Raw genomic sequence first — 222,349 nt, 5'->3', positions numbered from 1 at the left:
CTCAGGGGAGGAGGCGTCGGGCGCCGAGGCCTCACGGGAGGAGCCGCCGGGAGCCGGCATGGAGTCCGTGTTCGACGTGCCCGTGCCGCCGTCCTCGCTCGACTCGCCCGCGGACATGGAATTCACCGTGCCGGACGAGCCGCCGGCCGAAGCCGCGCACGCTCGCCGCACCATGATCGGCCGCAGCACGGAGGAGGTCGACCACGCTCCGCCACGTGGCCGGTACGCCCCCGTGCCCTCGCCCGAGGACGGCACCGCGGGCCTCGCGCTGCGCTGGGCCGCCCCGGCGGCCGCCCTGGCGATCGTCTCGGCCGTGGTGGTGAGCAGAGCTCTGCGGCGCAGGAGGCCGTAGGGAGCCGTCCCACGCCAGTAGTGTCGGGGGGTGAGCAGAGTGGTGAAGAACGCACGGCTGAGCGCCGGCGACGTCGAACTGACCGTTGATCCCGTGCACGGCTGCCGGATCAGCAGCCTACGGATCGGGGGTACCGAACTGCTGCGCCAGGGCGAGCGGTACGGCTGTTTCCCCATGGTGCCGTGGTGCGGCCGTACCGGGAACGGTCTGTTCCGCAATGGCGGCGAGCTGCACCGGATGCCGTTGAACTCGCCGCCGCACGCCATCCACGGCACCGGCCGTGACACGTCCTGGCAACCGGCCCGGCAGAGTGATTCGGAAGCGGCCTTCTTCTACGATCTGGCCGACCCGTGGCCGTACGAGGGCCGGGTGACGCAGGCTTTCGAGCTGACCGAGGAGTCGCTGACGCTGAGCCTCGGCATCGAGACGTACGGGGACTCGTTCCCGGCGCAGGCAGGGTGGCACCCCTGGTTCCTCCGGAACCTCGGCGGCCAGGACGTGGAGATCGCCTTCGACGCGGCCTGGCAGGAGGAGCGGGGCGACGACCACCTGCCGACCGGCCGCCGGACCGACCCCGTCCCCGGCCCCTGGGACGACTGCTTCGGGATGCCTGAGGGCGTCGACGTGAAGCTCACCTGGCCCGGGCAGCTGGAGCTGACGGTCAGGAGCCGGGACGAGTGGGTGGTGGTCTACGACGAGCAGGCCGAGGCGGTCTGTGTGGAGCCGCAGTCCGGACCGCCGAACGGGCTGAACACGGCCCCCCGGCTGGTCACCCCGATCGAGCCCCTGGAAATCACGTCGACCTGGAGCTGGGCGCGGCTCTGACCCTCCGCGGCAGCCCTTACCCTCGTTGGCATGACTGACGTACGTGCTGAGCTGCTCCAGCAGATCAAGGACAAGGCCGTGGTGCACGGCAAAGTGACCCTCTCCTCGGGTCTGGAAGCCGACTGGTACATCGACCTGCGCCGGATCACGCTGGACGGCGAGGCCGCGCCGCTGGTCGGCCAGATGATGCTCGACGCCACCGCCGAGCTGGACTACGACTGTGTCGGCGGTCTGACACTGGGTGCCGACCCGGTGGCCACCTCGATGCTGCACGCCTCGGCGGCGCGCGGGAAGAGCCTGGACGCGTTCGTCGTCCGCAAGGCGCAGAAGGCCCACGGGATGCAGCGCCGCATCGAGGGCACGGACGTCAAGGGCCGCCGCTGCCTCGTCGTCGAGGACACCTCGACGACCGGCGGCTCGCCGCTGACCGCGGTCGAAGCGGTGCGCGAGGCCGGCGGCGAGGTCGTGGCCGTCGCCGTGATCGTGGAGCGCGGCGCCGCCTCGGCGATCGCCGAGGCAGGCCTGCCGTACGTCCAGGTCTACTCCGTGGCGGACCTCGACCTGGCCTGACCTGCGGCTTCCTCGGGCTGTTCCCTGTTTCACGTGAAACAGGGAACAGGAGCCGACGGGCAGCGTGGAGCCGAAGCGAGAGTCTGGGAAGATAAGGGCGACGATGACGTCGCCCCCAGGTCAGGGACCAAGCACCGCACACCCGCACATCCCAAGGAGCGGACAGATGCCCATCGCAACCCCCGAGGTCTACGCCGAGATGCTCGACCGGGCGAAGGCAGGCAGGTTCGCCTACCCGGCCATCAACGTGACGTCGACCCAGACCCTGCACGCTGCACTGCGCGGCTTCGCGGAGGCGGAGAGCGACGGCATCGTCCAGATCTCCACCGGCGGCGCCGAATTCCTGGGCGGCCAGCACAACAAGGACATGGTGACGGGCGCCGTAGCCCTGGCCGAGTTCGCGCACATCGTCGCCGCCAAGTACGACATCACGGTCGCGCTGCACACCGACCACTGCCCCAAGGACAAGCTGGACGGTTACGTACGTCCGCTGCTCGACGTCTCCGCGGAGCGCGTCGCCAAGGGTCTGAACCCGCTGTTCCAGTCGCACATGTGGGACGGTTCGGCCGAGACCCTCGCCGACAACCTGGCCATCGGCCAGGAACTGCTGGCCAAGGCCGCCGCCGCCAAGATCATCCTTGAGGTCGAGATCACCCCGACCGGTGGCGAGGAGGACGGCGTCACGCACGAGATCAACGACGAGCTGTACACGACCGTCGACGACGCGCTGCGTACGGCCGAGGCTCTCGGTCTGGGTGAGAAGGGCCGCTACCTGCTGGCAGCGTCCTTCGGCAACGTCCACGGCGTCTACAAGCCGGGCAACGTCGTCCTGCGCCCCGAGCTCCTCAAGGACCTCCAGCAGGGTGTCGCCGCCAAGTACGGCAAGCCGGCCGGCAGCCAGCCGTTCGACTTCGTCTTCCACGGCGGTTCGGGCTCCACCGCCGAGGAGATCGCCACCGCGCTGGAGAACGGCGTCGTGAAGATGAACCTCGACACCGACACGCAGTACGCCTTCACCCGCCCGATCGTGGACCACGTGTTCCGCAACTACGACGGTGTGCTGAAGGTCGACGGCGAGGTCGGCAACAAGAAGGTCTACGACCCCCGCAGCTGGGGCAAGTCCGCCGAGGCGGGCATGGCCGAGCGGGTCGCGGAGGCGTGTGCCAACCTGCGTTCCTCCGGCACGAAGCTGAAGTAAGCGGCTACGTCACAGACGTACTGACGGGTCCGGTCTCCCTCGGGGACCGGGCCCGTTCCGCGTACGCTGCGCGGGCTCGGCTCCCGCCCGCCCCTTCCCGGAACCGGGGCTCTGCCCCGGACCCTGTTCGCCGAGTGGCGGAGGGGCTGGGAGGCCCGGCCGGGCCGGGGCCCGGCCCCTCCCTTGGAGCCGGGCCCCGGCCCAGGCACACTTGAGCCATGTCCATCCACGAGAACCTTCTCGGGGGCCCTGCCCCGACCCACCTGCCCGACGACCCGGAGCCGCGTGAGCTGCTCGCGAGCGGCACGGCGCCCGCCGATGTCGCGGCGAAGTACCCCACGTCCTCGCTGGCCTGGGCGCAGCTCGCCGACGAGGCGTACGAGGGCGGCCGGGTCGTCGAGTCGTACGCATACGCACGCACCGGTTACCACCGCGGCCTCGACGCCCTGCGCCGCGCGGGCTGGAAGGGACACGGCCCCGTCCCCTTCGAGCACGAACCGAACCGTGGTTTCCTGCGTGCCCTGCACGCCCTCGCGCGCGCCGCGCAGGCGATCGGCGAGCAGGAGGAGTACGAGCGCTGCTCGTCCTTCCTGCGTGACTCCTCGCAGACCGCCGCCGACATCCTGGGCTGAGCCGGTCCTCCCGGCCTCCGGGCCCCGCGGGCCGCCGCCCGCGGGGCCCGGCGCGTATCCCGGAAGGCCGTTAGGATGCCGAGCAGGGGACCGGAGCTCCACCACCTCAGAGGAAGGGGCGGACCGCTACCCGGAAGCTCGTGTCGAGGAGACAGAAATGTCGACGATCCACCCCGACCCCGAAGCCACCGGTGCGGAGAACCCGCACCTGGACTTCGCGGGAACGACTCCGTACGAGGACTACGTCCAGGCGGACGTCCTGACCCACCTCCAGCACCTGCGCTCGGACGATCCCGGCGAGATGGTCTTCCTGGTCACCACCCAGGTCATGGAGCTGTGGTTCACGGTCATCGTCCATGAGTGGGAGACGGCGGCGCACGCCCTGCGCGAGGACCGCGTACCGGCCGCCCGTGACGCCCTGAAGCGCTCGCTGCGGGAGCTGGAGGCGCTGAACGCCTCCTGGAAGCCGCTCGCCGGACTCACTCCCGCCCAGTTCAACTCCTACCGGGGATCCCTCGGCGAGGGCTCCGGCTTCCAGTCGGCGATGTACCGGCGGATGGAATTCCTGCTGGGCGACAAGTCCGCCTCCATGCTCGTGCCGCACCGGGGTGCCCCCCGGGTGCACGCCGAGCTGGAGAAGGCGCTCCACGAGCCCGGCCTGTACGACGAGACGCTCGCCCTGCTCGCCCGCCGCGGGTACGCCGTGCCTCAGGCGGTGCTCGAGAGGGACCTGTCGCAGAAGTACGAGCCGTCTCCCGCGGTCGAGGCGGTCTGGGCGGAGATCTACGCCAACCCCGACCAGAACGACGAGCTCGTACGGCTCGGCGAGGTGCTGACCGATGTCGGCGAGCTGGTGTGGCGCTGGCGCAACGACCATCTGACCGCCACCCGCCGTGCGATGGGGTCCAAGACGGGAACCGGTGGATCGGCCGGGGTCGCCTGGCTGGAGAAGCGGGCCACCAAGAGCGTGTTCCCCGAACTGTGGACGGCGCGTAGCCATGTCTGACTTCAAGGAGCGCGCCGAGGCGCTCGACACCGCCGACGAACTGGCCGCACTGCGCGAGCTGTTCGTCCTCGACGACACCGTCTACCTGGACGGGAACTCGCTGGGCGCGCTGCCCCGCCACGTCCCCGCGCGCATGCAGGACGTCATCACCCGTGAGTGGGGCGCGCTGCGCATCCGCTCCTGGGACGAGAGCGGCTGGTGGACCGCGCCCGAGCGGATCGGTGACCGGATCGCCCCGCTGGTCGGGGCGGCCGCCGGGCAGATCGTGGTGGGTGACTCCACCAGCGTGAACGTCTTCAAGGCCGTCGTCGCCGCGGCCCGCCTCGCGGGTGACGGGCGCGACGAGATCCTCGTCGACGCGTCGACCTTCCCCACGGACGGGTACATCGCCGGGTCGGCGTCCCGCATGACGGGCCACCGCGTCGTGCCGGTCGCCCCCTCCGGCGTACCGGCCGCGCTCGGCCCCCGTACGGCGGCGGTCCTCCTCAACCACGTCGACTACCGCACGGGCAGGCTCCACGACCTGCCGGGTCTCACCGCCGCCGCCCACGGGGCCGGTGCGCTCGCGGTCTGGGACCTGTGCCACAGCGCGGGCGCCCTGCCCGTGGGCCTCGACGCGCACGGTGTCGACCTGGCCGTCGGCTGCACGTACAAGTACCTCAACGGAGGGCCGGGTTCGCCGGCCTATCTGTACGTCGCCGAGCGGCACCAGACGGCTTTCGACTCGCCCCTGCCCGGATGGACCTCGCACGCCGACCCGTTCGCGATGACGCCCGGATACGAGCCCGCGGGCGGCTCCGTGCGGGGCCGGGTCGGTACTCCGGACATCCTGTCCATGCTGGCGCTGGAAGCGGCGCTGGACGTGTGGGACGGCGTATCGGTGGACGCCGTGCGGGCCAAGTCCCTGGCGCTGACGGACTTCTTCCTGGAGTGCGTGGCCGCATACGTCCCCGAGGGCCGGATCGCACCGGTCACCCCGGCCGCCCACGCGGAGCGCGGCAGCCAGGTCTCGCTGCGGTGCGACGACGCGGAAGAGGTGATGCGCGCGCTCATCGAGCGTGGCGTGGTCGGCGATCTGCGCCGCCCGGACGTCCTGCGCTTCGGTTTCACCCCGTTGTACACCGGTTTCGCCGACGCGGAGCGGGCGGCGCGGACCCTCGCGGACGTGCTGGCGGTCTGAGCGCCGGCCGCCGTGCGGGCCCGCCCTCCGGGCCTGTACGGCGGTGGCCGGGTGTACTGGTACCGTCCCCGCAGGTCAGTCCAGTTGGGCACAGGCCCAGGACGGTTGGAGCAGCATGTCGGAATCTGCCGCGCGTGACCGTGACGCCGCCGAGACCGAGTCGGCGTTCGCGCATCCGGTGGTTCCCCCCGACGGGTCCGCGGCCTACGGGAGCCACCCCGACCAGGTGATCGACTTCTTCGCGCCGCGGGACGGCCGGACCGGGGCGCCGCTCGTCGTGCTCCTGCACGGCGGTGCCTGGCGCGCGCCGTACGACCGGCAGCACGTGTCACCGTTCGCGGACTTCCTCGCGCGGCGCGGCTTCGCCGTGGCCAGCGTCGAGTACCGGCGCGGCGGTGGGGTCCCGCAGCAGGGCACGGCGGGTCCGGCCGCCGGTCGCTGGCCCGAGACCTTCGACGACGTGGCGACGGCCATGGACGCCCTGCCCACGCTGGCGGCCAGGGAACTCCCGGGGGCCGATCCGCGCAAGACCGTCGTGACCGGGCACTCGGCCGGCGGTCAGCTCGCCCTGTGGGCGGCCGCCCGGCACGTGCTCCCGGCGGGTTCGCCGTGGCGGCTGCCCGCCGCGCCGCCGCTGCGCGGGGTGGTCGCCCTGGCGCCGATAGGTGACTTCGCGAGCGCGGTGGAGCTGGACGTCTGCTCGGGAGCGCTGCACCAGCTCCTGGGCGGCGAGGAGAACTTCGGGGTGCGGAGCGCGCACGTCGATCCGGCCCTGCTGCTGCCGACCGGGATCGCGACGGCCGTCGTGCAGGGCGTGGACGACACCACCGTGCCGCAGGCCGTCACGGAGGCGTTCGTGGACGCGGCGGCGAAGGCCGGGGAGATGGTGGGGCTGACGCTGCTGGACGGGGTCGGGCACTTCCCGCTGATCGATCCGTCGGCGGACGCCTGCGCCGTGGTGGCCGAGGAGATCGCCCAGCTGGCCTGGTAGTACTTGCGACGGACGGCGAAGGATCCGCATCACTGCTGACGACCCGGGTACGGGGCGGCACCTACCGTGTAAGCGTGACCGAGACGAAGACCAGAAGCCCGGAATTCCGGCTGGCCGCAGGGGCCATGGACGGCCTGCGGCAAGACCTCTTCCACGATGTGTTCGACTACCGTCCGATGGCGCCGCTGGGTACGGGCGGGCCGGTGATCCGGCGACTGCCGAGGACCTTCCGGAGGGGGGCCGTCTGGTTCCCCCACGCGGTGGTGGGCCTGGTCGCGCTGATCTGCCTGATGGAAGGCGTCTTCTCGGCGAACACCTACTCCCCGTTCGGGATAGCGACCGTCATCACCGCGTTCCTGCCGTCGGTCACGCTGCTGATGACGCTGGTACGCCCCGTCCTCGCGTTCTGGGCGTCGATCGCGAGCATCCCCCTGGTGGCCGCCGCCGGCAACGGGGACTGGCCATGGGGGGCCAGTGCCTTCGCCTGCCACCTGGGCGTGCTGGTCGTCGTCGCGGCGAGGACCCGGCCGCGTACCGCCGCCTGGATGTGGCTGATCACGCTGTTCGCCGGGTCGGTCCTGGGGAGCTTCGCCGGGGCCTACTCCTCCAGCGCCCAGCCCATGGCCCTCGTCTCCGCGCTCGCCCTTCTCCTCGTCGCCGTGGTGCAGGTGCGCCGTGAGGCCGAGCGCGAGGTGACCGTGCAGCGCACCGTCACCGCCGTCGAACGCGACCGGCGCACGCTCCTGGAGGAGCGCACCACCATCGCCCGTGAGCTGCACGACGTCGTCGCCCACCACATGTCCGTCGTCGCGATCCAGGCCGAGGCCGCCCCGTACCGGGTGGAGAACCCGCCGCCCGAGCTGGAGCAGGCCTTCACCACCATCCGGGAGAACGCCGTCGCCGCGCTCACCGAGCTGCGCCGTGTCCTCGGTGTCGTACGGGCCGAGGACTACGAGGCGCCGGACGCCCCCCAGCCCACCCTCGCCGAGATCGACCGGCTGCTGGACAACGTCCGGGAGACCGGGCTGGAAACGGAGAAGACCGTCACCGGTGCGGTACGGGAGCTTCCCCAGGGCGTCGAACTGTCGGCGTACCGGATCGTCCAGGAGGCGCTGAGCAACACGCTCCGGCACGCGCCGGGCGCCACCGCCAAGGTGGAGATCGGCTACGTGCTCGGCGGGCTGGGACTGCGCGTCGTCAACGGTCCCGCCAGGGGCCTGGTCAAACCCTCGCCCGGCGCCGGGCACGGGATCACGGGGATGCGGGAGCGGGTCGCGATGCTGAACGGCGAGATGACGGCCGAGGCGACACAGGACGGTGGCTACGAGGTCGCCGTGTTCCTCCCCGTGCCGGCGGCCGAGGCCGCCGGCACGAAGGGCGGGACCGCATGAACGACACCATCCGGGTCCTGATCGTCGACGACCAGATGATGGTCCGCGAGGGTTTCTCCGTGCTGCTCAACGCGATGCCCGGCATCGAGGTCGTCGGCGAGGCCGTGGACGGGCGGCAGGCCGTCGCACAGGTCGCGGCCCTGCGGCCCGACGTGGTGCTGATGGACATCAGGATGCCGGAGCTCAACGGCATCGAGGCGACCCGCGAGATCGTCGCCGCCGACGCGGACGCCAAGGTACTCGTCCTGACCACGTTCGACCTCGACGAGTACGTGTACCAGGCCCTGCGGGCCGGGGCCTCCGGCTTCCTGCTGAAGGACGCCTCGGCCCGGCAGCTCGCCGAGGGCGTGCGGGTGGTGGCCTCCGGCGAGGCGCTGCTCGCCCCGACGGTGACCCGGCGGCTGATCACCGAGTTCTCGAAGATCGCCGAGGCCCCCCGGCAGCCCGCCATGGCCAGGATCGGTGATCTCACCGAGCGGGAGACGGAGGTGCTGGTGCTGATCGCGCAGGGGCTGTCGAACCTGGAGATCGCCTCGCACCTGGTGGTCGCCGAATCGACGATCAAGACGCACGTCAGCCGCATCCTGGTGAAGCTGGGGCTGCGGGACCGGACCCAGGCTGCCGTGTTCGCGTACGAGGCGCGGCTGGTCACCCCCGGATGAGGCCGCACCCCGGGTAGCGTCGGCTCATGCACGTGTCCTTCGACCCCTGGTCCCCGGCGTTCGTCGCCGACCCGTACCCCGCCTACGCCGCGCTGCGGGCCACCGGCCGGGCGCACTACTTCGAGCCGACGGGGCAGTGGCTGATCCCGCACCACTCCGAGGTGTCCGGGCTGCTGCGCGACCGGAGGCTGGGACGGACGTATCTGCACCGCTTCAGTCACGACGAGTTCGGCGTCACCGCCCCGCCGGCCGCCCACGAACCGTTCCACACGCTCAACGGGCACGGGATCCTCGACCTGGAAGCCCCCGACCACACACGGATCCGGCGGCTGGTCGCCAAGGCGTTCACGCCCCGCAGGGTCGAGGCACTGGCTCCGGCCGTGGAGCGGCTGGCCGCCGGGCTCGTCGACGACTTCGTCGAGGCCGGCGGCGGTGATCTGCTGAGCGCGGTCGCGGAGCCGCTGCCGGTGGCCGTGATCGCCGAGATGCTGGGTGTCCCGGAGGCCGACAGGGGACTGCTGCGGCCCTGGTCGGCGGCGATCTGCAGGATGTTCGAGCTGAACCCGCCGGAGGAGACCGCGCGGGCCGCCGTGCAGGCGTCGGTCGAGTTCTCCGGCTACCTGCGTGAACTGATCGGCGAACGGCGCGCGGACCCGGGGACGGACCTGGTCTCCGGGCTCATCGCCGCCCACGACGACGAGGACCGGCTGACCGAGCAGGAGATCATCTCCACCTGCGTGCTGCTGCTCAACGCCGGTCACGAGGCGACCGTCAACGCCACCGTGAACGGATGGTGGATGCTCTTCCGGCACCCGGAGCAACTGGCCTCCCTGCGCGGCGACCACAGCCTGCTGCCGACGGCGGTGGAGGAACTGCTGCGCTACGACACCCCGGTGCCCATGTTCGCGCGGTGGGTCCTGGATGACATCGAGGTCGACGGCACCGTCATTCCGCGTGGTTCGCAGGTCGCGCTGCTCTTCGCCTCGGCCAACCGTGACCCGGAGCGGTTCGCCGACGCGGAGACGCTCGACCTGTCCCGGACGGACAACCCGCACATCTCCTTCGGCGCGGGCATCCACTACTGCCTGGGCGCCCCGCTGGCTCGCCTGGAACTGGCCGCTTCCTTCGGGGAGCTGTTGCGTAAGGCGCCCGGCATGCGGGTGACGGCCGAGCCGGAGTGGAATCCGGGGTACGTGATCCGGGGGCTGCGGGAGCTACTGGTCGAGATCTGAGGCGGGTGTGCCGGAGAGCCGTACGCGGTCCGGGTCGTGCGGGTTCGCCCAGGTGTGGAGGCCCCACGCGGATGTGGTGAGGACACCCGCGGTACACGTGGCCGCTATGAGGACCCGGGCACGCGGTGCACCGCGCCCGCGCAGCAGACGCAGGGTCAGCAGCCAGGTGACCGGGGGGATCAGGGCTCCGGCGAGCAGGACGAGGGGCAGTTCCGTCCACAGGACGGAGAGGTCCCTGCCCTGCCCTTCGAAACCGCTGCCCATGTGCAGGCGGGTGCGCCGGGACGCGCCCCAGACGTACAGGGCGGTGACCGTTCCGAGCGCTGCCGTCGCACATCCGCCGTACCCTGCCGTGTCCCGGTGCCCCATGCGCGTCAGGACGTCCACGCCCCGTGGCCGGTTCCCTGCGTCGTCTGCGGGTCCCGGCGCCGGAAGCCCTCCAGGCCGAGGACGGGCGGGGCGGCGGCGACCAGGGTGAGGACGGCCAGAGGCGTCCAGCTCATGGGGCCGCGGGCAGCTGCGGGACACGGCCGGAGGGGGACAGGTCGCGTGTCAGGCCCGGGAGGCGGAGCAGTTGGCCCAGGTAGCCGGTCACGGACGCGTACACCGGGACGGCCCGGGCGGCCGGGGCAGCCGGCCGAACAGGACCGAGGCGACCCCGGCGGTGCCCCACAGCGCCGGTGCGTAGGCGAGCGCCGCGCCCGTCGGCGACAGCACCAGCCCGGAGGCGCCGGCCGAGCCGGATGATGCCGACCCGGTCGGCCGGCTTCTCGGCCTGGGCCAGGACGTGGCTGGAGAACGGCACGGTCCTGCCCGCGGACTTCGCCCGCCGGATCACGTCCTGGGGGACCACCTCCATGAGGGGATCGAGCCCGGCGGTCGGCTCGTCCAGGAGCAGCAGCTCCGGGTCGGAGGCCGGCGCGGCGGCGATGGCCGCCTTCTGGCGGTTGCCCTTGGAGCAGGCCCGGCACCTCTTCACCGGGTCGAGGCCGAAGCGCTCGATCAGCTCGTCGCGCCGCCGCCTGTCGGCCCCGCCTCGCGGACGCGAGAGCAGGTCGACGGCTTCGCCGCCGGTGAGACCCGGCCACAGCCCCACGGCGCCGGGCACGTGGGCCAGGCGCCGGTGCAGATCCACGGCGTCGTGCCACGGGTCCTGCCCGGGCAGCTGGGCCGCGCCCGAGTCGGCGCACAACAGCCCGAGCAGGATTCGGTGCCGGGCCCGGAGGCCAGCGGCCCTCTTGCAGGACCGCGAGAAACATAACGAGGGGAGCACCGGCCCTCGGGTGCCTGCCGAGGGGGGCACCGGTCCTCAGGGGCCTGCCGCGGGGAGCACCAGCTCCCAGGCGCCCGCCCGGACCGTCCAGGTGCGGGTCCTCACAGGGCCCGCGGTCTGTATGTCCGCGCGGTAGCGGAAGTCCGGGCCGGAGACCGTGACCGCCTTGGCCTCCACCACGTGGGTCTCGCCGGAGGCCGTGCGGATGACCACGTCCGCCAGGCCTCCGTCCTCCTGGGCGGTCACCGAGACGTCCTCGACCGGCCGGTCCAGGTCGTTCAGCAGGACTCCGTCCGCCTCGACCCGCAGCCGGTGGGCCCGGGGCGGGCCGGTGAGCGAGGGCGGGGCGGGGCGGACCAGGGAGGCCACGAGGCTGCGGCAGGTGTCCCAGACCGTATGGGGCGGGCCCGCTGCGGACCTGGCCGCCGGGATGCGCAGCTCACCGAGGACGACTCCGTCGCTGTCGTCGACGAGCAGGTCCAGCCGGCGGGCGGTGCCGTCGAGCGCGGTGCGGGCCGCCGCGACCGCGCCCCGGGGCACGCCGAGCGCGTGGGCGAGTTCCAGTGTGTGCGCCGCGCCGACCGGGATCAGGGAGAGGGTGCTGTCCGCGAGCTCCCGCTCCCGGTGGAGCTGGGACACGGCGCGCAACAGCGCGTGGTCGTCGCCGACGACGACCGGACGTCTGGCGCCCCGCCGGGACAGGGCCCTGGCGAACTCGTCGGGGCTGTCCGCGAGGCAGATCTTGGCGTGCGCGCCGGCACTCAGCACGTCCTTCGCGATGCGCACGGACTCGCCGTCGTAGCGGCGGGCAAGGGGGTCGATGAGTACCAGTAGCTGGTGGTCGCCGTCGCCGGGGGGCTCTGCAGCCGACACCTCGGTCCTTCCTCGGGTAGCATCTTGGTGCAAGAGCCCCTTGCGCTATTGCGCCAGGGGCTTCGTCTATTCCGGGGCACCCGGTTCGACGGCTCAGGCTTTGCCGTACATCGTCGTGCGGCAGGTACGACCTTTACGTACGCCCCCTGGCCTTGGACATGCCCCGCCCGGAAGGGGTGTACGCCTGTGCCCGCACTTGTGCTGCTCGGTGCTCAGTGGGGTGACGAGGGCAAGGGGAAGGCCACCGACCTCCTCGGTGGATCCGTTGACTATGTGGTGCGTTACCAGGGCGGCAACAATGCCGGCCACACGGTTGTCGTAGGCGACCAGAAGTACGCACTGCATCTCCTCCCCTCCGGAATCCTGTCGCCGGGGTGTACCCCGGTCATCGGTAACGGTGTCGTCGTCGACCCGGCGGTCCTGCTCTCCGAGCTGAGCGGTCTGAACGAGCGAGGCGTCGACACGTCCAAGCTCCTGATCAGCGGCAACGCTCATTTGATCACTCCGTACAACGTCACCGTCGACAAGGTGACGGAACGCTTCCTCGGGAAGCGCAAGATCGGTACGACCGGGCGCGGTATCGGCCCGACCTACGCCGACAAGATCAACCGGGTCGGCATCCGCGTCCAGGACCTCTACGACGAGTCGATCCTGGAGCAGAAGGTCGAAGCGGCGCTGGAGCAGAAGAACCAGCTCCTGGCCAAGGTCTTCAACCGGCGCGCGATCGAGTCCGGGAAGATCATCGAGGAGATGCTCCAGTACGCGGAGCAGATCAAGCCCTACGTCGCCGACACGACGCTGATCCTGAACGACGCCATCGACGAGGGCAAGGTCGTCCTCTTCGAGGGCGGTCAGGGCACCCTGCTGGACGTCGACCACGGCACGTACCCCTTCGTCACCTCGTCGAACCCGACCGCGGGCGGAGCCTGCACCGGGGCCGGCGTGGGCCCGACGAAGATCAGCCGGGTCATCGGCATCCTCAAGGCCTACACCACCCGCGTCGGTGCCGGCCCCTTCCCGACGGAACTTCTCGACGAGGACGGCGAGGCGCTGCGGCGGATCGGCGGCGAGCGCGGTGTCACCACCGGCCGTGACCGCCGCTGCGGCTGGTTCGACGCCCCGATCGCGCGGTACGCGACCCGGGTCAACGGCCTCACCGACTTCTTCCTGACCAAGCTGGACGTCCTGACCGGCTGGGAGCAGATCCCGGTGTGCGTGGCGTACGAGATCGACGGCAAGCGCGTCGAGGAACTCCCCTACAGCCAGACCGACTTCCACCACGCGAAGCCGATCTACGAGATGCTGCCGGGCTGGTCCGAGGACATCACGAAGGCCAAGACCTTCGGCGACCTGCCGAAGAACGCGCAGGCGTACGTGAAGGCGCTGGAGGAGATGTCCGGCGCCCCGATCTCCGCGATCGGCGTCGGCCCCGGCCGCACCGAGACGATCGAGATCAACTCGTTCCTGTAGGGCCTTCCCGCTCCCTGCGAGGGGCAGCGCAACGGCGGCCGGGCCTTCCTCCGTGGAAGGTCCGGCCGTCCTGTTTCCACCGCCGCACACCCTGGCTCCGCGGCCGGGTGTCCCGGTCCACCGGCGGGCGCCCTGCTTCATGGACGAGCCGGGGCGCCAGGGCGGCTGCCGGACGAAAGCGAACACGAAGAGCGCCCCGGCCGCGGAGCGGACGACCACCGCCGGCAGCACCCGGCCGGGCCTGGGCTCCCCGCGCAGGGCGGCCGGACCCACGAGGCGGGAGGGGGGAGACGGCGAAGTGGGTGAGCCAGGCCCAGCCTCACCGGGGGCGTCCCGGGAACCGGAGCGGTCGTCCTCGACGCGCCGCGGGACGAGGGCGGCGTCGGACACGTCCGGGGTCTCGTCGAAGAGCCCGAGCCGCACATCGGCCCGGCCCCGGCCGGCTTCGCCGCCTGGAGGTGTCCGTCTGCACGCGGTGGCCGAGGCGCTTGCGGCGCGGGACGCGGCGACCGTACCGGAGCACACCCGCCGGGGCCGCGACGCCCAGGAGGGCGGTGAGAACGCCGATGGCGTTCCCGGGGGTGAACGACGGGTCCATGGGGCTCGCGCTCCCTCGTGGGAGCGATGTGCTGGATGGCGTCACCGTACGGCCGGGGGTTCCGTGGCGGGGACGCCTCCGTTTCCTCTCCGGCGACGTTCGCCCCTCGTGCAACAGCCCTGTGACGCGGAGCGGTCGAGGAAGACGTGGAAGAGGGCCGAGTTCTGGTCTAGACCTTGACAGGTCCAGACCAGCGACGCTTGAGTGGCCGTAACCCCCCATGGCGGTGCTCGCTCGGAGCGGGCGTCGCGTCGAAGGAGTGATCACGTGGCCAAACGTGTCATGAGCCTGATCGTCGCACTGGGCGCGGTCATCGCGACGTTCGTCTTCCTCCCCGTCTCCACGGCGTCGGCCGCCGCCTGCGCCCCCGCCTGGAGTGCCTCCGCCGTCTACTGGGGCGGCGGCTCCGCCTCGTACAACGGGCACAACTGGTCCGCGAAGTGGTGGACCCAGAACGAGCGGCCCGGCACGGCCGACGTCTGGGCCGACCAGGGCAGTTGCGGCTCCGGCGGCGAAACGGACCCTGGGAATCCGGACCCCTCGGGCTTCGTCGTGAGCGAGTCGCAGTTCAACCAGATGTTCCCGAGCCGGAATTCGTTCTACACCTACAGCGGCCTCAAAGCGGCGCTGAGCGCCTACCCCGGCTTCGCCAACACCGGCAGTGACACGGTCAAGAAGCGGGAGGCCGCGGCGTTCCTCGCCAACGTCAGCCACGAGACCGGCGGTCTGGTGCACATCGTGGAGCAGAACACCGCGAACTACCCGCACTACTGCGACACCGGCCAGCCGTACGGCTGCCCGGCCGGCCAGGCCGCCTACTACGGCCGCGGACCGATCCAGCTCAGCTGGAACTTCAACTACAAGGCCGCCGGTGACGCACTCGGCATCGACCTGCTCGGCAACCCCTGGCAGGTGGAGCAGAACGCGGCCGTGGCCTGGAAGACCGGTCTCTGGTACTGGAACACCCAGTCAGGACCCGGCACCATGACGCCCCACAACGCCATCGTCAACGGCGCCGGCTTCGGCGAGACGATCCGCTCGATCAACGGCAGCATCGAGTGCAACGGCGGCAACCCCGCCCAGGTCCAGAGCCGCATCAACAAGTACCAGGCGTTCGTCCAGCTCCTCGGTACGACGCCCGGCTCGAACCTGAGCTGCTGAACCACGGCCCCGTCCCGGGGAGAGGGGGCGCGCCCGGCATCGGCCGGACGCGCCCCCCACCGGCGCCCACGGGCGGGCGACCGGCAGGATCACGCACCAGGGACACGGACGGCGCGGGTAACCCGCCCCCACGGCCACCGAGGCCCGCCTCGCCCTGATCGACAACGCCCTCGCCCTGCCCTCCCGGCGGGGGAGGAGAGCGAGGACCGCGGTGTGCGCAGCAGCGGCCCCGGGCACCGTCTGCCGACCCTGCGGGCGAGCCGGGACCCCTGGGACGACCGGTCCTGCGAACCCTTCGAACCCGCCGAGCAGGAGATCGAGGCCGAGTCCGGCATCCTGGTGACAGCGTCGAGCGAGTGGTGGGCCGAGCCGGTCACCGTCGAGCTCCGGCCGTACCCGGAGCGGGACGAGGAAGGGGCGGACACCGCCCCGGAGCCGACGGGACAGCTCTGCGGTCCGGCGGGCAGCACTCAGGTCCGGCGGGTGCCCGGGGGCAAGCGGTGGCTCGGGTCCACGGCGGGGCAGGCCGGTCCGGAGTTCCCCGTCCGGCTGCTCGCCGCAGTCGGGGAGACGCCCGGCCTCCCGGGGTGACCCGCCCGCCCGCAGGGCCGGTCCACCGGGGCGTTCAGAGCAGCGGCGGCTTCACGGACATCAGCAGGTGCCGGTGCGTCGCTGCCCCGGTGTCCTCCCCGTGGGTGATCATGGCGCGCTGTCCCGGACCCATCAGCTTCAACCGGACCGTCGTGTCCTCGAAGGAGGACAGGGCGTCCACCAGATACGCCGGGTTGAAGGCCACCGTCATCCCGGCGGCGCCGTCCAGGACCGCCGGCAGCCGTTGCGAGGCCACGTCGTCCTCGAACCCCGCCTGCAGCAGCACCGAACCGTCCGGCGCGGCGGAGAACGTCATCTGCAGCGGGCTGCCGCCGTCCGCGACCACGGAGACCCGCCTCACGGCCTCCACCAGGCCCGCCCGGTCCATCGTCACGACCGCGGGGTCCGTCATGGCGAACAGCTTGTCGTGGCGCGGCAGTCCGCCCTCCAGCAGGCGCACCGTCGTACGCGTCCCGGCATGCTCGAATCCGGCCGATCCGCCGCCCACGGCGACGTCGACCTGTCCGGCCCTGCCGAGCGACCGGGCGATCTCGGCCAGCCGGCGGGCCGGTACCAGGACATCGGCCGCCACGTCCGGTGCCGTCGCCCTGAACGGCAGGCCGCGCACCGCGAAGCGGTACCGGTCGGTCGCCGCCAGCGTCATCGTGGAACCGTCGAGGCGGAGCCGGAGCCCGGTGAGCGCCGGCAGGGTGTCGTCCCGCCCCGCCGCCACCACCACGTGTGCGACCGCCGAGGCGAACTCCCCCGCTTCCACGGTCCCGCGGACCTCCGGCAGCGGCGGCAGCGCGGGATAGTCGTCGAGGGGCAGGACCGAGAGGCCGAAGCGCGAGCCGTCCGCCGTGACCGTGAAACGAGAACCCTCCACCGCGCACTCCACGGGTCCTTCGGGCAGCACCTTGCAGACGTCGAACAGGCGCCGTCCCATGACCAGCACCTTTCCGGGCCGGACGGTGTGCGTCTTCGCCTCGACGCACACGGAGGCATCGAGGTCCGTCCCGGACACACGCAACCGGCCGTCGTCCACCTCGAGGAGAAGCCCTCCGAGGACGGGAACGGGCGAACGCACGGGCAGGACACGAGCCACCCGGGAGACGGCATCGGTCAGTTCGCCCCGCTCCATGCGGAATTCCACGGCAGAGACCTCTCGTCCGGCGTACGACACGGTCGAGAATCACGCTAGGCGGCACCACTGACATCGATACGCGTAGCGGGTTCCGGTGGTCGTGGCTCTGCCACCGGCTGACGCCCCGCAGCCGCGGCGGGCCGACGACAGCGACCACCCCCGTGAGCCGCTGCCGCCGTGCCGTCCGGACGTCCCCCGACGTCCCCCGGGCCCCCGGATCCAGGACGCCACGACGTCCCCCGACGTCCCCCGGCGCCCCGGAACACGCTGGGGACTCTAAAGGGACGGGATGGCGTGCCGGGAGCTTCAGTTCGCACCGTGTGGTCCACGACGGGTACCAAACCGCACAGCCGGGCCGGTACTCTGCACTCCGGTTCCAGGGAGGAGCGGGGAGACGTGCGTGCGCGGGAACGGGCCGACGACGTACTGCTGATGTACCGGCTCGCACGGACCGGTGGATCACCCGAGCTGCTGCGCAGACTGGCCCAGCGGGCCGAGGGCTGGGCCGGGATCCTGGACGGTGACGGCACGGTGCTCCAGGCCGTGGCCGGGAACGCCCGGTGGCCGGGCCACGAGGCGGCCGGGCTCGCCTCCCGTGCCGCGCGGGAACTGGCGGCCCGGGGGACCGGTTCGTACTCCCTCGACACCGAGGAGTGCTCCGCACTCCTGCTCCCCCTCGGCCGGCCGGCCGGGAGCCACGGGCCGGTCCTCGCCCTCGTCGCCCCCAAGCCGCTGCCCGGCGGGCTGACCACACTGATGGCCGACGCGGTGATGCCGCTCGCCCTGTCCTGGGCGTCGGAGAGCGTCGAACGCAAACGGCGGCGGGTGGACCTGGCGGAGTCCCGGGGCCGTGAGGCCGTGCTGCACCTGCTGATGACGGGTCAGCTCTCCATCGCCCACCAGGTGGCCGGCGCCCTGCGGCCGAAACTCCCCGACCCCGTACGCGTCTGTGTCGTCGAGTGCTCCGGCGGGCAGCGGGACGAGGTGGCCCGGATCTGCGCGGACGTCTCCGGCGGCCGTACCTGGATCGTGCGCTGCCCGGTGTACGCCAGTCATCTGATCCTCATCGTGCCGGCGGACGAAGAAGCGGAGGGACCTCCGGGCGGCCGCACCCTCGGTCTGGCGATCGCCGGACTCGTGGACGACTGCGTCGTGGGCGTCAGCGAGGAAGTGCGGCTGCCCGACACGGCGACCGCCTACCGGCAGGCCTTCCACGCCCTCGCCGTCGCCCGTGGCGTACCGGGGCGTCACGCCAGATTCGGCGCCGCCCAGGAGCCCGCGCTGGTCGTCGGCGCCGCCGGGGCGAAGTGGGCCGACGCCCTGCTCGCGCCCCTCCTCGCCCATCTGCCGCGCCGCCCGCAGGACCCGGGCAGCCAGGAGCTGTGCGCGACCGTCGCGTCCTGGCTGGCGTTCTCCTCCCACGCCACCCAGCACCTGAAGATCCACCGCAACACCCTGGCCGCCCGCCTGAAGCTCGTCGGCGAACTCCTCGGCCTGGACCTCAACCGGGTCGCGGACCAGGCGGCCGTCGACCTGGCCCTGCGGATCAGGGCCACCCCCGCCCTGCACCGCGCCCGCCCCATGGGCCCCCCGGTGTCCGGGGACCTCGACGCGGTTCTGCGCTCCCCCGGCGTCCGGGGCTGGGCCGCCCAGCAGTTGCGGCTCCTCGACCGGGCAGGCCCCATGGGCGAGGAGACCCTGCGGACGTGGCTGCGCTGCGAGGCCCAGCTGAGCGCGGCCGCCGCCGAACTGGGCATCTCCGTGCCCGGCGCGCGCAAACGACTCACCCGGCTCGAAGCCCTGCTGTCCCGGTCGCTGCTGCGGACGCCGAGCGCGCGTTACGACCTGTGGCTCGCGTTCCGGGCGGTGGACCTCGCGGCGTGAGCCGCTCAGCCCGTCTTCGTGTACGTCAGGCTCTTGCCGGTGGCCGTGCCCTCACGGCGCAGGGTGCCGTCGGGCAACAGCGTCAGGACGGTGGGCTCGCCCGGGGTGCACGACGACATCGGTTCGCCCTCGGTGACCCGGGAGGGCCCGATGCGGACGGGCCCTCCGGAGGCGGGCTCGCTGTCCAGGCCGGCCTGGAAGACGCAGCGGTAGGAGCCGCCGGCACCGAGCGGGCCCTCTGCGGTGAGGGACAGTACGGTGTCGCCCACCTCGCCTTGCCGGACGACGAGTTGACGGGTGGAAGGGCCTCCGCCGCCTTCGACGGCCCCGGACCAGGTGCCCAGGAATCCGGCAGGGACGGCGCCGTCCGCGCCCGTGCCGCCGGAACTCCTGCCGCCCGTGTCCGTGCCGTCCGTGGAGGTGCCGGCGGCGGAGGGCGAGACGGTTCCGGACGCCGTGGAGCCGCTCCCGCCCTGCATGAAGGCGTACACCCCGCAGCCCGCCCCCACCGCGACGAGCAGCGCGACGGCGGACAGCAGCAGGGTGGGTGCCGCCCTGCGGCGGTGCTCGGGTGCGGGTGGAGCGAAGTGGGCCGGGGCCGGCCCGTACGCAGGAGCGGGCCCGTGGCCGTAACCGCGGGTGAGCTGTCGCGGATACCCGTACGGAGGTGGCGGCGGGGCCTGGTGCGGCGCCGGAGCGGCCGGGCCGATCAGGGTGGGAAGTCCGTGCGCGGCGCCGCGCGGCCGCGCCGGTGCGGGAGGAGCGGCCTTCGGAGGCGCGGACGGCACGGGTGCGGTCGGCACCCCCCGCGGGCTCGGCGCCGGGCCGGTCTCCTCCGGCCCGCTCTCCTCCGGGTCCTCGGAATCCAGCAGCTCCACGGCGTGCCGGCCCAGCTGGGCGATCAGCGCACCCGGCAGCCACGGCTCCGTCGTGTCCGTGTCGCCCAGCCGCTCCAGGACGGTGTCCGTGGAGGGCCGCGCGGCCGGATCCTTCGCCAGGCAGTCCCGGACCAGCCCGGCCAGGGCGGCGGGTACGCCGGTGAGGTCCGGGTCCTCATGCGCGATCCGGAACATCAGCGCGTGGATCCCGCTGTCCGTAGTTCCGAACGGCAGCCGGCCGGTCGCCGCGTACGCCAGCACGGAACCGAGGCAGAAGACGTCGCACGCGGTCGTCACACGCTCGCCCCGCACCTGTTCGGGCGCCATGAAACCGGGTGAGCCGATCATCGCGCCGGTGCGGGTGAGGCCACCGTCGGCGACGGTCTCCAGGGCACGGGCGATACCGAAGTCGATGACCCGGGGGCCGTCGATCGTCATCAGGACGTTGGACGGTTTCAGATCGCGGTGGATCAGTCCGGCGCGGTGGATGTCCTGGAGAGCCTCCGCGAGCCCGGCGCCCAGGATGCGGACGGAGCGCTCGGGAAGCGGACCGTACGCCCCCGGCCCGGCCACGGGGACGCCCGGGCGGCCGGAGACGATGCGGTGGAGCGAGGGGCCGGCGACGTAACCGGTGGCCACCCACGGCACCGCCGCGTCGACGCCGGCGTCGAGCACCGGTGCGGTCCAGGAACCACCCACCCGCCGGGCGGCCTGCACCTCCGCCCGGAAACGGTCGCGGAAATGCTGCTGCTGGGCGAGCTCGGGGCGGACCAGTTTGATGGCGACGGTGCGGCCCCGGTCCGAACGGGCGAGGAACACCTGGCCCATCCCGCCGGCTCCGAGGCGCCCCAGCAGGCGGTAGGTGCCGATGCGTTGCGGATCGCCGGAGCCCAGCTTCTCCATGATGCGTTTCCTCCCCCGTACGGCCGTGGCGGGCCGTGGGTCGAGAATAACGGCGCCCGTGGCCCGTGGCCCGGAGACCGCCCTCAGTCCGCGGAGGGCTCCGGTGGCGCCCCGGAGGAGGAGGCCAGGGTGTCCATGGCGGCCGAGAGCCGCTCCAGCGTCTGCACGGTCCGGGCGAACTCCTCCTCACCCGGCTCCTGGGCCAGCCGCTGCGCGAACTCCCCGTGGGCGGGTCCACCCGGCTCACCGCGGCCCGGCCCCGTGCGGTGGGCCGGAGCAGCTCCGCCCGCCGGTGGGCGGGATTCGCGACGTATTCGGCGAGGCCCCGGTCCACCGGCAGATCGGCGATCCGCTGCACGCTCTGCCGGGTGATACCCATCGAACGCGCGATCCCCGACACGGGAAGCGGCTCGGTCAGGACCGCACCGAGGACCTGCCACCGCGCCGCCGTGAGGCCGGCCGGCCCGGCCAGTCGCTCCGCCACGGACAGGAACCTGCCGTTGAGCCGGAACACCCCGGTCGCGGTGCGGCTGAACCCCTCCTGGTTCTGCGTGTTCATCCTTCGAGTACCTCGTACGCACTCGTGTCCGAGTCGTGGAAGAGCCGGTACCAGGCGTCCAGCTTCTCCGGCTCGAACACCCCGAGCAGTCCGAGGATCTCGCGGGCGAAGGCGACCGGTTCGGCCGGCCCCGCCGTGACGAGGGCGCCACGCGGGGCCCCGCCGGCGTCCGGTTTCCCGCCGTCGTCGGTGACCGCGTCGGCCTCCACGTGGTGCGCACCGCCCGCGTACCGCGTGGCCGCGAGGTGCCACGGCGCCGCGCTGGTGTGGGAACGGCCGTCGAACAGGCCTTCGCGGGCCGGCCCCGCGGTCGCCCCGCAGAGGGCCGCCACGGGCACACCGGCGTCCAGGAAGGTCCGCGCCGCACGGGCGAAGGGGGCCAGGGCGTCACCTCTGTCCCAGAGGAAGGCGCTGGTGAGGATCAGCAGCTCACTGTCGCCGGGGGCGAGCCCGTCGAGCGGGAGACCGGGCTGGACGCGCATCCCGCCCCTGGTGGTGACGGGTGCGGCGGTGAGGCCGACGGTGCGCACGGTACGGCCGTACCGGGTGAGCTGGGCCGTGGCGAAGCCCGGCTCCCGGTCGGCGAAGGTGTCGTAGACGGCCGTGCCGGTCATGCCGACCTCCGGGACGGGACACGGAACTTCATGACAGCGAGCTGTCATGAAGCCAGCATGCTGTCAATGTCCTGTCGTGGGTCCGGCCGGGACCCGACACCCTGCCGAGCCGGGCGGCCCATGCCGTACACAGTGACCATGGAGGACGGCCGGGCCGCCGCATACGCTCACCGTATGAGCTCCGATGCCCCTCGCGCCCCGTACGCCGACCCCGCAGCGGGTGCGGCCGTGAAGGCCGCCGACCGCGCACACGTGTTCCACTCCTGGTCCGCCCAGGGCCTGATCGACCCGCTCGCCGTCGCCGGCGCCGAGGGGGCGTACTTCTGGGACTACGAAGGCAACCGCTACCTGGACTTCACCAGCGGTCTCGTCTTCACCAACATCGGCTACCAGCACCCCACGGTGGTGGCCGCGATCCAGGAACAGGCAGGCAGACTCGCCACTTTCGCCCCCGCGTTCGCCGTCGAGGCGCGGTCGGAGGCGGCACGCCTCATCGCCGAACGGACCCCCGGCGACCTGGACAAGATCTTCTTCACCAACGGCGGCGCCGAGGCCGTCGAGAACGCCGTCCGCATGGCCCGGCTGCACACCGGGCGCCAGAAGGTCCTCTCCGCCTACCGCTCCTACCACGGTGCCACCGCCACCGCGATCAACCTCACCGGTGACCCGCGCCGTTGGGCGTCCGACACCGGGTCGGCGGGCGTCGTCCGCTTCTGGGCGCCGTTCCTCTACCGCTCCCCGTTCCACGCGCGGACCGGGTCCGAGGAATGCGCCCGCGCGCTCCAGCACCTCGAGGACACCCTCGCCTTCGAGGGCCCGGCGACCGTGGCCGCCGTCGTCCTGGAGACGATCCCCGGCACGGCCGGCATCATGACGCCGCCGTCCGGCTACCTCGCGGGTGTCCGCGAGATCTGCGACCGGTACGGCATCGTGTTCGTGCTGGACGAGGTGATGGCCGGGTTCGGGCGCACCGGGAAGTGGTTCGCCGCCGACCACGAAGGCGTCGTACCGGACCTCATGACGTTCGCGAAGGGCGTCAACTCCGGTTACGTGCCGCTCGGCGGCGTCGCGATCAGCGCCGAGATCGCCGCCACGTTCGAGACCCGCCCCTATCCCGGCGGACTCACCTACTCAGGTCATCCGCTGGCCTGCGCCGCGGCCGTCGCCACGATCAAGGTGATGGAGGAGGAGAAGATCGTCGAGGGCGCCGCGCATCTCGGCGAGCACGTGCTCGGTCCCGGCCTGCGCGAACTCGCCGAGCGCCACCCGTCCGTCGGCGAGGTGCGGGGGCTCGGCGCCTTCTGGGCACTGGAACTGGTCCGCGACAGGGAGACCCGCGAACCGCTCGTCCCGTACAACGCGACCGGCGAGGCCAACGCCCCGATGGCGGCCTTCGGCGCGGCCTGCAGGCAGAACGGGATCTGGCCCTTCATCAACATGAACCGCACCCACGTCGTCCCCGCCTGCAACATCACCGCGGCCGAGGCGAAGGAGGGCCTCGCGGCCCTGGACGCGGCCCTCTCGGTCGCCGACGAGCACACCGTGTAGACGACACCGACATGACGCCCTCCCCCGTGCCCGGAACCGGGCACGGGCCCTGGCTTATGGTGACCCAAGCCGAGAACGGAAGGGGGCGTCGTGGGTGCGAGCGGAGGCGTGACCCGCAGTACGCTGCGGCAGCAGATCGCCGACGCGCTGCGTGACGAAGTGCTCGCGGGACGTCTGCGGCCGCGGGTGGAATTCACCGTCAAGCAGATCGCCGAGCAGTACGGGGTGTCCGCGACACCCGTCCGGGAAGCGCTCTTCGACCTCTCCGCACAGGGACTGCTCGAATCCGACCAGCACCGCGGTTTCCGGGTCCGTGAATTCACCGTCGCCGACTACCGGGCGATGGTGGAGGCGCGCGCCCTGGTCATAGACGGGGTGTTCCGGAGGATCTTCGACGGGACCGGATCGGCGCCCGCCGTGCTCGGCGCCCACCGGGCCGCCCTGGTGTCCGTGCGCCGCCGGGCCGAGGAGGCCACGCGGGCCGCGCGCAGCGGTGACCTGGACATCCTCGTCGGCTACGACCTGCGGTTCTGGCGGGAGCTCGGCGCGGTCATCGACAACACCTACATCAGCGAGTTCCTGCAACGGCTGCGGATGCAGGCCTGGGCCTTCGCCGTGCCGTATCTGCGCGGGGACGCCGACGTGTGCGACTGGCTGTGGAACGGCCACCAGGAACTGGTGGAGGCGATCACGGCCGCCGACGGACCCGCCGTACGGGCGGTGCTGGACGCCTACTACGCGCACGGGCTGAAGTGGGCGGACCGGCTGGCCGCCGGCGACCCCCCGCACCCGGGGCACGGCTGAGCGCGTACCGGTCCGGGCCGGCATGCGGCCGGCCGCCCTCCGGTCTGCGGACGCCCGCACCCTGTGCGCATGCTCCCGGCCGCATTACGCTGGCCCGACCATCGCACGAACCGTTGGAGAGCGAGACTTCGTGGCCTGTGACCTGTGGCTGGTCCCCCTCGTCGATGTGCTGTGCCACAGCCCCGACAACCCGTTCGCCGAAGAGATCGCCGTCTACGACAAGGCGTTGAACGAGGCGGGGCTGCCGCCCGTGCCCGTCTACGCCTACATGCCGGGTCTCACCGGGGACGTCGCCCCGGTCGCGGGCTTCGACTACGACGCCCTGCACTTCCTGCGCCGCGCCCACCTGCTCCGGCTGAGCGGTCTCGCCGTCACACCCGTCGACGAACTGGGCGGTGACTACGAGCAGTTGCTGGAGATGTTCGAGCAGAGCGCGAAGGAGTCGCACCTGGTCTGGCACTACGACCACGCCGGGGCATACGTCCCGGTGGACTTCCCCCATCCGCTCTCCGACGACCGGCTCATGGAGGGCGGCGGCCCGCTGGGCTCCTCCCACGGCCTGCTGCGCGACCTGGAGTTCGTCGCCCCGTCCCTCGGTATCGACCCGGCCAACCCGCCGGCCGCCCCTCTCCCGCCCGCCGGCCCGACGGCGCTGGAGGAACGGGCCGCCCCGGTTCCGTACGACGAGCACCCCTTCGCCCGGGAGCGGCACGTCTGGCTGGGTCTGCACGCGGCGGCCACCCGCAGCCTCGCGCAGGGCTCGATGATCATCTTCAGCTGATCCGGTGCCCCGCCGGCCCCCGGTGGCCGGCGCGCGCGGCCGGCGGGGCGGCTCCTGGTTCAGCGGGGCGGCTCCGGCGGCCGCTGGCGCGGCATGTTGGGGCGGACCGCCGCGGGCATGGTGAGCCGGCCGGGAGCGGCCCCCGGTTCGGCGCGGCCCCCGGGCCCGCCCGACACCAGCGACTGCATCCCCATGGGGGCGGGCCCCGCCCGGAACTCCACCATCCAGTCCGCCGTCTCCATGCGGACGAGTTCGGTGATGTCCTCCGAGAACCGGCGCAGGACCCCCAGGCACCGCTCCGCGGCCTCGCTGGCGGTGCCCTCCGTGGGCCCGAGCACCTCCCGGACGCATTCGGAGGACCAGTCGAACTGCAGCGCCTGCAGGCGCCGCTGCACGGCCTGCGCCGTCGCGAGATTCCTTATCCAGCCGGACGTCAGTCCGAAGTACCGGTCGCACGCCATGCAGGCGGCGCCCAGCAGCAACGACAGGTAGCCCCAGCCCGCCGAGCCGCGCAGTTCCCCGGTCAGGTCGAGCAGCGGGAGGGCCGCACCCGCGACCACCCCCGCCGCCGTGCCGAGCCGGAGCAGCCGGGCCGTGACCCGCTTGCGCACACGGTCACGCAGATACCAGTCCGCGGTCTCCATGGCGCCGGCCTCGACCCAGCGGTAGAGCTCGTCGAGCCGTTCGGCGGGCTCACCCCAGTCACCGAGAGGGAAGGCGCGGCCGGTCAGGTCCCGGGGGCCCGAACCGTATCGTGAACCGGACCGTTCGGTTCCGGTGCCTGCACCGGATCCCGCACCGGGCTCTTTGCGGGGCGGCCCTTCGGGCTGCATCTCCGGCTGACTCACCGGGGCACTCCTCTGCACTCTGCGTTCGGCGCGTATCGACGCGGGATCGGCGCGGTTCTCGGTCATGGAAGGGGCGGGTACCGGCATATGACCGGGCCCCACTCGTGTAACTCTGCGTTACCTTCACTATGCGTACGGGTGTGGATACGCATGCTCTTCCTACCGCCGAATGGTGGGCCGCGGGGTCGAAATCGCAGGATTCCCGGGTAGGCACGGCCTCTGGTCAGGTATAGGAGCGCGACAGGCACTTTCCAGAACTCACCCGAAAGAGTTGGTCCCCGGCGGGTGGGGCGCGGCGTCCGGTGAACACGTAGGCTCGGGATACCGAAACATTCCGTCGTCGAAATGCCAGGAGTGACCGTGATTCCCGGTGGTGGCCAGCCCGACATGCAGCAGCTGCTCCAGCAGGCCCAGAAGATGCAACAGGATCTCGCCGCGGCTCAGGAGGAGCTGGCCAGGACCGAGGTCGAGGGACAGGCGGGCGGTGGCCTCGTGAAGGCCACCGTGACCGGGGCCGGCGAGCTCCGCGCCCTGGTGATCGATCCCCGCGCCGTGGACCCGGAGGACACCGAGACGCTCGCCGACCTCGTGGTCGCCGCGGTGCAGGCGGCCAACGACAACGCACAGCAGCTCCAGCAGCAGAAGCTGGGCCCGCTGGCACAGGGCCTGGGCGGCGGCATGCCGGGTCTCCCGTTCTGACCCCTGTAGCTACCCAGGCGTACCGGATACGGTACGAGCAGGAAAAAGGAAAGGCGTTCCGTTGTACGAAGGCGTGGTTCAGGAGCTGATCGACGAGCTGGGCAGGCTGCCGGGCGTCGGTCCCAAGAGCGCGCAGCGGATCGCCTTCCACATCCTGCAGGCCGAGCCCACCGACGTACGCCGTCTGGCCCACGCCCTCCTCGAGGTCAAGGACAAGGTCCGCTTCTGCGAGATCTGTGGCAACGTCGCCCAGCAGGAGCAGTGCGGCATCTGCCGGGACGCGCGCCGTGACCGCTCGGTCATCTGCGTGGTCGAGGAGCCCAAGGATGTCGTGGCCATCGAGCGGACCCGTGAATTCCGGGGCCGCTACCACGTACTCGGCGGCGCGATCAGCCCGATCGAGGGCGTCGGCCCCGACGACCTGCGCATCAGGGAACTGCTGGCCCGGCTCGCGGACGGCTCCGTCACGGAGCTGATCCTGGCGACCGACCCCAACCTGGAGGGCGAGGCCACCGCGACGTATCTCGCCCGGATGGTCAAGCCGATGGGCCTGCGGGTCACGCGGCTGGCCAGCGGACTGCCCGTGGGCGGCGACCTGGAGTACGCGGACGAGGTCACCCTCGGCCGCGCCTTCGAGGGGAGGCGGCTGCTCGATGTGTGACCCGGCGTCCGCCTGCGGCTCCACGTGCGGTGGCGCTATGTTCTACCCACCGTTCGCGACCCTGCCCACGGGAGGTCTCCTCGATGTCTGACGCCACGTTGAACTCCGTCACACAGGATCCGGACGACTTCGCCGTCCAGATCGCGGACCAGATCAAGACCTTCATCGTCGCGGTCACCGAGGTGTCCAAGGCCGATGAACCCGAGGAGGCCGTCCCGGTCCTGCTCCTCCAGGTCTCCCAGCTCCTGCTGGCCGGCGGGAGGCTCGGCGCGTACGAGGACATCCTCCCGGACGAGCGCTACGAGCCGGACCTGGACGACGAACCGGACGCCGACGGGCTGCGTGAGCGCTTCGCGGAGCTGCTGGAGCCCATCGACGTCTACTCCGAGGTCTTCGACCCGTACGAGCCGCGCAAGGCCCCCGTGCCCCACCGCATCTCCGACGACCTGGCGGACCTGGTCACGGATCTGGGGCACGGCCTCGCGCACTACGAGGCGGACCGCACGGCGGAGGCCATGTGGTGGTGGCAGTTCTCGTACTTCTCCAACTGGGGCTCCACCGCCTCGGCGGCTCTGCGCGCACTCCAGTCGCTGATCGCCCACATCCGGCTGAACCAGCCCCTCCAGGAGCTCGACGGCCTGGACACGGACCAGGACCCGGGTGACGGGGACCTGGCGGAGGAGGCCGGGCGTGTGATGGCCGCGGAGATCGCCGGGCCGCTGGGTCTGCGGCCGGTCCTGTAACTCCCCGGCCGGGCGCGCTCGCGCCGCGCGTGACTCTGCTGTGTCCTGGGACACAAAAGGCGTGCGCTGGGGGCGAAGGGGCAGCAGCCCGGTACGAGCAGTCCGGAACGACGCTCCGTGCCACCTGGTGGGCGGGACATCTCACCATCCGGTACCAGCGGGTCGAATCCGGGCTGCTCGTTAAACTGAGCCGACCGCACCATTATTGAGCGAGGAGCGCACGTGGGCCTTGTCGTGCAGAAGTACGGAGGCTCCTCCGTAGCCGATGCCGAAGGCATCAAGCGTGTTGCCAAGCGAGTCGTCGACGCCAAGAAGAACGGCAACCAGGTGGTTGTCGTGGTGTCCGCGATGGGCGACACGACGGACGAGTTGATCGATCTCGCCGAGCAGGTATCCCCGATGCCTGCCGGGCGTGAGTTCGACATGCTGCTGACCGCCGGAGAGCGGATCTCCATGGCACTGCTGGCCATGGCGATCAAAAACCTGGGCCACGAGGCCCAGTCGTTCACGGGGAGCCAGGCCGGTGTCATCACCGACTCGGTCCACAACAAGGCGCGCATCATCGATGTCACGCCCGGCCGCATCCGGACCTCGATCGACGAGGGCAACATCGCCATCGTCGCCGGGTTCCAGGGCGTGAGCCAGGAGGGCAAGAACATCACGACCCTCGGCCGTGGTGGCTCCGACACGACCGCTGTCGCGCTGGCCGCCGCGTTGGACGCGGAGGTCTGTGAGATCTACACCGATGTGGACGGTGTCTTCACCGCCGACCCCCGGGTCGTGAAGAAGGCGCAGAAGATCGACTGGATCTCCTTCGAGGACATGCTGGAGCTGGCGGCGTCCGGCTCCAAGGTGCTGCTGCACCGCTGCGTCGAGTACGCACGCCGTTACAACATCCCGATCCACGTCCGCTCGTCCTTCTCCGGACTGCGCGGCACCTGGGTCAGCAACGAACCGCAAGGGGACCAGCAGGTGGAGCACGCCATCATCTCCGGAGTCGCCCACGACGTCTCCGAGGCCAAGGTCACGGTCGTCGGCGTTCCCGACAAGCCGGGCGAGGCCGCCGCGATCTTCCGCGCCATCGCGGATGCCGAGATCAACATGGACATGGTGGTGCAGAACGTCTCCGCCGCGTCGACCGGGCTGACGGACATCACGTTCACCCTGCCCAAGGCGGAGGGCCGCAAGGCCATCGACGCCCTGGAGCGCAACCGTGCCGGCATAGGCTTCGAGTCGCTGCGCTACGACGACCAGATCGCGAAGATCTCTCTCGTCGGCGCCGGAATGAAGACCAACCCCGGGGTCACCGCGGGCTTCTTCGAGGCTCTGTCCGACGTCGGGGTGAACATCGAGCTGATCTCCACGTCGGAGATCCGGATCTCGGTGGTCACCCGTGCCGACGACGTCAACGAGGCCGTGCGTGCCGTGCACACCGCCTTCGGTCTCGACAGCGACTCCGACGAGGCCGTCGTCTACGGGGGCACCGGCCGATGACGGGACGCCGTCCTTCGCTCGCGGTTGTCGGTGCGACCGGTGCGATCGGCGGCGTCATGCTCCAGATCCTTTCTCAGCACGAGGACGTCTGGGGCGAGGTCAGACTGATCGCCTCTCCGCGGGCGGCCGGCACCAAGCTGGTCGTACGCGGCGAGGAGACCGAGGTCCTCGCGCTCGCCGAGGACGTGTTCGACGGGGTGGACGTCGCCCTGTTCCTGGTGCCGGACGAGGTGTCCGCGCAGTGGGGGCCGGTCGCCGCCGCACGGGGCGCCGTGGTCGTGGACGACTCGGCGGCCTTCCGGCTGGACGACGACGTGCCTCTGGTCGTTCCTGAGATCAACCCCCATGCCGCGCGGCTGAGACCGCGCGGCATCGTCGCGTCCCCGAACTGCACGACGCTGTCGCTGATCGTCGCGGTCGGCGCGCTGCACGCCGAGTTCGGGCTTCGGGAGCTGATCGTCTCGTCCTACCAGGCGGTGAGCGGCGTGGGCCGGGACGGCGTCGCCGTGCTCCGTGAGCAGCTCGCCCTGGTGGCGGGCACGGAGCTGGGTACACGCCCGGGGGACGTACGCCGGGCGCTGGGTGACGGGGACAAGAGCCCGTTCGCCGCCCCGGTGGCGCTGAACGTGGTGCCGTGGGCCGGGACCGACGCCGGTGACGGCTGGTCGTCCGAGGAACTGGCGATCCGCCAGGAGTGCCGGAAGGTCCTGGGCCTGCCGGACCTGAAGGTGACGGCGACCTGTGTGTACGTGCCCGTCGTCGCGACGCACTCCATGTCGGTGCACGCCCGTTTCGAGAACGAGGTGTCCGTGGCCCGGGCGCACGAGGTCCTGGCGACCGCGCCCGGGGTGGTCCTGTTCGACAGTCCGGCGGCCGGTGACTTCCCCACGCCGTCCGATGTCGTTGGCACGGACCCGACCTGGGTGGGCCGGGTGCGGCAGTCGATGGACGATCCACAGGCCGTCGACATGTTCGTCTGCGGCGATAATCTCCGAAAAGGCGCGGCTCTCAACGTGGCTCAGATCGCCGAGTCGGTGGCCGGGGAATTCCCTCGTACTTGATCGAACCTGTTTTGTAGGATTCGTGTGCACCCTGTGAGTAACTTGCTGGCTTGAAGTCCTTGAGCTGGGGCGTTGTCGTATCCGACGATGATCTCCTGGCCCTCCGCAACCGCTGGGCGGATGCGACGCGTCTACGCCGTCACTTCTTGCGTGGCTGGACACGTTTTCGGGGCATTTGGGGAAGAGCAGGTACGAATGAGGGCATGTCGCACAGCATCGAACGCGGTGCCGTACGCGTACAACCCTGACGGGGGGAAGCGTGTCCAACTGGCGTGGCAGAGGTTCTCGACATCACAGTGGCGGGCCCGTTGCGAGGCGCTTCGGTGCGTCCGCTCCGGCGGCCCCGCGCAGCCGGCGGTATGCCGGTGATTGCGCCCGTGCCCGCTGCGCGACCCGCCCGGCTGCCGTCGCAGCGCGGCGAGGGCGCTGAGGTGACGGTGGCGGCGGGAACAACGGTCGACCATCTCACCGAGACCTACCGCGCCCACTACCGCTCGCTGCTGGGCCTCGCGGCCCTCCTGCTGGACGACACCGCTTCCTGCGAGGACGTGGTGCAGGAGGCGTTCATCCGGGTGCACTCGGCCCGGAACCGGGTGCGTGATCCGGAGAAGACGCTCGCGTACCTCCGCCAGACCGTGGTCAACCTGTCCCGTTCCGCACTGCGCCGGCGCATCCTCGGGCTGAAGCTCCTCTCCAAGCCGATGCCCGACATGGCGAGCGCGGAGGAGGGCGCGTACGACCAGTTGGAACGGGACGCGCTGATCAAAGCGATGAAGGGGCTGCAGCGCCGCCAGCGCGAGGTGCTGGTGCTGCGCTACTTCTCGGACATGACGGAGGTCCAGGTCGCGGAGACACTGGGCATATCACTCGGTTCGGTGAAGGCGTACGGCTCCCGGGGCATTGCGGCACTGCGCGTCGTGATGGAGGCGCAGGCATGAGCGGGCCCGAGCACAGGCACGACGATGACCGGACTGGAAACGGAATTGTGAACCACGGGCCGGAGGACATCCCGAACACCGATCCGGAGCGGGACGGTGAACAGAAGCAGGATCAGGACGCGGCCGACGGCGCGGAAGCCGCCTCAGGGCCCGCCGCCCCCGGTGCGGCCCCGGATGCCCATGAGCCGGGCGTCCACGAGCCGGACAGCTCTGCGCCGGGCAGGCATGCGCCAGGCGGTCGCGCGCCGCGCGGTGAGGGCGGCCGCGACCCGGGCGGTCCTGCCGCTGGGGGCGGTGACGGCGGCACGCTGACCGACCTCTTCGGGCGCGGCGGCAAGGCCGGCGGTGCTTCCGGTGGTCACGTCGGTGCCGGCGGTTTCGGTGGTGCCGACATGGATGAGGACGCGCTGCGCCGTATGCTGCGCGGTGCCGTCCAGGGCATCGAGCCCGCCGACGGCACTCTCGACCGTCTGCACCGCGCGGTACCCGCCCGGCGCGCCAGGCGACGGCAGGGTGTGGTGGGCGCCACGGCCGCGGCACTGCTGATCGGCACGGCGGTCCCCGCCTTCGTCCATGTGGCGAATTCGGACGGTTCGGCCGCCGTCGGCCCCGCCATCGCCGGTCACGGCCAGCAGGCCCAGGGCGGCAGCGGTGAGGATGCCGGAGCCGAAACCGGCGGCGGGGAGACGACGGGCCCCGAGAGCCGCCGGAGCGAGGGCGCCGAGGACGAGACCGGGAACCCCGCGGTCCCGTCCCTGGGATCGGCCCCGGGGGCCGAGAGCAGCGGGGCCGAGGGCCGGCCCGACTCCCCGGGCCCCGAGGTGGCCGCCACCAAGGCCTGCGACCCCGGTCAGCTCGGGGTCGCCTCCGCCGCCGCGGGCGCGGCAGACGCGGACGGCACGGTGTACGGGACCTTCAGGATCGCCAATGTGTCCGGCGACGCCTGCGCGGTGACCAGCAACGGAACGGTCGGTTTCCAGGCTGCGGGCGCCGCCGACCCGCTGAAGATCACGGTGGTGCAGCACACCGCGGGTGATCCCGCGGGCGGGCTGCCCGATCCGTCGCTGGAGCCGGGAACCGTTTTCCTGAAGCCGTCGATGACGTACGAGGTGCGCTTCGCGTGGGTGCCGTCGGACACCTGCCCGACCACCGGCGGCTCGCCCACCCCGACACCCACGGCAGGAGACGCGGGAGGTGGCGAGGGCGTGGGGACGGACGCGGGGACGACGACGGACACCGCAGCGCAGTTCGGCAGCGCGGACGAGGGTCCTGCGGACGGCAGCATCGCGGTCACGCACACCCCGGAGGCGGGTGCGCCGACCGCTGAGACCACGATCGCCAACGCGTGCGCCGGCACGATCTACCGCACAGGCGTACTCGACGCCTCGTAGCCGGATCCGATCCCTGCCCCGGGCGCGGCCCCTTGGGATGAGACAGAGCCAGGGGCGGGGACAGGGGCAGGGACTTGGACCGGGCTCCACCCGTATGCGCGCCCGTCCCCGGCGTGGGACTCCGTCAGTCGGCGTCGGCGGCGAGCCCGAGCTGCACGTCGCGTGCGGCTTCCGCCTCACGTCGCACCAGCCGGAACCACATGAAGAGCACGAAGCCGCCGAAGACGAACCACTCACCGGTGTAGCCGAGGTTCTGGAAGGCCTTCAGATCGAGCCCGCTGCCCTGCGCCACCGCCGCGGGTACGGGCTGCAGGCCCTGCCCCGCACCGCTTGCCTCCGGCCGGGTCAGGGTCACCCAGGCGTCGTACACGTCGTACGGGACGAGGTTCACGAGGGATGCCGCGCTGATCATGCCGAGCTGGCCCTCGGGGAGCCCGCCGCTGAGGTCGACGCCGGCGGTGCCGCTGTTCTCCGAAGCCTGCAGATCCCCGGTCACGGTGACCTCGCCGGCCGGAGCCCCGGGCACCTCGGTACTGCCCGGGGAACCCGCCAGCCAGCCCCGTACGACGGGCAGGGCCTTGCCGCTGTCGGTGCGCAGCAGATTCAGCACGTAGAAACCGTCACGGTCGTCCAGCTTGCGGCCGGGAACCAGGAACTGGTCGGTGTACGTCCCGGTCGCCACGGCCGGGCGGCCGGAGGTCTCCGTGCTCACAGGGAGCAGGTCATCGAGCGGCTCAGGGGAGCGGGAACCCGGATCAGGGCGCTCGTCGGCCTCCTTGTGCGTCTGCACGCGGTCCTCGAAACGGCCGAGCTGCCAGGTGCCCATGAACACGCAGAACGGGATGGCCAGCACGACGAAGAGGTTGATCCCCCACCATCGCGGGGTCAGCAGGAACCGGTACACCCCTCCACGGTACGGTTCGACGCTCCGGGCCTTCGGGGCGGGGTGCACCATTTATCCGGACCTTATGCCTTCGGCCTCTCCTCCTCGCGGCCTTCCTGCCGGTCCGCGGTCTGCGCCCGCCCGAGATGGCGCAGCGTGAAGTCCAGTTCGAGCCGCACCTGCTTGATCCGCTCCTCCACGACGAGCGAGCCGTGCCCCGCGTCGTAGCGGTACACCTCGTGGACCGCACCACGGGCCGCGAGGCGGTCCACGTAGTTCTCCACCTGACGGATCGGGCAACGCGGATCGTTGACGCCGGCCGAGATGTAGACCGGGGCGCGCACCGCGTCCACGTAGGTCAGCGGGGACGAGGCCTCGAAACGCTCGGGTACCTCCTCCGGGGTGCCGCCCAGCAGTGTGCGGTCCATCGCCTTGAGAGCTTCCATCTCGTCGTGGTAGGCGGTGACGTAGTCGGCGACCGGGACCGCCGCCAGCCCGAGGGCCCAGGCGTCCGGCTGCGTACCGAGTCCGAGCAGGGTCAGATAGCCGCCCCACGAACCACCGGCCAGCACGAGCCGCTCCGGGTCCGCGATCCCTGACTTCACCGCCCACTCACGGACGGCCGCGACGTCCTCCAGCTCGATCAGCCCGACCCGGTGCTTCAGCGCGTCCGTCCAGGCACGGCCGTAACCCGTGGACCCGCGGTAGTTGACCCGCACGACGGCGAAACCGTGGTCCACCCATGCGGCCGGGCCCGAGGCGAAGGCATCGCTGTCGTGCCAGGTGGGCCCACCGTGTATCTCGAAGACCGTGGGGAACGGGCCGTCACCGGTGGCCGGGGTCTGCACCAGGGCGTGGATACGGCCTCCCGGGCCGTCCACCCAGGCGTCCCGCACCGGCACCGAGGCCGGAGCCTTCGCACCCGGCGGGTCGAGAACGACGGAGCCCGTCGTGGAGCGCACGACGGGCGGTTGCGCTGCCGACGACCACAGATACTCCACCGTGCCGTCGGGGCGGGCCGTGGCACCCGAGACCGTCCCGGCGGGAGTCTCGACCCGGACCGGCTCCGCGGCGCCCGGCTCGTACCGCCACAGCTCACTGCGGGCCTCGAAGCTGTGCTCGATCAGCAAAGCGGATCCGTCCGGATACCACTCGGCGCCCGCGTCACCGGGCAGATCGACATGAAGGTCCGTCTGCGTTCCCGCCACCGGATCCCAGATCATCGGCTCCCACCGCCCGCGCCGCTGATGCCCGACCAGCAACCGGGTGTCACCGGTCACCGGGGCGAATCCCAGCACCGACAGCCCCAGCTCCTTCGTGCCGCCCTCGGTGTCGTCCAGCTCGGCGACCGTCGAACCGTCGGGGCGCACCACCCGCAGCGCGGAGTGCATCGCGTCGCCGTGCTCCGTGTGTTCCAGAGCGATCAGCGTCCCGTCGTGCGACAGGTCACCGACCCCGGCGGACTCCCTGTGCCTGTAGATCTCGACAGGATCCGTCCCGGGACGCACCAGGTGCACGGTCGTGCCCTCCTCGTCCGTGGAACGGCCGACCACCGCCGTGCCGTCACGGCCGATCGCGAGCCCGGCCGGGTAGGAGGGCTCCAGTCCGGGTGTGGCCGGCTCGTCCGCACCGCCGTCGAAGGGCTGGCGCATCCACACGCCGAACTCGTCGCCATCGGTGTCCGCGAACCACCAGACGGCCTGCCCGTCCGGTGTCAGCACCCCGTCCGTCGTCCCGTTGGGCCGGTCCGTGACCTGGCGCTGCTTCCCGGTCGCCCGGTCCCATGCGTACAGCTCGTACGTACCGGTGGCGTTCGAGACGAAGAGCGCGCGGTCGGGGGCGTCCTCGGCCCAGTCGGGCAGGGACACCCGAGCAGCGCGGAAACGCTGCTCCCACTGCGGCGGTTCCTGCTCCCGCTCCGGTACGGACGCGTCGTTCTGTGTGTCGCTCATGGCCCCATCCAACCCGATGTGGCCACACACCGGGCGGGCCTGTGGATAACTGTTCGCACGCACCTCCGGTCTGTGGGTAACTTTTCCGGCATGTATGCATCGACACCCGATGACTGGCACGAGGCCAACCGTGCGCGCTGGGACGAACGCGTGGCCATCCACGCGGCCAGTGACTACTACGATCTGGACGCCTTCCGGGCGGGCAAGGACGCTCTGCGCGACTTCGAGCTCGCGGAGGTCGGCGACGTGACGGGCCGGACCCTGTTGCACCTGCAGTGCCACATCGGCCTCGACACCCTCTCGTGGGCCCGCCACGGGGCCGCCCAGGTCGTCGGCCTCGACTTCTCCGAGCCCGCCGTCGAGACCGCGGGTGAGCTCGCCAGGTCGCTGGGGCTCCCGCCGGAACGGGCCGTCTTCGTTGCTTCCGATGTGTACGACGCCGCCCAGGCCGTGCCGGACTCCGCGTACGACATCGTCTACACCGGACTCGGCGCGCTGAACTGGCTGCCTGATGTCCGCCGTTGGGCGGAAGTCGCGACCTCACTGGTCGCGCCCGGTGGATTCCTCTACCTTCTGGAATTCCACCCCCTGACCGACTGTCTCGACGACACCGGCTCGACGATCACGTACGACTACTTCAGCCGTGACCCGTGGGTGGAGGAGACGCCGGGCACGTATGCCGACTTCGATGCCGCCACCGTCCACAACCGCAGCGTCGAGTGGCAGCACCCCGTGGGCGAAGTCGTCTCGGCTCTGGCGGCGGCCGGGCTGCGGATCGACTTCCTGCACGAGCACGACGCTTCGCTCTTCGCCCGCTACCCGGCGCTGGTGCGGCACGCGGACGGTTACTACCGCTTCCCGGCGGGCCGTCCGCGCATCCCGATGATGTACTCGCTCAAGGCGTCGCGGCCGGTCAGCGGCTGACGACGGTGGACCCCGGGCGATTGTCAGTGGTGGGAGCCACACTCGGAGGCATGACCGAGATGCTCGACAGCGCAGGCGAGACGTGGGGCGCGGCCGAGGTGCGCGCCGTTGTGGAGGCGTACTGGGCCGCGGCGAACACCCGTGACTGGAGCACGTTCGCCACCACCCTCGCCGACGACGTGGTGTACGACCTGCCGCAGAGCCGTGAGCGCATCCTCGGCAAGGAGCGTCACGTGCGTTTCAACCGGGATCACCCGGGGGGCCGGCACGCCCGGATCGAGCGGATCGTTGCCGATGGGGAGGGACGGCAGGCCGCTGTCCGGACCGTGGTCACCATCGGGCGGGACGAGATATCCGCCGTTCACTTCTTCACGTTCGACGCGGACGGCAGGATCGCCGGGGTGACGGACTTCTGGTCCGATCCCTACGAACCACCAGCAGGCCGGGAGCACCTGACCGAGCGTTACTGAGGCCGGGTGCCACCGGACGGGGCCCGCCCGCCGCGCGCAGAGCACTCCGGCAGGGGCCGGTGGTGCCGTCGCGCACGCCGGGCGGTCCGCTCCGCGCTTGTCAAGCAGCGGAGTTGAAGGCAGGCAGGTAACCGTTCGACTGCCCGACGGCCTTCGGGTGGTACGAGTTGGTGATCGGGATCGACACGCTGTGGATCCACGCGTCACCCGAGCAGAGCTCGTGCCCGGTGAATTCGTCCACCACGCTGGAATACGTGAACCCCGCGTCCGCCGCCCGCTTGGCCAGCACGCCGTTCAGCACGTCCGAGGCGTTGTTGATGGCTCCCCGCTCGGTCTCCGTGAGGCCGGCGATGCAGGTGCCCGACAGCTTGTAGAAGCGCGGATACCCCAGGACCACCACATGCGCCTGCGGAGCCCGTGAGCGGATGCCCGTGTAGAGGGAGTCGAGTCGGCCGGGCAGCGAATTCTGCATCTGGGAGACCGCTGTGTTCACCCGGGTCACACAACTGGCCTCGTTCTGCAGGACGCACGTCTGCATGACGTCCGCGAACCCGACGTCGTTGCCGCCGGCTGTGACGCTGACGAGCGTGGTCGACGAGCTCAGTGCGCCCAGCTGACCACTGGACACGGAGGCCGTCGTCGCGCCGGAGCAGGCGACGAATGCGAACGACGACGGCGCGTTCGCGTTCCTCCAGAGGTAGGGGTAGGCGTTGGTGCTGCGTTTGCAGTCGCCGCTCTCCGAGGTGTAGCTCCCGGCACCGACACCGGAGGAGTAGGAGTCCCCGAGAGCGACGTAGTTGTCGCCTGCGGCGGATGCTGGTTGTGCGATGCCGAGTGCGGCCACGGCGGCGATCGCGAGGGTGAAGGCGGACGCCCGGAAGGTTCGTACTGACATGGCTGCCAGCCCTTCGAAGTGTGGGGGACGAGGGGGGAGTTCGTGGGGCGAGCACGTTTGTAGCAGCTCCCGGTACTCGGCGGTAATGGCCTCGCGGAAAGTCGTCTGATATGCCCGAAGGATCGTTCGGTAGATGATGCTCCGCGCGTAGATAAACCTCCGACGGGCGTTCAGAACAGTGAAGTCAGGGGCCCTCCCGGCAACCCTTCTGACGCCTCGGCGTCACCTCGGGGCAGTGCCTGCTGTCCGAACGGCGGCCGCAGCCGGTCGTCTTCGTGTTCCGCATACGACTGCGGCCGCCAGGGATCCTGGCGGCCGCAGAGCGTGGGGCGGGCGGGAACTACAGCGTGCGCTCCAGGCGGTCCGCCATCAGCCTGCTGAAGCGCGAGGGGTCACTCAGCTCTCCACCGTCGGAGAGGAGCGCCAGCCCGTGTACGAGCTCGGCCGTCTCGGCCAGTTCGGTACCGGCTCCTTCCTCGCCGCTCTGTTCGGTGTAGGCCTTCTTCAGCCCGCTGATCAGTGCGTGCGAGGGGTTGAGTTCGAGGATGCGCTTGATGTGCGGAACCTCCTGGCCCATGGCGCGGTACATGTTCTCCAGGGCCGGGGTGACATCGTGCGTGTCCGAGACGATGCAGGCCGGTGAGACGGTGAGGCGCGAGGAGAGACGCACCTCCTTCACGGTGTCACCGAGCTGTTCCGTCATCCAGGTCAGCAGACCGGCGTAGTCCTGCTGCTGCCTTTCACGCTCGGCCTCGACTTCCTTCTTCTCCTCGTCGGTGTCCAGGTCGACCTCGCCCTTGGAGATGGACTGGAGCGGCTTGCCCTCGAATTCGGGAACGGACTGGACCCAGACCTCGTCGACGGGGTCGGTCAGGAGGAGGACCTCGAAGCCCTTGGCGCGGAAGGCCTCCATATGAGGAGAGCTCTCCATGGCCGCACGCGACTCGCCCGTCATGTAGTAGATCTGCTCCTGACCCTCCTTCATCCGCTCCACGTACGAGCGCAGGGTGGTCAGACCTTCTTCGTCCTGGGTCGAGGCGAACGAGGAGACCTCCAGGATCGCGTCGCGGTTCTCGAAGTCCTGGAAGAGCCCCTCCTTGAGGACCCGGCCGAACTCCTTCCAGAACGTGTCGTACTTCTCGGGGGCGCTGGACCTCATGTCCTTCACCGTCGAGAGCACCTTCTTGACCAGGCGGCGCCGCATCATCTCGATCTGGCGGTCCTGCTGAAGGATTTCGCGCGAGACATTGAGCGACAGATCCTGTGCGTCGACCACGCCCTTCACGAAGCGCAGATAGGTCGGCATGAGCGCTTCGCAGTCATCCATGATGAACACGCGCTTCACGTAGAGCTGGACTCCACGCTTGTGATCCTGCATGAACAGATCCTGCGGGGCATGGGACGGCAGGAAGAGCAGGGCCTGGTATTCGAAAGTGCCTTCCGCCTGCATGCGGATCGTTTCGAGCGGATCGGTCCAGTCGTGGCTGATGTGCTTGTACAGCTCGCTGTACTCCTCATCGGTCACGGAGTCCTTCGACCGGGCCCACAGGGCCTTCATCGAGTTGACCGTCTCCACCTCGGGCTCGGATCCCTCCTCGCCTCCCGCAGCCGCCATGCGGATGGGCCAGGTGATGAAGTCCGAGTAGCGCTTGACGATTTCCCTGATCTTCCAGGGAGAGGTGTAGTCGAAGAGCTTGTCCTCGGCGTCCTCGGGCTTGAGGCGCAGCGTGACCGAGGTTCCCTGCGGTGCGTCGTCGACGGACTCGACGGTGTAGGTCCCCTCGCCGCTGGACTGCCAGCGGGTGCCTGTGTCCTCGCCCGCGCGCCGGGTCAGCAGGGTGACCTCGTCGGCAACCATGAAGCTCGAATAGAATCCGACACCGAACTGTCCGATGAGTTCTTCGGAAGCGGTGGCGTCCTTGGCTTCCTTCAGCTCCTGGAGGAATTTCGCCGTACCGGAATTAGCAATCGTCCCGATCAGCTGCACGACCTCGTCGTGCGACATTCCGATACCGTTGTCGCGCACGGTCAGTGTGCGCTTCTCCTGGTCGGCCTCGATGGCGATATGGAGATCGGACGAGTCGGCCTGGAGCGTGTCGTCGCGGAGAGTTTCCAGTCGCAGCTTGTCCAGCGCGTCCGAGGAATTGGAAATGAGCTCACGCAGGAAGACGTCCTTGTTCGAGTAAATCGAATGGATCATCATCTGCAGGAGCTGGCGCGCTTCTACCTGAAACTCGAACGTCTCGGCCGGCATGGGTGCGGGTTCCCTTTCCTGGGGTAAGTCAACTGAGCCGCTGTATATCGTAACCAGGTGCCGTGCCGCTCATGTGCCGGTTCGGCCAAGGACGTTGCCCGCCCGGCCGGATCCCGCGAGTGCCGGTCACGCGCACCCGTCGGGAGGTGCACGGCCTCCTCGCCGGGCAGGGAGGGTGCCCGGGCGGTCCGGGCCTGGCTGCCAGCGGTGCGTACACCCTCGTCCAGGCATGGGCGCAGCCCGGAGGAGCTGTCCCTCAGCGCGCCACCCCGTACCGGGCGAGAAGGTCGTGCCAGCCCTCCTCCAGCCGGGTGGCGGGTATGCCGCGTTCGCATGTCAGGTGGTGCACCAGAGGGGCATCGACCGATCCGAGCAGGGTGTGTGCGAGCAGTTCCGGTTCACCCTGTGCATGCGCCTGACGCAGCAGCAGGGCGACATGGCTGAGCCTCAGACGCTGCGCGGGGACGGTGTAGGTCCGCAGCGGGTCGGTGCGCGAGGCCAGGATCAGCTCGTGGTGATCGCGTTCATGACGCATCAGGGCGGGGCCGAAGGCGTGCAGTCGCTCGGCTGCGGGGGCGTCCGGGCCCATGGGGGGCGGCCCGGAGAGGAAGGCGGCCTGCAGCAGGGTCTCGCGGTGGTCGAGAAGCGCGATGAGCAGGCCGGTGCGGTCCTTGAAGCGCCGGAAGACCGTCCCCTTGCCGACTCCGGCGGCGGCGGCCACCGATTCCATGGTGAGGTTCGCCGCCCCGCAGCGGGCCAGGAGGCGGGAGGCGGCGTCCAGCAGGAGCGCTCGGTTGCGCGCCGCGTCCGCCCGCAGCAGCTCCGGTCCGCCGACGGTGACGAGTGTGAGATTCGTCCGTTCCCCGCCGGGATCGGGCGGCCTGGGCGGCGGGGGGAGGGGAGCGGTCATGGCTCCAGGGTAGCCCTGGACGACTATAAGTGGACCGCGGTCCGTTTAGGTGGTACAACTTTAAACGGACCATGGTCCGCTTACTTCCACAGTCTCCGTCTCCCGGGAGCTTCCCCATGTCAGTTCGCATCCTCGCCCTCGTCGGCAGCCTCCGTGCCGGCTCCCACAACCGTCAGCTCGCCGAGGCCGCCGTCAAGCACGCCCCTGAGGGTGTTCAGGTCGAGTTGTACGAGGGCCTCGTCGACGTCCCCTTCTACAACGAGGACATCGACGTCGAGGGCGGTGTTCCGGATGCCGCGGCCAAGCTGCGCGAGGCGGCCGGCCGGTCCGACGGGTTCCTGCTGTTCTCGCCGGAGTACAACGGCACCATGCCGGCCGTCCTGAAGAACGCCATCGACTGGCTGTCCCGGCCGTACGGCGCCGGCGCCCTGACCGCCAAGCCGGTCGCCGTGGTCGGCACCGCCTTCGGTCAGTTCGGCGGTGTATGGGCCCAGGACGAGGCCCGCAAGGCGGCAGGTCTCGCGGGCGGGGCGGTCCTGGCCGACGTGAAGCTCTCCATCCCCGGCTCCGTGACCCGCTTCGCCGAGCTCCACCCGGCCGACGACGCCGAGGTCGTCACCTCCCTGACCGAGGTGCTCCGCCAGGTCGCCCAGGGCGCCGCGGCGGCAGCCTGATCCACCACCGGCGGCGGACCGAGGAGGTCGAGCCGCTTCCCCGCGCCGCCCGGTGCGGCTTCTTGGGCCCGGTCCGGCCCCACTTCGAAGTGGGGCCGGACCGGGCCCAAGCCTCGTAGCCGAGCTCTTTCGGCCGGCATCCTGCGGCCGACCCGACCCGACCCGACCCGGTCCGCCGTCCGCCGTCCGCCCGCGAAGCCAGTCCCCGCCGTCCCGGCAGGGACCAGCACGTGGACGCGACTTGGTGCGGGTGCCGGAACCTCACAGGAGCAAGGGCCTCGGCACGGTGAAGCGGCCGGACCGTCCCGCACCCGCGGACGGGTACGAGATCGCGCCGACGTGCCTTGCGCGCCAAGCCGTCCGCAGCACCGGGGAGGACGCAGGGCCCCGCGTACGGAACCGCTCGGCAGCCCCGGACCGACAGGGTCCCTGGCGGCCGGTGACCTCCGAAGGCCATGGGATCTCACGCCGACCGGTCCCGGTCCGTCCAGCCCGGAGCCGGCACCCGAAGGGAGCAGTCGGGTGCGGTGATCGGCCTGACCCGTCGCGAGGTCGATCACCTCACCGGGATGCGATGAGCGGGCCCCCGACCGCATCCGATGTACCGGTCATCGGGCAGGGAGATCGACTTCTCGACAACGGCCGAGCCGCGCTTCCCGCTTCGAAACCGCCCCGCAAACCACTCAGGGGCCTGATCCGCTAAGCGGATCAGGCCCCTGACCTGGTGTTTCAGCTGTCGGGGTGGCGGGATTTGAACCCACGACCTCTTCGTCCCGAACGAAGCGCGCTGCCAAGCTGCGCTACACCCCGATGTCCACCGAGTGTCCCGGCGACATCGATTACTTTAGCCCACCTGCGCCCGGAGGCGAAATCCGGTTTTGCTCCTGGCAGGAGACTCAGTCGCGAGGCGTCAGAGTCAGCAGGGTCGCCTCGGGCGGGCAGGCGAAGCGGACCGGGGTGTAGCGGTTCGTGCCGCAGCCCGCCGAGACGTGGAGGTAGGAGCGCCGCTCACCGACCGTGTGGCCGGAGAGGCCCTTCACCCGGTCCGTGTCCAGGTCGCAATTGGTGACGAGGGCGCCGTAGAAGGGGATGCAGAGCTGGCCGCCATGGGTGTGGCCGGCCAGGATCAGAGGGTAGCCATCCGCCGTGAAGGCGTCCAGGGAGCGCAGGTAAGGGGCGTGGACGACGCCGATCGAGAGGTCCGCGCCCGTTTCCGGGCCGCCGGCGACCTCCGCGTAGCGGTCCCGCTTGATGTGGGGGTCGTCCAGGCCGGTGAAGGCGATCTCGAGGCCGTCGGCCTTGATCCGGCCCCGGGTGTTGGAGAGGTTCAGCCAGCCGGCCTCGTCGAAGGCGTCCCGCATCGGTTCCCAGGGGTTGTGGACGACACCGACCGCCGGTGCGTTTCCGTTGAGCCCGTGCTTGCCCTGCGTCTTCTCCAGGAGATAACGGACCGGGTTGCGGAGCTTCGGGCCGTAATAGTCGTTGGAACCGAAGACGTAGACACCGGGGAACTCCATCAGCGGGCCGAGCGCGTCGAGCAGCTCGGGCACGGCCTCCGGGTCGGAGAGGTTGTCACCGGTGTTGACCACGAAGTCCGGGCGCAGGCCCGCGAGGGACTGCAGCCAGGCGCGCTTCTTGCGCTGGCCGCTCACCATGTGAATGTCCGAGACCTGGAGTACGCGCAACGGGCGTGCCCCGTCCGGGAGTACGGGAATCGTGATCCGGCGGAGGCGGAACGAGCGGGCTTCGAATCCGGCCGCGTACACGAGGCCGGCGGCACCGACCGCCGCGCCGACTGCCGTGACTTTCAGGGGTACTCCGTAGCGTGCGCGCATGGCCCCATCGTCGCAGAAACGGTGCGGCGGGACGAAAAGAGGCGGGCGGCAGGTATCCCGTACCTGTCACAATCGCCGCATGACCACGCTCAAGTCCAAGCTCAAGGAAGACCTCACCACGGCCATGAAGGCGCGTGACGAGCTCACCTCGTCCACCCTCCGGCTCACCCTGACCGCGATCACCAAGGAAGAGGTCAGCGGCAAGACGTCGCGCGAGCTCTCCGACGACGAGGTGCAGAAGGTGATCGCCAAGGAGGCGAAGAAGCGCCGCGAGGCGGCCGAGGCCTTCGCGCAGGGCGGCCGGACCGAGCAGGCCGAGCGGGAGAAGGCCGAGGGCGAGTTGCTCGACGCGTACCTGCCCAAGCAGCTCTCCGACGACGAGCTGAACGCGATCGTCGCTCAGGCCGTCGAGGCGGCGAAGGCCTCCGGCACCGAGGGGCCGCGCGCGATGGGTGCCGTCATGAAGATCGTCAGCCCGAAGGTGGCTGGGCTCGCCGAGGGCGGCCGGGTGGCCGCCACCGTGAAGAAACTGCTCGCGGGCTGAAGGGCCGGAGTGTGAAGGAGGGGCGCCCCGGCTTCGGGGCGCCCCTCCTTCACACCATGACGTGGGCTGTGTGGCCCGGGCGATCAGGGACCGTTGCCGCCGCGTCCGCCGCCGTCGTTCCCGCCGATGAAGCCGGGCGGCAGGACGATGCCGCCGATCGGGTCGGCTCCGGGCTTGTCGTCGCCGGTGCCGTTACCGCCGGTGGTGCCCTCGCCGCGGCCCCTGTCGCGGGCCTCGTCCGTCTTTTTCTCCTCGCCGCGGGGCACCGAGACCGGCTGGAAGGACGGGGTCTCCGCGGCGTCCAGCGCCCCGGTCATCGCGGTCTTCCAGATGGGGCCGGGCAGGCAGCCGCCGCAGACCTTTTCGTAATACTGGCCACCGATGGTGATGTTGTACATCTTGGTGGTCTTCTCGCCGATGTCGTCGCCGACCCAGACGGCGGTGGAGAGATTCGGGGTGTAGCCGACGAACCAGGCGTCGAGGCGGTCGTTCGTCGTACCCGTCTTACCCGCGTTGTCGCGGTCGGAGAGGCCTGCCAGGGTGCCGGTACCGTCCTCGACCACGCCCTTGAGCATGTGGCTGATGGTGTCAGCCGTCTTCTCGCTCATCGCGCGGGAGCACTTGGTCTTCGGGACGTCGAGCTTCTTGCCGTTGGCGTCGGTGATCGACTCGATGGCGACGGGTGAGCAGTACGTGCCCCGGTTGGCGAACGTGGCGTACACGGCGGCCATCGAGAGCGGGGTGCTGACCTCGCCGCCGAGGGTGATCGAGGCATGCTCCTCGATCTCCTTGCCGTCGCCCCGCTCGTAGCCCACTTTCTTCGCCATCTCGACCGTCTCGCAGAGACCGGTCTTCTGTTCCAGCTTGGCGAAGTAGGTGTTGATGGACTTGCCGAGCGCGCTCGTCATGTCCCAGGTGCCCTTCTCGGACTCCAGCTCGTTCACCAGGTCCCAGTTGCTGCTGCCCGTCGGGGCCCCCGCACAGGTGCGGAAGGAGTTCAGCGGAAGCGACATCTTCCAGTCGGTGGTGTAGCTCAGCGCCGGGCTGATGCCCTTCTCCAGGGCGGCGGCGGCGGTGATCGGCTTGAAGGTCGAGCCGACCTGGAAGCCGTAGGTGCTGCCGCCCATCTTGTTGCTGACACCGAGGTTGAGCATCGTCTGGTGCTTGTTCTGGTCCAGGCCGTACGGCCTGGACTGGCTCATCGAGAGGATCTTGCCGGTGCCGGGCTCGACCTGCACCACCGAGGCTGCGACCTTGTCGTCCTTGTCGACCTTCGAGGTCGCGGCCTCGTCGGCGGCCTTCTGCGCGCGCGGCGAAAGTGTGGTCCTGATGGTCAGCCCGCCGAGGTTCCAGAGTTTGGCACGCTCCTCGTGGGTCTTCCCGAAGGCCGGATCGGTCAGGACTGCCTTGCGTACGTAGTCGCAGAAGAAGCCGGCGCCGTTGTCAGCCGTGATGCAGCCGCTGTTCGGCCTGCTGACCTTCAGGTTGAGGGGGGAGGCGATGGCCTTCTCGGCCTCGTCCTGCGAGATGCTGCCGACAGCGGCCATGCGCTGCAGCACGATGTTGCGGCGCTTGGTCGCCTCTTCGGCGTCGTTGACCGGGTCGTACCGGGTCGGCGACTGGACGAGGCCGGCCAGCATCGCCGCCTCCTCCAGCTTCAGGTCCTTGGCGTGTTTGGAGAAGTAGCGCTGTGAGGCCGTCTCGATGCCGTAGGCCTGCTGCCCGAAGAAGGTGATGTTGAGGTAGTTCTCCAGGATCTTCTTCTTGCCGAGTTCTTCCTCGACCTGGATCGCGTACTTCAGCTCCCGCACCTTGCGGCCCAGCGTTTGCTGGGTGGCCTCGGCGACCTTGTCCGGATCGTCGCCCGCCTCCTCGACGAAGACGTTCTTCACGTACTGCTGGGTGAGCGTCGAGGCGCCCTGCGCCGCGCCGCCGGCCTGCACGTTACGGTTCATCGCGCGCAGGATGCCCTTGAGGTCGACGGCCCCGTGCTCGTAGAAGCGCGAGTCCTCGATCGCGATGATCGCGTCCTGCATGTACGGGGAGATGTCCTTGAGCGGAATGACGGTGCGGTCGCGTGAGTAGTCCGTCGCGATGAGCCCGCCCTCGTTGTCCAGGATCGTGATCCGCTGGCTCAACGGAGGGGTCTTGAGGTTGGAGGGGATCTCGTCGAATCCCTCGACCGTCCCCTTGGCTGCGAGCCCGAGTGCGCCGGCAGCCGGCAGCGCGATGCCTGCCAGCACAGCTCCGGAAAGTGCGGCGACACCGAGGAACTTGGCGGCCTGCTGGGTCGTCGTCAGACCCCCGCCTGAGCGCTTTTTTGGCATGAGGGCAGCCTACGTTCTCATTCGCCGGACACAGGTATAGGCCTTGGCCTAAGCTGCTCCCAACTGTCACAGCAGCCGGGTTTTGCATCAACCCCCTTGCGGGGTCCGCAACAGAATTCAGCCACATGCCGAGGCCTTCCCGGATTCACCTCGTATGTCGGCGAATGTCCGTTGCGACGCGGGTTTTCTGTCCTGATACGGCGGGGAAGGTCGCGTATGTCCCTGCGTCACTCCTCTGGGTGACCTGTTGCGTACGCATAGTCCGTTCGGGCCATCCAAGATTGGGCCCGAAGGGGGTGTTGTGCTGTCGCCACCTTCCGTAACGTCCTCAACTGGTAGCGGTGAATATGCCGCTGCCGCCGTGGGGGAGCCTCGATTCGGGAGAGGACGGCGCCGGAATGGGCTGGGTAACTGACTGGAGTGCGCAGGCAGCCTGCCGCACTACCGATCCGGATGAATTGTTCGTACAAGGGGCGGCGCAGAACAGGGCCAAGGCGGTGTGCACCGGATGTCCGGTGCGGACCGAGTGCCTGGCCGACGCGCTGGACAACCGCGTCGAGTTCGGCGTGTGGGGCGGGATGACGGAACGGGAGCGCCGCGCTTTGCTGCGGCGACGTCCCACCGTCACCTCCTGGCGCCGCCTGCTGGAGACCGCGCGCAGTGAGTACGAGCGGTCCACAGGCATGCTGCCCGCAGGGGTGGGCCTGGACGACGACGCGCTGCACGAGGCGTTCGCCGCCGTGGGGTGAGGCACAAGGCCGCCGAGGAGAGGGGACGGTGGCGGTCCTACACAGCTCCGGCCGGTGCGGAAGCGGATCCGGTCGCGAGCAGTTCCCCGATGGCCCTGAGCCCTGAGAGGTCGTGCACGTCACCGGGCAACGCGGCCACCTCGGCCACCGGAACTTCGGGGTGGAGCGTGGTGAAGCGGTCGCGCGTGTGCTGCTCGCGCGCGACGACCTGCATCCGCTCGGCGTGCAGCCGCAACAGGCCTGCGGTCAGCTGCTCGACGGATACGTCGACGGACACGGGGTCCGTGGCGGGTGTGTCCTGCCCACCCGTTCCCGTGTGTTCCGTTTCCGGATGCCTGGATGGCCCGGACGGGTCAGGCGACTTTCGGCCACGGTCGTGCGGCTCGCGGGTGCGTGATGTCCGGTCGTGCTGAGGCGGCTCCTGCTGTGGCGGCTCGTGCGGGGAGAGTTCGTTGCTGCGCTCGGGGGAGAGCGGCGACTCCGGGCCTTCGGGAGAGGTGGCGGTCACCGGGTCCGCCGGGTCACCAAGGCCAGCATTCCCGGCCGTCTGATCCACAATGCCGAAGCCTTCAAGATTTTCTGCTGCCGACAGCGACTGCTCCGCGGAGAGTCGTGAGGCCCCGCTTCCGTGCACACGGTTGAGGACCAGGCCGGCCAGTGGCATCTCCTCCGCGGCCAGCCGTTCCACGAAGTACGCGGCCTCGCGCAGCGCGTCCCGCTCCGGCGTCGCCACCACGAGAAACGCCGTGCCAGGCGCCTGCAGCAGTTTGTACGTCGCATCGGCCCGGGTGCGGAATCCTCCGAACATGGAGTCCATCGCCGCGACGAAGGTCTGTACGTCACGCAGGAACTGTCCGCCGAGCAATTTGCCGAGCGTCCCCGTCATCATCGACATCCCGACGTTGAGGAATTTCATCCCGGCCCGCCCGCCGATCTTCGCGGGAGCGATCAGCAGCCGGATGAACTTCCCGTCCAGGAACGAGCCGAGACGTTTCGGCGCGTCCAGGAAGTCCAGCGCGGAACGGGACGGCGGGGTGTCGACGACGATGAGGTCCCACTCGTCGCGCGCCCTCAGCTGCCCGAGCTTTTCCATCGCCATGTATTCCTGCGTGCCCGCGAACCCGGCCGACAGCGACTGGTAGAAGGGGTTCTCCAGGATCGCGCGGGCCCGTTCGGCGTCGGTGTGCGCCTCGACGGTCTCGTCGAAGGTGCGCTTCATGTCGAGCATCATGGCGTGCAGCTCCCCCTCGCCGTCGATGCCCTCGACCCGGCGCGGGATGTTGTCCAGCTGGTCGATGCCCATGGACTGGGCGAGCCGGCGGGCCGGGTCGATGGTGAGGACGACCACCTTGCGGCCGCGCTCTGCCGCCCGTACACCGAGGGCCGCCGCGGTCGTGGTCTTGCCCACCCCGCCGGAGCCGCAGCACACGACGATACGGATCTCCGGATCGTCCAGCAGCTCGTCGGTCTCCAACCCCGGTGCGATGCCCGCGCCCGGTGCCGGGGCGTCACCCGCGCCCGGCCCCCGTGCGATGTCCGTACCCGGTGTCATGCCCCCACCCCTCGTCCGGAGCCGTTTCGCTTCCCGTTCCCGGGTGTCCGCCCCGCCGCGTCCGCGGCCCCGTCGCCGACACCCTGCTTACGGAACTCCTCCGCCAGCTCGTACAACGCGGCCGGAGTCACTCCCTCGCCCATGAGCGGCAGCTCGGCCATGGGCAGCCCCAGTCCGGCCAGCACCGCGCGCTGCTCACGCTCCAGACCGACCCGCTGGGCATGCTCGGCGGCCTGCTCCACCAGCGGCCGCACCAGGGCGCCGGAACCGGTCACGCCGGCCCGGGTGAGCGTCTTCGCGATCTCCTTGCGGCGGCCTCCCGACGCCGTACGCAGCGCGTCCTCGTCCAGCAGGTGGGGCCGCACCATGTTCACCACGACCCGGCCGACGGGCAGTTCGGCGGCCCGCAGTTCGGCGATGCCGTCCGTGGTCTCCTGGACCGGCATCTCCTCCAGGAGCGTCACCAGATGGACCGCGGTCTCGGGGGACTTCAGGACCCGCATCACGGCCTGCGCCTGATTGTGTATCGGGCCGATCCTCGCCAGCCCCGCCACCTCGTCGTTCACATTGAGGAAGCGGGTGACGCGTCCGGTGGGGGGCGCGTCCATGATCACGTAGTCGTAGACGAACCTGCCCTGCTTGTCCTTGCGGCGTACGGCCTCGCACGCCTTGCCGGTCAGCAGGACGTCCCGGACACCCGGCGCGATGGTGGTGGCGAAGTCGATCGCGCCGAGCTTCTTGAGCGCCCGGCCCGCACCGCCCAGTTTGTAGAACATCTGGAGGTAGTCCAGGAGCGCGCGCTCGGCGTCGATCGCCAGTGCGTGCACCTCCCCGCCGCCGGGCGCCACGGCGATCCTGCGTTCCTCGTAGGGGAGTGCCTCGGACTCGAAGAGCTGGGCGATGCCCTGCCTGCCCTCGACCTCGACGAGGAGAGTGCGCCTGCCCTCGGTCGCGAGGGCGAGCGCGAGTGCGGCGGCGACCGTGGTCTTACCGGTCCCGCCCTTGCCGCTGACGACCTGGAACCTGCTCACGTCTTCGAGCCTAACCAGTCGGCAGGCAGGCTACGCACGAGGCCGCGTGTGCCAGGCATTACAGTCGCCTCATGACCAAGTGGGAATACGCGACCGTGCCCCTTCTCGTGCACGCGACCAAGCAGATTCTGGACACCTGGGGCGAGGACGGCTGGGAGCTGGTCCAGGTCGTTCCCGGCCCGAACAACCCCGAGCAGCTCGTGGCCTACCTGAAGCGGGAGAAGCCGTAGTGGCGGGCGCCGTCGAGGCGAAGCTCGCAGAGCTCGGCCTGACGCTCCCCGACGTCGTGCCGCCGCTGGCGTCCTACCAGCCGGCCGTGCGGTCCGGGGTGTACGTCCACACCTCCGGACAGCTCCCGATGGTGGACGGCAAACTCGCGGTGACCGGCAAGGTCGGCGCCGAGGTGACGCCGGACGAGGCCAAGGAACTGGCGAAGACCTGCGCGCTGAACGCCCTCGCGGCGGTGAAGTCGGTCGCCGGTGACCTGGACCGGATCGCACGGGTGGTGAAGGTCGTGGGCTTCGTAGCCTCGGCCTCCGACTTCACCGGGCAGCCGGGAGTGGTCAACGGTGCGAGCGAGCTGCTGGGCGCGGTCCTGGGTGACAAGGGCGTGCACGCGCGCAGCGCCGTGGGCGTCGCGGTGCTGCCGCTCGACGCACCGGTGGAGGTCGAGATCCAGGTCGAACTCGTCGACGCCTGATCCCGCACTTCCATGATCCCGTCCGGTCGACCCGACCGGACGGGATCATCCGTGTAGAGGGCAGGCATTGATGTCCGGGGCTCTCGAACATCGCCCCGGTTCCGGATAGCCTCCGGCCATGTCCAACGGTCAGTGGTACCCACCGGAATGGCCCGCCCGGATCCGGGCCCTCGCCAGCGGCGAGCTGACAGCCGTGACCCCCAGGCGTGCGGCCACGGTGATGCTGCTCCGGGACGCCACGGCGGAACCGGGTTCCGTCGGCCCCGCCGTCCACATGCTGCGCCGGCGCACCTCCATGGCCTTTGCCGGCGGGGCGTACGCCTATCCGGGTGGCGGGGTCGACCCACGCGACGACGATCACCTCGTGGGCTGGGCCGGGCCCTCCCTGGACACCTGGGCCGGCCGTCTGGGCGTCGGCACGGCCGCCGAGGCACAGGCCCTCGTGTGCGCCGCGGTCCGTGAGACGTTCGAGGAGGCGGGTGTCCTGCTGGCCGGGCCGACCGCCGACACCGTCGTGAGCGACACCACGGGCGCCGGCTGGGAGGCCGACCGGGAGGCCCTCGTCGCCCGCGAGCTGTCGTTCGCCGGTTTCCTGGGCCGCCGGGGTCTGGTGCTGCGTTCCGACCTGCTGGGCGCGTGGGCGCGCTGGATCACTCCGGCCTTCGAACCGCGGCGCTACGACACCTGGTTCTTCGTGGCGGCGCTCCCCGAGGGCCAGCGCACCCGGAACGCCTCCACGGAAGCCGACCGGACGGTGTGGATCCGGCCCGGCGACGCGATCGACGGCTACGACAGGGGCGATCTGCTGATGATGCCGCCCACTGTGGCCACCCTGCGGGCACTGAAGCCGTACAGGACGGCTGCGGAGGTGCTGAAGGCGGCGGATCACCAGGACCTCGGCCCCGTGCTGGCAAAAGCCCGCATGGAGGGCGAGGAACTGGTGTTGAGCTGGCCGGGACACGATGAGTTCACCACACACGTCCCCGCGTCCGAGCGGTCCGCAGCTGTTCCCGCGGGCGAGGGTGCGGACGGGGCGTCCTCATGAGCGACGCGGCCGCTCTGCCCGGGCAGCCCCGCGGCGGGGTCCTCTCCGGGCCCGCCACCACCCGTACGGTCAACGTCCTGGCCCCCAACGCCTCGGCGATGACCCTGGACGGCACGAACACCTGGATCGTCGCGGAACCGGACTCCGACCTCGCGGTCGTGATCGACCCCGGGCCGCTCGACGACGCGCATCTGCGGGCCGTCGTCGAGACCGCGGAGAGGGCGGGCAGACGCGTCGGCCTCACCCTGCTCACGCACGGGCACCCCGATCACGCGGAGGGAGCCACCCGGTTCGCCGAGCTCACGTGCACGAAGGTGCGCGCCCTGGACGCGGCGCTGCGCCTGGGCGACGAAGGACTCGCGGCAGGGGACGTGATCACCACAGGAGGTCTTGAACTCCGGGTCGTCCCCACCCCGGGACACACGGCGGACTCCCTGTCCTTCCATCTGCCCGCAGACGGGGCCGTGCTGACGGGTGACACCGTCCTGGGACGCGGCACCACCGTCGTCGCCCATCCGGACGGCCGGCTCGGTGACTATCTGGACACCTTGCGCCGTCTGCGTTCGCTGACGGTCGACGACGGAGTGCACACGGTTCTCCCGGGGCACGGGCCGGTGCTGGAGGACGCGCAGGGCGCCGTCGAGTTCTACCTGGCCCACCGCGCGCACCGCCTGGCCCAGGTCGAGACCGCCGTGGAGGCCGGACACCGGACGCCTGCCGAGGTCGTGGCGGCCGTGTACGCGGACGTGGACCGTTCCCTGTGGCCGGCGGCGGAGCTGTCGGTGCGGGCCCAGATGGAGTACCTGACCGAGCACGGCCTGATCTGAGGGGCGGCCGCGACGCCGCCCCGCGTACGCGGAAGGGCCCCACCGCCGGGTGGGGCCCTTCCGGTGAGCGTGCGAGGAACGGCGTCAGCGGGAACGCTTCGCCAGTCGCTCCACGTCCAGGAGGATCACGGCGCGTGCCTCCAGGCGCAGCCAGCCTCGGCCCGCGAAGTCCGCGAGTGCCTTGTTGACCGTCTCGCGGGAGGCGCCGACCAGCTGGGCCAGCTCTTCCTGCGTGAGGTCGTGCACGACGTGGATGCCCTCCTCCGACTGCACGCCGAAGCGGCGCGACAGGTCGAGGAGGGCACGGGCGACGCGTCCAGGCACATCGGAGAAGACGAGGTCCGACATCTGGTCGTTGGTCTTGCGCAGGCGGCGGGCGACGGCGCGCAGCAGCGCGGTGGCCACCTCGGGACGGGCGTTCAGCCAGGGCTGAAGGTCTCCGTGACCGAGACCGAGGAGCTTGACCTCGGTGAGCGCGGTCGCGGTCGCGGTGCGCGGGCCCGGGTCGAAGAGCGAAAGCTCGCCGATCAGCTCGCCGGGGCCGAGGACGGCCAGCATGTTCTCCCGCCCGTCGGGAGAGGTGCGGTGGAGCTTCACCTTGCCCTCGGTGACCACATAGAGGCGGTCGCCCGGGTCGCCCTCGTGGAACAGCGCGTCACCGCGTGCGAGGGTCACTTCACTCATCGAGGCGCGGAGCTCCGCGGCCTGCTCGTCATCGAGCGCCGCGAAAAGCGGGGCGCGCCGCAGAACGTCGTCCACGAGTTCTCTCCTTGTCGGCCTGTTCAGGGAAGCGTGGTTTCCATGATGCCGGACGGTAAAACAGTGCGATCGATCACAAACCAGTTTGACGCACGGGCGTGCCGGACCCTACGGCAGGGGGCCGATCGGGCGTGGAGGTGCGGTGACCGGGGCAGATGTCAGCCCCCGGCTCTAGGCTGGACGGGTGTCCGGAACGTCGGTGGGAGTGCAGGCCAAGGGGGCTGATGGGGTGTCGGGAGACAGGAATTCCGCTGTGGGCGAACAAGGTGGGCGAAGTAAGAAGAATGCCGCAAAAGACTCGACGGGTGCGGCGTCGGGCAAGCCCATGAAATCCGAGACGCGTCTCGCGATGGTCCGCCGTGCCCGCCGGATCAACCGTGAGCTCGCCGAGGTCTATCCGTACGCCCATCCCGAGCTGGATTTCCGTAATTCCTTCGAACTCCTGGTGGCCACGGTCCTCTCCGCCCAGACCACCGATCTGAGGGTCAACCAGACCACCCCTGCGCTCTTCGCGGCCTATCCGACGCCGGAGGACATGGCCGCCGCCGTCCCCGAGAAGCTTGAGGAGATCATCCGTCCCACCGGCTTCTTCCGGGCCAAGGCGCGGTCCCTCATGGGACTGTCGGCCGCCTTGAGGGACGACTTCGGCGGGGAGGTCCCCGGCCGTCTGGAAGATCTCGTCAAGCTGCCCGGAGTCGGGCGCAAGACGGCCAACGTCGTCCTCGGCAACGCGTTCGGAGTGCCGGGCATCACGGTGGACACCCACTTCGGCCGCCTGGTCCGCCGATGGAAATTGACCGGGCAGGAGGACCCGGAGAAAGTCGAGGCGGAGATCGCCGAGATCTTCCCGAAGAGTGAGTGGACGATGCTCTCGCACCGTGTGGTCTTCCACGGCCGCCGCATCTGCCACTCCCGCAAGCCCGCGTGCGGTGCCTGTCCGATCGCTTCCCTCTGTCCCGCCTACGGGGAGGGCGAGACGGATCCAGAGAAGGCGAAGAAGCTCCTGAAGTACGAGATGGGCGGCTATCCGGGCCAGCGCCTCAGCCCGCCCCCGGACTACCCGGGCAGCCCCGCACCGCCACTGGGAGGCGGGTGAGCAGCCGTCCCGCCGGGTGGGTCCGGACGGAACGAAATGGCCGACGACAGGCGTTGGAAAGACGGGGGTGCCCATGACACACGCACAAAGCACACGGGCCGCGGCCGACGCGGCCGCCACGGAGAGGGACGCGTCCCGTGGCAGCGCGCTCACCGTCTCCTCGGACGGCCTGCCCGGCTGGCTCGAACCCGTGGCCAGGGCGGCGCGGACGGTTCAGGCCCGACAGCTCAGCCGTTTCCTGCCACCGGAGAGCGGCGCCGGGCGCCAGTCCGCGGTCCTGATCCTCTTCGGCGAGGGCGAGCGCGGACCGGAGCTGCTTCTGATGGAGCGTTCCGGCTCGCTGCGCTCCCACGCCGGCCAGCCGTCCTTCCCCGGAGGCTCCCTCGATCCCGAGGACGGTGACCACGCGACCACAGGGCCACTCAGGGCCGCGCTGCGGGAGGCCGAGGAGGAGACCGGGCTCGATCCGAGCGGTGTCCAGCTCTTCGGTGTGCTGCCCCGGCTCTACATCCCGGTGAGCGGCTTCGTCGTCACTCCCGTCCTCGGCTGGTGGCGGACGCCCAGCCCGGTGGGGGTCGTCGATCCGGCCGAGACCGCGCGGGTCTTCACCGCTCCGGTGGCGGATCTCACGGATCCGGCCAACCGCGTGACAGTCGTCCACCCGAGCGGTCACCGAGGTCCCGCATTCCTGGTGGAATCCGCACTGGTCTGGGGCTTCACGGCCGGTGTGATCGACAGGATTGTGCACCACGCGGGGTGGGAACGCCCCTGGGACAGGACCAGGCAGGTGCCGCTCGACCGGCGCGCATGACAGGCTGACTCCCGTGCTGCGCTGTTCCGGGCCTGGCCCGGACCCCGTCGAACCGGACGGGCCAGGTGACGAATCTGCGAGGCTATAGACGGTGAACGTGCTGGACATCCTGCTGCTCGTCGGCGCCGTGTGGTTCGCGGTCATCGGCTACCGCCAGGGTTTCGTCGTCGGCATCCTGTCCGTGATCGGCTTTTTGGGCGGCGGTCTCGTAGCCGTCTACCTGCTGCCGGTCATCTGGGACCGGGTGACCGACGGATCGGAGGTCTCCTCCACCGCCGCCGTGGTCGCGGTCGTGATCGTGATCGTGTGCGCCTCCGTGGGCCAGGCGTTCACCACCCACCTCGGCAACGGACTCCGCCGCTACATCACGTGGTCGCCGGCGCGTGCCCTGGACGCCACGGGCGGCTCCCTCGTCAACGTGGTGGCCATGCTCCTGGTGGCCTGGCTGATCGGCTCCGCACTTGCCGGTACGTCACTGCCGACGCTGGGCAAGGAGGTCCGTAATTCCTCGGTCCTGCTCGGGGTGTCCCGGGTGATGCCCGATCAGGCCGCCAACTGGTTCACGGACTTCTCCTCCGTCCTCGCGCAGAACGGCTTCCCGCAGGTCTTCAGCCCCTTCGCCAACGAACCCATCACCGAGGTCGCCCCTCCGGACCCGGCGCTGGTCGGAAGCCCCGTCGCCGCCCGTGCCAAGAAATCCATCGTCAAGGTCGTCGGCATGGCACCGGGCTGCGGGAAGGTCCTCGAAGGGACCGGTTTCGTCTTCTCCGACCGCCGCGTGATGACCAACGCCCACGTCGTCGGCGGAGTCGACGAGCCGACCGTCCAGATCGGCGGCGAGGGCAGGCTGTACGACGCCAAGGTCGTGCTCTACGACTGGCAGCGGGACATCGCCGTACTGGACGTCCCGGACTTGGACGCCGAGCCGCTGCGATTCACCGGCACCGACGCGGGAAGCGGTGACAGCGCCATCGTCGCGGGCTTCCCGGAGAACGGCGCCTACGACGTACGATCCGCCCGTATCCGGGGCCGTATCGACGCCAACGGCCCGGACATCTACCACCGGGACACCGTGCGGCGCGACGTGTACTCGCTCTTCGCGACCGTCCGCCAGGGCAACTCCGGCGGGCCGCTGCTCACTCCGGACGGCAAGGTCTACGGGGTGGTGTTCGCCAAGTCGCTCGACGATCCGGACACGGGTTACGCGCTGACGGCAGACGAGATCCGCGAGGACATCGAGCTCGGCAGGTCCGCGGTCCAAGAGGTCGACAGCCAGGGATGCGCGCTCTGAGGCCCTGTCCCGAGACCCTGCGTCCGGCTCGGGCTCCGGGCCGGTGGCGTCGGCCCGGGCTCGGTGGCTCCGAGCGCTGAGGAACCGAGGCAACGGTACGGCTCGGGCGAGGAGACCTTGAGGAGTCCCGTACCAGCGGCTACAGCGGTACGGATGCCACGTACGGGTCCCTGGGCCTCAACTGACCCGAGGGCCTGTGCGTGGCCTGCCGTTTGAAGCCTCCCGCGTCATCCGCGGGGATGGCGCAGGCGCGCCGAGACCCAACGGGCCCGGCGGTGGAGAATGCGCGGAATACCCAGCCGGAGATCATGAAAATCACTCACCTCGTGCACCCGGCTCCGGGAGCCGCCCCCCTCATGAATGCTCGGACCAGCAGGAGCGGTCGAGCGGCGGTTGCGTGCTGCGTCATTGAAGTCGCGCGTCCAGCCCATACCTCGACGTGTGCCCGTGACCCGAGGCCGGTAATCGTGTGCGAGTCAGCCAATTGGCCTATGCGGCAGGCAATTGGCTGTTCGTCGGACACCTGTACCCGTCGGCTACCGGTCGGGCTCAGGGTCCTTGAGCCAGTTGATGAGTTCGGTCGAGAAGCCGACGGGATCCTCCTCGTGAGGGAAGTGGCCCAGACCGTCGAAAAGTCGCCACCGGTACGGTGCCTCGACGTACTGACCGGACCCCGCGGAACTACGGGTCCGGATCGCCGGGTCGAGTGAGCCGTGAAGATGCAGCGTCGGTACACGGACCGGGCGCTTCATCCGCCGGTTGAACTGGACGCCGTCGGGACGCGCCAGGGAACGCACCATCCAGCGGTACGGCTCGATCGAGCAGTGCGCCGTCGACGGGATGCACATCGCGCGCCGGTAGACGTCCACCGTCTCCTCGTCGGGGAAGTCAGGGGTGCCCGGACCCGACCAGTCACGGATCAGCCGTGCCACCAGGGCCGCGTCGTCCGCCACGAGCTGACGCTCCGGAACCCATGGCCGCTGGAAACCCCAGATGTGGGAGCCGGCCCGGGACTGCGCGAGGTCGGAGAGCATCGAGGAGCGCCAGCGGCGCGGATGCGGCATCGAGGAGACCACGAGCCGGCGGACCAGCTTCGGCCGCATCACGGCCGCCGTCCAGGCGAGGTAGCCGCCCATGTCATGCCCCACGAGGGCCGCGTCCGGCTCGCCGAGCGAGCGGATCACGCCGGTCACGTCGAGCGCCAGGTTCGCGGGGTCATAACCCCGGGGTGTGCGGTCACTGCCGCCGACCCCGCGCAGATCCATCGCGACCGCGCGATATCCGGCGTCGGCCAGGGCGGTCAGCTGATGACGCCAGGTCCACCAGAACTGCGGGAAACCGTGCAGCAACAGCACCAGCGGCCCGTCGCCGAGCTCGGCGATATGGAAGCGTGCGCCGTTGGCCGCCACGTCACGGTGGGTCCACGGCCCGTCGAGGCGGACAGGGCTGCCGGAACCGGCAGCCGGTCCCGGCGGCTCCGCCGGACGGGATGTGAAATCGGGGTCGGTCATGTGGACGAGCGTGTCACAGAGAGCGCCTTGTCCTGGACCGGCCGGTTCTCGATGGCCTTGTCCGCGAGCGTGCTGCCCTGTGCCTGCTCGATCGAGCGCGTGCCGACGGTGGGGCGAGGGTGCGGCTTGACTCCCTGCAGGACCGCGGCGGTCTGCTTGGCCGAGGCGATGGACTTCTCCGGCGGCTTGACCTTCTTGAACTTGGCGAGCCCGAAGAGAGCGATCAGGATTCCCAGCAGGATGAAGGCACCGCCGACGATCAGGAACGACCAGGCCAGACCGAGCCCCAGGTTGTGGATCCCGTAGGCCGCGGCGAAGCTCAGCACGGGAATCGCGAACAGGATCAGTACACCCGTGACGATGAACGCCACGCTGCCGATCACGCCACGCTTGACGTCCTGCCGTACCTCGGCCTTGGCCAGGGCGATCTCGTCGTGCACCAGCGCGGACATCTCAGCGGTCGCCGAAGCGACCAGCTGTCCGAGACTGCGGTCGGTGCTGCCCGCGTAATTGCCGGGGTCGCTCATCCCTGACTCCCTCTCCTCTTCCGTACATCCGATGTCAGATCATGCCGGACTGTCCGGCTTGCTGCTCGCTGCCCCCGCCCGTTCGGCAAGGCGTCGGTGCTCGGCAGCCTTCCTCTCGTGGAGCGCGACCATGCGCAGGTGGTACTCGGGGTCATCCTGCTCGTACACGTCGGGCACCCCTGATCGGTCCGCGTCGAGTTCCTCGGCCTCGTACAGCGTCCTGTATCTGCGTACCCGAAGTTTGAGCAGTACACCGGAGAGTACGGCGGCAATGAGAGAGCCGAGGAGGACCGCCGCCTTCACGTCATTGATCATGGCCTCGTCGCCCGTGAACGCGAGTTCCCCGATGAGCAGCGAAACGGTGAAGCCGATGCCGGCCAGCGTGGCCACGGCGAAGACATCTGCCCAGGCCAGGTCCTTGTTCAGTTCGGCCTTGGTGAAGCGGGTGACGAGCCAGGTGCCGCCGAAGATACCGACGGTCTTGCCGACGACCAGGCCGAGGACCACCCCGAGCGTTTCAGGCCTGGTGAAGACGCCGGCCAGGGCATCGCCCTTCAGGGTGACACCGGCCGAGAAGAGGGCGAACAGCGGAACCGCGACGCCGGCCGACAGGGGCCGCACCAAGTGCTCGATGTGTTCGCCCGGGGAACGTGTCTCTCCTTCGCGCCTGGTGCAACGCAGCATGAGACCCATGGCGACACCGGCGATCGTCGCGTGGACGCCGCTGTTGTACATCAGTCCCCAGATGACCAGGGCGAGCGGCAGATAGATGTACCACCCCCGCACTCCGGTGCGCAGCAGCACATAGAACACGGCCAGACCGGCGAAAGCACTGCCGAGCGCCAGGAAGTCGATGTTCTCGGTGAAGAAGACGGCGATGATGAGGATGGCGAAGAGGTCGTCGACGACCGCGAGCGTCAGCAGGAAGGCGCGTAGAGCCGCCGGCAGCGAGGTGCCGATGACTGCGAGGACGGCGAGCGCGAACGCGATGTCGGTGGCGGTGGGGACGGCCCAGCCGGTGAGGGACCCTCCACCCAGCACAGCGGTCAGCGTGTAGACGATTGCGGGCACGGCCATGCCGCAGAGCGCTGCGGCGACGGGCAGAGCTGCGGCCCGGGGGTCACGGAGCTCGCCCGCGACCAGCTCACGCTTGAGTTCGACTCCCGCGACGAAGAAGAAGACGGCGAGCAGTCCGTCTGCCGCCCAGTGGGACACCGAGAGATCCAGTCCCAGAACTTCGGGGCCGAAGTGGAAACCGCTGACGGACGCGTAGGAGGCGCCGAAGGTGTTCGCCCAGATCAGCGCGGCAACGGCCGCGACCAGCAGGATGACCCCGCCGACGGTCTCGGTACGCAGGGCCTCGGCGACGTAGTTGCGCTCAGGGAGGGAAAGCCGTCCGAACAGAGTGCGACGGCCGGAAGGGGGGGCAGGCGGGGTCATGAGGGAGACCTCCGGGTCGGGTTACGGCAGTGGTGGCATGGCGGATACACATGCCGACCAGACTTCCCGGCGCCCCTGTGGAGTTCTTCTGTGCGGTTGTTTGTCATCGGGTACTCGTGCTCACGCCCTTCGGCATGCACGCGATCGTCCCGACGTGCTTCCCCGACGAAATCACCACTCTACCTGGGGCAACGAAAAGGTGTCCGGACGCGGGGTGCGCCACCCGGCGGTGTGAGGTGGGTACCGTCCGTCATCCGCGCTGTCCGTCGGTTGCCTGAGGGGCACCCGGATTGTTACCGGGTGCCCCCGAAGCGGACGGCGTCAGGAATGGCCTCTGCCGGGCCACCCGCAGCCCGTCTCAGCCCTCCACGGTTCTCCTCTCAGCCCTCGGAGGGAGCGGAGGGCAGCTGGGTCTGGATGAGAGCCATCACGGAGGAGTCCGTGAGTGTGGTGACATCGCCCAGCTCGCGGTTCTCGGCGACGTCGCGCAGCAGGCGGCGCATGATCTTGCCGGAGCGGGTCTTGGGGAGTTCGGCGACCGGCAGGACCCGCTTGGGCTTGGCGATCGGTCCGAGCGTGGTGCCGACGTGACTACGCAGCTCGGTGACCAGTTCCTCGGAGGCGGTGGCCGTGCCCCGCAGGATCACGAAGGCGACGATGGCCTGACCGGTCGTCTCGTCGTTGGCGCCGACCACGGCTGCTTCGGCGACCGAGGGGTGCGAGACGAGAGCCGACTCGACCTCGGTGGTCGAGATGTTGTGCCCGGACACGAGCATGACGTCGTCGACCCGGCCGAGCAGCCAGACGTCGCCGTCCTCGTCCTTCTTGGCACCGTCACCGGCGAAGTACTTGTTCTCGAAGCGTGACCAGTAGGTGTCGAGGAAGCGCTGGTCGTCGCCCCAGATGGTGCGGAGCATCGACGGCCACGGCTCGGTCAGGACGAGGTAGCCGCCCCCGCCGTTCGGCACTTCCCGGGCCTCGTCGTCGACGACCGTGGCGGAGATGCCAGGCAGGGCCCGCTGGGCCGAACCGGGCTTGGTCGCGGTGACTCCGGGAAGCGGCGAGATCATCATGGCGCCGGTCTCGGTCTGCCACCAGGTGTCCACGATCGGACACGTGTCGGCGCCGATGTGCTTGCGGTACCAGATCCATGCCTCGGGGTTGATCGGCTCACCGACCGAACCGAGCACGCGCAGCGACGACAGATCGAACTTGGCGGGGATGTCGTCCCCCCACTTCATGAACGTACGGATCGCTGTCGGCGCGGTGTAGAGGATCGTGACGCCGTACTTCTGGACGATCTCCCAGAAGCGTCCCTGGTGGGGGGTGTCGGGCGTGCCCTCGTACATGACCTGGGTCGCGCCGTTGGCCAACGGGCCGTAGACGATGTACGAGTGCCCGGTCACCCAGCCGATGTCGGCGGTGCACCAGTACACGTCCGACTCGGGCTTGAGGTCGAAGACCGCGTGATGGGTGTACGCCGTCTGGGTCAGGTAACCCCCGGAGGTGTGCAGGATGCCCTTCGGCTTGCCCGTGGTCCCCGAGGTGTAGAGGATGAAGAGCGGCTGCTCGGCGTCGAAGGCCTCGGGCGTGTGCTCGGCGGACTGCCTGCTGGTGATCTCGTGCCACCAGACGTCCCGGCCCTCGGTCCACGCGGTGTCCTGCCCGGTGCGCCGGACCACCAGGACGTGCTCGACGTTGTCGATGCGGGAGACGGCGTCATCCACCGCGGGCTTGAGCGCCGAGGGCTTGCCCCGGCGGTAGCCGCCGTCGGCGGTGATCACGACCTTGGCGTCGGCGTCCTGGATACGGGCGGCGATGGCATCCGCGGAGAACCCGCCGAAGACCACCGAATGCGCTGCGCCGATGCGGGCGCAGGCCAGCATCGCGACGGCGGCCTCCGGGATCATCGGCAGGTAGACGGCGACCCGGTCCCCCTTGCCGACACCGAGTTCGGTGAGGGCGTTGGCCGCGCGGGAGACCTCGTCCTTCAGCTCCGCGTAGGTGATCGCGCGGCTGTCGCCGGGTTCACCCTCGAAATGGATCGCGACCCGGTCACCGTTGCCCGCCTCGACGTGGCGGTCCACGCAGTTGTACGCGACGTTGAGCTTGCCGTCCGCGAACCACTTCGCGAAGGGCGGGTTGCTCCAGTCGAGTGTCTCGGCCGGCTCCGTGGCCCAGGTCAGGCGGCGGGCCTGCTCGGCCCAGAAGCCCAGCCTGTCCGCCTCGGCCTGCGCGTACGCCTCCGCCGTCACGTTGGCGTTCGCAGCCAGATCGGCAGGCGGTGCGAACCGCCGCTCCTCCTTGAGCAGATTGGAGAGGGAGGAAGGTTCGCTCATGCTGCGGTCTCCTCCTCGGGCAGATTGGCCAGACTTTCGTTGCTCACGACATCTCCCATTCCCAGGGTGTCCGTTGTGTCCCGGAGACAGCTCATCAGGCCGCAGGCCAGGTGACAAGTGTTTGCCGGGAATTGGTTTAGACCTGTGCCCCGTGTAGGGAGTCACATGTCCCGCTTCCGCAAGCAGCGTTGTGCGATGCGAAAGCGGGGCCACAAGATGTCACGGACCGAGTGCGCGAGCGGTTCAGGCGTCGACCGTGGCGCCGGGAGTCATGTGCAGTGCTTCGGTGCCGGGCTCCGCGCCCCATACCGCACCGGGGGCAACCCGCACGAAGACCTCGTCGGGTCCGGTTCCGGAACTGGCGTCCTCGGTCAGCAGGTAGGCCTGAGCCTCACCGACATGGAAGTACATGCCGTGCAGTTGCAGGGTGCCTGCTGCCAGTCGGCGGGCCACCGAATCGTGAGCCCGTAGATGCTCCAACTGCTGCACCACATTGGTAAGGCAGAGCTGCTCCACCGCATCGGTGGGCAGCCGGCCGGCGATACGCGCCCAGGAGTGGTGGCGGGAACGCATACGCTCCAAGCTCGGCAGCCCGTGCCGCAACCAGCGCCACAGGGGCGTCCGGGGTGTCTCGGGCGTGGCGCCCAGCAGGGCCTGCATCGCTCCACATCCGGAGTGGCCGCAGATGGTGATGGATTCGACTTCCAGCACGTCCACCGCGTACTCGATGGCGGCAGCCACAGAATCGTCGTTGCTCGTCGTACCTCCGGCCCCCGGCGGCGGCACCAGATTGCCGACGTTCCGCACGGTGAAGAGGTCGCCCGGGCCGCTTGCGGTGATCATGCTGGTGACCAGGCGGGAGTCGGCACAGGTGAGGAACAGCTGCGAAGGCCGCTGGCCCTCGGCAGCCAGCCGTGCCAACTCCTCACGGACCAGTGGGGCAGTGGTGCGTTGGAACGAACTGAGGCCGTTGAGCAGTCGGTGGCCGCCGTGCCGGTGACCCGAGGTGCTTCCTGGGGCAGCGGCAGCCTTCGAGGCGAGGTGCGAGGCGGGGAGGGGGGTGGGTTGTGAGGTGTCGTCCGGGCGATCGTGGCAGTGATGGTTGCGCCACGGCGTCCAAGGGCGGCAACAGGAATGGGCGGCCGATGCGGGCTCGGCGATCCGGCCCCCGGAACGCCCGGTGAACTCGATCCGTCCCCCCAGCGCAGTCTGCGCCGTGTACCAGTCCTGGATGGTCTCGTACGCCGCGTGATCCATGAATGAACCGTCCAGCTCCACGACGGCGTCCACCCCTTGCGGGAGCTTTTCGAGCAAACGGCTGAGACGGGGCACGGCCAGGAAGGTCAGCTGGCCGCGTGCAGTCACCGCATAACGGCCGTCCTGCTCCGTCACGGTGATCCGCGTGTGTGCCAGCCGGTGAAGTGCGACGGCCACCGCCACGACGATGCCGATCCCCACCCCCTCGAGTACCCCCGCGAGGAGCACGCCGCTGATCGTCGCGCCGTACACCAGGAACTCCCGGTGTCTGTGGACCTTGCGGATGTGGGCGAAATTGACCATCTGGATGCCGACCACCATCACCAGGGCGGCGAGCGCCGCCAGGGGGATCTGCTCGAGAGCTGTGACCAGCAGCAGGGCTGCCAGCAGGACCCAGACCCCGTGCAGCACGGTGGACGCGCGGCTCTCCGCGCCGGCCCGTACATTCGCGGAGCTGCGCACGGCCCCGCCCGACACGGGAAGTCCTCCGGCCAGCCCTGCCACCGCATTGGCTGCGCCCTGGGCGCGCAACTCCCGGTCCAGATCCGATCGTTTGACAGGCGCGGGCGGTGCCGACCCGTCCTTGGGCGTGGCTGTTGACCGGTCCGCGGCCAGTTTGTCCACGGAAACCGCGGCAAGCAGGGATTCGAGGCTGGCCACGAGCATGACTGTGAACACCGCCGTCGCCAGTGCGGCTACCGGGCCCTGCGGCAGCTCAGGTAGTGCATGCGAGTGCCATGACGGAAGGTCCACCCGCGCGATCCCTGGAGTTGCCACGGTGGCCACGGCCGTCGCGATCACCACTGCGGAGAGTGCGGCGGGAATTCTGCCCAGCGTCACACCGATCCGTCCGGGCATGCGTGGCCACACGACGAGAAGCATGATCGTCAGGGCCCCGACGAAAGGTGCGGCCGGATCGGCCTGCGCCATGTGGGAGGGAAGTGACAGGGCGTTGTCGAGGGCTGTGCTCTGCGGTGCCCCACCGAGCACGATGTGCAGCTGGGCGAGAGCGATGGCCACACCGATACCCGCGAGTGTGCCGTGCACGATGGCCGGGCTGACGGCAAGGGCGCTGCGGGCTGCTCTCAGGGAACCCAGCAAAATCTGCAGGAGCCCCGCACCGACGGTGATCGCACACGTGGTACGCCAGCCGTAGATCTGGATCAATTCGGCGGTGACTACGGTCAGTCCGGCGGATGGGCCGCTGACCTGGAGGGGTGTGCCCCCCAGTAGCCCGGCGACGATGCCTCCGATCGCCGCCGAGACCAGGCCGGCGGCCAGGGGGGCGTCCATGGCGACGGCGAGACCGAGCGACATGGGAACGGCGATCAGGAAGACAGTGATCGATGCGGACAGGTCCTTGCCCGAGACGCGGAAGCGTCCGCCGTGGGGCGGGGGTGGCGGGCTGTGTGGGCGCTTGAATTCCAAGGCGCGGGAAGGGCTCGGACTGCGGGATGAATGGTCGTTGCGGGCAGGGACGCAGGCAGACATGTTCCCGTCTCCTCCGGGGCAGCGCGGTCGCGGTGTTCGACTGACGGCGGCCGTGGGTCACGGCGTGCAGCGGTGGGGTGTAACGGCGGGATTTCTCAACTCTCCGTAAACGAATCGTAATGGAGAGTAAAGAACGGTGTCCATGTTTTCGAGTGAATGGACCAGACAGTCACTCTTTCAAGTGAATAAGCAGCTTTTCAACCGGCTTGTCGTACTGGTTCTTGCAGAGCTGCGTGTGAGGTTGACCGCGCCGTGTCAGCACTTCAACGCACGAAATCCTGCAAGGAAGAGGGTGGACGGATGATGACCGCCACGAAGCGGATCGCCCTGGGTGTCGTGGTCACGGCGCTGATCGCCGGTCTGGCCGGGTGCTCGGACCCTGGTGAGGAGGCCGCTGGTCCCGCGCCCGGAGCAGGGAAGAAGGCGGCCCCTGAGGCGGAGGAGAACTCTCCGGCGGCGGCGCCCAGAGGTGCGGTCAACCTCATCGGTGACGGTTCCACTGCCTTCACGGGAGTCCAGCCGAAGCTTCCTCCGGCCAAACGCCTCAGACCCGGCCAGAAGCCCCCGCAGTTCGTGGTGTTCTCCTGGGACGGTGCTGGTGAGGACAGCCAGAAACTGTTCTCGCATTTCCGCGCGGTCGCCAAGAAGCACGACGCGAGGATGACGTATTTCCTCAGCGGCGTGTACCTCTTGCCGGAGGAGAGGAAGAAGCGCTACGCACCTCCTCGGCATTCGGCGGGCCGCTCCGACATCGGGTTCAACGACACCGAAGGAATTCGCCGCACGCTGGCGGAGCTGCGTGCCGCGTGGCTGGACGGCAACGAGATCGGTACCCACTTCAACGGACACTTCTGCGGGCCGGACGGAGGCGTCGGCACCTGGTCGGTCGAGGAGTGGAAGAGCGAGATCAACCAGGCGAAGTCGTTCGTGAAGAGCTGGAAGACCAATGCCCCGGACCTCAGGGAGGAGGCGCCGCTCCCCTTCGATTACGACAAGGAACTGATCGGCGCTCGCACTCCGTGCCTGGAGGGGCGGAAGAACATGGTCGCAGCCGCGCGGACCATGGGGTTCCGCTATGACTCCAGCGGTATCGGTAATCAGGTCTGGCCTGCGAAGAAGGACGGGCTCTGGGACCTCCCCCTGCAACTCGTCCCGGTACCGGGACGCACGTTCGAGACACTAGCGATGGACTACAACTTCATGTTCAACCAGTCCGGTACCACGCAGGGCGACCCGGACAAGCATCAGTACTGGGGCAATCAGATGCGGGACGGACTTCTGCAGGCTTTCGACCGCGCCTACAACGGGAACCGCGCCCCGCTGATCATCGGCAACCACTTCGAGTCGTGGAACGGTGGCGCCTACATGCGTGCGGTCGAGGAGACGATCGAGGCGGTGTGCACCCGGCAGGAGGTGCGATGCGTTTCCTTCCGCCAGCTCGCCGATTGGCTGGATGTGCAGGATCAGGCCACGCTCGCCCGACTCAGGACGCTGAAGGTGGGCCAGGCACCCGAGCCGGGCTGGACCGCCTTCCTCGCAGGCAGGACTCCAGGTAAGGCCGCGATCAGCCCTGTGCCTGCCAGGCCGGCGGATCAGCCGGCAGGCAAGGGATCCGGCGGGAGCGTGGACTAGGAATCATCTCCTGGCGCCGTTCCATCCGGTTCAGGCCGGCTGGCGGGCACCGGTCTCCGCGCAGTGCTCATGCAGGACGAAGGCGGGGTCGACCTGGGCGGCCAGGTCGGCGCCCGTCTTCTCGTTGCCCCAGCTCTCCGCGTTCTTCAGATGGAAGTGCACCATCTGACGCGTGTAGCGTTCCCAGTCACGCAGTTCGTAGGAGTCCTCTGCGGCGTTCTGCAGGGCCTGCAGGGCCATTCGGTTGTCTGCCTCCAGCAGCTCGAACCGGGCCGGCCGACCCTTCTCCATCGTCCGGACCCAGTCGGACTGACCGACACCGACGAGCAGGTCGTCGCCGACCTCGGCGCGGAGGAAGGCGAGGTCGTCCTCGCCCTGCACCTTGTTGCCCACCACTTTCAGTGCGACACCGAAGTCCCGGGCGTACTCCTTGTACTGCCGGTAGACCGACACGCCCTTCCGCGTTGGTTCAGCGACCAGGAACGTCATGTCGAAACGGGTGAACAAGCCTGATGCGAAGGAGTCCGACCCTGCGGTCATGTCGACCACCACGTACTCGTCCGGGCCGTCGACCAGGTGGTTGAGGCAGAGCTCGACCGCTCCGACCTTGGAGTGGTAGCAGGCGACACCGAGATCGGACTCGGTGAACGGGCCTGTGGCCATCAGGCGGATCTCCCCGTCGTCGAGACGGATCGTGCGGGCGCAGGCGTCGTAGACCGGATTCTCCTCGCGGACACGCAGGAGCCGGGACCCTTCTCCGGGCGGCGTGGTCTTGATCATTGTTGCTGCGGAGGAGATGCGGGGGTTGGTGCCGCGGAGGTAGTCCTTGATGAGAGGCAGCTGGGCGCCCATGGCGGGCAGAGCGGCGGCTTCGTTGTCGTCCAGGCCGAGGGCGGCCCCGAGATGCTGGTTGATGTCGGCGTCCACCGCGACGACATGGGCTTCATTGGCAGCGAGGTGGCGGATGAAGAGCGAGGACAGCGTGGTCTTGCCGCTGCCGCCCTTCCCCACGAAAGCGATCTTCATGTTCACCTAGGGTAGCGGTGCAATCGCACAGTGCTGTCGCGCTTCGTGAAGAAAGCCACTTCCGGGCGGGATCCGTGCCATGGGCGCGTAGCCTCCCTACTTATGAGTACGACTTCCTCGGACCCGCTAGCCGCCCTGGGTGACCTGCCGGGGGTCGCCGATGCGGTGGACTCCGTACGCAAGGCCGTGGACCGGGTCTACGGGCACCGGGTCATGCGCCGCCGCAGTAACGAGGTCACCGCGGAGGCGGCGCTGCGGGGGGCCCGTGGTTCGGCGGCGCTCTCAGGTGCCGACTGGAATCTCGAGGAGGTGCGCCGGCGTACGGACTTCAGTGGTGACGGCGAGTCGCGCGTCATCGGCGCCGCCTTGAGGCTCACGGCTGAGGCGGGGCAACTGCTCTCCATCTGGCGGCAGTCACCGCTTCGTGTCCTGGCCCGGCTGCATCTGGTGGCGGCAGGCGGTGCGCTTCCCGACGACACGGTCGGCAGGCCGCGGCTGCCCGGTGAGCCGGTCGATGAGCCATTGATCGAGACGCCTGTCCCGGGCGCGGGCGAGGTGTCCGGGCGTCTTGAGGGGTTGTCGCAGCTGATCATCGCCGGTGGTTCGGCGCCTGCGCTGGTGACGTCCTCGGTGGTGCACGGTGAACTGCTGGCGTTGCGCCCCTTCGGTTCGCACAACGGCCTGGTCGCCCGGACCGCGGAGCGGATCGTGCTGATCGCCAGTGGACTCGATCCCAAGTCGATCTGTCCTGCTGAAGTGGGGCACGCGGAGCAGGGGCGTGCGGCGTACGTGGCCGCGTTCGAGGGTTATCTGTCGGGAACGCCGGAGGGCATGGCCGCATGGATCACCCACTGTGGGCGCTCGGTGGGGCTGGGAGTCAGGGAGTCCACGGCGGTGTGCGAGGCGCTGCAGCGCGGCGCCGCCTAGGCCGGCTCCGCGGCCCTCGTGCAGTCGGCTGAGTGCCGCGGAGGTGCGCTGCGAAGTGTGCACGGCTTCCGTAACGGGTTGCGGCGGTACCGGATCCGGTACCGCCGCTGGCACGTCCGCCCAGTTACCAAGCGTCCTCGATGCATGCCCATCAGGCCGGGTTCATTGCCCGTCGCCTGGTGCGGCTGGCCCGTAATCGACGGGTCGACGTCGCGTGGGTGCTCGGCTTCGGTGCTCGGTCCGTGGGGCCTTCTGTACGTGAAAGGTGATCCTCTCGGATGCCTTTGGTCTCGCGGGCCGTCAACTCCTTTGTACTCCGGGATCCAGGGAAGTGGAAGACCTGAGTCGACTTCTTTACTTTTATGTGTAAATGCAGCGAATTCAGGCAATGGCGGTCAGGTGTGGTCAAGCACGTTCGGCAGTAACTCTGCCGCTGTTGAGCGCAGAGGAGTGGCGACTCTCGGGCCTTCCTCTGTCAGGTGGTGAGCGCGGCGGCGCGGCGGCGGTTGGTGTACCAGACCAGTCCGGCCGTCACCGCAGCCGCCCCCAGCGCGGCTGCGGCCACGAGTGCCGGCCGTGGCGGCATCGAGAACCCGGACAGGCGCTGTTTGAGCCGGACCGGACGGTCGAAGACGAGAATCGGCCATCCTCGGAGAGCCGCTTCTCGTCGCAGTGCTCGGTCCGGGTTGACGGCATGCGGATGTCCGACCGCTTCCAGCATCGGCACGTCGGTGAGGGAGTCGCTGTACGCGTAGGAGCGTGCGAGGTCGTAGCCTTCCGATTCGGCGAGAGCTCTGACCGCTTCGGCTTTGGTCGGCCCGTAGGCGTAGTACTCGATCTCGCCGGTGAAGCAGCCGTCGTCGCCTACGACCATCCGGGTCGCCACGACCCGGTCGGCCCCGAGGAGTTCTCCGATCGGTTCCACGACCTCGGCGCCGGAGGTCGAAACGATGACCACGTCGCGCCCGGCGGTGTGGTGCTGCTCGATGAGGGTCGCCGCTTCGTCGTAGATGATCGGATCGATCAGGTCGTGCAGGGTTTCGGCGACGAGGTCCTTGACCTGCTGGACGTTCCACCCCTTGCAGAGCGCTGAGAGGTATTCGCGCATCCGCTCCATCTGGTCGTGATCGGCGTCCCCGGCAAGAAACACGAACTGGGTGTACGCGGTGCGCAGTACGGCGCGGCGGTTGATCAGCCCGCCTTGGTAGAAGGACTTGCTGAAGGCCAGTGTCGATGACTTCGCAATGACCGTCTTGTCCAGGTCAAAGAAGGCTGCTGTGCGAGGCGAGAAGCAGTTTTCCACAAAGCTGAGCATAGGGGCCCGCCATTCGGCGTAAAGTCCGACGGGTGGGTTTGCTTGAGAAGAGGCTCGGGTACACCATGGAAGTCACGGATCGTTCGCGACCGTGCTAACCCGGTCCGACTCCTCCCCCCCCCGAGTCGGCCGTGGGGACGACCCCCGCTCTCCCCCCCGGCGGGGGTCGTCGCATGTCCGGATGCGTTTCTCAGTAGAGGGATGCATGGGCCGGCCCCGTTTGCTCCTCGTGTCGGCCCCTTCCCTGCGGGCCCTCTCGATCATGCCTCGTCACCGAGCGTAGCTGAATAGCTGCGCAACGAAAGTCCCCTGTACGAGCTACGGAGATATCCACAACGACGACGTCGTCCACAGTTTCCGAGCAAGATCCACACGTTTTTCCGTGCCGTTGCATGTTGATTCCACCCGTGAAGTCCGCGGGTTCCGGAATCGCGCGTCTCGGCAGCGTTCGAGATCGCCGCGAAACCGCACTGAGGAACAGTGGGAGAGGGCGGAGATCATGGCTGGATCCTTCGTGGGTGAAGACCCGTCGAGTGCCGGAGGGCGGCGGGACGGACCACTGATCGTGACCGAGGACGCGATCTTGCTGGACGATCTGCTCAGACTCTGCGCGGCAGCCGGAGCGGTGCCCGAGGTTCATCACGGGCCTCCAGGAGAGAGGGGCTGCTGGGAGCGGGCTCCGATGATTCTGGTGGGCGACGATGCGGCGCGTGGGTGCCGGGGAGCGGCCCGCAGGCCCGGTGTCATGCTCGTGGGGCGGAATCAGGACGATCCCGATGTATGGCGCCGCGCAGTCGAGATCGGGGCCGAATACGTGCTGCGGCTGCCCGATTCCGAAGGCTGGCTCGTCGACCAGATCGCCAACACGGTGGAGGGCGTGGGCCGGTCCGCACTCACCGTCGGAGTGATGGGTGGACGCGGCGGCTCCGGCGCATCCACCCTGGCCTGTGCGCTTGCTGTGACGGCGGCGCGGTCGGGCCGACGGGCCATGCTGATCGACGGTGATCCCTTGGGTGGCGGAATCGACGTATTGCTCGGCGGTGAGGAATCCGAGGGTCTGCGGTGGCCGGATTTCGCCCGCTCGAAGGGAAGGCTGGGCGGAGGGGCCCTGGAGGAGTCCCTGCCCGCGTTGCACGGGCTGCGTGTGCTCAGCTGGGGTCGGGACGACGAGGTGATCATTCCGCCACAGGCCATGCGGTCGGTGCTGGCCGCAGCGCGTCGGCTCGGTGGAGTGGTGGTCGTGGACCTGCCGCGGCGGGTCGACGAAAGCGTGGCAGAGGCACTGGCACAGTTGGACGTCGGGCTTTTGCTCGTGCCCGGGGAGTTGAGGGCGGTCGTGGCAGCGCAGCGCGTGGCGGCTGCGGCCCGCATGGTTCTGGGGGACCTACGAGTCGTCGCCCGGGGCCCTTACACGGCAGGCCTGGACGAACAGTGGGTGGCGCAGGCGCTCGGCCTGCCGCTTGTCGGTGACCTGCCCACGGAGGCCGGATTGCCCTCGGCCCAGGACAGCGGTGTGCCCCCGGGCGGAAATTCCCGCGGTGCACTGGCCCGCTTCTGCACGGCTTTCTGGGAGCTGGCAGATGGCCCGGGCCGCTCGGACGAAGTCCCTGCCCGACTTCGCGAGGGAGGAGCGCCATGACCGAGGCACTGCTCGACGCGGTACGCCAACGACTGGCCCGCAGTGGTGCGGCGCCCACTCCGGCCGGTGTGGCTGCCGCGTTGAGGGAGCAGGGCCGTTTGCTCGGTGACGCGGAAATCCTCGGGGCGGCCGAGGAGCTGCGGGGTGAACTGATCGGCACAGGTGTGCTGGAACGGCTGTTGGCCGACCCGGCGGTGACCGATGTGCTGGTGTCCGCTCCGGACCGGGTGTGGGTGGACCGCGGCGGTGGACTCGAGCTGACCCGGGTCACCTTTCAGGATGCGGCAGCCGTCCGGAAGCTGGCTCAGAGGCTCGCTGCAGTAGCAGGGCGCCGTCTGGACGATGCCCGCCCCTGGGTGGACGCCCGGCTGCCGGACGGGACGCGCATGCACGCGGTCCTGCCACCGGTGTCCGTCGGCTCGACGTGTCTCTCACTGCGGGTGGTGAGGCCGAGAGCCTTCACGCTGGCGGAGCTCGTGACGGCGGGGACGGTCCCGCCCGGCGGAGACCGGCTGCTGAGGGCTCTGGTCGAGGCCCGTGTCTCGTATCTGATCAGCGGGGGTACCGGCGCGGGGAACCCGAAACATGCGCTAAGGCACCTCTGTCGTATCCGCTGTCGTAATCCCCCCGGGTGCCCGCCTGGTACCCCACCTGACCTGCACGTTTATGGTGCCGCAAGGCGGCGAAGGTGGCGCCAGGTCAGGGCCTTTGAATCCAAGGTTGAGGCACGAAGCGGTCATGGCGGAGCCCCGGCCAGGTGCGCGGCCGGGGCTTCCAGGTGTGCGCCAAACTCAGCCGGAGGCGCGGACGAGGAGGGTACCGACCTTCCTCGGCCCGGGCGGGGCGGGCAGAACCTGGGCGGTTGCCGCGGTGAAGCCGTGCTCGGTGAGGAGCTCCACCCACCGGTCGGGTTCGTAGTCCCATCGCTTCACGACGAGCGGGTCCTCGTCCTCGGACCGGTTGATGTACGAAGCCTGGCAGCCGTAGCAGCCCTCGATCGGTGGGCGCTGCGAGAAAGCCAGGACGCCACCGGGGCGTAGCCGACGGCGGATCGCGGGCAGCAGGACCGCGGGGTCGGTGAACCAGACGGCACCGAACACGGAGAACACGGAGTCGAAGCTGGCCCCGGTCTCATCGAGGAAGCGTGTCGCCTCGGTGCGGTGCAGTGTCATCTGCATGTCGGACCAGCGCGCGCCGGCCGCTTTGATCTGGGCTAGCGAGACGTCGACCCCTACGGCGTTAGCCCCAAGGGTTGTGAGGTGGGCGAGGTTACCGCCCTTGCCGCAGCCCAACTCGATGACGGCCGAGCCGGGGCGGACGCCGAGGACTTCGGCACCGGGGCCGTGGTCGGGATACTGGGTCCAGTTGAACCAGGTCGTCTCACCTGCCGCGTTCACCGGGCGCCGCTCCGGCTTCTGCTTCGAGTACGTGTCCCACGCCTTGGTCTCGGTCACTGCTGCTCCGTTCATGGGGCCAGCCGCCCAGTCGTGCACCGGGCGGCTGGCTACAGGGGTGGTACTACGCAGACTTCTTGCCGCCGTTCGGGCTGTCGGTGCAACCCGCGTGGCACTGGGAGCACTCGCCCATCTTGGCGGCATTGGGCCACAGATCGTGGTCGATTCGAAAACCTGCGGCTGTCAGCGCGTCGAGGGTGCGCTGCCGGGCCGCTGCCGGGCCGCCCTCGACCGTCTCGCCTTCCGGGGTGGGGACGTGGTGGATGAACCGGCCGGCGACACGCTCGCAGAACGCGGCGTAGTCGACGGTGTGGAGAATCCACGTGTGCCAGCCGACATCGACCGCCTTGCTCGGTGAGAGCTCGACGCCCGGCAGGGTCGCGCTGGCGGCGAGGAACGCTGCGGCCTGGCCGACGATGCGCCGCGCCGTGGGCAGGTCGGTGTCTGGGTGGTCCTTGGTGATGCGGGCGGCGAGCCGCTTCATCACCTCGGGGTCGACGAGGGTGGCCGGGTCGGTGGTGCCCACGGGACGCTCTAACGCGATGGTCATCTGCTTCCTCCTGTAGTGGACGTGCCCCTGGTCGGGGCCCCGCCTGGCCTGTCGGATCTTGACCAGGCGGGAATTTGTGGTGGGGTGGCTCGGCGGCGGCCCTTACCGTGGGGTCTCGCCCGCGTCACATGGCGGGCAGGCCCAGACCTCGGTGTCGAGGTTGTGCGCCCCGAGCTGGTCGCGGATCGTTCCGGCGGACACGGCGCCGGTAGTGAGCGGCCGCCTGCACCACACGCAGGCCCGGCCAGCGGACTGGTCCCACGTGAGGGTTTCCAGCGCGGGGAGCGGACGGGTGTCAGCGGTCATGATGGCCTCTTGCTCTGGTCGCACTGGTCGCACTGACAGGCCGGGTAGGCGTGTCTCGCCTCAGGCGTCTTGAGCGGGAGAACCTCGGCCTCCGGCCGGATCACGCGGATGCCGCCGTCGCGGTTCACCTCGTACACCTTCATCGTCATCGCCACGATGACGCCCCTTCCACTACCCTGAGTCGCCAGGCCATCACTGCACCTATGACGGTAGGGAGTAGGGGCCGCTGCTTGAACTGACTGCGGGTACGGGTGCCTGGCCGTGGCCGACAGGCAAGGGGGACACCATGGACACCGGCTCACGAACCGCCCCGACCGGGGGTCAGGGAACGGCGCCGCGCGGTCGCAGCGGGATAGTTTCCGGCTACGTCTTTCGCCTGATCCGTGAACAACTGGGCCACACCCAGGACACCCTCGCTGAACAGTTCCGGGTCTCGGCCGACACCGTCGCCGGGTGGGAATCAGGGCGCCGCCCTCTGACCGCTGTGCCAGTCGGACAGATGCTTATGTACCGCCACCAGCTGCTGCAGCTGGGCAGTGCACCAGCCTTGCTCTTAGCTCTGGAACGGGCCATGGAAGCGGACGTACTCCTGGCCGGCGTCCTCGACGAGGACGTCCCCGTCGACGACAGCCCGCTTGGCGCCTGGGTCATGCAACGCGACCTGGTCGAGGTCCTCTCCTGGCCACTCAACGGCGTGACCCCGACACCACTGCGGGCACTGCCCGACCCACCGCGGCCGCGGCGGGGCCCCGTGCCGCGCGGCCCGGAGCTCCCCGCGGACGACCGACGGCGCTTCTTCTCCCGCATGCGCCAGACCGCCGAACAGGCGCGCGGCGAGGAACGCTTCCTCCTGCGCCGCCAAGCCCTCTACCTCGCCGGATACGACGATGCGCCTGACACATCCGGCTGGTTGGCCCAACAGCAGCGAACCGAGCGGCCGGATGGTTGGCTGACGAGCTGGCTCAATTCCCGCTCGGTCGCGGCCGTGGCCGCCCGGCAGGGCGACAGGGACCGGATGGGGCACTTCATCCAGACGACGCTCGCCAACGACGACGCGGGCGAGGCGGCGAACCTCAACTACTGGGCGTACTGGATCGGCGAGGCTCCGCACCTCCAGCTGTCCGACGACTTCATCGCTGCCCCGAATCCGGGCCCGTGGCCCGGCGACAAGCTGATGCGCCACCTCGTGCGCGGCATGACCCCGAACCACGGCTTCTTCGACCTGAATGTCCACACCCTGTGGGCCCTGCTCGCCGCGCGTCCGAACCTGCTCCGGCCCGGAACCGTGATCGGCAACGAGCTACGCGCAGCGCTCCCCGTGATGTTGGATGACCGGGAACTGTCGGCGCAGGCGCGCCGGGAGCTGGAGGGCATTCGGTACGCGATCCGCCTTGCTGAGGCGTGAGAGGAGACGGGCGTGGCTGACGACCTAGCCGCAGTGGGGCGCTTCCTGTACGAGGCGGGCACGCTCAAGAACGCGCGCCGTACCGGCTGGTGGATGGCAGGAGTCCGCGATCCGGAGAGCGTGGCCGAGCACTCGTGGCGCACCTCGCTGATCGCGTCGATCATCGCCAAGCTGGAAGGAGCCGACCCGGCGCAGGCCGCGTTCCTCGCCGTGTGGCACGACACCCAGGAGACCCGCACAGGGGACGTCAACCACTTGGGGAAGAAGTACGCGCCCGCTGGCGACCCGCAGGAAGTCACCGCCGACCAGACGACGGGCATGCCCGAGGCCCTGGCTTCAGCCGTCCGCGACCTGGTCGCTGAGTACGAGGCGAAGGAATCGCCCGAGGCGATCTGTGCTCGCGACGCCGACAAGCTGGAGTGCATGTTGCAGGGCATCGAGTACAAGGCGCAGGGCTACGAGAACGCGCAGCGCTGGATCGACAACAGCAGGGGGCGTCTGGTCACGGAGACCGGTAAGCGGCTGGCTGACGAACTCCTGGGGCAAGGGCCCCTCGACTGGTTGCGCGCCGCACTCGGCGAGAAGCCCTAACCCCTCGGACGCACGAAACCGCCCCTGCCCGGCCGCGAAGGCCAGGACAGGGGCGTTGTGGTTCAGGGGTACTGCCGGCGGGTCGGGTCCAGGGCGAGCGGGCCAGGCTCCGGAGACGGCTCAGGGGCGCCCGCCCCATCGCGCCGACACACCAGCGCATCCGGATCATCAGCCGGGGGCTGCAGGCTGTACCCGTCCGGGCAGACCGGACCGGCGGGACCGGCTGGGCCGCGCTCCCCAGGTTGCCCGTCCGTGCCATCCTTCCCCGCTGGACCGGCGGGACCAACCGGGCCGGTCGGCCCGGCCGGGCCAGCAGGTCCGACCGCCCCGTCTACTCCGTTGGCCCCGTCCTGGCCAGGCTCGCCGGTAGCGGCAGGGCCAGGCTCACCCGGCTCCCCTTCCGCTCCGTCAGAGCCCGCCTCCCCCTTCGCGCCGGCTGGACCAGGCGGCCCCGGGATCGGCACCGGCACCTCGACCCGGTCGGGCAGGTCATCGACCGCAGCAGCTGGGTCTGGTGCCGCCGGGGTGCCGCCCTCGGCCTGGATCTGCGCGCGCAGAGTTCGTACATCCCCAACCAGGGTGCCCACCGCGTCTCCACGCCGGTCAGCCTCCGCCGCGACCTGCCGGGTGCGCTGGGCTTCGGCGTCGATCCGCAACCACACCAGGACCACGGCCCCGGACAGCACAGCGAGCACGGCGGCGACGGCGAGTGATCGCCAGCGGCGGGCGAGTATCCCTTCTGAACGGTGGCGGCGGGTCACGGGGTGGTCCTCCGTAGGTCGGCAAGTTGACGGTCACGGTCAGCGATCTCGGATTCCAAGCGGGCGATCTGCGCGTGAAGGCCGGCCTTGTCGGCGCGCTCGCTGGCGAGCTCGGCGTGCGCGGCGGCCAGCTTCTGCCGAAGGTCCGCCCTCTCCTCCTGGAGCTCGTTGACCAGGCCGCCGTATCCGGTCATCACGGCACCCTGGTGGGTGGCCCGCGCGCCGGAGCGCTGTCCGATCAGAGCAGCCGCAGCCGCTGCGAGCCCGACGACGATGGTGCCGACGGCGGCGAGCGTCGCAGCGTCCACGTGCATGCCTCCTGGTGCAGGGGTAAGTCAGACACCGGCCGGCCCGCGCGGGGTGTGCCGGGCCCGGTACCCGGCCAGCCACGTGAGCGCGGTCGGAACCAGGGCGAGGACCGGGGCCTGGAGCCACACCGGGAGCGGGCCCAGGAGGCTGTTGTCGGCGACGACCGCGTTGAGCACAGCGATCACGAGACCAGCGAGGAACGCGGCCGTGGACGCGGCCTTGACCTTGGCTTCGATGGGAGCAGTGGTCATGGTGAATCCGTTCTGCGAGTAGGGATCGAGCGGGTACGGGTCAGCGCCAGACGAGGCCGCGGAGGACCCGGTAGGTGATGGACACCGGGCGGTCAGCGAGGAGTTCGAGCTTGAGCTGGACACCGGCGGCGAGCCGCCCGGGCCGGGACAGGGCGACGTCCAGGCGCCCGTCAGGGCCGATGACCCCGGCGTCCATCGGCAGGTCCAGAGAAGCCCGCTTGGTGGCCACGGTCAGGTCCTGGAAACGCCCGGTGACCCGGGTCCCGGGGGAGCCGATAACCGTGGCGTAGGCGGTCACCGTGTACGCGCACGGGCCCTGCAGCAGGGCCGAGTCCGCGGCCATCGCGACGAGGGTCCATTCGTCGGCCGGGACCGTGACGTCGGTGTCGCTGGACTCGGTCAGATCGTCGGGCATGAGGTCGCTCTCCTCCGGGGCAGCCGGGGCGGCAGGAGTGGTGGCGGGTGTCTTCGCGGGTGGCGTGGTCTGGCCGGTGGCGCGGGCGACGATGCCCGGGAACACCACGGTCTTGAACTGGGCGATGCGGGCCTTGCCGGGGCACGCCGTGCCCGACGTCGACCACTGCGGGAACATGCTGTGCCAGCCCATCCCCGGGTCGTCGTGGGTGCGACAGATTCGCAGCGGGATGCCGTGCTTCTGGTGCAGCCACACCCCGAGCTTGATGAGCTCCTCGATCTGCTCATCAGTCCACGGATCGGTGCCCTTGGTGTTCGACGCGGTCTCGATCGACACGGCGCCGGTGCCGTCGCTGCGCCGGTTCGCGCCGGCGTTGGCGTCGGCGCGGGTCTCCGTGCCGATGAACTGGCCCAGATCGCCGCTGTAGCCGAGCCCGAAATGGGACTCCAGATTCGTCGAGTCCCGCCAGTACTCATAGGTCCGCTTCGCGGTCCACGGGGCGATGATGCTGTGCACGATGAATTGCGTCGGGCGGATGGCCGCCTGGGCGTCGCTCTCCGGCTGCAGCTCGTATTTCTTGGCACCGGGGTACCAGGCCATGGGCCCTCCAGGGCATGAAAAAGGCCCCGGCCGGGCGGCGCGGGGCTGGACGGTGTGGGGGCGGGTCAGGTGCCGGGGAGTTCGTGGTACTGCCGCTTGTATGCCTCGGCAGACAGCGATCCGTAGTGCATCGAGTTGTTCCGGAGGACGTACCACCCGACCTCGGTGCGTATGTCGTAGGTCAGTCCGTAGGCGGTGACGGACATGGTCAGGGCTCCGTCGTCCCCGACTTCTACCAGTTCGGCGTTGCCGACCCAGGCGATGATCTCAGCGCCGTTCGTTCCGTCATAGAGCATGGATTCCACGAGCTGTACGACGATCATCAGACCACCTCATAGATTGTGACGAGGATGCTCGAGTTGACGCCCTGCGTGACCTGATTGAGCTGTGGAGACGCGATCAGCTTGAGCGTGTGTGAGCCTGCGGTGAGCGTTCCGCTGTAGGTCTGCGTGGACGCGGCTCGCCCCGGCGCCGTGGGTTCGTTCATCGTCGACACAGGGTTCTGGCCGACCCCGTCCAGAGCCATGCGCCCCAGCCACGTGCCCGAACCGTTCAAGGTGACGTTCGTGTCGAAGGTGCACACCGCGGTGTACGTGGCGCCGGCGGTCTCGGCCGTGAGGGTGACCGTGGCGCTGGGGATGTCCGCGTTGGTCGCGGGGCCCACGATGGAGCCGCTGCCCTGCGCCCAGTACACCTTGGGCTGGAGCCGGTTGAGCTGCCCGGCCGTTACGGTCTGTCCGGCAAGAATGGGCATTGGTCCTCCTTACAGCGCCGCGCGCATGGGATGGGTGAGCTTGATGGGGGTGCCCGCGGCGTGCGTTTTGGCGATGCCGTTGATGCTGCGGGTGACGGTGAGGGTCTGTGTGAGGCCGGTGCCGGTGCAGGCGGTCACCCGCATGACCTCGCCGCCCACGGTCACGTCGAACGGGAACATCGCGGGGTAGCTGGCCGAGTCGATCCACCGTGGCCCCGGTGATGAGGTCACCGCCACCGCGGTGAAACTGGCTGAGATGTCGGCGGTCAGCACACAGCCGTCGGTGTCCGCCCGGCCGAGCACGGGATCCTCCACCACGCCGACCGTCCATGGGCCGGCCGGTGCACAGTTCATGGCCAGCGACCATTCGTACAGGCCCAGGATCTCGGTGTAGCCGTGCATGTGCTGGTCGATCAGCCCAGGGGGGAGCCACGGCGGCGGGTTGCTGATCTGGATCCGGTCGCCGATGTCCATGCTGAGGACCTGGTCGATGAGGTGTGGTGCGGCGTGCAGCCACACGGTGATCGTCGGGTAGCGGGCCTCGTCCCAGGTGCCCAGGTGCACCCGCCATTCGGCGATCGGCTGCGTCTGGGCGTCGGTGTGGAGGCTGAGCGTGACCGCTTCGTCGTAGGGGCCGACCCCGGCAGGCGGCGGCTGTACGGACAACGGGCCCTCCTCGAGGACCGCCCGCCCCGAGCTGCCGCCTCTCCTGATGACGGTGGCGTCGTTGCGTAGCCGTTGGTCGTCCTCGGTCGGCTCCAGCGGCGGCGGCACCTCACCGGGTGCGCTGTAGGCCAGGGCCAGGGCCACGGGCTGGTTGTAGCGGGTGGCCCGGTCCCGGTAGGTGAGTGCCAGGCTGTCCCGGTCCTCGTACAGGATTCCGCCGTCGGTGGCCGCGGCTTCCTCGAGGAGGGCCAGGAGCGTGTCGGGGCGTTGGGGGCCCATGGCCTGGGACAGCTGGCTGGTGTCTCCGTCGATTGTGGTCAGCGTGGTCTGGGCGCTCTCCTCGGTTGTGAGCCGGACCATGCGGGTGATGGCGCTTTCGCCTGCGAAGCCGTCGTCGGCGCCCTCGAAAATGGCCGTGGTCGGGGGTGAGCCGAGTACCCCGGTGCCGGGGGTGGAGAAGACGGCCAGGTGTCCGATCGCCATGTCGGTGGTGCCGGCGCCCCAGGTGCCTGAGATCGAGGTGATGCGCCCCTGGCCGGTGGTTCCGGACGCTGAGGCGTAGTACCGGACGTTGCTGGAGACGTCACGCCATGTCGCCTGCAGGCGTGTGGTGCCGCCCCCCGCGTCCCCGCTGTAGATGGCGAGGCGGTTCCAGGCGCCGGTGAACGCGGCCAGGGCGGTTGCGGCGGCGTAGGTCGCGCCCGCGACCAGGTCGCCTTCGGCGTTGTGTGCCTCGATCCGGATTCCTGCCGTGGACGCGTAGACGACGACACTGGCCATGGCCGCCCCGGTCACGGCGATACGGATGAGCTCCGTCTGCGTCGCGGGCAGGGTTGGCAGGTGGTAGACGAACTCGACCTGCCACCCGGCAGTTGCCGCCCGTGGCACGCGGGCGAGCATGGTGCTGGGGTTCTTCAGCTTGGGCAGGGCCGCGGACCCTCCCAGGGTGTCCTCGGCTGCCCAGTCGGCCCCGGTCAGGGACAGCGGCAGCACCCCTGCCACTGGGCTGTAGGCCTGGGTGGCTGCGTCACCGTCCTCCATCGGCCAGTACGCCAGCAGACCGGCCGCCGAGGGGATACGCCGGCGCAGCGTGGAGTCCAACGCTTTTTTGCCCTGGCCCATGCGGCGGGTGACTCCGGCTGCCTCGATCGGCACCCACACGTCGGCGCCGGACACGTCCCACCGGGCCGGCCAGGAGGACACCTCTCCGGTGAACCGGTACTCCCGGTCGCTGATTGTCGCGCCTGCGCCGAGGGTCCACGTCCGGCCGGCAAAGTCCGCCCAGCTGGTGGTGTTCTCGGTCAGGGCCCGGACATCAGGTGCTGCCACGAGGGTGCCGCCGAGCCCGGAGCGCACCTCGGCCCGGTGCACCCGCCCCGAGAGGGGGGTGATGCCGGTCGCTGCGATGGGGGAGATTTCCAGCGGGGCGGTGCTCGCGTAGATGCTGGTCGTGCCCACGCCGACGATCGGCCCGGTGAAATCGGTCCAGGGGCCGGTCAGGGACTCGGCCCAGTACATGCGGATCGTGTGCCCGCCCGCCCCGTTGTTGACGTCCAGCGTGGCGCGCAGGGCCGCCCGCCGGGGCAGCGCGGGCAGCGCCCCGAACGCGATCTGACTGGTGGTCCCCCCGGGGCTCCAGTTCAGGATCAGGCTGCCGTTTTCCAGGCGCAGCAGGTAGCTGCGCTGGTTCGTCGCGGAGATCCATTTTCCTAGCAGGGCCTGGCTGGCGGCCGTCCAGTTCGCGGTGGCCTCGACCCGCAGGTCGAGGTCCCCGGTGATGTCCAGGGCGGCCGCGTCCGGGGTGCGGGCGTAGGAGGTGGGGGTGCCATCCAGTTGCAGGTAGGACTCCGGGCCCTGCACCGACACCCTGATCGGGGTGTTGCGTCCGATCAGCCCGTAGTACGGGGAGAGCGGGTTGCGCGGGGAGTAGCGGCCGTCGCGGTTGTTCAGGACGAGGGAGCAGCGCGATGGGTCGACGCGGGTCCCCTCGTCCTTCATGCCGCGCTCGATCGTGATCGGCTCGCGGTGGTAGACGTGCCCGGTGACGTCCGTCCACGTACCGGAGATGCGCAGTTCGGTGCGCACGTCCAGGGGCGTCTGAGGGAAGGCCATGGGTCAGTTCCCTTCGCCGAAAGCCAGCTGTACGTTGCCGCGCCCGTCGACGCGGACCACCTTCTTGATGAACGTCTTGAAGGGGCCCTCGGCCCCGGTGGTGTCGATGTGGATCCGGACGACACCGCCCGCACCGCTGGTGAGAAGCGGCGCCGCGGCCGGGCTCATCTGCCGTCCGGTGCTCATGGCCTGCGTGGTCGAGGGCGGTTCGACGAGGGTGGCCATCGTCTGTTTCAGCGGTCCCTGGCCGGACTCGATGCCGTCGACGATGCCCGCAGGGATCCACCGGCCTACGACGTCGGCCATCACCTTGGAGGGGCTGGCGATGCCCAACGCCTTCGCGATGGGGCCGGGGATGATCGACCGGGCGAATCCGGTCAGCTTCCCGGCGAGCCAGCCGCCCATGCCCGCGATGCCGTTCCAGATGCCGCGCACGACGTCGCGGCCCTTGTCGACCAGGAGAGAGGCAAGGTTGCCTACAGCGCGGGACAGGCGGCCTGGGAGGCCGGAGACGTAGGAGGCCAGGGCGACCGTTTTGGTGGCGACGCCGCGTTTGAGGTTGTCCCACTTCTGCAGGGCGCCCGCGATGAACCCGCCGACCGTCGCCACGATGCTGACGCCAATGCCCTTGATCTTGCCCCAGATCCAGTCCCAGACAGCGGCCGTCGTGGACTTGATCAGATCCCACTTGGCGATGATCAGGACGACCAGGCCGACGATGAGGGCGATCACCCAGCCGATGGGGCCCATGGCAATCAGCCACTGCGCGGCCATCACAACCGCCCACGCCACCGCCCGGGCCGCCATCATCAGGAACTGGGCGGCGGCCGTGACCCCGGCCCGGACCACCGCCGCGATCCACGTGCCGATCCCCACGAGAGCGCTACCGACCCACGCGGCGGCAGTCGTCGCCGCGGAGACGGTCGCGGTCGCAGCAATCCGGAGCATCGCCGCGACCCCGACCGCGTTCATCCGGATCCACCCCAGGATCACAGGGGTCTGCGACATGGCCATGACCGTGTTCTTCGCGGCGACGATCGCGGCCCCCGCCGAGTACAGCATCATGCCGAGTTTCACGGTCACGAACGCAGCCGCGAGCGCGGTGAGCACAGGGGTCGGGGTGTTGTTGACGACGCGGGCCAGGCCGCTCGCGAGCATCGCCGTGGTGCCGATCAGCGGGGCCACGGCGGACAGCACGTCAACGGCGGCGCCGCCGAGCAGGCCCAGAGTGTCACCGCCGGTCGCCGCCATTTCCAGGAAGCTGGCGAATCCCTCGCTGTCTCCCAGGCCGGTGCCCCAGGCGGCGAACCCTGCGGTCATTTCGGCCAGGCCACCGGTCATCCCGTCGGACACCGGCAAGAACGCGGACAGCAGGCCGGCGAAACCCACGCCGAGGTTCTTCACCGTGGCGAGGAAGTCCGCCAGGGCCGGTCCGGACGCGGCCGCCATCCCGTCGGCCCACTCCTTGAACCCCGCGGCCTGCACTCCGACGGACACCTCGTCGAGGAATCCGCCGATCGCCCCGGCCGCGGCCTGTACGAACGGCGTCAGCTGCGGAAGAAGATCCCGCATGATCTCGATGCCCTGGGTGAACACCGGCATCGTCGACGCGGACATCTCGTCAGACCAGGCCGCGTAATCAGTCTTCAGGCCGATGAACGCCTTGGCTGACTCGCGTGTGGCCGGTGTCATATCCGCCATCGCCGCCACATACGCCTTCTGCGCGGCCACGGCCTCTTCCCCGCCGGCCACCGCCGCGTCCTGTGCCGCGTCGTACAGCTCCCACGCCTCGGTCACCGTGGCCATCTGCGGGCCGGCGGCCACGGTGAACGCCTTGACCGCGAGACCGGCAGCAGCGGCACCGGCAGCGAGTCCGGCAGCAGCGGTGACGGTGGCGGCGAGCCCGGGGAGCGCGACGCCGGCGCCCGCCAGTTTCGACACCGCGGTCCCTACCTGCCCGAACTTTTCCCGCAGCGCCTCCAGCTCACGGCTGGCACGGTCCCGGGCCACCAGATTGAACACCAGCGACGTGTCAGCCACGACGGACCACCCCACTCTTCACTTGTTGGCGGCCTCTTCGGCGGCCTTCTCGTAGGCGTCCAGCCAGTCCAGGACCGCATCGGTCTCCTCGACCGTCAGCAGCTGCCACTCCCACGGCCGGATCTTCAACAGATGCGCCGCGTTGCCGAGCTGCCTCAGCCGGCGATCGGCAGCACTGCTTTTCCCTCGGCTTCCTTGTCGTCGAACGCGCCCTCGATCTCGCCGTCCAGAGCGGCCAGCGCGGCGGCCAGCTGGTCACCGTGCAGGGTGGTGAGGAGGCTGTCGCGCATGCTCTGGAGCTCCTGCCGGGAGAACTCCAGGGTGAGTTCGTCCCACGCGAAGTCGACGTCTTCGAACCGGGTCTTGGGGTGGTCGCGGCGCAGGTAGGTGAACAGCAGCGCACGCCTGCACAGGGAGTTGCCCTGCAGCACGTCTTGCGTGAACTGGGCGAAGTTGCGTTCGGTGCGGCGCTCGATGTCCTCTCGCTCCACGGACATCAGCTTCCGCGGGTCGTAGCGCCACCGGGTCGCCTCGGTCTGGCCCTCGGGCTGGTAGACGAGGAACATGTCTTCTCCTAACGGCCGCGCGCCGCGAGGCGGCGGGCCATGTCTTCCATTGCTTCATGGACGGCGGCCCGGTAGGCGGCCGCGTCGTTGACGAACGAGTCGTCGAACCAGCCGGGCTTCCCGGTCTGGGTGCGCCACGGTTCGTGGCCGTAGGTGAGGGTCCGCCACCCGCCCTGCCGGTTGATGCGCTTGGGCGCGTTCGTGAACCCGCGGATGTTCGGCGTCTTGAACGCCTTCACCCGGGCCCCCGACCACCGCCCGCCGAGCTTGATCTCGGGGCGGATCTTCTTGGCGACCGCGCTACGCAGGGACGGCCCGTGGCTCAGGCCGGCCGAAGCCATCGCCATGACGGACGACTTTGCCGCGGCCGCGCCGGGGCGCAGCGCGGTGCGCATGTTCTTGGCGAGGTCCTTGCGGAGCTGCTTGCCGTCTTCTTCCTGCCGCAGTGCCCGCACCAGGGCCTCCAGGCCCTCATGGGTGGCCTGCAGGTCGAACGGCGGGCCGCCGGAGGCCATCAGGCCGTTGTCCGGGTCACGGCTCCCGACGTCGGGTAGCCGACGGACACCGACGCCTCATCGCCGACGGATCCTTCGATGGGGTTCCATCCGTTGATCAGGACGTTGCCGCCCCACTCGGGGTTGGACGCGGACTTGGGGGCGCTGTCCAGGCGGACCACGAACGGCACCACTGTGCCCAGCAGCGGCCACATGATGCTGTCGATCTTCGTGGCGGCGACGTCCTGCAGGAACTCCAGCGACAGCTCACCGGACTTGAGCCCACCGAGGACTTCCTTCCATCCGAGGCTGGCGTAGGTGGTGACGTCCTTGTCCTCGACCTCCACCGTCACCTCGGCCTTACGGGCGTATGCGGAGAGGTCGTTTCCGCCGAGGCTGACGTGGGCCGCCAGAAGCACCATCTTGGGCATGGGGGATCACCTGATTCCGAGAGAGACAGCGAACATGAACGAGGGCCCACTACCGGTCACCGTCCAGGCGATCCGGTAGTGCGTGTCCGTGATGGCCAGGCCGTCCGTGCGCACGGTCTGCCCGCCCGGGGCGCCGGCCGCGGTGAACGAGGCGCGAACGGCCGGGGTGGCGAAGTCAGCCGCACTGTCGGACTCCACGGTCACCGTGAGCGTGGGGGCGTCGGTGCCCGCCACCGACAGGACATGCAGCGCGGCATACAGGCGTTTCCCGGCGGGGACCGCGCCGAGCTCAAGGGCGGTCCCGGACCCGGCCGCACTGCGGGCGATGCCCGGCGGGTGGGCGATCAGGCCGCGCACCAGCGGCCAGGACGACTTGACGGTCCCGGTCCAGGGGGCGATCTCCCCGACCGCGTCCCCGACCTTGTATTCGGCGCGCATGCCCTGCACCAGGTAGGCCAGGGCGCCCACGACGGAGTCCGTAGGGCACACGGTGTAGGGGCCGACACCGCCGAGGTCCGCCCACGAGGCATCATCGACCTTGGACGGGTCGCCCGCCTCCCACTGCCCCTCGGCGGAGATCTCCGCCGAGCCGAGCCCGCCCAAGACCTCTTTCCACCCGGCGGAGCGGTAGTTGGTGGCGTCCTTGTCCTCGATCTCGCTGGTCAACTCGACCTTGTTGGAGGCGCCGGACAGGTCGGCGCCCGGAGCGAACAGCCTGCAGTCGAGCAGCACGAACTTGCCCACGGCTACCCCTCTCCGATGATGTTGATAGTGAGCTGGCCGCCCAGGTAGGTGGTGCCCTGGTGCTCGTACCAGCGGTAGCCCTGCAGCCGGGTGACGTGCAGGTCGTCTGCCAGCCCACCGAGCGCGTATTCACCCGGTGCGCCGCGCGCCGCCTCGATCGCCTGCTTGAGGGACGCGGGCCCGGATCCGGACAGCAGCGCGTCCAGAGTCCGCTGGGCGGCCCTGTCGTCGGCGATCCCGACCAGGACCTGGCAGGTGAGTTCCACCTTGTCCATGCCGCGGTTCATGACCCGGTCGTAGTCGACGGTGTAGTCCGCGGGGAAGAAGCAGGGCACTGCGACGGCGTCGGGCACGTATCCGGTGGCGGTGAGCTTGGCGAGCCCCTCGGGCAGGACCACGGCGCGAGCCGCATCAGCGACCGCCTCGCGTACAGCGGACATGTCCACGGTCTCTCCTATCCGAACCCGGGAAGAACGAAGTGTTCGATCAGCGCCCACACGTCCGGGTCCCGGCGCGACAGCCGGACCACGCCCCATTCGGCCGACCCGGTCACACCCTCTGGGGAGTCCTTGCGCCGGTAGAGGCGGGCGGCCTGGATGAGGGTGGCCTGGGTGATCTCGTCCGGTACGGCAGGCCACCCCCACCGGGCGGTGACCTGCACCCGCTGCACACCCCATCCGCCGGCCGCGAGGAGGAGCCCGGTGATGGGGCGGCCGCGGGCCAGCGCGTTGTCGGGGGTCGTCTCGATGTCGGTGACCGTGGACCAGGCACCGACGGTGCCCGTTGCGGTGACCAGCCCTACAGCGCTGCCGATGTCGTCGACGTTCATCACCTCGCCGACGTCGTCCCACAAGACCCGCCCGGCGGTGCGGTAGACGCGGGTGCTGGGCATGTCGTCGAGCCAGAAGCGGCGCCCCGTGGCCGTGTCGATGCCCCGGGACGCCGCGGCCAGTGCACGATCGAGCAGCGCGTCCCGGGTGGTGTCATCGGCCTCGATGCCCAGAGCGGCCTTGAGCTCGACCCGGGTCGCGTACTCGATCACCGGCTACTCCTTGACGGGCTTGTGCACCGGCGCCTTACGGACGGCGGCCCGCTTCTCGGCGGTGTCCGGGGCGGTCGCGGTCTCGACCTCGGGCACCTGCCCCCTGCTGCCCTCGTCGCCGGTGACTTCCTCGGCGATACCGGAGGCCACCAGGTGCTGGGCCTCCCCGGTGGGAATGTCCGCGATCTCACCGACCGCGGGCCAGTCCTCACCGTTGCGGGTCCCGGACAGGCCCACCTTCATACGGATACGCATCGTGCGGTCCTCTCTACGCAGGAGCCCGGCCCGCGGGAATACGGGCCGGGCATCAGGAGCCTCAGCTGGCGCCGCCGGCGAAGTACTTCACCGCGCCGGTCTGGTCGGCCAGGACACCGTCCGCACGCAGCAGCGCCCGGAAGGTGACCAGGTCGTGGTCGAAGTCGAAGTCGTCGGACCGCTCGAAGCGCACCCCGCCGGCCATGCGGACGTAGTACGCGGAGATGTCACCGAAGATGACGGACTTCGCATCGAGCCCGGTGCCCGCGATGTTCGGGTCGGTGTAGACCGGCTTGCCCAGCAGCGTTTCCGGAGTACCCGCGACCAGGGACGGCTGCCACAGGTACTGGCCGTTCTGGTCCTTGAGCTTGCGGATCGACGCCATGGTGGAGTCCTTCACCAGCCACGCCGCGTTGGAGCTGTTCCGGTAGGGGGCGATCACCGAATAGAACAGGTCGATCAGGTCGTCCGCCGTCGGGACGCCGACCACACCGGTGCCACCCGTGACCCCGGCCGTGGCCGAGGTGACCAGGCCCGCGGGCTGGTTCGACCCCGTGCCGGTGATGCCCGCAGCACCGAACTTGTTGCCCAGCGCCCGCCCGGCCTGCCGGGCCAGGAAACCCTCAAGGTCGACGGCGGTGTCCGTGAGGAGCTCGGTGGACACCTTCATCATCGCGCCGTACTTGTACGCGCCCAGGGTCCGCTTACCGAACGCGGGCTCCGAGGTGGGGATCTGGCCGCCCTCGGGCACCAGCGCCGCTTCGGACAGGCTCGTGACAATCGGGATCTCGATCGGCTCACCCGAAGCCGTGTTCAGGACGGTCGGGCCGGCCGACATCAGCCCGGACGACTCGATGAGGTACTCCATCAGCCGGTTGTAGAACGTGGTCTGAACCGTGTTCCCGCCCGCCGTAGCGGTGCCCTTGGTCAGGGTCCGGAAGTCGACGACGCCCTGGGGGCGGATCTCGTAGGAGCGGGTCTCCCCGGCCAGGAACGAGCGCAGCGCCGTGTTGCCGTCCTGGCTGGAGGGCTGCCGCTCGACCGGGCGGTCCAGGAGTGAGCGGAACGCCTCGTCGGCGTCCTTGGTGCGCTGCTCAGCTTCCTGCAGCTCCTTGGCGCGGGCGTCGATCGTGTCCAGCTCCGTGCTGAGCCGCTGGTAGGTCTGCTCCTCCTCGGCGGTCAGGGCGGCCTGGTCACCGCCGCGCGCCTCAGCCGCGTCCAGGAGCGCCTTGGACTGCTCCCACACGTTCTGACGGCGCTCCATGAGTGCCTTGATGTAGCTCACGTGCCCTCCCTGGGCATGACGACGACACCCGTGCGGCCGACGGCCGGGGTGTCTGGGTGATGGATGTGCGAGGTGGGTGTCGCCCTGCCTCAGAAGGTGCGGCGCCGGTTGAGCTCGGCGCGCCGCTGCCGCAGCACCAGCGACGGGTGGGTGTCGCCCTGCCCGCCGGGTGCCAAGTCGATGGTGGTGGTCTTCGGCCGGGCCAGGAACCGGGCCAGGTCGCCCGCGTCGGCGGCGGCCCGCACCTCGGCCAGCTCGGCGCCGGCCCGCTCGGCCAGCGACCGCAGCCCGGTCGAGGTGTCCATGTACGCCGGGGTGTTGACCGGGGCGACGTCGACCAGGGCCCCGGACAGCAGGGTGCGCAGCGGGAACCCGTCCTCGGTCTGCCCCCAGTCGTCGGAGAACGTGCGAAACGCGAAGCTGGAGCGGTGGACGTCGCCGCGCGCCACCAGCTCCATCACGTCCTCACGGGAGGCGGGCACGTCGACGACGTAGTCGAGGCCGGTGCCGTCCACGACCAGGCGCAGCGTCCCGGCCTCCGTGGTGCCCAGCAGCCGGTTGTCGTCATGGTTGTAGCGGGCCATCACGTCCGGCCACCCGTCGCCCTCGGACTTGGCGAAGAACCCGGGGTCGATCCGTTCGACGAACCCGCCCAGGTTCTGGGAGAGCCGGTTGAACTTCGCGGCGTACCCGCCGACCCGGCGGCCTCCGTCGCTGTTGCCGTCGTTCGCGCGGACCTCGACCAGGCCGCGGGTGAACCGGCGCTCTGCGTCGCTCATGAGTCGCCCTCCTGGGCTGGTGGTGTGCTGGCCGGGATCGCGGCCGCGGGTCCGTAGACGTCGCCACCGGCGCCCGGCGGCAGCGGTGAGAGGTTCTCCAGGGCTCTGACCTCGTCCTTGTTGCGCCAGCCCTGTGCCAGCGACATGCCGTGCGCGTTGTAGCGGTCCAGCACGCTCGTGCGCAGCATGGCGTCCACGTTGAAGCGGACGAACTCCCGGCCCGGCATCAGCCTGGTGAACGCGCCCTCCAGACGGACCAGCCAGGGGCGCAGCGTGGTGTTGATCAGGTCGAGGCTGTTCATCTCCACCGTGGAGTAGGTGAGGCTGCCGCCCATCTCGCCGCCGACCTTCTCCGGGGGGACACCGTAGATCGCCGCGATCTGGCTCGCGTTGAGCCGCATCGACTCGATGAACTGCGACTCCTCCGGGGACACCTTCAGCGCCTCGAAATCCCAGTCCGAACCGATCACCAGCGGTTTGCGCGACCGCATCCGGGACGCCAGCCGGTTGGAGATCTCCTCCGACTCGTCCGGCCCCACCGTCTTCTGGCTGTTCTTCAGCACGGCCGGCGGGGTGCCCCCGTTCGTGAACCAGGACCGCCCGTACTCGGTGACCATCAGTCCGGCGCCGATCGTCTGCGCGAACAGCGCCACCGGGGACAGGCCCACAACCTTGCCCGGAAGGACCACCCACGGAATGTGGACGATCCGGTGCGCTTCGACGAACCGGCCCTTCCAGTAGTACTTCGGCTTGACCGGGTCCAGCTCGTCCACCCAGACGTCATCCGGGTTGAGCCACTCCACCATCGTCGGGAACCCGAGCGGGTCCCACTGGGTGACCAGCCCGTAGGCGTTGCCGCGCAGCGCCATGGACAGTACGCACTTGTGCAGCCAGGTGAACAGGTCCCCCTGCACATCCGGTTTCCAGAACAGGTCCGGCACGTAGCTGACCGGCTGCCGGTCAGCACCGTCGCGGCGAAACAGCTGCAGCGGCAGGGCGGCCACGTTGTCCGCGATCAGCCGCACCGAAGCGAACACCGGGATCAGCGTCAACGCGCGACTGGCGGACACCTCGGCCGGATTGCCGGGCCCACCGTGGCCCCACGGCACCGAGGTGATCGCCCGCAGCGTGGCCTGTCCCATACGGCGGAACGGCGAGGTGATCGCCCGTGCCCATCGCGGCATCGGCATACCGTCCTCCTCACATCGGGACACTGCCCAGCAGGTCGTAGTCGTCCAGGACCGCCGGCCCCTTGGCCAGCAGCGCCCACCGGGCCAGCGTCACCGCGACGAACGGGGCAACGTCGGTCAGGGACTTGGTGCGGTCCAGCGTCCACGCGTCGCCGACCTTGCGGGTACGGGCCCCGTTCACCGCGGCGGTGAGCGGCGCCTGGTCGAGGTGGCGGAGTCGGCCCTGGTTCATCGCGTCGGCGATCTGCCCGCACGCCTCGGTCACATCGTTGGTTCGCATGACGGCCAGGTGCCCGCGGTGCGGCTTGTCCTTGTCCTGCGGGGCCGTGATCCCGGCCTTCACCAGGTCATCGATGAGAGACCCGGCAGGGGCCCCGGACGAGGCGACCGCGATGACGAGCGGGTTGCGCTTCGCCTTCAGCCGCACGAGCGCGTCCACCACCCAGTCCGTGCCCGCACGGCGGTCCACCAGCTCAAGGTGAACCCGCCCATCCGCGCGCACGGACGCCACCCCGATCGAGGTGTGCTTGCGGTCCTGCGACACGTCGACGGCGAACGCCACATCGGCGCCCGCCCTCGATTTCTCGTCGGCCAGGCCCGGCCACTTCAGCTTCGGCACGTTCGGGTCCGTCGGCGGCGTCGCCTTCCGAGTCCGGTTCAGATACGCCCGGTCGAACTCGGCTGGATCCATCTTCTCCAGCTCCGCACGGATGATGTCCTCGGTGACCGTGTGCCCCAGCGCGGGAAGCGTCGCCCGCCACGTCGCCGGATCGTCCCGGGGCATGTCCGGAGGCGCGTACCACTCGAAGTAGGCCACTGCCGGCCGTTCACCGGTCGCCCACAAGCGCTCGATGTGCTCCCGCCCGGCCTGCCGCTTCTTGTTCAGCCAGACGCTCTTCTCCGTACCACCGGCCGACGCCCACCACAGCTGCGCCATGGCCCGGGTCAGCATCGCCGGGCTGAACGCCTGCTCCAGCCGGTCATCGTCATGGGCGAACGCCTCGTCAATGAAGCCCATGTCCAGCGGTGGGCCGTGTCCGGCCTTCTCCGTGTTCGAAGTGATGCCCATCCGGGAACGAGTCGCCGACCAGATGATGGCCTCGTTGCCGTTGCTCTTACGGATACGCGCACGTTTCGCCAGCACGGAACTGGCGATCTTCTCCCAGAACTCATCCTCCCAGCGCGTCCGCGCCATGCCCCTGGTCTGAGCCGCGTAGATGATGTTCTGCCGCGGCCATGCCATCCCGCGATGGCACTGGGCGCCGAGGCAGAGTTCCGTCTTTCCCTGCTGCCGGGACACCGAGAGCCCCACTTCGCGGTGAGCGAAGAGACCCGTTGCCGGGTTGATCTCCAGGGCCACGTCAGAGACGTACTTCTGCCACGGCATCGGCGGAGCGCCGAGCGCGGTCATGACCTTCCACATCTTCGGGCCAAGACTGGGGAACTCAGGCCGCCGCGGGGTGCCCCAACGGGGCGGGCAGGTCAGCCCGTACAGGTCCAGGCACTGGGCGGCGAATTCCGGCGGCGGCGCCCACGTCTCAGACGGCTCCGAGGTCGCCGAGGTCGTCGTCATCGTCATCGTCCCCGGCCCGTCCCTCCACCAGCGCGGCCACCGTGGCCCGCAGCTCCCGCGCCAAGTTGGGGAGGATCCGCGGATCGTTCGGTACCTGCACCGTGGCGCCGCACTCCTCGCACGCCGCCGGTCGCATGCCATCCATCTGCCGGGCCAGCCGAAACGCGACGGCTGCGTGGGTCGGCTCCATGTCCTGCAGGTCGCCCAGCGCCTCGATGTCGTCGGCCAGCGCGGCCTCCACCGGGCCCGGGTCCTCTGAACGGGCAGGGACCACGGCGGCGGCCGGCGGCGGGGCGGGCGCGGTGGCCGGCGGCAGCAGCACGGCCACCGACACCTGCAGCGCCTCGGCCACGGCCACCAGGTCGTCCACGTCGATGCGCCTCGTCCCGGCCTCCATACGGCTCACGATCGGCTGCGACACCTGGCGGCCGGCCAGCGTCAGCCGATCGGCGAGCTCCTGCTGGTCCCACCCGCGGGCCTCTCGCAGGCGGGCGATCGCCTGGCCTGCGTGAACGCCTGCTTCGCCGATCTCCAGCGGCCTGGCTGCCATGGCATACCTCCCGCCGGGTCGGTCTCAGTGATCGCATATGTGCTGGTCAGGGCCGGGGGGAGAAAAATAAAAGCTGGGCGCGGGGCTGGGAAGACGATCACTCAAAGAAACGGAACGGCTCCGGGCCTCTGACCTGCGACGACGCGACCCATTCAGGTGCCTCCGTGCTGCCTGGTGAGGTCGGCCAGGCTCGGGAGATCGGTGACCGGCACCCAGCCGGTGGCGTAGCCGCAGTTGCAGGCGACGAGGGTGAGCCCGGTGTGGCGGTGCTCGGCCCAGCGGTCGCCGGTGGCCTCATCGAGTGGTCCGGGACGCGTCTCGGTCTGGGTGCGGATCGTCAGCCGGTGCTCGGTGGCCCAGGGGCCGGCGGCGGTGCTGGGCATGGGGCTCCTCGTGTCAGGCGTACCAGTCGCGTGAGGTGGTGAGGCGGGGCGCGGTGGTGCTGTTGCCCTTCTCGCCGTTGCAGTTGCGTCCGCAGGTGGGGCAGCGGGTGATGCCGTGGGCGGGCGCCCAGTTGTCGGGGTCGCTGGTCGAGCCGCCCTTGCTCACGGGGGTGAGGTGGTCGATGACGTTGGCGGCGGGGTGGCCGCAGATGTGGCAGATGTCGGAGTCGGCGAGGAAGCGGGCGCGGGCTTTGCGGTAGGCGTAGGCGGTGAGGTCGCGGCGGCCGGCCACGGTTCATCTCCCAACTCGAGGTCCCGGTGGGGGCCGTCTCGGTACGATCCGGGCACCAATGAGGAGGGGTGCGTCATGGGGACGTTCAACGTAAGGCCGGACATCGACGCGGCGGCGGAGCAGTTGCGGGGGACTCTCGGCTCGAAGCGGGAGATCAACCATCTGCCCGAGGTGTTGTGGGAGGGCGAGACGGTCGAGATGCTCGCCACGGGGGTCTACGGCAAGGGCAACGGGTTGCTGGCTATGACCAGCATGCGGTTGATCTTCCTGAAGCACGGGATGATGAGCCAACAGGTCGAGGACTTCCCCTATAGCAAGATCAGTTCGGTCCAGTGGTCGGGCGGACTAATCATGGGCACTCTGTCGGTCTATGCGTCAGGCAACAAGGCTGAGATCAAGTCGGTGCCGAAGGACCAGGGGAAGGCGCTGGCGGACAAGCTCCGTATGCACATTGCGTCCGGGACGGCTCCGGGCGCCCCTTCTGCCCAAGCGACGTCCGCCGGGATTCCGCAACAGGACGTAGGTACGCGTCTGGCGACGCTGGATCAGCTTCGAGCCGCTGGCGCGATCACGGATGTGGAGTATCAGGACAGGCGGACGAAGATCCTCGACAGCCTCTGAGCACTGAGACGACGAAGGCCCCGTCCGTGGGGCGGGGCCTGGGTGTTGCTGGGCATGCGTGTGGTGCCCAAATCGTGGCGCACGGATCGCCGCACGTCAAGCGGCGTTGACACCGCGCTGCCCGTTACGGGTCGGCTTGGCCGCGGATCGGGCTGCTTCGACGTCGGCGAGACGGTAGACGGGACGCTTGGGAGTGCCGCCGCATGGGGCGAGGATGCCGCGCCTGACCCAGTCTCGGATGGTGGCGGGCTGGACGCCGCAGTTGAGGGCGGCGAGCTTGGTCGTGAGCAGGCCGCGGGGCGGCAGCAGGTACTCCATGTACCCATTGTGGCGCGGTACTGCTGGCTTAGGACAGGCCCCTCTACCCGCATTACCTTGCAGGTCGGGAGCCATGACCACCCCCATGACCCCGGTTTGGGGACCCCATGACTTCGGGCCCCTGCCGGATGGTGCTGGCAGGAGCCCGAAAGGGGGTCGTGATCGGGGCCCGGTAGAGGGGGACCCTCTACCCGCGGCCTCCGTCGAGGAGGATCTCGGCGGGGACCGCGCCTTCGATGTCGCGGCGCTGGTACCCGGCGAGGGACTTCCCCTCGATCTTCACCTGCTTGCTGGCGCGCTTCACCCCGGCGGCTTCGAGGTCGGCGGCCAGGCGTTCGCCGTTGTAGTCGCCGTAGGTGTCCTCGTCGATGTTGACGAGCCCGGCGAGGAGGTCGGTCGTGAACATGCGCGGCGAGTGCCGCATCACTTCCAGGACGTCGGAGAGGATCGGGGCGAGCTTGACCCCGGCGGCGTCGGCGGCCGCGGTGACGTCGCCGGTCGCGTCTCCGGTGAGCTGGCCGGCGGCCTGCCGAAGCGTGCGGCCTTTCGCGCACAGGATGGCGAAGCCGGGGCCGTCGAGGTAGTCGGCTCGCACGGTGACGTAGGACGCGGGCCCGGTGACCAGCACGCCGGTACCTACGTGGTCTTCGGACAGGACGGACGCGTCGGCGCCCTGTGCGGCCTTGCCCTTGCCGAGCACCATGTCGGACGAGGTGCGGTCGACGACCTGCGTGGAGTACCGCAGGGTGATGATCTCCCGCAGCTTGGTGGGCACGGACTCGGCATCCGGGCGCTGGGAAGCGAAGTTGGACACGAACCCGGCGGCAGGGCCGCGGCGGGCAATGCGACACAGGTCGTTGATGACCTGCTCCCGATCGTCCTTCTCCATCGCGGTGAAGTATTCCTGCAGCTCATCAATGGTCACGAAGATGACCGGCAGGTTCTTCAGGCGGACGATCTCCGGCGTCAGCTTCCCCTCGGGGCAGATGCTGGTGGGGAGCTCCCGCAGAATCGCGAACCGGCGCTCCATCTCGACGAGGAGCTCCTGCAGCATCGCCTTGAGCGCCTCGACGGCGTCGTCTTCGGCGCCCATGACCAGGCGGTGCGCTACGGCCCGCATGGGCATCCAGTCCGCTCCGCCCTTGCCGTCGGCGACGTAGTGCCGCACGTAGGCGTCCAGCAGCCCGGCCGCGGTCATGAGGCGCTGTGTGAACGTCTTGCCGCGCCGGGGCAGGCCTCCGAAGAACATCGACTGCCACATGACGGGCACCTCGATGCGGTTGCCGCGGGCGTCCTGGCCGAACGGGATCGGGTCCCAGATGGAGAACGTCTCGGCCTTGGCCAGCGGGGACGGGTTCGGCGTGCCGAGGTAGGGGTCGTCGTCGGCCACCCACATCGAGACGCGGCCGGCGTTGCCGCCCTTGGCGGCGCGGACGCGGGACATGATGACCTGGATTTCATCGACTCCCAGCTCCTGGGCGATGACTTCCCGCTTGGCCAGCACGTCGGACGCGGTCTTGCCCCCGCCCCGGGGGAGGTCGAAGATCACGGCCCAGCCGCGGCCGTCACGAACCGGGCCCATCGTGCACGTAACCCGGGGGCCTTCCTCGTCGCCCCGGCCGCTTTTCAGGAGGCCGGCGGCGCGCAGGGCGTCGTTGAGCTGCTGCGCGGACATGTCGACGCGCAGGGGCGGGGCGCCCTGGTCGAGGAGGTGGGTTTCCTTGCCGCGGCCGAGGTAGGCGAGCGGCGTGACGATGGCGCCCGCCATGCCCGTCTGCAGCAGCGGGTCGGCGAGCATGATGCCGATGGTGGCTGCGGCCACCCCTACGGCCGCAGCGCCGAAGCGCCACCGCCTGGTCTGGGTGCGCTTGGCGTGCGCCATCTGCAGCCGCAGCGCCAGCTCGACATCCTCGGGCTTGGCCTTGCTCTGTACGCGAAGCGCCTTCACGGCCGCACTGTGGTCCTGTGCGGACAGCGTCGGCCACAGTCCCACGGTGGCCCGGTAGAAGCCGCGGGCGGCCAGCAGGAGCGTCTTGACGAGGTACTTGGGGGTGCGGACGCCGTGGTAGCGGGCCTGCCACCAGGTGAGGCGCACGAACGCGCCTACGTTCGCCTTGATGGACGCGGCGGAGCGAGCCCAGGCGGGCAGGACCGGGGCGTCGGGCACGGTCAGCCAGTCGGCGAGCGGGTTGTCAGGGCGGTCGACCGCCTCGACGACTTCCGGCGCCTCGACGACCGGGGCCGTCTCCGGCCCGACCGGTCCGGCCGGCGTCTTGTCGATGGATTCCGGGGGAATGGGGTGCAGCTTCTCGATGGTGTGCCCGTTCAAGGGGCGGACCAGGGCGTCGGTCATGATGGTTGCTCCTGCTGCTCGATGGGCGGTACGGGGCACGGGGCGGCCGATGGTCTTGGCGGATGACGGCCGCCCCGTGGCGTAGCTACTGCTGTTCGGCGCGGTGCAGGACCCGCTCGGACCGGCGGAGCTGCTTCTCAGCGGCCCGCAGCGCGTCCCTGGCGGCCGACTTGTCGGCGCCCCACTTGCTGGTACGGACGGCGGCCTTCGCGTCGGCAACGGCCTGGCGGTCGGCGTCCGTCTTGTTCTGCAGGGCGGCCAGTTCCCGGGCGCCACGCTCGGCGGCCTTCGCGTCGATCTCGTGCATGCGGCGGGTCACCGCGGGGTCGAGGTTGTCGCCGATGGCCTGGTGGAAGCCGCGGCGGAACAGCTTGCGGCGCTCACGGGACTCGGCTGCGGTGTAGCTGTACATGGGGTGTCCTCTCGTCGTGTCGGGTGGTGCTACTTGCTCGGCGTGCACCCGCAGGGGGCGGGCAGGCCGCGGGCGAAGTAGCGCTCGTGGTCCAGTTCCTGCGGGCAGTGGTCCGCACACGGGTCTCCGGGACGCACCTTGGTGTCGGGGCACCGGCACATATGGATCTCCTCGATGTCGGGTCCGGTCGATCCGGGCCTCTCTGCCGCCACCAGCCGCGGGGCTGGGGACGACAGGGCGGGCCGGGTCAGGCGGACGGCTTCGGCATGGCCCGGCAGGTCTCGGCGTGGGACTGGGCCCAGGCGTGGGCCGCTTCGTCCGACCAGACTTTGCCGTTGTCCCACCGGTCGGCGCGCAGCCGCCATTCGCGGTTGGTGTAGGCGAGGCATCCGCCGCAAGCGGCGACGGACACGTTCGGCTCGGTGTCCTCGGCGGTGAGGGTGTCGTGGGTGATGTCGACGGTGGCGCCGCCGACGGTGAGGTAGCGGGCGATGACGCCCTCGGGCCAGGTGGCGGTCTGCGTGGTCATGGCGGGTCCTTGTCGTCGTCGGGGTGATGGGCCGGGGCTGTCCGGCTCCCCTTGGCGCCCGGTCACACTCCGGGCGCCGCGGGCGGCTGTCAGCCCTTGCGCAGGTCCTGCCACACGCTGCGCAGGATCAGTACGCAGATGGTCAGGGCGACGGCGCTGATGGCGACGGCGACTGCGGACACGGCGACGGCCAGGAGGAGAGCGGAACCACCGAGCCCGATGCCGATCCACTTGGCCGCGCCGCCGGACTGCTGGACCACGGGCGCCGGCGGTACCGGGGCCTGCTGCGCCTGGGTGATCTGCTGGGCTTGCAGGACGGCGAGGACGAGGGCGACCTGCTCGCTGTTCGCCGCTGCGTCGATGGCGTCCTGCGACGCCTTGTTCAGGTCGCTCATGCGCCCTGCTCCTTCACGAGGCGGATGGCGGGGGCGTCCTTCTCGGCGGCGAGGCGGTCGCGCTCCTCGTCGAGGCGGGCGAACACCTTCTTCACGTAGGACACGCTCCGGGTGGCCTGGCGGGCCGTTTCGGTGGCAGAGGTGCCCAGCACCCACCCCGCCCGGATCACGTTTGCGGCGGCTTCGGTCGGCAACCTGTCGTCGGTGTCGACGGGCACCTCGTCGTCAGGATCCGGGTCGGGTGCCGCGAGGGGCCACACCGTTCGGTCACCGCAGATGACCAGCGGCTTTGCTACCGGGGCGGGCGGGGCCTGCTCGATCGCTGCGGGCTGGGTGTCGGTCACCTCGTCCGGGGTGTCCATGGGCACCTCGACACGTTCGACGACGACCGGCGGGGCAGGCTGCGGGGTGTCCACCGAGAGCATGTCCAGCAGTGCCGCGTCCGCCCCGTCGACCAGCCGGGTGCGCTGCACGTCGACCAGCTTCCCGCCGAGCTCGGTGTCGCCGACGCCCACCCGCTTCGCCAGCCGCCACGAGGCGCGGGCCGAGTAGACCTTGGCCCACTTGCCGGGATGGTTGGCCGCGCGGGCCCGGTGGTAGGCGAGGCGCTGGATCGTGTCGGCGTTGCGGCGCTGGACCTCCATGTCGATGCCGGTGCGGTAGACGACGATCCGGCGGGCCAGCAGGCCGAGTCCTTCCGCCGAGGCGGACATCGCCATCGGCGTCATGGCGTAGACGACCCCCTCGGTGATGTTGTCGGCGACGACGATGCCGGTGACTGCGGCCGCGAGGGGTGCGAGCCAGAGGCCGACGCGAACCGGGGCGGGCGCGGCCTGGCCGAGCATCGTCAGCCCGACCATGACGAGGGCGAGCACGAGGGTCACGCCTTCACCGGCGGCGACGACGCCCATCGCGGTGGCCGCCCGGTGGAACTCGGTGACGATGTTGGTGTAGGTGCCCCAGCCGCCGGCCACACCGGCGGCGACCATCGGAATGGTGGCGAGGACAAGGACTGCGACCTGCCCCTTGGTCAGCTTCGCGTTCATCGGTGGCCGTCCTTGGTCCTCAGGGTGGAGAGCTGGCGGGCGTACACCCGGAGCGTGGCGGCGTGCTCGACGAGGGCCGCGGCGACGCGATCCAGGCCGGCGGAGTCGAACTCGTGCCAGGCGTCCAGCTCGATGGCGACCGTGATGCGGTCGTCGGTCGGGCTGAACGGGCGCCACACGAAGCCCACGGGGAGCGCGCGGACCTGGCCGTGGCACTCGGTGGGGATGACCAGGTGGGTGACGGCGCCGGAGTGCTCGATGTCCTCGCGGTAGCCCTCGAAGGTGTGGTCGGCTGTGCACCAGTCGGGTTCGATGACTTCGACGTCGCCCTGGTCGGCGGTCGGGACGGTGATCGTGCGGGGCGCGCTCATCGGCCGGCCTCCGTGCCCACGGTGGTGCGGTAGCCGGTGGCCGGGTACTCGATCAGCTTTCTGCGGAGGTAGTCGGCGTTCCAGCCGATCCCGTCCGGGTGCTCGGCAAGCGCGGCGCGGGCGACGGTGACGGCCAGGCTGGCTCGGGCCTCGAGGAGGGCGCGGTGAGCGTCCTGGTCACCGATGGTGGCCGGGTGCGGGATGTCGATCGCCTCGAGGACGGCCTCGAGGAGGTGGCGGAGGTCGCTCATCGGGCACCGCCGGTCTGGCGGGCGCGGCGCAGGGGCTCGTCCATGTCGGGGTCGGAGTCACTGGCGCCGGTGAGGGCGGCGGTGCGGAAGCCGGTGACGGCCGGGATGTACGTGCCGGCGGGGCCGGAGCCCATCTCGCGGTTGGCGTACTGCCAGCTGCCGGTGTCGGCGGGGATCTCGGCGGTGTTCTTCTTCGCCCGGTAGTGGGCGATGACCGTGCGCCGGGCGAGGGTGGCGAGCCAGCTGTATGTCTGGGCGTCGGTGGTGGCCTGGCACTTGTGGAGGTCGAGCCACGCCCGGTAGAAGGCGTCGGCGGCGAGGTCTTCGGCGAGGTGTGTGTTCCCGCCGCGGACCTCGCGCTGGACGAGGCTGACGATACGGGGCTGGAACTGGGCGTAGATGGTGGCGAAGCGCTCGTTGAGCTGCTGCGCGGGGGCCATCGCGGACTGTGCCGCGGGCATGGCAGAGTTAGCCATAGCCGTCTCCTTGGGTTGATCAGGGAGTTCGGTCAGGCCCTTGGCCGGTGTTGGTAGCACCGGCCTTGGGCCGTCTTCAGTTGTGGGGTGTCGCTACATCTGTTTCTGCTTGAGGGCGTTGATCGCCCTGCTGATCCCGGCCCGGGTGACCCCGAGTTCTCGCGCTACAGCTGACTGGCTGCCGAGTTCGGTTTCGCCATCGATCAGGGCCTGTGCCCGTTCGTCGGTTGCTTCCCGGTAGGCCTGCTGTGCGGCTTCCTGCTTACGGACGGCTGCGTCATGGCGCTCTCTCCACGTAGTCACGTCCCTCCTAGTACCGGAAGCGGTGCCTGCTCCACAACTGTAACCAGGGGTGGCGACAGACGTCAAGGGGGGTGGCGACAACGCGTCATGCGGCATTACTGGCCGTCCTCTCGTCCTCGTCGACGAGCACCTTCAGCCCGGCCCAGGTGGCCGGCGGATACGAGGTCAGGCACCAGGCGCACTTCACCACCCGCTCGCCGGGAGGGAGCCGGAGCGCTGCACCGCAGATCACCCCGTCCTCGAACTGGGCCGGGCAATTCCCGATGCGGGTGCCGCGGTCGGTGTCGGGCGGCCGGATCATCGTGGAGACCGAGCGGGCCAGCTCCCGGATCTCCTTGGCGAAGTCACCAGCCTCCGACCACGACACAGCGATCCAGGGCAGGTAACCCAGCAGGGCACCGGCCGCCCGGTCCACCCGGCCTTCAGGGCTCCCGGTGTGGGGCTGCTCAGGCCTGCCGCGTTCCTGGCGGACGGCGTCGACCCACGACTCCAGCAGGGAAGCCATGCCGCCGGGACCGCGGATGTCGAGCACGTCGAGCGTGACGGGAATGGGCGCCGGCCCGCCCTTCCCGGACCTGCCCTGCCCGCCGCTGACCGACGGGGTGAGCAGCGGGGCGAGACCCCGGTAGAGGACGGGCAGGGCTTCGAGCCGGACGCGGGTCGCCTTGGTACAGGCAGGGCAAAGCATGCCGCCCGTCTCGTCGTGCTCGTCGCACAGCAGGCAGGTGGTCACCGTGCCTCCGTCCGGGGCGCGTGCCGGTAGGTGCGCAGGCTCGACAGGAAGAGGTCCCCTCGGGCCAGCTTCAGCGCCTGGTCAGCGGCGGCCTTGGCAGCGGTCGCGGTGCGCTGCGCGAACACGGCGTCCGCGACCAGGCGGACCATGGCCGCCAGCATCATGCCGAGGAGGATCCCGTGCAGCAGCCACGCCATCTCGTTGCTCATCGTCGGTCTCCGATCTAGAAGGGGGGCTCGTCCGAGTAGCCGCGCGCTGCGGGCGCGGCCGCGGGCGCAGGCTGACCGCCGCCCCAGCCGCCGGCCTGCTGCGGGGGCTGTTGCTGGGCCGGGGCCTGGCCGTTGCTCTGCTGGCCGCCACCGGCCGGGTTCTTCGTGACCTTGGCCGAGGCGCGGGCCAGGCTGACGCCGACCTCGTACACGTCCAGCTCGTACACGGTGCGCTTCACCTGGTCGCGGTCCTCGTAGGACCGCTGCTTGAGCTGGCCCTGGACGATGACGCGCATGCCGCGGGTCAGGGTCTCGGCCGCGTTCTCGGCGGCCTGCCGCCACACGGAGCAGGTGAGGAACAGGCCTTCGCCGTCCTTCCACTCGTTGGTCTGCCGGTCGAAGACGCGGGGAGTGGAGGCGACCCGGAACTTGGCGACGGCGGCGCCGGCCGGGGTGTAGCGCAACTCGGGGTCGTCGACCAAATTGCCGACGACGGTGATGACGGTCTCTCCGGACATGTGGATCTCCTTGTGCGAGTGGGATGGGCTGACAGGGCGTCGGCTTGTCAGCTGGCGAGGGCCTGGCTGAAGACGGCGGCGATGTCGGGGAAGCCGCGGGCAAGGGCGCCGTCGCGGAAGGCGGTCATGGCCTTGCGGTCGAGCCGGATATCGGGCCGGCCGAACGCATCGGTGGTGACCTGAAGGTCGACACCGAGGTTGGCGGCCATGCTCTTCCACTGGGCGGCAGAGAAGTTGTCGAGCTGCTCGCTCACGGGATCTCCTTCGGGGGGAGGTGATGCATTCGCATCACCTGGGATGCTGGGTGGGTGGCCGCCCCCGAGTCCCGCGGGGGCGGCCTGTGTGCGTGCGGGGTCAGGCGTGGTCCTCGTAGATCGCGCCGCTGAGGATGTCCTCGGCCATGGACGCGATGATGTCCCGGCGGGTGGCAGCCCCCGCCGTAGTGGGCGAGGGGTAGTCGACGGGCAGTTCCCGCTCTACGGCGTCGACGATGTCGACGACCTTGAAGGTGATGCCGGTGTGTGCCGAGAGGCCGGCGACCCGTTCCACCGCCTTCTCAGTGCGGATGATCAGGTCCGTGACGAGTTCTTGAAGGTTCATGGCTGGTCTCTCCTTGCGGTCAGACGGTGACGCCGGCGCTGGCGAGGAACTCGGCGCGCTTGGCGGGGTCCTGCAGCTCGCGAGCGTCGGCCACCCACGCCTCGTGCATGCGGGGCGCGGCGTCCTGGTGCTCAGCACAGAGGGTGATCACGACGGCACTGGACTCGGCGGGCCGCTGCTGAGAGATGGCGTTGCGGACGGCGAGGACGCCGCGCTTACGGCAGGCGCCGCGCTCGGCGGTGCACGCACCGACGTCAATAGCGGTGGTCTGCACGGTGTACGTGGTGTCGCGGTCGTCGCCCAGAGCGATGACAGTCTCTGTGGTCACTGGTTCTCCTCGGGGGATTTCGTCACGGATTTCGTTTCACTGGCGGCCGGGCTTGCGAGGCGCCGGAGCTTGGTGGCGTGCCGCGCGGCAAGGCCGCGCATGCGGGCGGCGGACAGTTCCTCGCGCCGGCGCTTCGCCGCCTGGATGCGGACGCGGGCGGCCTCTATGCGGGCGGCCACCACGTCGTCGACGTTCACAAGGTGGGCGGCACGACGAGGGGGTCCGGGCCGACGGGGTACTGCGGGCTCGTCCAGATGCGCCCGTGGGCGGCGAAGGCCGGGTAGATCTCGGTCTGCACGGCCCCGTCGCTGTCGAAGCCCGTGACGACGGACGCCCAGGCGACGACAGGGCAGAGGCTGGGGTCGCCGTCCGAGAGGTCGGTAACGGTGACGCTCCAGCCCGGCGCGGCGGGCACAAGGGCGGTGGTGGCGTGCATGGCGTAGGTCATGGTCTGTCCTCCGATGGACGTTCAGATGAGATGTGGACATGTGGACGTGGACATGTGGACGGATGTCCACACCCCCCCGTCGCGCGTGACGTGAGTGAAAGTAGATGTCCTATTTGTTGTTATATAGAGGGCTGGCGGCGGCCTTTGTTCCGACGAGACGGGGGGGTGTGGACACGCGTCCACATGTCCACAACCGGCCCCGTGTCCACGCCTTTGGCACGTTCCTAGTCCGTCTTGACGCACAACCGGTCGCCTTCTTCGAAGACCCACCCGCGGGCCTCTGCAAGGTCGATCGACTTTCGGGCGACCTTCCTGTCACGGCTCGCCAGCTTGCGGTTGAGCTCCCCGAAGGTGACGCCCCCGACCTGCGAGGCGTGCTTCTGTACGAGCCTGGCGACGCGCTCAAGTGCCAGGTCCGCGTCGGCCTTCGCTTCGTGCTCGCGCATGACCTGGTGGACCTTCGCGTCCTCCTCGCGCTGCCGTTCGGCCGCCGCCTCCCGCTGCGCGCGGACGACGAGCGCGTCCCGGACGGCGCAGGACGACTCCCAGACGACCTCGGCCAGCTGCCAGTCCTCATCCGTCACTCCGGTGCGCCCACCGTCCATGAGCGCCAGGAGCGCGGCCACCTTCACCTTGATGAGGCCGGCGTGCCCGTCGAGCTCCGGAACTTCCAGTTCGCCGCGGGCGCGGGCGACGCGCTCCTGCCACAGGGCGGTCCTGACTCGCAGGGGGAAGGTGACGTCCACCGGACCGTCAGGCTGCAGGAACCCCGGGTGCCGGTCGAACTCCCCTGGCCACGCAGGCGGCATGTCCGGGATGGATGGATCGTCGGCCCAAGACCACAGGAAGCGCTGGGGGGTGCCCGTGCTCGCGTCGGCCAGTACGGGGACAGCGGTGCTGGGCTGAAATCCGACGAGCAAGCCAAGGTTGTACGAGCCTGCCGGTACATAGCGGGTGCGCTCCTCGGATGCATTCGTCTGCCCGAGCGTCTCGCCCACTGCGGCCCGGCGCAGGGTTTCTCCGAGGACGGACCCGTTGCGCTCGCCCAGCTTGGCGATGGTCTGGCCCTCGTCGACGTAGAAGAACGCGTTGTGGCGTACCTGCTTCCGTACCTTCCGCATGACCGGATCGCCGATGTTCTTGCCGCGGCTGATGACTTCGCCAGTGGGCTCCTCGACGGTGCCCATGAACGCCTCGGCAATCCCCTCCCCAGAGCCGACGGGCAGGCCGTCCCGGAAGTCCTCCGCCGGCGCGGGCATGAGTCCGCGTGTCAGGGACGAGCCGGTGGACTTGCCTGCGCCGGAGTTGCCGACGATGGCGGCGAAGATGTTGAGCGAGGCGCGGCCGCCGATGCCGGTCTCTGCTCGGATGTGGTGCGAGATCATGCCGGACAGCCGGGCGAGCGAGCTGTGAAAGAGCACGTCGCCTGAGCACGCCTTCGAGTGCGCGGCCTGCCGGATCTTCTGCAGTTCGGGCCGGGCATCCCAGAATTCGTCCGGCAGGAGCCCGGGGACGGCTTCCCGAACGTTGGGGGCCCAGTTGGGGGCAGTGCTCACGCGGTCACCGCCGGGTCGCCCGGGTACGGGGCCGGGGCCCATACCTGGTTGAAGTCACTGTCCTTGTGGCCGGCCTCGAAGTGGTCGGCTGCGTCCTTCCCCGTCTTGGCCTGGACGACGTAGATCGAGTGGGCGATTCCGGTGAGGGTCTTCACTACAAGCTCGGCATGCTCGCGTCCCTTGGTGTCGCGGTCGGCGACGACGGTGATGTCGGCGCCCTCGAGGAACTGGGCATGCTCGGCAGTCCACTTCCCGGATCCGGCTGCGTTGCACGTCGCGACCAGGCCGTGGTCGACGAGGGCGTGTACGTCCTTCTCGCCCTCGGCGATCCAGATGACCCGGTCGGCGGTCTTGGCTGTGAGGAGTTCGGGAAGCCGGTAGGGAACGGTGCGGACGAGTCGATTGCCCTGCTTATCGTTCAGGGACCAGCGGCGGCCGGATTTGGTGCTGTCGTCGGGGCGCCACTGGGCGAAGTCCTTGCGGTCGCACCGGGTGACGCCGTGAATGACGGCGCCGTTCTCGTCCCGGTACAGGTACTGGGCGACCCGCTTGTGTCCGCGGTCCTGGCAGGGGATCCAAGCGTCGTCCGCGGGCCGGTCGTACTGCCGCTCGGGCAGGGGCTCGTCGAACAGGTCGGCTTCGGTCCAGCCGATTGCGGTGAGGTAGTCGGCGTTGCCCTGGCACTTGTGGCAGAACACGACGACGCCGCCGTTGTTGCCCCGTCGAATGGCGACGGTGCCGTCGGCGTCTCCTCCGTGACAGAGGCCGCGGGTGCGGATTGCGCCGCCTTGGTACCGGGTGGGTTCGCCCATGCTGCTGAGGAGGTCAGCGAGCCTGTTGAAGGCGATGGTGTCGTTCACGAACGGGCTCTCTTCTGCGAGCTGGGGTGGGGTGTCCGTGTGGGCCGGGCCGCCGTGGTGTGGCCCGGCCGGCGGGTCACCCGGTGTTCTTCAGCTGCTGGCCGAGCTCGTCGGCGAGCTGGGTGATGGCCTGTTGCCAGCGGCGTGCGGCGGCCCGGAGGCATACCTCACTCGGCTGGGCTTCGAGGTCGGCTCGGATGGAGCCGAGCGTGACGTGGAAGCGGGCCTGCTCGGCGACGAGCTGGAGGTGGCGGGCGCCCTGGTCGTCGCCTTCGACGGTGTCAAGGTCGACGGGCTCATCGACGGGCCACTGGCCAGGACGCTCGCTCATGCCGCCTTCTCCTTCTGCTTGGCCGGCTGGTGGAACGCGGCCCTGATGACGGCCTTCTGGTGCTCGCTGAAGGGGGGAGCTTCAGAGACGATGCGTCGGATGCGCTCCCAGTACGCGGCGTCGCCGTAATCGACGCCGGCCGGGCGGCCAGGGACGGCGGCCTCTTCGGTGTGCTGGCTCACGGGCGGGCCGCCTTCGCGTTGGCCTGGTCGGTGAAGTCCGACATGACGAGCGTTTCGAGGCTTCCGGGCAGCGGGGCGAGATCGAGGCCTATTGCGTCGGCGAGGAGCTTGCGGGCGACGGTGTCGCGCTCGAAGTCGTCGCGGCCTGCGGGCAGCAGGACGAGGATCGGGTGGCCCGGGCGGGCGACGACGGCCCCGAAGAAGTTCGGGTCGGTGATGCTTGAAACGGTGATCTCGGCGTTGAGCTGCGTGAACAGCTGGTCGAGGGGCGTGCTGAACAGTTCCTCAACGGTAATCGGAGGGCGGACAGCAGCCTGGGTCGACGGCGACATTGACGTCGTGGGAGCATGCATATGGGACGTTCCTTCCTGGGCGCCGTGGGGGTGTGCAAGACCCCCCGGCGCCTTTTGCTGGTTTGCGCTGGTAGAACGGGCGTTTCGTCAGACGGCGTCGGACGTGCAAGGTCCGGCGCCGTCGCCGTCTCCGGGGGAGACTTTGGCCGCTGTACGGAGAGAGTCGATGAGCTCTCCGTAGGCGAGAGCTTGATCCCCTCGCGGCTTCCTGGTGCCCTGTTCCCATCGCCAGACGGTGGACTGGTCTACCCCGCAAGCTCGGGCGACTTCTCCGATGGACAGGTGTGCGGCCTCGCGTAGTTGCCGGGCTTCACCGCTATGAACGGCAGCTCGAACCCTGGCGAGGCGCAAGATCTGCGCTGCTTGGGCCATGGCGTAACCGTAGCCGACCCCTTGCCGTTGTACAAGGTATCCGGCTAGTTGGTAGGTGTGTCGATATGGCTAGGACTTACTAGCCAGGGGTTGCGTGCCCGAGATCCGTAAGGCGCCTCCGCCGGGTGGGGCGCCGTTGCGTGTTGGCGGAGTCCTCGGCTGGGGCGTCGAGCCTGGGTGCGTGCGTATGAATCGCGATGAGCAGCAGGAATGGCTAGGCCGAGGCGTGACGGGAGGGTGGAGAGATTTCCCGGGGATTGGCTAGCGTCTGGCTAGGACCCGTGTGCATGCCATGCAACCTTCAGCAACGTCTCGCTACGTCGAGCAACGCACAGCTACCTTTTTTGCCCTTGGGATTGGCGAACTTAGGGACAACCAAGGGCACACAAGGGAACACAAGGGCAGCCGGTCGGATTGGTCGATCCGTGCATCTTCCTAGCCAGATCGGCAGTGCGGTCTTGCCATAGCCTTGCCAATCGGGCATGTTATGACCCATGACTGACACACCCCCCGCAGGATGGCGAGTCCTGGCTGCCCCATCGAACTGGGACCTGACCAGCGACGAGCTGAACATCCGGCCCGTCATGATGGACAACTACGTGACGGTGCCCGATGACTTCTTCATGACCATCCAGACGCCAGAAATGATTCAGGAGGGTGATCCGGTGGCGGTCGTCGTTAGCTTCCGAGCTTCGGCTTCGGACGGCGTCACACTCACCCGGATCACCGGTCTCGGTAACCACTGGGAGCGACACCTAGGGCAGATCGTTCAGGCCTTTCCGCCGTCCGGCTGGGCGCAGTACGCGGTAGGCGTGATGGTTGAGTTCCTCCGGCTCTCTCACAGAAGGGCCGAGGCCAGCGAATCTCTTGGCAAGCTGCCGCGGCTGGAGCTAGAAGTCGGCGACCGGGCCTACCTGGACAGCGGGATTCAGCGGCGCCGGCGAATCACGCCAGAGCATCTTCAGGAAGTGGCCAAGATCTATGAGGCGGCGCAGCGCAATGGCACGCCGCCAACCAGGGCAGTGCAGGCGCACTTTGCTGTCTCGCACTCCACGGCGGCGAAGTGGGTCGGTGCTGCCCGCAAGGCTGGGTTCCTGCCACCGCTCGAAACAGGCAGCTGAGGCCGGTACGCCTGTCACCGCTTCCACCGCGTCTCGACTGCTTCGTAGTCGAAGTACCCGCCGTCGGGCATGCGGCCGGGGCGGGGCTTGTGCAGGATCACCCGGAGCAGGGACCGCAGGACCGCGCGCCGGCGGTCGAGGTCGAGCCCGTCCCACGCCTTGCGTACATCGGGCACGCCGACCAGGCCGACGAGCGGATCCTTCACCGCGGCCCGGGCCAGCTGACTGGTGATGCCTTCCAGCTGGGCGCGCGCGACGTCCGAGCCCTCGGTGAACTGGGCCATGTCTACCTGCCCGGCACCGAACATGCCCGCCAGGTCGGTGAGCCGCCGGCGGATCTGCTCGCTCTCCAGCTGCAGTGCCGCGACGTCGACGCCGTCGGCGGCCGGCGCGAGGAGCTCGCCCGCGTCGTCGCGTGACAGCCGCTCGATGAGCAGGTTCTCGATGTACCGGTCGAGGGTCTCGGCCTTCCGCCCGCCGCCGTGCTGGTCATCGCAACGGTACGAGGGATGGTTCCCGCCACCCGTCCGGGTGCACGTGACGTTCGCTGTGCACCCCGGGCGCCCGCATTCGTAGATCAGGGATCCGAACCACTTCGGATTCGGCCCCGGTGACGTAATCCGTGACGGGTTCGTCAGGATCGCCACAACGGCCCTGAAGCGCGGCTCATCCACCGCAGGCTCCCAGGCGCCGCGCCCGATCTCCTCGCCCCTGTAGACGGCGATTCCTGCGTTCCTCGGACGCAGCAGCAGATCACGCGCCGACTGGTGGTCGATCGCCTTGCCCGTCGAGGACTTCAGCCCCTTGTCGGCGAGCCACCGCACCCAGCCCCGGACCGAACCGCCGGCCAGGATCTGATCCGTACCGGCGTCGAGCGCCGCGGCCTCCTCGGGCACCAGCTTGCTCATGTCGAGGACGGGCACGTCGATCTCCTCGTCGGTGCCCTTCACGGTCTTTTTCCGCGTCTCGCCGGTGGGGACGCCCCACCCGAACGGGCGAAGGCCGCCGCCGAACTTTCCGGCCTTTGCCTTCTGCAGGCGAGCCCGCGCCACGCGCTCGGCCTTGTGCTCGGACTCGTGCCGGGCGACGGCCCCGTGAATGCGCGCGGTCATTCGGCCGGACGACGTGGACAGGTCGAGTTCGCCGGCCTGACAGGTGTGGGTGTCGACGCCGCGCCGCTGGCTGAGGTCGATGTACTCCTCGAGCTCAGTGGGGGAGCGGTGCAGCCGGTCGGTGTGCCAGGCGATGACGACGGTGGCGGTGCCCAGCTCGAGGTCGGCGAGCATCCGCCGGTAGTCCTTGCGTGCCTTGCCCGAGTACGCGGACAGGTCGTTGTCGACGTAGACCTCGACGACTTCCCAGCCGTGGGATTCTGCGAGCGCTTCGCAGTCTTCGCGCTGCCGGTCGACGCCGAGGTGGGCGCCGGTGCGGTCCTGGCTGATGCGGACGTAGATGACGGCGCGTGAGGGCCCGGTGTGACGGGCGCGGTTGTGCTTCATTTTCCGAGTGTCCGCCAAGAGGGGTGGCTTTGTCACAGGTTCGGGAAGACGACTCTGCTGTCGAGTCTGCTGGGGGCGGTCGGTGAGCGGGAGCGCATCGTGCTGGCTGAGGATTCGGCGGAACTGCGCCCGGATCATCCGCATGTGGTGCGTCTGGAGTCGCGTCCCGCCAATCAGGAAGGCGCTGGGCGGGTGACGCTACGGGACCTGGTGCGCCAGGCCTTACGTATGCGTCCGGACCGACTGGTGGTGGGAGAAGTCCGGGGCGCAGAGGTGACGGAGCTCCTGGCAGCTCTCAACACCGGACACGAGGGCGGTTGCGGCACGGTGCACGCCAACGCTGCCGAGCATGTTCCGGCACGTCTGGAGGCCCTCGGGACGGCTGCGGGCCTCGATCGGGCTGCTGTGCACAGCCAATTGGCAGCGGCGCTGTCCATGGTCATCCACCTCGTACGGGACACGGGCGGACAGCGGCGTCTGGCCGAAGTGCACGTGCTCGAGCGGAATTCCGCAGGCCTGGTCATCACCGTGCCCGCGCTGCGCTGGGGCGTCGAGGGGTTCGAGCCGGAGCGGGGCTGGGAGCGGCTCAGGGCGCTGATCGGGGAGAAGCCGTGATGGCGACGGGCTCCGACGCGCTGACGCAGTTGCCGACGTGGACGATGGCGGGATGCGCGGGCCTGGCCGGCGGTCTGGCCGTGACGGGGGACCCGGGGGCGCGACGGGCTCGGGTGCTGATGGCAAGACAGGAGGAGCGGTGGGGGCCGACAGCACGGGCCACGGTCCGCGCGTTCCTCGAGGGGCGGAGGGAATGGCTGTGTGCGCCTGTGGCAGTTCTTCTCGCTGCGGCCGGCGAATCGGTGCTACCACTGCTCGCGTGCGCTGTGGCGGTTCCGCTCGTGAAGCGCCGGCTGCGGCGACGGGTGCGGCGGCAGGAGTGTGAGAAGGCTGCTGACGCGGTGACGGCGCTCTGCGGGGCGGTGGTCGGCGAGCTGAGGGCAGGCCGGGAGCCCGGACAGGCTTTGCTCGCCGCGGCGCGGAACACCGGCGCACTTGGTGTTGCCGAACCTGCCGTGCTGGCTGCCGCGCGGTTCGGCGGTGATGTGCCGGAGGCGCTACGGCAGGCGTCGGCAGGGCCCGGCCTCGACGGACTCGCAGGAGTGGCGGCCTGTTGGCGGGTCGCGGTGGACGGCGGGGCCGGGCTGGCGACGGGCCTGGCGCGCCTGGAGAGCTCACTGCGAGGAGAGAGGCGTAGGCGCGACGAGCTCCGGGCGCAGTTGGCGGGCGCGTGGGCGACGGTTGTGGTCCTGGCTCTGCTGCCGGTGGTGGGACTCGGACTTGGGGCGGCTCTCGGAGCGGATCCGCTGGGGGTGCTGCTGCACAGCCCGGGCGGACTCGTCTGCCTGGTGGCCGGGGGGCTGCTGGAGGCTGCGGGGTTGTTCTGGGCATCGAGGATCGTGCGGACCGGGGAGGCGGAGTGAGCGCGATGCCTGGTGCGGGAGTACCGCTGGGGGCGTTGGGGGTGGTGGGAGGCGTGCTGGGTGCAGCCGTGTATCTGACTCTCGCCCTGACCGCCCGGCGACATGCGCGGGCGATACGCAGACGGGGGGCGCTGCTGACCAGATCATGCGCGAGCAGACAGAGGCGGGGGCGGGCGGGCCTGCGGGCGCCGGGCTGGGGCCGGGCGCGGCGGTGGGCGGAGGCCCTGGCCGTCTGGGCAGCAGGCTGGATCCTCGTCGGCGGGTCTGCCGGATGTGGGATCGGTCTTGTGGCGGCTTACGGGGTGCGGCGATGGCAGCGCTCCGTGAGCGGGCGTAGTTCTGCTGGGCGGAAGACCGAGGCTGCTCTGATCGCCCGACAGCTGCCGATCACCGCAGACCTCTTGGCATCCTGCATTTCGGCGGGTGCGGGACCGCGGGACGCGGCGGAGGCGGTTGGGGAATCCATTGCCGGTCCGGTGGGCGAACGGCTGGCTCGTACGGCGGCAGAGATCCTGCTCGGCAGCGACCCGTCCGAGGCATGGGGCCGGTTCGGGGAACTGCCGGGTGCCGCGCCCCTGGCCCGCTGTCTGGAGCGAGCCGCATCGACGGGCGCACCTGCGGCGGCGCCGGTTTCCAGGCTGGCCGACGAGATACGCGCCGAGCGGGCGAGTGCGGCCGTGGCACGTGCCCAGCGGGCGGGCGTGCTGATCACCGCACCGGTGGGGCTCTGCTTCCTGCCCGCCTTTCTGGCGGTAGGAGTGGCGCCGGTGGTGATCGGGCTGGCGTCCGGCTTGCTGCACCGCAGTTGAGCGCGGACAGCCCTGCTCCCGGAGGCCGAATCCGAAAACAGTTCGAGCTCATGACCAGACGGGCCTCAGCTGAGTCCCGAACCGTGAGCCCGGCCGGATGGTCCTCCGGAGCCGGAGCCCTGGCAGCTCCCCGAGCGGGGGCCGGGCCGGGCTCCGGATCGCGCGAAGCGCGAATCGAAGTGCCGGACGAAACGACGTGGATCTGATGATGGGGGCCGAGATGAGCAGGGAAATGATGGGGCGGGTTTCGAGTGCGCTGCGCCGTGCGTGGCGGGCGAGGTTCGGCAGGAGCGCCCGGCGCCGTGGCCTCGACCGGGGGATGACGACGTCCGAGTACGCGGTGGGGACGATCGCAGCCTGCGCGTTTGCGGCGGTGCTCTACAAGGTGGTCACCAGCGGGGCGGTGCTGTCGGCGCTGCAGTCGTTGATCAAGGACGCCCTCGATGCGAAGTTCTGAAGTATCTCGGAGGGACCGGGGGGCCGACGGGGGAGCGGTGACGGCGGAGGCAGCCATGGGCCTTCCCGTACTGGTGGCGTTCGTCATTGCCCTCGTCTGGGCGCTGGTGGCGGCATCGGATCAGATCCGCTGTGTGGATGCCGCGCGGGCCGGAGCACGGGCCGCGGCCCGATCGGAGCCGGAGGCCGCGGTGCGGTCCGCGGCACAGGCGGTGGCGCCCGGAAAGGCCCGGATCGCGGTGGAGCGGGCCGGTGGGTTGTGGCGAGTTCGGGTGGAAGCGCCGACACCGGGGCCCGGACCGCTCAGCCTGACGCTGAGCGCTGAGGCAGTCGCATCGGCCGAAGACACCGTAGGGGTGGATCTGTGAGAAGGACGAGAGGTGGCCCCGGGACCGGGGACCGAGGGCTGGCAACGGTCTGGGTGGCCGTCACGACGGCGACACTTTGTGCTGTCTTCGCGATGGTGCTGGCTCTCGGCCAGGCAGTGTCCGCCCGCCACAGAGCCGGAGGCGCGGCGGATCTGGCCGCGCTCGCCGCCGCCGACCGGGCGCTGCGGGGTGTGGAAGTGGCGTGCGGAGCGGCCAGTGAGGTCGCCGAGGCCCAGAAGGCGGAGATCGTGCGCTGCGGGATCCAGGGCGAGGTCGCCGATGTGACTGTCCGCGTGCGTTTCGGCCCGTACACACCTGAGATCAGGTCGAGGGCGGGACCTCCTGCGGCCCCACCGCCCCCACAGCCCCCGGCCCCTTCGGCGGCGCTGTCATCCGCCGTGGGGCCGGTTCACACGCGTGGCCTCATCCCTCGGCGTTTTTCGCCCGCGGGTCCTCCGAGCCCTCCGCCGGGTGGCCCTCTCCAGGTTCGGGGGGCGCGGTCCTGAGCAGTTCGGTCAGGAGGCGTACGGCGCCCCGTTTGTGCAGGGGATCGTTGCCGTTGCCGCACTTGGGGGACTGGATGCAGGAGGGGCAGCCCGCCTCGCACTCACAGGACGCGATGGCCTGACGTGTCGCCGTGAGCCATGAGCGGGCCGTGTGGAAGGCGCGTTCTGCGAAGCCGGCGCCACCTGGGTGGCCGTCGTAGACGAACACCGTGGGAAGGAGCGTGTCGGGGTGCAGCGGAACGGAGACTCCGCCGATGTCCCAGCGGTCGCAGGTGGCGAAGAGCGGCAGCATCCCGATGGAGGCGTGCTCGGCTGCGTGCAGGGCGCCTCCGAGGATCTCCGGAGTGATCCGGGCGGCATCGAGCTGGTCCTCGGTGACTGTCCACCACACAGCTCGGGTGCGGAGGGTACGGGGCGGCAGGTCGAGTTTGGTCTCTCCCAGGACCTCGCCGGTGATCAGCCTGCGGCGAAGGAAGGAGACGACCTGGTTGGTGACCTCGACGGAACCGAAGCAGAGGCGCCCGTCGCCCCACGGGATCTCGGTGCCGGTCTCCAGAACGCTGATCGCGGTCGTGTCGCGGGCGTTGGTCGAGTAAGGGGGGACGGCTTCCTCCACCAGGGCCACCGAATCCTCCAGATCCAGCGTCCGGACCAGGTATGTCCGGCCCTGGTGGAGATGGACGGCACCCTCGTGGACTGCGGTGTGGGCGGAGGATTCGTCAACGGTTCCCAGCAGACGGCCGGTGCCCTCCTCGACGATCTGCACGGGGCGGCCGCCTCCGCCGCGGATGTCGGTGAGGTCGGCGGCGCGTTCACGGCGGGTCCAGTGCCAGCCTGTTGTCCGCTTGCGCAGCAACTTCGCGGCCGCCAGTTGTGGCAGGAGCTCGGGCACCGCGGGGCCGAAGAGCTCGATGTCGGTTTCGGTGAGAGGGAGCTCCGCAGCCGCGGCGCACAGGTGTGGTGCAAGGACGTAAGGGTTGTCCGGGTCCAGGACGGTGGACTCCACAGGCTGCTGGAACAGCGCCTCCGGGTGGTGGACGAGGAAGGTGTCCAGGGGGTCGTCCCGCGCTACGAGGATGGCGAGAGCACCCTCCCCCGAGCGTCCGGCACGGCCGGCCTGCTGCCAGAGAGAGGCACGGGTGCCCGGATAGCCGGCGATGACCACGGCATCCAGGCCCGAGACGTCGATGCCGAGTTCCAGGGCGGTCGTGGCGGCAAGACCGAGCAGTTCACCGGAGTGCAGTGCTCGCTCCAGAGCCCGGCGTTCCTCGGGCAGGTAACCGCCGCGGTAGGCGGCGACGCGCCCGGGCAGGGAGTGGTCCACCTCGCCCAGCCGTTCTTTGGCGATGAGGGAGATGAGTTCGGCTCCGCGCCGGGAGCGGACGAAGGCGACCGAGCGCACACCCTGGAGGGTCAGGTCGGTCAGGAGGTCGGCGGTCTCAGCCGTGGCGGTACGGCGCACCGGAGCCCCTTTCTCACCGTGCAGCTCGGTCAGCGGCGGCTCCCAGAGAGCGAAGACCATCTCTCCCCGGGGTGAGGCGTCGTCGGCGACCTCTTTGACGGGAAGGCCCGTGAGACGGCCTGCGGCGACCGAGGGCCGTGCCGCGGTGGCTGAGGCGAGGAGGAAGACGGGATCGGATCCGTAGCGGGCGCAGAGGCGGCGAAGACGGCGTAGCACCTGGGCGACGTGGGAGCCGAAGACACCTCGGTAGGTGTGGCACTCGTCGATGACCACGAAGCGAAGAGAGCGGAGGAAGGACGCCCAGCGGGAGTGGGACGGGAGGATGCCCCGGTGCAGCATGTCGGGATTCGTGAGGACGTAATTGGCGTACTGACGCACCCATTCGCGTTCTTCGACCGGCGTGTCCCCGTCGTAGACCGCCGGCCGGATCGCGGAGCCGAGGGGTGCTGCGAGCGTCTTCACCGCGCGGCGCTGGTCGGCGGCCAGGGCCTTCGTGGGGGCGAGGTACAGGGCGGTGGTGCCGCGTCCGTTCGGGGCCTGGGAGCCGTCGAGGAGGGTGCTCAGCACCGGAGCGAGGTAGGCGAGTGACTTGCCGGACGCCGTTCCGGTGGCGATCACGACGGACTCACCGTCCAGGGCATGCTCGGCGGCGGTGGCCTGGTGCGTCCACGGATGGTCGATCCCGGCCTCACCGATTGCCGAGATCACTTCTGGCCGGATGCGGTCCGGCCAGATGGCATGGGTTCCCGCACGCGGGGGCAGGTGCTCCGTATGAGTGATGCGCGCTGCCCGGCCCGCCGCTGCGGCGAGCCGGTCGAGAACCACCGTGGGAGAGGGGCGCGAGCCCGCGTTCTCGGGTGGTCGACTGGGGCGGTGATTCTTGGCCATCGGCACCGAGTGTGTCACTGGTGTGACGGACAATGGTCCCAAGGCGTCGTGCATGGCTGCTGGTAAGTGATTGAATGCCATCGCGGCTGGCGATCCGTCCCCTGGCCTCCGTCGGGGAGACCGAGGGGCGACCGCTCGATAGCAAGGTGCTGGAGGATCCGTGGACCTGTCCCTGTCGACTCGCAATGTGTCCGGGCCTGGTGGCGACCGTACGGTCGTCGAGGTCGGTGGCGAGATTGATGTGTATACCGCGCCCAAGCTGCGCGAGCAGTTGGTCGAGTTGGTGAATGACGGCAGCTACCACCTGGTTGTCGACATGGAAGGCGTCGACTTCCTCGACTCCACCGGCCTCGGCGTGCTCGTGGGCGGCTTGAAGCGTGTCCGGGCCCATGAGGGCTCACTGCGCCTGGTGTGCAACCAGGAGCGCATTCTCAAGATTTTCCGGATCACAGGTCTGACCAAGGTGTTTCCCATCCACACCACGGTCGACGAGGCTGTCGCGGCCACCGACTGACCGTCGGTGCAGGCCGGCAGCTCCCAAGCCGGCAGGCGCGCTGTGACAGACCGGCAGGCGGCAGTGGACGGGTCGCCACGAGCGGGCGGTCGGCCATGTGGCCGGCTGCCGGCTTCGTCGGTTTCCGGAGGAAAGTGAGAGCAGGGGTACCGGGCGCCACGCCCGGGCCCCTGAGATGCATACCCATACGTTCGAGGGGGATGGCATGCCAACCGTTGAACTCCGCTTCAGCGCTCAGCCCGAGCACGTCAGGACGGCCCGCCTCGTGGCAGCCGCCATGGCGCGCCGGGCCGGCGTCGACGAGGCGGTGCTCGACGAGGTCAGACTCGCGGTTGGCGAGGCGTGCAGCCGTGCCGTGGGGCTGCATCGGAGCCATGACATCACTGCTCCCGTCACGGTCGTTCTGACCGAGGAGGAGAAAGCGTTCTCCATCGAGGTCGGTGACGGGCTTCCCGCTCCGGGAAGCGGCGCCTCGGCGTCTGGAGCGCCCGGTGGCGGTGGTCTTGACGGCCCGGAGACCGAGGCCGACAGCGAGGACGAGATGGGCCTTGCGGTCATCAGCGGCCTGGTCGACGACGTGGAGGTGCGCACAGGCGCGGATGGTGGAGTGATCCGCATGACCTGGCCGACGGCTCTGGCCGCTGTGCTTCCCTGACCCACCTCGCCCGGCGCGACAGGAAACCGCCCGGCGAGAAAGAACTCGCCCGGCGCGACCTGCCGGCCCGACGCGGCCCGTCTCGCCCGGGTCATCCTGCCTCGTATGGGCCGTGTCCGGGCCGCGCCCCTATCGTGCGCATACGGCCTCCCATGGTCCCGCGCCCTCTCATGCGGGCCCGCGCCCCCTCGTGCGACCGGCCTCCCTTGTGCGAGCCGCGTCCTGCCGCCTGGCGCAGCCTCCGGACCGCCCCGTGCGCCATGGACGCCGGCATCCGGGAGCAGGCGTGATCGCGTTTTCGGGTCCTGCTGAGCAGGGCCTTTCCTGCGGTGTTTGATCAATGATCTCCGAAATTCCGTGTGCGCCACACATCTGCCCATTACTGCATTCGGGTCCATATGCCGGCGAGATCATTTGTCATTGGGTGGACGGAAGTCGATTTCATTGACCACCCACTGTTTTGATCAGGCTCTGCTCCCTACAATCCGTCCACGTCTTGAGCGCTCAGCGTCAAGGAGGACGTATGGCGGAGTTCCTCAACACCCCGATGGCAGAACTGGCGCACGTTTCCGTATCTTCCGGCCGGCCCGCCTCGTCGGCAGCCGCAGTACTCACCGACGGCAACCGGCTGATCGTCGCCGTCATCGCAGTCGTCGCCCTTGCCGCGCTGGTCGTGGCCCAGTTGCTCGTGCGCCAGGTCCTGGCGGCCGATGAAGGCACCGAACGCATGAAAGAGATCGCGGCGGCGGTCCAGGAAGGCGCGAATGCCTATCTGGCCCGGCAGTTGCGTACCGTCGGCGTCTTCGCCGTCGTCGTGTTCTTCCTGCTTCTGCTGCTCCCGGCCGACAACTGGTCGCAGCGTGCGGGGCGCTCGTTGTTCTTCCTGGTGGGTGCGCTTTTCTCGGCAGCTACCGGATACATCGGTATGCGACTCGCTGTCCGCAGCAATGTGCGGGTGGCCGCCGCCGCGCGTGAGGCGACTCCCGCCGAGGGGGAACCGGAGAAAGACCTCGCCGCCGTCTCACACAAAGCGATGAAGATCGCTTTTCGCACCGGTGGTGTGGTCGGCATGACCACGGTGGGCCTCGGCCTGCTCGGCGCTTCCTGTGTGGTGCTCGTGTACGCCGCGGACGCGCCCAAGGTTCTGGAGGGTTTCGGTCTCGGTGCCGCGTTGATCGCCATGTTCATGAGGGTCGGGGGTGGCATCTTCACCAAGGCCGCCGATGTGGGCGCCGACCTCGTGGGCAAGGTGGAGCAGGGCATTCCCGAGGACGATCCGCGCAACGCCGCCACCATCGCCGACAACGTGGGCGACAACGTCGGTGACTGTGCGGGTATGGCTGCCGACCTCTTCGAGTCGTATGCCGTGACGCTCGTGGCCGCACTCATTCTGGGCAAGGTCGCCTTCGGGGACGCAGGGCTCTCCTTTCCACTGATCGTCCCGGCGATCGGGGTGGTCACCGCCATGATCGGGATCTTCGCGGTCGCTCCCAGGCGTGCCGACCGCAGTGGGATGAGCGCCATCAACCGCGGCTTCTTCGTCTCCGCCGTGATCTCGCTCCTGCTCGTGGCGGTGGCGGTCTTCGCCTATCTGCCGTCCTCGTACGCCGAGCTGGACGGGGTCACCGACACCGTCATCACCTCACACGGCGGTGATCCGCGTGTCTTCGCACTGGTCGCCGTGGCCATCGGGATCGTGCTCGCCGCCCTGATCCAGCAGCTCACCGGCTATTTCACCGAGACCAGCCGGCGCCCTGTCCGGGACATCGGGAAGTCCTCGCTGACCGGTCCGGCGACCGTCGTCCTCGCGGGGATCTCCATCGGCCTGGAGTCGGCCGTCTACACCGCGCTCCTGATCGGTCTCGGCGTCTACGGAGCGTTCCTGCTCGGCGGTACGTCGATCATGCTGGCGCTCTTCGCGGTGGCGCTGGCGGGGACCGGTCTGCTCACCACCGTCGGTGTCATCGTCGCGATGGACACCTTCGGACCGGTTTCCGACAACGCCCAGGGCATCGCCGAGATGTCCGGGGACGTCACAGGTGCGGGAGCCCAGGTCCTCACGGACCTGGACGCCGTCGGCAACACCACCAAGGCCATCACCAAGGGCATCGCGATCGCCACGGCGGTCCTGGCGGCGGCCGCGCTCTTCGGCTCGTACCGGGATGCCATCGCCACGGCGGTCGACGACGTGGGGGCCCGGGCGGGGGAGCTCGGGCTGAGCCTGGACATCTCGCAGCCGAACAACCTGGTCGGTCTGATCCTCGGAGCCGCGGTCGTCTTCCTCTTCTCCGGGCTGGCCATCAACGCGGTCTCCCGTTCTGCGGGGGCCGTGGTCCACGAGGTGCGGCGGCAGTTCAGGGAGCACCCCGGAATCATGGACCACACGGAGAAGCCGGAATACGGCCGCGTCGTCGACATCTGCACCAAGGACGCGCTGCGCGAGCTCGCCACGCCCGGGCTGCTCGCGGTCCTGGCGCCGATCGCGGTGGGATTCACCCTGGGGGTCGGAGCCCTCGGCTCCTACCTGGCGGGGGCGATCGCCACCGGCACCCTCATGGCCGTCTTCCTCGCCAACTCCGGTGGTGCGTGGGACAACGCCAAGAAGCTCGTCGAAGACGGCCACCACGGTGGCAAAGGCAGCGAGGCCCATGCCGCGACGGTCATCGGTGACACGGTCGGTGACCCTTTCAAGGACACGGCAGGTCCCGCCATCAACCCGCTCCTCAAGGTGATGAATCTGGTGGCACTGCTCATCGCCCCCGCCGTGGTGCAGTTCAGTTACGGCGACGACGCGAGTGCGGGGGTACGGGCCCTGGTGGCCGTCATCGCCCTCGTCGTCATCATCGGCGCGGTCTATGTGTCCAAGCGGCGGGGGATCGCCGTGGGCGACAGCGACAGCGACAGCGACAGCGACAGCACGGGTGGCGGCAGTGGTGGCGGCGGGGGCCGCCCTGCCGACTCCACGGGGCCGGCGGCCTCCCGCGAGACCCGCGGTCAGGGGCGTTCGCCTGAGGCATGACATCTGATCAGTGGGACGGCGGACGGCGCGATGTGAGGTGCCGTCCGCTGTTCCGGTGAAGGGACGGTCCCCTTCCGGAAGGACTTATTCCGCATGTGTGTCCGAGGGAGCGGGTGAGTTGTATCTCCCTCGTTTCCCTTGGTGCGAATGGCTGCAAAAGCATATATATCGGATGCAGGGCGCCTGATTGCCGCGCACGCGGCGTGTAAGTTCCGGGGCCGAGAGCCTTGGAAGGGACCCAATCCGGTGAACAAGAAGCTTGCAGCCGCACTGTCCGGCGGTGCGGTACTCGTACTGACGCTGTCGGGCTGCAGCGACGACAGCGACAACAAGGTGAACGACTGGGCGAAGAAGGTCTGCGACCAGGTCCAGCCGCAGTTGCAGAAGATCGCGGACGCCAATGCCGCGATCCAGCAGCAGACGGACGATGAGAGCAAGCCCGCAGACGTCCAGAAGACCGACTCGGCTGCATTCCAGCAGATTTCGCAGGCGTACAAGGCGCTGGGCGCGGCTGTGCAGTCGGCGGGAGCTCCCCCTGTGGACGGCGGGGAGACCACGCACAAGGAGGCCGTGAAGGAGCTCAACGCTTCGTCGACGGCCTATGTGAGCCTGAAGACGAAGGTCGACGCGCTCGATCCGAAGGACCAGGCGAAGTTCGCCGATGGCCTCAAGAGCATCGCCGATGAGCTGACGAAGATCAGCACCAACGGTGACCAGGCGCTGAAGAAACTGCAATCCGGCGAGGTCGGTTCCGCGATGGCGAAGCAGAAGGGCTGCCAGAAGCCGACGGCCTCGGCTCCCCCCGCCTCCGCCCCGTCCGCCGCGGCGCCGAAGTCCGCATCGCCTTCGGCCTCGGCGAGCGAGAAGGCGTAGCGGCCGACGTCTCCGTAGCGGCCGACAGCCGTTGTGGTCGGCGTGCCGTAGCGGTCGTGACCTCCTCGCGGCAGCTGCCCGGCCGTCCCTCGTGGGGCCGGGCAGCTGCCGTTGTCGGTGGGAGCGGACACAATGGGCGGGTGAGTACGACCAGCCTCCCCGCATCCGACCGTGCCCCCCGGCTCCGTGAAGCCCTGATCGCCGCCGCGTTCACTGCTGACGGCCTCCTCGAGCGGCTCGGCGCGCCCGCGTACGCAGCGCTCGCGCGTAGCGAAACCGTCCCGGCGCTCCGGGCCACCCGCGGGGACTCTCCGCTCGACACGCTGGTGCGGCTGTTCCTTCTGCAGCGCCCCGTTCCGGCTGCCGCGGCTGCCGCGGCCCTCCCTCTGGCGGAATGCGTGGCGGACGGCTGGGCCGTCCACGAGGGCGACCTGGTGAGAGCGACGGTCGACGTGCGGCCCTACGGCGGGCCCGACGGCCAGGACTGGTTCATCGTCTCCGACCTGGGATGCGCGGTCGGCGGGGCGGGCGGTATCGGCTCGCACGAGGAAGGCGTGGTCCTCGGCGTCGGCGGGGCCTCCACCACGCTCGCCGGGATCACCGTACGGAAGTCCGTGGCCTCTGCCCTCGACCTCGGTACGGGATCCGGTATCCAGGCCCTGCACGTCGCCCAGCACTCCACCCGGGTCACGGCCACGGACGTCAACCCGCGTGCGCTGGAATTCACCCGTCTGACTCTTGCCCTGTCCGGAGCCGCCCCCGCCGATCTGCGGGAGGGCTCCCTCTTCGAACCGGTCGGCGACGAGACGTACGACCTGATCGTCTCCAACCCGCCCTTCGTCATCTCCCCCGGCGCCCGGCTGACCTACCGCGACGGCGGCATGGGCGGCGACGACCTGTGCCGGACCCTCGTGCAACAGGCGGGGGGCCGGCTCAACGAGGGCGGGTACGCCCAGGTCCTCGCCAACTGGCAGCACGTGGAGGGCGAGGAATGGCAGGACCGGGTGCGCTCCTGGGTGCCCGCCGGCTGCGACGCCTGGATCGTGCAGCGTGAGGTGCAGGACATCACGCAGTACGCCGAACTGTGGCTGCGCGACAGCGGCGACCACCGCACCGACCCGGTCGTCTACGCCCAGCGGTACGAGGCCTGGCTGGACGAGTTCGAGGCCCGCAGCACCAAGGCGGTCGGCTTCGGCTGGATCACCCTCCGGAAGTCCGCCGCGGCCGCCGCCGGTACCCCTTCGCTCGTGGCCGAGGAATGGCCGCACGCGGTGGAGCAACCCCTCGGGCCCGCCGTCGAGGCCCATTTCGCACGGCAGGACTATCTGCGGGAGCACGACGACGCGGCTTTGCTCGCGGCGCGCTTCACCCTTGCCGAGGAGGTCGTCCAGGAGCAGGTCGGGCTGCCGGGCGCCGAGGACCCCGAGCACGTGGTGCTGCGTCAGCACCGCGGGATGCGGCGTGCGACCAAGGTCGACGCGGTCGGGGCCGGATTCGCAGGCGTGTGCGACGGTTCGCTGCCCGCGGGCCGCATTCTGGATGCCATCGCCCAGTTGACGGCCGAGGACCCGGTGCTGCTGCGTGACCGTACCCCGCAGGCGATCCGACTCCTGGTGGAGGAAGGCTTCCTGGAGCCCGTGCGGTGACATGACGTCGCGTCACCGCACGGGGCCGGCCGCCCCGTCCGCCGTCGCGTTCCGTTCCTGCGCCCGGCACCGGGCTCCGGGCGCTGGGCGTGCGTCTGACCAGCGTCTTCACGTCCGCGGATGTGCCGCTCCGGTGCGCCTGCGGATTCCGCTCACGGCCGTTCCCCGGGTAGCTGCGCGGTGTTCATCCGGGGTTCGTACCCGCGATGTCCCGGCGTGGCAGCCTCCCTTCTGCCGGGTCACCCGACAGCCCTGCCGAGCCACCGGGCGGGACGCGGGAACCACGGGAAACGCGACAGCTACGAGCGCCACGGTGTCAGCCGAGGGGAAGAGCGGAAGGGGTGCGGACATGGAGAGCGTCACCGCGGTCTTCGCCGGTGCGGCATTCGCACTGTTCGGTGCCGCCCTCCTCGTCTGGACGGGGGCGCGCACCATTCGGCGCGCGCCGGTTGCGCTCGGTGTGAGCCCCGTCGCCTCCGCCGTTCTCGCCACGCTCTTCGGCATACTCTTCCTCGTCCTCGGCGTGTGGTGCTTCACCCGCATCTGATCCACTTCCCCGGCAGGGGACGGCGGCCTCGGGCCGGCCACTCCGCGGGCTCCTCCGCCGGATCTCGAAACCCGCAGGCGAAAGCCGTGTGAAGAGCGGACCGGGCAGTCCGGGCGGCAGGAATGGCGGAAGTCGGGTTACCGTTCGAGTGGCCGTTGCGGGCTTTTGCCGTTTGACACGGGGGCGGGTTGTACCGTCACACTCCGCAGCGACAGCACCGCGGGCAGCGTCAGAGCGCTGCCCGGATGCCCACGAGTGCCGACCGGAGAGAAGAGCGAAGTTGTCCCCGACCAGCGAGACCGCAGGCCGCCGACTCGTCATTGTCGAGTCGCCTGCCAAGGCGAAGACGATCAAGGGCTATCTCGGCCCCGGATACGTCGTCGAGGCGAGCGTCGGGCACATCCGCGACCTGCCGAACGGCGCCGCCGAGGTGCCGGATGAATTCACCGGTGAGGTGCGCCGCCTCGGTGTGGACGTCGAAAACGACTTCCAGCCGATCTACGTCGTCAACGCAGACAAGAAAGCCCAGGTCAGGAAGCTCAAGCAGCTCCTCGCCGAATCCGACGAACTCTTCCTCGCCACCGATGAGGACCGCGAGGGCGAGGCCATCGCGTGGCACCTGCAGGAAGTCCTCAAGCCCAAGGTCCCGGTCCACCGGATGGTCTTCCACGAGATCACCAAGGACGCGATCCGGGCCGCCGTCGCCAATCCGCGCGAGCTCAACCAGCGCATGGTCGACGCCCAGGAGACCCGCCGTATCCTCGACCGTCTCTACGGCTACGAGGTCTCGCCGGTCCTGTGGAAGAAGGTCATGCCGCGGCTCTCCGCGGGCCGTGTCCAGTCCGTGGCCACCCGCCTCGTCGTCGAGCGCGAGCGTGAGCGCATCGCCTTCCGGTCCGCCGAGTACTGGGACCTGACCGGCACCTTCGCCACCGGCCGCGCCGGATGGGGCTCCCCCCGGACGGAGCCCGGGGGAGCCTCCGACCCCTCGACGCTCACCGCCCGCCTCAGCGCGGTCGACGGGCGCCGCATCGCCCAGGGCCGCGACTTCGGCCCGGACGGCCGGCTCAAGCCCTCCTCGGGCCGGACTCTGCACCTGGACGAGGTGAATGCCCGCGCCCTGGCCGCGGCACTCACCGACTCCACGTTCGCGGTCCGCTCGGTCGAGTCCAAGCCGTACCGCCGCTCGCCGTACGCGCCCTTCCGCACGACGACCCTCCAGCAGGAGGCGAGCCGGAAGCTGGGCTTCGGGGCCAAGGCCACCATGCAGGTGGCGCAGAAGCTGTACGAGAACGGCTTCATCACCTATATGCGTACGGACTCCACGACGCTCTCGGACACCGCGGTCTCCGCGGCCCGGGCACAGGTCACGCAGCTGTACGGGGCGGACTACCTGCCTGACAAGCCACGCACGTACGCCGGGAAGGTCAAGAACGCGCAGGAGGCGCACGAGGCGATCCGCCCCTCCGGCGACCGCTTCCGCACCCCGGCCGAGACGGGCCTCACCGGTGACCAGTTCCGGTTGTACGAGCTGATCTGGAAGCGGACCGTCGCCTCCCAGATGAAGGACGCCACGGGTAACTCCGTCACGGTGAAGATCGGTGGCCGGGCGAGCGACGGCCGCGACGCCGAGTTCTCCGCGTCCGGCAAGACGATCACTTTCCACGGCTTCATGAAGGCGTACGTCGAAGGCGCGGACGACCCGAACGCCGAGCTGGACGACCGCGAGCGCCGTCTGCCGCAGGTCGCCGAGGGTGACGCGCTGACCGCCGACGAGGTGACCGTCGACGGCCACTCCACCAAGCCGCCGGCCCGTTACACCGAGGCCTCGCTGGTCAAGGAGCTCGAAGAGCGCGAGATCGGCCGCCCGTCGACGTACGCCTCGATCATCGGGACCATCCTGGACCGTGGCTACGTGTTCAAGAAGGGCACGGCCCTGGTGCCGTCGTTCCTCTCGTTCGCCGTGGTCAACCTGCTGGAGAAGCACTTCGGCCGGCTCGTCGACTACGACTTCACCGCACGCATGGAGGACGACCTCGACCGCATCGCACGGGGTGAGGCCCAGTCCGTGCCGTGGCTGCGGCACTTCTACTTCGGCACCGGTGACGACACCGCCGGTGCGGGTGCCGCCTCCGCCGCGGGCAACGGCGACGGGGACCACCTCGGGGGCCTGAAGGAGCTCGTGACGGACCTGGGCGCGATCGACGCCCGCGAGATCTCCTCGTTCCCCGTCGGCAACGACATCAAGCTCCGCGTCGGCCGCTACGGCCCGTACATCGAGCGTGGCGAGAAGGACTCCGAGGGCCACCAGCGCGCGGACGTGCCGGAGGACCTGGCGCCGGACGAACTGTCCGTGGATCTCGCGGAGGAGCTGCTGGCCAAGCCGAGCGGCGATTTCGAACTCGGCACCGACCCGGTCAGCGGCAACCAGATCATCGCGAAGGACGGGCGTTACGGCCCGTACGTCACCGAGGTGCTGCCCGAGGGCACCCCGAAGACGGGCAAGAACGCGGTGAAGCCGCGGACCGCGTCGCTCTTCAAGTCCATGTCGCTCGACACGGTGACACTGGCCGACGCCCTCAAGCTGATGTCCCTGCCGAGGGTCGTCGGCGAGGACGCCGAGGGCGTCGAGATCACCGCGCAGAACGGCCGTTACGGGCCGTACCTCAAGAAGGGCACGGACTCGCGTTCCCTGACGTCCGAGGACCAGCTCTTCGACATCACCCTCGACGAGGCCCTCGCGATCTACGCCCAGCCGAAGCAGCGCGGGCGGGCCGCCGCCAAGCCGCCGCTGAAGGAACTGGGCACGGACCCCGTGAGCGGGGCTCCGGTGGTCGTGAAGGACGGACGCTTCGGCGCGTACGTCACCGACGGCGAGACGAACGCGACACTGCGGACCGACGACAGCGTCGAGGACATCACACCCGAGCGCGGCTACGAGCTGCTCGCCGAGAAGCGGGCCAAGGGCCCGGCGAAGAAGAAGACGGCGAAGAAGGCCCCGGCCAAGAAGGCGGCCGCGAAGAAGGCCACGACGGCCAAGAAGGCGACGGCGAAGAAGACGGCCACCGCCAAGACGACGGCCGCGAAGAAGACGGCCACCGCGAAGAAGGCGCCTGCGAAGAAGACGGCCGCCGCGGCGAAGGAGACGGCTTCGGCCTCGTCCGAGGAGAGCTGACCGCCCGGCGGCCGACGGCGGGAAACCGGCCGCCGGACCCCGGCCGCAGAGCCCGCGGTGAAGGCCGGGTGTCGGCTGTGCGGTGGTGGAGAGAGCCGGCCACCGGCTGTGCCCGGACGCCGGAAGGGCCGGGGCGACCCGGCCCTTCCGGCGTCCGCGTGAGGCGCTGCCCGCACGTTCCTTGGTCATATGTTCGGACGCGGCCCCCGGGCACCGCACCGCTCCCGATAGGCTGGGCGGATGACGCGAGCCGAGCAGCCACCGGTCGTGAGCCCCACCTCCGACACACTTGCCGCAGACTCACGCGAGCGCGCCGTACGAGCCCTGTTGCGTGTTCCCCCGCTCAGGCGGTTGTGGAGCGCCCAGCTCGTCGGCGGTATCGGCGATTCACTCGCCCTTCTCGTGTTTGTGCTGTTGTCGCTGCAGTCGGCGGTCCTCGAGGGCTCCTTCGGGTCCGGATACCGCGGGGCGGCCTTCGCCGTCGCCGCCGTGTTCGGTGCCCGGATCCTTTCCACCCTGCTCTTCGGAGCCGTGCTCCTGGGGCCTCTCACAGCGCTCACGGCGCCCGGCGGTCCGGTCGACCGTCGCTGGCTGATGATCGGGACGGACGGGCTGCGGCTCGCGCTGCTGGTCGTCGCGCCCCTGTGGATCGACTGGATGCCGGACAAGGCACTCATGATGATCCTGATCACCGTCTTCGTGGCGGGTGCGGGGGAGCGGCTGTGGGCGGTGGCCAAGGAGAGCGCGGCTCCCGCACTGCTTCCCGCCCCGCCCCCGGAGGGCGCCGCCGTGCGCCCGCTGCCGGACCACCTCGACGCCCTGCGCAGGCTCTCCCTCCGGACGAATTTCCTGGCGGTCCCGGCGGCCGCGGCCGTACTGGTCGTCGCCTCGCTGATCGGTGAACTGCTCGGCACCGGCTTCGACTGGTTCTCCTTCCACCAGGCCGCCCTCGGTTCCTACGTCGCGGCGGGACTCTTCTCCGCCTCGGTCTCGATCCTGTACTTCCTCGAACTCCCCGCCACCCAGACGCCGCGCCCGCGCTCGCCCCTGGAGGGCCTGCGCCGGCCGGCCACCGGCACGGGATCCGACAAGGGCCGCACCGGCAGCATCCCGCTGGTCGTCGCCGCGTGCTCCGCGGTCGCCGGGGCGATCGCCGCCGCTGCGGCCGTCTCCGTGCTGCACGCCGCCGACCTCGGCGGCGGGCCTGCCACCTTCGCCCTGCTGATCCTGGCTCTGACCGGCGGCACCGCCCTCGGTATCCGTACCGCGCAGAAGGTGCTGCCCGCCCTGTCGCGGCGCCGGCTGCTCGCACTGGCCGTCGCCGTCACGGGTGTGTCGCTGCTCGCGCTCGGCCTGGTGCCCGATACGGCCACCGGGCTGCTGATCGCGCTGCTCGCCGGTTACGCGGCAGGGGTCGCCGCCCACATCGGGCATGCGGTCATCGACCAGGAAACGGAGGCTTTCCGGCAGGCCAGGACCACCGAGCACCTCCAGGCAGTCGTCCGGGTGCTGGTCGCGCTCGGCGCGGTGGGCGGCCCGCTGCTCGCCGCGGCCATCGGGCGCCACCGGCTGGGATCCGGCGACTTCGTCTTCGCACACGGTGGAGCGGCCTTCGCGCTGATGCTCATCGGTGCTCTGCTGCTGCCGGTCGCGGTGATCGTCCTCGCCAGGACCGACGACCGTGCCGGTGTGCCGCTCCGCCGTGACCTGCGTGAGGCGCTGCGCGGCGGCGACCCCGCCGTCACGACCGCAGCGAACGGTTTCTTCCTCGCCCTGGAGGGCGGCGACGGAGCCGGCAAGTCCACCCAGGTCGAGGCGCTCGCCGAATGGATCCGGGCCAAGGGCCACGAAGTCGTCGTGACGCGTGAGCCGGGGGCCACCCCGGTCGGCAAGCGGCTGCGTTCGATCCTCCTGGACGTCTCGTCGGCCGGCCTGTCGAACCGAGCCGAGGCCCTCCTGTACGCCGCCGACCGTGCCGAACACGTGGACTCGGTCGTCCGTCCGGCGCTGGAGCGCGGCGCGATCGTCATCTCGGACCGCTACATCGACTCGTCCGTCGCCTACCAGGGCGCCGGCCGGGACCTGGCCCCGACCGAGATCGCCCGGATCTCGCGCTGGGCGACGAGCGGACTCGTACCGCACCTGACGGTGCTCCTGGACGTCGACCCGGAGACGGCACGGGAACGCTTCACCGAGGCGCCCGACCGGCTGGAGTCCGAGCCTGCCGAATTCCACACCCGGGTGCGGTCCGGCTTCCTCACCCTCGCGGCGGCCGACCCGGCCCGTTACCTCGTGGTGGACGCCGGGCAGGAACCCGAAGCGATCACCACCGTCGTACGCCACCGGCTCGACCGGCTCCTGCCGCTCTCCGAGGCGGAGATCAAGGCCCGGGAAGAGGCGCGCAGGGCGGCCGAGGAGGAAGCCCGGCGCAAGGCCGAGGAAGGGGCGGCCCGCAAGGCCGAGGAGGAGCGGCTGGAGCGCGAGCGGCAGGCCCAGCTCGCCAAGCTCCGGGCCGAGGAGGAGGAGCGCAGGCGCCGCGAGGAGGAGGAGGCGCGGCAGCGCGAGGCCGAACGGCAGGCGGAGGAGGCCAGGCAGCGCGCCGAGGAGGCCCGTCGCCGTGCCGAGGAGGAGCGGGCGCGTCTCGAGGCCGAGGAGCGCGCACGCGAGGCCGAGCAGGAGCGGCTGCGGGCACAGGCGCAGGAAGAGGCGCGGCTGCGCAAGGAGGCGGAGGCACTGCGCCTGGAGAAGCAGCGCAAGGCGGAGGAGGCGCTGGTGAGGGCCGAGGAGGCCCGCCGGCGCGCCGAGGCCGAGGCGGCTGCCCGGGCCGGGGAAGCCGCTGCCGCCCAGCGTCCCCAGGGGTCCGGCCGGTCCGGCTCCGGCGGACCGGCCGTGCCGGACAACGAGCTCACCGTCCCGACTCCGGTCGTGAATCCGAACGAGATCACCCAGCCCGTGCCCGTCGCCCGGCCGGACAGCCCGGCGGACGAGACGGCTGTGCTGCCGCCGGTGCGGGACGAGAGCCCGTCCGACCGCGTACCGCCGGGTGTCTTCCGCGACGAGCACCGTGCTTCTGCCGCCGAGAGCGAGAACGAGCGCACGCGTGAACTGCCGCAGGTCGAAGACCCGGAGGCGGGCCGGGAGGCTCGGGACGCTCCTGGTCGCCGGAAGCGGCCGCGTCCCGACTGGGCCGAGGAGACGCCGCTCGACGACCTGCCGTCCCTGGCCGACGAACTCCTCGGCGGCAACGACGAGGAGCAGGGCGGCTCAGGGCGGAGCGGGCGCCGGCCGCGCCGCTGACGGGCGGACGGAGAGCCCGGGACGGAACGCCGGGGTTGTCGGACCCTTCCCGCACAATGGTGAGGCGCTGGGATTCCGGCGTTCCCGCAGCACACCACCGGAAGGGCGGTGACCATGACCGTATGGGACGACCTGGTCGGACAGGAGCGGGTGCAGGAGCAGCTCGGAGCCGCCGCCCGGGACGCCGACGCGCTGGTCACCGCCGCTTCCGGGGGCGAGCCGACTCCCCCGGGCTCGAAGATGACCCATGCCTGGCTGTTCACGGGCCCGCCCGGCTCCGGCCGGTCCACCGCCGCCCGTGCCTTCGCCGCGGCGCTCCAGTGCACCAGCCCCGACCGTGCCCTGGGCGGGGCCCCCGGCTGCGGTTTCTGCGACGGCTGCCACACGGCTCTGATCGGGACCCACGCCGACGTCGAGGTGATCCGCACGGATCTGCTCTCCATCGGCGTGAAGGACACCCGTGAGCTGGTCCGCCGTGCCCAGCTCTCCCCTGCCGTGGGCCGCTGGCAGGTCATCGTCATGGAGGACGCCGACCGCCTCACCGAGGGGGCGGGGAACGTCCTGCTGAAGGCGGTGGAGGAGCCCGCGCCGCGCACGGTGTGGCTGCTCTGCGCACCCTCCCTCGAAGACGTGCTGCCCACGATCCGCTCCCGCTGCCGCCATCTCACGCTGCGCACGCCCCCCGTGGACGCGGTGGCCGACGTGCTGATCAGACGCGACGGCGTCGACCCCGAGCGGGCCGCCGCCGCCGCCCGCGCCACGCAGGGACACATCGACAGGGCACGCCGTCTGGCCACGGACGAGCGGGCGCGTTCCCGTCGTGCCGCCGTGCTCAGGCTGCCGCTGCGCGTCCACGACGTCGGAGGGTGCCTCAAGGCGGCCCAGGAACTCATCGACACGGCCACGGACGACGCCAAACAGGTCGCCGAGGAGGTCGACGTCAAGGAGACCGACGACCTGAAGGCGGCGCTCGGCGGCGTGGCCGGGGGCCGGATGCCGCGCGGGACAGCGGGCGCGATGAAGGAGCTGGAGGACAGGCAGAAGCGCCGGAGGACGCGTACGCAGCGCGACAGCCTCGATCTCGCACTGAGTGAGCTCACCGGTTTCTACCGCGATGTGCTGGCGCTCCAGCTCGGCTCCCGGATCGCCCTCGCCAACACCGATGTACGGGACGCCCTCGACCGGATCGCCGAGTCCTCCACCCCCGAGCGCACCCTCCGCCGGATCGAGGCCGTGATCGCCTGCCGTCGCGCCCTCGACCGTAACGTCGCGCCCCTGCTCGCCGTGGAGGCGATGACGGTGGCGCTCCGGGCCGGCTGACGTCCGGCGGCGTCCGGTGATCCCGCACGGTGCGGCAGTCCCACACGGTCCACAGATTGAGCGAATTCACCCGTAAGGGCAGTAAATCGGTTGAACCATCGCGCGGCGGTTACGCTCCAGGGATGGACACCAGGCGCCTGCTCCGTATCCTCGCCACCGCGCTCGGCACTGCCGGTCTTCTCGTCTCCGGCTGCAGCAGCGGAAGTCCGTCGTCGCGCGCGTCAGTGACGGGTCCGGCCGCAGCCGAGGAGCTGAAGCCGTACTACGGGCAGAAGCTGCGCTGGCGGGACTGCGGCACGGAGGGCTTCCAGTGCGCCACGATGAAGGCCCCGCTGGACTACGCGAAGCCTGACGGCGGAGACATCGAGCTGGCCGTCTCCCGTAAGAAGGCCACCGGGCCGGGCGAGCGGATCGGCTCGCTTCTGGTGAATCCCGGCGGCCCCGGCGGTTCGGCCATCGATTACCTCCAGGGATACGCGGGCATCGGCTACCCCGCCCCCGTCCGCGCCCGGTACGACATGGTGTCCGTCGACCCGCGCGGGGTGGCCCGCAGCGAACCGGTCGAGTGCCTCACGGGCAAGGAGATGGACGCCTACACACAGGTCGACCAGACACCGGACGACAAGGACGAGATCACCGCGCTGAGGAAGTCCTTCGAGAAGTTCGCCGACGGCTGCGAGAAGCGGTCCGGCAAGATCCTCCCGCATGTCTCCACGATCGAGACAGCACGCGACATGGACATGCTGCGCTCCCTGCTCGGCGACGAGAAGCTGCATTACGTCGGCGCCTCGTACGGCACGTTCCTCGGGGCGACCTACGCCGAGCTGTTCCCCGACCGGGTGGGCCGTCTCGTCCTGGACGGGGCGATGGATCCCTCTCTCCCCGCGCTCGACGTCAACCGTGACCAGACCGCCGGCTTCGAGAGGGCGTTCCAGTCCTTCGCCGCGGACTGTGTGAAGCAGTCGGACTGCCCGCTGGGCACCTCGTCGGCCGCCGGTGCGGCGGCCGCCCTGAAGAAGCTCTTCTCCGACCTGGACGCCGAGCCCGTGCCGGCCGGTGAGGCCCGGCAGCTGACCGAATCCCTGGCGACCACGGGTGTGATCGCCGCGATGTACGACGAGTCCGCCTGGCCCCAGCTCCGCGAAGCCGTCGCCGACGCGCAGCGCGGTGACGGTACCGCTCTCCTCGCCATGGCCGACAGCTACTACGAGCGCGAGCCGAGCGGCGAGTACGCCAACCTGATGTCCGCCAACGCCGCTGTGAACTGCCTCGACCTGGCCCCCGCCTTCACCGGCCCCGCAGCGGCGGAGAAAGCCCTCCCGGAATTCGAGAAGGCCTCCCCGGTCTTCGGCAGAGGCTTCGCCTGGGCCGCGCTGAACTGCGGTTCCTGGCCCGTGGACGCCACCGGCGCCCCGCACCGCACCGAGGCGGAGGGCGCCGCCCCGATCGTCGTGGTCGGCACGACGCGTGACCCGGCCACCCCCTACAAGTGGGCGGTTTCCCTCGCGGACCAGCTCTCCTCCGGCACGCTGCTCACCTATGACGGTGACGGGCACACGGCGTACGGCCGGGGCAGCGACTGCGTCGACACGGCGCTCAACACCTATCTGCTGGAGGGCACGCCGCCCGAGGACGACAAGAAATGCACCTGACCTGCGGGTATGGGTGTGAGGGCGGGTGGTGCGGAGCACCCCCGGAAACTGTGTAGACTTGGCGTCGCTGCTGACCGCACCATGGTGTGACAGAGCGTGCCGCCTTAGCTCAGTTGGCCAGAGCAACGCACTCGTAATGCGTAGGTCTCGGGTTCGAATCCCGAAGGCGGCTCTGTGGAAGCCTCAGGACTCACTCGCCGTGACCTGGGGCTTTTGCTTGTGCCGGGCCCGGTGGGAGGTGTCGGCAGGTCGTGCGCCACCCGGTCCTCGTAGGGGTGGGCCGGGCGTAGCAGGGCCTTCTCCGCGTCGGTGCTGGCCGGCCGGGAGCGGGGAACCGAGGGTGTCGAGGTTCCCCTCCACGCCCGGGAGCGGCATGAGCCCGGACCTCTGCTCGGCGACGGCCTCATGGGTCAGGTCCACGTAGGTCACCTCCTCGCCCAGCGCCTCGGCGATGACCTCGGCCTGGTGGCGTGGGGTGACGGTCTCGGGGCCGGTGATCACGTAGGCCTGTCCGGCGTGACCGTCCCGGGCTGTCGCGCCGGTGGGGTCCGCCGGGTCGGCCACCGGCAGGGCCACGTCGCCGAAGGGGTTGAGGACCGCCGCCGGGCGGGGCCCGTGGCGGATTCGGACGTCTCCGGCGGTGAGCGCGCCCAGGTCCGCATCGAGGCCGGTGACGACGGAGAACACCGGGAGCAGCAGGCGGCTGACGTGTTCCAGAGGCGTACGCACGTGCTGGGTGAGGGCCAGGGCGGTTCACGGGGCATGGCGAAACCGAGGGGGGTGCCCAGCCGGGTGCGGCGGGGGTGCCGTCCGGACGCCTCCACATGCTGCCGGGGTACCCAGGGGAGATCGTGTAGCCATGGCCGGCACGGCACCCGGCGTCCTCGATGTGCTCGACGCCCGTGAGCGCGGTGCCGGCCCGGAGGCCCGGGAGCACCGGAGCGGGCCCGGGCCGCCAGGAGACCGCCGGCCGTGGCGGGAGGCCGGTCCGTGGCCGGGTGAGCCGGATCTCTCCTGGGTCTGCTTCAACCGCACCTCACAGGGCACTGGAGTGAGCGCAGGTGACCGGGCGGAGAACGCATCCGGCCGGACAGACGGAGGCACGCGAATGACAGAGAAGACCGTGCGACGCCCCGTGGTGCCCCCGCCCCGGCCCGGTGGAGCCGGGGACCTCCACGCCGGCGCCCCGCGCACGGTGGCCGGCACGCGCTTCGCCGCGGTGGCCACCGCGAGCGACGCGGGTGAGACGAGCTTCCCGCTGCCGGGCAGCGCCGCGACCGGCGAGTTCCCGCCCCGTCGGTGGAGCTGTGCCGGGCGGGGCTGGGGCGTGATGAGGAGCGCCCCACGGCCGCAGGGACGGGGTCCCGCGCTCACCGACGTGATCCGCCGTCCCGCATGTGAGCACGGGGCGGCCTGGCACGGCGCCGGCCGGCCCGGTCCCCACCCGCATGCCCACGGGGCCGGCCCGGGTGTACGGGAGGTCCCCTGTCTGCGCTGCGGGGGCCGCCCCGGGGCGGAGACCGGTGAGGACCACGCGCCGGTCGCCTCACCGGAGGCGGGCGGCCACCGCGTCCTGCGGACCGGACACCTCCCGTTCCTCACCTCCGCGCGCCCGGCGGCTCGTGCCCGGGGCGGCCGCGACGCCCACGCCGGCACGCTCGCCGCACCCGTACGGCAGCCCGGCCGGCGTGCGGCGGGAACGGCAGGTGCCATGACAGCGGACGGAGCGGGAGGAGGCGGGTACTCATGACCGGTGGGACGACGAGCGAGCGGACGGGTACGGGGCGGTTCACCGCCGTGGCCCAGTGGTGGCGCCGGGCCTTCTCCTACGACGGGGACGAGCGCGGCACCCTGCTGGTGATCGGGAAGAGCGCCCTCGCAGCCGGCCTGGCCTGGCTGCTCGCCCATGACGTCCTCGACGCGCGCTCGCCCGCCTTCGCCCCGTTCTCGGCGGTGCTGATCATGCAGGTGACCGTCTACCGCTCGGTCGTGCAGTCACTGCGCTACGTCGGTGCCGTCGTGGCGGGGGTCCTGGTGCAGGCCGCCCTCGGGTTCCTCGCCGGTCCCGACCTGCTGACCTTCGTGCTCGTCGCCGTCATCGCCCTCGCGATCGGGCGCTGGCGCGTCCTGGGTGCCCAGGGTCCGCAGGTCGCCACCGCCGCGTTCTTCGCCTTCTCGACCTACATCACGTCGTCCGGGGACTCCCAGCGCGTCTTCCGGCTGGGGGAGATCGTGGTGCTCGTCCTCCTCGGCTGTGCGGTCGGGACCGCCGTCAACGTCCTCGTGGTTCCGCCGCTGCGCTACCGCAGCGCCGAGTACGGCATCCGGAGTCTGGCGCGCACCCTTCACGACCTGCTCTGCGACATGTACCCCGTGCTGGCCGGGGGAGTACCCGACCAGGACACCACCGAAGGGTGGCGGGCCCGCGCGGCACGGACCGGGGAGATGATCGGGCAGGCGAGGTCGGGGCTGGAGGAATCCAAGGAGAGCCTCCAGTTCAACCCCTGGCGTCTGAGCCGCCGTTACCGGAACCATCCCGGCTTCCAGGGGTACGAGGCCGTGCTCGGTGCCCTGGAACGCACGCTCTACCAGGTGGCCGCGCTCACCCGTGGCCTCGACCGGGCCATGGAGGAGGACGAGGCACGCCGGCCGTTCCTGCAGCGTTACGCGGCTTTCCTGAAGGCGGCCTGCGCGGTGGCGGAGGTGCTGACCACGCTGGACGAGACCACCCTGCTCGCGCAGGCGAAGCGGCTGGAGCGGCTCACCGGCGAGGCCGCAGCACGGCGGGACGAGGTGGCCGAGGAGACCCGTCGGCTGTCCTTGTCCCTCGCCGACCCCTCGGCCCCGTACGGCATTCTCGTCACCGAGGCGACGCGCCTCCTGGAGGAGTTCCAGTACACCTGCGAGGTCCTCCTCGAAGTCGCGCCGGCCGGGCACCGGGGGCCGGGCGAGCCGGAGCGGTAGGCCGGCAGGGAGAGCCGCCCCGTACCTGCGCCGGGCGGGGCACGACGCCCGGGGGCCTCGCCGGGGCCCGGACGCCGCACGAGCACTTCGACACGGAGGACGACGCTCATGACCACCGAGCACAGGGAAGCGGCCGCCGGTGCCGGGACGGAGAACCCGCCCGGGCCCCTCGTCGACGTGTACTGGCTCGCGAAGCGGGTCACGAGGCCGGGGGCCGTGGTCCTCGACGCCTCGGTGGGTGCGCACCGCGAGGCCGGGCGGCGCATCCCGGGCGCCCGGTGCTTCGACATCGACGGGGCCATGTCCGACCACGCCGTACCGCTGCCGCACACGATGCCCCGGGCGGAGGGGTTCACCGGGGAGATGCGGGCGCTGGGGGTGGACGGCACGGACACCGTCGTCGTCTACGACACCGCCGGGATCTACTCCAGCGCCCGTGCCTGGTGGATGCTCCGCGCGATGGGCTTCGACCGCGCCGCGGTGCTCGACGGAGGACTGCCCGCCTGGGAGGCGGCCGGGTTCCCGGTGGAGGACCTCGCGCCGGGAGGCGCCGGGCGGACCGGGGACTTCACCGCCCGCCCGCGTCCCGGAGCGCTGGCCGGAAGCGACGCGGTCGTGGAAGCCCTGGCCGACCCCCGCACGGCCGTCCTGGACGCGAGGTCCCGTGAACGGTTCACCGGTACGGCACCGGAGCCCCGGCCCGGGTTGCGGGGCGGCCATATGCCGGGGGCGGTGAACCTGCCCTTCGGCGAGGTGCAGCGCGACGGCCGGATGCTGCCGGCGGAGGAGCTCCGCACCGTGTTCGAGGCGTCGGCGGGGAGCCGGAAGCGGCTGGTCGTCAGCTGCGGGTCCGGGGTCACGGCGTGTGTCCTGGCGCTCGGGGCGGAACTCGCCGGGTACAGCGAGGTCTCGGTGTACGACGGTTCCTGGAGCGAGTGGGGCCTGCCGTCGGAACTGCCGGTCGTGACGGGTGCGTGAGAGACGTTCACTCGCGGGCGCCCGCGAGCTCGGCCGGTCTCGTGCGCAGTGCGGCGAGCGCGGGCAGTACGGCGGAGACGGTGGCCGCTGCGGCGCATGCGGCCGCCACCGCGCCGGCGGCCGCCCACGGGACCACCACCGGGGAGCTCACCGAGAGGAGTTCCAGGGCGCCTTTCACCCCCAGCAGATTCAGCCCGGCCACCGCCGCGCCCAGGACCGTGCCCACCGCCGTCACCATCAGCGCCTCGACCGCCACCAGCCGGAGCACCTGCGTCTTCGTGGCACCGGTGAGGCGGAGCACCGCCAGATCACGCACCCGGTCCGAGGTGGCCATGACCAGGGTGTTCGCCAGGGCGATGCCCGTGTACACCAGGGCGATACCCAGGACGGTCAGCAGGCCCGCCCGGGTGTTGCCGCCGGTTCGCGGGTAGTGGGCGGCCACCCACGCGTCCCGCGTCATGACCGGGGTGCCGGTGTCCCGCCCGGCCTTCTCCAGGAGGGCGTGGACGGTCGCGGGGTCCGCTCCTTCGCGGAGCTTGACGTCGATACGGTCGACCGCGGCGCCGGCCGCGTTGGCGGGGGTCACGTACACCCCGTTGCTTCCGGTGCCGGTCCGCATGACGGCCGCGATGCGCAGCGACACCTTGCGGCCGTCGCCCAGCCAGACGCTCACGCGCCGGCCCACCACCGGTGTCTCCCACTCCTCATTGACGACGAGGGAGCCGTCGTCCAGGTCCGAGAGCCGGCCGGCGACGAGGGGCAGGCGGGCGGTCGCGGCCAGGGCGTCCGGATCGGCCGCCCTGGCCTCCGACGGGACGAGCGCGGTGCCCTCTTCGAGGACGGTGACCCCGGTGGAGCGGGAGGCACTGGTGACGGCGCCGGGAAGGCTCCGTACGCGCTGTACGAAGCGCGGGTCCAGCGCGCCGTCCCCGCCGGCCACGAAGTCGGCGCCGAGGACCGCGGCCGCCTCCGTGGCCTTGGCCTTGGCGATCGTGGCCACGGTGCCCAGCAGGGAGCCCGCCAGGGCGACGGTGATCAGGACGGGTGCGGCGACCGCGGCCGTACGGCGGATACCGGTGGACGCGTTCTGCCGGGCCAGCATGCCGGTGGCACCCGGGAGCCGGGCGGGGAGCCAGGTGAGCAGCCGTGTGAGCGGCCGTACGAGGAGTGGCGCGAGCAGGGCGCAGCCGGCGACGGTCCACATGGGCTGCAGGATGTACGTCTTCCGCTTGAGTACGTCCCCGGGGTCGGTGACCAGCGACCAGCCCAGCAGCCCGAAACCGGTCAGCAGGACGGCCGTACCCAGCAGCAGACGGCTCAGCGGGATCCCCCGGGTGTCCACGGCCGCGTCACGCAGGGCCTCCACGGGGCGGATACGGCCCGCACGGCAGGAGGAGACGGCGGCCCCGGCGAGTGCCACGCCCAGGCCCGTCCAGAAGGCGGTGTGCAGCGGCCAGCTCGCGTCACCGATGGTGAACCAGGCCGGGGCGAGGCCCTCGTCGGCCAGCCGGGCAGCCAGCAGGGGCGCGGCGGCCTCTCCCAGCAGGCAGCCGGCGGCGGAGGCGAGGACGCCGGTCACGAGCGCCTCCACGAGGACCGTGCGCCGCACCTGACCGGGCGTGGCGCCCGTCGTGCGGAGCAGCCCGAACTCCCTCCTGCGCTGGGCCACCGCGAAGGAGAACGTCGAGGCGACGACGAAGACGGAGACGAAAGCGGTGATGCCGGCCGCTGTGCCGAGCAGCGCGTTGACGGCGGTCAGCGCCTCGCTGTCCCGGTCGGGATCGGGGTCGGCCCTGCGACGGTCGTCGCCGGTCAGGACGCTCATGCCGGGGAACGAACGGGTCAACTGCCGCACCGCGTCCGCGTCGGCGTGCACGGCCACCGCGTCGACGGCCGGGTGGATACGGGCGGCCTCGGCGTCGTCGAAGAACACCGCCGTCTCGAAGCCCGCGTCCGCCACCGTGCCGACGACCCTCCGCATGCCCGTCCCGGTGGCGGCTTCGGGTGTGGTGATCCGGATCCGGTCGCCGGCCCGGGGGCCCGCGCCCGCCGTCACGACGACTTCGCCGGCTCCGGCCGGAGCCCGGCCGGAGGTGACGCGGTACGGGGTGGCGGCGGCGACGGACCACGGGTGGCCCACGGCGGTCCTCCCTGCCAGGTGTACGGGGAACGTGCGGTCCTCGGCCGTACGCCCGAGGCCGAGGAGCCCGGCGGCCAGCCGGTCCGGCACCGGGCGAGGGCCGGCGAGCCGGGTCGTACGCTCCCCGACGGGTGTGGCGACGCGGAGGGTGTCCGAGGGCGCCACCACGACCGGCACACCGGCGAAGCGTTCCGGGCCGCGCTCAGGCGCGTCGAAGGTGGCCGCCAGCGCCAGGCCCGTCATGGCGATCAGCCCGGTGCCCAGGGCGAGTGCGACGAAGGAGCCGATGAAGGTGACCCAGCGGGTCCGCATCGAGCGCAGGGTGGAGCTCAGCACGGGACCACCGCCAGGGCGGTCATGCGCGCGGCGACCTGTTCGGCGGCCGGGTCGCACAGCTCGTCCCGTATCGATCCGTCGGCGAGGAACACCACACGGTCCGCGTAGGACGCGGCCACCGGATCGTGCGTCACCATGATCACGGTCTGGCCGTCGCCGGTCATCGACCGCAGCAGTTCCAGGACCTCCCGGCCCGTACGGGAATCGAGTGCACCGGTCGGCTCGTCGCCGAAGAGCACCTCCGGCCGGGTGACCAACGCCCGGGCCAGCGCGACACGTTGCTGCTGACCGCCGGAGAGCTCCGTGGGCCGGTGGCGGGCACGGGAGCCGAGGCCGACCCGTTCCAGCACCTCGCGCACCTCGGAACGGCGGGGGCCCCGGCCCGCGAGGCGCAGTGGAAGAGCCACGTTCTGCTCGGCGGTGAGGGCCGGCAGCAGGTTGAAGGCCTGGAAGACGAATCCGATCCGCTTGCGGCGCAGCAGCGTGAGCCTGCGCTCACTCAGCCCGGTCATCTCCGTGTCCCCGAGGAACACCCGGCCGGACGTGGGCCGGTCGAGGCCGGCCGTGCACTGCAGGAGCGTCGACTTCCCGGAACCCGACGGCCCCATGATCGCGGTGAAGGAGCCCCTGGGGACGGTGAGGCTGACTCCGTCGAGCGCGGTGACCGCGTCGGCGGCCCTTCCGAAGGACCTGGTGACGGTGTCGAGCCGGACGGCTGCGGGTCGGACGGCTGCGGGTCGCTGATTCATGGTTCCACCCAACCGGTGGCGCGCGGCGTCCACATCGCAGCGAGGGGGGGTCCCGGGGGTGGAACCGGCTCCACCCCCGGGACCCTGCCCGCCGGGTGGTGGCGAGGGGGCCGCGCTGTCTACCGTGCGGGCCATGAGTTCACTCACCCTCCGGCAGGCCCTCGTGCGGCATCGCTACCTCCTCGGCAGCCGGCCGTGGCGCGTGGCGCTGTACCTGCTGAGCAGCGTCCCGGCCGGAATGGTGCTGCTCCTGTCCGTCCTGCTGCTGGCCGTGGTGGGCGGCGCCCTCACCTTCGTGCTCGTCGGCCTGCCGCTCCTGCTGATGCTCGCCCTCATCGGTATCCCGGTGGCTGCCGTCGAACGGCGCAGGCTGCGGCTCATCGACCCGGCGCCCCTCGGCGATCCGCACCGGGACCCGGAGCGTGCCGGTCTGGCCGCGTGGCTGCGCACCCGGCTCCGGGAGCGGGCGACCTGGCGGGAGTTCGGGTACGCGCTGCTGTTCGCCGGAGTGCTCTGGCCCCTGGAGGGCCTGCTCGTCGGGGGCGTCCTGACCGTCTGCGGCGGGCTGCTGGCCACGCCCGTCGTCATGGCGGCTGTCACCGGGGGAGAGGAGGTACGGGTGCTGAAGCTCTATCTGGCCGGTTCGTATCCGCAGGCCTTCGCCCTGGCCCTGCTCGGCCTGGTGCTGTTGCCGCTGCTGTCCTATCCGCTCGGGTGGGCGGCGGTGGCACGGGCGGCCCTGACCCGTGCGCTGCTGTCCGCGGGGAGCGGCGGACTCGGCGCCCGCATCGAGGAGTTGGGCCGCTCCCGGATGCGGCTGGTGGACGCCTTCGAGGCGGAGCGCCGCCGGATCGAGCGCGACCTGCACGACGGGGCGCAGCAACGGCTCGTGGCCCTCTCGATGACACTGGGCCTGGCCAGGCTGGAGAGTCCGGCCGAGCCGCTGGGCGGGTTGCTGGCCAAGGCGCACGAGGAGGCGGGGGAGGCCCTGGTGGAGATCAGGGAACTCATCCGGGGCATTCATCCCCAGGTCCTGGCCGACCGCGGTCTGGCAGCGGCGGTCGAGGACGTGGCCGACCGCTCCGCCGTACCCGTCGACGTGGACCTCGACATACCCGGGCGGCTGCCGCAGCCGGTGGAGACCGCCGTGTACTTCGCCCTCTGCGAGGCGCTGGCCAATGTGGCGAAGCACAGCGGGGCGAGCCGGGCACGGGTGACGGGGCGGGACGACGGGGAACGGCTGACCGTCGAGGTGCGGGACGACGGCACGGGGGGTGCGGTGACCACCGGGGGTACTGGGCTCCAGGGGGTCGCCGACCGGCTCTCCGTGCTGGACGGGCGGCTGGTACTGTCCAGCCCGGCCGGAGGGCCGACCGTGTTCCGGGTGGACGTCCCCCGGGCCCCCGCTCACCTGGTCGAATGAGGGTTGGATGCTGCGCATCGTGCTGGCCGAGGACAGTGTGCTTCTGAGGGAGGGCCTCGTCGGCCTGCTGGAGAGGTTCGGCCACCAGGTGGTGGCCGGCGTCGGCACCGCGGGTGAACTCACCGCCGCCGTCGCCGAGCACGGCCCGGACATCGTGGTGACGGATGTGCGGATGCCGCCCGGTTTCTCCGACGAGGGACTCCGGGCCGCCGTCGCTCTGCGGGAGACCCGGCCCCGGCTGCCCGTCCTGGTCCTCAGCCAGTACGTCCAGCGTGCCTATGCCGAGGAGTTGCTCGACTCCTGCGACGGTACGGGCGTGGGATACCTCCTCAAGGAACGCGTGGGAAAGGTCGAGGAGTTCGTCGACGTGCTCCAGCGGGTCGCCGAAGGAGGCACGGTCGTCGACCCGGAAGTGGTGCGTCAGCTCCTGCGGCACCGCCGTGACCCGCTGGCGCGGCTGACCGCCCGGGAGCGGGAGGTGCTGGCCCTGATGGCGGAGGGCCGGTCGAACGCCTCGGTCGCCGAGGCGCTGACGGTCAGTGAGGGCACGGTCAGCAAGCACTTCGGCTCGATCCTCACCAAGCTGGACCTGTCGCTGACCGAGGCGACGAACCGCCGTGTCCTGGCCGTGCTGGCCTATCTGCGGAAGTGAACGGAGCCTCAGCCCGCCAGCGAGGCCACCAGTTCCGCCGCATCGTCCAGCACGGCCGCCGCGTCCGCGGGGAGCGGAGGGCCGGCCGCGCGCAGGGCGGTGGCGTGGGCGAGCGCGTCGGCGGGCACGCCGCCGTCGTCCGTGAAACCGGGGAGCAGTGCGGTCAGCAGGCCCCGGGCCTGAGCACCGAAGGGGGACGACGGGCCGACGGCCGCCTGCGCCAGAACCAGTGAGGTCATGGCCCGGTCCAGCGCGGGCGGTCCCTCTGCGGCCCTCGTCCAGTCGGTGACCACGGCGCCCTCCGGGGCCAGGACCACGTTCTCCGGATGCAGGTCCAGGTGCAGGATCCGGTCCTCGGGATCCTGGGAGAGCCGTGGAGGGATCGCGTGCAGCTCCCGTAGGAGCCCTGCCAGCAGATCCGCGCCCTCGCCCCCGGTGACCGTGCCCGCCAGCAGAGCCTCGGCCAGCGTCGGACCGGTCAGGCGCTGCACCACCAGGTCCGTGGGAAGCGCGCCCTCGGCCGGCGGACCGATACGCGGAACCGGGAAGCCCGAGGCCGAGAGGTACGACATCACGGCCAGTTCACCGGTGACGTCGATGCCGTGGCGGTAGCGGCGCAGGACCCAGGGGCCGTCGAGTGCGTACACGTCGGCGGTGCGTCCCGAGCCCAGGAGTGGGCCTATATGCATGGGGGGAAACCTACCCGCGTCGTCCCGGCCCGGGGGAGTCGCCGGCGCGTGTGAACGTCCTCGGTCCGTCCCGGCAGATGCTCCACGGCGGTCCCGCCGTCGTCGTCACGGATCCGGCCGTCGTAGCGCCCGCCACGCCGGCCGGTGCGGCCGGTGAGCGGCCCGGTGGCTGTGCGCGCCCGGAGGCCTCTTCCGGTGCCCCCGGAGCCTGGAGCGGCACGCCATCAGGCCCGGGAACGGCTCCGGGCGGGCCGGTCCGGACGGCGCGGAGCCGTCTTCCCGGTCGTCGTGGGACCGCCGCCGTCGGTGGTGGAGGCGATCCGCGTGGGCCGGGAGGAGGGCTGTCCGGCGCCCGAGTGGCGCGCGGCCTGTTCGGCGTCCGAGTAGCGCCCGACGACCGCCGTGCTGAAGGGGAACCGCACCGGCGTCTCCCCGAACGCGACCCGGCCCGCCAGGCCCCCGGCCTCGCGGATCGCCTCCACCACCGCGGGCGCCTCCCCGGCCGGGCAGTGCACGATCACCTCGTCGTGCTGGAAGAACACCAGTTCCGCCCGCATCCCTCCGGCGGCGAGCGTCCGCCGCAGTGCCGCCAGGAGCAGCAGCGCCCAGTCCGCGGCGCTGCCCTGGACCACGAAGTTGCGGGTGAAGCGGCCCCGCGCCCGGGCGTTCGACGAGGCGTAGCCCGGAGTGAATCCGTAGGTGCTCGCGCCCTCCCCGGCCGGCGGCTCCTCGCTCTCCTGCGGGATACCGGCCTCCCCGTCGTCACCCGCTCCGGCGGCGGGCGGACTCGTGCGGCCCAGCCAGGTGCGGACGAGGCGGCCCTCCTCGCCGGCCTTCGCCGCGTCGTCGACGTAGGCGACGGCACGGGGGAACCGCCGCCGCAGCGCCGCCAGGTTCTTCAGGCCGTCCCCCGACGTCTGCCCGTAGATCGCGCCCAGCAGCGCGATCTTGGCGTGGTCGCGGTCACCGTGGAACGCCCGGTCGGACAGGGCCTTGTAGAGGTCCCCCTCGTGCGCGGCCACCTCCATCAGCCCCCGGTCGCGGGAGATCGCGGCCAGCACGCGCGGCTCCATCTGGTCCGCGTCCGCCACGACCAGCCGCCAGCCCTCGTCGGCGACGACCGCCTGGCGTATCACCTTGGGGATCTGCAGGGCCCCGCCGCCGTTGGTCGTCCAGCGCCCGCTGACCGTGCCCCCGGGCTGGTACCCGGGACGGAAGCGGCCCTCGCGCACCCAGTCCTGGAGCCAGCTCCAGCCGTGTGCCGTCCAGACGCGGTACAGCTTCTTGTAGCGGATCAGCGGCTCCACCGCTGGATGGCCGAGCCCTTCCAGCTCCCAGCGCCGGGTCGACTTCACCTTGATCCCGGCCTGCGCGAACGCCTTGATGACATCGGCCGGCAGATCGGGCCGCACCCGTCTGCCGAAGGCAGCCGACACCTCGTCCGCCGCCTCCGCCAGTCTGCGGGGCTCGCCACCACCGGCGTACCGCTCGCCGAGCAGGCCGTCCAGCACTTCGCGGTGTACGTCGGCGCGCCAGGGGAGCCCTGATCTGTTCATCTCCGCGGCGACCAGCATGCCGGCCGACTCGGCGGCGGTGAGCAGCCGCATCCTGCCGGGGTGCTCCGTCGCCCCGTGGCGGCGCAGCTGCTCCGCGTAGACCTGGAGAAGGGCCTCGAACGGCAGGTCGGTGCCGGCGCACGGCTCGAAGAGGGAGGACTGGGAGCCGGGCTCGGCCGATCGGGGCGGCGGGTCGGACGGCACCGGCGCGTGGCGCAGCCGGGCCCAGGCCGCCGCGGCGGAGCGGGGCTCCCCGAGCCGCCCCTCGTGGCCGAGCAGCAGGAGCTCGGCGCACTCGATGTCGTAACACCGCTCGACCCGCACGCCCGCCGCGAGCAGCCGGGGGTAGACCGCGGCGGTCGAACGCCAGACCCAGCGGGCCACCTCGGGCCGGCAGCGGACGGCCTCGACGAGATCGGGCTCGGCCAGCACGGGGCCGGCGGGCAGGCCGTCGTGTGTCAGCGGCGCGAGGAGCGCGCCGCCCCCTTCTACGGCGGCCAGAGCCCAGCGTTCGCTCATGTGCCGAGTCTTGCACCCGGCACCGACAGCGGCTCCGGCTCGCTCACCGGGCGGGTGCGCGCGGGAGCCGGGAGGATCGGAGTGCGGTGTGCGCGGCGCGCACCGGGGACCCGGCGGGCGGTGGAGGAGACGGTGATGGAAGCGATCGTGTACGAGGAGTTCGGCGGCCCCGAGGTCCTGTGCCGGACCCGGGTCGAGGACGTCCACGCCGGCCCCGGGCAGATCCGGGTGGAGGTCAGGGCCGCCGGGGTCAATCCGGTCGACCACAAGATCCGCAGCGGCTGGATGGAGGCGGCGTTCCCCACTCCGCTGCCCGCCACACCCGGAAGCGAGTTCGCCGGAGTCGTCGACGAGACCGGCGAGGGGGTCACGGAGTTCGCGGTCGGCGACGAGGTCCTCGGCCGGAGCACGACCGGCGCGTACGCGGAATACGTGCTGGCCGACGTGGGAGCCGTCGCGCCCAAGCCGGAGGGTCTGGGCTGGGCGGAGGCCGCCGCGCTGCCGGTCGCGACCCTGACCGCCGTCCGCGTGCTCGACGAGCTCGCGGTGGCCGAGGGCGAGACCCTGCTGGTGCACGGGGCGTCCGGCGCGGTCGGTTCCGCCGCCGTCCAGCTGGCCGCGGTCCGCGGCGCCACCGTCATCGGTACCGCCTCGCCCGCCAACCACGACTACCTGCGGGTGCTCGGAGCCGTCCCGGTCGTGTACGGGGAGGGGCTGGTGAGCCGGGTGCGGGAGGCCGCACCGCAGGGCGTGGACGCGGTGTTCGACGTGGCGGGCAGGGGCGCCCTGGCGGACTCGGTGGAGCTGCGCGGCGGGACGGCCGACCGGATCGTCACCATCGCCGACCCGGACGCGGTCCACTACGGGGTGGCTTTCTCCGCGGGCGGCGGGAGCCGTCCGGACGAGGGCGGGCGGCTCGCGGAGTACGCGCGGGCCGCGGCCGTCGGCGGTCTGAGGATCCCCGTCGAGCGGACGTTCGCGCTCGGTGACGCGGCGCGCGCCCAGGAGCTCAGCGAGGGCGGGCACGTGCGCGGCAAGCTGGTCCTGCTCCCCGGGGGACGCTGAGGGACCTGCCGCCGCCTACCCTGGCCCGATGGAATCGGTGACCGACCGGGCGTGTGCCGCGGCCCTGTACTCGGACGGCGACGCGGGCCTGGACACCGGCGCCTCCCTCCTCGCCGCGGACCCGTCCGCCGACGAGGAGCTGCACCGCCGGGGCGAGGAGTTCGTCCGGCGGGCCTGGGCGCGCGGCTGGCAGCCCGCCGACGTCGTACGGACCGTCCGCCGCGAGCTGGACGGGACCGGGGCGGCGCTCGCCGCCGCACTGATCGCGGCGGAGACGTCGGGGTACGGGCGGCTGCCCCCGCGCTGGGCGGACCAGCTCGCCGCGATGCCCGCACCGGCGCCCCGCAACCGGCCCGACCGCTTCACGTACGCCTCCGCGCTCCTGCAGCTGTACCGCCTGCTGCTGCGGCTCCCGGTGATCGAGCCGGTCGGACCGCCGCCCGGCACGGCGGCCGGTCCTCCGCACCGGCCGCCGGCCCACGGTGAGCCCCGCATGCTCACCAGGATCCGGGCGCTGCTCGCCAAGGCGGAGGCGACCGGTTTCCCGGAGGAGGCCGAGGCGCTCACCACGAAGGCGCAGGAGCTGATGGCCCGGCACAGCATCGACGAGGCGCTCCTCGCCGCCCGTACCCACAGCGCCGATACGCCGGGAGCCCTCCGGATCGGGGTCGACGCACCGTACGAGAGCGCGAAAGCCGTCCTGCTCGACTCCGTCGCCTCGGCGAACCGCTGCCGTGCCGTGTGGAACAGCGATCTCGGTTTCACCACGGTCGTGGGTTTCGAGCCGGACCTGGAGGCCGTGGAACTGCTGTTCACCTCCCTGCTGGTGCAGGGCACGGCGGCGATGACGAAGGCGGAGGCCGGGCAGCGGGCCGGCGGGCGCAAGCGGACCAAGACCTTCCGGCAGTCCTTCCTGATGGCGTACGCCCAGCGCCTGGGCAGCCGTCTCGCGGCGGACACCGCACGGGTCACCGCCGCGGCCGGCTCGGAGGCCGGTGCCGAAGACCGTGGCGGTGGCGCCGGGGCCCTGCTGCCGGTCCTGGCGGCCCGGGACGTCGCCGTCACCGGCGCGGCGGAGCGGATGTTCCCGAGGACCACCACGGCCCGGCTGCGAGGGGCGACGGACGCCGAGGGCTGGACCCACGGCACGGCCGCCGCCGACCGGGCCAGGATGGGCGGAGGAGAGCCGGAAATCCGCCGTCGGTCCGGCGGAGCGGCATAAGCCGGGGTTGCCGGGGAATCCCGCTACGCTCGGTGCATGGGCTGGTTCCGGGCGCTGAGGGAGACCGCCCGCTCGGGGCTGGCGATCGAGCGGCAGCGTCTCGAACCGCTCATCGCGGTGCGCGGCGCGGCGGGCCTCGCCCTCGTCGTCGGGGTGAGCCTGGCGCTCTTCGGCCCGGTGATCGCCGCGAGCTCGGCGTTCGGCGCGTTCCAGGCGGCCATCGCCACCTTCCAGCGCAGCTGGCGGCCCCGGCCCGTGCTCGCCCTGGTCTCCGGAGCCAGTCTGGCCGTGTCGACCTTCGTCGGCTACCTCACCGTGACCCACACCCTGCTGTTCCTGGCGCTGCTGGTCCTCTGGACGTTCGCCGCCGGGATGACCTGGGCGGGTGGTCCGACGGGCGGCATCATCGCGGGCTCCAACGTCGCGATCATGCTGGTCACGATCACTCTGCCCACCTCCGTCGCCGACGCCGCGGCCCATGCCGCGATGATGGCGCTCGGCGGGCTCGTCCAGGCGGCGCTGATCGTGCTGTTCCCGGTCCGCAGATGGGGTGCCCAGCGCGACGCGCTCGCCGACGCACTGGCCGGCGAGGCCGACTACGCACGCAGGCTCCGGCATGACCCGGTCGCGCCCTTCGACCCCGTACCGCTGATGACCGCGCGCAACGCCGCCGCCGTCACCCCCCGCCAGGCCCGGCGCCGCCCCGCCGACCTGCACGGCGCACGCGGGGTCGCCGAACGGCTGAGGCCGGTCCTCGCGTCTCTGGCGGACCCCGCCCTCGGGGTTCCGGCCGAGGGCCCCGAACGCTACTGGGCGCGGGAGATCCTCGGGGCCGCCGGTTCCCTGCTCGACTCCGCGGCCCGGGCGGTACGCCACGGCGACCCGGTGCGGCTGGACGAGACGGCGCTCTCCGTGCTGAAGTCCCCCGACACCGAGGTCATCCTCACCGGTCCCCCCCGCCGGGCCGCCGACCGGCTCGTCTCCCTGCTCGCGGACGTCGTCGAGATCGCCGAGGGGACCGGGACGGACGACAGGACGCCCGGCGGGCCCCTCGTCCCGCACCGCCGCCGTCCCACCCTGTTCCGGCTGGTCCCCGTCATCCACCGCTCCATGCGCCGCGAACTGCGCCGCGGGTCGACGATCCTGCGCCACGCGGTCCGCGTGTCGGCGGTGGCCGCGGCGGGTTACCTCATCGGGGCGGTGCTGCCGCTCGGCCACGGTTACTGGGCGCCGATGACGGCCGTGATGGTGATGCGCCCGGAGTTCACCCAGACGTACTCGCGGTCCGTGGCCCGCTTCCTGGGCACCGTGCTCGGCGTCGCCGTCGCCACGGGCATCGTGCAGGCGGCACACCCGAACGCGGAGCTCTCCGCCCTGCTCGCCGTCGTCAGCGCCGCGCTGATGTACCTGCTGATGCGCACCGGTTACGCGGTCAGCCAGGTGTGCGTCTCCGCCTACGTCGTCTTCCTGCTCGGCATGGCGGGTGACGACTGGTCGCAGACCGTGTTCGAGCGGGTCGTGCTGACCCTGGCCGGGGGACTTCTCGCGATGGCGGCGTACGCCCTCTACCCGGCCTGGGAGACCCCGCGGCTGCGTGACCGGCTCGCCGACTGGGTGATCACGGACGGGCGCTACGCGGCCACGGTCCTCGACCGGTACGCCGATCCCGCGTCCAGGAGCCTGGAGGACGTGCGCACCGCCCTCCTCACCACCCGCGAGGCCCGTGTCACCTGGCAGGAGGCGCTGGAGACGGCCCGGTACGAGCCCGTACGCCACCGGGGCATCGCCCGGACCTCCGCCGCGGACGCCCAGGACGCGCTCGCCCAGTTCGGCCGGGTCGCGATGCTCATGGAGGCCCACCTGCCCGCCGCGTCCGCCACGCCCGTGCCCGAGGCGGCCGGGCTGGCCGACGCGCTGCGCCGGGCCACCGAGGAGGGGGCGAAGGCGGTGCGGGAGCGCCGTGTGCCCGACTGGGGGCCGGTGAGACAGGCGCTGGCGCGTGAGGGCTCCGCCCCGGGGTCCTCGCCCGACCCCTTCGTACGGAACGGGGCCACCCTGCTGCTCCGCGCCCTGGAGGACTTCTCACGGGCGCTGGAGATCAGCAGCGGGCGGGCTTAGGGACGCCCGGACATTTCTGCCCCTGACATGAAAGACCGCACCGGGGCGCGGACATCGGATGAAACAACTCCTGGAAACGGGAGCCAAATTGACGTGCCGTTCGTCTGTTCCTCAGGGAGAGTGGGGGAAGGGCGGGCGGATCACGGACAAAGCTGTAATCGGGTGCGCACCGCCCGTGCACGTGCATCTGCTCATGCATTGGCATATGAACACAGCTATGATCCGAGCTACTTGACATTTGCACCTTGCAACTCGGGGAGCGTCCTGTGCACCACGTGTACAACGGCATGGCGGCCACAGAGCTTCGCGGGGTCGTCTGGCAGAAGAGCAGACACAGCAACTCCCAGGGATCATGCGTGGAGTTCGCGAAACTTCCCGGCGGAAATGTGGCGATGCGGAACTCGCGCCACCCCGACGGGCCCGCCCTGGTCTACACCCCGGCCGAGATCGAGGCACTGCTGCTCGGCGTCAAGGACGGGGAGTTCGACCACCTGGCCGCGGGCGCCTGACCGCCCGAAGGACCCACGGCTGCCCGCGGACCGGGCCGCACGCCAGGCACCGCCCGGGCGCGTGGCGCGCCGGGCGGTACCCCGCAGCGCCTACAGGCCGTCAGGGAAGGCGTCGAGCGGGACGGGGCGTTCCGGCGCCGCGTGGTCCGTCAGCCGGAACAGGGCCCAGACCACCTTGCCGAAGCCCCCGTCGGGTGATGTGTCCCCGGAGGGCGCGGGGGAGGGATGCCATCCCCAGCCGTCGCTGAACGACTCGACGAGGAACAGACCCCGGCCCGACTCGGCCGAATCCGGCGCCTCGCCGGCGACCGGCCCCTTCTCGCTGGGGTCGCGCACCGCGCACACCAGCCGCGAGGTCCAGCGCATCAGGTGCAGCCGTACGGAACAGTCCTGCCGCTCCCGCGCCACGTCGGCGGGAAGGGCGTGCCTCAGCGCGTTGGTGACCAGTTCGGACACGACCAGGGCGACGTCGTCGAAGCGGTCGCCCAGGTCCCAGGAGGTCAGTGTCGTACGGGTGAACCGCCTTGCCCCGCCCACCGCTTCGTACCGGGCCGGCAGCGTGCAGGACGCCGAGCCCGCGACCGCCGACGGGTCGATGGGGGGAAGCCCCTGCCGTAACGGCTCGAGCATCGTCGATCCATTCGTCCCCATACGAGGCACTCCCGGGATTCGCGGCTGTAGCGGCACTGCTTCTGGCGGGCACTGCGGGTACAGCGGCACAACACGAACGAGCACGCAGGTGCGCGAGGACCATGGTTCCGAATGCGCAGGGCAGATGCAAGGGCAAATGCACGTGCACGCGCGGGTTCTGCCCGACAGCGTGTCGGTTCGTGATCATTTCTTCCGCTTCCCAGTTTCAGAGCTTCCGGAAAGTCTTGCCATCTCTGTAATCGAATGAGTACGGGCCGGAGCGTTTTGGTGGCAGAATCCGCCTCCGGGGTTCGGGGGAGCCCCGGAGCAAGGGAAGCGATGGGGAGGGTTGGTCAGCCGGTGTCGGCAGGCGAGTCGAGTGGTTCTGTGGTGCGGCGCATCCTTCTGGGCTCACAGCTCAGGCGCCTGCGCGAGTCGCGCGGCATCACCCGTGAGGCGGCCGGCTACTCCATCCGCGCCTCCGAATCGAAGATCAGCCGCATGGAGTTGGGACGGGTGAGCTTCAAGGCCAGGGACGTCGAGGACCTGCTCACGCTGTACGGAGTCACGGACGAGGCGGAGCGGGATTCGCTCCTGGGCCTGGCCCGTGAGGCCAACGTGGCGGGCTGGTGGCACAGTTACGGCGATGTGCTGCCCGGCTGGTTCCAGACGTATATCGGTCTGGAGGGAGCGGCCTCGCTCATCCGGATCTACGAAGTCCAGTTCGTCCACGGCCTGTTGCAGACCGAGGCGTACGCCCATGCCGTCGTCGCGCGGGGCATGCCCGGTGCCCCGGCCGCCGAGATCGACCGCAGGGTCGCGCTGCGGCTGGCACGTCAGAAAGCGCTCGTCTCCGAGCGGGCCCCCCGCTTCCACGCCGTGCTCGACGAGGCGGCGTTGCGCCGTCCGTACGGCGGGCGTGAGGTGATGCGTGCGCAATTGAGACATCTGATCGACATGTCGGAGCAGCCGAACGTCACTCTCCAGGTGATGCCCTTCAGTTTCGGTGGTCACGCCGGTGAGAGCGGGGCATTCACCATGCTGCGTTTCCCGGAATCCGATCTGTCGGACATCGTCTATCTGGAGCAGCTGACAAGTGCGCTCTATCTGGACAAGGCCGAAGAAGTCGCCCAGTACGAAAAGGCGATGACCCGGCTCCATGAGGACAGCCCGGGGCCGGAGGAGAGCCGGGACCTTCTCCGGGGACTCCTTCAACTGGCTTGATTCGCCAGTACGATGACAGGCCGACAGGAGTCTGCGCCTGCAGTAAGGGATTGCATGTCCTTCCCCAGTGAACTGGCCCGCCAGTACATCGACGGCGAGTGGCTGACCGGCAGCGGTGCGTGGGACATCATTGATTTCAATCCCCGCAACGGCGAAAAACTCTGCTCCGTCACCGTGGCCACCGCGGCGGAAGTCGACCTTGCCTACCGGGCCGCCGAACGTGCGCAGCGGGAATGGGCGGGCGTCAGCCCTTATGAGCGCCGGGCGGTCCTCGACGACGCGGTGCGGCTCGTCGGGGAACGCAGCGGCGAAATCGCCGAGCTGATCACCGAAGAGCTCGGGGGTGCCCGGGAGGGGGCCGCATACGAGGTGGGAGTCGCGCAGGAGTTCCTGCGCGAGGCCGCCGGACAGGCGGTGTCCCCGGTGGCCGGGCTGCTGCCTTCGGCCACCGGCGGCAAGGAGAACCGGGTCTACCGGCTGCCCGTCGGGGTCGTCGGGGTGATCAGTGCCTTCGCCCTCCCCTTCCTGGTGACGATGAGGACCGTCGGCCCCGCGCTCGCACTCGGCAACGCGGTCGTGGTGAAGCCCCATCAGCACGCACCGGTCGCCGGTGGTGGACTGGTGGCCCGGATATTCGAGGACGCCGGGCTGCCCGCGGGGCTTCTCAACGTCCTCATCACCGACAGCGCCGAGATCGGCGACTCCTTCATCCAGCACCCCGTGCCCAGGGTGATCTCGTTCACCGGTTCGGACCGGGTCGGCCGCCGTGTCGCCGCCGTGGCCGCCGGGCTGTTCAAGCGGACCGTCCTCGAACTGAGTGGCGGCAGCGCCCTGGTCGTGCTGGAGGACGCAGACCTCGACCACGCGGTCCGGGCTGCCGTCCACAGCCTCTTCCTGTTCCAGGGCCGGGCCGGCACGGCCGCCCACCGCATCCTGGTGGACCGGTCCGTGGAGGAGGAGTTCACCGGGCGGTTCACCGCCGCGGTGTCAGCCCTCGTCCCGGGGGGCCCACCCGATCCCGGCACCCGTAGCGGGCCGGTCGTCGACGAGCTCCAGGCCGAGGCGCTCACCGCGCTGGTCGACGGGGCGGTCGAGGCCGGAGCCACCGCGCTCGTACGGGGCCGCACACGCGGCAACCTCGTCGGGCCGACCGTACTGACCGGCCTGCCGGAGGGATCACCGCTGTTCGAGCAGGAGTTCTCCGGGCCCGTGGCGCTGCTGGTGCCGTTCGACGGCGAGGACGACGCCGCCCGCACCGTCAACGACAGCCCCTACGGGCTGAGCGGCGCCGTCCACACGGCGGACGCGGAGCGCGGGGTGCGGTTCGCCCGGCGTCTCAGGGGCGGGATGTTCCATGTGAACGGCGCGGCCGTGCAGGACGATCCGGCGGTCGTGTCCGGGGGCGGGCAGTGGTCCGGTACGGGGCGGCTGAACGGGGAGGCCGCCGTGGAGGCGTTCACCACCCGGAAGTGGATCTCGGTGCAGCACGGGCGAACGGTTTTCCCTTTCTGACCCCCCTCTCCGGCGCGCGGATCGAGGACAGGACCCGGCCTGACGGGTCCGCAAGGGCGGGCTACCCTGGTCGAAGTCGACCACAAAGGGTGGTGGCATGTCGGCGATCCGTCTCCTCGTCCTGGGTGCCGTGCGTCAGCACGGCCGCGCGCACGGCTATCAGGTGCGCAACGACCTGGAGTACTGGGGCGCCCACGAGTGGTCCAGCGCCAAGCCCGGGTCGATCTACCACGCTCTGAAGCAGATGGCGAAACAGGGACTGCTCCTGGCCCATGAGACCGCGCCGTCCACGGCCGGCGGACCGCCCCGCACCGAGTACGAGATCACCGAGCGCGGCACCGGGGAGTTCTTCACCCTGCTCCGGGCCTCGCTGACCTCGTACGACCAGAGCGTGGACGTGCTCTCGGCCGGTATCGGCTTCATCGTCGACCTGGAGAGGGCCGAGGCGGTGGCGCTCCTGAGGGAGCGCGTCGCCGCCATCGAGGGCTGGCGGGCCTCGGTCACGGAGTACTGGACGCCGTCGGACGGCCCGGAGTCGATCGGGCACATCGGCGAGATCATGAACATGTGGGTGCACTCGGCTGATGCGGGCGCCGAGTGGACCCGTGGCCTGATCGCACGGATCGAAGCGGGGGCCTACACCTTCGCGGGAGAGGGCGAACCCTTCGTCGGGGTGCTCGCCGAGGGGCAGGGGAACCCGTTCGCCACCGGTGCTCCCGATCCGGGCGGCTCCGACTAGCCGGAACCGCTGCCGTACTGCTCGCGGTGCTCCGGCCGGTGGCGCGGACCGCGGTCCTCTTCCCCCGGCCGTACGGAGGCCGGGGCCGTCAGTGGTGGAAAGCCGTCCGCGCCCCCCGGCCCCGGTGCAACGGATGTGCCTGGGCGCGCAGTTCGGGCAGGAGCCGGCGCAGGTCGTCCATCAGCAGTTCCGCGAGGTCCGAGGAGAAGCCGTTGCGGCAGACGACGCGCAGCACCGAGAGGTCCTGGCGGTTGGCGGGGAAGGTGTACGCGGGCACCAGCCAGCCGCGCTCCCGGAGCCGTCTCGACACGTCGAAGACGTCGTACGCCTCCACCTCGGGATTCGTCGTCACCGCGAACACCGGAAGTTCGTCGCCCCGGGTGAGGAGCCTGAAGTCGTCCAGGGTCTCGAACTCCACGGCGAGCCGTCGCGCGATGTCCCGGGACGCCTGCTGAACGGCCCGGTAACCCTCCCGGCCCAGCCGCAGGAACGTGTAGTACTGCGCGACCACCTGTGCGCCGGGCCGGGAGAAGTTCAGCGCGAAGGTCGGCATGTCGCCGCCCAGGTAGTTGACCCGGAAGACCAGCTCCTCCGGCAGTTCGGCCGGTGAACGCCACAGTGCCCAGCCCACGCCCGGGTAGACCAGGCCGTACTTGTGCCCGGAGGTGTTGATCGAGGAGACCCTCGGGAGCCGGAAGTCCCACACCAGGTCCTCGTCGAGGAACGGGGCGACCATCGCCCCGGACGCCCCGTCCACGTGGACCGGGATGTCGAGGCCGGTGCGCTCCTGGAGGTCGTCCAGCGCGGCGCAGAGGTCGGTGATCGGCTCGTAGGAACCGTCGAAGGTGGAGCCGAGGATCCCGACCACACCGATCGTGTTCTCGTCGCACAGCTCGGCGGCCGCCTGCGGATCCAGACGGAAGCGCTCGCCCTCCATCGGGACCTGGCGTGGCTCCACCTCCCAGAAGGTGCAGAACTTCTCCCAGCAGACCTGCACATTGACGCCCATCACCAGATTGGGACGGGCGGCCGCGGGATACCGGTCGGCGTTCCTGGTGGACCAGCGGCGCTTCAGCGCCATCCCCGCCAGCATGCAGGCCTCGCTGGAGCCCGTGGTCGAACAGCCCACCGCGGTCGCCGGATCAGGGGCGTTCCACAGATCGGCGAGCATCGCCACACAGCGCCGCTCCAGTTCGGCGGTGCGCGGGTACTCGTCCTTGTCGATCATGTTCTTGTCCCGGCACTCACCCATCAGCACACCGGCCTGGGGTTCCATCCAGGTGGTGACGAAGGTCGCGAGATTGAGCCGGGAGTTCCCGTCGAGCATCAGCTCGTCGTGGACGAGCCGGTAGGCGGTCGACGGGGGCAGCGGGCCGTCGGGGAGGCGGTGCACCGGCGGCGCCGCGGCCATCGGAGCGGTCGGATCGGCTTCCCCGAAGAACGGGTTGAGGGCGAGTCTGCGGTGCTCGTCGGACGGCAGGGCCCTGCCGTGGGGCCCCTGGTGGAGCGGCATGGGCGATCTCCTCAGTTCCCGGCCGCGAGTCCGGCCTTCAGGGCCCGGGTGAATTTCACGACGCGTTCGGCCTGGACCCGCGCGGCGGTCAGGGTCTGCTCGGCGACCGGGACGTCGCCCTGGCCCGAGACGTGGGAGGTGCCGTACGGATTGCCGTCGACGAACTTCGAGGGGTGTGTGTATCCGGGAGGGACCAGGATGCCGCCGAAGTGGTAGATCGTGTTGTACAGCGCCAGCAGGGTGGACTCCTGACCGCCGTGGGTGGTGCTGCTGGCGGTGAAGCCGCTGTAGACCTTGTCGGCGAGCTGCCCCGCCTGCCAGAGGCCTCCCAGCGTGTCGAGGAACTGCTTCAGCTGGGCGGTGACATTGCCGTACCGGGTGGGCGTGCCGAAGAGCACCGCGTCCGCCCAGACCATGTCGTCCGGCGAGACCTCGGGGACACCGGCGGTCGCCTTCGCGTGCTCGGCCCAGGCCGGATTGGAGTCGATGGCCGCCTGTGGGGCGAGTTCGGCAACCTTGCGCAGGCGTACCTGCGCGCCGGCGTTCCCGGCGTCCTCCGCCATGGCCCTGGCGATCGTGGAGATGGTGCCGGTGGAGGAGTAGTAGATGACGGCGACGTTGACGGGCACGGACATGCGGGAGCCTCCGGGGGTGGGGTTCGTGGAGTGGGAGCCGGGGAGCCGGGGAGCCGGGGAGCTGGGAGTGCTGTTCAGGCCCTGTTGATCACGGCCGCCGTGCCGTAGGCACAGACCTCGGTGCCCACGTCCGCCGCCTCGCTCACGTCGAAGCGCATCATCAGCACCGCGTTCGCACCGCGTGCCCTGGCCTGGTCGACGAGCCGTTCCATCGCCTGGTTGCGGGTCTCGACGAGCGTTTTGGTCAGACCTTTCAGCTCGCCGCCGATCATCGACTTCAGGCCGGCGCCGATCTGGCTGCCGAGGTGCCGGGAACGAACCGTGAGCCCGAAGACCTCGCCGATGATCTGCGTCACCTGGTGGCCGGGTACGTCATTCGTGGTGACGACCAGGACGTCCGCCTGGGGTGTCTGTCCGCCGCCGTAGTCCTCAATGCCCATGGTGTGGCACCTCCTGCGGAAAGCTTTGTCCCGCTTCGTCCCGCGCGCATCCTTGCTTACGCCAGTGGAACCCAGGCGTCCGTCCCGGCGTTGATAACTTGGGGCGGCCACGCAGCCGCGCACACCGACCAACCCTGGAGCCCGGACCCTTGAATACGCTTGCGCTCGGCCCGAGCTGGCTGGACCCGGATTATCTGCTCAACACCTTCGGGCTTCCCGGCCTTCTGCTCATCGTGTTCGCCGAGTCCGGACTGGCGATCGGTTTCTTCCTGCCGGGCGACTCCCTGCTGTTCACCACCGGCCTTCTGGTGACCACGGGCGACCTGAAGTACCCGCTGTGGCTGGTCTGCGTCCTGGTGGCCCTGGCGGCGATCATCGGCGACCAGGTCGGCTACCTCTTCGGCCGCAAGGTGGGCCCTGCCCTCTTCAAGCGCCCGGACTCCCGTCTCTTCAAGCAGGAGAACGTGGAGAAGGCCCACGACTTCTTCGAGAAGTACGGCCCGAAGTCGCTGGTCCTGGCACGCTTCGTGCCCATCGTCCGGACCTTCACCCCGATCATCGCCGGTGTGAGCCGGATGAACTACCGCTCGTTCATCACGTTCAACATCATCGGCGGCATTCTCTGGGGCGTCGGGGTGACGGTGCTCGGCGCGGCCCTCGGCAAGATCGACTTCGTGCACGAGAACATCGAGATGATCCTCATCCTGATCGTGCTGATCTCGGTGCTGCCGATCGTGTTCGAGTTCCTGCGGGCCCGCAGCAAGTCGAAGAAGGAAGGCGTCGCGCAGCAGGGCGGCGACCAGGGCCGGCCGGACGGCCCCCACAGTGGAGCGGGGACCGACAGCCGGACGCCGGCCGCCTACGCGTACACCGGGGAGCAGGCTGCCCCGTATGCGAGCGGCCAGGCGGCCCCGTACGACAACGGCCAGGGCGGCCGGTACGGCGAGCAGGGCGGCCGGTACGGCGGCGGTCAGGGCGGCCAGTACGGCGGTGGTCAGGGCAATCAGTACGGTGCACCCCAGGACGGCCGGTACGGCAACGGCCAGGGCGGCCGGTACGACGGTCAGGGCGGCCATCAGTACGACGGAGGCCAGGCGGACCGGTACGGCTCCCCTCAGGGGCAGTACGGCGGTCAGGGCGGCCAGTACGGCGGGGGCCAGTACGCACCCTCCCAGGACGGCCCGTACGGCGCTCCCCAGGACGGCCGGTACGCGGCGCCGCCCCCGGGCGGCCAGTACGGCGCCCCTCAGGGCGGTCAGTACGGCGGCGCGAACCAGGGCGGCCAGTACAGCGGTCAGTACGGCGGCGCGAACCAGGGCGGCCAGTACGGCGGTCAGTACGGCGCGGGAGGCCAGTACGGCGGCGCGGACCAGGGCGGCCGGTACGGCGGTCAGTACGGCGCCGAGGATCAGAACAGCCGGTACGGCGACGCGGGCCGCAGCGGCCAGTACGGCGGCGGCCAGGCGGCCCCGCACCCCGGCCAGGAGGACGACCCGGGGCAGTACGGGTGGCAGGACAGGCGCTGACTCCTTCCCGCGCACCCGACGAGCGGCGCCCCGGTCCCTGTCAGGGACCGGGGCGCCGCTCGTCGCGGGAGCTGTCAGAAGCCGCGGGTCCGCTTCGCCGCCCGGCGGGACGCGCCCCCGACCGCGCCCGGCACCCGCATGAACAGGCGGGAGATCTCGCTTCCCAGGTTGACCCCGATGGCGATCGCCAGCGCCGTGGCGACAGCCGTGAAGAGCGAGGTGAGCCCCGTGTCCACCTCGTTCTGCGCGACGCCCAGCAGGCCGAAGTAGGTCGCCGAACCGGGCAGCAGAGGCCCGATCGCAGCAGTGATGTAGGGCAGCGACGAGGTGTAGCGGTACCGCGAGAACAGCTGGCCGAACAGCCCCACCAGCCCGGCCGCCACCGCCGTCGCCGCCACCGGCGAGAAGCCGCCCTCACGGGCCATCGCCCCGTAGATGACCCAGGCCACGCCCCCGTTGAGGGTCACGGCGAGCACCGTCGAACGCTCCTGCTGGAGCAGGATCGCGAAGGCCAGCGTGAGGGCCATCGAGGCCAGGATCTGGAGCACCGGCCTGTCGTTGGGCACGAACCGCGCTTCCGGGTTGAGCTCGGCCCCGAGCTGGACCCCCAGGTAGAGCATCAGCAGCACGCCCGCCACGATGCCGATGAAGAAGTACATCACCTCCAGGAGCCGGGCCCCCGCGGTGATGTAGTAACCGGTCAGACCGTCCTGCACACCGGCGACGAGGGCCCGCCCGGGCAGCAGCGCGAACAGCCCACCGGTGATGACCGCGGAGGGCCGCACATCCGTCGAATGGGTGAGGGTCAGCGCGATGCCCATGGCCGCCGGGGGCATGGCCGCGGCCATGAACTGGTAGAACTCGGGCAGTCCGCGCCCGGCGCAGAGCCAGGCCAGCCGGTCGCCGAGCATCGCGCCCGCCGCCGCCACGAGGAACACCAGCACACCACCGCCGACCAGCACCGATGCCGAACCGGCGAGCAGACCGGCGGCGGCCGTCAGGACCCATCCCGGGTACGGGTGACGGTTACGGCGGATCTCGGCCAGGCGCCGGTAGGCCTCCTCCAGCGAGACCTCGACGTGTTCCGTCGTGGTGATGTCGTCGATCAGCCGGAACACTGCTGCCAGCCGTGTGTAGTCGGTGCCGCGGCGGCGTACGGTGCGGCTGGCCGTCACGGGGTCGTCGACCAGCGACGGCTGGTACGAGATGGACAGCAGGGTGAAGGTCACCGTCGGCTCGGAGCGGTCGAGTCCGTACGAGCGTGTCACCGCGAACATGGCCGCCTCGACGTCCTCGGCGCCCTCACCGCCCGCGAGCAGCAGCTCCCCGATACGCAGGGTCAGGTCGAGCACGCGCGGTACCGCGGGGCCCGAGTCGTCGGTCCTCTGTACGCTCTCGGGCGCCGGGCGCTCGGTCACCGGCATCCGCAGCATGGTGCGCATCCGGTCCTGCCAGGGGGCTTCCTTGGTCAGCCGGACCATCGGGATGCCGTGGGCGGGAGTGAACGCGGGCGGCTGGTGCTGGACGCTGTATCCGCTCGGCGGGACGAAGGCGGACGTGAGGGTGTCGGACCCCGGGCCGCCGCTTCCCGGCCCGGAGGCGGAAACCGGGCCGGACCCGGACGACGCCGACGGATCGGTGTGCAGACCGGCCGGAAGGGCGAATTCCGATGTCGGATGGTCGTCCTCGGACGGAATCGTCGGCTGCTCCACCCCGGGCGGTGGGACGAAGGCGCTGCGCGCCTCGTCGGACTGGGGCTTCTGGTCCTCGGGACCGCCCTGTTCCGCCACCGCTCGACCTCGTTCCTGCTCGACCGCTCGTTCCGGGAGCGCTTCTGCCCAGTATGGGCACGGGCATGGGCCGCCACACGCAACGGGCGGCGCACCGGTGAAGGTGCGCCGCCCGTTGTCCGTACGGTCAGCTGGGCCGGTGGGCCCCATGTGCCGCGATCCGAGCCGTCCCGCCGTCAGGCGGAAGCCGGAGGAGCGACGTCAGTGTGCGCCGCCCTGCGCCTCGAGACGCTTGTAGGAAGCCTCGATCTCGGCCTCGGCCTCGGCGCGGCCGACCCAGTCGGCGCCCTCGACGGACTTGCCCGGCTCCAGGTCCTTGTAGACCTCGAAGAAGTGCTGGATCTCCAGGCGGTCGAACTCCGACACGTGGTGGATGTCGCGCAGGTGCTCCACCCGGGGGTCGGACGCCGGGACGCACAGCAGCTTGTCGTCGCCGCCGGCCTCGTCGGTCATCCGGAACATGCCGATGGCGCGGCACTTGATGAGACAGCCGGGGAAGGTCGGCTCGTCCAGGATGACCAGCGCGTCCAGCGGGTCGCCGTCCTCGCCGAGGGTGTTCTCCACGAAGCCGTAGTCGGCCGGGTAGCTGGTCGAGGTGAAGAGTCGACGGTCAAGGCGGATCCGACCGGTCTCGTGGTCCACCTCGTACTTGTTCCGCGAACCCTTCGGGATCTCGATGGTGACGTCGAACTCCACGGGTGGCTCCTCCATGATCAACACATACGACTGGTGGTTAAGTGTCCCTCACGCAGATGAGTGCTCGCGAAAGGGGCTGGTCAACTGTGGCCGAGCCGGTGGACAGACCGACGGACGAACCGCTGACCGGGTGGGGCAGACGGAACACCCCGAGGTACCTGAAGCGCGGGAGCGGACCGCACGACCTCCGGCTCGCCGCAGGCTCCGCGCTGCTCGGTCTGGTGGTCGCCGCCGGTGCCGTCCTGGCCGCAGGTCCCTGGGACTCCGGTCAGCGTAAGGCCGAGCGGGACCGAGCAGTCGCCCAGCAGCACGCAGGTGGCGCACATCACGAAGGGACCGGGCCCGAACCCGCCCCCAGCGCGCCCGCCGTCCTGAGCGCCGTCGGCGCCACGGCCGGCCTCACGGCCCCGGCGGGCGCGAGCGGCCTGGAGGCCGCGCTCACGCCCCTGCTGGACGTGCCCGCCCTCGGCTCCGTACGCGCCGCCGTGGTCGTCGACACGGCCACCGGCGAGCAGTTGTACGCGCGTGGCGCGGCGACCCCCATGACCCCCGCGTCCACGGTGAAGATCGCCACGACCGCGGCCGCCCTCTCCGCTCTGGGCCCCGCCCACCGCATCGCGACGACGGTCACGCTCTCCCCGGACTCCCGGACGCTCACCCTCGTCGGCGGCGGCGACCCCACCCTGGACAAGGCTGCCCTGCGGGCCCTGGCCGCCGACACCGCGCGCTCCCTGCGCGACGGAGGCACCGGGCCCGTGCGGCTGACGTACGACACCTCGCGCTACTCCGGTCCGGCCCTCCACCCCATCGGCCCCAACGAGAACATCGCGCCCGTCAGCGCGCTCATGGTCGGCGAGGGCCGCCTCGACAAGAGCGTCCGGGGCCCGGCGCCCCGTACCGACGACCCCGCCGGTGACGCCGCGCGCACCTTCGCGGACCTCCTCGGCGACGCCGGTGTCACCACCTCTTCCGCTCCCAGGTCCGGGCGGGCCGCGGCCGGGTCCCGGACGGTGGCGACGCACCTGTCGAAGCCGCTCTCCGCCCTGGTCGAACGTGCCCTGACCAACAGCGACAACGACATCGCCGAGGCCCTGGTCCGGCAGACCGCGCTGAAAGCCGGGGAGCCGGCCTCCTTCGCCGGGAGCCGGCGTGCCGTCACCGCCCGGCTGAAGGCACTCGGACTGCCGGTGGCCGGGGCCCGGCTCGCGGACGGCAGCGGACTCGACCGCGCGGACAAGGTGACGGCAGGGCTCCTGGCCCGGCTGCTCGCGCTCGCCGCCGGACCGGACCACCCGGAGCTCCGCCCGGTCCTCACCGGCCTCCCGGTCGCCGGATTCAGCGGCACGCTCGACGACCGCTACACCGCGACCTCCCCGGCGACCGGGCTGGTCAGGGCCAAGACGGGCACCCTCACCGGGGTGAACAGCCTCGCCGGTACCGCGGTCGACCCCCACGGCCGGCTGCTCGCCTTCGCCTTCCTGGCCTCGGGCACCACGTCACCGGGGGAGGCGGAGGCCGCGCTGGACACCCTGGCGACCGCGCTCACCGGGGGCGCCCGGTGAGCCGCGCCCGCCGAGGGCACCCGGTGAGCGGCTGACACCCCACCACGGAGCGACCGCCTCACGTACGGTTGACGCATGACGAGCATCGGTGGTGCCGAGATGGTCGACTGGAATCTCGCGGTCGCGACCGCGACCCGGTTCGTGCGGCCGGGTCCCGAGATCAGCCGTGAGGAGGCCCGCGCAGTCGTCGCGGAACTCCGCCGGCATGCCAAGGCCTCGGAGGAGCACGTCCGCTCGTTCACCCGGATGATCCCGGACGGGCACGAACCCGAGGACACCCCGGTCCTGGTGGTCGACCGGGCCGGCTGGATCAGGGCCAACGTCGCCGGTTTCCGTGAGCTGCTGCGTCCGCTGCTCGGAAAGATGCGGGACCGCCGCGGCGGCGGACCGGGCAACGCCGTGCTCGGCGCGGTCGGCGGCAAGGTCACCGGCGTCGAGCTGGGCATGCTGCTGTCGTTCCTGTCCTCCCGGGTCCTCGGGCAGTACGAGACCTTCGCGCCCGCCACCCGGGAGTTCCCCGCGTCCTCGAAGGGGGGCGGCAGGCTGCTGCTGGTCGCCCCCAACATCGTCCATGTGGAGCGCGAACTCGAGGTCGACCCGCACGACTTCAGGCTCTGGGTCGCCCTCCACGAGGAGACGCACCGCACCCAGTTCACCGGAGTCCCCTGGCTTCGCGACCATCTGCAGGGCGAAATCCAGTCGTTCCTCGACGAGACCGACGTCGACCCGATGACCGTGCTCGAACGCCTCCGTGAGGCCGCACAGGCCTTCTCGGGAGGCAGCCGCCCCGAGGGTGAACGGGGAGAGGAGGGCGACGACCGCGGGCGGAGCCTCGTCGAGATCGTCCAGACGCCCTCCCAGCGCGAGATCCTGGGCCGTCTCACCGCCGTGATGTCCCTGCTCGAAGGGCACGCAGACTTCGTGATGGACGGGGTGGGCCCCGATGTGGTGCCCTCCGTCGCCGAGATCCGGGAGAAGTTCCAGCAGCGCAGGGCACGTGGCGCGAGCCGGCTGGACCTGGCGCTGCGCAAGCTCCTGGGACTCGACGCCAAGCTGCAGCAGTACCGCGACGGCGAGAAGTTCGTCCGGGCCGTGGTGGACGAGGTCGGCATGGACGGCTTCAACCGGGTGTGGACCTCCCCCAACACCCTTCCGACCAAGGCCGAGATCGCCGCTCCGGCGGACTGGGTGGCGCGGGTGCACCGTAAGGCGGATTCGTGATGCCGGCCGGTCCGGCGGCAGGAGATTGCCTCTCCAATCACCCATCCGAGGGACCATGAGGGCATGGGAAGGCGTGCAATGCTCGATGGACAGCTTGTCTCTGTCACCATCGACGCACTCTGAGTGACGGGACTTCGTCCCGCGCGCTCCGAGGCACCCCCCAAAACTTCACCCGAAGGGCACCGGACATGGGTCCCCATCCTGCGGTCGCGGCGATACGCCTGGCGGTCCGCCGCGTACTCCACGACGTCGTCACCGAACACAACCGTCACACCGAACAGGCCGGACACGCCGAGTTCGCCGAAGCCGGGGCGGGCGGGCGGCGCTCCGCGCTCCCCGAGCGGCCGGACACCCCGCTGGTGCTCGTCGCGTGCTCCGGGGGCGCCGACTCCATGGCTCTCGCCTCCGCCCTCGCCTTCGAGTCGCGCAAGCTCCCCGTCCGCGCCGGCGGCATCACCGTCGACCACAATCTCCAGCCCGGCTCCGGACCCCGCGCCGACGAGGTCGTGGCCCGTCTCGCCGAGATGAGCCTCGACCCGGTCGAGGCCGTCACCGTGCACGTGGGCCGCGACGGCGGGCCCGAAGCCGCCGCCCGCGACGCCCGCTACGCCGCCCTGGACGCCGCTGCGGAGCGCCACGGCGCCGCCGCCGTCCTCCTCGGCCACACCCGCGACGACCAGGCCGAGACCGTCCTGCTGGGCCTCGCCCGGGGCTCGGGCATCCGCTCGCTGTCCGGGATGGCCGCCGCATCCGGTCCGGCCGGACGCTACCGCCGCCCCTTCCTCCAGCTCGACCGGCAGACCGCCCGCAAGGCCTGCCTGGTCCAGTCGATCCCCGTCTGGGACGACCCCCACAACATCGACCCCGCCTACACCCGCTCCCGGCTGCGCCACGAAGGTCTGCCCGCCCTGGAGAAGGCGCTGGGCAAGGGAGTCGTGGAAGCCCTCGCCCGGACGGCGCAGCTCTCCCGTGACGACGCCGACGCCCTCGACACCTGGGCCGCCGAGGCCGCCCGCTCGGTCCGCGACGACGCCGGGCGGCTGGAGTGCGGCAAGCTTTCCGTCCTCCCTCCCGCCGTACGCCGACGGGTGCTGCGCCGGGCCGTGATCGACGCCGGTTCCCCCGCGGGTTCGCTCTTCGCCCGCCACATCGAGGAAATCGACCGGCTCATCACCGGCTGGCGGGGCCAGGGCGCCATCAACCTGCCCGGCCGCGTCGAGGTGCGGCGGCAGGGTGGCAGACTGGTGATTCGGCAGAGCTGAAGCGCAAGCGGCTGAAGTGCAGGCGAAACGCCGGCCCGGCCCGGGGAACAGTCCGGGTCCGGCAGGGCAGGGAAAGAGACGCGGGTGAACGAGAAGGACATGGGCACCGACCTCCAGTCGGTGCTCCTCACCAAGGAAGAGATCGACGCGAAGCTCGTCGAGCTGGCAGCGAAGATCGACGCGGAGTACGCGGGCAAGGACCTGCTCATCGTCGGCGTGCTCAAGGGCGCGGTGATGGTCATGGCGGACCTGGCCCGCGCGCTGTCCACCCCCGTCACCATGGACTGGATGGCCGTGTCGTCGTACGGCGCCGGCACCCAGTCCTCGGGCGTCGTCCGGATCCTCAAGGACCTCGACACCGACATCAAGGGCAAGCACGTCCTGATCGTCGAGGACATCATCGACTCCGGTCTCACGCTCTCCTGGCTGCTGACCAACCTCGGCTCGCGCGAACCCGCGAGCCTGGAGGTCTGCACGCTGCTCCGCAAGCCCGATGCCGCGAAGGTCGCGATCGACGTGAAGTGGGTCGGCTTCGACATCCCCAACGAGTTCGTCGTCGGCTACGGACTGGACTACGCGGAGAAGTACCGCAACCTCCCCTTCGTCGGCACGCTCGCCCCGCACGTCTACGGCGGCTGAGGCCGCCGCCCGGACGATCCGGCCGAACCCGGCCGGGCTTCCCGGGAACCCTCGTGGCTTTCGGGCCGTTGGAGCCTTCGGAGACGGGTTTGCCAGACCTCCCCTGCGGTCACGGGTGACAATGCTGGGGTACCGTCCGAAGAACAGTCTTTTCTCACAGCAGCATTTACCTACGGGCAGGAGGGACGGGGCGACTTCGCTCCGTATGGATGGACGTGAAGCGATACTTCCGTGGGCCGGTCATGTGGATCGTGCTGGCCGTCCTCGCCGTGGTCGTGTTGATGCAGGTCGTCGGCTCGTCCGGCGGCTACAAGACGGTGGACACCGGCAAGGTGGTCCAGGCGATCAGCAAGAACCAGGTGGAGCAGGCCAAGCTGACCACCGGTGACGAACAAATCCTGAAGATCGAACTGAAGGACAAGGAAAAGCTCCAGGGCGAGTCCGGGAGCAAGTTCCAGGCGAGCTACATCGGCAACCAGGGTGTCGAGCTCGCCGACACGCTGCAGAAGAAGTTCGAGAGCGGTGACATCGAGAAGGGTTACACCGTCTCGCCGTCGAAGCAGTCCCCGTTCGTCTCGATCCTTCTTTCTCTGCTGCCCTTCGTCCTGATCGTGGTCGTCTTCCTGTTTCTGATGAATCAGATGCAGGGCGGCGGTTCCAAGGTCATGCAGTTCGGCAAGTCCAAGGCGAAGCTGATCACCAAGGACACGCCGAAGACGACGTTCGCCGATGTGGCGGGGTCGGACGAGGCCGTCGAGGAACTGCACGAGATCAAGGAATTCCTCCAGGAGCCGGCGAAGTTCCAGGCCGTCGGCGCCAAGATCCCCAAGGGCGTCCTGCTGTACGGACCGCCCGGTACGGGTAAGACGCTGCTCGCTCGCGCCGTCGCCGGCGAGGCGGGCGTCCCGTTCTACTCGATCTCCGGTTCCGACTTCGTCGAGATGTTCGTCGGTGTCGGTGCCTCCCGTGTCCGTGATCTCTTCGAGCAGGCCAAGGCGAACGCTCCGGCGATCGTCTTCGTCGACGAGATCGACGCCGTCGGACGGCACCGCGGCGCCGGCATGGGCGGCGGTCACGACGAGCGCGAGCAGACGCTCAACCAGCTGCTCGTCGAGATGGACGGCTTCGACGTGAAGGGCGGCGTCATCCTGATCGCCGCCACGAACCGGCCGGACATCCTGGACCCGGCGCTGCTGCGCCCGGGACGCTTCGACCGGCAGATCGCCGTCGACCGGCCGGACATGCAGGGCCGCCTCGAGATCCTCAAGGTGCACCAGAAGGGCAAGCCGGTCGCGGAGGACGTCGACCTCAACGCGGTCGCCCGTCGTACGCCCGGTTTCACCGGTGCCGACCTGTCGAACGTGCTGAACGAGGCTGCGCTCCTGACGGCGCGCAGCAACAAGAAGCTGATCGACAACCACATGCTCGACGAGGCCATCGACCGCGTCGTGGCGGGTCCGCAGAAGCGGACCCGGATCATGTCCGAGAAGGAGAAGAAGATCACCGCGTACCACGAGGGCGGACACGCCCTGGTCGCGGCGGCCTCCCCCCAGTCGGACCCGGTCCACAAGATCACGATCCTCTCCCGTGGACGTGCCCTCGGTTACACGATGGTGCTCCCGGAGGAGGACAAGTACTCCACGACGCGTAACGAGATGCTCGACCAGCTGGCGTACATGCTGGGCGGGCGCGCGGCCGAGGAGCTGGTCTTCCACGACCCGACGACCGGTGCTGCGAACGACATCGAGAAGGCCACCGCCACGGCACGCGCGATGGTCACGCAGTACGGCATGACCGAGCGTCTCGGTGCGATCAAGTTCGGCGGGGACAACACCGAGCCGTTCGTGGGCCGGGAGATGGGCCACCAGCGCGACTACTCGGAAGAGGTCGCGGCGCTCGTCGACGAAGAGGTCAAGAAGCTCATCGAGACCGCGCACAACGACGCGTGGGAAATCCTCGTCGAGAACCGTGACATCCTCGACGCCCTGGTCCTCGAGCTGCTCGAGAAGGAGACGCTCGGCAAGGAGCAGATCGCCGAGATCTTCGCCCCGATCGTGAAGCGCCCGGCCCGCCCGGCGTGGACCGGTTCCGCCCGGCGTACCCCGTCGACGCGTCCGCCCGTGCTCTCTCCCAAGGAGCTGGCCCTCACCAACGGCTCTGCCAATGGTTCGGGCACTCCGGAGATCGCTCCGACGGACATCACGTCGAAGAACACCGGTTCCTCCACGGAGGCGCTCCCCGAGGACCGCCCCGAGAGCTGACCCCTGCCCGACCAGGTGTGTCCCCCGTCACGAGGGCTCCACCAGGCCCGGAATGGATGCCGCGCCCCCCAGGTTCTAGCCTGTGGGGGCGCGGCTTTTTCGTATGCCTGCGCTGTGCCTGCCGTAATTCCGTGAGGTCCGGGCGGGTCCGCGCATGTGACTGCACAGAGGAACGAGGCACAGATGACCGACCCGGTGACGCTCGACGGGCAGGGCTCGATCGGCGTATTCGATGAGAAGCGGGCCGAGTCCGCCGTACGGGAACTCCTCATCGCTGTCGGGGAGGACCCTGACCGTGAGGGGCTGCGCGAGACCCCGGGCCGGGTGGCACGTGCCTACAAGGAGATATTCGCGGGACTCCACCAGGAGCCCGAGGACGTCCTCACGACGACGTTCGACCTCGGCCACGACGAGATGGTGCTGGTCAAGGACATCGAGGTCTTCAGCACCTGTGAGCATCACCTGGTGCCGTTCCGCGGGGTCGCGCACGTCGGCTACATCCCGGCGACGAGCGGCAAGATCACGGGTCTGTCGAAACTGGCACGGCTGGTCGACGTCTACGCCCGGCGGCCGCAGGTCCAGGAGCGGCTCACCACCCAGATCGCCGACTCGCTGATGGCGATCCTGGAGCCGCGCGGGGTCATCGTCGTCATCGAGTGCGAGCACATGTGCATGTCGATGCGGGGCATCCGCAAGCCCGGAGCCAAGACGATCACGTCCGCGGTCCGCGGTCAGCTGCGCGATCCGGCGACACGGGCCGAGGCGATGAGCCTCATCATGGCGCGTTAAAAGGGCCGTGGACGGTGCCTGAAGTCCGGGAGGGGCGGGGCCGGCGCGGCAGCGATACGTTCTCGTGCAGCGGGGGAGCCGACCGCGGGGAAGCGGCCCTGGGGCCGCTTCCCCCAGGAGAGGAGCCTTCCGGTGTCGTTCACCCATGTGCTCGCGGTGGCGCCCGTGACGGCCATCGAGCCGGCGGTGGAGTGGTACGAGCGGCCCCTCGGCCGCCCGGCGGACGCGAGACCCATGGACGGGCTGGCCGACTGGCACATCTCCCCGTACGCCTGGCTCCAGGTCTACGAGTCGCCCGAGCAGACGGGCGGGACGCTGGTGAATCTGGTGGTCGACGATCTGGACCGGGCGCTCCTCGACCTCGCGGACCGTGGGATCACGGCCGGGGAGCCTCGGCCCGGTTCGCAGGGGGTGCGGTTCGCCTCCGTGCACGACCCCGACGGCAACCGGATCACCCTGATCGAGAATCCGGTGGCAGCCGGCCGGGGAGCGGACCCCGGCGCTCGTTGATCCGGCCCGGTCCGGACGAAGGGTCTCAGGCGGCCTGAGCCGCGTTCCTCTCGTCGTCCCCGTCTTCCGGGAGCTTGCAGACCCGCTCGAGGAAGACGGCCGCGGCGACGACCGCGATGCCGGCCAGGACGGCGAAGCCCGCGTAGATTGCCTGGTCCCGGCGGGGCGGGACATCCAGGGAGCCGAGCAGGAAGACCCCGGTGCCGCCGTACATCCCCGCGACCAGCGAGGCGACGAGCGCGCTCGCCTGGCCGAAGACGACGGCGCGCGCCGCCATCATCGGATCCACCCCCTTCGCCCCGGGGCGCCGCTCCCGCTGTGCGCGCAGCCGCGCGCGGATCGACAGGGCCGTGGCCAGCAGGACGACGGCGATCACAGCCAGCACGACGGGCGCCGCGAGCGGCACACTCGGCAGTGTCCCCAGGGAGTCCCAGAGGCGTGCCCCACCCCAGGACAGGACGCCGGCTCCGGCGAAGAGTCCGGCCAGGAGGCCGAGCCGTAGTTGCTTCACCGAGAGTGCCGCCCTTCGTCACCGTTGCCCGTCGTCCGCCCGCGGGCGCTCGTCCTTGAGCCTAACGACTACTCGGGGAGACGGAGTTCCAGGTCGAGCCGGGGAAGCACTCCCTCGCGGCCGACACCTTCCAGCAGACCGGCGACAGGGCCGACGCCGGGCAGCTGGGCCTCCCCGTCCACGTCGTGCCAGGGGGCGAGGACGAAAGCGCGCTCACGGGCGCGCGGGTGCGGGAGGGTCAGCAGGGGATCGTCGGAGACCACATCGGCGTACGACACGATGTCGACGTCGATGGTGCGCGGACCCCAGCGCTCCTCACGGACCCGGTCGAAGGCGTCCTCGATGGCCTGGCCGCGCTCCAGCAGGGACGAGGGGGGCAGGGTCGTCTTCACGACGATCACCGCGTTGAAGTACGACGGCTGGGAGCCGGGGTCGACGCCCCAGGGCTCCGTCTCGTAGACCGGGGAGACCGCTTTGACCCGGAGGCCGGGGGTGTCCTCCAACGCGTCGACGGCGCCCTGGAGTGTCTCCAGCCGGTTGCCGAGGTTGGAGCCGAGGGAGATCACGGCCAGTTCGGGGTTGGAGAGGGTGACGTCCGCCGCGTCGACCTGCTCGACCACGGCGGCGGGCACCGGCTGTACGGTCGGGTCGCTCTGCCCGTCGGTGGAAAACGCAGTCATGCTCGGCTCCGGGTGATGGTGATGGTCACGTCGTCGAAGGGGACGGTGATCGGGGCGTCCGGTTTGTGGACGACCACCTCGACCTCCTCGACCCCTTCGTGCTTGAGGCATTGCTGCGCGATGCGCTCCGCGAGGGTCTCGATCAGATCGACCGGCTCACCTTTGACGACGTCGACGACCTCCTCGGCGACCACACCGTAGTGAACGGTCTTGGTGAGGTCGTCGGCGGCTGCCGCGGGGCGGGTGTCGAGGCCGAGCACCAGGTCCACGATGAAGGTCTGGCCCTCTTCGCGTTCCTTGGGGAAGACGCCATGGTGCCCACGGGCCTTGAGGCCGCGCAGCGCGACACGGTCCACGCGAATCACTCCTGCTGTTCGTCGTCTCTGGAGACACCTGGCCGCGTGCGGGCGGTGAGGTGCCGTTTTTCGAATCTACCCGCGAACACCGACAGAGCCCGTCCGCAGGGGCGCCGGTCCGGCACAGGGCTGGTAGCCGCGTATACCCCGTGGCCAGGTGGTTCAACCCCCGCCGCCCGCTCAGGCGGCCGGTTCGTCGTCCTCTTCCTCACCGGTTTCGGTCAGTACGGGAGAGCCGTGGTGGGACCAGAGCTTCCAGCCCTCCGGTGTGCGCCGGAACACGTTCGTGGCGACGACGAGCTGGCCGACGAGCGGCCCGAGGGCGTTGCCCTCCTCCGCGGGGCCGCCGCTGAGGATGTTCTCGGTGCAGGTCACCAGTGCGGTGTCGCCGGTCATGGAGACCCCGACATCGGTCAGGAAGAACTGGATGTACTCGGTGTTCGCCATGATCAGCGCGTAGCTCCGCAGCACCTCACCACGACCCGTGAGAACCGGCCAGCCGGGGTGGACGCAGGAGACGGTGAGGTCCTCGCCGGGCAGCCACAGGCCGGAGAGCCCGTCGAGATCGCCGCGTTCCATCGCCTCGTAGAAGGCGGTGTTGGCCTGCTCGACCGCCGCGATGTCGGCGGCGGCTTCCTCGTGCTCGTCACGCGCGGCGCTCACGCGGCTCCCTCGACGGCGCGGGCCACCCGGACCGCGTCCGCCGTGGGCCGCACCGTGTGCACCCGGACCGCCCAGGCGCCCGCGGCTGCGGAGAGGGCGGAGACCGCGGCGGTCGCGGCGTCCCGTTCACGGGCGGGCGGCGGAACCGCGTCCCCGTCCGCCAGGACGTGACCGAGGAACCGCTTGCGGGAGGCGGCGACCAGCAGGGGCCTGCCCAGATCGTGCAGCCGGTCGAGGCGCGCGACGAGTGCGAGGTCCTGGGCGGCGTTCTTGGCGAATCCGAGCCCCGGGTCGATCACCAGCTTCCCGGGGTCCACCCCGCCCTCGATCACGGCCTCCATGCGCTCCCGGAGCTCCGCGACGACTTCGCCGACGACATCCCCGTACACCGCTCGGCTGTTCATCGAATCGCTGTGACCACGCCAGTGCATGACCACGAACGGCACGTCGGCCGCGGCGACGACCGGGATCATGTCCGGGTCGGCGAGGCCGCCGCTCACGTCGTTGACCAGGACGGCTCCGGCGGCGACGGACTGCTCGGCGACGCCGGCCCGCATGGTGTCCACGGAGACGGTGACGCCCTCGGAGGCCAGCCCTCGCACGACGGGAACGACCCGCCGCAGTTCCTCGTCCTCGTCCACCCTGCTCGCACCCGGGCGGGTCGACTCACCGCCGACGTCGATCAGATCCGCGCCTTCGGCCACCAGGTCGAGACCGTGCTTGATCGCTGCCGTGGTGTCGAACCAGCGGCCTCCGTCGGAGAAGGAGTCGGGTGTCACGTTGACGACCCCCATGACCGCGCAGCGGTCCCACTCCGGCAGGCCGCGCACCGTGCCCCGTCCTCGCAACGTACTCATGCGACCAGCCTAGGGCCTCCCGGCGGGATCGGGCCGGGCCGCGTGTCCTGCCCCCCGGCACCGTGCCTCGCGGTGTTGCTGTCACTCGCCATGGCTCCTTCCTCACACGGTGCGATGCGACGCACGGCACCGGGCCCCGCTCCCCGGCCCGGACGGAAGGCCTCAGGCCCGGGCGGGTACCGGGCGAACCGTGCACGTGCGGTGATCACCGCGGAATCCGTCGCAGGCGGCACGGCACGGCCCCGGGAGGTCCTTGGCATGAGCCCGCCTCCCCGTGCCGCTGCCGGGGATCCGCTCGCGCCGTGTTCGCCCGGACGGACGGCGGGCGGCTCCCCGCGCGCCCCGGCCGACGGGCGGGGGGACCCCACCGGCCGTGCGCACCCCTCCGCCGGCGGGGAGGAGCCCTCAGGAGGAGCCGGCGACGCCTGCCACGCTCTCCACGGCTACCTCGGCGCGCGGCACATCCTGTGCGTCCGCGTCGATCGAGCGCCGCAGGGCCTCGTGGAGGCGGGCCGGGGTGAGCACGCCCAGGAAGCGGCCGGTGCCCTCCTCGTCGATGACGGCGATCCAGCCCGCGTCGTGCTGCAGCATCGTGGCGAAGGCCTGCTTGAGCGGAGCGCCGAGCGGAAGCCACGCGTCCATGCGCCGGGCATGCTCACGGACCGTGCCCCCGGCCGTCGCTCCGTCGGCGGCCGGGATCCAGCCGTGCAGATTGTCCTGACCGTCCAGGACGACCGCCCAGCGTGCGCCTCCGGCCCGCAGCCGCTCGGTCGCCTGCGCCAGCGGATCGTCGAGATGGACGATCGGCGGCTGCTCCAGGTCGCTCTTCTCGACGGGCGTGACCGAAAGCCGTTTCAGGCCGCGGTCGGCCCCGACGAAACCGGCGACGTACGGCGTGGCCGGGGCCCCGAGCACCGTGGCAGGGGTGTCGAACTGCTCGATGCGGCCGTGCCCGTACACCGCGATCCGGTCGCCGAGGCGGACGGCTTCCTCGATGTCATGGGTGACGAACAACACGGTCTTGCGGACCTGGGCCTGCAGTTTCAGGAATTCGTTCTGCAGCCTTTCCCGTACCACCGGATCGACCGCCCCGAAAGGCTCGTCCATCAGCAGGACCGGCGGGTCGGCGGCAAGGGCCCGGGCCACACCGACCCGTTGGCGCTGACCGCCGGAAAGCTGCTCGGGATAGCGGCCGCCATAAACGGAAGGATCGAGTCCGACGAGATCGAGCAGTTCAGCGGCGCGATTCCTGCCCTTTTCCCGTCCCCAGCCGAGGAGATGGGGAACGGTCGCCGTGTTCTCCAGGACCGTTTTGTGCGGGAAGAGGCCGACCTGCTGGATCACATAGCCGATACGACGGCGGAGCTGGACGGGATCGATGGTGGATATGTCGTCCCCGTCGAGGAGTATCCGGCCCTCGGTCGGTTCGATCAGACGGTTCACCATTTTCATGGTGGTCGTCTTGCCGCAGCCGGAAGGCCCGACGAGCGTGACCAGCTCACCCTCGGCGACCTCGAAGGAAAGGCCGTCGACGGCGGTGGTGCCGTCCGCGTACCGCTTGGTGACGTGCTCGAAACGGATCATGACTCCCCATTGTGACGCGGGTGCTGTGAAGGCCATGTTGCCGGAATGCGACACCCTCGGCACTTGTCGGTGGTCGAGGATAGGGTCGACCGGGACCGGGGCGGCACCGAGAGGCGAACAGGAGGCGGGGGGCGGATGGCCGAGCAGAACTGCCTGGTGGCGAACGACTGGATCTGCGGAGAGTATCTGCGTTCCCGCGGCCATGAGTTGGCCGAAGCGACCGTGCAGCACGTCTGGATCACGGCGGCTTCCGTGCTGATAGGGCTCGCGGTGGCATTTCCGCTCGCGCTGCTCGCGCGCCGGGGCCGGCATTTCGCGGGCCCGGTGCTGGGCCTGACCACGGTCCTCTACACCGTGCCGTCACTGGCGATGTTCTCGCTGCTGCTGCCGCTCTTCGGGCTGTCCGCGGCGCTCGTCGTCACCGGCCTGGTGCTCTATTCGCTGACCATTCTCGTGCGCAACATCCTGGCCGGTCTCGAAGCCGTCCCGCAGGAGGCCAGGGAAGCGGCGAAGGGCATGGGGTACGGGCCCGTCCGGCTTCTCTGGGAGGTCGAACTCCCCCTTTCCCTCCCGGCCCTGATGGCCGGACTGCGGATCGCCACGGTGTCGACGGTGGCGCTGACCACGGTCGGCTCCCTCGTGGGCAAGGGCGGCCTCGGCAATCTCATCGAGGACGCGCTGCCCAGCTTCTTCAAGGCCCAGGTGCTCACCGCGTCCGTGCTCTGCGTGCTGCTCGCGGTGGCCGCGGATCTCCTGCTGCTCGGCGTGCAACGCCTGCTCACGCCCTGGACCCGGATACGGACGCCCGCCGAAGCGTCCGCCGGAGCGGGCATCGCGAAGACGGAGGCGGTCTGACCCATGGGAGTCATCGGGGAGGCGTGGGCCTGGCTCACCACCGGCGCCAACTGGTCGGGAGACGGCGGAGCGGCGCACCGTCTGACCGAGCACCTGTACGTCAGCGGGATCGCCCTCGCGGCGGCCTGCCTCATCGCCCTGCCGGTGGCCCTGTATCTCGGTCACGTGGGCAAGGGGGGCGCTCTCGCCGTCAACCTCTCCAACGTGGGCCGGGCGGTCCCGGTGTTCGCGGTCCTGGCGCTCTTCATGATGACGCCCCTGCGTAACTCCGGTTATCTGCCCACGGTCATCGCGCTGGTGCTGTTCGCCGTGCCTCCGCTGCTGACCAACGCCTACATCGGGATGAAGGAGGTGGACCGGTCGGTGCTGGAGGCCGCGCGGGGCATGGGCATGTCCGGCGTGCAGCTCTTCCTGCGGGTCGAGTTCCCCCTCGCCTATCCGATGATCATGACCGGTCTCCGGTCCGCCGCCGTCCAGGTGATCGCCACCGCCTCGATCGCGGCGATGGTCGGCCTCGGCGGCCTGGGCCGGATCATCACCGCCGGATTCAACACCTACGACACCGCGCAGGTCTTCGCGGGCGCCGTGCTGGTCGCCCTCCTGGCCCTGGTGGTGGAGGGCGCCCTCGTGGTGCTGGACCGGCTGCTGTCGCCCCTGCGCCACCGCCGGACGGCATGAACACGCGGACCTCCCGGACCGTGCACACCCTTTTTCTCGGACGGAGAACGAACATGAGCAGGACTTCGCGCATGGCCGGAGCGTTGATCGGAGCGGTCGCGCTGGCAGGCTCGCTCGCCGCGTGCGGCGGTGACAGCCTGGAGCAGGGGAAGGGCGGCCCGGACAAGGGGTCCGGTGCCGGTTCCGGGAAGGGCTCGCTCGTCGTGGGTGCCGCCGGCTTCACCGAGTCCAAGGTGCTCGCCGAGCTGTACGCCCAGGTCCTGGACGACGCCGGTTACGACGCCTCGGTCACCACGGTGAAGAACCGCGAACTGTACGAGCCCTCGCTGGAGAAGGGCGAGATCGACGTCGTCCCGGAATACGCCGCGACGCTCGCGGAATTCCTCAACGCCAAGGTGAACGGGGCGAAGGCGGCGGAGAAGAAGCCGGTCGCCTCGAGCGATGTGACCGCCACCGTCGCCGCTCTGGAGGAGCTCGCCGCCCCGCTCGGACTGAAGGTCCTTCCGGCGGGCGAGGCGGTCGACCAGAACGCCTTCGCGGTGTCGAAGGAATTCGCCGGGAAGAACAGCCTCAAGACGCTTTCCGACCTCGGCAGCTCGAAGATCAAGGTGAAGATCGCGGCGGGTGACGAGTGCGAGGTGCGCCCGTTCTGCGCGCCCGGACTGAAGAAGACGTACGGCATCGACGTCATCGGGATCGACCCCAAGGGCGTCGGCACACCGCAGTCCAAGCAGGCGGTCAAGGACGGCAAGGACCAACTGGTCCTCACGACCACCACGGACGCGGTGCTCGACGCCTACGGGCTGGTCCTCCTGGAGGACGACAAGAAGCTGCAGAACGCGGACAACGTCCTTCCGGTACTCAACGCCAAGGATGCGGGCGCGCCGGAGATCGCCGAAGCGCTCGGGAAGCTCACCGGCGTACTGACCACGGAGGACCTCGCGGAACTCAACCGCAAGGTCGATGCGGAGCGCGCCAAGCCCGCGGACGCGGCCGGGGACTATCTCCGGTCGAAGGGACTGGTCCGGAAGTGAAAAGGCGTATATGAGCGCCATGTGAGAGGCCGCCAGGTAACCGGCGGGGAACAGATTGCCGGGCGGCCTCCCAAGTGACTCGTATGCACGGTAAATTTCGGGCCATGCCACGAGGACGCCACCGCCATTCGCCACCCCTCCACAGAATCCTGCCTCCCGCCGTGGTGGCCGGAGTGCCGGTCGCCTGTGCCGCCGGAGCATGGCTCCTCACGGAACCTCTGGCTCTGCGTGCCCTGGTCGCCGTGACAGCGGCTGCGGCGGTCACCGGTGCCTGCCTGATGCGCGGCTGGGACCGGGCCGCGGGGCTGCGTGTCGCGGAGCTGACCCGTGCCCGGGCCAGCGACGAGTGGAAGACCGAGGAGCGCATAGCCGAACTGGAGGCGGACCTCGAGGAATCACGGGAACTGCGTACCCGGCTGGAGACCAAGCTGCGCCGCAAGCGTGTGGAGCTGGCCGGGCTGCGGGGCGAACACGCCGCACTCCTGCGCCGGTACGCCAACGCGGAGACGGAGCGGGCCAGTGCGCTGGAGGGCCGCAGGCAACTCGCCATCGAGGTGTCCGGACCACGGGAGCTCCTGCCCGCGCGGTCCACGCCGACGCCCGGCGCGTATCTGCTCGCCGCGCAGGCCCTGCAGAACCTGTCCCGCAACGCCGCACTCCAGGAGGCGCGCCGCACGGCCGAACCGGCCCGGCCGCGCGGTCTCGCCGAGCGGGACGCGGAGGGCGACGGACGACAGGGGAAGCACACGGCGGCTGCCGGAGCGGGCGACCTCCAGCACCGCCGCCCCCGGACCGCCCTCTCCGCACCGCAGTTGTCGCCCGCGGCCGTGCCGCCCCGCGCCGTACCCGCGGCGTCCGCCGTCGTCCCGTACGCCGCGGCACGCCGTCACCTCGTCCCGCAGGGCAGCTTCGACTTCTTCGGCACGCAGAAGGCGGACGACGCGATCGAGTCCGTGCAGAACGAGGACCTCGCGGACGTGGTGGGCGAGGAGGCACTGGCGGTGCACCGTACGGGCGCGGCCGGGAACCGCGCCGTCGGCAAGGTCATCGACCTGACGGCCCACGACGAGACCGAGCAGCTGGACGTCGTCGATCTGCGCAGCGCGGTCTCCTCGTAGCGGGACCCCCGGGACCCCCGGGCCGTCCGCAGACGGCGGGCCGGGCTACTTGTCGATGTCCCCGACGACGAAGAACAGCGAGCCCAGGATCGCCACCATGTCGGCGACGAGCGTGCCGGGCAGCAGCTCGGTGAGTGCCTGGATGTTGTTGAACGAGGCGGAGCGCAGTTTCAGCCGGTACGGGGTCTTCTCGCCCGTGGACACCAGGTAGTAGCCGTTGATCCCCAGCGGGTTCTCGGTCCACGCGTAGGTGTGGCCCTCCGGCGCCTTCAGCACCTTGGGAAGCCGCTGGTTGACGGGCCCGGGCGGCAGGTCGGCCATCCGGTCCAGGCACGCGTCGGCGAGGTCCAGCGCGTTGTGCGTCTGCTCCAGGAGGCATTCGAAACGGGCCAGGCAGTCGCCCTCGGTCCGGGTGACGACCCTGAGCGTGTCCCGCAGTTCGCCGTACGCGAGATACGGCTCGTCGCGCCGCAGGTCGAAGTCGGCCCCGGAGGCCCTGGCGATCGGACCGGACACCCCGTACGCGTGCACGGCCTCGGGGGACAGCACGCCGACCCCTCGGGTGCGGCCCCGGAAGATCTCGTTGCCGAGGACCAGCCGGTCGTACACGTCCATCCGTGAGCGCACGGACGCCACGGCGTCCCTGGCCCGGCCGAGCCAGCCCGCGGGCAGGTCCTCCTTGAGGCCGCCGACCCGGTTGAACATGTAGTGCATCCGGCCGCCGGAGACCTCCTCCATCGCGGCCTGGAGCTCCTCACGCTCCCGGAACGCATGGAACATCGGGGTGATCCCGCCGAGTTCGAGGGGGTAGGAGCCGAGGAACATCAGATGGTTGAGGACCCGGTTCAGCTCCGCCAGCAGCGTCCTCGTCCAGACGGCACGCTCCGGGACCTCCATGCCGAGCATCCGCTCGACGGCCATGACGACGCCGAGCTCGTTGGAGAAGGCCGACAGCCAGTCGTGGCGGTTGGCGAGCATGATGATCTGCCGGTAGTCCCGGGCTTCGAAGAGCTTCTCGGCGCCTCGGTGCATGTAGCCGATGACGGGCTCGGCCTGCTGGATCCGCTCGCCGTCCAGGACGAGCCGCAGCCGGAGCACACCGTGGGTGGAGGGGTGCTGGGGACCGATGTTCAGCACCATGTCGGTGCTCTCCGCCGCGCCGCCGATGCCGATCGTCGTCTCCGTCATGCCGGACAGTATCCCTCTTCGCGGTCGGGGACCCGCTGCCTCAGCCAGCCGAAGTCGCCCAGCCCGCCCCGCGCTGTCAGCTCGGCCGCCTCCCCGGCCGAGGCGAGCGCCCGCACATAACCGGCGGGATCGGCCGACGCCTGTGCCAGCGGCGGGCGTTCACCGCTGATGCCCAGTTCCCGCAGCGCCGTCCGCTGGTCCAGGAGTTCCGCCGGGCCGTCCGCCGCCGCCGCGCAGGCGTCCAGCGCCACGTGTGAGGTCAGATCACAGCTCCCGTCGGGCACGGGAGGTACCTCGCGGCCTTCCCGGAACCCCGTGAGCGTCCCGAACGGCGGTCTCGACGCCCGTACGTGCGCGTAGTCCACGGCGACCGCGGTCCCGCCGGACAGCGAGGCGACGGCCCGGGCCCAGGCCTCGTCCCGGGGCCGGCCGATCTCCGCACGGTCGCCGGGCCGGGACAGCGGCCACCAGCGGTTCAGCCACCGGGCGTCGGCCCCGGTCACCGGACCGCCGAGCCGCTCGGCGCCGTCGGCCCCGCGTACGAGGACATAGCGGGGCACCCCGTCGGCGTCGGCCTCCGCGATGTCGGCCGGGACGTTGTCCAGCCATTCGTTGGCGAACAGCAGCCCCCGCACACCCTGTGGGAGCCGTGCGCACCACTCGACGGCCGGGTCCAGGCCCGGCGGGCGCGGGGCGACCTCCACGGCGTACGCCCGGACGCTGAGGCCGGGGGCCACGCTCCCGTCCCGCAGCGCCGCCAGCACCCCGGTCAGCAGCTCGCCGCGGCCCGCTCCCACATCCACCAGGCCGACCGAATCCGTCCCCAGCTCCCGTGCCGTGGCGGCCAGCAGCCGGGCGACGGCGGTGGCGAACAAGGGGGAGGCGTGCACCGAGGTGCGGAAATGACCTGCGGGCCCCTCCGGGCGCCGGTAGAACCCCCCTTCCCCGTACAAAGCGGTCTCTGCGGCTTCCCGCCAGCGGCACCAGTCATACGTCACGTAGGCAAGTCTCCACCTTGGGGAGTACGGTCCCTGGACCCGGATCGGCCCTTCGGCTGACCCGGGCACCGATCACCTGTCCCTACGCTGGGTAACGTGCAGCGCTTCTACGATTTCATCCGCAGACACCCGACGGGCGTCGACATCCTCTGGGCTGTCCTCCTCCTCGGGTTCTCCGGCGTGTCCATCGTGGCCGACCAGGCCGGTGTCGGCCGGGAGCGCGTGGCCGCCGTGCCGATCGCCGTGGGTCTGTGCACCGTGGTCGCGCTGCGCCGGCGCGCGCCGGAGAAGATGCTGCTGCTCGCGATCCTGATGGGGCTCGCCCAGCTGGCGCTCGGGGTGCGGCCCAACGCGGCCGACTTCGCCATGCTGGTGATCACCTACACCGTGGCCGCGGTGGGAGGGCGCTGGGCGTCCCGGCTCGCCCTGGGGTGCAGCCTGACCGCGGCAGGGATCTCACGACTGCGCTGGTCCGACGGCGCCCCGTCGGGCGGCTGGGGGCAGACGGCCTTCTACATCGTCGTCATGACCGTGCCCTTCGTCCTGGCCTGGGTGCTCGGCGATTCGATACGCACCCGGCGGGCCTACTTCGATCAGCTGGAGGAGCGGGCCGCCCGGCTGGAGCGCGAGCGTGAGGCGCAGTCGAAGGTCGCCGTGGCCGCCGAACGTGCCCGCATCGCCCGCGAACTGCACGACGTCGTCGCGCACAACGTCTCGGTGATGGTGGTCCAGGCCGACGGCGCCGCGTATGTCATGGACTCGTCCCCGGATCAGGCCCGGCAGGCGCTGGAGACCATCTCCGGCACCGGCCGCCAGGCGCTCGCCGAGATGCGGCGGCTGCTCGGAGTGCTCAGGACCGGCGATTCCCAGGAGAGCGGGGAGTACGTTCCCCAGCCCGACGTCGAGCAGATCGAGGAACTCGTCGGCAAGGTCAGGGAGACGGGCCTCGCGGTGGACTTCAAGATCGAGGGCACTCCGCGTCCGCTGCCGAGCGGGGTCGAGCTGACCGCGTACCGCATCGTCCAGGAGGCGCTCACCAACACCCGTAAACACGGCGGCCCGGGCGCCGGGGCGAGCGTGCGGCTGGTCTACTTCGACGACGGGCTCGGCCTGCTCGTCGAGGACGACGGCCGCGGCGCCCCGCACGAGCTCTACCAGGACGGTGGGGCCGACGGTGCGGGACAGGGGATGATCGGCATGCGCGAGCGGGTCGGGATGGTCGGCGGGACGCTGGACGCGGGCCCGCGCCAGGGCGGCGGCTTCCGGATCAGCGCCCTGCTTCCGCTCAAGCCGGCCGACCAGTGACAGAAGGACAGGACAGTTCATGGCGATCCGAGTGATGCTCGTCGACGACCAGGTGCTGCTGCGCACCGGTTTCAGGATGGTGCTCGCCGCCCAGCCGGACATGGAGGTCGTCGCGGAGGCGGGCGACGGGGCCGAGGCGATCGAGGCGCTGCGGTCCACGGCCGTCGACGTGGTGCTCATGGACGTGCGTATGCCACGCCTGGACGGTGTCGAGGCGACCCGGCGCATCTGCGCGCGGACCGATCCGCCCAAGGTGCTGATCCTGACCACGTTCGACCTGGACGAGTACGCCTTCTCCGGTCTGAAGGCGGGCGCCAGCGGGTTCATGCTCAAGGACGTGCCGCCCGGCGAACTGCTCTCCGCCATCCGCTCGGTGCACAGCGGCGACGCCGTCGTGGCCCCGTCCACGACCCGCAGGTTGCTCGACCGGTTCTCGCCGATGCTGCCGAGCGGCCGGAAGGAGCCTCAGCACAAGCACGTCGAGAAGCTGACCGAGCGCGAGCGCGAGGTGATGCTGCTGGTCGCCCAGGGCCTGTCGAACGGCGAGATCGCGGGCCGTCTGGTCCTGTCCGAAGCGACCGTGAAGACCCATGTGGGCCGCATCCTCACCAAACTGGGCCTGCGTGACCGCGTCCAGGTGGTCGTCCTCGCGTACGAGACGGGCCTGGTCAGGGCGGGCGGCGGTACGGGCTGACCTCCCCCGGGGTCACCGCAGCACGCCCTCCAGGAAGTCGCTGCCCAGACGGGCCACGGCCGTCAGGTCCAGCGAGTGCAGGACGTACCGCCCGCGCCGGCGCGTGGTGACCAGGCCGGCCCTCTTGAGCAGCGCCAGATGGCGGGACACCTCGGGGGGCGTGATGCCGTGAGAGTCGGCGAGTTCGCCCGTGGTGTACGGGGAACGGGCCAGGTTGCGGCAGATCCGCATCCGCATCGGGTGCGCCAGCGCCTCCATCCGGAGCTGGAGCAGCTCCACGGAGGCGGGGGAGGGCAGCTCGGGGCGGTGCACCGGGTAGTGGATCACCGGGCGCCAGCCGGGGGCGTGCAGCACCGACAGATGGGGCCAGCCGAAGGTGGTCGGGATGAGGGTCAGCCCGGTACCCGTGGCGTCGGTGCGGCCCTCGGTCAGCTTGTCGACGCTGATCCGGCCGGCCTCCTCGTCCAGCGACAGGGCCGCGGAGACCGCACCCATGGCCGCGGCGGTGCCCTTGTGCCGCAGCACCTCCGTCTTGTGCCGGGCGTCGGCCGTGAGCTGGATCCGCGCCCGCTCCCAGGTGCCGGCGAAGAACGCCTGGTCGCAGTCCTCGAAGAGGCGTCTGACCCAGCCCCGTACGGAGTCAGGGTCGTGCAGGAGCCGCCGGCTGAACTCCACCTGCTTCGGTCCCCTGGCAGCCGCCATGTCCAGCGCGCGGGTCCGCGTCCGGGAATCGGAGAGCGGGGACGGCGCGCCCGTTCCGTACGTGCTCGTGCAGGTGAACTCCAGGGCGGCGGCGACGAACCGCTCGTCGTCCAGTCCGTCGAGGATGTCCAGGTCCTCGGCGAGGGTCGCCCCGGCCCTGCCGCCGCCACCGCGGACCCCGGCGAACGGCAGGAAGACGTCGGAGAAGGTGTTCCGCCACAGGAACTCCGCCTCGCTCAGCCGGTCCGCGAGGTCCGGTTCCAGGGAGGCGGCCGTCGCCGTCACCCAGCCGTGCAGGCCGGGGTGGTGCCCCGGCTCGGAGAGCGCGTGAAGGGCGAGGCCCAGCTCTGCGAGGGGGGAGGTCTCGAAAACTATGCGCTCGGGAGGCAGGCCCGCGATGTCGATGTGCACACTCACCCCTCCATGGTGCGGGGTGCGGGGGCGGAGGCCGGTGTCACTTGACCGCGGCCGTCAATTCACGGGCGGACCCGCCGGGCCGGGGGCAGGCTGGAGTCATGGACATCATTCAGCAGCACATGCTCGACAGCTGCCGGGCCGCGCAGCACGGTGAGGTGCCGCCCCCGCTGCCCGGCACGCGCGACCGGGACGTTCTGCGCGCCGTGCGCAGACGTATCCGTGCCTGGACGTCGGTGCACCTGCCGCCCCTCCTCTGAGCCGCCTGCGCCGGCCGGAGCCGCCCCGCGGACCTGAACCGCCTACTCCAGCCGCCCCACGAAATCCGCCACCGCTTCCCGGACGTCCCCGGCCGTCCAGTCCAGTCCCGGGGCCGCCACCGTGACCTCGGTGGAAGAGAGCCCGGGCGGACCGGCCGGAGCCGCGAACCAACGGCGGAAGAGCGTCACGCCCGTCTCCTCGGCCTGCCGCACGGACGCCTCGTCCAGCACCTCTGCCGCGTACGGCAGCCAGACCTTGAACTGGTGTGTGTGCGGCGGCTCGGGGTGGACCCGGGACCACGGCACCCCCGACTCGGCGAAGCCCTCCGCCAGCGCCCCGGCGACCACCTTCGCGTGCGCCACGTACGACGGCAGCCTCGGCAGCTCCCGCTCCAGGCCCAGCAGGGCGGAGAGGGCAGCCGGATACTGCTGGAAGACCTGACCGCCGTAGCGGTGGCGCCAGGTCCTCGCCTCCTCGATCAGCGACTCGGGGCCCGCGAGCGCCGCTCCGGACAATCCGTCCAGGGACTTGTAGAACGACACGTACACACTGTCGGCGAGGGCCGCTATCCCGGACAGGCCGCGCCCGAAGTGCGATGTGCACTCCCAGAGGCGCGCCCCGTCCAGATGCACCACCGCGTCCCGCTCCCGTGCGGCGGCCACGGCCGCCTCCAGCTCCTCCCAGGAGGGCAGGACGAAGCCCGCGTCCCGCAACGGCAGTTCCAGCATCAGCGTGCCGAACGGCTCGGGGAGATCCCGGATCTCGTCCGCCGTGGCATGCCGGGGCGCCGCCGTCGGATGCACCGTGCGCAGCCCGCTCACCGAGGTGAGCGCGCCCCGCTCGTGCACCTCCGGGTGGGAGAGCGGATGCAGGGCCACGGCCGGGTCGCCCGTACGTCCCGCCCAGCACCGCAGCGCGACCTGCTGGGCCATCGTCCCGGTCGGGAAGAACGCGGCGGCGTCCATGCCCAGCAGATCCGCGGTACGCCGCTCGACCTCGGCGACGACCCCGTCGCCGTAGACGTCCGTCCACTCGTCCAGGTCGTGGACCGCGCCCGCGCCGGAGGCCAGCGCGGTCAGCCGCTCGGCCAGAGTGTGGTCCGCGGACATCCGCGCCAGCACCTTTCCCGACCGCCGCCAGGCGGCCAGCCTGCGGTTCCGCTGTTGCTGCTCATCGGTGACTGCCATGGGACGATCATCACCCGGACCGCTGACACCGCCCACCGCGGGTTCCTCTGCCGCCGAAGGTTATCCACAGGGTGTGGACGGTTGAGGGGTGTGACGAAACGCTGGCGTAGCATGCAGAGAAATCGTCCGGTACCCCCCGCGGACTGGAACGGAAGGCCATCGCCGCGTGAACGCATCAGTTTCCAAGGAAACCCTCGACGCGAGGGACCGCCCCGCCCGCCTCACCGTCGGCGTCGTCGGCGCGGGACGGGTCGGCCCGGCCCTCGCCGCCTCGCTCCAGCTCGCCGGGCACCGCCCGGTCGCGGTCTCGGGCGTGTCCGACGCCTCCGTGCGCCGGGCCGCCGCACTGCTCCCCGATGTCCCCCTGGTGACGCCCGCCGAGGTCCTCGCGCGCGCCGATCTGGTGCTGCTGACGGTCCCCGACGACGTGCTGCCCGGGCTGGTGGAAGGCCTTGCCGAGACCGGCGCCGTCCGACCGGGCCAGCTGCTCGTCCACACCTCCGGGCGGTACGGGACGAAGGTGCTGGACCCCGCCCTGCGGGCCGGTGCCCTCCCGCTCGCCCTGCATCCGGCGATGACCTTCACCGGCAGCTCCGTCGATGTCCAGCGGCTGGCGGGCTGCTCCTTCGGAGTCACCGCCCCCGAGGAGCTCAGGCTCGCCGCGGAGGCGCTCGTCATCGAGATGGGCGGCGAGCCCGAATGGATCGCCGAGGAGTCCCGGCCGCTCTACCACGCGGCGCTCGCCCTCGGAGCGAATCACCTGGTCACCCTCGTCGCGCAGTCCATGGAGCTGCTCCGCAAGGCCGGCGTGGGTGCACCCGACAGGATGCTCGGGCCCCTGCTCGGAGCCGCCCTCGACAACGCCCTGCGCTCCGGCGACGCGGCGCTGACCGGGCCGGTCGCCCGGGGTGACGCGGGGACGGTGTCCGCGCACATCCGCGAGCTGCGGGCCCACGCCCCGCGGACGGTGGCCGGATACCTCGCCATGGCCCGCGCCACGGCCGACCGGGCGCTGGACCACGGCCTGCTCAGGACGGAGCTGGCCGAGGACCTCCTCGGCGTCCTGTCGGACAGCAGCCCCGCCGACGGAACGAACGGAACACACGGCCCGGACGGAACCGGACCGGGGGAGAAGCGATGAACACCGCACCCGCCACCCTGCTGAGCTCCACCGCGGAGCTGGACGCCCTGGGCCGGGCCGCCGGAGCACGCCGCGCCGTCGTGATGACGATGGGCGCGCTCCACGACGGCCACGCCACCCTGATCCGTGCGGCGCGGGCAGCCGCGGGGCCCGGCGGCCAGGTCGTGGTCACCGTGTTCGTCAACCCGCTCCAGTTCGGCGAGGCCGCCGACCTCGACCGTTACCCCCGCACGCTGGAGGCCGACCTCGCCGTCGCCTCGGAAGCCGGTGCCGACGCGGTCTTCGCACCCTCCGCCGACGAGGTGTACCCCGGCGGCGATCCCCAGGTCAGGATCACAGCGGGCCCCATGGGCGAGCGGCTGGAGGGCGCCTTCCGCCCCGGGCACTTCGACGGCATGCTCACCGTCGTCGCCAAGCTCCTCCACCTCACCCGGCCGGACGCGGCGTTCTTCGGGCAGAAGGACGCCCAGCAGCTGGCACTGGTCCGCCGCATGGTGCGGGATCTCAACTTCCGTACCGACATCGTCGCGGTGCCGACCGTCCGGGACCCGGACGGCCTCGCGCTCTCCAGCCGTAACCGCTTCCTCTCCGCTCAGGAGCGCCGGACCGCGCTGGCCCTGCCCAGGGCCCTGTTCGCCGCGCGTGACCGGCTGGCCGCCCAGCAGACGCTGCACGCCCGCGCCCGGACGGCCCCGGCGGGCGAGGGCCGTGCCGCCGCCCTCACCCGGCTCGGAGAGGCCCGTGCGGCCGCCGACACACAGGCCGTGGAGCTGGCCCGGCCGACCGTCACACCCGCCGCGGTGCTGGCCGCCGCACGGGCCGTCCTGGACGAGGCGGCCGAAGAGACGGTGCCCCTCGACCTGGAATACGTGGCGCTCGTGGACCCGGCGGACTTCACCGAGTTCCCCGACGACCGCGCCGACGGCGAGGCGGTCCTCGCCGTCGCGGCGCGGGTGGGAGCCACCCGCCTGATCGACAACATCCCGCTGACCCTCGGAGCCCACACGTGACCGGAATACGGCTGACCGCCCCCGCCCCCGGCTGGGCCATCGACGCGGACGTCGTCGTGGTCGGCTCCGGCGTGGCCGGTCTCACCACCGCCCTGCGCTGTGCCGCGGCGGGCCTCTCGACCGTGGTCGTCACCAAGGCCCGCCTGGACGACGGCTCCACCCGCTGGGCACAGGGCGGCATCGCCGCGGCGCTCGGTGAGGGCGACACCCCGGAGCAGCACCTCGACGACACCCTGGTCGCCGGGGCGGGCCTGTGCGACGAGACGGCGGTGCGCGCCCTCGTGACGGAGGGCCCCGACGCCGTACGCCGGCTGATCGGCACCGGCGCCCACTTCGACACCACCGACACCGGGGCGATCGCCCTGACCCGTGAGGGCGGCCACCACCGCCGCCGCATCGCACACGCCGGGGGCGACGCCACGGGCGCCGAGATCTCCCGCGCCCTGGTCGAGGCGGTCCGCTCGGCCGCCCTGCGCACCATCGAGAACGCCCTGGTCCTGGATCTGCTCCACGACGCGGAGGGCCGTACCGAGGGCGTCACCCTGCATGTCATGGGCGAGGGCCAGCACGACGGGGTCGGCGCCGTTCACGCCCCGGCCGTGGTGCTCGCCACCGGCGGCATGGGCCAGGTCTTCTCCGCGACCACCAATCCGCCGGTCTCCACGGGCGACGGGGTGGCGCTCGCACTGCGGGCGGGGGCCGAGGTCTCCGACCTCGAGTTCGTCCAGTTCCATCCGACCGTCCTGTTCCTCGGTGCCGATTCCGAGGGCCAGCAGCCGCTGGTGTCCGAAGCGGTACGCGGCGAGGGCGCCCATCTCGTCGACGCCTCCGGTACCCGCTTCATGCTCGGGCAGCACGAGCTGGCCGAGCTGGCGCCCCGCGACATCGTCGCCAAGGCGATCACCCGCCAGATGCACCTCCAGGGCACCGAGCACATGTATCTCGACGCCCGCCACTTCGGCGCCGGGATGTGGGAGCAGCGTTTCCCGACGATCCTCGCAGCCTGCCGCGCCCACGGCATCGACCCCGTCACCCGGCCGATCCCGGTGGCCCCCGCCGCGCACTACGCTTCGGGCGGCATCCGCACGGACCTCCGCGGCCGTACGACGGTGCCCGGCCTGTACGCCTGCGGTGAGGTCGCCTGCACGGGTGTGCACGGTGCGAACCGGCTGGCGTCCAACTCCCTCCTGGAGGGACTGGTCTTCGCGGAGCGCATCGCGGCCGACATAGTGGACGGGCTCCGGGCCGACCCCACGGCCGCCCCCCGGCGTGCCCCGGTGGGGAACCCTGCCGGAGCGCACACCGTCCCGCTGCTCACAGCGGAGTCCCGCACCACGATCCAGCGGATCATGACCAGGGGCGCCGGGGTCATCCGCTCCGCCGGCAGCCTCGCCACCGCGGCCGAGGAACTGGAGGCGCTCCAGCAGGCCGCTGCCGACGGGGACGCCCCCAAGGACGCCGTGCCCGGGGTGGAGGCGTGGGAGGCCACGAATCTGCTCCTCGTCTCGAGGGTCCTGGTCGCGGCGGCCCGGGAACGCGAGGAGACCCGCGGCTGCCACTGGCGAGAGGACCGGCCCGACCGCGACGACGCCGCCTGGCGCCGCCACCTCGTCGTCCGTATCGCCCCGGACCGGCAGCCCGTCGTCCGCACGACGGACGGTGCCGCATTCCCGCCCGTACGCCCCGGAGACCCGGCGGACCCCACAGAGACAGCACGGCCCGCCGGCCCCCGTAACCACCCCGCCGACGCCCCCGAGGAGCCGTAACCGTGAGCACGCCCGAAGACAATCCGCGCCCCGCACCCGTGGACGTCCCGCTGATCCACATCGGCGCCCCCGCCGGAACAGGGGGCGGCTGTGGCGACGGCTGCGGCTGCGGTGACGGTTACGACCCCGACGGCCTGGAGTGCGGCCTCGACCCCGCTCTGGCCCAGCTGCTGGCCGACGCCGGGCTGGACCCCGTCCAGGTCGAGGACATCGCCCACGTCGCCATCGAGGAGGACCTCGACGGAGGCGAGGACGTCACCACCGTGGCGACCGTCCCGGAGGACTCCGTGGCCACCGGGGATTTCACCGCGCGTGAGGCGGGCGTCGTCGCGGGCCTGCGCGTCGCCGAGGCGGTCCTGTCCATCGTCTGCACCGACGAGTTCGAGGTCGAGCGCCACGTCGAGGACGGTGACCGTGTCGTGGCCGGTCAGAAGCTGCTCACGGTCACGACCCGTACCCGCGACCTGCTCACCGGCGAGCGCAGCGCGCTCAATCTGCTCTGCAGGCTCTCCGGGATCGCGACCGCCACCCGCGCCTGGGCCGATGTGCTCGAGGGCACCAAGGCGGCGGTCCGCGACACCCGCAAGACCACTCCGGGGCTGCGCGCACTCGAGAAGTACGCGGTGCGCTGCGGCGGCGGGGTCAACCACCGCATGTCGCTGGTGGACGCGGCGCTGGTCAAGGACAACCACGTGATCGCGGCCGGCGGTGTCGCCGAGGCGTTCCAGCGGGTCAGGAAGGCGTTCCCCGACCTCGCGATCGAGGTCGAGGTCGACACCCTGGAGCAGGTCCGGGAGGTGCTGGACGCCGGCGCGGACCTGATCCTGCTGGACAACTTCACCCCGGCCGGGACCGCGGAGGCGGTCGCCCTCGTCGACGGCCGCGCGGTGCTGGAGTCCTCGGGCCGGCTCACCCTCGGATCCGCACGCGCCTACGCCGAGGCCGGTGTCGACTACCTGGCCGTCGGCGCGCTCACGCACTCCTCGCCGATCCTCGACATCGGCCTGGACTTCCGTGACGCCGCGGCGACGACCGACGGGGCCGGCGCCTGATGCTGCTCACCATCGACGTCGGCAACTCCCACACCGTCCTCGGTCTGTTCGACGGGGAGGAGATCGTCGAGCACTGGCGGATCTCCACCGACGCCCGCCGCACCGCCGACGAGCTGGCCGTCCTGCTCCAGGGGCTGATGGGCATGCACCCGCTGCTCGGAGTCGAACTGGGCGACGGCATCGAGGGGATCGCGATCTGCTCCACCGTCCCCGCCGTCCTGCACGAACTCCGTGAGGTCACCCGCCGCTACTACGGCGACGTCCCGGCGGTCCTTGTGGAACCGGGCGTCAAGACGGGCGTGCCGGTCCTCACGGACAACCCGAAGGAGGTCGGTGCGGACCGCATCATCAACGCGGTCGCCGCCGTCGAGCTCTACGGCGGCCCGGCCATCGTCGTCGACCTCGGCACGGCCACGACCTTCGACGCGGTCTCCGCCCGAGGTGAGTACACCGGCGGGGTGATCGCACCGGGCATCGAGATCTCCGTGGAGGCACTGGGGGTGAAGGGGGCCCAGCTCCGCAAGATCGAGCTGGCGCGGCCCCGCAGCGTGATCGGCAAGAACACCGTCGAGGCCATGCAGTCCGGCATCGTGTACGGCTTCGCCGGCCAGATCGACGGGGTGGTCGAGCGCATGAAGAAGGAGCTGGCGGCCGATCCCGACGAGGTCACCGTGATCGCGACCGGTGGTCTTGCTCCGATGGTGCTGGGTGAGTCCTCCGTCATCGATGAGCACGAGCCCTGGCTGACACTCATCGGGCTGCGCCTCGTGTACGAACGCAATATCGCCCGCATGTAGGACATGCCCGTGGTCACCTGCGGGAACGGCTCGGCGGCGCGGTCTTCTGCGCCGCGCCGCCGAGCGATTGGTTAAGCGGATTTTGTCCATTTAGCACGTATTGTCGCGTCATGCCCACGCCTTATGGATCACGCGGCGGCATGGCGTTCAGCGCGGACGAACTCAGGGTGCTCCGACGTGCTCTCGCCAACGCCCTCCACCCCACGCCCCTGCTTGACGAGGATGTCCAGGACTGCCTGCGGCTCGCGGGCGCCGTGGACGAGGCGGTGAGCGAGGCCGGCCGGCTGCGCTCCTTCCTCCTCGCCGATCTCGCCCGCTACCGCGAGGCGCTCCCCGGCTCGCTCAGCGGCTATCTGGAGCTCCTCCAGGACGCCCTCGCGGCCGGCTACGCCCCCCGCCCCGACGACCTCGCGGCGCTTCGCGCCATGCGTGCCGGGCCGGTCGCCGCGGCCCTGCTGGAGCGCTGTCAGGTGCTTGCCGAGCGCTCGGTGAGGGCGCGTCTCACCGGTCGCGCGGTGCCCGTCAGGGCGCCCGCGCCGCGCAGGAGGCTGCTGGCCCTGCCCGGAGGCCTCGCGGCGGCCGAGGAGCCCGAGCGTCCCCGGAAACCGTCGCGCGCCCCGTCGGGGCCTGCCGCGCCGGTCCGCCGGCCGGCCCCGGGCGAGCGTCCGGTGCCCAAGCCGTCCGAGGTCTTCCCGCCCGGCCGCAGGCCGCCGCCGGCTCCTGAACCGGAGGAGCGCGCGGTGTCCTGGGTGCGGCGACGCGCCTGAGGGGTGCCCGGGAGTGGCCGGAATGCCGGGCTCGCTACCCTGGACGGCATGGACTACGTATCCGCGCTCGTTCCCCCCGTGGTGATGGCCGTCTTCTTCGTCGGCCTCGTCGTGACGATCATCAAGAGCCAGGGCGGCCCGAACAAGGCCAAGGAGGACGCTGCCGTGGACGCGGCACTCGCCCGTGCCGAAGCGGTCGAGCGGACGCCGCGGCCCGAGGGCGTCTGACCCGGACCCGAGTGTGAAGGGCGCACGGCTCCACCGGAGCGGTGCGCCCTTTTTGGCATCCCTGAATTATCACATTCCGGACATCCAGTGCTGAGGTGACGGTGTGCCCCGCCAATTGGGAGAGCTCGAAGACACCGTGATGACGCGGGTCTGGCAATGGAACCGCCCGGTCACCGTGCGGGAAGTTCTCGAGGACCTTCAACAGGAACGGTCCATCGCGTACACGACCGTCATGACGGTAATGGACAATCTCCATCAGAAGGGCTGGGTGCGCCGGGAAGTCGATGGCCGTGCATATCGATATACGGCGGTCTCCACGCGCGCCGCATACGCGGCCGCACTGATGAACGAGGCCTGGTCGCAGAGTGACAACCCCGCGGCGGCACTGGTCGCCTTCTTCGGCATGATGTCCGCGGAGCAGCGTGAGGCCCTCCGGGATGCGATGCGCGTCGTCACGCCCGCCTTCCCCGAGCCGGCCGGGGCCCGCCCCGATGACGGGACCGCAGCCGATGAAGCGCCGGCGGAGGGGGAGCGATAGCGTCGGGGGATGTCCTCAGAGCAGTCGCAAACCGAGCGTCGTACCGAGTCGCGAACCGGAGCTCGAAGCAGGCCGGAAACCGGATCTCGCGCAGATCTTCATACCGTCCCGTCGGCGAATAGGCCGGCCATCACGGTCCGCCGCGCCAGGACGAGCGATGTGGCGTCCGTCCGCGGGCTCCTTGACGGCTACGTCTCGGAAGGCATCCTGCTCGACAAAGCGACGGTGACGCTTTACGAGGACATCCAGGAGTTCTGGGTCGCCGAACGCGACGAGGACGCCCGTGTCATCGGCTGCGGCGCACTCCACGTGATGTGGGAAGACCTCGCCGAAGTCCGTACTCTCGCCGTCGACCACAGCATCAAGGGCACGGGAGTCGGGCACCAGGTTCTGGGCAAGCTGTTGCAGACCGCGCGATGGCTCGGCGTCCGCCGGGTTTTCTGTCTCACGTTCGAAGTCGACTTCTTCGCCGCGCACGGCTTCACGGAGATCGGAGAGACACCGGTCGACGGAGATGTCTACAGCGAGCTACTGCGTTCCTATGACGAGGGTGTCGCCGAGTTCCTGGGTCTCGAACGAGTGAAGCCGAACACCTTGGGCAACAGCCGGATGCTTCTGCACCTGTGAACGGCGGAACGTGCTGGAACCCTATGTCCGAATCGCGCACGTTTCCCGTGTCCTCGCGCTCCTGATCCTCTCCCAGGGGTTTGTGTTTTCCGGGGAAAAGCGGTTTCCTTTCCGCGTACTGCATTTTCGATGAAAGGAAATCCGGTGGCGCAGAAGGTTCAGGTCCTTCTTGTCGATGACCTCGACGGTGGCGAGGCGGACGAGACGGTCACGTTCGCTCTGGACGGCAAGACGTACGAGATCGACCTCACCACGGCCAACGCGGACAAGCTCCGTGGTCTTCTCGAGCCGTACACCAAGGGCGGACGCCGTACCGGTGGCCGCGCGGCCACCGGCCGCGGCAAGGGCCGCGCCGTTTCCGGTGGCAACAAGGACACCGCCGAGATCCGTAGGTGGGCGCGCGAGAACGGCCACAACGTGAATGACCGTGGCCGTGTTCCCGCCGAGATCCGCGAGGCTTACGAGAAGGCCAACGGCTGACCTGTCGGCCGATGGGGCCACAGGTGTGTACGGGCATGCGCGATCCTGGCCCGGTGGCATTCATTCGCCGCCGCGTCCACGAGGCGTACGAGATCGGGAGCACCCCCACCGCTGCTCCCGAGGCCGCCGAGGGCCGGGAGGGACGGTTCCACCTCCTGGCGCGATCCGGGGGGCCGCAGCCAGAAGGCGGCCCCCGGCGATCCCGCCGCCCCGTCCGGCGGCACCGGGGCCGTGATGTGCCCGCCGGTTCCGAGGGCGGTCAGGTCGAGAGCGATCCCGCCCCACTCCAGCCAGTCGAGCAGTCCCGGCAGTTCGTCGGCGCTGCCCGCGGCCACCAGCAGTCGCATACGCCGTCCCGCCAGTGCCACCGGCCCGGTGCGCCCCACGCGGCGCAGTGCCGCGTGGCCTGCCGCGGCGGGCAGCTCCAGCACGTCGAAGCTCAGCCCCGTCAGCAGTCGCACCGGCGATGTGCCCGCAGTGGCCCAGCCGAGTTCGCGGGTGTACCACTGTGTGCGGTCGCGGACTTCCGGTGACGAGCGAGGAGGCGGGACGAGGGAGGCCATGCCCGATGAACCGCCGAACCGGCCCCGGAGTTACGCTCCGCATGCGATCCGCCGCTCTGTGTGCCCGCCATGGGGGCGTGTGAGGGTGTCGGCCGGCGCGAAGTTGTTCGCCCGTAGCGGAGGAAACGGGGGTGCGCCGCATGGACTGTCGGTGGGTGCGGGTAAGACATCCCTAGTGGGAAGGGGCGACACGCGGGTAAAAACGTCTCACGTTCGCCATCGGCGTACTGACGAAAGGGCTATCTGCCTGGCCTGCGGGAACATCGTCTCGCACCATCGGGTTGGAGCAGTTGTCGGCGTTCGGGTCAGGAGGCCATCGTCGGGTGTCGGCAGTTGAAATGAGCGGTCCCCGCTTGCGGGACTAAGCTGCGGAAGGACAGGGAGGGGACCGACCCCTTACTGCCTGACCGCTCTGAGGAGCGATTAACGATGTTCGAGAGGTTCACCGACCGCGCGCGGCGGGTTGTCGTCCTGGCTCAGGAAGAAGCCCGGATGCTCAACCACAACTACATCGGCACCGAGCACATCCTCCTGGGCCTGATCCACGAGGGTGAGGGTGTCGCCGCTAAGGCCCTGGAGAGCCTCGGGATTTCGCTCGAGGCGGTCCGCCAGCAGGTGGAGGAGATCATCGGCCAGGGCCAGCAGGCCCCGTCCGGGCACATCCCCTTCACTCCCCGGGCCAAGAAGGTCCTGGAGCTGTCGCTCCGTGAGGCCCTTCAGCTCGGCCACAACTACATCGGCACGGAGCACATCCTGCTAGGCCTGATCCGCGAGGGCGAGGGCGTCGCAGCCCAGGTCCTCGTGAAGCTGGGCGCCGACCTGAACCGGGTGCGGCAGCAGGTCATCCAGCTGCTCTCCGGGTACTCGGGAGGCAAGGAGGCGGCCACCGCGGGCGGCCCCGCGGAGGGCACGCCCTCCACTTCCCTGGTGCTCGACCAGTTCGGCCGGAATCTCACCCAGGCCGCTCGTGAGTCCAAGCTCGACCCGGTCATCGGGCGCGAGAAGGAGATCGAGCGGGTCATGCAGGTACTCTCCCGCCGTACCAAGAACAACCCGGTCCTCATCGGCGAGCCCGGCGTCGGCAAGACGGCGGTCGTCGAGGGCCTGGCCCAGGCCATCGTCAAGGGCGAGGTGCCCGAGACCCTCAAGGACAAGCACCTCTACACCCTGGACCTCGGCGCCCTGGTGGCGGGTTCCCGCTACCGAGGCGACTTCGAGGAGCGCCTGAAGAAGGTCCTCAAGGAGATCCGCACCCGCGGCGACATCATCCTGTTCATCGACGAGCTCCACACCCTGGTGGGTGCGGGTGCCGCCGAGGGCGCGATCGACGCGGCGAGCATCCTCAAGCCCATGCTGGCGCGAGGCGAGCTCCAGACCATCGGTGCGACGACGCTCGACGAGTACCGCAAGCACCTGGAGAAGGACGCCGCGCTCGAGCGCCGCTTCCAGCCCATCCAGGTCGCGGAGCCGTCGCTGCCGCACACCATCGAGATCCTCAAGGGTCTGCGTGACCGTTACGAGGCCCACCACAGGGTCTCCATCACGGACGAGGCGCTGGTCCAGGCCGCCACCCTGGCCGACCGCTACATCTCGGACCGCTTCCTGCCGGACAAGGCGATCGACCTGATCGACGAGGCCGGTTCCCGGATGCGCATCCGCCGGATGACCGCGCCGCCGGACCTCCGCGAGTTCGACGAGAAGATCGCGGGCGTCCGTCGCGACAAGGAGTCGGCGATCGACTCCCAGGACTTCGAGAAGGCAGCTTCGCTCCGCGACAAGGAGAAGCAGCTGCTGGCGGCGAAGGCCAAGCGCGAGAAGGAGTGGAAGGCCGGCGACATGGACGTCGTCGCCGAGGTCGACGGCGAGCTCATCGCCGAAGTCCTGGCCACGGCCACCGGCATCCCGGTCTTCAAGCTGACCGAGGAGGAGTCCTCGCGGCTGCTGCGCATGGAGGACGAGCTCCACAAGCGCGTCATCGGTCAGAAGGACGCCATCAAGGCCCTCTCGCAGGCGATCCGCCGTACGCGAGCCGGCCTGAAGGACCCGAAGCGGCCGGGCGGTTCGTTCATCTTCGCCGGCCCGTCCGGTGTCGGTAAGACCGAGCTCTCCAAGACGCTCGCCGAATTCCTCTTCGGCGACGAGGACGCGCTGATCTCCCTCGACATGTCGGAGTTCAGCGAGAAGCACACGGTTTCCCGGCTCTTCGGTTCGCCCCCCGGTTACGTGGGTTACGAAGAGGGCGGACAGCTCACCGAGAAGGTGCGCCGCAAGCCGTTCTCCGTCGTTCTCTTCGACGAGGTCGAGAAGGCCCACCCCGATATCTTCAATTCCCTGCTCCAGATTCTGGAGGACGGTCGTCTGACCGACTCCCAGGGCCGGGTCGTGGACTTCAAGAACACGGTCATCATCATGACGACCAACCTCGGGACCAGGGACATCTCGAAGGGCTTCAACCTGGGATTCGCCGCCCAGGGTGATGTCAAGACGAACTACGAGCGGATGAAGGTCAAGGTCAACGAAGAGCTCAAGCAGCACTTCCGGCCCGAGTTCCTCAACCGTGTCGACGACACGGTGGTCTTCCACCAGCTCACCGAGGAAGACATCATCCAGATCGTCGACCTGATGGTCGCCAAGGTGGACGAGCGTCTCAAGGACCGCGACATGGGCATCGAGCTCAGTGCCGAGGCCAAGTCGCTCCTGGCGAAGAAGGGCTACGACCCCGTGATGGGCGCCCGGCCGCTGCGCCGGACGATCCAGCGCGAGATCGAGGACATCCTCTCGGAGAAGATCCTCTTCGGGGAGCTGCGTCCCGGTCACATCGTGGTCGTGGGCACCGAGGGCGAAGGGGACGAGAAGAAGTTCTCGTTCCGCGGCGAGGAGAAGTCGGCTCTGCCGGACGTCCCGCCGATCGAGCAGGCAGCGGGCGGCGGCCCGAACCTGACGAAGGAAGCGTAGGGCGCGCGTATCGCCTGAGCGTCGAAAGGGGCTGCCCCGGACCGGTTTCGGTCCGGGGCAGCCCCTTTCGGCTTCCCGTACGAGCCCCGCCGCGATGCGCCGGAGCAGTGGAGGTCTGCTCCTCCGCATCCATCGAGATGCCTTCGGGACTGTCGGTCCTGCGGTGTTCGTCGCGGCTGCCGAACAGCATGTTCAGTGAAGAGCCTGTACGGCTTCCGGCGGGTGGTGGGGAGGCTGCCCCGACGCCGACGCCGACGCCGACGCCGACGGAACAGAGCAGAGGAGTGTGAGCGAGGGCGCCCGGTGGAGCGTTCCCGGTGAACTGGCGGGAGAGGCCGCGTTCCAGTTCGGCCGGGGCCTCGTGGTCGTCGCCTTCCAGCCGCGCCGTACGGTGCCAGGCACCGTGAAGGACTGGATGCCCGCGGCACGCAAGGGCAGGGCCCGGGGAGGCGCCGCCCGGGCGCGGAGTGTCCGCAGCGGACGAAGGGGACCGGACCGTTCAGCGGCTCCGGCGCGCCGCTCAGGGTGCGAGCCGAGGCGTGGGCCGCCGGCCTCGGAGCAGGGCGGTCTTCCCGGCTCCGCGCCCTCCCGCCGCAGCACCCGGCGCCGGTCGGTGAGCAGCACCCCGCCGCCCTGGAGGGCGCTGACGACGAGAGTACGGTCCGCACCCGCTTCCACGGACTGCCGTACCACCGGCACGAGGTGTGCGGTGCTCCCCGCCTCCTCGTCCCCGGTCTCCCCTGCCTCTCCGGCCACGGCACCGTGTGGAGTCAGGGTGAAACCGGCCTCGTGCGTGCGGCCGGCGGCCGCCTCGACGGCCCGGCCCCATTTCGCCGCCCGCCTTGTGCTCCATGCGGAGTCAGTGGGTGAACTCCTTCCGGATGCCGCCGGAGAAGGCAAGAGGCCTGCCGGTGGCGCGGGCCGCCGCGTCGGCGAGCTGGTCGCGAATCGACTCGACGGCGTCGAGGCCATGGGCGGTGTCGTCGCCCGTCCGTCCCCCGGGGTGCTGGGCGCGGGGCCGGACGGCGTAGCCGGACCGCAGGGCCGAAGGTCCCGAAACGGACAGGCTTCCGGCCCAGTGGCGGTGACAAGGCGCACAGGCCCTTGGAGGCCTACGAGGCGCGATAGGAGAAGTCGGGGCGACCACCCCGGGGACCTTGGGCCCCTCTCAGGAAGGACTTTTGGCGTTTGGATCGGTATGGCCCGATTTCTGGCCGATGCCCGGGGAGGAGGCCCTGGAACTGGAGTTAAACCCGTTTTGCGAGAAATGCCCGGAAGATCATTTACGGTCGCCGGACCGGCGGCCGTTGTGAATTCCCGCCTCCACTACTACGGCTTTTGATCGTAGATGGGGTGTTTGAGTGTTTCCGGGGGCGCGGGTTACCAAGGTGGGGCAAGCCCGGTCGAGCACCGGGTCCAGTCACCCCGGAGGTTCCCCCGCATGTCGAAGCGCGTTACGTTCCAGCAGTCCCGCCGCCCGTCCATGTCCCGCGCCAGTGGCGCCGTCGTGGCCGCCGGCCTGGGTGCGTCGATGGTGTTCGGCGCGGGCGCGGCGTTCGCGTCCGGCACGACGGACACCGCGGCCCTGGCGGGTGCGGTCACCGCTGCCGACTCCGTCGCCCAGCAGGCGACCGCACAGGGCAAGGCCGCGGCCGCAGCGAAGGCCGACAAGGCGGAGAAGGCTGCCGCCGGGAAGAAGGCGGCGGCCGAGAAGAAGGCGGCCGCGAAGAAGAAGGCCGCCTCCTGGGAGGCCCCGGTCGACAAGTACGTGCTGAGTGCCACCTACGGCACCGGTGGCGCCCGCTGGGCCAGCAAGCACTCCGGCCAGGACTTCGCGGTGCCGATCGGCACCAAGGTCGAGGCCGCCCACTCCGGCCGGGTCGTCAAGGCGGGCCCGAACGGCGCCGGTGACGGCCCCGCGTACGGCAACGCCGTCGTGATCAAGCACGCCAACGGCAAGTACTCGCAGTACGCGCACCTGTCCAAGATCGGCGTGAACGTCGGCGACCGCGTGAAGACGGGCGAGAAGATCGCCCTGTCCGGCAACACCGGGAACTCCAGCGGTCCGCACCTCCACTTCGAGATCCGCACTTCCCCGAACTACGGCTCGGCGATCAACCCGGTCTCCTACCTGAAGGCCGAGCACGTCCACATCTGACGTGACACCCGTAGCCGCTAAGCGGCGGGCCCCGGGTCATGGGCCTTGGTCACCAGCTCGAAGGCGACCTCGAGAGCGGCCTTGCGCTTCTCCTCGGGGTCGCCTTCGGCGTCCCGGAGGGCCATCATCCCGGCGTGCATCGTGAAGAGTGCGCTGAAGCACCGCACCTGGTCGGTGAGCGGGGCGTCGGGATCCTTGATCAGGTCGACCAGGGCGATGACCCGGTGCTTGATGGTGTGGCCGATGCTCAGCTCGCGCACCGTCGCCTGGTTCTCCTGCATGAAGACGAAGAGCGGCTCGGCCGCCTTGAGCGCCTCGCTGTAGCGGACCAGGATCTCCTTCTTCGTCTCCAGGGTGCGCGGCTGCTCCTTGCCCCACTCCAGCAGGGCTTCGACGGGCCGGTTCAGGTCCTCGAAGATGCTGATGAGGATGTCTTCCTTGGTCTTGAAGTGGTAGTACAGCGCCGCCTTGGTGACCTGCAACTGCTCGGCGATCTCGCGGAGCGAGGTCTTCTCGTACCCCTGTTCGGCGAAGAGTCCCAGGGCGACGTCCTGAATGCGCTGGCGGGTGTTGCCCCGGCGCGGCTGTGGCGTGCTGCCCATGCGACTCTCCCAAGAACTTACTTGACGCCCGGCTAGTTACGGGTCTACTTTCCTCAGTGTAGTCAACTAGCCGGGCGGCAAGTAAGTGCCGGGTCGATGGGCGGCCCGGCTATCAGGGGACCAGGGGAGCGGACGGTATGACAGACCTCGTGAAGGCGACGGCGGGCGGGAAGGCGGAACCGCCTGCACGCAGCGTCCGGGTGGTGGTTCTCGCGCTGATGATCGCAATGCTGCTGGCCATGCTCGACAACCTGATCGTCGGCACCGCCATGCCCACCATCGTCGGCGACCTGGGCGGTATGGAGCACCTGTCCTGGGTGGTCACCGCCTACACCCTGGCCACCGCGGCCTCCACCCCCATCTGGGGCAAGCTCGGCGACATGTACGGGCGCAAGGGGATCTTCCTCACGTCCATCGTGATCTTCCTGATCGGGTCGGTGCTGAGCGGAATGTCCCAGGACATGGGCCAGCTGATCGGTTTCCGGGCGGTCCAGGGCCTGGGCGCGGGTGGTCTCATGGTGGGCGTCATGGCCATCATCGGCGACCTGGTGCCGCCCCGGGAGCGTGGCAGGTACCAGGGCATGATGGCCGGTGTCATGGCGATAGCGATGATCGGCGGGCCGCTGGTCGGCGGGACCATCACCGACCACCTGGGCTGGCGCTGGAGCTTCTACATCAACCTGCCGCTCGGTGCCGTCGCGCTGGCCATGGTCACCGCGGTGCTGCACCTGCCCCGTAAGGAGCGGACGAAGGCGAAGGCCGACTACCTGGGGGCCGTGCTCCTCACCGTGGGCATCACCGCGATCGTGCTGGTCACCACCTGGGGCGGTACGGAGTACGCCTGGGGCTCGGCCGTGATCATGGAGCTCGTCGCCCTGGGCGCAGCCTCCCTCGTCGGCTTCCTGTTCGTCGAGACGAAGGCCGCGGAACCGATCGTGCCGCTGCACATCTTCCGCAACCGCAACTTCACCCTCATGTCCGTGGTCGGCTTCATGGCGGGCTTCGTGATGTTCGGTGCGGTGCTCTTCCTCCCGCTCTACCAGCAGTCGGTCCAGGGGGCGTCCGCGACCAACTCCGGTCTGCTGCTCCTGCCGATGCTGCTCGCGATGATGAGCGTCTCGCTGATCGCCGGACGGGTCACCACCAGCACCGGCAAGTACAAGGTCTTCCCCATCGCGGGAAGCATCCTGATGGTCACCGGCCTGTTCCTGCTCTCCACCATGGACACCGGCACCACGCGCCTCACCTCCGGTCTCTACATGGCGGTGCTCGGTGCGGGCATGGGCTTCCTGATGCAGATCACGATGCTCGTCGCCCAGAACAGCGTCGAGCTGAAGGACATGGGCGTCGCCTCGTCCACGACCACGCTCTTCCGCACGCTCGGCAGCTCCTTCGGAGTCGCGATCATGGGAGCCCTGTTCACCGGCCGGGTGCAGGACGAGATGACGGCGCGCGGCGGCGGTGGGGCCATCGCGAAGTCGGCCCAGCTGGATGCGGCGAGCCTGGCGCAGCTCCCGGCCCCGGTGCGTGAGGCGTACGAATACGCCGTCGCCTCGGGGACGCACCTCGCCTTCCTCGTGGGCGGCTCGGTCGCGGTGGTGGCCCTGGTGGCGGCGCTGTTCGTCAAGGAGGTCCCGCTGCGCGGCACGGCGAAGCCGGAGGTGCCCACCCCGGACGACGACGGAACGGCGGCCGCGCGGCCCGCGGCGGTCCAGCAGTCGCAGGCCGTCTGAGCGGCCCCGGACAGGGGTGGGCCCCGGAGACGGGACGTCTCCGGGGCCCACCCCTGTCCGCTCAGTCCGTCCCCGCCTGTCGCAGGACGGGGAAGCTCCCGGTGTCGGTCGGTGCGTGCTCGGGCAGCCACAGCACGGCGACCGCTCCACCCGTGCCCCCGGCGCCCCCGGCGGGCCCCGCGTTGCGGAACGTCAGCCGGGCCCCCAGGACCCGCGCCTGACCCGCGGCGATGGTCAGACCCAGACCGTGGCCGCGTCCGGCTCTGTCGCTGCTTCCGGTACGGAACCGGCTCGGCCCCTCCCTCAGCAGTGCCTCGGGGAAGCCGGGTCCGTGATCGCGGACCCGTACCACCCGGCCCTCGACCGTGACCTCGACCGGGCCCGCGCCGTGCTCGGCGGCGTTCCCCAGCAGATTGCCCAGGATGCGTTCCAGCCGCCGCGGGTCCGTGGACACCCAGGACTCGTGCACCACCCGCACCGTGATCCCGGGATCCAGCAGCCGGACCCGTCGGCCGACGAATTCGCCGAGCGGCAGTTCCTGCAGCTCGGCCCGCTCCGAGGCGCTGTCCAGTCTGGCCACCTCCAGGACGTCCTCGACCAGGGTCCGTAGCGCCTGGGCCCGGTCCCGTACGAGCTCCGTGGGGCGCCCGGGGGGCAGCAGCTCGGCTGCGGTGAGCAGACCGGTCACCGGGGTGCGCAGCTCGTGGGCGATGTCGGCGGTGACCCGGCGCTCCGCCTCGATCCGCTCGTTCAGCGCGTCGGTGAGCGCGTCCACCGCCCTGGCCAACTCGTCGGTCTCGTCCCGTACGACCCCGCCGACCGCTTCCCGTACGCGTACCTCCGTGTTGCCCTGGGCGACCTTCCCGGCCGCTGCCGCCGCCTTGCGCAGCCTCCGGGACAGCTGGCCGCCGATCAGGACGCCCAGCGCGCAGCCGCCGAAGACGACCGAGACCGAGCCGATGATCAGGGCCCTGTCCAGATCACCCATGATCGTGGCGCTGCGGTCGGCGAAGCGGGTGTGCAGGGAGAGGACGTCGCCGTTGCCCAGCGGCACGGCAGCCCAGACGTCGGGAACCCCGCTCGCGGACTGGTCGACATGGGTGGCGCGCCGGTTCTCCCGGATCTGGCTGCGCAGGCTGGCCGGCAGCGACGGATCGTTGATCTTGGCGCCGAATTTCGGCGACGGCTTCTGCGTGGGCGTGGCCTCGTACAGCCGCTGTGCGAACAGCAGCCGTTCCAGCTGCACCTCTCGCGCGTTCTCCAGCATCGAGACGCGGGTCGCGTTGTGGACGACGAGGCTCAGGGCCAGCGCGATGAGCGCGCCGACGGCCGCGATGGCGATGCTGATCTTCCAGCGGACACCGGTCCGCAGCGCCAGCCGTCTCATGCGCGGAGCTTGTAGCCGAAGCCGCGGACCGTCTCGATCCGGTCCTGCCCGATCTTGGTGCGCAGGCGCTGCACATGGACGTCGACGACGCGGGTGTCCCCGCCCCAGCCGTAGTCCCAGACCCGCTCCAGGAGCTTGTCCCGGGAGAGCACCGTGCCGGGTGCCGAGGAGAACTCCAGCAGCAGCCGCATCTCCGTCGGGGTCAGACCCACGTGCGCGCCCCCTCGGCGCACCTCCATGCCCTCGGTGTCGATCTCCACATCGCCGAAGACCAGCACCCCGCCCGGCTCGTCCGGGGGCCCGCCGGCCCCGGCGGGCGTCCCGCCCGCGCCGGAGGCATGACCGAAGCGCCGCAGCACGGCGCGGATGCGGGCGACGAGCACCGCCCCGTCGAACGGTTTGGTGACGTAGTCGTCGGCCCCGGCCTCCAGTCCGAGCACCACATCGATGGAGTCGGCACGAGCCGACAGCATGATCACGGGCACGGTCGACTCGTCGCGGATACGCCGGCACAGACTGACCCCGTCCAGGCCCGGCACCATCACGTCCAGCAGGGCGATGTCCGGGCGGTCCGCCCGGAAGGCCTCCAGGCCCAGCAGGCCGTCGGGCACCGCGGTGACCGAGAAGCCGACCCGCTCCAGTGCGAGCTGGGTGGCCTCACGGATGACGTCGTCGTCCTCCACGAAGAGGACATGGGTATCGGCCATGCGCGGCTCTCAGTTCTGCGTCGTCGGCGGTGCGGGAAGAGCACCCTCTCCACTGCCGACGGCCCGGTTGAATTCGTTGTGCACCCTGTCGGTCTCGGTGAACCGGCCGGAGTTCCAGCGGTAGGTGACGACGTCCTCGCCGGAGGGGTACGCGACCGAGTCCTTCGATCCGTACACCTGTGTCGTCACCACCAGGTCGCCCCGGTCGATGGTGCCGTAGACCGCCGGCACCTCGGCGGCGAAGACGTTCCCGTACGAACCGCCGGCGTCCTGCCGGTAGACGTAGGTGCCCACGCCCACCGAATCGCCGCAGGTCATGACGTTGACCACGACATCGGCCGCCGGGCCGCCGGTGAGCGTGCCGTACGAGGTGTCGACCGGGTACTCGTCACCGGCACAAGGCTTCAGGCCGTCCTTGAGCTGCCTGCTCACCTTCGGGTCGCCCTTGACGAGCCTCACGGCGTCGACCCGTGGGGAGGGCCGCGCCGTCCCCGCGGGCACCGTGCTCGACGGAGTGGCCCGGGCGACCTGCTGGGTGGCGGCCGGGCCCTCGTCGCGCGTACCCGTGCCTCCGGCGGAACAGCCGGCGCAGAACAGCCCGAAGGCGGCGAGCCCGGCCACCGCCGTGATCCCCGCCGCCAGGCCGGCCCCGGGCCCCCCGCGGCCGGCCGTCTCTTTCCTGCTGCCTGTCAGGCCGCGCACCGCTCCCGCCCCCGCTCGTCGTGACGCCTGTTCCGCTGCGAGGGTATCCGTGCCGGTACCGCCTCGGTCTCCTGGCTGCGGGCCGCTCGCTCCTCCAGCTCCTGGCGCAGTCGTGCCAGAGCGCGGTGCAGGGTGCTCTTCACCGTGCCGGCGGACATACCGAGTGCCGCGGCCGTCTCCTCCGTGCTCATCTGCTCCCAGTGCCGCAGTACGACGACGCTGCGCTGTTTCGGAGCCAGTACCCCGAGGACGTCCATGAGCAGGGCGCGGTCGGCGCGCTGCTCGGCACCGTCGTCGACGCTCGCGTCGGGGAGCTGCTCGGTCGGAACCTCGTCGAGCTTGCGGGCCCGCCACCACTCCGTACGGGTGTTGATCATGACACGGCGCAGGTAGGCGTCGGCGAGGGACTTGTCGGCGATGCCGTCCCAGCGGCCGAAGGTCCGGACCAAGGCGGTCTGCAGGAGATCCTGCGCGTCCACGGGATCGGGCACGAGCCGGCGGGCACTGCGCAGCAGCGCGTCCTGCCGGGTCCGTACGTACTCCTCGAAGCCGAGCACCTCGCCCTGAGCCATTACAACCGCCTCCGTCCCCGTGGATCCCCGTGTACCGCCGTCGGCCGGGTGGTCCCGTTGCCGACGTCCGGTGACGTTACGGAGGCGTTGTCACGAGGGTGTGCGGAGCAGCCGTACACGGACGCACGGCTGTCCATCGGTTGTGTAACAGCCGCTGGACAGCCGTGCGTCCGCCGGGGGTGATCAGGTCAGGGGCAGCCGGTAGCGGCCGTTCGCCAGGGGCTCGACCAGGCCGTCGGAGACGAGCCCGTCCAGGGCGCGTGCCCGCTGCACGGGCTCCTCCCACACCGAGTCCAGCGCGGACCGGGGCACCGGGGTGACCGAGTCGCGCAGCACCGCGAGCAACCGCCCCCGCACCTGCCGGTCCGTGCCGGCGTAGGTCTGGCCGCGACGCGGCGGGCCCTGGTGCGCGGGCTTCCCGGCGAGCCGCCAGGCGCACTGCCCGGCGATCGGGCAGCGCGTGCAGTCCTCGTTCTTCGCGGTGCACACGAGTGCGCCGAGTTCCATCGTGGCCGCCGCCCAGCGGGCGGCGCGCTCGGCCTCCTCCGGAAGCAGGGCGCGGGCGAGCTTGCGCTCGGCCGCGGTGGTCGCGTTCGGCGGGTACTGGATGCCCCCGGCCGCCCGGGCGAAGACCCTGCGGACGTTCGTGTCGAGCACGGCGTGGCGCTGTCCGTAGGCGAACGAGGCCACGGCCGCAGCCGTGTACTCACCGATCCCGGGCAGTGCGAGCAACTGACCGTGCTCGCGCGGCACGTCACCGCCGTGCCGTTCCGTTATCGCCTGCGCGGCCCCGTGCAGGCGCAGCGCGCGTCGCGGGTAACCGAGCCGGCCCCAGGCGCGGACCGCTTCGCCCGGCGCGTCGGCGGCCAGGTCCGCGGGACGCGGCCAACGGGCCATCCACTGTTCGTAGACGGGCAGGACTCGGTTGACCGGGGTCTGCTGGAGCATGAACTCGCTCACCATCACACCCCAGGCACCCGCTTCGGGGCGGCGCCAGGGCAGATCGCGGGCGTGCTGCTCGAACCACCCGATGACGGGGGCATGGAGGGAGGCGGGGGGCGTCTGTGTCGAAGTCGTGGCAGTCATCGCACCTACGATCCTGGCACGGAAGGCGGGACATCGGGCACGGCTCCGGGGGTGTCGGCCCGGCTGACGGCTCAGGGGGTGATATCGCCACCCGTTCTGACCCTTCGTACGAGGCGGACGAGGGCCGAGCCGGTGCAAAGTGGATGGAAGCGCCCAGGACCCACAACTCCGTGATGATGATCGGGAAAACTTGTCGATCAGAGCGGCGGTTGGGGGCCGGTGCGGGGCGGGACTTCTCGTACAGTTCGGTGCGTGGGTTCTATGCGCAATCCGGTCGGGCCGCTTCCCTCCAGCATCTACTGGCGTCGGAGAGCAGTAGTGGTGCTGGTGATCGCGCTGCTCGCTGCGCTGGTCGCGTGGGCCGTCATCTCGGGTGGCGGCAGCGGCGGGGGGCAGGACGACGGGAAGCCCGGAGGCTCCGGCCCCGCCCCTGCCCCGTCCATCACCCCCGGGCCTTCGCGTTCCGGCCCGGTCGTCGGCCAGCCCCCCGGTGGACGCGACGATTCGGGAGAGCCCGGAGCGGGTTCGGTCGCGGGCTCCGGAAGCGGCGGGGACACCGGAGCGGGCGGTGCGGCAGGATCGGGCACCACGGGAGGACCGGGCAGTACGGGAGCGGACGGCTCCTCGGGGCCGGTGGGCACGAGCGCGGGCGCGGGCGGCGGCAGTACGGGCGGCCAGCAGGTGCCGGCCGGTTCGCCGCTCCCCGACTGCACCCCTGCCGTACTGCAGTTGAGCCTGAAGACGGACATCAGCTACGGACCCGACGACACACCGGAGTTCCGGCTGAGCGCCAGGAACACCTCGGCTGCCGACTGCAAGGCCGACTTCGGCCCGAAGAGCGCGGTGCTCACGGTCACCGAGGCGGGCGAGGACGACGAGCAGGTGTGGTCCTCCGCGGACTGCCCGAAGAACGGCGCCCTTTTCCTGAGGGTCCCGGCGGGAGCGACGGTCGTCCACACCGTGGAGTGGGACCGCAAGGGGAGCGCGCCCCGGTGCGCGACACCGCCCGTCCGGGCCGCGGCCCCCGGGACGTACCTGCTGGAGGCCGAGATCACGGGCGAGACCGTCCAGCGCGCCTCGTTCGTCCTGGCCAAGGACTGACAGCCCGGACGAAGGCCGGGGGAGCCGGAGCCGGGACGTCCGGTGGACAACGGCCCCACCCCTGGCAGCCGGATCCCGGCGCGCCCAGCAGATGGATCCCGGCTGCCGCCCGGAAGCCCTGGGGCCTTTCGCCTGGATCAGGCCGGATCAGGGAGCGGGCCCGGTGCCGTGCACCGCGAGGCGGAGGAGGGAGCCGGCCGGGGCCTGCTCCGCTCGGGCCCGGGAAGGAGCCACGGCGGGTGACGACAGCCGCGAGGCGCGGCGCCGGTCCCCGCGAGTCCGGCGCGGCCCGAACGAGAGGCCCTAGACGTACCGCTCCAGGATCGAGGACTCCGCCAGCCGCGACAGTCCCTCCCGCACGCTCCTGGCCCGTGCCTCGCCGACCCCGTCCACGGCCTGGAGATCGTCCACGCTCGCGGCCAGCAGCTTCTGCAGGCCGCCGAAGTGCTCCACCAGCCGCTCGATGATCGTCCCGGGCAGCCGCGGCACCTTCGCCAGCAGCCGGAAGCCCCGCGGGGAGACCGCCGAGTCCAGCGTCTCCGGCGAGCCGCTGTAGCCCAGAGCGCGTGCCACCACGGGGAGTTCGAGCAGCTCGGTGTGGGTGAGCGTGTCCAGCTCGGCCAGTGCCTCCGACACCGTACGGGACCGTTTCGCGGTCGGCTCGGGCACGTAGTCGCGTACGACCAGCTCGCGCTCCGGCTCCACACCCGCGATCAGTTCGTCCAGCTGGAGCGACAGGAGACGGCCGTCGGTGCCCAGTTCCACCACGTATTCGGCGATCTCGGTCGCGATACGGCGCACCATCTCCAGCCGCTGCGAGACCGCCGTCACGTCCCGCACGGTCACCAGGTCCTCGATCTCCAGTGCGGAGAGGGTGCCGGCGACCTCGTCCAGCCTGAGCTTGTACCGCTCGAGGGTGGCGAGCGCCTGGTTGGCCCGGGACAGGATCGCGGAGGACTCCTCCAGGACCCGCCGCTCCCCGTCCACGTACAACGCGATCAGGCGCATCGACTGGGACACCGACACCACCGGGAAACCACACGCCTTGGAGACGCGGTCCGCCGTGCGGTGGCGGGTGCCCGTCTCCTCGGTGGGGATGGAGGCGTCCGGGACCAGCTGGACACCGGCCCGCAGGATCTTGGTCATGTCCTTGTCGAGGATCATCGCGCCGTCCAGCTTGCACAGTTCACGCAGGCGCGTCGCGGTGAACTCCACGTCGAGCACGAAGCCGCCGGTGCACATGGATTCGACGGTCCTGTCCATGCCGAGGACTATCAGTCCGCCGGTGTTGCCGCGGAGGATGCGCTCCAGGCCGTCGCGGAGGGCCGTTCCGGGCGCGACCGCGCTCAACGAGGCGCGCATCAGCGCCTCGTTACCCGTGCCTTGGCCGGACTTTCCGGGCGATGCCGCCCGGTCGTTGGCTGCCACTGCACTCCTCCGGTCACAGGTTTGGGGTGCCCTTGCGTCCCTCATACCGTTCGTAGGGGCGGGCGAGACCAGGGCAAAGTCTACCGGCGTGCGCCGTCCTCCTGTGGTCCGTCCGGCCGGGACCGGCGGGGGAGGACTCGCAGGGCGTCCCCCATGTCGGCCACTTCTGTGACCTTCATACCGGCCGGGACCTGCCCCGGGTCCCTCGGAACCAGGGCGTGCTTGAACCCGAGACGGTACGCCTCCGCCAGCCTGCGCTGGACCCCGGTGACCCTTCTGACCTCCCCGGCGAGACCCACCTCGCCGATCGCGACCAGGTTCTTCGGGAGGGGCGTGTCACTGGCCGCGCTGGCCAGCGCGAGGGCGATCGCGAGGTCGGCGGCCGGCTCGGTGAGCTTCACGCCGCCCACCGTCGCACTGTAGATGTCCCGCTTGCCGAGCGCACTGATCCGGCCCCGTTGTTCCAGAACGGCCAGCATCATCGAGACCCTGGAGGTCTCCAGGCCCGACGTGGTGCGCCGTGGCGAAGGGATCTGTGAGTCGACCGTCAGGGCCTGCACCTCGGCGACGAGCGGACGCTTGCCCTCCAGGGTGACCGTCAGGCAGGTGCCCGGGACGGGCTCGTCACGCCGGGTGAGGAAGAGCCCGGAGGGGTCGGCGAGGCCGGTGATGCCCTCGTCGTGCAGCTCGAAACAGCCGACCTCGTCCGTGGCGCCGTACCGGTTCTTGACGCCCCGTACGAGCCGGAGGCGGGCGTGCCGGTCGCCCTCGAAGGACAGCACCACGTCGACGAGGTGCTCCAGGAGCCGCGGCCCCGCGATCGCGCCGTCCTTGGTGACGTGGCCCACCAGGAGCGTCGACATGCCGCGTTCCTTCGACGCCCTGATGAGCGCCCCCGCGACCTCGCGGACCTGCGCCATCCCGCCGGGCGCGCCGTCGATCTCCGGCGAGGCGACGGTCTGCACGGAGTCGAGGACGAGGAGGGACGGTTTGACCGCGTCCAGATGTCCCAGGACCGCGGAGAGGTCCGTCTCGGCGGCCAGATACAGGTGGTCGTTGATCGCCCGGATGCGGTCGGCCCGCATCCGCACCTGGCTGGCGGACTCCTCGGCCGTGACGTAGAGGGTGCGGTGGTCGCCGCTCGCGGCCTTGGCGGCGACGTCCAGGAGCAGCGTCGACTTGCCGACGCCCGGTTCGCCCGCGAGCAGCACGACGGCGCCGGGCACGAGGCCCCCGCCGAGCACCCGGTCCAGCTCTCCGACCCCGGTCGAGCGGGCCGTCGCCTGCCGGCTGTCGACCTGGCCGATCGGCAGGGCGGCGGTGGAGACCCGGCCCGCGGCGGTCGTGCGGACCGCAGGGGCGCCACCGAACTCCTCGACCGTCCCCCAGGCCTGGCACTCCGGGCAGCGGCCGAGCCATTTGGCGGTCGTCCAGCCGCATTCGGTGCAGCGGTAGGACGGGCGGTCCTTCGCGGATTTCGTACGGGCAGCCATGGCGTCACCGTATAGGTGGGGTCCGACAGCCCCGGCACGGGCGGGGTCCCACAGCTCCGGCCGCGGGAGCCGGACACGTGCCTGATGCGGCCATTCCGGGGGAATCAGGGATTCCTGTCCCCTTTCGAGTAAGACCATCACCCGTAAGGGTTAAATGCCGGAAAGTACCGGCAGAGTTCGGCCCGCGACTGCCTACGGTCGCCACGTGACGAGCAGCAGCCTGGAGACCCCCACGCACACCACCGGCCCACACCGGGCGCACCGTCGCGAGACCCGCCCTTCGGTGCAGCGGACGCCCGCGCGTTGCGAGCCGTATCTCGACGGCCTGTTCACCTACTGCCTCTCCGTGCTCTGCGACCACGAGGCGGCGACCGAGGCGCTCGGCTCGGTCCTGGCGGTCGCCGAGCGGCAGGACGGCCGGTGCCCCACGGCCGAGGAGGAACGTAAATCCTGGCTGTACGCCCTGGCCAGATGGGCGTGCCTGCGGGCGCTCACCGAGGAGCGGCGGGGCCGCCGGGCACGCCGGCGGGCACCCGCCCCGCGTGGCACGGTGCCGCGCGGGGGCACCCGCACGTCCGGCACCGTGCCACGCGGGGCGGGTGCCGACGGCACTCCGGAGGAGGCTGCCGCCCCCGGCGGCAGCACGAAGTCCCCGGCGGCCGAAGCGCGCCGGCGGGAACTCGCGCAGCTCGCCTGGCCCGAGGCCGCGGGTATCACCCCGGAGCAGCGCGAGGCGCTGGAGCTCGCCGTGCGCCACAGGCTCACCCCGCGAGCCGTCGCAGCCGTCCTCGGCCTCGACCCCGGCAGCGCCCGGGAGCTCCTGGCCGGGGCGGCGTGCGAGGTGGAGCGCACCCGCGCCGCCCTCGCCGTCGTGGAGACGGGGGGCTGCCCCGCCGTCGCCCGGCTCACCGGCACCCACCAGGTGCTGCTCTCGGCGGTCCTGCGCCGGGAGCTCGTCCGGCACGTCGACGACTGCCCCCGTTGTCGCCGGGCAGCCGAGCGGGCCGGCGCGACCGGCCCCTGGCCCGGTGCGACCGTCACCCCGGCCGCCGCGCTCACGGTGGTCGAGGCCCCCCGCCCCTCGGTGTACGTGGCTCTGGCCCGAGCCCGGCGGTCCCGCGCCGGAGCCCCGCGATTCGGCCGGACCGGTTTCCCGCTCGCCCCCAAGGACCACGCCGCACGCAGGAACCGGCTCCGCGCCCGGGTCGTGACGACGACGGTCGTGGCGACGGTCGTCGCCGCCCCGGTGATCGCGCTGTGGGCCGCCCACCGGGGCGCGCCGCTGACCGGTGAGGGCCGCGACACGTCCGTCACCGCGACGGACGTGGACGGCGGGCCGGGCCCCGGCGGCGATCCGTACGACCACTACGCGAACGCGGGCGACGCACACCCCGACGGACACGGCGGATCCCGGGCTCCGGACGTCTCGGCCCAGGTCCTCAGTGCCGGCGCCGGCACGGACGGAGCGGGCTCGCTCGCGGTCTCGGCCCGCTCGGCCGGCGGCCGTACGACGATCGTCCTGACCGCGGCCGGTGACGAGGCCGTCGCCTGGTCGGCGCGCGCGAACACCCCGTGGCTGCACCTCAGCCGCACGTCCGGCACGGTCGCCCCCGGCCGGAGCGTCACCCTCCACGTGTTCGTGGACCCCGTGGCCGAACCTCAGGGCCCGTGGAGCGCCCGCGTCCTGCTCGCCCCGTCGGGTCCCACGGTCGTGATCACCGGTTACGGGGCCGAGCCCCCGCACCCCGGAGATCCGGAGCCGTCCCCGGACCCGTCGTCAGGTCCCGCGAGCCCCACGCCGTCCTCCCCGGCACCGCCCCCGGACCCCGCCGGGCCGTCGGAACCGACGCCCATGCCGACCGGCCCGCCGACGGACGGCCCCGGCTCCCCCGGGCCCACGCCGTCCCCCTCCGACGGATCCACCGGGCCCGGCCCGACGACACTCCCGGACGGGCCTTCCGGGCCGGCGGACTGACGCGGAGCGGCGGCCCTGCACACAGCGGAACGTCTGTGCGTCGCGCCCGCCGGGCCGCCGGTCAGGGAGAAGGAAGCAGGGCGACGTCACCGGGACCGGCCTCGGAGATCTGCGCGGGACCACCCTCAAGGCCTGGCCGAGGACCCGCCCCGGACCGGATCGGCCGGATGCGGAGCCATCGGCAGCAGTGACGCCAGCCGCTGCTCGCACAGCTGGGCCAGCCGGCCGTAGGCCTCCTTGCCCATCAGTTCGGTGAGCTCCGGCCGGTAGGACACGTAGACCGGGTCACCGGCTCCGTGCGCGGAGGTCGCCGACGTGCACCACCAGTGCAGATCGTGGCCGCCCGGGCCCCAGCCCCGGCGGTCGTACTCCCCGATCGAGATCTGGAGCACACGGGTGTCGTCGGGCCGCTCGATCCAGTCGTACGTACGGCGGACCGGCAGCTGCCAGCACACGTCCGGCTTGGTCTCCAGCGGTTCCTTGCCCTCCTTGAGGGCCAGGATGTGCAGGGAACAGCCCATGCCGCCCTCGAACCCGGGGCGGTTCTGGAAGATGCAGGAGCCCTCCCAGCGCCGCGTCTGGCGCTCGCCGTCCTCGTCCACCCCCACCCAGCCGGTCTTCGTGCCGACGTCGTGGAACTGCCACAGGTCCGGGGTGAGCCGGGCGACGTGCCCGGCCACCCGCTTCTCGTCGTCCTCGTCCGAGAAGTGCGCGCCCAGCGTGCAGCAGCCGTCGTCGGCGCGGCCCGCCTGGATGCCCTGGCAGCCGCTGCCGAAGATGCAGGTCCACCTGGACGTCAGCCAGGTCAGGTCGCAGCGGAAGACCTGCTCGTCGTCGGTGGGGTCGGGGAATTCGACCCAGGCCCGAGCGAAGTCGAGTCCCTTCTCGTCGGGCCCGTGGGGCCCCGTCGTCTCCGGCTGCTGCATCTCCGGCTTCGATTTCTGCTGATTCTTCGTGGCTTTGCCCGGCTTCGCCTTTTTCGTCTTTGGCACGAGCCCAGAGTAAGCCGCAGTAGCGTGCCCGTATGAGACTCGGAGTCCTCGACGTGGGGTCGAACACGGTGCATCTGCTGGTCGTCGACGCACATCCCGGCGCCCGCCCGCAGCCGGCCCACTCGCACAAGGCCGAACTGCGGCTCGCCGAACTCCTCGACCGGGACGGGGCGATCGGCCCCGAGGGCGTGGACCGCCTCGTGACGACGGTCGCCGGCGCCCTCCAGGCAGCTGAGGACAAGGGCTGCGAGGACGTGCTGGCGTTCGCCACCTCCGCCGTGCGTGAGGCCGGCAACGCGGACCAGGTGCTGGCCCGTGTGCGGGACGAGACCGGTGTCGCCCTCGCCGTCCTCAGCGGCGAGGAGGAGGCCCGGCTGACCTTCCTGGCCGCCCGCCGCTGGTTCGGCTGGTCCGCGGGGAAACTGCTGGTCCTGGACATCGGCGGCGGTTCGCTGGAGGTCGGCTACGGGATGGACGAGGAGCCCGACGCCGCCGTCTCGCTGCCGTTCGGCGCCGGCCGCCTCACCGCCGCCTGGCTCCCGGGTGACCCGCCGGACCCGACCGCCGTACGGGCGCTGCGCCGCCATGTCCGCGCCGGCATCGCCCGTACGGTCGGCGAGTTCACCCGGCTGGGGCGTCCCGACCACGTCGTCGGGACCTCCAAGACGTTCCGGCAGCTCGCCAGGATCACGGGCGCCGCCCGCTCCGCCGAGGGGCTGTACGTGCAGCGCGTCCTCACCCGCAAGGCGCTGGAGGAGTGGGTGCCGAAGCTCTCCGCGATGACCCTCGAGCAACGGGGCAACCTGCCCGGCGTCACCGCGGGGCGCGCCGCACAGCTCCTGGCGGGGGCACTCGTCGCCGAGGGTGCGATGGACCTGTTCGGGGTCGAGGAGCTGGAGATATGCCCCTGGGCGCTGCGGGAAGGAGTCATCCTGCGCCGTCTCGACCACCTGCCGGCGGTGCAGGCGGCCCTGGCCTGATCCGCTCGCCGCCCCTCATGGTCCTTCTCACTTTCAGCCGGGCTCCTTCGGCGTCGCGCACTGCTGGCCGTACGCTGTCCACGTGGCAGAACCAGTGGTGCGCATCCCGGATGCGAAGGTCGCCCTGTCGACGGCTTCCGTCTATCCGGAGTCGACGGCGACGGCCTTCGAGATCGCTGCGCGCCTGGGCTACGACGGTGTCGAGGTCATGGTCTGGACCGACCCCGTCAGCCAGGACATCGAGGCGCTGAAGCGGCTGTCGGACTATCACCAGGTGCCGGTCCTGGCCGTGCACGCGCCCTGTCTGCTGATCACCCAGCGGGTCTGGTCCACCGACCCGTGGGTGAAGCTCCAGCGGGCGAGGGCCGCGGCGGAGAAGCTCGGCGCGTCGACGGTGGTCGTCCACCCCCCGTTCCGGTGGCAGCGCAACTACGCCCGGGACTTCGTCACCGGAATCTGGCGCATGGCGGACGAGACCGATGTGCGCTTCGCGGTGGAGAACATGTACCCGTGGCGCTACCGGGACCGCGAGATGCTCGCGTACGCCCCCGCCTGGGACGTCAGCAACGACGACTACCGGCACTTCACCGTGGACCTGTCGCACACCGCGACCGCGCGCACCGACAGCCTGGCCATGGTGGACCGGATGGGCGACCGCCTGGCCCACGTCCACCTCGCCGACGGCAAGGGCTCCAACAAGGACGAGCACCTGGTGCCCGGCCGGGGCGACCAGCCGTGCGCCGAACTGCTGGAGCGGCTGGCGCGCACCGGCTTCGACGGCCACGTGGTCATCGAGGTGAACACCCGCCGCGCCATGTCCTCGGCCGAACGCGAGGCCGACCTCGCGGAAGCCCTCGCCTTCACCCGGCTCCATCTGGCCTCGTCGGCGCGGACCCCCCGGCCGTGACCCCCGGCGCCGCCGGCCCCGCCTCCGGGACCCGGATCCTGCAGGCGGCCCGCACGGAGTCCACCGGACGCGGCCACGACAGGACCTCGGCCAGGGGCATCGCCAGGGCGGCGGACGCCGGCGCGGCCCTGGTCCCTCACCGCTTCGGCACGAAGGACGAGGTCTTCACCGCGGCCGCCGAGGTCTCCTTCGAGCCCGCGATCCTGGACGGCCCTCGGAGGACCTGGGGGAGCGGCCGGCCCGCTGTTTCATCGGCGTGCGGGAGGACCCGGTGTCCAGGGCGCCACTGCCGGCGGTCCTCCGTTCCCGGCTGACGCACGAAGCGGCGGCGGTGCTGCGGGGCTTCGTGCCGCGTCGGCTGCTGGAGCGGATCGCGGCGGAGCCGGACCGGCCGGCTCCCGCATGACCGGTATCGCGATCATGCGGTACGTGATCCGCGCGGAACCGGTGGCGTCCGCAGACCCCGAGAAGCTCCTCGGGATGGCCGCCCCCACGCTCCGGAGGTGCCCGGCCGGCCGGTGGTCCGGGTCCTGCCTGTGTGACGGCTGTGGCGGTGGGCCCACAAGGGTGTCCCGAGTCGGTACCAGCCGCTGACGTGGCCGAATCCCGATGGTTGGCTGTCCAGGATCCGAAGAGCTGGATGTACGTGGTGAACGACACATGGGGGAGACGGACCGTGACGACTCGGAATGTGCGCAGACCGGACGGGTACGCGGCGGACGGCGTCATGCCCCGTCGGCGGCTGATACGGCTGGCCGGAGCCGGACTGGGGCTCGTACTGGCCGGGGCGGTGACGACCGCGTGCGGACCCGAGGAGGCCGACGCCTCCGGCGGCATGGGGGAGCCGGAGCCCGGTGGGAGCGGCAAGGGAGGCGGAGACGCGTTCACGACCCCGCCCGCCGGGACCGCCCCGCGCGCCCTGTGGCAGGAGAGGACCGCGGTGGGCACCCTCGGGAACCGCGAGGTGCTCGCCGTCGTGGGGAACGTGGTGCTGGTCGCCGGTGATCCCCTGGTGGGCCGGGACCTCGCCACCGGCAGGAAGCTGTGGTCGCTGCCGGGTGCCGCCCAGCCGGGCGCGCGGCTGATCATGGGCGGGGACACGCTGTATCTGGCCAGCGGCGAGTACGACGGCGACCTCGTCGGCCTCGACCCGGCCACCGGCAAGGAGACCTGGCGCAGCCGCCTGGGCGGCCGGTACGCCCAGCCCCGGCCGATCGGCGCCGACACCGGACGTGTGTACGTGGTCGCGGGCATTCTGGAGAAGGACCTCAGCTCCCGGACCAACGTGATCGCCGCCGTCGACATCCGTACCGGCAAGGCCGTCTGGAACGAGCGGCGGGACGCCGGGACCGAGGAGTCGGGCCTCACCTCCGTGGTCCTCGGTGACCACCTCGTCTACACCGACCACCGCGAGAACCTGACCGTCCGCGACACCGCGACCGGACGCCAGCTGTGGACGAAGAAGATCAGCAGTTCCAACTTCGAGCGGATCGCCGTCCACGACGGAGCGGTGTTCGTCGCGGACGGCAGGAACCTGCGCTCGTTCGGTCTGGGAGACGGCGCCGAGCGCTGGGCGCTGGAGACCGAGGAGTTCTCCACGTTCAACGGGCCGGCCGTCATCGAGGGGGTGCTCTACGCCTCCGACAGCGCCCACGCCCTGTGGGCCGTCGACCCCGCCACGGGGAAGCGGCGGTGGCACAACCCGGACCTGCTCGAGGTCTCCGTACCGCTTCAGTTCGCCAAGGTGGGTGACACCCTGTACGGAGCGACGGAGTTCGACAAGGACGGTGGCGTCCAGGCTTACGACGCCCGCGACGGCAAGCTGCGCTGGACCTTCAACGACGGGACGGGCAAGGAGGAGCAGTGGTACGTCGTGTCGGCGGGCAAGCGTCTCGCGGCGCTGCACGGCGGTCGCGTACAGGCCCTCCCGGCCGTGTGAACGCGCGGTGGGCGGGAGCCGCCGACTGCCCGCCCACCGGGCATCATGTCCCGTATGCCGGACAGCGTGTCCAGATCTTGGCACGAGGGGCGTACGCTCGTGAACAGTCTTTTCTGCGAAGGAGCGAGCGACGATGCCCCAGCTGAGGTCCCGCACTGTCACCCACGGCCGCAACATGGCGGGCGCCCGCGCCCTTATGCGGGCGTCCGGCGTAGCCAGCGAGGACATCGGCAAGCCGATCATCGCGGTGGCCAACTCCTTCACCGAGTTCGTGCCCGGCCACACCCACCTCGCCCCCGTCGGCCGGATCGTCTCCGAGGCGATCCAGGCGGCGGGAGCGGTGCCGCGCGAGTTCAACACGATCGCGGTGGACGACGGCATCGCCATGGGACACGGCGGGATGCTCTACAGCCTGCCCTCCCGCGACCTCATCGCGGACAGCGTCGAGTACATGGTCGAGGCCCACTGCGCCGACGCCCTGATCTGCATCTCGAACTGCGACAAGATCACCCCGGGCATGCTGATGGCCGCGATGCGCCTCAACATCCCCACGGTGTTCGTCTCCGGTGGCCCGATGGAGGCCGGCAAGACCACCCTGGTCGACGGAACGGTCCGCACCCTGGACCTCGTCGACGCGATCTCGGACGCGGTCAACGACAAGATCTCCGACGCGGACATCCTCCGCATCGAGGAGAACGCCTGCCCGACCTGCGGCAGCTGTTCCGGCATGTTCACCGCCAACTCGATGAACTGTCTCGCCGAGGCCATCGGCCTGGCCCTTCCGGGCAACGGCTCGGTCCTCGCCACCCACACCGCCCGCAAGGCACTGTACGAGAACGCCGGACGCACGATCGTCGAGATCACCAAGCGTCATTACGGGGAGGACGACCACTCCGTCCTGCCCCGCAGCATCGCCACCCGCGAGGCCTTCGAGAACGCCATGGCCCTCGACATCGCCATGGGCGGCTCGACCAACACGATCCTCCACCTGCTGGCCGCCGCCCAGGAGGCCGAGCTCGACTTCGGCCTCCCGGAGATGGACGAGATCTCCCGGCGGGTCCCCTGCCTCGCGAAGGTCGCCCCCAACGTCGCCCCGGGCGGCACGTACTACATGGAGGACGTGCACCGCGCGGGCGGCATCCCCGCCATCCTCGGCGAGCTGTACCGAGGCGGCCTGCTCAACGAGAACGTGCGCAGCGTGCACTCCGACTCCCTCGACGAGTGGCTGAAGACCTGGGACGTGCGCGGGGGCTCGCCCTCCGCCGAGTCACTCGACCTCTGGTACGCGGCTCCCGGCTGCAAGCGCTCGGCGACAGCCTTCTCCCAGTCCGAGCGCTGGGACACCCTCGACACGGACGCGGCCGGCGGCTGCATCCGCTCGGTCGAGCACGCCTACTCCAAGGACGGCGGACTCGCGGTCCTCAAGGGCAACCTGGCCGTCGACGGCTGCGTGGTGAAGACGGCGGGCGTCGACGAGTCGATCTGGACGTTCGAGGGCCCCGCGGTCGTCTGCGAGTCCCAGGACGAGGCCGTCGACAAGATCCTCCGCAAGGAGATCAAGGACGGCGACGTCGTCGTCATCCGCTACGAGGGCCCCAAGGGCGGCCCGGGCATGCAGGAGATGCTCTACCCGACGTCGTTCCTCAAGGGCCGCGGGCTCGGCAAGACCTGCGCCCTGGTGACCGACGGCCGCTTCTCCGGAGGCACCTCCGGCCTGTCCATCGGCCACGCGTCCCCGGAGGCCGCGTCCGGCGGCACCATCGCCCTGGTGCGGGACGGCGACCGGATCGCGATCGACATCCCGAACCGCACGATCGAACTTCTGGTCTCCGAGGAGGAGCTGGCCCGCCGCGACCAGGCCCTCGGCGGGGTGTACGCCCCCAGGAACCGCGACCGCAAGGTCTCCCAGGCACTGCGTGCCTACGCGGCGATGGCGACCAGCGCGGACAAGGGCGCCGTCCGCGACGTCTCCAAGCTCGGCTGACCCGTCCCGGCCGCCTCCGGCCCCGTCCCTGGTCTCACCAGCGGGCGGGGTCGTCCGCGTCCACGGCGAAGACGGATCCGTCCGGCGCGGTGCCGATGACGCTCCTGCCCATGACCACGGGGGCGGGCAGCGACGAGGCGTGGCTGAGCTTCCCCTCCTTCAGGCGGGGACGTGTCTGGCCCAGCAGTCTTCCGCGCTCCGTGTCGACGGCGAGCAGCCGGCCGTCGGCTGCCGAGAAGTAGAGCCGGCCACCGGTCCCGAGGACCGGCGACGAGGTGGCGCCGACGGCCGTCGCCAGCCGCCACCGCTCGGCCCGGCCGGCGCCGGGACGGACGTCGAGCGCCAGCAGCGTCCCGCCGCGCTCCAGCAGCAGGGCGGTGTGCCCGTCCACCACGGTCTCCGGTGCGTTCATCCGGAAGGGCAGCGCGATGCGGGTCGCGCGCCGCAGCGCCGGGTCGTAGCGGACCAGCCCGGTGGTCTGGGCCTGCTCGTTCATGGAGGTGAGAAGGAGCGCTCCGTCCGACGTCCCGACCGGGGTGAGCATCCCGTCCAGCCTGCGCTGCCAGGCCGTCCCGCCGGTCTCCGCCTCGATGGCCGTGACCAGCGTGGTGGCCCCCCGCGCCGAATTCTCGAAGGCGTAAGCGAGCCCGGTCCCGGCCTCGTACAGCGCGTAGCCAGGGCTCCCGTGCTCCGGAACGGCGCGCCGCCACCGGGAGGCGCCGGTCGCCGCGACGAGCCCCTGGAGCGTCCCGTCCCGGCGGACGGTCAGCAGGGTGTCGCCCGCCGGGAGCGGGGTGTCGAGGTACGAGGCGAGATCCGTCCGCCAGAGCTCCGTGCCGTCGGCGGGGGAGTACACCCGGAGCTCCCCGCCCGCGACGACGGTGCAGGCGACGCTCCCGGACACCGCAGCCCGGGGCCCGGGGTCCTTCGGTGAGGTGTCCCGGTGCGACCAGGCCACCCGGCCGTCCGAGACGTCCAGCCGGGCAGGGCCGAACCCGTCGGCGACGCAGTACAGGGCAGGCCCCGCCCCGGTGGCACCCCGGGTGCAGGACGGCGTCGAGCCGCCCGGGGCGTGCAGCGGTGTCCGCCACGGCACGAAGGCCGCCGTGCCCTCCTTCGTCACGCCGGTGTCCGGCGCTCCGATGCCGGCTGCGGCCGCCCACAGGCCTCCGGCCACCAGCAGCGCCGCCACGGCGACGCGTGCGCGCCGGCGCCGCGCACGAAGACGCGTCGCCGTCCCGGCGCCCCCAGAACCGGACGGAAGCCCGTCCGCCGCCCGCACATGTGTGGTCCCCTCGTCCGGCTTCCCCGCCTCGGTGGCGAGCGGCCTGCGCTGGACGGGTATGAAGGCGGCCGCCTCGTACGACGGAGGGTGCAGCGAGGCCATGATCTCGTCCGGGGAGGGGCGCTCCGCCGGGTCCTTGGCCAGACAGCGCCCGACCAGGGGCGCGAGATCCGCCGGCACCCCGGCCAGATCGGCCTCGTCGTGCACCACCTGGTAGGCCACGAGGTACGGGCTGTCCGAGTCGAAGGGCCCCCGCCCCGTCGCCGCGTGGACCAGCACCGCCCCGAGCGCGAACACGTCCGCGGCCGGACCGACCTCGCGGGGCCGCTGGAACTGCTCGGGCGCCATGTACGGCGGCGAGCCGATCAGCTTGCCCGTCTCCGTGCGGAGATCACTGTCGTACGGCCGGGAGATCCCGAAGTCGATGACCTTGGGTCCGGAGTCGGGGAGCAGCACGTTGCTCGGTTTGAGATCCCGGTGGATGACACCGGCCCGGTGGATGTCGCGCAACGCCTCGGCGAGCCCGGCCGTGAGCCTGCGCAGTTCGGCGGGGCTCATCGGCCCGTTCCGCTTCACCTGCGCGGAGAGCGTCGGACCGGGCACGTAGAGAGTGGCCATCCAGGGCAGCGCGGCTGCCGGATCGGCGTCCACGACCGGCGCGGTGAACGCTCCGCTGACCCGTCGGGCAGCGGTGATCTCCTGTCGGAAACGTGCCCTGAACTCAGGGTCCGCCGCGTGCCGTCGGTGCACCACCTTCACCGCGAGCTGCAGCCCGGAGGGGGAGCGCGCCAGGTGTACGACACCCATGCCGCCCGCTCCGAGACGTGCCTCCAGCCGGTACTGCCCTGCGTACTCAGGATGCTCCGCTTCCGGATGTGATCCGGTCCCTCGCAGCGGCGGCATCGCCCACCCCCGTGTGTTCGTGCGCAAGCGCGACGCACGGAGCCTAGTCGATGGTGCGTGGAAGGAGGGTGGGGCTTGTTAGCCTGCGCGTCACACATCGGTTCCAACGGGGGAGGCCCTTATGGGCGTTGAGGAGAACACCGTTGTCGCGGTCACCACGGACACCGGGGCGGCCGCTGCCGGAGAGGTGACGACGCTCGCCGCGGGCACCGTCGTCTACCCGATCGCTCCCGGCTACCGCGTCAACGTCCGCCGGGGGCCCGGCACGCAGTACGGGATCGTGAGGACCCTGCCGTACGGGATGAGCGTCCCGGTGTACTGCCAGAAGCCGGGGGAGCGGGTGTCCGGCCCGTACGGCACGTCGAACCTCTGGGACAACATCGCCAACGGGCAGTTCGTCTCGGACGCCTACGTCAAGACGGGCAGTGACGGCTACATCGCCCCGCGCTGCGACTGACGGAACCGGCACACGTCCGGGGATAATCGATCCCGTGAGCGAGAACAGCGAAGCCCCCGGAACGTCCTCGGCCGTGCCTTCGGGCGGTACCACACCGGGGCCGCAGCCCGAACCCCTCCGTTTCTTCGGTACGACATGGGTCGACCACGACGGCGGGTACGGGCTGCGGCGTGCGGGCGTCACCATCGGCTCGCTCGTCGCGGCCGTCGTCGCCTGCTTCGTCCTGCGCTTCGCCTACCAGGGCCTGGAGATCGCCGAGGTCGGCAGCTTCGTCGGCATGCTCGTCGTGCTGATGTTCGCGGTGTGCAGCGCCATCGCCTTCCGCAAGACCTGGGAGGGCTTCATCCGCCGCCCCGCCGACCCGTCCCAGGACGACAGGCTGCGCGGCCTCAAGTCGATCGGCTTCATCGGCTCGCTCCTCGCCTACTTCCTCCGTTCGTTCAAGGAAGCCCCGGGTGAGAGGCTGCGCCGTACGGAGTACGAGACGGCGCTCACCCAGTACGCGAAGCGCCGCTCCTCCCGGACCGGTAACCCGGCGGCCCGCAGGGGAGCCAAGGGAAAGCGTTCCGGACGCAGGTGAAGCGGACGTGGTCACCGCCCGCGTGCGCCGGGGCACCCGCACGATGAACGCGTGACCGCTTCCACGCCCCGCGCCCCCACCGGCCTACGGAAAAGACCGCACGGTCCTGCACGACCTCCTCCTCACCGTCGGGCAGGGCAGGACCACCGGCCTCCTCGGCCCGTCCGGCCGCGGGAGGTCCACGCCCATGCGGGCCGTCGCCGGCATCCAGGCCGGGGCACGGGAACACTCGACGTCCTGGGGTGCCCCGCGGGCCACCCGTCCCTGCGGTCACGCGTCGGCTACGTCACCCAGGCGCCGTCGGCCTGCACGGACCTCACCGTGCGGCAGAACCTGGACCACTTCGCGGCCGGGCCGCGCCCGCCGAGCCTTCCGTGCGGAAGCCGTCACCCGCGCCATCGACGACTCGGCCCCTCCCACCCCACCGACGCCCTCTCCGGCGGGCAGCTCAGCCGCGTCTCACTCGCGGCCGCCCGGCTCGGCACGCCCGCACTCCTGGCCCGCGACGAGCCGCGGTCTGCGGAACCTCCTCCGTGCCCTCACGGCCGGCCGGGGAACCACGGTCCTCGTCTCCTCCCCTGTCGTGGACGAGGCCGAACGATGCCACCGGCCGCTGCTCATGCACGAGGGAAGGATCCTCGCGGAGGGCGTCCCCCGCGCCCGTACCGGTTCCACCACCGTCGAGGAGGTCTTCCTTCCTCTCGTGGGCGAAGCCGCCGCGAAGGAAGCCACCGCGAACGAGGCCGCCGCCGAAGCCCTCGCCCGCCAGGAGGCGAACCGATGAGCACCCACGCCCCCCGCACCCCCGGCCCGGACCCCCGCCACCACCGGCCGCGTCCTTCGCCGGCTCCGTCACGCCCCCCGCACCACCGCGCTGCCGCTGATCGTCCCGGCCCTGGTGGTCACTTTGCCGCACCATGTCTTCGAGGCCGGCCCCGGGACCTTCGACTCCATCGGCGCCTCACCGGTCGGCATCCACCCGCTGATCACGATGTTCCTGGTGACCTGGATCGCCGCCCGCCGCCGCACCACCACCTGACGGCGCGGTGCGAGGATGGGACCACGATCAGCACCGCGTACCTCGTACCGCCACCCGGAGGATGAACCGCATGACCCAGACAGTCGCAGTCCTCGGGACAGGGAAGATCGGCGAGGCACTGCTCAGCGGCATGATCCGGGCAGGCTGGCGGGCCCGCGACCTGCTGGTGTCCACCCGCCGCCCCGAGCGCGCCGAGGAACTCCGCACCCGCTACGGCGTCGAGGCCGTCACCAACGCCGAGGCCGCCAAGAGCGCCGACATCCTCATCCTCGCGGTCAAGCCCCAGGACATGGGCAGGCTCCTCGAGGAGCTCTCCCCCCACGTCGCTGCGGACCGCCTCGTCATCAGCGCCGCCGCCGGCATCACGACCGGCTTCATCGAGGACAGCCTCACCGCCGGCACCCCGGTCGTCCGCGTCATGCCGAACACCCCCGTCCTGGTGGACGAGGGGATGTCCGTCATCTCCGCGGGCAGCCACGCCACCGCCCAGCACCTCGACCACGCCGAGACGATCTTCGGCGGCGTCGGTAAGACGCTCCGTGTCCCCGAATCCCAGCAGGACGCGGCCACCGCACTCTCCGGATCGGGACCCGCGTACTTCTACTTCCTCGTCGAGGCGATGACCGACGCCGGAATCCTGCTCGGCCTGCCTCGCGCCCAGGCCCACGATCTGATCGTCCAGGCCGCCATCGGCGCGGCGGTCATGCTCCGGGACAGCGGCGAACACCCGGTCAAGCTCCGCGAGGCCGTCACCAGCCCGGCCGGCACCACCATCAGTGCCATCCGGGAGCTGGAGAACCACGGCGTACGGGCCGCCCTCATCGCAGCCCTCGAAGCCGCCCGCGACCGCAGCCGCGAGCTGGCCACGGGCAACGGCTGAACGCCCGCATCGCCGCGCCCGGGCCGGCCCGGGCGGGGGTTGACACGGCTCACCCGGCTGCGTAATGTGCTCCGAGTTGTCCGACGTGAGCGCCGACTCCGGTCGGTCCCCGGACAACCATTCCGCAGTAACCACTCGAAACGAGCGACTTCTGTCGTGCGTTTTTATGTGCGCACGTGCGAAATGAGGAATCAGTGTTCGAAGGCGAGTCGATTAGCGTCGGGGCCGAGGATTCCGCTAAAGTCTCACTCGTCGGAACGGCCCAAGGGTCGGGAAGGCAAATCCCGCTGACTGGGAATCAGGCCCGAAAGGATCTGATAGAGTCGGACTCGCCGGAAAGGGAAA

219 protein-coding genes, 2 tRNA genes and 9 pseudogenes (1 of these 230 cut by a window edge) are annotated in these 222,349 nt (G+C 70.7%); 117 read left to right on the top strand and 113 right to left on the bottom strand.

All coding sequences use genetic code 11. The annotated features are described in order from the left end of the window. The 11 genes from ACF1FZ_RS22065 to ACF1FZ_RS22015 form a co-directional block, all read left to right on the top strand. A protein-coding gene (locus ACF1FZ_RS22065) for an SRPBCC family protein (protein WP_391775092.1) crosses the window boundary here: on the top strand, positions 1-352 show its 3' portion. 479 nt of this gene lie to the left of the window's left edge; only the last 352 of its 831 coding nucleotides appear in the window; its start codon lies off the left edge, out of view; its stop codon occupies positions 350-352. 30 nt (positions 353-382) lie between these two features. Further along, the gene (locus ACF1FZ_RS22060) at positions 383-1,177 is read left to right on the top strand and encodes an aldose 1-epimerase (protein WP_391775091.1); all 795 of its coding nucleotides are present in this window, start codon (positions 383-385) and stop codon (positions 1,175-1,177) included. A 30-nt stretch (positions 1,178-1,207) separates the two neighbouring features. Continuing rightward, positions 1,208-1,747, top strand: coding sequence for an orotate phosphoribosyltransferase (pyrE, locus tag ACF1FZ_RS22055; RefSeq protein WP_391775090.1), 540 nt, complete (start codon positions 1,208-1,210; stop codon positions 1,745-1,747). Between the two features lie 166 nt (positions 1,748-1,913). Continuing rightward, positions 1,914-2,945: a class II fructose-bisphosphate aldolase gene (fbaA, locus tag ACF1FZ_RS22050; protein WP_391775089.1), complete on the top strand. Its 1,032-nt coding sequence runs from the start codon at positions 1,914-1,916 to the stop codon at positions 2,943-2,945. A gap of 218 nt (positions 2,946-3,163) precedes the next feature. Continuing rightward, positions 3,164-3,577 carry a DUF3151 domain-containing protein gene (locus ACF1FZ_RS22045; RefSeq protein WP_033296606.1) on the top strand — a complete coding sequence of 138 codons (414 nt, stop codon included), beginning with the start codon at positions 3,164-3,166 and terminating at the stop codon, positions 3,575-3,577. 157 nt (positions 3,578-3,734) lie between these two features. Next, positions 3,735-4,583: a tryptophan 2,3-dioxygenase family protein gene (locus tag ACF1FZ_RS22040; protein ID WP_391775088.1), complete on the top strand. Its 849-nt coding sequence runs from the start codon at positions 3,735-3,737 to the stop codon at positions 4,581-4,583. Beyond that, positions 4,576-5,763 (top strand): kynureninase, encoded by a 1,188-nt coding sequence (kynU, locus tag ACF1FZ_RS22035; protein WP_391775087.1) that lies wholly within the window; start codon positions 4,576-4,578, stop codon positions 5,761-5,763. Before ACF1FZ_RS22040 ends, kynU begins: the two co-directional genes overlap by 8 nt. A gap of 115 nt (positions 5,764-5,878) precedes the next feature. Next, entirely contained in the window at positions 5,879-6,754 is an 876-nt protein-coding gene (locus ACF1FZ_RS22030; RefSeq protein WP_391775086.1) for an alpha/beta hydrolase, read from the top strand. A 74-nt stretch (positions 6,755-6,828) separates the two neighbouring features. Next, positions 6,829-8,145: a sensor histidine kinase gene (locus ACF1FZ_RS22025; RefSeq protein ID WP_391775085.1), complete on the top strand. Its 1,317-nt coding sequence runs from the start codon at positions 6,829-6,831 to the stop codon at positions 8,143-8,145. Continuing rightward, entirely contained in the window at positions 8,142-8,807 is a 666-nt protein-coding gene (locus tag ACF1FZ_RS22020) for a response regulator (protein WP_391775084.1), read from the top strand. The genes ACF1FZ_RS22025 and ACF1FZ_RS22020 overlap by 4 nt, the downstream gene beginning before the upstream one ends. A gap of 26 nt (positions 8,808-8,833) precedes the next feature. Then, complete coding sequence (locus ACF1FZ_RS22015) at positions 8,834-10,039, top strand: cytochrome P450 (RefSeq protein WP_391775083.1); 1,206 nt, start codon at positions 8,834-8,836, stop codon at positions 10,037-10,039. Here ACF1FZ_RS22015 and ACF1FZ_RS22010 read toward each other — a convergent pair. The 4 genes and pseudogenes from ACF1FZ_RS22010 to ACF1FZ_RS21995 all read right to left on the bottom strand — a co-directional run bounded on the left by ACF1FZ_RS22010 (position 10,022) and on the right by ACF1FZ_RS21995 (position 12,185). Continuing rightward, positions 10,022-10,426, bottom strand: coding sequence for a hypothetical protein (locus ACF1FZ_RS22010; protein WP_391775082.1), 405 nt, complete (start codon positions 10,424-10,426; stop codon positions 10,022-10,024). The two genes, ACF1FZ_RS22015 and ACF1FZ_RS22010, sit on opposite strands and share 18 nt — an antisense overlap. After that, on the bottom strand, positions 10,414-10,542 hold the full coding sequence (locus tag ACF1FZ_RS22005) for a hypothetical protein (protein WP_391775081.1): 129 nt from the start codon (positions 10,540-10,542) through the stop codon (positions 10,414-10,416). Before ACF1FZ_RS22005 ends, ACF1FZ_RS22010 begins: the two co-directional genes overlap by 13 nt. 194 nt (positions 10,543-10,736) lie before the next feature. Next, a pseudogene (locus ACF1FZ_RS22000) lies at positions 10,737-11,249 on the bottom strand (ATP-binding cassette domain-containing protein); the annotation flags it as partial. A 99-nt stretch (positions 11,250-11,348) separates the two neighbouring features. Beyond that, entirely contained in the window at positions 11,349-12,185 is an 837-nt protein-coding gene (locus ACF1FZ_RS21995) for a diacylglycerol kinase (protein ID WP_391775080.1), read from the bottom strand. Positions 12,186-12,371: 186 nt separating this feature from the next. Between ACF1FZ_RS21995 and ACF1FZ_RS21990 the strand changes: the two genes are divergently transcribed. The 3 genes from ACF1FZ_RS21990 to ACF1FZ_RS21980 all read left to right on the top strand — a co-directional run bounded on the left by ACF1FZ_RS21990 (position 12,372) and on the right by ACF1FZ_RS21980 (position 16,005). Then, positions 12,372-13,655, top strand: coding sequence for an adenylosuccinate synthase (locus ACF1FZ_RS21990; protein WP_391775079.1), 1,284 nt, complete (start codon positions 12,372-12,374; stop codon positions 13,653-13,655). 865 nt (positions 13,656-14,520) lie between these two features. Continuing rightward, positions 14,521-15,414, top strand: coding sequence for a glycoside hydrolase family 19 protein (locus tag ACF1FZ_RS21985; protein WP_391775078.1), 894 nt, complete (start codon positions 14,521-14,523; stop codon positions 15,412-15,414). A 213-nt stretch (positions 15,415-15,627) separates the two neighbouring features. Beyond that, entirely contained in the window at positions 15,628-16,005 is a 378-nt protein-coding gene (locus ACF1FZ_RS21980) for a hypothetical protein (RefSeq protein WP_391775077.1), read from the top strand. 34 nt (positions 16,006-16,039) lie between these two features. On the opposite strand, the gene dnaN is transcribed toward ACF1FZ_RS21980, so the two are convergent. Further along, positions 16,040-17,158 carry a DNA polymerase III subunit beta gene (gene dnaN, locus ACF1FZ_RS21975; RefSeq protein ID WP_391775076.1) on the bottom strand — a complete coding sequence of 373 codons (1,119 nt, stop codon included), beginning with the start codon at positions 17,156-17,158 and terminating at the stop codon, positions 16,040-16,042. A gap of 423 nt (positions 17,159-17,581) precedes the next feature. Between dnaN and ACF1FZ_RS21970 the strand changes: the two genes are divergently transcribed. Further along, the gene (locus ACF1FZ_RS21970) at positions 17,582-19,033 is read left to right on the top strand and encodes a helix-turn-helix domain-containing protein (protein ID WP_391775111.1); all 1,452 of its coding nucleotides are present in this window, start codon (positions 17,582-17,584) and stop codon (positions 19,031-19,033) included. Positions 19,034-19,038: 5 nt separating this feature from the next. Here the strand turns inward: ACF1FZ_RS21970 and ACF1FZ_RS21965 are convergent, their stop codons facing one another. From ACF1FZ_RS21965 to ACF1FZ_RS21955, 3 genes and pseudogenes are all read right to left on the bottom strand, one after another. Then, positions 19,039-20,814, bottom strand: coding sequence for a serine/threonine-protein kinase (locus ACF1FZ_RS21965; RefSeq protein WP_391775075.1), 1,776 nt, complete (start codon positions 20,812-20,814; stop codon positions 19,039-19,041). Between the two features lie 83 nt (positions 20,815-20,897). Then, positions 20,898-21,373: pseudogene (locus ACF1FZ_RS21960) on the bottom strand (MarR family winged helix-turn-helix transcriptional regulator). After that, the gene (locus ACF1FZ_RS21955) at positions 21,370-21,987 is read right to left on the bottom strand and encodes a DJ-1/PfpI family protein (protein WP_391775074.1); all 618 of its coding nucleotides are present in this window, start codon (positions 21,985-21,987) and stop codon (positions 21,370-21,372) included. The pseudogene ACF1FZ_RS21960 and the gene ACF1FZ_RS21955 overlap by 4 nt, the downstream one beginning before the upstream one ends. 174 nt (positions 21,988-22,161) lie before the next feature. Between ACF1FZ_RS21955 and ACF1FZ_RS21950 the strand changes: the two genes are divergently transcribed. From ACF1FZ_RS21950 to ACF1FZ_RS21940, 3 genes are all read left to right on the top strand, one after another. Continuing rightward, on the top strand, positions 22,162-23,535 hold the full coding sequence (locus ACF1FZ_RS21950) for an aspartate aminotransferase family protein (RefSeq protein ID WP_391775073.1): 1,374 nt from the start codon (positions 22,162-22,164) through the stop codon (positions 23,533-23,535). A 90-nt stretch (positions 23,536-23,625) separates the two neighbouring features. Then, positions 23,626-24,339, top strand: a complete 714-nt coding sequence (locus ACF1FZ_RS21945) for a GntR family transcriptional regulator (protein ID WP_391775072.1) — start codon at positions 23,626-23,628, stop codon at positions 24,337-24,339. A gap of 130 nt (positions 24,340-24,469) precedes the next feature. Beyond that, on the top strand, positions 24,470-25,120 hold the full coding sequence (locus tag ACF1FZ_RS21940; RefSeq protein ID WP_391775071.1) for a hypothetical protein: 651 nt from the start codon (positions 24,470-24,472) through the stop codon (positions 25,118-25,120). Between the two features lie 59 nt (positions 25,121-25,179). Here the strand turns inward: ACF1FZ_RS21940 and ACF1FZ_RS21935 are convergent, their stop codons facing one another. Next, entirely contained in the window at positions 25,180-25,968 is a 789-nt protein-coding gene (locus tag ACF1FZ_RS21935; protein WP_391775070.1) for an SLATT domain-containing protein, read from the bottom strand. Between the two features lie 360 nt (positions 25,969-26,328). On the opposite strand from ACF1FZ_RS21935, the gene ACF1FZ_RS21930 reads away from it, so the two are divergent. The 6 genes from ACF1FZ_RS21930 to ACF1FZ_RS21905 all read left to right on the top strand — a co-directional run bounded on the left by ACF1FZ_RS21930 (position 26,329) and on the right by ACF1FZ_RS21905 (position 31,564). Further along, complete coding sequence (locus tag ACF1FZ_RS21930) at positions 26,329-26,667, top strand: YbaB/EbfC family nucleoid-associated protein (protein WP_391775069.1); 339 nt, start codon at positions 26,329-26,331, stop codon at positions 26,665-26,667. 61 nt (positions 26,668-26,728) lie between these two features. Beyond that, entirely contained in the window at positions 26,729-27,328 is a 600-nt protein-coding gene (gene recR, locus ACF1FZ_RS21925; protein WP_391775068.1) for a recombination mediator RecR, read from the top strand. Between the two features lie 83 nt (positions 27,329-27,411). Next, positions 27,412-28,071: a DUF5063 domain-containing protein gene (locus ACF1FZ_RS21920; RefSeq protein ID WP_391775067.1), complete on the top strand. Its 660-nt coding sequence runs from the start codon at positions 27,412-27,414 to the stop codon at positions 28,069-28,071. A gap of 222 nt (positions 28,072-28,293) precedes the next feature. Next, a complete protein-coding gene (locus ACF1FZ_RS21915) occupies positions 28,294-29,565 on the top strand; it encodes an aspartate kinase (protein WP_136326566.1) in 1,272 nt (423 codons plus the stop codon). Continuing rightward, positions 29,562-30,626, top strand: coding sequence for an aspartate-semialdehyde dehydrogenase (locus ACF1FZ_RS21910; RefSeq protein ID WP_391775066.1), 1,065 nt, complete (start codon positions 29,562-29,564; stop codon positions 30,624-30,626). The genes ACF1FZ_RS21915 and ACF1FZ_RS21910 overlap by 4 nt, the downstream gene beginning before the upstream one ends. Before the next feature lie 359 nt (positions 30,627-30,985). Next, a complete protein-coding gene (locus ACF1FZ_RS21905) occupies positions 30,986-31,564 on the top strand; it encodes a SigE family RNA polymerase sigma factor (protein ID WP_391775065.1) in 579 nt (192 codons plus the stop codon). 143 nt (positions 31,565-31,707) lie between these two features. Here ACF1FZ_RS21905 and ACF1FZ_RS21900 read toward each other — a convergent pair whose 3' ends face one another. Further along, positions 31,708-31,926, bottom strand: coding sequence for a hypothetical protein (locus ACF1FZ_RS21900; protein ID WP_391775064.1), 219 nt, complete (start codon positions 31,924-31,926; stop codon positions 31,708-31,710). Positions 31,927-31,956: 30 nt separating this feature from the next. Here ACF1FZ_RS21900 and ACF1FZ_RS21895 point away from each other — a divergent pair, with 30 nt between their 5' ends. After that, positions 31,957-32,955, top strand: coding sequence for a hypothetical protein (locus tag ACF1FZ_RS21895; RefSeq protein WP_391775063.1), 999 nt, complete (start codon positions 31,957-31,959; stop codon positions 32,953-32,955). A gap of 124 nt (positions 32,956-33,079) precedes the next feature. Here ACF1FZ_RS21895 and ACF1FZ_RS21890 read toward each other — a convergent pair whose 3' ends face one another. Both ACF1FZ_RS21890 and ACF1FZ_RS21885 read right to left on the bottom strand, forming a co-directional pair. Then, positions 33,080-33,859: an SURF1 family protein gene (locus ACF1FZ_RS21890; protein WP_391775062.1), complete on the bottom strand. Its 780-nt coding sequence runs from the start codon at positions 33,857-33,859 to the stop codon at positions 33,080-33,082. A gap of 62 nt (positions 33,860-33,921) precedes the next feature. Then, positions 33,922-35,790, bottom strand: coding sequence for a S9 family peptidase (locus ACF1FZ_RS21885; protein WP_391775061.1), 1,869 nt, complete (start codon positions 35,788-35,790; stop codon positions 33,922-33,924). Positions 35,791-35,880: 90 nt separating this feature from the next. Between ACF1FZ_RS21885 and ACF1FZ_RS21880 the strand changes: the two genes are divergently transcribed. After that, positions 35,881-36,714 (top strand): class I SAM-dependent methyltransferase, encoded by an 834-nt coding sequence (locus ACF1FZ_RS21880; RefSeq protein WP_391775060.1) that lies wholly within the window; start codon positions 35,881-35,883, stop codon positions 36,712-36,714. Between the two features lie 59 nt (positions 36,715-36,773). Beyond that, complete coding sequence (locus ACF1FZ_RS21875) at positions 36,774-37,184, top strand: nuclear transport factor 2 family protein (RefSeq protein WP_391775110.1); 411 nt, start codon at positions 36,774-36,776, stop codon at positions 37,182-37,184. 100 nt (positions 37,185-37,284) lie between these two features. Here the strand turns inward: ACF1FZ_RS21875 and ACF1FZ_RS21870 are convergent, their stop codons facing one another. From ACF1FZ_RS21870 to ACF1FZ_RS21860, 3 genes are all read right to left on the bottom strand, one after another. After that, positions 37,285-38,079, bottom strand: a complete 795-nt coding sequence (locus ACF1FZ_RS21870; RefSeq protein ID WP_391775059.1) for an SGNH/GDSL hydrolase family protein — start codon at positions 38,077-38,079, stop codon at positions 37,285-37,287. A gap of 340 nt (positions 38,080-38,419) precedes the next feature. Then, positions 38,420-40,333 (bottom strand): molecular chaperone HtpG, encoded by a 1,914-nt coding sequence (htpG, locus tag ACF1FZ_RS21865; protein ID WP_391775058.1) that lies wholly within the window; start codon positions 40,331-40,333, stop codon positions 38,420-38,422. Between the two features lie 256 nt (positions 40,334-40,589). After that, positions 40,590-41,243 (bottom strand): TetR/AcrR family transcriptional regulator, encoded by a 654-nt coding sequence (locus ACF1FZ_RS21860; protein ID WP_391775057.1) that lies wholly within the window; start codon positions 41,241-41,243, stop codon positions 40,590-40,592. A gap of 116 nt (positions 41,244-41,359) precedes the next feature. Between ACF1FZ_RS21860 and ACF1FZ_RS21855 the strand changes: the two genes are divergently transcribed. Next, positions 41,360-41,917, top strand: coding sequence for an NAD(P)H-dependent oxidoreductase (locus ACF1FZ_RS21855; protein WP_391775056.1), 558 nt, complete (start codon positions 41,360-41,362; stop codon positions 41,915-41,917). Positions 41,918-42,653: 736 nt separating this feature from the next. Here the strand turns inward: ACF1FZ_RS21855 and ACF1FZ_RS21850 are convergent. Further along, positions 42,654-42,727 (bottom strand) — tRNA-Pro (locus ACF1FZ_RS21850). A gap of 86 nt (positions 42,728-42,813) precedes the next feature. Continuing rightward, positions 42,814-43,752 carry a metallophosphoesterase gene (locus tag ACF1FZ_RS21845; RefSeq protein ID WP_391775055.1) on the bottom strand — a complete coding sequence of 313 codons (939 nt, stop codon included), beginning with the start codon at positions 43,750-43,752 and terminating at the stop codon, positions 42,814-42,816. A gap of 79 nt (positions 43,753-43,831) precedes the next feature. Between ACF1FZ_RS21845 and ACF1FZ_RS21840 the strand changes: the two genes are divergently transcribed. Beyond that, on the top strand, positions 43,832-44,296 hold the full coding sequence (locus ACF1FZ_RS21840; RefSeq protein WP_391775054.1) for a GatB/YqeY domain-containing protein: 465 nt from the start codon (positions 43,832-43,834) through the stop codon (positions 44,294-44,296). Positions 44,297-44,379: 83 nt separating this feature from the next. Here the strand turns inward: ACF1FZ_RS21840 and ACF1FZ_RS21835 are convergent, their stop codons facing one another. After that, positions 44,380-46,623 carry a transglycosylase domain-containing protein gene (locus ACF1FZ_RS21835; RefSeq protein WP_391775053.1) on the bottom strand — a complete coding sequence of 748 codons (2,244 nt, stop codon included), beginning with the start codon at positions 46,621-46,623 and terminating at the stop codon, positions 44,380-44,382. A gap of 398 nt (positions 46,624-47,021) precedes the next feature. Here ACF1FZ_RS21835 and ACF1FZ_RS21830 point away from each other — a divergent pair, with 398 nt between their 5' ends. Beyond that, positions 47,022-47,372, top strand: a complete 351-nt coding sequence (locus ACF1FZ_RS21830; RefSeq protein ID WP_391775052.1) for a WhiB family transcriptional regulator — start codon at positions 47,022-47,024, stop codon at positions 47,370-47,372. Between the two features lie 37 nt (positions 47,373-47,409). Here ACF1FZ_RS21830 and ACF1FZ_RS21825 read toward each other — a convergent pair whose 3' ends face one another. Then, a complete protein-coding gene (locus ACF1FZ_RS21825) occupies positions 47,410-48,924 on the bottom strand; it encodes an ArsA family ATPase (RefSeq protein ID WP_391775051.1) in 1,515 nt (504 codons plus the stop codon). Continuing rightward, positions 48,921-49,955 (bottom strand): ArsA family ATPase, encoded by a 1,035-nt coding sequence (locus tag ACF1FZ_RS21820; protein WP_391775050.1) that lies wholly within the window; start codon positions 49,953-49,955, stop codon positions 48,921-48,923. Before ACF1FZ_RS21820 ends, ACF1FZ_RS21825 begins: the two co-directional genes overlap by 4 nt. Positions 49,956-50,026: 71 nt before the next feature. Here ACF1FZ_RS21820 and ACF1FZ_RS21815 point away from each other — a divergent pair, with 71 nt between their 5' ends. The 4 genes from ACF1FZ_RS21815 (at position 50,027) to ACF1FZ_RS21800 (ending at position 52,527) form a co-directional block, all read left to right on the top strand. After that, positions 50,027-50,185, top strand: a complete 159-nt coding sequence (locus tag ACF1FZ_RS21815) for a DUF4177 domain-containing protein (protein WP_019992579.1) — start codon at positions 50,027-50,029, stop codon at positions 50,183-50,185. After that, positions 50,185-50,655: a RidA family protein gene (locus ACF1FZ_RS21810; RefSeq protein WP_391775049.1), complete on the top strand. Its 471-nt coding sequence runs from the start codon at positions 50,185-50,187 to the stop codon at positions 50,653-50,655. The genes ACF1FZ_RS21815 and ACF1FZ_RS21810 overlap by 1 nt, the downstream gene beginning before the upstream one ends. Before the next feature lie 118 nt (positions 50,656-50,773). Beyond that, entirely contained in the window at positions 50,774-51,700 is a 927-nt protein-coding gene (locus ACF1FZ_RS21805) for an NUDIX hydrolase (protein ID WP_391775048.1), read from the top strand. Next, complete coding sequence (locus tag ACF1FZ_RS21800) at positions 51,697-52,527, top strand: MBL fold metallo-hydrolase (RefSeq protein WP_391775047.1); 831 nt, start codon at positions 51,697-51,699, stop codon at positions 52,525-52,527. Before ACF1FZ_RS21805 ends, ACF1FZ_RS21800 begins: the two co-directional genes overlap by 4 nt. An 84-nt stretch (positions 52,528-52,611) precedes the next feature. On the opposite strand, the gene ACF1FZ_RS21795 is transcribed toward ACF1FZ_RS21800, so the two are convergent. Continuing rightward, on the bottom strand, positions 52,612-53,286 hold the full coding sequence (locus ACF1FZ_RS21795; protein WP_014046869.1) for a Crp/Fnr family transcriptional regulator: 675 nt from the start codon (positions 53,284-53,286) through the stop codon (positions 52,612-52,614). Positions 53,287-53,539: 253 nt separating this feature from the next. Here ACF1FZ_RS21795 and nth point away from each other — a divergent pair, with 253 nt between their 5' ends. From nth to ACF1FZ_RS21780, 3 genes are all read left to right on the top strand, one after another. Continuing rightward, the gene (gene nth / locus ACF1FZ_RS21790; RefSeq protein WP_391775046.1) at positions 53,540-54,382 is read left to right on the top strand and encodes an endonuclease III; all 843 of its coding nucleotides are present in this window, start codon (positions 53,540-53,542) and stop codon (positions 54,380-54,382) included. Positions 54,383-54,455: 73 nt separating this feature from the next. Then, the gene (locus ACF1FZ_RS21785; RefSeq protein WP_391775045.1) at positions 54,456-55,193 is read left to right on the top strand and encodes an NUDIX hydrolase; all 738 of its coding nucleotides are present in this window, start codon (positions 54,456-54,458) and stop codon (positions 55,191-55,193) included. Positions 55,194-55,284: 91 nt separating this feature from the next. Further along, positions 55,285-56,484 (top strand): MarP family serine protease, encoded by a 1,200-nt coding sequence (locus ACF1FZ_RS21780; RefSeq protein ID WP_391775044.1) that lies wholly within the window; start codon positions 55,285-55,287, stop codon positions 56,482-56,484. 227 nt (positions 56,485-56,711) lie between these two features. Here ACF1FZ_RS21780 and ACF1FZ_RS21775 read toward each other — a convergent pair whose 3' ends face one another. The 6 genes and pseudogenes from ACF1FZ_RS21775 to ACF1FZ_RS21750 all read right to left on the bottom strand — a co-directional run bounded on the left by ACF1FZ_RS21775 (position 56,712) and on the right by ACF1FZ_RS21750 (position 65,049). Further along, positions 56,712-56,915, bottom strand: a complete 204-nt coding sequence (locus ACF1FZ_RS21775) for a hypothetical protein (RefSeq protein ID WP_391775043.1) — start codon at positions 56,913-56,915, stop codon at positions 56,712-56,714. A gap of 105 nt (positions 56,916-57,020) precedes the next feature. After that, a complete protein-coding gene (locus ACF1FZ_RS21770) occupies positions 57,021-57,995 on the bottom strand; it encodes an alpha/beta fold hydrolase (RefSeq protein WP_391775042.1) in 975 nt (324 codons plus the stop codon). Further along, positions 57,992-58,522, bottom strand: a complete 531-nt coding sequence (locus ACF1FZ_RS21765) for a phage holin family protein (RefSeq protein ID WP_391775041.1) — start codon at positions 58,520-58,522, stop codon at positions 57,992-57,994. The genes ACF1FZ_RS21770 and ACF1FZ_RS21765 overlap by 4 nt, the downstream gene beginning before the upstream one ends. Before the next feature lie 39 nt (positions 58,523-58,561). Continuing rightward, positions 58,562-59,962 (bottom strand): Na+/H+ antiporter NhaA, encoded by a 1,401-nt coding sequence (gene nhaA, locus ACF1FZ_RS21760; RefSeq protein WP_391775040.1) that lies wholly within the window; start codon positions 59,960-59,962, stop codon positions 58,562-58,564. A 380-nt stretch (positions 59,963-60,342) separates the two neighbouring features. After that, positions 60,343-62,396: pseudogene (gene acs / locus ACF1FZ_RS21755) on the bottom strand (acetate--CoA ligase). A gap of 148 nt (positions 62,397-62,544) precedes the next feature. Then, positions 62,545-65,049: a SulP family inorganic anion transporter gene (locus tag ACF1FZ_RS21750; RefSeq protein WP_391775039.1), complete on the bottom strand. Its 2,505-nt coding sequence runs from the start codon at positions 65,047-65,049 to the stop codon at positions 62,545-62,547. A gap of 300 nt (positions 65,050-65,349) precedes the next feature. Here ACF1FZ_RS21750 and ACF1FZ_RS21745 point away from each other — a divergent pair, with 300 nt between their 5' ends. Next, entirely contained in the window at positions 65,350-66,681 is a 1,332-nt protein-coding gene (locus ACF1FZ_RS21745; protein ID WP_391775038.1) for a hypothetical protein, read from the top strand. A gap of 30 nt (positions 66,682-66,711) precedes the next feature. On the opposite strand, the gene ACF1FZ_RS21740 is transcribed toward ACF1FZ_RS21745, so the two are convergent. Beyond that, positions 66,712-67,713 carry an ATP-binding protein gene (locus ACF1FZ_RS21740; protein WP_391775037.1) on the bottom strand — a complete coding sequence of 334 codons (1,002 nt, stop codon included), beginning with the start codon at positions 67,711-67,713 and terminating at the stop codon, positions 66,712-66,714. Positions 67,714-67,809: 96 nt separating this feature from the next. On the opposite strand from ACF1FZ_RS21740, the gene ACF1FZ_RS21735 reads away from it, so the two are divergent. Next, a complete protein-coding gene (locus tag ACF1FZ_RS21735) occupies positions 67,810-68,634 on the top strand; it encodes an oxidoreductase (protein ID WP_391775036.1) in 825 nt (274 codons plus the stop codon). Between the two features lie 475 nt (positions 68,635-69,109). Here the strand turns inward: ACF1FZ_RS21735 and ACF1FZ_RS21730 are convergent, their stop codons facing one another. Beyond that, positions 69,110-69,949 carry an HAD family hydrolase gene (locus tag ACF1FZ_RS21730; RefSeq protein WP_391775035.1) on the bottom strand — a complete coding sequence of 280 codons (840 nt, stop codon included), beginning with the start codon at positions 69,947-69,949 and terminating at the stop codon, positions 69,110-69,112. A gap of 499 nt (positions 69,950-70,448) precedes the next feature. On the opposite strand from ACF1FZ_RS21730, the gene ssd reads away from it, so the two are divergent. Both ssd and ACF1FZ_RS21720 read left to right on the top strand, forming a co-directional pair. After that, positions 70,449-71,588 carry a septum site-determining protein Ssd gene (gene ssd / locus ACF1FZ_RS21725; RefSeq protein ID WP_391775034.1) on the top strand — a complete coding sequence of 380 codons (1,140 nt, stop codon included), beginning with the start codon at positions 70,449-70,451 and terminating at the stop codon, positions 71,586-71,588. Beyond that, positions 71,585-72,163: pseudogene (locus ACF1FZ_RS21720) on the top strand (ATPase, T2SS/T4P/T4SS family); the annotation flags it as partial. The gene ssd and the pseudogene ACF1FZ_RS21720, both read left to right, overlap by 4 nt. Before the next feature lie 216 nt (positions 72,164-72,379). On the opposite strand, the gene ACF1FZ_RS21715 reads toward ACF1FZ_RS21720, so the two are convergent. The 4 genes from ACF1FZ_RS21715 to ACF1FZ_RS21700 form a co-directional block, all read right to left on the bottom strand. Then, positions 72,380-73,042, bottom strand: a complete 663-nt coding sequence (locus ACF1FZ_RS21715; RefSeq protein WP_391775033.1) for a class I SAM-dependent methyltransferase — start codon at positions 73,040-73,042, stop codon at positions 72,380-72,382. A gap of 64 nt (positions 73,043-73,106) precedes the next feature. Beyond that, on the bottom strand, positions 73,107-73,592 hold the full coding sequence (locus ACF1FZ_RS21710) for a glycine-rich domain-containing protein (protein WP_391775032.1): 486 nt from the start codon (positions 73,590-73,592) through the stop codon (positions 73,107-73,109). A 102-nt stretch (positions 73,593-73,694) separates the two neighbouring features. Beyond that, complete coding sequence (locus ACF1FZ_RS21705) at positions 73,695-73,898, bottom strand: hypothetical protein (RefSeq protein WP_391775031.1); 204 nt, start codon at positions 73,896-73,898, stop codon at positions 73,695-73,697. After that, positions 73,895-74,053: a hypothetical protein gene (locus tag ACF1FZ_RS21700; RefSeq protein ID WP_391775113.1), complete on the bottom strand. Its 159-nt coding sequence runs from the start codon at positions 74,051-74,053 to the stop codon at positions 73,895-73,897. The genes ACF1FZ_RS21705 and ACF1FZ_RS21700 overlap by 4 nt, the downstream gene beginning before the upstream one ends. 131 nt (positions 74,054-74,184) lie before the next feature. Between ACF1FZ_RS21700 and ACF1FZ_RS21695 the strand changes: the two genes are divergently transcribed. The 3 genes from ACF1FZ_RS21695 (at position 74,185) to ACF1FZ_RS21685 (ending at position 76,607) form a co-directional block, all read left to right on the top strand. Further along, complete coding sequence (locus tag ACF1FZ_RS21695; RefSeq protein WP_391775030.1) at positions 74,185-75,303, top strand: helix-turn-helix domain-containing protein; 1,119 nt, start codon at positions 74,185-74,187, stop codon at positions 75,301-75,303. 12 nt (positions 75,304-75,315) lie between these two features. Continuing rightward, positions 75,316-75,894 carry an HD family hydrolase gene (locus ACF1FZ_RS21690; RefSeq protein WP_391775029.1) on the top strand — a complete coding sequence of 193 codons (579 nt, stop codon included), beginning with the start codon at positions 75,316-75,318 and terminating at the stop codon, positions 75,892-75,894. A gap of 242 nt (positions 75,895-76,136) precedes the next feature. Continuing rightward, positions 76,137-76,607, top strand: coding sequence for a hypothetical protein (locus ACF1FZ_RS21685; RefSeq protein WP_391775028.1), 471 nt, complete (start codon positions 76,137-76,139; stop codon positions 76,605-76,607). A gap of 44 nt (positions 76,608-76,651) precedes the next feature. On the opposite strand, the gene ACF1FZ_RS21680 is transcribed toward ACF1FZ_RS21685, so the two are convergent. The 21 genes from ACF1FZ_RS21680 to ACF1FZ_RS21580 form a co-directional block, all read right to left on the bottom strand. Beyond that, positions 76,652-76,963 (bottom strand): hypothetical protein, encoded by a 312-nt coding sequence (locus ACF1FZ_RS21680; protein ID WP_391775027.1) that lies wholly within the window; start codon positions 76,961-76,963, stop codon positions 76,652-76,654. Positions 76,964-76,990: 27 nt separating this feature from the next. Further along, positions 76,991-77,215 carry a holin gene (locus ACF1FZ_RS21675; RefSeq protein ID WP_391775026.1) on the bottom strand — a complete coding sequence of 75 codons (225 nt, stop codon included), beginning with the start codon at positions 77,213-77,215 and terminating at the stop codon, positions 76,991-76,993. Between the two features lie 40 nt (positions 77,216-77,255). Further along, positions 77,256-78,230 (bottom strand): N-acetylmuramoyl-L-alanine amidase, encoded by a 975-nt coding sequence (locus tag ACF1FZ_RS21670; RefSeq protein WP_391775025.1) that lies wholly within the window; start codon positions 78,228-78,230, stop codon positions 77,256-77,258. Between the two features lie 65 nt (positions 78,231-78,295). Beyond that, entirely contained in the window at positions 78,296-78,553 is a 258-nt protein-coding gene (locus tag ACF1FZ_RS21665; RefSeq protein WP_391775024.1) for a hypothetical protein, read from the bottom strand. After that, a complete protein-coding gene (locus ACF1FZ_RS21660; RefSeq protein WP_391775023.1) occupies positions 78,553-78,984 on the bottom strand; it encodes a hypothetical protein in 432 nt (143 codons plus the stop codon). The genes ACF1FZ_RS21665 and ACF1FZ_RS21660 overlap by 1 nt, the downstream gene beginning before the upstream one ends. Positions 78,985-78,993: 9 nt before the next feature. Next, on the bottom strand, positions 78,994-81,762 hold the full coding sequence (locus ACF1FZ_RS21655; RefSeq protein WP_391775022.1) for a hypothetical protein: 2,769 nt from the start codon (positions 81,760-81,762) through the stop codon (positions 78,994-78,996). Between the two features lie 3 nt (positions 81,763-81,765). Beyond that, the gene (locus ACF1FZ_RS21650) at positions 81,766-83,802 is read right to left on the bottom strand and encodes a hypothetical protein (RefSeq protein ID WP_391775021.1); all 2,037 of its coding nucleotides are present in this window, start codon (positions 83,800-83,802) and stop codon (positions 81,766-81,768) included. A gap of 155 nt (positions 83,803-83,957) precedes the next feature. After that, a complete protein-coding gene (locus ACF1FZ_RS21645; RefSeq protein WP_391775020.1) occupies positions 83,958-84,368 on the bottom strand; it encodes a hypothetical protein in 411 nt (136 codons plus the stop codon). An 8-nt stretch (positions 84,369-84,376) separates the two neighbouring features. After that, positions 84,377-84,883, bottom strand: coding sequence for a hypothetical protein (locus ACF1FZ_RS21640; protein ID WP_391775019.1), 507 nt, complete (start codon positions 84,881-84,883; stop codon positions 84,377-84,379). Beyond that, the gene (locus ACF1FZ_RS21635; RefSeq protein ID WP_391775018.1) at positions 84,883-85,293 is read right to left on the bottom strand and encodes a hypothetical protein; all 411 of its coding nucleotides are present in this window, start codon (positions 85,291-85,293) and stop codon (positions 84,883-84,885) included. Before ACF1FZ_RS21635 ends, ACF1FZ_RS21640 begins: the two co-directional genes overlap by 1 nt. A gap of 6 nt (positions 85,294-85,299) precedes the next feature. After that, on the bottom strand, positions 85,300-86,037 hold the full coding sequence (locus ACF1FZ_RS21630; protein WP_391775017.1) for a hypothetical protein: 738 nt from the start codon (positions 86,035-86,037) through the stop codon (positions 85,300-85,302). A gap of 2 nt (positions 86,038-86,039) precedes the next feature. Continuing rightward, entirely contained in the window at positions 86,040-86,477 is a 438-nt protein-coding gene (locus ACF1FZ_RS21625) for a hypothetical protein (protein ID WP_391775016.1), read from the bottom strand. A gap of 14 nt (positions 86,478-86,491) precedes the next feature. Continuing rightward, entirely contained in the window at positions 86,492-87,079 is a 588-nt protein-coding gene (locus tag ACF1FZ_RS21620; RefSeq protein WP_391775015.1) for a phage gp6-like head-tail connector protein, read from the bottom strand. A 3-nt stretch (positions 87,080-87,082) separates the two neighbouring features. Continuing rightward, positions 87,083-87,334 carry a hypothetical protein gene (locus ACF1FZ_RS21615; RefSeq protein WP_391775014.1) on the bottom strand — a complete coding sequence of 84 codons (252 nt, stop codon included), beginning with the start codon at positions 87,332-87,334 and terminating at the stop codon, positions 87,083-87,085. A gap of 61 nt (positions 87,335-87,395) precedes the next feature. Further along, the gene (locus ACF1FZ_RS21610) at positions 87,396-88,619 is read right to left on the bottom strand and encodes a phage major capsid protein (RefSeq protein WP_391775013.1); all 1,224 of its coding nucleotides are present in this window, start codon (positions 88,617-88,619) and stop codon (positions 87,396-87,398) included. An 89-nt stretch (positions 88,620-88,708) separates the two neighbouring features. Then, on the bottom strand, positions 88,709-89,398 hold the full coding sequence (locus ACF1FZ_RS21605; RefSeq protein ID WP_391775012.1) for an HK97 family phage prohead protease: 690 nt from the start codon (positions 89,396-89,398) through the stop codon (positions 88,709-88,711). After that, positions 89,395-90,588 carry a phage portal protein gene (locus tag ACF1FZ_RS21600; RefSeq protein ID WP_391775011.1) on the bottom strand — a complete coding sequence of 398 codons (1,194 nt, stop codon included), beginning with the start codon at positions 90,586-90,588 and terminating at the stop codon, positions 89,395-89,397. Before ACF1FZ_RS21600 ends, ACF1FZ_RS21605 begins: the two co-directional genes overlap by 4 nt. Before the next feature lie 10 nt (positions 90,589-90,598). After that, positions 90,599-92,161, bottom strand: a complete 1,563-nt coding sequence (locus ACF1FZ_RS21595) for a terminase large subunit domain-containing protein (protein ID WP_391775010.1) — start codon at positions 92,159-92,161, stop codon at positions 90,599-90,601. Then, positions 92,127-92,711 (bottom strand): helix-turn-helix domain-containing protein, encoded by a 585-nt coding sequence (locus ACF1FZ_RS21590; RefSeq protein WP_391775009.1) that lies wholly within the window; start codon positions 92,709-92,711, stop codon positions 92,127-92,129. Before ACF1FZ_RS21590 ends, ACF1FZ_RS21595 begins: the two co-directional genes overlap by 35 nt. A gap of 152 nt (positions 92,712-92,863) precedes the next feature. Next, a complete protein-coding gene (locus ACF1FZ_RS21585; RefSeq protein ID WP_391775008.1) occupies positions 92,864-93,094 on the bottom strand; it encodes a hypothetical protein in 231 nt (76 codons plus the stop codon). Between the two features lie 13 nt (positions 93,095-93,107). Then, the gene (locus ACF1FZ_RS21580) at positions 93,108-93,386 is read right to left on the bottom strand and encodes an HNH endonuclease (RefSeq protein WP_391775007.1); all 279 of its coding nucleotides are present in this window, start codon (positions 93,384-93,386) and stop codon (positions 93,108-93,110) included. A gap of 75 nt (positions 93,387-93,461) precedes the next feature. On the opposite strand from ACF1FZ_RS21580, the gene ACF1FZ_RS21575 reads away from it, so the two are divergent. Next, complete coding sequence (locus ACF1FZ_RS21575) at positions 93,462-94,007, top strand: PH domain-containing protein (protein ID WP_391775006.1); 546 nt, start codon at positions 93,462-93,464, stop codon at positions 94,005-94,007. A 96-nt stretch (positions 94,008-94,103) separates the two neighbouring features. Here ACF1FZ_RS21575 and ACF1FZ_RS21570 read toward each other — a convergent pair whose 3' ends face one another. The 25 genes from ACF1FZ_RS21570 to ACF1FZ_RS21450 form a co-directional block, all read right to left on the bottom strand. Then, positions 94,104-94,325 (bottom strand): MerR family transcriptional regulator, encoded by a 222-nt coding sequence (locus ACF1FZ_RS21570; protein WP_391775005.1) that lies wholly within the window; start codon positions 94,323-94,325, stop codon positions 94,104-94,106. 187 nt (positions 94,326-94,512) lie between these two features. Continuing rightward, the gene (locus tag ACF1FZ_RS21565) at positions 94,513-96,678 is read right to left on the bottom strand and encodes an FtsK/SpoIIIE domain-containing protein (RefSeq protein WP_391775004.1); all 2,166 of its coding nucleotides are present in this window, start codon (positions 96,676-96,678) and stop codon (positions 94,513-94,515) included. A gap of 85 nt (positions 96,679-96,763) precedes the next feature. Continuing rightward, positions 96,764-97,090, bottom strand: a complete 327-nt coding sequence (locus ACF1FZ_RS21560) for a hypothetical protein (protein WP_391775003.1) — start codon at positions 97,088-97,090, stop codon at positions 96,764-96,766. 29 nt (positions 97,091-97,119) lie between these two features. Further along, the gene (locus ACF1FZ_RS21555; RefSeq protein ID WP_391775002.1) at positions 97,120-97,302 is read right to left on the bottom strand and encodes a hypothetical protein; all 183 of its coding nucleotides are present in this window, start codon (positions 97,300-97,302) and stop codon (positions 97,120-97,122) included. A 35-nt stretch (positions 97,303-97,337) separates the two neighbouring features. Continuing rightward, positions 97,338-97,619 (bottom strand): hypothetical protein, encoded by a 282-nt coding sequence (locus ACF1FZ_RS21550; RefSeq protein ID WP_391775001.1) that lies wholly within the window; start codon positions 97,617-97,619, stop codon positions 97,338-97,340. A gap of 89 nt (positions 97,620-97,708) precedes the next feature. Further along, positions 97,709-98,014, bottom strand: coding sequence for a hypothetical protein (locus ACF1FZ_RS21545; protein WP_391775000.1), 306 nt, complete (start codon positions 98,012-98,014; stop codon positions 97,709-97,711). Continuing rightward, complete coding sequence (locus ACF1FZ_RS21540; RefSeq protein ID WP_391774999.1) at positions 98,011-99,060, bottom strand: hypothetical protein; 1,050 nt, start codon at positions 99,058-99,060, stop codon at positions 98,011-98,013. The genes ACF1FZ_RS21545 and ACF1FZ_RS21540 overlap by 4 nt, the downstream gene beginning before the upstream one ends. Continuing rightward, positions 99,057-99,431, bottom strand: coding sequence for a DUF6907 domain-containing protein (locus ACF1FZ_RS21535; RefSeq protein WP_391774998.1), 375 nt, complete (start codon positions 99,429-99,431; stop codon positions 99,057-99,059). Before ACF1FZ_RS21535 ends, ACF1FZ_RS21540 begins: the two co-directional genes overlap by 4 nt. After that, positions 99,428-99,682, bottom strand: a complete 255-nt coding sequence (locus ACF1FZ_RS21530; RefSeq protein WP_391774997.1) for a hypothetical protein — start codon at positions 99,680-99,682, stop codon at positions 99,428-99,430. The genes ACF1FZ_RS21535 and ACF1FZ_RS21530 overlap by 4 nt, the downstream gene beginning before the upstream one ends. Continuing rightward, on the bottom strand, positions 99,679-100,158 hold the full coding sequence (locus ACF1FZ_RS21525; protein WP_391774996.1) for an RNA polymerase sigma factor: 480 nt from the start codon (positions 100,156-100,158) through the stop codon (positions 99,679-99,681). Before ACF1FZ_RS21525 ends, ACF1FZ_RS21530 begins: the two co-directional genes overlap by 4 nt. A gap of 93 nt (positions 100,159-100,251) precedes the next feature. Next, a complete protein-coding gene (locus ACF1FZ_RS21520; RefSeq protein WP_391774995.1) occupies positions 100,252-100,461 on the bottom strand; it encodes a hypothetical protein in 210 nt (69 codons plus the stop codon). An 85-nt stretch (positions 100,462-100,546) separates the two neighbouring features. Beyond that, positions 100,547-101,194, bottom strand: a complete 648-nt coding sequence (locus ACF1FZ_RS21515; protein WP_391774994.1) for a hypothetical protein — start codon at positions 101,192-101,194, stop codon at positions 100,547-100,549. Continuing rightward, on the bottom strand, positions 101,191-101,403 hold the full coding sequence (locus tag ACF1FZ_RS21510; RefSeq protein WP_391774993.1) for a hypothetical protein: 213 nt from the start codon (positions 101,401-101,403) through the stop codon (positions 101,191-101,193). Before ACF1FZ_RS21510 ends, ACF1FZ_RS21515 begins: the two co-directional genes overlap by 4 nt. 14 nt (positions 101,404-101,417) lie before the next feature. Then, the gene (locus tag ACF1FZ_RS21505) at positions 101,418-101,921 is read right to left on the bottom strand and encodes a single-stranded DNA-binding protein (protein WP_391774992.1); all 504 of its coding nucleotides are present in this window, start codon (positions 101,919-101,921) and stop codon (positions 101,418-101,420) included. 47 nt (positions 101,922-101,968) lie between these two features. Further along, entirely contained in the window at positions 101,969-102,175 is a 207-nt protein-coding gene (locus ACF1FZ_RS21500; RefSeq protein ID WP_391774991.1) for a hypothetical protein, read from the bottom strand. Positions 102,176-102,275: 100 nt separating this feature from the next. Then, positions 102,276-102,521, bottom strand: a complete 246-nt coding sequence (locus tag ACF1FZ_RS21495) for a hypothetical protein (RefSeq protein WP_391774990.1) — start codon at positions 102,519-102,521, stop codon at positions 102,276-102,278. A gap of 19 nt (positions 102,522-102,540) precedes the next feature. Continuing rightward, entirely contained in the window at positions 102,541-102,849 is a 309-nt protein-coding gene (locus ACF1FZ_RS21490; RefSeq protein ID WP_391774989.1) for a hypothetical protein, read from the bottom strand. Further along, entirely contained in the window at positions 102,846-103,046 is a 201-nt protein-coding gene (locus tag ACF1FZ_RS21485; protein ID WP_391774988.1) for a hypothetical protein, read from the bottom strand. Before ACF1FZ_RS21485 ends, ACF1FZ_RS21490 begins: the two co-directional genes overlap by 4 nt. Next, entirely contained in the window at positions 103,043-103,297 is a 255-nt protein-coding gene (locus tag ACF1FZ_RS21480; protein WP_391774987.1) for a hypothetical protein, read from the bottom strand. Before ACF1FZ_RS21480 ends, ACF1FZ_RS21485 begins: the two co-directional genes overlap by 4 nt. A gap of 224 nt (positions 103,298-103,521) precedes the next feature. Continuing rightward, positions 103,522-104,853: a hypothetical protein gene (locus ACF1FZ_RS21475; protein ID WP_391774986.1), complete on the bottom strand. Its 1,332-nt coding sequence runs from the start codon at positions 104,851-104,853 to the stop codon at positions 103,522-103,524. Then, positions 104,850-105,713 (bottom strand): toprim domain-containing protein, encoded by an 864-nt coding sequence (locus ACF1FZ_RS21470; protein WP_391774985.1) that lies wholly within the window; start codon positions 105,711-105,713, stop codon positions 104,850-104,852. Before ACF1FZ_RS21470 ends, ACF1FZ_RS21475 begins: the two co-directional genes overlap by 4 nt. 76 nt (positions 105,714-105,789) lie before the next feature. Beyond that, positions 105,790-106,044 (bottom strand): hypothetical protein, encoded by a 255-nt coding sequence (locus ACF1FZ_RS21465; RefSeq protein WP_391774984.1) that lies wholly within the window; start codon positions 106,042-106,044, stop codon positions 105,790-105,792. After that, entirely contained in the window at positions 106,041-106,226 is a 186-nt protein-coding gene (locus ACF1FZ_RS21460; RefSeq protein WP_391774983.1) for a hypothetical protein, read from the bottom strand. Before ACF1FZ_RS21460 ends, ACF1FZ_RS21465 begins: the two co-directional genes overlap by 4 nt. Continuing rightward, on the bottom strand, positions 106,223-106,579 hold the full coding sequence (locus tag ACF1FZ_RS21455) for a hypothetical protein (protein WP_391774982.1): 357 nt from the start codon (positions 106,577-106,579) through the stop codon (positions 106,223-106,225). The genes ACF1FZ_RS21460 and ACF1FZ_RS21455 overlap by 4 nt, the downstream gene beginning before the upstream one ends. Positions 106,580-106,666: 87 nt before the next feature. Next, entirely contained in the window at positions 106,667-106,951 is a 285-nt protein-coding gene (locus ACF1FZ_RS21450) for a helix-turn-helix domain-containing protein (RefSeq protein WP_391774981.1), read from the bottom strand. A 494-nt stretch (positions 106,952-107,445) separates the two neighbouring features. On the opposite strand from ACF1FZ_RS21450, the gene ACF1FZ_RS21445 reads away from it, so the two are divergent. Further along, positions 107,446-108,072 (top strand): hypothetical protein, encoded by a 627-nt coding sequence (locus tag ACF1FZ_RS21445; RefSeq protein WP_391774980.1) that lies wholly within the window; start codon positions 107,446-107,448, stop codon positions 108,070-108,072. 14 nt (positions 108,073-108,086) lie between these two features. Here ACF1FZ_RS21445 and ACF1FZ_RS21440 read toward each other — a convergent pair whose 3' ends face one another. Next, positions 108,087-109,571, bottom strand: a complete 1,485-nt coding sequence (locus ACF1FZ_RS21440; protein WP_391774979.1) for a recombinase family protein — start codon at positions 109,569-109,571, stop codon at positions 108,087-108,089. 42 nt (positions 109,572-109,613) lie between these two features. Here ACF1FZ_RS21440 and ACF1FZ_RS21435 point away from each other — a divergent pair. The 6 genes and pseudogenes from ACF1FZ_RS21435 to ACF1FZ_RS21410 form a co-directional block, all read left to right on the top strand. Then, positions 109,614-110,186 (top strand): annotated as a pseudogene (locus ACF1FZ_RS21435) (ATPase, T2SS/T4P/T4SS family); the annotation flags it as partial. After that, positions 110,186-111,049 carry a type II secretion system F family protein gene (locus ACF1FZ_RS21430; RefSeq protein WP_391774978.1) on the top strand — a complete coding sequence of 288 codons (864 nt, stop codon included), beginning with the start codon at positions 110,186-110,188 and terminating at the stop codon, positions 111,047-111,049. The pseudogene ACF1FZ_RS21435 and the gene ACF1FZ_RS21430, both read left to right, overlap by 1 nt. A 5-nt stretch (positions 111,050-111,054) precedes the next feature. After that, positions 111,055-111,858 (top strand): type II secretion system F family protein, encoded by an 804-nt coding sequence (locus tag ACF1FZ_RS21425; protein WP_391775109.1) that lies wholly within the window; start codon positions 111,055-111,057, stop codon positions 111,856-111,858. A gap of 220 nt (positions 111,859-112,078) precedes the next feature. Continuing rightward, the gene (locus ACF1FZ_RS21420) at positions 112,079-112,315 is read left to right on the top strand and encodes a DUF4244 domain-containing protein (protein WP_391774977.1); all 237 of its coding nucleotides are present in this window, start codon (positions 112,079-112,081) and stop codon (positions 112,313-112,315) included. Further along, a complete protein-coding gene (locus ACF1FZ_RS21415) occupies positions 112,302-112,682 on the top strand; it encodes a TadE family type IV pilus minor pilin (RefSeq protein ID WP_391774976.1) in 381 nt (126 codons plus the stop codon). Before ACF1FZ_RS21420 ends, ACF1FZ_RS21415 begins: the two co-directional genes overlap by 14 nt. Next, positions 112,679-113,188, top strand: coding sequence for an Rv3654c family TadE-like protein (locus ACF1FZ_RS21410; RefSeq protein ID WP_391774975.1), 510 nt, complete (start codon positions 112,679-112,681; stop codon positions 113,186-113,188). Before ACF1FZ_RS21415 ends, ACF1FZ_RS21410 begins: the two co-directional genes overlap by 4 nt. On the opposite strand, the gene ACF1FZ_RS21405 is transcribed toward ACF1FZ_RS21410, so the two are convergent. Then, positions 113,106-115,619: a DEAD/DEAH box helicase gene (locus ACF1FZ_RS21405; RefSeq protein ID WP_391774974.1), complete on the bottom strand. Its 2,514-nt coding sequence runs from the start codon at positions 115,617-115,619 to the stop codon at positions 113,106-113,108. The genes ACF1FZ_RS21410 and ACF1FZ_RS21405 overlap by 83 nt on opposite strands. A gap of 79 nt (positions 115,620-115,698) precedes the next feature. Here ACF1FZ_RS21405 and ACF1FZ_RS21400 point away from each other — a divergent pair, with 79 nt between their 5' ends. The 11 genes from ACF1FZ_RS21400 to ACF1FZ_RS21350 all read left to right on the top strand — a co-directional run bounded on the left by ACF1FZ_RS21400 (position 115,699) and on the right by ACF1FZ_RS21350 (position 132,408). Next, positions 115,699-116,052 (top strand): STAS domain-containing protein, encoded by a 354-nt coding sequence (locus tag ACF1FZ_RS21400; protein ID WP_003967428.1) that lies wholly within the window; start codon positions 115,699-115,701, stop codon positions 116,050-116,052. 205 nt (positions 116,053-116,257) lie between these two features. Then, on the top strand, positions 116,258-116,707 hold the full coding sequence (locus ACF1FZ_RS21395; RefSeq protein WP_391774973.1) for an ATP-binding protein: 450 nt from the start codon (positions 116,258-116,260) through the stop codon (positions 116,705-116,707). Positions 116,708-117,230: 523 nt separating this feature from the next. After that, positions 117,231-119,726 carry a sodium-translocating pyrophosphatase gene (locus tag ACF1FZ_RS21390; RefSeq protein WP_391774972.1) on the top strand — a complete coding sequence of 832 codons (2,496 nt, stop codon included), beginning with the start codon at positions 117,231-117,233 and terminating at the stop codon, positions 119,724-119,726. A 246-nt stretch (positions 119,727-119,972) separates the two neighbouring features. Then, positions 119,973-120,599, top strand: a complete 627-nt coding sequence (locus ACF1FZ_RS21385) for a small secreted protein (RefSeq protein ID WP_391774971.1) — start codon at positions 119,973-119,975, stop codon at positions 120,597-120,599. A 140-nt stretch (positions 120,600-120,739) separates the two neighbouring features. Next, positions 120,740-122,245, top strand: coding sequence for a methyltransferase (locus tag ACF1FZ_RS21380; protein WP_391774970.1), 1,506 nt, complete (start codon positions 120,740-120,742; stop codon positions 122,243-122,245). A gap of 349 nt (positions 122,246-122,594) precedes the next feature. Continuing rightward, on the top strand, positions 122,595-122,792 hold the full coding sequence (locus ACF1FZ_RS21375; RefSeq protein ID WP_391774969.1) for a hypothetical protein: 198 nt from the start codon (positions 122,595-122,597) through the stop codon (positions 122,790-122,792). A gap of 280 nt (positions 122,793-123,072) precedes the next feature. After that, on the top strand, positions 123,073-125,967 hold the full coding sequence (topA, locus tag ACF1FZ_RS21370; protein ID WP_391774968.1) for a type I DNA topoisomerase: 2,895 nt from the start codon (positions 123,073-123,075) through the stop codon (positions 125,965-125,967). A gap of 240 nt (positions 125,968-126,207) precedes the next feature. Continuing rightward, entirely contained in the window at positions 126,208-129,264 is a 3,057-nt protein-coding gene (gene tmk / locus ACF1FZ_RS21365; RefSeq protein ID WP_391774967.1) for a dTMP kinase, read from the top strand. A gap of 114 nt (positions 129,265-129,378) precedes the next feature. Next, complete coding sequence (locus ACF1FZ_RS21360; protein WP_391774966.1) at positions 129,379-130,584, top strand: DNA polymerase III subunit delta'; 1,206 nt, start codon at positions 129,379-129,381, stop codon at positions 130,582-130,584. 122 nt (positions 130,585-130,706) lie between these two features. Then, a complete protein-coding gene (locus ACF1FZ_RS21355) occupies positions 130,707-132,236 on the top strand; it encodes an alpha/beta hydrolase (protein ID WP_391774965.1) in 1,530 nt (509 codons plus the stop codon). 98 nt (positions 132,237-132,334) lie between these two features. Beyond that, positions 132,335-132,408: transfer RNA gene (locus ACF1FZ_RS21350), tRNA-Thr, on the top strand. An 11-nt stretch (positions 132,409-132,419) separates the two neighbouring features. Here the strand turns inward: ACF1FZ_RS21350 and ACF1FZ_RS21345 are convergent. Further along, positions 132,420-132,965: a hypothetical protein gene (locus ACF1FZ_RS21345; RefSeq protein ID WP_391774964.1), complete on the bottom strand. Its 546-nt coding sequence runs from the start codon at positions 132,963-132,965 to the stop codon at positions 132,420-132,422. 379 nt (positions 132,966-133,344) lie between these two features. Here ACF1FZ_RS21345 and ACF1FZ_RS21340 point away from each other — a divergent pair, with 379 nt between their 5' ends. The 3 genes from ACF1FZ_RS21340 to ACF1FZ_RS21330 all read left to right on the top strand — a co-directional run bounded on the left by ACF1FZ_RS21340 (position 133,345) and on the right by ACF1FZ_RS21330 (position 136,178). Beyond that, entirely contained in the window at positions 133,345-133,986 is a 642-nt protein-coding gene (locus ACF1FZ_RS21340; protein WP_391774963.1) for a hypothetical protein, read from the top strand. After that, complete coding sequence (locus tag ACF1FZ_RS21335) at positions 133,983-135,200, top strand: aromatic acid exporter family protein (RefSeq protein ID WP_391774962.1); 1,218 nt, start codon at positions 133,983-133,985, stop codon at positions 135,198-135,200. The genes ACF1FZ_RS21340 and ACF1FZ_RS21335 overlap by 4 nt, the downstream gene beginning before the upstream one ends. A 108-nt stretch (positions 135,201-135,308) precedes the next feature. Beyond that, positions 135,309-136,178, top strand: a complete 870-nt coding sequence (locus ACF1FZ_RS21330; protein ID WP_391774961.1) for a sulfurtransferase — start codon at positions 135,309-135,311, stop codon at positions 136,176-136,178. 7 nt (positions 136,179-136,185) lie between these two features. On the opposite strand, the gene ACF1FZ_RS21325 is transcribed toward ACF1FZ_RS21330, so the two are convergent. Both ACF1FZ_RS21325 and ACF1FZ_RS21320 read right to left on the bottom strand, forming a co-directional pair. Then, positions 136,186-138,654, bottom strand: a complete 2,469-nt coding sequence (locus ACF1FZ_RS21325) for an FtsX-like permease family protein (RefSeq protein WP_391774960.1) — start codon at positions 138,652-138,654, stop codon at positions 136,186-136,188. Next, positions 138,648-139,403 carry an ABC transporter ATP-binding protein gene (locus ACF1FZ_RS21320; RefSeq protein ID WP_391774959.1) on the bottom strand — a complete coding sequence of 252 codons (756 nt, stop codon included), beginning with the start codon at positions 139,401-139,403 and terminating at the stop codon, positions 138,648-138,650. The genes ACF1FZ_RS21325 and ACF1FZ_RS21320 overlap by 7 nt, the downstream gene beginning before the upstream one ends. Before the next feature lie 133 nt (positions 139,404-139,536). Between ACF1FZ_RS21320 and ACF1FZ_RS21315 the strand changes: the two genes are divergently transcribed. Together ACF1FZ_RS21315 and ACF1FZ_RS21310 are read left to right on the top strand one after the other, a co-directional pair. Continuing rightward, entirely contained in the window at positions 139,537-140,826 is a 1,290-nt protein-coding gene (locus tag ACF1FZ_RS21315) for a sensor histidine kinase (RefSeq protein ID WP_391774958.1), read from the top strand. A 7-nt stretch (positions 140,827-140,833) separates the two neighbouring features. Then, positions 140,834-141,478: a LuxR C-terminal-related transcriptional regulator gene (locus ACF1FZ_RS21310; RefSeq protein WP_391774957.1), complete on the top strand. Its 645-nt coding sequence runs from the start codon at positions 140,834-140,836 to the stop codon at positions 141,476-141,478. 8 nt (positions 141,479-141,486) lie between these two features. On the opposite strand, the gene ACF1FZ_RS21305 is transcribed toward ACF1FZ_RS21310, so the two are convergent. Both ACF1FZ_RS21305 and ACF1FZ_RS21300 read right to left on the bottom strand, forming a co-directional pair. After that, positions 141,487-142,167, bottom strand: coding sequence for a phosphotransferase (locus ACF1FZ_RS21305; protein WP_391774956.1), 681 nt, complete (start codon positions 142,165-142,167; stop codon positions 141,487-141,489). 371 nt (positions 142,168-142,538) lie between these two features. Continuing rightward, positions 142,539-144,242, bottom strand: a pseudogene (locus tag ACF1FZ_RS21300) (bifunctional 3'-5' exonuclease/DNA polymerase); the annotation flags it as partial. A gap of 135 nt (positions 144,243-144,377) precedes the next feature. On the opposite strand from ACF1FZ_RS21300, the gene ACF1FZ_RS21295 reads away from it, so the two are divergent. The 4 genes from ACF1FZ_RS21295 to ACF1FZ_RS21280 all read left to right on the top strand — a co-directional run bounded on the left by ACF1FZ_RS21295 (position 144,378) and on the right by ACF1FZ_RS21280 (position 149,156). Further along, positions 144,378-145,307 (top strand): NADP-dependent oxidoreductase, encoded by a 930-nt coding sequence (locus ACF1FZ_RS21295; RefSeq protein ID WP_391774955.1) that lies wholly within the window; start codon positions 144,378-144,380, stop codon positions 145,305-145,307. Between the two features lie 28 nt (positions 145,308-145,335). Next, positions 145,336-146,529, top strand: coding sequence for a DUF2786 domain-containing protein (locus ACF1FZ_RS21290; RefSeq protein ID WP_391774954.1), 1,194 nt, complete (start codon positions 145,336-145,338; stop codon positions 146,527-146,529). Between the two features lie 36 nt (positions 146,530-146,565). Further along, the gene (locus tag ACF1FZ_RS21285) at positions 146,566-148,647 is read left to right on the top strand and encodes an FUSC family protein (protein WP_391774953.1); all 2,082 of its coding nucleotides are present in this window, start codon (positions 146,566-146,568) and stop codon (positions 148,645-148,647) included. 266 nt (positions 148,648-148,913) lie between these two features. Next, the gene (locus ACF1FZ_RS21280; RefSeq protein ID WP_099173559.1) at positions 148,914-149,156 is read left to right on the top strand and encodes a DUF397 domain-containing protein; all 243 of its coding nucleotides are present in this window, start codon (positions 148,914-148,916) and stop codon (positions 149,154-149,156) included. Positions 149,157-149,246: 90 nt separating this feature from the next. On the opposite strand, the gene ACF1FZ_RS21275 is transcribed toward ACF1FZ_RS21280, so the two are convergent. Next, complete coding sequence (locus ACF1FZ_RS21275; protein WP_391774952.1) at positions 149,247-149,786, bottom strand: ATP-binding protein; 540 nt, start codon at positions 149,784-149,786, stop codon at positions 149,247-149,249. Positions 149,787-150,125: 339 nt separating this feature from the next. Between ACF1FZ_RS21275 and ACF1FZ_RS21270 the strand changes: the two genes are divergently transcribed. From ACF1FZ_RS21270 to ACF1FZ_RS21260, 3 genes are all read left to right on the top strand, one after another. Beyond that, positions 150,126-151,010: a helix-turn-helix domain-containing protein gene (locus ACF1FZ_RS21270; RefSeq protein WP_391774951.1), complete on the top strand. Its 885-nt coding sequence runs from the start codon at positions 150,126-150,128 to the stop codon at positions 151,008-151,010. A gap of 54 nt (positions 151,011-151,064) precedes the next feature. Beyond that, on the top strand, positions 151,065-152,522 hold the full coding sequence (locus tag ACF1FZ_RS21265; RefSeq protein WP_391774950.1) for an aldehyde dehydrogenase family protein: 1,458 nt from the start codon (positions 151,065-151,067) through the stop codon (positions 152,520-152,522). Positions 152,523-152,619: 97 nt separating this feature from the next. Next, positions 152,620-153,261, top strand: coding sequence for a PadR family transcriptional regulator (locus ACF1FZ_RS21260; protein WP_391774949.1), 642 nt, complete (start codon positions 152,620-152,622; stop codon positions 153,259-153,261). 88 nt (positions 153,262-153,349) lie between these two features. Here the strand turns inward: ACF1FZ_RS21260 and ACF1FZ_RS21255 are convergent, their stop codons facing one another. The 3 genes from ACF1FZ_RS21255 to ACF1FZ_RS21245 form a co-directional block, all read right to left on the bottom strand. After that, complete coding sequence (locus tag ACF1FZ_RS21255; RefSeq protein WP_391774948.1) at positions 153,350-154,774, bottom strand: glutamate decarboxylase; 1,425 nt, start codon at positions 154,772-154,774, stop codon at positions 153,350-153,352. A gap of 11 nt (positions 154,775-154,785) precedes the next feature. Further along, entirely contained in the window at positions 154,786-155,409 is a 624-nt protein-coding gene (wrbA, locus tag ACF1FZ_RS21250) for an NAD(P)H:quinone oxidoreductase (protein ID WP_391774947.1), read from the bottom strand. A gap of 74 nt (positions 155,410-155,483) precedes the next feature. Continuing rightward, on the bottom strand, positions 155,484-155,849 hold the full coding sequence (locus tag ACF1FZ_RS21245) for a YbjQ family protein (RefSeq protein WP_391774946.1): 366 nt from the start codon (positions 155,847-155,849) through the stop codon (positions 155,484-155,486). 149 nt (positions 155,850-155,998) lie between these two features. Between ACF1FZ_RS21245 and ACF1FZ_RS21240 the strand changes: the two genes are divergently transcribed. Continuing rightward, positions 155,999-157,375: a DedA family protein gene (locus ACF1FZ_RS21240; protein ID WP_391774945.1), complete on the top strand. Its 1,377-nt coding sequence runs from the start codon at positions 155,999-156,001 to the stop codon at positions 157,373-157,375. Positions 157,376-157,449: 74 nt separating this feature from the next. On the opposite strand, the gene ACF1FZ_RS21235 is transcribed toward ACF1FZ_RS21240, so the two are convergent. Both ACF1FZ_RS21235 and ACF1FZ_RS21230 read right to left on the bottom strand, forming a co-directional pair. Beyond that, positions 157,450-159,165, bottom strand: coding sequence for a threonine/serine exporter ThrE family protein (locus ACF1FZ_RS21235; RefSeq protein WP_391774944.1), 1,716 nt, complete (start codon positions 159,163-159,165; stop codon positions 157,450-157,452). 201 nt (positions 159,166-159,366) lie between these two features. Continuing rightward, complete coding sequence (locus ACF1FZ_RS21230) at positions 159,367-159,861, bottom strand: inorganic diphosphatase (protein ID WP_003968257.1); 495 nt, start codon at positions 159,859-159,861, stop codon at positions 159,367-159,369. An 86-nt stretch (positions 159,862-159,947) separates the two neighbouring features. On the opposite strand from ACF1FZ_RS21230, the gene dacB reads away from it, so the two are divergent. From dacB to ACF1FZ_RS21195, 7 genes are all read left to right on the top strand, one after another. Beyond that, positions 159,948-161,423, top strand: a complete 1,476-nt coding sequence (gene dacB, locus ACF1FZ_RS21225; RefSeq protein ID WP_391775108.1) for a D-alanyl-D-alanine carboxypeptidase/D-alanyl-D-alanine-endopeptidase — start codon at positions 159,948-159,950, stop codon at positions 161,421-161,423. 75 nt (positions 161,424-161,498) lie between these two features. Then, on the top strand, positions 161,499-162,644 hold the full coding sequence (locus tag ACF1FZ_RS21220) for a zinc-dependent metalloprotease (protein WP_391774943.1): 1,146 nt from the start codon (positions 161,499-161,501) through the stop codon (positions 162,642-162,644). A 188-nt stretch (positions 162,645-162,832) separates the two neighbouring features. Then, positions 162,833-163,906, top strand: a complete 1,074-nt coding sequence (tilS, locus tag ACF1FZ_RS21215) for a tRNA lysidine(34) synthetase TilS (protein WP_391774942.1) — start codon at positions 162,833-162,835, stop codon at positions 163,904-163,906. Between the two features lie 99 nt (positions 163,907-164,005). Continuing rightward, on the top strand, positions 164,006-164,545 hold the full coding sequence (gene hpt / locus ACF1FZ_RS21210) for a hypoxanthine phosphoribosyltransferase (protein WP_014155504.1): 540 nt from the start codon (positions 164,006-164,008) through the stop codon (positions 164,543-164,545). A 209-nt stretch (positions 164,546-164,754) separates the two neighbouring features. After that, positions 164,755-166,806, top strand: a complete 2,052-nt coding sequence (ftsH, locus tag ACF1FZ_RS21205; RefSeq protein ID WP_391774941.1) for an ATP-dependent zinc metalloprotease FtsH — start codon at positions 164,755-164,757, stop codon at positions 166,804-166,806. 183 nt (positions 166,807-166,989) lie between these two features. Then, positions 166,990-167,595, top strand: coding sequence for a GTP cyclohydrolase I FolE (folE, locus tag ACF1FZ_RS21200; RefSeq protein WP_391774940.1), 606 nt, complete (start codon positions 166,990-166,992; stop codon positions 167,593-167,595). A 132-nt stretch (positions 167,596-167,727) separates the two neighbouring features. Beyond that, positions 167,728-168,105: a VOC family protein gene (locus ACF1FZ_RS21195; protein WP_391774939.1), complete on the top strand. Its 378-nt coding sequence runs from the start codon at positions 167,728-167,730 to the stop codon at positions 168,103-168,105. A 25-nt stretch (positions 168,106-168,130) separates the two neighbouring features. On the opposite strand, the gene ACF1FZ_RS21190 is transcribed toward ACF1FZ_RS21195, so the two are convergent. The 6 genes from ACF1FZ_RS21190 to ACF1FZ_RS21165 all read right to left on the bottom strand — a co-directional run bounded on the left by ACF1FZ_RS21190 (position 168,131) and on the right by ACF1FZ_RS21165 (position 172,756). Then, a complete protein-coding gene (locus tag ACF1FZ_RS21190) occupies positions 168,131-168,616 on the bottom strand; it encodes a DUF3180 domain-containing protein (RefSeq protein ID WP_391774938.1) in 486 nt (161 codons plus the stop codon). Between the two features lie 68 nt (positions 168,617-168,684). Next, positions 168,685-169,296, bottom strand: coding sequence for a 2-amino-4-hydroxy-6-hydroxymethyldihydropteridine diphosphokinase (folK, locus tag ACF1FZ_RS21185; protein WP_391774937.1), 612 nt, complete (start codon positions 169,294-169,296; stop codon positions 168,685-168,687). Next, on the bottom strand, positions 169,293-169,652 hold the full coding sequence (folB, locus tag ACF1FZ_RS21180) for a dihydroneopterin aldolase (RefSeq protein WP_325749859.1): 360 nt from the start codon (positions 169,650-169,652) through the stop codon (positions 169,293-169,295). The genes folK and folB overlap by 4 nt, the downstream gene beginning before the upstream one ends. 180 nt (positions 169,653-169,832) lie before the next feature. Next, positions 169,833-170,315 carry a nuclear transport factor 2 family protein gene (locus ACF1FZ_RS21175; protein ID WP_391774936.1) on the bottom strand — a complete coding sequence of 161 codons (483 nt, stop codon included), beginning with the start codon at positions 170,313-170,315 and terminating at the stop codon, positions 169,833-169,835. Next, complete coding sequence (gene folP / locus ACF1FZ_RS21170; RefSeq protein ID WP_391775107.1) at positions 170,312-171,109, bottom strand: dihydropteroate synthase; 798 nt, start codon at positions 171,107-171,109, stop codon at positions 170,312-170,314. Before folP ends, ACF1FZ_RS21175 begins: the two co-directional genes overlap by 4 nt. A 468-nt stretch (positions 171,110-171,577) precedes the next feature. After that, entirely contained in the window at positions 171,578-172,756 is a 1,179-nt protein-coding gene (locus tag ACF1FZ_RS21165) for an ABC transporter ATP-binding protein (RefSeq protein ID WP_391774935.1), read from the bottom strand. 135 nt (positions 172,757-172,891) lie between these two features. Here ACF1FZ_RS21165 and ACF1FZ_RS21160 point away from each other — a divergent pair, with 135 nt between their 5' ends. The 4 genes from ACF1FZ_RS21160 (at position 172,892) to ACF1FZ_RS21145 (ending at position 176,441) form a co-directional block, all read left to right on the top strand. Beyond that, complete coding sequence (locus tag ACF1FZ_RS21160; RefSeq protein WP_391774934.1) at positions 172,892-173,611, top strand: ABC transporter permease; 720 nt, start codon at positions 172,892-172,894, stop codon at positions 173,609-173,611. 3 nt (positions 173,612-173,614) lie between these two features. Then, positions 173,615-174,289 (top strand): ABC transporter permease, encoded by a 675-nt coding sequence (locus tag ACF1FZ_RS21155; protein ID WP_391774933.1) that lies wholly within the window; start codon positions 173,615-173,617, stop codon positions 174,287-174,289. A gap of 53 nt (positions 174,290-174,342) precedes the next feature. Then, the gene (locus tag ACF1FZ_RS21150) at positions 174,343-175,323 is read left to right on the top strand and encodes an ABC transporter substrate-binding protein (RefSeq protein ID WP_391774932.1); all 981 of its coding nucleotides are present in this window, start codon (positions 174,343-174,345) and stop codon (positions 175,321-175,323) included. Between the two features lie 104 nt (positions 175,324-175,427). Then, complete coding sequence (locus ACF1FZ_RS21145; RefSeq protein WP_391774931.1) at positions 175,428-176,441, top strand: hypothetical protein; 1,014 nt, start codon at positions 175,428-175,430, stop codon at positions 176,439-176,441. A 45-nt stretch (positions 176,442-176,486) separates the two neighbouring features. Here ACF1FZ_RS21145 and ACF1FZ_RS21140 read toward each other — a convergent pair whose 3' ends face one another. Together ACF1FZ_RS21140 and ACF1FZ_RS21135 are read right to left on the bottom strand one after the other, a co-directional pair. Then, positions 176,487-177,629: an NADH-quinone oxidoreductase subunit D gene (locus tag ACF1FZ_RS21140; protein WP_391774930.1), complete on the bottom strand. Its 1,143-nt coding sequence runs from the start codon at positions 177,627-177,629 to the stop codon at positions 176,487-176,489. Then, complete coding sequence (locus ACF1FZ_RS21135) at positions 177,626-178,627, bottom strand: SAM-dependent methyltransferase (protein ID WP_391774929.1); 1,002 nt, start codon at positions 178,625-178,627, stop codon at positions 177,626-177,628. Before ACF1FZ_RS21135 ends, ACF1FZ_RS21140 begins: the two co-directional genes overlap by 4 nt. Positions 178,628-178,723: 96 nt before the next feature. Here ACF1FZ_RS21135 and ACF1FZ_RS21130 point away from each other — a divergent pair, with 96 nt between their 5' ends. Both ACF1FZ_RS21130 and ACF1FZ_RS21125 read left to right on the top strand, forming a co-directional pair. Then, positions 178,724-179,932 (top strand): sensor histidine kinase, encoded by a 1,209-nt coding sequence (locus tag ACF1FZ_RS21130; protein ID WP_391774928.1) that lies wholly within the window; start codon positions 178,724-178,726, stop codon positions 179,930-179,932. 19 nt (positions 179,933-179,951) lie between these two features. Continuing rightward, positions 179,952-180,626: a response regulator gene (locus tag ACF1FZ_RS21125; protein WP_391774927.1), complete on the top strand. Its 675-nt coding sequence runs from the start codon at positions 179,952-179,954 to the stop codon at positions 180,624-180,626. 12 nt (positions 180,627-180,638) lie between these two features. On the opposite strand, the gene ACF1FZ_RS21120 is transcribed toward ACF1FZ_RS21125, so the two are convergent. Then, complete coding sequence (locus ACF1FZ_RS21120) at positions 180,639-181,739, bottom strand: DUF5937 family protein (protein ID WP_391775106.1); 1,101 nt, start codon at positions 181,737-181,739, stop codon at positions 180,639-180,641. Between the two features lie 104 nt (positions 181,740-181,843). Between ACF1FZ_RS21120 and ACF1FZ_RS21115 the strand changes: the two genes are divergently transcribed. Further along, complete coding sequence (locus ACF1FZ_RS21115; protein ID WP_391774926.1) at positions 181,844-182,002, top strand: hypothetical protein; 159 nt, start codon at positions 181,844-181,846, stop codon at positions 182,000-182,002. A gap of 42 nt (positions 182,003-182,044) precedes the next feature. Here the strand turns inward: ACF1FZ_RS21115 and ACF1FZ_RS21110 are convergent, their stop codons facing one another. Continuing rightward, positions 182,045-183,190, bottom strand: coding sequence for a threonine aldolase family protein (locus tag ACF1FZ_RS21110; RefSeq protein ID WP_391774925.1), 1,146 nt, complete (start codon positions 183,188-183,190; stop codon positions 182,045-182,047). A 166-nt stretch (positions 183,191-183,356) separates the two neighbouring features. Between ACF1FZ_RS21110 and ACF1FZ_RS21105 the strand changes: the two genes are divergently transcribed. The 10 genes from ACF1FZ_RS21105 (at position 183,357) to ACF1FZ_RS21060 (ending at position 191,596) form a co-directional block, all read left to right on the top strand. Next, complete coding sequence (locus ACF1FZ_RS21105; RefSeq protein WP_391774924.1) at positions 183,357-184,331, top strand: Rossmann-like and DUF2520 domain-containing protein; 975 nt, start codon at positions 183,357-183,359, stop codon at positions 184,329-184,331. Further along, complete coding sequence (gene panC / locus ACF1FZ_RS21100; RefSeq protein WP_391774923.1) at positions 184,328-185,341, top strand: pantoate--beta-alanine ligase; 1,014 nt, start codon at positions 184,328-184,330, stop codon at positions 185,339-185,341. Before ACF1FZ_RS21105 ends, panC begins: the two co-directional genes overlap by 4 nt. Next, the gene (locus tag ACF1FZ_RS21095) at positions 185,338-187,107 is read left to right on the top strand and encodes an L-aspartate oxidase (RefSeq protein WP_391774922.1); all 1,770 of its coding nucleotides are present in this window, start codon (positions 185,338-185,340) and stop codon (positions 187,105-187,107) included. Before panC ends, ACF1FZ_RS21095 begins: the two co-directional genes overlap by 4 nt. Before the next feature lie 2 nt (positions 187,108-187,109). Next, on the top strand, positions 187,110-188,159 hold the full coding sequence (nadC, locus tag ACF1FZ_RS21090) for a carboxylating nicotinate-nucleotide diphosphorylase (RefSeq protein ID WP_391774921.1): 1,050 nt from the start codon (positions 187,110-187,112) through the stop codon (positions 188,157-188,159). Further along, complete coding sequence (locus ACF1FZ_RS21085) at positions 188,159-188,956, top strand: type III pantothenate kinase (RefSeq protein WP_031091045.1); 798 nt, start codon at positions 188,159-188,161, stop codon at positions 188,954-188,956. Before nadC ends, ACF1FZ_RS21085 begins: the two co-directional genes overlap by 1 nt. A 140-nt stretch (positions 188,957-189,096) precedes the next feature. After that, positions 189,097-189,723, top strand: coding sequence for a hypothetical protein (locus ACF1FZ_RS21080; RefSeq protein WP_391775105.1), 627 nt, complete (start codon positions 189,097-189,099; stop codon positions 189,721-189,723). Positions 189,724-189,771: 48 nt separating this feature from the next. Beyond that, positions 189,772-189,951, top strand: a complete 180-nt coding sequence (locus ACF1FZ_RS21075; RefSeq protein WP_391774920.1) for a hypothetical protein — start codon at positions 189,772-189,774, stop codon at positions 189,949-189,951. A gap of 103 nt (positions 189,952-190,054) precedes the next feature. Next, on the top strand, positions 190,055-190,489 hold the full coding sequence (locus ACF1FZ_RS21070) for a BlaI/MecI/CopY family transcriptional regulator (protein ID WP_391774919.1): 435 nt from the start codon (positions 190,055-190,057) through the stop codon (positions 190,487-190,489). Positions 190,490-190,498: 9 nt separating this feature from the next. Next, a complete protein-coding gene (locus ACF1FZ_RS21065; RefSeq protein WP_391774918.1) occupies positions 190,499-191,116 on the top strand; it encodes an amino-acid N-acetyltransferase in 618 nt (205 codons plus the stop codon). 144 nt (positions 191,117-191,260) lie between these two features. Continuing rightward, positions 191,261-191,596, top strand: coding sequence for an Lsr2 family protein (locus ACF1FZ_RS21060; protein WP_391774917.1), 336 nt, complete (start codon positions 191,261-191,263; stop codon positions 191,594-191,596). Here ACF1FZ_RS21060 and ACF1FZ_RS21055 read toward each other — a convergent pair. Next, the gene (locus tag ACF1FZ_RS21055) at positions 191,575-192,159 is read right to left on the bottom strand and encodes an SCO3374 family protein (protein ID WP_391774916.1); all 585 of its coding nucleotides are present in this window, start codon (positions 192,157-192,159) and stop codon (positions 191,575-191,577) included. The two genes, ACF1FZ_RS21060 and ACF1FZ_RS21055, sit on opposite strands and share 22 nt — an antisense overlap. Before the next feature lie 429 nt (positions 192,160-192,588). Here ACF1FZ_RS21055 and ACF1FZ_RS21050 point away from each other — a divergent pair, with 429 nt between their 5' ends. Both ACF1FZ_RS21050 and ACF1FZ_RS21045 read left to right on the top strand, forming a co-directional pair. Further along, positions 192,589-195,114 carry an ATP-dependent Clp protease ATP-binding subunit gene (locus ACF1FZ_RS21050; RefSeq protein ID WP_014155535.1) on the top strand — a complete coding sequence of 842 codons (2,526 nt, stop codon included), beginning with the start codon at positions 192,589-192,591 and terminating at the stop codon, positions 195,112-195,114. A gap of 1,441 nt (positions 195,115-196,555) precedes the next feature. Beyond that, on the top strand, positions 196,556-197,272 hold the full coding sequence (locus ACF1FZ_RS21045; protein ID WP_391774915.1) for a M23 family metallopeptidase: 717 nt from the start codon (positions 196,556-196,558) through the stop codon (positions 197,270-197,272). Positions 197,273-197,289: 17 nt separating this feature from the next. Here ACF1FZ_RS21045 and ACF1FZ_RS21040 read toward each other — a convergent pair whose 3' ends face one another. Beyond that, complete coding sequence (locus ACF1FZ_RS21040; protein ID WP_391774914.1) at positions 197,290-197,874, bottom strand: TetR/AcrR family transcriptional regulator; 585 nt, start codon at positions 197,872-197,874, stop codon at positions 197,290-197,292. Between the two features lie 137 nt (positions 197,875-198,011). Here ACF1FZ_RS21040 and ACF1FZ_RS21035 point away from each other — a divergent pair, with 137 nt between their 5' ends. Continuing rightward, positions 198,012-199,607 (top strand): MDR family MFS transporter, encoded by a 1,596-nt coding sequence (locus ACF1FZ_RS21035; RefSeq protein ID WP_391774913.1) that lies wholly within the window; start codon positions 198,012-198,014, stop codon positions 199,605-199,607. Positions 199,608-199,668: 61 nt separating this feature from the next. Here ACF1FZ_RS21035 and cseC read toward each other — a convergent pair whose 3' ends face one another. The 5 genes from cseC to ACF1FZ_RS21010 all read right to left on the bottom strand — a co-directional run bounded on the left by cseC (position 199,669) and on the right by ACF1FZ_RS21010 (position 204,061). Then, positions 199,669-200,994, bottom strand: a complete 1,326-nt coding sequence (gene cseC / locus ACF1FZ_RS21030; RefSeq protein ID WP_391774912.1) for a two-component system sensor histidine kinase CseC — start codon at positions 200,992-200,994, stop codon at positions 199,669-199,671. Then, positions 200,991-201,701 (bottom strand): two-component system response regulator CseB, encoded by a 711-nt coding sequence (gene cseB / locus ACF1FZ_RS21025; RefSeq protein ID WP_391774911.1) that lies wholly within the window; start codon positions 201,699-201,701, stop codon positions 200,991-200,993. Before cseB ends, cseC begins: the two co-directional genes overlap by 4 nt. A 9-nt stretch (positions 201,702-201,710) precedes the next feature. Beyond that, positions 201,711-202,403: a hypothetical protein gene (locus ACF1FZ_RS21020; protein WP_391774910.1), complete on the bottom strand. Its 693-nt coding sequence runs from the start codon at positions 202,401-202,403 to the stop codon at positions 201,711-201,713. Next, positions 202,391-202,975 (bottom strand): SigE family RNA polymerase sigma factor, encoded by a 585-nt coding sequence (locus ACF1FZ_RS21015; protein ID WP_391774909.1) that lies wholly within the window; start codon positions 202,973-202,975, stop codon positions 202,391-202,393. Before ACF1FZ_RS21015 ends, ACF1FZ_RS21020 begins: the two co-directional genes overlap by 13 nt. Before the next feature lie 183 nt (positions 202,976-203,158). Beyond that, positions 203,159-204,061, bottom strand: a complete 903-nt coding sequence (locus ACF1FZ_RS21010; protein WP_391774908.1) for an A/G-specific adenine glycosylase — start codon at positions 204,059-204,061, stop codon at positions 203,159-203,161. A 261-nt stretch (positions 204,062-204,322) separates the two neighbouring features. Between ACF1FZ_RS21010 and ACF1FZ_RS21005 the strand changes: the two genes are divergently transcribed. Continuing rightward, positions 204,323-205,162: a hypothetical protein gene (locus ACF1FZ_RS21005; RefSeq protein ID WP_391775104.1), complete on the top strand. Its 840-nt coding sequence runs from the start codon at positions 204,323-204,325 to the stop codon at positions 205,160-205,162. Between the two features lie 303 nt (positions 205,163-205,465). Here the strand turns inward: ACF1FZ_RS21005 and disA are convergent, their stop codons facing one another. Then, on the bottom strand, positions 205,466-206,590 hold the full coding sequence (gene disA / locus ACF1FZ_RS21000) for a DNA integrity scanning diadenylate cyclase DisA (protein WP_391774907.1): 1,125 nt from the start codon (positions 206,588-206,590) through the stop codon (positions 205,466-205,468). Positions 206,591-206,670: 80 nt separating this feature from the next. Then, a complete protein-coding gene (gene radA / locus ACF1FZ_RS20995) occupies positions 206,671-208,083 on the bottom strand; it encodes a DNA repair protein RadA (protein ID WP_391774906.1) in 1,413 nt (470 codons plus the stop codon). Positions 208,084-208,237: 154 nt separating this feature from the next. Here radA and ACF1FZ_RS20990 point away from each other — a divergent pair, with 154 nt between their 5' ends. After that, positions 208,238-210,058 (top strand): hypothetical protein, encoded by a 1,821-nt coding sequence (locus tag ACF1FZ_RS20990; RefSeq protein WP_391774905.1) that lies wholly within the window; start codon positions 208,238-208,240, stop codon positions 210,056-210,058. 125 nt (positions 210,059-210,183) lie between these two features. Here ACF1FZ_RS20990 and ACF1FZ_RS20985 read toward each other — a convergent pair whose 3' ends face one another. Continuing rightward, positions 210,184-211,050, bottom strand: a complete 867-nt coding sequence (locus ACF1FZ_RS20985; protein ID WP_391774904.1) for a hypothetical protein — start codon at positions 211,048-211,050, stop codon at positions 210,184-210,186. A gap of 32 nt (positions 211,051-211,082) precedes the next feature. Here ACF1FZ_RS20985 and ACF1FZ_RS20980 point away from each other — a divergent pair, with 32 nt between their 5' ends. From ACF1FZ_RS20980 to ilvD, 6 genes and pseudogenes are all read left to right on the top strand, one after another. Then, positions 211,083-212,030, top strand: coding sequence for a Ppx/GppA family phosphatase (locus ACF1FZ_RS20980; RefSeq protein ID WP_391774903.1), 948 nt, complete (start codon positions 211,083-211,085; stop codon positions 212,028-212,030). A 97-nt stretch (positions 212,031-212,127) separates the two neighbouring features. Then, the gene (locus tag ACF1FZ_RS20975) at positions 212,128-212,937 is read left to right on the top strand and encodes a sugar phosphate isomerase/epimerase family protein (protein WP_391775103.1); all 810 of its coding nucleotides are present in this window, start codon (positions 212,128-212,130) and stop codon (positions 212,935-212,937) included. After that, positions 212,934-213,251, top strand: coding sequence for a TetR family transcriptional regulator (locus tag ACF1FZ_RS20970; RefSeq protein ID WP_391774902.1), 318 nt, complete (start codon positions 212,934-212,936; stop codon positions 213,249-213,251). The genes ACF1FZ_RS20975 and ACF1FZ_RS20970 overlap by 4 nt, the downstream gene beginning before the upstream one ends. Then, positions 213,194-213,531: pseudogene (locus ACF1FZ_RS20965) on the top strand (hypothetical protein). The gene ACF1FZ_RS20970 and the pseudogene ACF1FZ_RS20965 overlap by 58 nt, the downstream one beginning before the upstream one ends. A gap of 82 nt (positions 213,532-213,613) precedes the next feature. After that, the gene (locus tag ACF1FZ_RS20960; protein ID WP_391774901.1) at positions 213,614-214,876 is read left to right on the top strand and encodes a PQQ-binding-like beta-propeller repeat protein; all 1,263 of its coding nucleotides are present in this window, start codon (positions 213,614-213,616) and stop codon (positions 214,874-214,876) included. Positions 214,877-215,009: 133 nt separating this feature from the next. Beyond that, entirely contained in the window at positions 215,010-216,860 is a 1,851-nt protein-coding gene (ilvD, locus tag ACF1FZ_RS20955; protein ID WP_391774900.1) for a dihydroxy-acid dehydratase, read from the top strand. Between the two features lie 34 nt (positions 216,861-216,894). Here the strand turns inward: ilvD and ACF1FZ_RS20950 are convergent, their stop codons facing one another. Next, complete coding sequence (locus ACF1FZ_RS20950) at positions 216,895-219,048, bottom strand: PQQ-binding-like beta-propeller repeat protein (protein ID WP_391774899.1); 2,154 nt, start codon at positions 219,046-219,048, stop codon at positions 216,895-216,897. Positions 219,049-219,169: 121 nt separating this feature from the next. On the opposite strand from ACF1FZ_RS20950, the gene ACF1FZ_RS20945 reads away from it, so the two are divergent. The 6 genes and pseudogenes from ACF1FZ_RS20945 to proC all read left to right on the top strand — a co-directional run bounded on the left by ACF1FZ_RS20945 (position 219,170) and on the right by proC (position 222,004). Further along, the gene (locus ACF1FZ_RS20945; protein ID WP_391774898.1) at positions 219,170-219,505 is read left to right on the top strand and encodes an SH3 domain-containing protein; all 336 of its coding nucleotides are present in this window, start codon (positions 219,170-219,172) and stop codon (positions 219,503-219,505) included. A gap of 34 nt (positions 219,506-219,539) precedes the next feature. Continuing rightward, on the top strand, positions 219,540-220,085 hold the full coding sequence (locus ACF1FZ_RS20940; RefSeq protein ID WP_391774897.1) for a hypothetical protein: 546 nt from the start codon (positions 219,540-219,542) through the stop codon (positions 220,083-220,085). 51 nt (positions 220,086-220,136) lie between these two features. Beyond that, positions 220,137-220,538, top strand: a pseudogene (locus ACF1FZ_RS20935) (hypothetical protein); the annotation flags it as partial. Positions 220,539-220,668: 130 nt separating this feature from the next. Beyond that, positions 220,669-220,869, top strand: coding sequence for a hypothetical protein (locus ACF1FZ_RS20930; RefSeq protein ID WP_391774896.1), 201 nt, complete (start codon positions 220,669-220,671; stop codon positions 220,867-220,869). Positions 220,870-220,872: 3 nt separating this feature from the next. Continuing rightward, a pseudogene (locus tag ACF1FZ_RS20925) lies at positions 220,873-221,121 on the top strand (ABC transporter permease); the annotation flags it as partial. 64 nt (positions 221,122-221,185) lie between these two features. Next, positions 221,186-222,004, top strand: a complete 819-nt coding sequence (proC, locus tag ACF1FZ_RS20920) for a pyrroline-5-carboxylate reductase (protein ID WP_391774895.1) — start codon at positions 221,186-221,188, stop codon at positions 222,002-222,004. Positions 222,005-222,349: the final 345 nt, after the last annotated feature.

It is taken from the genome of Streptomyces sp. NPDC014623, assembly GCF_043088245.1.
In the GTDB taxonomy this organism is placed as follows: domain Bacteria; phylum Actinomycetota; class Actinomycetes; order Streptomycetales; family Streptomycetaceae; genus Streptomyces.
This window is presented reverse-complemented; position numbering and strand designations above follow the sequence as displayed.

What these genes read in the sequence shown, in the direction of transcription:
- ACF1FZ_RS21080 (WP_391775105.1), top strand. Translation starts at nt 189,097, where the DNA reads ATGGCGTTCAGCGCGGACGAACTCAGGGTGCTCCGACGTGCTCTCGCC.
- ACF1FZ_RS21635 (WP_391775018.1), bottom strand. Translation starts at nt 85,293, where the DNA reads ATGCCCAAGATGGTGCTTCTGGCGGCCCACGTCAGCCTCGGCGGAAAC.
- tilS (WP_391774942.1), top strand. Translation starts at nt 162,833, where the DNA reads ATGGGTCCCCATCCTGCGGTCGCGGCGATACGCCTGGCGGTCCGCCGC.
- ACF1FZ_RS21335 (WP_391774962.1), top strand. Translation starts at nt 133,983, where the DNA reads ATGACCGGTGGGACGACGAGCGAGCGGACGGGTACGGGGCGGTTCACC.
- ACF1FZ_RS21590 (WP_391775009.1), bottom strand. Translation starts at nt 92,711, where the DNA reads ATGGCAGCCAGGCCGCTGGAGATCGGCGAAGCAGGCGTTCACGCAGGC.
- ACF1FZ_RS21495 (WP_391774990.1), bottom strand. Translation starts at nt 102,521, where the DNA reads ATGAACCTTCAAGAACTCGTCACGGACCTGATCATCCGCACTGAGAAG.
- ACF1FZ_RS22005 (WP_391775081.1), bottom strand. Translation starts at nt 10,542, where the DNA reads ATGAGCTGGACGCCTCTGGCCGTCCTCACCCTGGTCGCCGCCGCCCCG.
- ACF1FZ_RS21140 (WP_391774930.1), bottom strand. Translation starts at nt 177,629, where the DNA reads ATGACGGAGACGACGATCGGCATCGGCGGCGCGGCGGAGAGCACCGAC.
- ACF1FZ_RS21860 (WP_391775057.1), bottom strand. Translation starts at nt 41,243, where the DNA reads ATGACCGCTCCCCTCCCCCCGCCGCCCAGGCCGCCCGATCCCGGCGGG.
- ACF1FZ_RS21355 (WP_391774965.1), top strand. Translation starts at nt 130,707, where the DNA reads ATGGACACCAGGCGCCTGCTCCGTATCCTCGCCACCGCGCTCGGCACT.
- ACF1FZ_RS21705 (WP_391775031.1), bottom strand. Translation starts at nt 73,898, where the DNA reads ATGACCGCTGACACCCGTCCGCTCCCCGCGCTGGAAACCCTCACGTGG.
- ACF1FZ_RS21445 (WP_391774980.1), top strand. Translation starts at nt 107,446, where the DNA reads ATGACTGACACACCCCCCGCAGGATGGCGAGTCCTGGCTGCCCCATCG.
- ACF1FZ_RS21530 (WP_391774997.1), bottom strand. Translation starts at nt 99,682, where the DNA reads ATGAGCGACCTCCGCCACCTCCTCGAGGCCGTCCTCGAGGCGATCGAC.
- ACF1FZ_RS21640 (WP_391775019.1), bottom strand. Translation starts at nt 84,883, where the DNA reads ATGGCCTCCGGCGGCCCGCCGTTCGACCTGCAGGCCACCCATGAGGGC.
- ACF1FZ_RS21055 (WP_391774916.1), bottom strand. Translation starts at nt 192,159, where the DNA reads ATGGCCTCCCTCGTCCCGCCTCCTCGCTCGTCACCGGAAGTCCGCGAC.
- ACF1FZ_RS21295 (WP_391774955.1), top strand. Translation starts at nt 144,378, where the DNA reads ATGGAAGCGATCGTGTACGAGGAGTTCGGCGGCCCCGAGGTCCTGTGC.
- ACF1FZ_RS21155 (WP_391774933.1), top strand. Translation starts at nt 173,615, where the DNA reads ATGGGAGTCATCGGGGAGGCGTGGGCCTGGCTCACCACCGGCGCCAAC.
- ACF1FZ_RS21825 (WP_391775051.1), bottom strand. Translation starts at nt 48,924, where the DNA reads ATGACACCGGGTACGGACATCGCACGGGGGCCGGGCGCGGGTGACGCC.
- ACF1FZ_RS21840 (WP_391775054.1), top strand. Translation starts at nt 43,832, where the DNA reads ATGACCACGCTCAAGTCCAAGCTCAAGGAAGACCTCACCACGGCCATG.
- cseB (WP_391774911.1), bottom strand. Translation starts at nt 201,701, where the DNA reads ATGGCCGATACCCATGTCCTCTTCGTGGAGGACGACGACGTCATCCGT.
- ACF1FZ_RS21950 (WP_391775073.1), top strand. Translation starts at nt 22,162, where the DNA reads ATGAGCTCCGATGCCCCTCGCGCCCCGTACGCCGACCCCGCAGCGGGT.
- ACF1FZ_RS21880 (WP_391775060.1), top strand. Translation starts at nt 35,881, where the DNA reads ATGTATGCATCGACACCCGATGACTGGCACGAGGCCAACCGTGCGCGC.
- ACF1FZ_RS21255 (WP_391774948.1), bottom strand. Translation starts at nt 154,774, where the DNA reads ATGCCGCTCCACCAGGGGCCCCACGGCAGGGCCCTGCCGTCCGACGAG.
- ACF1FZ_RS22045 (WP_033296606.1), top strand. Translation starts at nt 3,164, where the DNA reads ATGTCCATCCACGAGAACCTTCTCGGGGGCCCTGCCCCGACCCACCTG.
- ACF1FZ_RS21505 (WP_391774992.1), bottom strand. Translation starts at nt 101,921, where the DNA reads ATGTCCGGAGAGACCGTCATCACCGTCGTCGGCAATTTGGTCGACGAC.
- ACF1FZ_RS21245 (WP_391774946.1), bottom strand. Translation starts at nt 155,849, where the DNA reads ATGGGCATTGAGGACTACGGCGGCGGACAGACACCCCAGGCGGACGTC.
- ACF1FZ_RS21260 (WP_391774949.1), top strand. Translation starts at nt 152,620, where the DNA reads ATGTCGGCGATCCGTCTCCTCGTCCTGGGTGCCGTGCGTCAGCACGGC.
- ACF1FZ_RS22040 (WP_391775088.1), top strand. Translation starts at nt 3,735, where the DNA reads ATGTCGACGATCCACCCCGACCCCGAAGCCACCGGTGCGGAGAACCCG.
- ACF1FZ_RS21895 (WP_391775063.1), top strand. Translation starts at nt 31,957, where the DNA reads ATGGATGAGGACGCGCTGCGCCGTATGCTGCGCGGTGCCGTCCAGGGC.
- ACF1FZ_RS21885 (WP_391775061.1), bottom strand. Translation starts at nt 35,790, where the DNA reads ATGAGCGACACACAGAACGACGCGTCCGTACCGGAGCGGGAGCAGGAA.
- ACF1FZ_RS21085 (WP_031091045.1), top strand. Translation starts at nt 188,159, where the DNA reads ATGCTGCTCACCATCGACGTCGGCAACTCCCACACCGTCCTCGGTCTG.
- ACF1FZ_RS21050 (WP_014155535.1), top strand. Translation starts at nt 192,589, where the DNA reads ATGTTCGAGAGGTTCACCGACCGCGCGCGGCGGGTTGTCGTCCTGGCT.
- ACF1FZ_RS21875 (WP_391775110.1), top strand. Translation starts at nt 36,774, where the DNA reads ATGCTCGACAGCGCAGGCGAGACGTGGGGCGCGGCCGAGGTGCGCGCC.
- ACF1FZ_RS21575 (WP_391775006.1), top strand. Translation starts at nt 93,462, where the DNA reads ATGGGGACGTTCAACGTAAGGCCGGACATCGACGCGGCGGCGGAGCAG.
- hpt (WP_014155504.1), top strand. Translation starts at nt 164,006, where the DNA reads ATGGGCACCGACCTCCAGTCGGTGCTCCTCACCAAGGAAGAGATCGAC.
- ACF1FZ_RS21110 (WP_391774925.1), bottom strand. Translation starts at nt 183,190, where the DNA reads ATGGCAGTCACCGATGAGCAGCAACAGCGGAACCGCAGGCTGGCCGCC.
- fbaA (WP_391775089.1), top strand. Translation starts at nt 1,914, where the DNA reads ATGCCCATCGCAACCCCCGAGGTCTACGCCGAGATGCTCGACCGGGCG.
- ACF1FZ_RS21455 (WP_391774982.1), bottom strand. Translation starts at nt 106,579, where the DNA reads ATGCATGCTCCCACGACGTCAATGTCGCCGTCGACCCAGGCTGCTGTC.
- ACF1FZ_RS21420 (WP_391774977.1), top strand. Translation starts at nt 112,079, where the DNA reads ATGAGCAGGGAAATGATGGGGCGGGTTTCGAGTGCGCTGCGCCGTGCG.
- ACF1FZ_RS21670 (WP_391775025.1), bottom strand. Translation starts at nt 78,230, where the DNA reads ATGGCCTGGTACCCCGGTGCCAAGAAATACGAGCTGCAGCCGGAGAGC.
- ACF1FZ_RS21480 (WP_391774987.1), bottom strand. Translation starts at nt 103,297, where the DNA reads ATGACCTACGCCATGCACGCCACCACCGCCCTTGTGCCCGCCGCGCCG.
- ACF1FZ_RS21075 (WP_391774920.1), top strand. Translation starts at nt 189,772, where the DNA reads ATGGACTACGTATCCGCGCTCGTTCCCCCCGTGGTGATGGCCGTCTTC.
- radA (WP_391774906.1), bottom strand. Translation starts at nt 208,083, where the DNA reads ATGGCTGCCCGTACGAAATCCGCGAAGGACCGCCCGTCCTACCGCTGC.
- ACF1FZ_RS21730 (WP_391775035.1), bottom strand. Translation starts at nt 69,949, where the DNA reads ATGCTCAGCTTTGTGGAAAACTGCTTCTCGCCTCGCACAGCAGCCTTC.
- ACF1FZ_RS21645 (WP_391775020.1), bottom strand. Translation starts at nt 84,368, where the DNA reads ATGTTCCTCGTCTACCAGCCCGAGGGCCAGACCGAGGCGACCCGGTGG.
- ACF1FZ_RS21525 (WP_391774996.1), bottom strand. Translation starts at nt 100,158, where the DNA reads ATGGCTAACTCTGCCATGCCCGCGGCACAGTCCGCGATGGCCCCCGCG.
- ACF1FZ_RS21275 (WP_391774952.1), bottom strand. Translation starts at nt 149,786, where the DNA reads ATGCTCGAGCCGTTACGGCAGGGGCTTCCCCCCATCGACCCGTCGGCG.
- tmk (WP_391774967.1), top strand. Translation starts at nt 126,208, where the DNA reads ATGACGCGAGCCGAGCAGCCACCGGTCGTGAGCCCCACCTCCGACACA.
- proC (WP_391774895.1), top strand. Translation starts at nt 221,186, where the DNA reads ATGAACCGCATGACCCAGACAGTCGCAGTCCTCGGGACAGGGAAGATC.
- ACF1FZ_RS21600 (WP_391775011.1), bottom strand. Translation starts at nt 90,588, where the DNA reads ATGCCGATGCCGCGATGGGCACGGGCGATCACCTCGCCGTTCCGCCGT.
- ACF1FZ_RS21010 (WP_391774908.1), bottom strand. Translation starts at nt 204,061, where the DNA reads ATGACTGCCACGACTTCGACACAGACGCCCCCCGCCTCCCTCCATGCC.
- ACF1FZ_RS21270 (WP_391774951.1), top strand. Translation starts at nt 150,126, where the DNA reads ATGGGGAGGGTTGGTCAGCCGGTGTCGGCAGGCGAGTCGAGTGGTTCT.
- ACF1FZ_RS21560 (WP_391775003.1), bottom strand. Translation starts at nt 97,090, where the DNA reads ATGTACAGCTACACCGCAGCCGAGTCCCGTGAGCGCCGCAAGCTGTTC.
- ACF1FZ_RS21775 (WP_391775043.1), bottom strand. Translation starts at nt 56,915, where the DNA reads ATGGGCTGGACGCGCGACTTCAATGACGCAGCACGCAACCGCCGCTCG.
- folK (WP_391774937.1), bottom strand. Translation starts at nt 169,296, where the DNA reads ATGACTGCGTTTTCCACCGACGGGCAGAGCGACCCGACCGTACAGCCG.
- ACF1FZ_RS21845 (WP_391775055.1), bottom strand. Translation starts at nt 43,752, where the DNA reads ATGCGCGCACGCTACGGAGTACCCCTGAAAGTCACGGCAGTCGGCGCG.
- ACF1FZ_RS21005 (WP_391775104.1), top strand. Translation starts at nt 204,323, where the DNA reads ATGCGCAATCCGGTCGGGCCGCTTCCCTCCAGCATCTACTGGCGTCGG.
- ACF1FZ_RS21710 (WP_391775032.1), bottom strand. Translation starts at nt 73,592, where the DNA reads ATGACCATCGCGTTAGAGCGTCCCGTGGGCACCACCGACCCGGCCACC.
- ACF1FZ_RS21220 (WP_391774943.1), top strand. Translation starts at nt 161,499, where the DNA reads ATGACGAGCATCGGTGGTGCCGAGATGGTCGACTGGAATCTCGCGGTC.
- ACF1FZ_RS21040 (WP_391774914.1), bottom strand. Translation starts at nt 197,874, where the DNA reads ATGGGCAGCACGCCACAGCCGCGCCGGGGCAACACCCGCCAGCGCATT.
- ACF1FZ_RS21920 (WP_391775067.1), top strand. Translation starts at nt 27,412, where the DNA reads ATGTCTGACGCCACGTTGAACTCCGTCACACAGGATCCGGACGACTTC.
- ACF1FZ_RS21605 (WP_391775012.1), bottom strand. Translation starts at nt 89,398, where the DNA reads ATGAGCGACGCAGAGCGCCGGTTCACCCGCGGCCTGGTCGAGGTCCGC.
- ACF1FZ_RS21585 (WP_391775008.1), bottom strand. Translation starts at nt 93,094, where the DNA reads ATGCCCAGCACCGCCGCCGGCCCCTGGGCCACCGAGCACCGGCTGACG.
- pyrE (WP_391775090.1), top strand. Translation starts at nt 1,208, where the DNA reads ATGACTGACGTACGTGCTGAGCTGCTCCAGCAGATCAAGGACAAGGCC.
- ftsH (WP_391774941.1), top strand. Translation starts at nt 164,755, where the DNA reads ATGGACGTGAAGCGATACTTCCGTGGGCCGGTCATGTGGATCGTGCTG.
- ACF1FZ_RS21835 (WP_391775053.1), bottom strand. Translation starts at nt 46,623, where the DNA reads ATGCCAAAAAAGCGCTCAGGCGGGGGTCTGACGACGACCCAGCAGGCC.
- ACF1FZ_RS21125 (WP_391774927.1), top strand. Translation starts at nt 179,952, where the DNA reads ATGGCGATCCGAGTGATGCTCGTCGACGACCAGGTGCTGCTGCGCACC.
- ACF1FZ_RS21330 (WP_391774961.1), top strand. Translation starts at nt 135,309, where the DNA reads ATGACCACCGAGCACAGGGAAGCGGCCGCCGGTGCCGGGACGGAGAAC.
- ACF1FZ_RS21535 (WP_391774998.1), bottom strand. Translation starts at nt 99,431, where the DNA reads ATGAGCGCGCCCCGCACGATCACCGTCCCGACCGCCGACCAGGGCGAC.
- ACF1FZ_RS21745 (WP_391775038.1), top strand. Translation starts at nt 65,350, where the DNA reads ATGATGACCGCCACGAAGCGGATCGCCCTGGGTGTCGTGGTCACGGCG.
- ACF1FZ_RS22020 (WP_391775084.1), top strand. Translation starts at nt 8,142, where the DNA reads ATGAACGACACCATCCGGGTCCTGATCGTCGACGACCAGATGATGGTC.
- ACF1FZ_RS21565 (WP_391775004.1), bottom strand. Translation starts at nt 96,678, where the DNA reads ATGACCGACGCCCTGGTCCGCCCCTTGAACGGGCACACCATCGAGAAG.
- ACF1FZ_RS21450 (WP_391774981.1), bottom strand. Translation starts at nt 106,951, where the DNA reads ATGGCCCAAGCAGCGCAGATCTTGCGCCTCGCCAGGGTTCGAGCTGCC.
- ACF1FZ_RS21955 (WP_391775074.1), bottom strand. Translation starts at nt 21,987, where the DNA reads ATGACCGGCACGGCCGTCTACGACACCTTCGCCGACCGGGAGCCGGGC.
- ACF1FZ_RS21145 (WP_391774931.1), top strand. Translation starts at nt 175,428, where the DNA reads ATGCCACGAGGACGCCACCGCCATTCGCCACCCCTCCACAGAATCCTG.
- ACF1FZ_RS20980 (WP_391774903.1), top strand. Translation starts at nt 211,083, where the DNA reads ATGAGACTCGGAGTCCTCGACGTGGGGTCGAACACGGTGCATCTGCTG.
- ACF1FZ_RS21815 (WP_019992579.1), top strand. Translation starts at nt 50,027, where the DNA reads ATGACCAAGTGGGAATACGCGACCGTGCCCCTTCTCGTGCACGCGACC.
- ssd (WP_391775034.1), top strand. Translation starts at nt 70,449, where the DNA reads ATGGCTGGATCCTTCGTGGGTGAAGACCCGTCGAGTGCCGGAGGGCGG.
- ACF1FZ_RS22015 (WP_391775083.1), top strand. Translation starts at nt 8,834, where the DNA reads ATGCACGTGTCCTTCGACCCCTGGTCCCCGGCGTTCGTCGCCGACCCG.
- ACF1FZ_RS21315 (WP_391774958.1), top strand. Translation starts at nt 139,537, where the DNA reads ATGAGTTCACTCACCCTCCGGCAGGCCCTCGTGCGGCATCGCTACCTC.
- wrbA (WP_391774947.1), bottom strand. Translation starts at nt 155,409, where the DNA reads ATGTCCGTGCCCGTCAACGTCGCCGTCATCTACTACTCCTCCACCGGC.
- cseC (WP_391774912.1), bottom strand. Translation starts at nt 200,994, where the DNA reads ATGAGACGGCTGGCGCTGCGGACCGGTGTCCGCTGGAAGATCAGCATC.
- ACF1FZ_RS21695 (WP_391775030.1), top strand. Translation starts at nt 74,185, where the DNA reads ATGGACACCGGCTCACGAACCGCCCCGACCGGGGGTCAGGGAACGGCG.
- ACF1FZ_RS21545 (WP_391775000.1), bottom strand. Translation starts at nt 98,014, where the DNA reads ATGAGCGACCTGAACAAGGCGTCGCAGGACGCCATCGACGCAGCGGCG.
- ACF1FZ_RS21910 (WP_391775066.1), top strand. Translation starts at nt 29,562, where the DNA reads ATGACGGGACGCCGTCCTTCGCTCGCGGTTGTCGGTGCGACCGGTGCG.
- ACF1FZ_RS21425 (WP_391775109.1), top strand. Translation starts at nt 111,055, where the DNA reads ATGCCTGGTGCGGGAGTACCGCTGGGGGCGTTGGGGGTGGTGGGAGGC.
- ACF1FZ_RS21665 (WP_391775024.1), bottom strand. Translation starts at nt 78,553, where the DNA reads ATGATCGTCGTACAGCTCGTGGAATCCATGCTCTATGACGGAACGAAC.
- ACF1FZ_RS21785 (WP_391775045.1), top strand. Translation starts at nt 54,456, where the DNA reads ATGACACACGCACAAAGCACACGGGCCGCGGCCGACGCGGCCGCCACG.
- ACF1FZ_RS20945 (WP_391774898.1), top strand. Translation starts at nt 219,170, where the DNA reads ATGGGCGTTGAGGAGAACACCGTTGTCGCGGTCACCACGGACACCGGG.
- ACF1FZ_RS21375 (WP_391774969.1), top strand. Translation starts at nt 122,595, where the DNA reads ATGGAGAGCGTCACCGCGGTCTTCGCCGGTGCGGCATTCGCACTGTTC.
- folE (WP_391774940.1), top strand. Translation starts at nt 166,990, where the DNA reads ATGACCGACCCGGTGACGCTCGACGGGCAGGGCTCGATCGGCGTATTC.
- ACF1FZ_RS21660 (WP_391775023.1), bottom strand. Translation starts at nt 78,984, where the DNA reads ATGCCCATTCTTGCCGGACAGACCGTAACGGCCGGGCAGCTCAACCGG.
- ACF1FZ_RS21905 (WP_391775065.1), top strand. Translation starts at nt 30,986, where the DNA reads ATGCCGGTGATTGCGCCCGTGCCCGCTGCGCGACCCGCCCGGCTGCCG.
- ACF1FZ_RS21970 (WP_391775111.1), top strand. Translation starts at nt 17,582, where the DNA reads ATGTACCGGCTCGCACGGACCGGTGGATCACCCGAGCTGCTGCGCAGA.
- ACF1FZ_RS21290 (WP_391774954.1), top strand. Translation starts at nt 145,336, where the DNA reads ATGGAATCGGTGACCGACCGGGCGTGTGCCGCGGCCCTGTACTCGGAC.
- ACF1FZ_RS21510 (WP_391774993.1), bottom strand. Translation starts at nt 101,403, where the DNA reads ATGAGCAACGAGATGGCGTGGCTGCTGCACGGGATCCTCCTCGGCATG.
- ACF1FZ_RS21150 (WP_391774932.1), top strand. Translation starts at nt 174,343, where the DNA reads ATGAGCAGGACTTCGCGCATGGCCGGAGCGTTGATCGGAGCGGTCGCG.
- ACF1FZ_RS21965 (WP_391775075.1), bottom strand. Translation starts at nt 20,814, where the DNA reads ATGGAGAAGCTGGGCTCCGGCGATCCGCAACGCATCGGCACCTACCGC.
- folP (WP_391775107.1), bottom strand. Translation starts at nt 171,109, where the DNA reads ATGGGGGTCGTCAACGTGACACCCGACTCCTTCTCCGACGGAGGCCGC.
- ACF1FZ_RS20990 (WP_391774905.1), top strand. Translation starts at nt 208,238, where the DNA reads ATGCCGGAAAGTACCGGCAGAGTTCGGCCCGCGACTGCCTACGGTCGC.
- ACF1FZ_RS21805 (WP_391775048.1), top strand. Translation starts at nt 50,774, where the DNA reads ATGTCCAACGGTCAGTGGTACCCACCGGAATGGCCCGCCCGGATCCGG.
- ACF1FZ_RS21015 (WP_391774909.1), bottom strand. Translation starts at nt 202,975, where the DNA reads ATGGCTCAGGGCGAGGTGCTCGGCTTCGAGGAGTACGTACGGACCCGG.
- ACF1FZ_RS21320 (WP_391774959.1), bottom strand. Translation starts at nt 139,403, where the DNA reads ATGAATCAGCGACCCGCAGCCGTCCGACCCGCAGCCGTCCGGCTCGAC.
- ACF1FZ_RS21800 (WP_391775047.1), top strand. Translation starts at nt 51,697, where the DNA reads ATGAGCGACGCGGCCGCTCTGCCCGGGCAGCCCCGCGGCGGGGTCCTC.
- ACF1FZ_RS21115 (WP_391774926.1), top strand. Translation starts at nt 181,844, where the DNA reads ATGGACATCATTCAGCAGCACATGCTCGACAGCTGCCGGGCCGCGCAG.
- ACF1FZ_RS21440 (WP_391774979.1), bottom strand. Translation starts at nt 109,571, where the DNA reads ATGAAGCACAACCGCGCCCGTCACACCGGGCCCTCACGCGCCGTCATC.
- htpG (WP_391775058.1), bottom strand. Translation starts at nt 40,333, where the DNA reads ATGCCGGCCGAGACGTTCGAGTTTCAGGTAGAAGCGCGCCAGCTCCTG.
- ACF1FZ_RS21625 (WP_391775016.1), bottom strand. Translation starts at nt 86,477, where the DNA reads ATGTCCGCTGTACGCGAGGCGGTCGCTGATGCGGCTCGCGCCGTGGTC.
- ACF1FZ_RS21765 (WP_391775041.1), bottom strand. Translation starts at nt 58,522, where the DNA reads ATGAGCGACCCCGGCAATTACGCGGGCAGCACCGACCGCAGTCTCGGA.
- ACF1FZ_RS21405 (WP_391774974.1), bottom strand. Translation starts at nt 115,619, where the DNA reads ATGGCATTCAATCACTTACCAGCAGCCATGCACGACGCCTTGGGACCA.
- ACF1FZ_RS21855 (WP_391775056.1), top strand. Translation starts at nt 41,360, where the DNA reads ATGTCAGTTCGCATCCTCGCCCTCGTCGGCAGCCTCCGTGCCGGCTCC.
- ACF1FZ_RS21750 (WP_391775039.1), bottom strand. Translation starts at nt 65,049, where the DNA reads ATGTCTGCCTGCGTCCCTGCCCGCAACGACCATTCATCCCGCAGTCCG.
- ACF1FZ_RS20950 (WP_391774899.1), bottom strand. Translation starts at nt 219,048, where the DNA reads ATGCCGCCGCTGCGAGGGACCGGATCACATCCGGAAGCGGAGCATCCT.
- ACF1FZ_RS21465 (WP_391774984.1), bottom strand. Translation starts at nt 106,044, where the DNA reads ATGAGCGAGCGTCCTGGCCAGTGGCCCGTCGATGAGCCCGTCGACCTT.
- ACF1FZ_RS21430 (WP_391774978.1), top strand. Translation starts at nt 110,186, where the DNA reads ATGGCGACGGGCTCCGACGCGCTGACGCAGTTGCCGACGTGGACGATG.
- ACF1FZ_RS21570 (WP_391775005.1), bottom strand. Translation starts at nt 94,325, where the DNA reads ATGGAGTACCTGCTGCCGCCCCGCGGCCTGCTCACGACCAAGCTCGCC.
- ACF1FZ_RS21540 (WP_391774999.1), bottom strand. Translation starts at nt 99,060, where the DNA reads ATGAACGCGAAGCTGACCAAGGGGCAGGTCGCAGTCCTTGTCCTCGCC.
- ACF1FZ_RS21735 (WP_391775036.1), top strand. Translation starts at nt 67,810, where the DNA reads ATGAGTACGACTTCCTCGGACCCGCTAGCCGCCCTGGGTGACCTGCCG.
- ACF1FZ_RS21830 (WP_391775052.1), top strand. Translation starts at nt 47,022, where the DNA reads ATGGGCTGGGTAACTGACTGGAGTGCGCAGGCAGCCTGCCGCACTACC.
- ACF1FZ_RS21870 (WP_391775059.1), bottom strand. Translation starts at nt 38,079, where the DNA reads ATGTCAGTACGAACCTTCCGGGCGTCCGCCTTCACCCTCGCGATCGCC.
- ACF1FZ_RS21285 (WP_391774953.1), top strand. Translation starts at nt 146,566, where the DNA reads ATGGGCTGGTTCCGGGCGCTGAGGGAGACCGCCCGCTCGGGGCTGGCG.
- ACF1FZ_RS21550 (WP_391775001.1), bottom strand. Translation starts at nt 97,619, where the DNA reads ATGACCACGCAGACCGCCACCTGGCCCGAGGGCGTCATCGCCCGCTAC.
- panC (WP_391774923.1), top strand. Translation starts at nt 184,328, where the DNA reads ATGAACACCGCACCCGCCACCCTGCTGAGCTCCACCGCGGAGCTGGAC.
- nhaA (WP_391775040.1), bottom strand. Translation starts at nt 59,962, where the DNA reads ATGACCCCGCCTGCCCCCCCTTCCGGCCGTCGCACTCTGTTCGGACGG.
- ACF1FZ_RS21655 (WP_391775022.1), bottom strand. Translation starts at nt 81,762, where the DNA reads ATGGCCTTCCCTCAGACGCCCCTGGACGTGCGCACCGAACTGCGCATC.
- ACF1FZ_RS21340 (WP_391774963.1), top strand. Translation starts at nt 133,345, where the DNA reads ATGACAGAGAAGACCGTGCGACGCCCCGTGGTGCCCCCGCCCCGGCCC.
- ACF1FZ_RS21265 (WP_391774950.1), top strand. Translation starts at nt 151,065, where the DNA reads ATGTCCTTCCCCAGTGAACTGGCCCGCCAGTACATCGACGGCGAGTGG.
- ACF1FZ_RS21675 (WP_391775026.1), bottom strand. Translation starts at nt 77,215, where the DNA reads ATGACCACTGCTCCCATCGAAGCCAAGGTCAAGGCCGCGTCCACGGCC.
- ACF1FZ_RS21035 (WP_391774913.1), top strand. Translation starts at nt 198,012, where the DNA reads ATGACAGACCTCGTGAAGGCGACGGCGGGCGGGAAGGCGGAACCGCCT.
- ACF1FZ_RS21165 (WP_391774935.1), bottom strand. Translation starts at nt 172,756, where the DNA reads ATGATCCGTTTCGAGCACGTCACCAAGCGGTACGCGGACGGCACCACC.
- ACF1FZ_RS21615 (WP_391775014.1), bottom strand. Translation starts at nt 87,334, where the DNA reads ATGCGTATCCGTATGAAGGTGGGCCTGTCCGGGACCCGCAACGGTGAG.
- ACF1FZ_RS21770 (WP_391775042.1), bottom strand. Translation starts at nt 57,995, where the DNA reads ATGACCGACCCCGATTTCACATCCCGTCCGGCGGAGCCGCCGGGACCG.
- ACF1FZ_RS21310 (WP_391774957.1), top strand. Translation starts at nt 140,834, where the DNA reads ATGCTGCGCATCGTGCTGGCCGAGGACAGTGTGCTTCTGAGGGAGGGC.
- ACF1FZ_RS21415 (WP_391774976.1), top strand. Translation starts at nt 112,302, where the DNA reads ATGCGAAGTTCTGAAGTATCTCGGAGGGACCGGGGGGCCGACGGGGGA.
- ACF1FZ_RS22030 (WP_391775086.1), top strand. Translation starts at nt 5,879, where the DNA reads ATGTCGGAATCTGCCGCGCGTGACCGTGACGCCGCCGAGACCGAGTCG.
- kynU (WP_391775087.1), top strand. Translation starts at nt 4,576, where the DNA reads ATGTCTGACTTCAAGGAGCGCGCCGAGGCGCTCGACACCGCCGACGAA.
- ACF1FZ_RS21305 (WP_391774956.1), bottom strand. Translation starts at nt 142,167, where the DNA reads ATGCATATAGGCCCACTCCTGGGCTCGGGACGCACCGCCGACGTGTAC.
- ACF1FZ_RS21065 (WP_391774918.1), top strand. Translation starts at nt 190,499, where the DNA reads ATGTCCTCAGAGCAGTCGCAAACCGAGCGTCGTACCGAGTCGCGAACC.
- ilvD (WP_391774900.1), top strand. Translation starts at nt 215,010, where the DNA reads ATGCCCCAGCTGAGGTCCCGCACTGTCACCCACGGCCGCAACATGGCG.
- ACF1FZ_RS21395 (WP_391774973.1), top strand. Translation starts at nt 116,258, where the DNA reads ATGCCAACCGTTGAACTCCGCTTCAGCGCTCAGCCCGAGCACGTCAGG.
- ACF1FZ_RS21160 (WP_391774934.1), top strand. Translation starts at nt 172,892, where the DNA reads ATGGCCGAGCAGAACTGCCTGGTGGCGAACGACTGGATCTGCGGAGAG.
- ACF1FZ_RS21045 (WP_391774915.1), top strand. Translation starts at nt 196,556, where the DNA reads ATGTCGAAGCGCGTTACGTTCCAGCAGTCCCGCCGCCCGTCCATGTCC.
- ACF1FZ_RS21390 (WP_391774972.1), top strand. Translation starts at nt 117,231, where the DNA reads ATGGCGGAGTTCCTCAACACCCCGATGGCAGAACTGGCGCACGTTTCC.
- ACF1FZ_RS21360 (WP_391774966.1), top strand. Translation starts at nt 129,379, where the DNA reads ATGACCGTATGGGACGACCTGGTCGGACAGGAGCGGGTGCAGGAGCAG.
- ACF1FZ_RS21595 (WP_391775010.1), bottom strand. Translation starts at nt 92,161, where the DNA reads ATGACGACGACCTCGGCGACCTCGGAGCCGTCTGAGACGTGGGCGCCG.